Origin of the sequence: Campylobacter sp. RM16187 (assembly GCF_025319965.1) — a bacterium.
Classification (GTDB): Bacteria; Campylobacterota; Campylobacteria; order Campylobacterales; family Campylobacteraceae; genus Campylobacter_A.
Genome location: NZ_CP012549.1, coordinates 224,366 through 455,051 on the forward strand (window position 1 = coordinate 224,366; position 230,686 = coordinate 455,051).

Genomic DNA, 230,686 nt, shown 5'->3' on the forward strand with positions numbered 1-230,686 from the left:
TAAATTTTATGCTAGCTCAAAAAGATTTTTATTTCGCTCCTGCAAAAGCTGCAAATGCCGGAGGAGTCGGCACTAGCGGAATAGAGATGATGCAAAATGCCGGTATGACATCTTGGAGTTTCGAGAAAGTAGATAGGATGCTTCATAGTATTATGAATCATATTTTTGAACTCTCTTACGAGACGAGCAAGGAGTTTGGCGATGAGGGCAACCTTGTGCTTGGCTCAAACATAGCGGGCTTTAGAAAAGTGGCTGACGCGATGATAGATCAGGGCTATGTGTGATATATAAATAAAATTTCAAGGGAATTATTTCCCTTGAAATTTATCATCTAAAATCTGATCGCAAATCCTAGTTTTGCACTTGTTTCATCGCGCTTGCCTACGATTTGATTTGCCTCTATATTGATTACGCTTGCTTTGCTAGGAGTAAATTTAACACCTAAACCGGCACCGCCGCTAAATCCTTTTTGGCTAAGGTTAATGCCGTTTGGTTGTTGGACGGTTTGTAGTTTTGAATCTCCGTCAAATTCATACTCAAGTTTAGCATTTATGTAAGGAGCAAATTTTTCAAATTTGTTATAGGATATAACAGTATCAAATTTTACTCTATTTGAATTTATGCTATTAAATTTAATTTTTTCTTTGTTTATCTCTACTTCATCGTCTTTTACGTGTGTAAAACTATATCCTAGCTTAGAGTCAAAATCTATCGCTCCTATATTTGCAAGATATCCTATGCCTACTCCAACGCCATAATACATTGCACTTGTCTTGTAGTTAACTTTACCTAATGTTTTAAACACAGAGTCGTAGTCGGTTTTGTTTTTACCTATTCTTAAATGTCCGTCTATGTATATATTGTTGTCTAAGTTGTATTTTACTAGCGCTCCAACACCTATAGCCTTTGTGTTGCCGTCTGATTTGGCTGCGTTGATGTCGCCGTCAAATTTAGCATATCCGTATTCTAGGAACGCTCCTAAAAGAGAGTTGTCATAACTCTTAGCAAGCCCTGCAATAGCGTTAAACCCATCGGCATCTACATTTCCATTGTCGTAGTTTGAACTAAATCCACTTATATTAGCAAAACTAATTAGTCCAAGATCCGCATCGTAATATGTAGGTTTTATAGAGTCGGTTTGTATATTTGCAGCATGCGCCACCAACTTGCTATCTAATCTTCGTTTTATATCTATCATAGCTCCGTTTATACCATCATTTAGTCTATTGTTTAGAGTCATAGACGCTACTGAACCGCTTAGTAAAGAGTAGGCTTGTTGATTTATCTTACCCTGAGGCTTTGGTTCTGGTTTAGGCTCAGGTTTAGGCTGTTCAGGTTGTGGTTGCGGTTCAGGCTTTGGCTCGGGTTTAGGCGCAGGAAGTGAATTTAAAGTAGCTACCAGAGTTTTATCTCCCTCTTTTTTAACGCTAAAATCATAAATTGTAGTTACACCCTTAATAGCCTCTACTTTTATCTTTTCATCGGTGATTATTTTACCTTCACCTTCACTTTTTATCAGATTTACTTTATCGTTAGCTTTTAGTACAGGAGAGTCGCCTTCTATGGTTACTCCTATTTTTGTATCTATAAGATTAGTATCGTATTTTCCCGTTATGGTTACTATCGTATCGCCGTTTTTCGTATCGCTTGGAAGGTAGAAATTATATTTTTCAAAGTTGCTTAAAAATCCTGTTTTTACGTTTTTAGAGTGGATATTTAAAGTATTGCCAAGTGTCGTATATTCGGCTTTAATCTTGTTGTGTTGGTCTATATGCGTAAGTCCGCCTTGTATAGAGTTAGCAACCTCTATATCCCCATATAAATTTACTATATTGTTTATATTTTTGCCACTTCCGCTTGCGCCTCCGTATATGGAATTAAATTTTGAGTCTTTTACGCTTACTACGTTTTTACTAGCCGAATTTTTATCGGAGTAGCCGCCAAATATATTGTTTCCTTTAGAATTTACCACATTTACGGTATTTTCCTCTACCAAACCGTTGTCAGACTTTCCTCCATATATATTTCTTACGCTAGAGTCAAGCACCTCCGCTTTGTTCCCTTTAGCCTCTTTACCTTTCCACGAATCCCCGCCTTCAATATTTTTGTTATAAACTTTTGACTTTCTAACGATTACGGTGTTGAAATTCGCTCTTTCATCCCCATCTCCGCCATTTACTTCGCCGTACATATTTGAGTTCTCTACTATCAAAGTATTGTGAGCAGAAAAAGCTTCAGAAGAACCCCCTGATGTATATCCCGTATCTTCGTCTTTGCCGGCAGACTCTCTTCCTACCGTAGAATTTTTGATGGTTAGTTTATTGTATTCAGATTTTCCTTTGATACTAGCTCCGCCTTCTGCGCTATCTATTACCGAGTTTTCTACCGTAACCGTATTTTTAGTAGAGTCTTTGTCGTATGATACTCCGCCTACAACGTATCCTTTAGAAATATTAGTTTTGTTTTTGATGTTTATTGTATTATTGCTTGCCAAACCGCTATTGGATCCGGAGCCTATGATGTTTATAGGGTTTGTGTTGTTATAGCCGTCCACGTCTATTTTTACACCGCCTACATCTTCGCTTTCTTTATATGCGCCGAATATGAAACCGTCTATTTTGGCGTCTGTTTTGTCATTGATAACTAGAGGATTTTTTGTTCCTATTCTATATGGATAGTACGTTCCCGTATCTTCATTGAAATAGTCTGCGATTTTGTTACTTTTAAGGATAGGGGGAGTGAGGTCGCTAGCTATTGTCGTTGTTGGAAGCCATAAGGCTACTGCCGCTGATATATATATATATATATCTTTTACTTGTCTGCCTAAAAGAATTTGCTTGAATGCAATCTTTCATATATACTCCTTGATAGTAAATTATAAATTTTAAAAATTTATTTGCGGTCTATTATAGTTTAAAATTAATTTTTTAAAAATTAAATAGATTTAAGGTTAAGTTTTTGATTAAATTGAGTTTCTTTTTGTTACATATTTAAAATTTTGTATTCAAAGCCTAGATTTAATATAATTATCAATAAAGGAGCCGATATGAAGTTTATAAACGCTTTTTTTATAGGAATTTTATTCGTTTTAGCAGTTATTTTTACTCTTTTTGTCGGGCTTAAAACAAGCTATTTTGACTATTATAAAGTATCTGAATATTTTAATATAATTTTTGTAGATAGTGTGCCTTGGCTTTGGATTTTACCGATCTCTTTTGTATTCGGATATCTTATTTTCTATACACCTTTTAGAAAATTTATACGAATTTTTTACGCCATTATTTTATTAGTCTGTGCTCTGTCGTGGCAAGATGAGTTAGGCAGAAAGATCGGTGAATTTATTTTTAAAGGTGAATTAACCACCATTAAGCCTTCGCCCGATTCAAATATAACAATCAAAGGAAATGTTATATACACCGGGCGCAAACAAATTTACTTTCTTAGAAGTGATACCGGCAAGGTTGTAGAGATCAAAAGATTTTAGGCTAAAATTTTCTTTACTGTAAGACTTGCTAAATTTAGTCCAAATACAGCCGTCACTCCCATAAAGCTTCCAAGCTCTTTACACTGAGGTAATTCTGTAGAAAATACCACTTCAAAGTCGCCTTGAAATCCTGATCTTTTAAGCTCGCTTCTATATTTTCTAGCAAGAGGGTCATTGTAGGTTTGCCATACAGAGGCTACTTTTACTTGTGAGGCGTCTATGCGTTTTGCTCCGCCCATAGAGGCTATTATTTTTTTGGACGCAGCATTAGCAAGAGAGATTTTTGCCGCCATATCGTCTATGGCATCTACTACGACATCAAATTCGCTAAAGTCAAAATTTTCTATAAATTTAGGCGTTATAAGCTCGCAAATAGGCGTGATATTAGGATAAATTTTAGCAAATTCACCTACTTTCACCACTCCTGTCGCTTCGCTGTAAATTTGGCGATTTTGGTTCGTTATGTCAAATGTGTCTTTGTCTATGATGGTGATGTGCCGGGCACCTGAGCGAGCGAGCGCATCTACGCAGATACCGCCCACTCCGCCCACTCCGCAAACTAAAATTTTAGCCTTTTGAAGTTTTGCGAATTTTTCATCGCCCAAAAGCCATCTTATGCGAGTAAATCTATCTATTATCTCGCTCATTTTATGCTCTTTTTTAAAATTTCTAGGCTTGAGTGAGCCGTCATATCAAGCATTATAGGTGTTAGGCTTGCATAGCCTTCGTTTACAACGCTTATATCGCTTGGTTCGCCTTGTTCATAATCAAGCGCAGCGACTCCTAGCCAATAATACTCTATCCCTCTTGGATTGCGGTTAAGCGTAGCGTGAGTAGCATAGCTTCGCCTGCCTACCGGCACAACTTGATAGCCTTTAAAATCTTTTTGCGTAACAGCAGGGATATTTACGTTTAAAAACTGCCTTTCAGGCAAGCAAATTCGCCTGTCAAGCACGCGAGGAACGATAAATTTAACTATTTCTCGCGCCAAAGAAAAGCCAAGCATATCGATGCTGTCGTTTTTGTAAAATTGCGAAAAGGCTATACTCTTAATCCCTTGCAAAACCCCCTCCATAGCTGCTCCGCATGTTCCGGAATAGGTTATATCCTCGCCCAAATTTGCACCGTGATTTATGCCAGATATTACCAGGTCAGGCTTTTTGTGATATAAGGCATGAAGCGCTAAGTATACGCAATCGCTTGGAGTAGCGTCGTCAAGCTTGAAAAAATTATCATCTATTTTTATAAATCTAAGCGGTTTTGTAAGTGTCAAAGAGTGTGCGCAAGCTGATTTTTCAGAGCTTGGAGCCACTATAGTTACATTTGTGTTTGGTATCTCCCTTAAAGCTCTGGCTAGTTCGTGAAGCCCTTTTGCCTCAAATCCGTCGTCATTTGTGATAAGAATCTCTCTCAAAATTTTCCTTTGAAATTTTATTGAGCTAATTATATCCTTTTTTACAAATTTGGTTTTAAGGCTTGTATCTTTTAATAATCCTAACTTTCAGCCTAAATCGGCTATAATGAAGCTAAAAAATTTGGATAAAAATGAGTAAAAAACTATTAGTTTCATGCCTTGAGCCTTCTGCAAATTTGCATTTGGGTGAGGTTTTAGAATTTTTGCCTAAATATGAAATTTTAGGGATTTTTGACGAGAAATTCGGTAAGCCTTATATGAGGAGTTCTGAATTTTCCGCAATGGGATTTATAGAGGTATTGCCACTTTATTTTAAAGCCAAACGTGCTATAAAAGAGATGGTAAAGCTAGCAAAAGAGGCCGATCATATCTTGCTAATAGATTCTCCTGCATTTAATCTTCCTCTTGCAAAAGCGATAAAAGAGGCAGGAGTTAAGGCTCCTGTTACTTATTATATATTGCCGCAGGTTTGGGCTTGGAAGCCAAAAAGAGTAGCAAAAATTGAAAAGTATTGCGATAACTTGGCTTCGATTTTGCCGTTTGATGCCAAATTTTATAATCGCTGCATTTATGTCGGACATCCATTGCTTGATGAGCTTAGAGTGCGTAAAAATACTCTTATAGACAGTAAAAAATTTGCTTTTATGCCGGGCTCTAGAAAGGCCGAGATAGCTCGTCTGATGCCGATTTTTAGAGAAGTTGCAAAAAAGATAGATGGAGTAAAGCAGCTGGTAGTTCCTTCTCATTTGATGAATGAGCTGGAAATTTACGGAGATATAAGTGAATTTGAGGTTGTAAATAACGCTCCAAGAGCCCTTTTGCAAAGTGAATTTGCGTTTATCTGCTCGGGAACCGCCACTCTTCAGGCGGCACTGATTGCGACTCCGTTTGTTTTAGCCTATAAGGCTAAGGCTATTGATATGTTTATAGCCAGGATACTTGTGAAGCTGAAATTTGTAGGGCTTGCTAATATAATGCTTGATTTTATGGGAGAAGGCAATCTTCATATTGAGCTCTTGCAAGATGAGGTAACGGCTGAAAATTTATTAAAAGCATATGAAAGTTGTGATAAAAATAAATTTATAGAAGGTTGTGTAAAGCTGCGCAATTATTTGAAGTACGGCTCTGCTGAAAATGTAGCCAATATAATAAAAAAGGATTAAAATGACTGAATTGATGACGGTTTTTGGGTATGAAAAGATAACTAATGAACTTAAAAATTTAAAGAGCGTAGAGCGTCCTAAGATAGTCGAGGAGATCGATATAGCAAGGAGTCACGGCGATCTTAAGGAGAATGCCGAGTATCATGCGGCACGTGAGAAGCAGGCCTTTATCGAGAGTAGAATAGCCGAGCTTAGCGATATAGTAAGCCGTGCAAAAGTTATCGATCCGACCGAATATGAGCACGAAAAGGTTAAATTCGGCTCTACGGTTGTAATTATGGACGTTGAAACCGAGATGGAAAGAACATATACCCTAGTCGGCACTCCTGAAAGTAATTTAGAACGCGGTCTAATATCGATAAATTCGCCTCTTGCCAAGCAGCTAATAGGTAAATTCGAGGGCGATGAAGTGACTTTAAATTTACCAAACGGTAGAAGCGACGTGGAGATAGTTTCGGTAGATTATAGGCCTATTAAATTTGGAGACTAGACAATGAACGTAGGAATAATAGGGGTTAGCGGATATACCGGATTTGAGCTAATAAAACTACTTTTAAATCATCCTAAATTTAAGATTAACTACCTAGCTGCAAGTGCCGAGAGTAGAGTAGAAGAGATTTTTCCGTCTTTAAATAGTATTTTCGAGTTTGACGTAAAAGTAGCGGACGCTAAAGAAGCTGCTAAAAAGTGTGAACTTGTATTTTTGGCCCTTCCTCATCAAGAGGCGATGAAGTATGCCAAAGAGCTTTTAAGCTTAGGTGTAAAAGTTGTGGATTTTTCTGCTGATTATAGGCTAAGCCAAGCCCTTTATGAGAAAAATTACTGCGAGCATCTGGATCCAAAAAATTTAGAAAATGCCGTTTATGGACTGGTAGAGCTAAATAGGGACAAGATAAGATCTGCAAATTTAATAGCAAATCCGGGTTGCTATCCTACCGCTTCTATTTTAGCTATAGCTGCGTTTTTGCCACATATCGATAGAGATTTTGGCGTTATAATCGATGCAAAAAGCGGTGTCAGCGGTGCCGGCAAAAAAGCAAGCACAACAACTCATTTTGTAAGCGTGAATGAAAACGCAAACGCTTATAATCCTATAAAACACCGCCATAGCGATGAGATAAAAGAGCAAATTTCGCTTCTTGCTAGCACTCAAATCCCAACTCTATTTGTACCTCATTTGCTTCCTATAACCCGTGGAATGCTAGTAAGCGTCTATGCTAAGCTAAATAGTCAGATAGAGCCTTTGGAAATTTTGCGTAAATTTTATAAAAATGAGAAATTTATTCGTATCATTAATAAGCCTGCTAATATCAAAGACGTTGCAGGAACGCACTTTTGCGATATCACAGCCTATGTAAGCGAAGATAAAATTTTTATAAATTCAGCCATCGATAATCTTTTAAGAGGGGCTAGCTCACAAGCCTTGGCTAATGCGAATTTGATGAGTGGATTTGAAGAGAGCTTGGCTTTACCAACTTTAACCGTAATGCCTTAAAATGAGTCAAACTATCATAAAAAACGGAGCGATTTTTATTGCCGATGCTCACGAAAATGAAAATCGCCGCCATTTTTTAAAATTTTTAAAATCACTAAAAGAGGGCGAGATAAAGACTTCGCAACTTTTTATAATGGGCGATATGTTTGATTTTTTCTCCGATTTTTGCGACTATTCTCTTGAGTTTGCGAGTGAATATATAAAGCTTCTTAACGAGCTTGGAGAAGGGATGGAAATTCATTATTTTGAGGGAAATCACGACTTTAATCTTGGTAAAATTTTAAAAAATATCAATGTATATCCTATTGAAAAACAGCCTGTAAATTTCTTAACTCAAAATCAAGAGAGTGTTCAGATAGCGCACGGAGATATATTTTTGCCTTTTATTGATAAATATGCTTTGAGATTTTTGAGACTAAAGCTATTTTTAAAATCTATTAATTTCATTGATAAAATTTTAAATTTTAAAATTTCAAAGGCGATTTTTTTAAAACTTAGAGATAAAAATTTAAGCTATAAAATTTTAAATTTTAGAGAGATTATAGCTAGACACTTAGTAAATTTTGACGCTAAATTCGTAATTGAAGGCCACTTTCATCAAGGAGAGATTATAAAATTTGAAAATAGCGAGTATATAAATATTCCTTGTTTTGCACACGATCAAAGTTATTTTGTAGTAGAATATGACAAAAATATTAAGTTTGCCAATACAAGGGGCCAAAATGTTTGATGATAAAGTTTTAAAAACCGGTTCAAACGAAATGGAGCTTGTTGATTTTCGTATCTTTAAGCAGACGGGAGACAAAGTATATGAGGGTATATACGGAGTAAATGTCGCTAAAGTGCGTGAAATCATTAAGATGCCTAATTTGACCGAATTACCCGGTGTTCCTGAATATATAGAGGGAATTTTTGATCTGCGCGGAGTTGTTATACCTGTTATAAATTTGGCCAAATGGATGCAGATAAAAGAGCCTACCGGAGTAGCTATAAAGCCTCGAGTGATAATATCAGAATTTAGTGAAATTTTAATAGGTTTTATAGTTCATGAGGCTAAAAGAATCAGACGTATAAGCTGGTCTGATATAGAGGCTACGAGTTTTTCCGCAAATTCAGGCGCTCTGGATAAAGGTAAAATCACAGGCGTTACTCGTATAGAAAACGATGAAGTATTACTGATACTTGATCTTGAAAGCATAGTTGAAGAGCTTGGAATTTATAGCCCTAAGATAGAGGTTGAGATAGATAAGACCAAAGCTTTAACCGGACTGGCTTTAGTGCTTGACGATAGCTCTACCGCAAGAAAACTTGTAAAAGATACTCTTGAAAAGATGGGTTTAAAGGTGGTTGAGGCAAAAGACGGAGTGGAAGGACTTGCTAAGATGCAAGATCTATACGATATGTATGGGGATAAGTTGCATGATTATTTAAGAGTAATTTTAAGCGATATTGAGATGCCTCAGATGGACGGATACCGCTTTGCAGCTACTTTAAAAGATGATAGTAGATACTCTAGTATTCCGATAATATTCAACTCTTCATTAAATAATATGTATAGTGAGGCTCAAAGTAAAGAGGCCGGCGGTGCAGCATACCTAACTAAATTTGATGCCACTTTGCTTTATAATGAGGTGCTTCGTGTCATCGAAGTACATAAATCTGCTAAATAGGGGTATAAGATGGATGATATGAAAGAGATACTTGAAGACTTTTTAGTAGAGGCCTTCGAACTTGTTGAGCAGATTGACCATGACCTTATCGAGCTTGAGTCAAATCCTGAGGATTTGGAGCTTTTAAATAGAATTTTCCGTGTAGCGCATACTGTTAAGGGCTCATCATCGTTTTTAAATTTTGATATCTTGACTAAGCTTACTCATCATATGGAAGACGTTTTAAATAAAGCTAGAAAAGATGAGTTAAAAATAACTCCAGATATCATGGACGTAGTTTTAGAGTCTATAGATATGATGAAAGGGCTTTTGCACGGCATAAGGGACAATGGTAACGATACTGATGTGGGTATAGAAATTTCTGATATTTGTGCAAGACTTACAGCTATTTCAGAAGGAGAAGCGGCTCCTGCGGCTGAACAAAAGCCTACACAAAAGGTTCCTGAGATAAAACCGGAGCCAGAGCCAGAGGTTGAACCTGAACCTGAAATAAGCGATGAAAATTTATCAAATTTAACAGATGATGAGGTTGAGGCCGAAATAGAGAGATTGTTAAAGGTAAGAAAGGCTGAGGATCAGGCTAGACGTAGTCAAAAGGCAGCATCAGCAGCATCTGCTCCTGCCAATAAGCCAGCTCCTGAGCCAGCAGCGCCTAAACCAGCACCCGCCCCTAAGGCAAATGAAGCCGACAAGGATAAGAAGGTTCCGGCAGCATCTAGCGGATCTGATGCCGAGCAGACAATCCGCGTAGAGGTAAAAAGACTTGATCATCTTATGAATCTTATAGGCGAGCTAGTCCTTGGCAAGAATAGGCTTATAAAAATTTATGACGATGTCGAAGAGAGATACGAGGGTGAAAAATTCCTTGAAGAGCTAAATCAAGTAGTATCCGGTTTAAGCTTGGTTACTACAGATATCCAGCTTGCAGTTATGAAAACCAGAATGCTTCCAGTAGCTAAGGTATTTAATAAATTTCCTAGAATGATTAGAGATTTAAGTAGAGAGCTTAATAAGCAGATAGATCTTGAAATAACAGGAGAAGAAACAGAGCTTGATAAATCTATAGTAGAACAGATCGGCGATCCTCTTGTTCATATGATTAGAAATTCTTGCGATCACGGCATAGAAAATGCAGCAACCAGAATTGCTGCAGGCAAAAGCGAAAAAGGAACCATCGAGCTAAAAGCCTATAATGAAGGAAATCATATCGTAATAGAGATAGCTGATGACGGTAAAGGTCTTGATGCCGATATGCTAAAAGCTCGCTCCGTAGAAAAAGGAATTATTACCGAGCGAGAAGCAGATACAATGAGTAACAAAGAGGCTTTCGGACTTATATTTAAGCCCGGATTTTCAACGGCGGCAAAAGTTACTAACGTAAGCGGACGTGGCGTGGGAATGGATGTCGTTAAGACAAATATAGAAAAATTAAACGGAATTATAGATATAGAGAGTGAGCTTGGAAAAGGCACAGTAATGAAGCTTAAGATCCCTCTTACTCTAGCTATTATGCAATCTCTTTTAGTAGGAGTTCAGGAAGAATTTTACGCTATTCCGCTTGCAAGTGTTCTTGAGACTGTGCGAGTGCCTGTAGATGATATATATACAATAGATGGAAAAAATGTGCTTAGACTTAGAGACGAGGTTTTGTCTCTTGTAAAACTTTCAGATATTTTCGGTGTCAAGCAGGTATTTGACAACGGAGATCAGACTTATGTTGTCATAATAGGCGTAGCCGAAACAAAACTTGGAATTATAGTAGATAGTCTTGTAGGACAAGAAGAGGTTGTTATAAAATCCATGGGAGAATATTTACAAAATATCCCTGGAATAGCAGGCGCCACGATAAGAGGCGACGGAAGAGTAACTCTAATAGTAGATGTGGGAACTATGATGGAGATGGCAAAAGATATCAAAGTGGATATAAAAGCCAGTATGGAATCATCAAAGGCGGTTAAAGAAAAGCCAAGCGATTATAAGGTCTTGATTGTAGATGACTCTAAAATGGATAGAACTATCATGCAAAAATCCCTTGAACCGCTTGGAGTAACTGTTCTGGAAGCTACTAATGGAGTAGAGGCTCTTACTATCGTGAAATCAGGCGAGCATGCACTTGATGCAATTTTAATAGATATTGAGATGCCTAGAATGGATGGATATACATTGGCAGCAGAAATTCGTAAGTATTCAAAATATAGAAATTTACCTCTAATTGCTGTTACTTCCAGGACTTCAAAGACTGATAGACTAAGAGGTGTTGAGGTGGGAATGACTGAATACATAACCAAGCCGTATTCGTCAGAATACCTTGAAAACGTAGTTAGAAAAAATATTAAATTGATAGGATAGAACATGAATGACAAATTAAATCAGGTTCTAAAAAGACAAAAAAAACAGATGGCTGATCCAAGCGAGAAGGATAGAGACGAAGTAATCCAGCTTGTCGGGTTTATCGTAGGCGAAGAGGAGTATGCTATACCTATTTTAAATATAAAAGAGATTATTAAGCCTATTGAGTATACTCGTGTGCCAAGCGTTCCAGATTATGTCCTAGGCGTATTTAATCTAAGAGGAAGCGTTATCCCTCTTATAGATTTAAGAAAGAAATTTGCTCTTGGCTCGGTTAAGCCTGGCCCAAGCACTAGGTACATAGTAATGAAAGATGAGGAAAATGTGGCAGGCTTTGTCATAGACAGGCTAACGGAAGCCATTAGGATAAAAAGAAATAGGATAGATCCGCCGCCTGAGACTTTGATTAAAGACAAGGGTATGATATACGGCATAGGCAAAAGAGATCAAAATATACTTACGATTTTAAAAGTCGAAGCTCTTTTAAAGCGTGATTTTTAAAAGGTTATAAATTGATAAAGCTTTGTGTATTTGATTTTGACTCCACGCTTATGGATGGAGAGACTATAGATTTTTTGGCCCAGGCTTGTAAAGTAGGAGATGAGGTAAGCAGGATAACTAGGATGGCAATGGCTGGAGAGCTTGATTTTTTCGAGAGTCTTACTAAAAGAGTTGCTTATTTAAAGGGTCTTGAGCTTTCTATTGTTGATGAAATTTGTGAAAATTTACCGCTTATGAACGGTGCTTTTGATCTTATAAATCATTTAAAAAGTAAAGGTATAAAGGTTGTAGTTTTTAGTGGCGGATTTCATTCCGGCACGGATAGGGCGCAAAAGAAGCTTAAATTTGACGCATCTTTTGCCAATATTTTACACCATAAAGACTGTAGGCTTACCGGGCTTGTTGGTGGCGAGATGATGTTTGGCTTTTCCAAAGGAATTATGATGCAAAGCCTGCAAAGCCTGCTTGGTATTAGCAAGGAAGAAACTATGAGCGTGGGAGATGGAGCTAACGATCTATCGATGTTTGAGCACTCGAATATAAAAATAGCCTTTTGTGCAAAAGAGATTTTAAGAGCCAAAGCCACTCATTGCGTGGATACAAAAGATCTAAGAGAGATTATAAAACTAGTATAGGGAGAGAATATGTTTAATAATGATGTTAAATTTTCACTTTGGTGTGATTTTATAGAGCGAGATTTTTTAGATAATGAATTTGTAAAACTTATAAATTCCAATACTATAAATGGAGCAACTTCAAATCCCGCTATATTTAAATCAGCCTTTTTGACCTCTCCTGCTTACAAGATTACGATTAAAGAGAACGAAAGAAGACATGAGAAGCAAATTTATGAAATTTTAGCCGTGCAGGATATTAAAATTGCTGCAGATAGGCTTATTCAAAACTATGCCAATGACGATGATGGATTCGTTAGTATCGAAGTAGATCCAAACTTATGCAACGATACGCAAGGCACTATAGAAGAGGGTATTAGGCTATTTAATACGGTTATGATGCCAAATGTTATGATCAAAATTCCGGCTACCAATGCAGGGTTTGATGCTATGAGCGCTTTGATGGCTAGAGGAATTCCCGTAAATGCTACTTTGATATTTTCTCCAGAGCAGGCTATTAAATGTCTTGATGCTTTTGAAAGTGGTGCTAAAGAGTATCAGAAAAAATTCCCGAATACAAAAACACCAAAGGGCGTAATAAGTATATTTGTAAGCAGATTTGATAGGCTTCTTGATGGAGTGATGCGAGAAAAATCTCTTCCTACTGGGCAGATAGGCATAATGAATGCTACTAAAATTTATATAATCATACAAAATAGAAAGTTAGATAATGTTAGAGCGCTTTTTGCAAGCACAGGAGTAAAAGGGGATGATTTAAGAAAAGATTATTATATAAGAGAGCTGATGTATGAAAACTCTATAAATACAGCTCCGCTTGATACCATTAAGGCTTTTATAGAGCAAAAGAGCGAGCCTAAAGAGGCGGTTAGCGAGGATAGTATAGAGAAGTTTTTTGAGGTTGTCTCTAGGGCCGGCATAGATATGAATAGGGTATATAAAGAGCTTTTAAGCGATGGTCTTAAACAGTTTTTGCAGGCTTATGACGATATAATGAAGGCGTTAAAGCAAGAATAAAATTTGGAACTTAATATGGAAAGTTTACAAAATGAAGAAATTTTAGATCCTGGGCGCTTGCAAAGAGATAAGCTTGATGCTTATCTTACAGAGCTTGTTTCAAAAGGTGGAAGCGACCTACATATTAAAGCAAATGGAGCCGTGAGAGCTAGATATAACGGTGAAATTTACAAGATGAGCGATGAAGTGTTGAGCTATGATGACACGCTAGCTCTTACTAAAGAGATTCTAAGAACAAATTTTGATAATCTAGTTGCTAAAAAAAGTGTAGATTTTACGTATAAATTAAATGAAGATTATCGTTTTCGTGCTAATGCCTTTTTTCAAATAGATGGTGTTTCTATGGTGTTTAGAACAATACCAACCAAAATCCCAAATATGCAAGATCTATTTTTGCCACCTGTTCTTGAAAAGCTTTGTAATACTGTAAACCGCGGATTTATACTTGTGACAGGTCCTACCGGAAGCGGCAAGACAACCACTCTAGCTAGTATGATTAACTATATTAATAAAAATAAAAATAGACATATTGTTACCATTGAAGATCCTATCGAATTTATCTTTTCGGAAGAAAAGAGTATTATAAATCAAAGGGGTATAGGTCAAGATGTGCATAACTTTTCAGATGCCTTGCGTGCAGCTCTTCGTGAAGACCCCGATGTAATACTTGTTGGAGAGATGAGAGACTTGGAGACCATTAGAACAGCTATGGCTGCTGCTGAAACAGGACACCTTGTTTTGGCTACCTTGCATACTCTTGATGCGAAAGAGACTGTTGGTCGTGTTATAAATATGTTTCCAAAAGAGGAACAAAATCGTATCAAGATGACATTTTCTTCGGTTGTAGAAGCCATTATATGTCAAAGATTTGTTAGGACGATGGATGACAAAAGGCGTGTAGCAGTTGAAGTGCTTGTAAAAAACACCAGAATTAAAGATATGATATTAGATGGCAGAGAGGATGAAATTTACGATGCTATAGAGCAGAGTAAGAATACTTATGGTATGCAGACTTTCGAGCAACATCTTCTTGAGCTTTATAAAGAAGGCATAATAGATAAGCAGGAGGCTTTAGAGAAATCAAGTAGAAGAAATGATCTTGAGCTAAGAATTAAAAACGCAGATCTTGCTAAAGAGAAGGCGAGATTGGCGGAAAATAGAGATAATGATAGCAAAGAAGAGGGCATAATAGCTCTTAAAGAGATATAAACTATATACTTTTACTATTAGCAACTATTTAAAGTATAAATTTATAAATATTTTGGTATTATCAGCACTTATTTTTCATGAAAGGAATACGATGTTAGAAGGTATCGTTAGAGAGAGTATCGGCAAAAAAGCTGCTAAAGCTTTGAGAAGAGATGGTTATCTAATCGCGAACATTTACGGCAAGGGATTAGAGAATATCGAAGCGGCATTTAAGGTAAATGAATTTATCAAAGAGGCTCGCAAAAAAGAGAACCTTGCGTTTGATGTAAAAGTTGGCGACAAGACCTTAAAAGTCGTTATAGTTGAGTATCAAAAAGATCCTATCACAAATGCGCTTAAGCATGTTGATCTAAAAGTGGCTCTTCCTGGAGTTATCTCAAAATATATGATCCCTGTTAAGCCTTTTGGAACTCCAATCGGTCTTAAAAATAAAGGTGTTTTGGTTCAATCTAAAAAGAGACTTGCAGTAAAATGCACAGCTGAGAATTTACCAAACGCATTTAATATTGACGTAAGCAAACTTGATGTCGAAGATACTATCTTGGTAAGAGATATTTCAGTTCCAGCAGGTGTTACAATGGTTGATGCAGGCCATGTTGCCGTAGTTGGAGTTGTCAAAGCCAAATAATTAAGGCAAGGCTTTGATCCTTATAGTTGGGCTGGGAAATCCCGGCTCACAATATGAAAAAACAAGACACAATATCGGGTTTATGCTTATAGACCTACTTAAAAATGAAAAATTTACAGATGTAACCTCTTCAAAATTTCAAGGCGAACTTTTTAAATTTTCAAATTTGCTTCTCTTAAAACCTCAAACTTTTATGAACTTATCCGGAAATAGCGTAAAAGCGGTAAAAGACTTTTACAAGCCTGAACGCATAATTGTAATTCATGATGATTTAGATCTAAAACTTGGAGTTGTTAAGTTTAAGATAGGTGGCAGCAGTGGCGGCCATAACGGTATAAAATCCATCGATTCCTTAATAGAAAGCGATTATGAACGAGTTAGAGTGGGTATAGGAAGAGCTCAAAATTCAAGTGTGACCGGGCATGTTTTGGGTAATTTTAGCCAAGATGAGAGTGAGTGTCTTAATAAAGTTCTAAATTATACAAAAGAGGCTGTAATAGAGCTTATTAAAAGCGATATTAATACTATTTCGCAAAAATATTCTAGCAAAAAAGGTATATGCACGTGAATTTGTATGCAAAATATATCGGCTGGAGCTATTTTAAATCATTTTTGATTATATTTTTTTCATTAGTTTTGTTTTATACCGGCATTGATATTTTGACAAATTTAAAAGATATGCCCTCAAGCGCAAACCTAAAGTTGCTATATTTTACGCTTACTTCGCTTACCGCGATTGGTTATGTATTGCCACTTTCTTTAATTTTTGCCTTGATTGTTACCAAATTTAACATGATTAGAAGTAATGAGCTTGTTAGTTTTTACGCTCTTGGAGTAAGTAAAAACGCTCTTATTAAACCGCCTTTTTTTATCTCTATTTTTATAACTTTGGTCTATATAGGGCTTAATTTTACTCCGTTTGCATACTCTTATGAATTTCAAAGAAATTTGATTAAAACAGCACAAATTTCAGGCATTAGCTCTGATATTTTTTTAAAATTCGGAGGCAAATTTGTATATATAGACGAACTAAATCCTGTGAGTGCAAACATGCGCGACGTAAGAATTTTTGATATAGCGGACGGTAAGTTATTAAGCGCTACTTTTGGTAGCGAAGCGAAATTTGATGAGAATAAATGGACTTTAAAAGATGCGAATGTCACAACCATGCCTAAGGTTATAGAACTTGGTAAAGACGGCCTTGATATCAAACACTATGAAAATCTTATCGCGCTTGAGGGTTTTAAGCCAAAGACGATAGAGAGCGCATATCAATCAAATTCATCGCTATCGATTCCGGACGCATTTGATTTTATTACTGCTTTTGAGAAAGAGGGGGTTGGGCTAAATTCTGCTAAAACAACCCTTTATAGCCTACTATTTTCGCCGTTTTTTGCTCCCGTTATGGTGCTTATTATATATTATTTTTTGCCCGTTACAGGACGTTTTTTTAATTTAGCACTTACAAGTTTTATATTTATTATAATTACGCTTTGTAGCTGGGGAACTCTTTTTGTGCTGATGAAATTTGCCCATAACTCTGTAGTTTTGCCAGAAATTGGAGTTATCTTGCCGCTATTTTGTCTATCAGGCTTTGCCCTATATCTTTATTTTCGTAACCGTTAAGAGAGTTTTAGGCAAAATTCCAGTAAAATCTACCTATTTTTATTAAGGTTAGATCGATGAATTTTGAAAATTTGGCTCAAGTTTATGGGACTCCTCTTTATATATATGACTTCAGTCATATAGCTTCACGCTATGAAACTCTAAAAAAAGCATTTCATGCAAGAAAATCTTTGGTTTGTTATGCTGTAAAAGCAAATTCAAATTTAAGCATTTTGAAACTTTTAGCCTCACTTGGAGCGGGGTTTGACTGTGTAAGCATAGGAGAAGTAAGACGTGCCCTAACTGCCGGAGCAAAAAGATATCAAATCATCTTAAGCGGAGTTGGCAAAAGAGATGACGAGCTAAAATTTGCACTCGAGAATGAAATTTTGATGATAAATTTAGAGAGTGAGGCCGAGATGTATCGGCTGGAAAAAATTGCTCAAGATCTTGGCAAAATAGCTCGTATAAGTATTAGAGTAAATCCTGATATAGACGCCAAGACCCATCCTTATATATCGACCGGACTAAATGAGAATAAATTCGGCGTAGATATAACAACTGCAAAAAAAATGTATCTGCATGCTAAAAATTCGCCTTTTCTCGATCCTGTTGGCATACACTTTCATATAGGCTCTCAGCTTACTGATATAACCCCGATAATAGAAGCCTCAAGAGTGGTGTCAAACCTGCTTAGAGAGCTAAAGGCTATAGAGATAGATATTAAATTTTTTGATGTCGGAGGCGGAGTTGGCATAGTATATGATGGCGAGGAAGAGCCAAATTTATATGGTTACGCTCAAGGGATTTTAAGCACTCTTAGCGGACTTGATGTCACTATAGTCTGCGAGCCAGGACGATTTATAGTGGGTAATTGCGGATATTTTCTAACTAGAGTTTTATATGAGAAATTTAATAAACAAAAGCGTTTTGTAGTGGTTGATGGGGCTATGAATGATCTAATTCGCCCAAGCCTTTACGGGGCGTATCATAAAATTTCAATCGTTGGCAAAGAAGGTAACAAGAGCGAGTGCGATGTGGTCGGGCCAATATGCGAGAGTGGAGATTTTTTGGCTAAGAATATAAATTTACCACCTTGCGATAGTGATGATTTGATTGTTATAAGATCTGCCGGTGCATACGGTTTTACGATGAGTAGCAATTATAACTCTCGTCCAAGAGCCGCTGAAATCGGTATAAAAGATGGAAAAGATTTTTTAATTAGAAAGCGTGAGAGTTTTGAAGATCTGATAGCACTTGAGAAGGATCTGATTTGATCTTTATCGATGTTCAAGGAACCTTGATAAGCGATAGCGATAAAAGCCTTATAAATGGAGCAAAAGAGCTTATAGATTTTTTAAATTTTAAAAAAATTCCATACGTAGTGATTACAAATAATACAAAATTTAGTAGTTTGGATTTTTTAAAAGAGTTGCGAGACAAAGGACTTGATATCAAAGATAAGGCGTATATAGATCCTTTTTGCGTTTTAAAAGATATTTTGCCCGCTTGTCAAGTAGCCGCCTTTGGCTCTGATAAATTTAAAAAGGTATTGCAAAATTTAGGATATGAGCTAGAGTTTTCAAATTTAGCCAAAGCTGTTTTGGTAGCGAGCGGGGATGATTTTAAATTTGATGAATTTAGCAATATGATAGAGATTTTACAAAGCGGCGCAAAATTAATTGCTATGAGCGAAACCAGCGTATATAAAAAAAATGACAAGAGCTATCCAGGTGTAGGTGCTATGGCCAAGATGCTAAACTATGCCACAGGATGCGAATATAAGGTGGTTGGCAAGCCAAGCGAGGAGTTTTATAGGGTTGCTTTAAGGTTATTAAATTCGCAAGGCTTTAATGCAAATTTTAAAGATGTTTTGATAATAAGTGATGATGCAAAGGGTGATTTAGTAGGTGCTAAAGAGCTTGGAATGAGGACTGCTCTGGTTTTAAGCGGTAAGGTTGATAGTGCCTTAAAGGCTGGAGTGGAGCCAAAATTTGTAGATAAAATTTACAAAGATGTAAGCCTATTTTTAAAGGAACTAGATGCAGAATATAAATGATTTGCGAGAAGAAATCGACAAGATAGACGACGATATCTTAAAAAAACTAAATGAGAGAATGAGCTTTGTCAAAAAAATAGGCGAGTTAAAGCAAACTAGCGGTACTTCGATATATCGTCCTGAGCGCGAGAGGGCGATATTAAACCGTCTTGAGAGCTTAAGCTCAAATATTTTAAATAAATCTGCAATCGAAGCTATTTATCTTGAAATTTTTGCCGTAAGTAGAAATCTTGAAATGCCAGAAAAAGTCGCTTATCTAGGGCCTGAGGGCACATATACTCATCAAGCTGCCGAGAGTAGATTTGGTGCGATGAGTGCGTATTTACCGCTTGCCAGCATTGAGGCTGTTTTTACGAAGCTAAAACACAAAGAGGCTAAATACGGAGTAGTGCCTATAGAAAACAATACCGAAGGTGCGGTGGGAGCGACTTTAGATTGCCTTGGAAGATTTGAGAATATAAAGGTTGTTGCAGAGCTTTATATGGATATTCACCACTCTTTTGCAAGTGTTTGCGAAAATTTAAAGGATATTAAAAAGATATATTCGCATCCTCAAGGATACAATCAGTGCCGTAAATTTTTAGACGATCATTTGCTTTTAAATGCTGAGTTTATACCTACGAAATCCACTGCAGAGGCTGCTAAATTTGCAAGTGAGGATCCAAACTCTGCGGCAATTTGCTCTAAGATAGCGGCTAAACTTTATAATGTGCCTATCTTGTTTGAGACTATTGAGGATAATATGGCAAATCGAACGAGATTTTTTATACTAAGCGATTTTAAAAACGAGCGTTCGACAAAGAATAAAACTTCTATCTTAGCAAAGACAGATCATAGACCAGGAGGGCTTGCGGATCTGCTTACGGCATTTAGAGATGAGGGGATAAATCTAACTAGGTTGGAGAGTCGTCCTATAAAAGAGCGTGAATTTAAGACCGTCTTTTATATCGATTTTGAGGGGCATATCGATGATGAAAATGTCCAAAGAGCTATAGATAAAGCCAATAGTTTTGGAGACGAGATAGTTTGGCTAGGAAGCTACATACCAGGAGATCAAAGATGAAATTTAACGATAAGTTGGCAAATTTAATAAATTATGAGGCTGGCAAGCCAATAGAGCTTGTTGTGCGTGAATTTGGCATAGCGCCAAAGGATGTAATTAAGCTAGCGAGTAACGAAAATCCTTTTGGAACAAGTCCAAGAGTTATTGAGGCGATAAAAAATTGTGCGCAAAATATGTATCTTTATCCTGATGATAGCTATTATGAGCTAAAAGAAGCCTTGTCGGCTAAATTTAACGTGAATACGAAAAATATAATAATAGGCTCCGGAAGCGATCAGGTGATAGAATTTGCGGTTCATGCCAAAGCAAATTCGAAAAATGCCGTATTGATGGCAGGAGCAACCTTTGCTATGTATGAAATTTACGCCAAGCATACCGGAGCAAAAATTTATAGAACTCAGGCTAAAGGGCATAATCTGGAGGATTTTTTAAAAGTTTATAATGATAAAAAAGATGAAATTTCTATGATCTTTTTATGCTTGCCAAATAACCCTTTAGGAGAGTGTCTAAATAGAGATGATGTGTATGAATTTTTAGAGCAGATTGATAAAGATGTGATGATTGTAATAGATGGCGCTTATAATGAATTTGCGAGATTTAAAGACAAAAATAAAGAAATTTGTCCTAAAGATTTGATAACTAAATTTAAAAATGCTATTTTTCTTGGTACTTTTTCTAAAGCTTACGGACTTGGAGGAATGCGCGTAGGATACGGAATAGCCGATGAATTTATAATAAATGAACTTGGCAAACTAAGAGCCCCTTTTAATATAACTACCCTTAGTCTAAAAGCGGCCATAGAAGCTCTTAAGGATCAGGAATTTGTAGATAAGACCGTAGAGGCTAATTTTCAAGAGATGAAAAAATATGAAAAATTTGCAAAAGAGCATAATATAGAGTTTATTGATAGTTATACTAACTTTATAACTTATAACTTTGAGCGTGAAAATGCAAGCGAGATTGCCAAAAATCTGCTAAAAAAAGGTATAATTTTACGTGATTTGAAAAGTTACGGTATGAATTCAATTAGAATTACCATAGGTTTGCCAGAGCAAAACGATAGAGTTTTAGATGAATTAAGGAAAGCTATAAAATAAAATATGGATTTTAAAACCGCATTTCAACAAATCGGACACATTTATCAGAGCCTCTCTATAAGACAGCGCATAGTTGCGGCAAGTTCTGTCGTGCTTGTGGTTGGATTTTTAGTCTTTTTAAGCATTTATAAGAGCTCTCAGACAAACTATGACGGATATAGCGTTCTTTTTGAGAGTGTTAATCCTAGCGACTCGGCACTTATTATTCAGCAGCTTGAAAAAGACGGGGTTAAATATAAAATTTACAATGAAGGCACTATTTTAGTCCCAAATCAAGATGTTTACAAAGAGAGAATTTCGATAGCATCCTTGGGTATTTTAAAGGATAATAAAGTAGGCTTTGAGATCTTTGACAAACAAGAATTCGGAGCTACCGACTCTGAACAAAAGGTAAAATTTCAAAGAGCTTTAGAGGGTGAGCTTGCTAGGACAATAGAGAGCCTAGCACCTATAGAAAAGGCTATGGTGCGCATAGCCATACCAAAAGAGACTCTATTTACAGAAAGAACTACTCCGCCTTCGGCTTCAATAGTATTAAATTTAAAAACCGGAAATAGCTTAAATTTAAAGCAGATTTCAGGTATTAAAAATTTAGTTTCGGCTGCGGTTGCAAATTTAAGCACTCAAAATGTAAAGATAGTAAATCAAGATGGAATTCCTCTTGGCGAAGAGGATGGCGAATACGATAGCGATCAGATAAATCAGCAGATAAAATATAAAAGAGAGTCGGAAAACGCACTTGAGCAAAAGATTATAAACGTTCTTTCCCCTATAGTTGGAGGCACTCATAAAGTAGTAGCCAAGGTAACTATAGACTTTGATTTTGCCAGAAAAGATAGCGAGAGCGAGACCTTTGATCCAAATTCTGTAGCAAGAAGCGAACAGAGCGTAGAAGAGAAGCGACAAGGCTCTAAAGAGCGCGAAGTCCAAGGGGTTCCTGGTGCTGTTAGCAATATAGGTCCGGTTGAAGGGATAGATGATAAAAAGCTTGAGGAGCAGTATTCTAAGAGCTCATCTACTACAAACTATGAAATTTCAAAAAAAGTTATGCGTATCAAAGATCAATTCGCTACTATCAAGCGCTTAAGCGCTGCTGTAGTAGTGGATGGTAGATATGAGAATAAAAGAGATGAAAACGGAAATTTAACTAAAGAGATCGTATATACTCCTCTTACAAACGAGCAGTTAGATAAGATTAGTGCGCTTATAAAGCAATCGGTGGGATTTGATACAAATAGGGGTGATGAAGTAACTGTAAGTAACTTTGAATTCCAAAGACCTGGCACAGATACTCCTGCAAATAAAGTAAATTCGTTTTTTGATACCTATGTAAATCCTTTTATGCCTATATTTAAATATATATTTGTCGGAATTTTATTATTTATATTTTACAAAAAAGTCATCGTTCCGTTTATGGAAAAGATGCTTCAAAATATCAAAGAAGAAGAGCCTGACATGCAAGATGATATAGTAGATCTTGAGGATAGTGAGGATGCCTTAGAGAAATTTAAAGCAGCTAAGAAAAAGGTTGAAGAGCAGCTTGGAATCGGAAGTGATTTTAATGAAGATGAGCTTAGGTATGATGTGCTACTTGAGAAGATGAAGCTGATTATACAGGAGCGAAGTGAAGAGGTTTCTGTATTGCTTCAGGATATGGTTAAAAACGACTCTGACTTTAGTAACCGTAAGGACTTTTAATGGCGACTAGCTTAACCGAACAACAAAAGATGACTTATGATGATCTCTCGATGCCTGAAAAAGTTGCGATACTGCTTATACAGCTTGGAGAAGATGCTACCACTCTTTTATTTTCGCATATGGAAGTTGATGTTATCACTGAAATTTCAAGATATATAGCGACTGCAAAAAGTGTTGATAAACAAGTAGCTGCAGCTGTTTTGGAGGAATTTTACGCTCTAATGCAGTCAAATCAATATATGAGAAGCGGTGGCTTAGAATATGCCAAAGAGATTCTTTATCGTACCTTTGGTCCTGAGACTGCACAAAAAATTCTTGACAAGCTTGCAAAAAGCATGGAGAGTTCAAAGAGTTTTGGATATCTAACTAAAATTAAACCTCAACAGCTTGCCGATTTTATTATGAAAGAGCATCCTCAAACTATCGCCTTGATTTTAGCTCATATGGATCCGACTAGTGCCGCCGAGACACTTTCATTTTTGTCGGACGAGCTTAGAAGCGAGGTTGTGATTAGAATGGCGAATTTGGGCGATATTAGCCCATCTGTGATCAAGCGTGTATCAACAGTGCTTGAAGGCAAGCTCGAAAGCCTTACTTCGTATAAGGTTGAAGTTGGCGGTCCAAGAGCCGTTGCGGAGGTGCTTAACCGTCTTGGTCAAAAGGCCTCAAAATCCACTATCGAATATATCGAGGATGTCGATGATAAGCTTGCCACTACTATTAAAGAGCTTATGTTTACGTTTGAAGATATTAATACACTTAATCAAACAGCAATTAGAGAAATTCTTAAAAATGTCGACAAAAAGGATCTTATGATAGCCCTTAAGGGTTCTGGAGATGCACTTAAAGAGAAATTTATGGGTAGTATGTCTCAGCGCGCAAGCGAAGCGTTTAAAGAAGAGATGCAATACCTCGGAGCCGTTCGCGTAAAAGACGTAGAAGAGGCTCAGCGCCGCATAGTAGAGCAGGTGCAAGCCTTGGCTGATCAGGGAGTATTCCAAGTCGGTGAAGCAGAAGAGATGATAGAATGAGAAGCAGCGTAATAACCAACGAAGAGACTAAAAGCCATTTCGTAGAGAGCTATAGATTTAAGGTTTTAGGTCAAGAAAAAAAGGCGAATGATAGCCACGAAAATGAGCATGCAGACAAAAATAATATCAATAGCGAAAATTCAAATATGGCTGATTTTGCTACAAATTTTGATCACTCTATAAAAAATAATCCGCAAATACCAATATCTCAAAATCCAAAAATAGAGTCAAATTTCGTAGAAGAGCTTTTAAAGCGCACGGATGAGCTTTCGGGAAATATCATAAAGCTTCAAATGCAGATAGAAAACCAAGAGAGCGAATTTGCAAAGCGTCTAGAAAATGAGACTATAAGAGCTAAAGAGGAGGGTCTTAGGCAGGGTTTTGAAGATGCTAAGGCTAAATTTGAGAGTGAATTAAAATCTCTTGAGTCAAGATATCTAAATTCGGTAGCGAAGCTAGATGGCGAAGTTGCTAAATTTGAGAATTTTCTAAGCTCAAGTGAAAACGAGCTCTCAAACACGGCAATCGATATTGCAAAAGAGATTGTAAAAAAAGAGATTTCATCAAATTCTTCAAGTGTTGCTTATGCGCTTGCAAAATCTTTAATAAAAGAGCTTAATGAGGCTAAAAGGCTGCAAATTAGAGTTAATATTAAAGATTTTGAGTTTTTAAAAGAGCATTTTGGCACCAGCGAAAATATAGAAATTTTAGCCGATGAGGCTATAAATGTCGGCGGTGTTATAGTTATGAGCGATGCCGGGAATCTTGATGGAACCATTGAGGCTAGGTTTGAAAAGATAAAAAGGATAGTTGGCGAATAGTATATGAATGATATAAATTTAAAATCTATGAATATAGAAGAGCTTGAGGAGCTTTGTAATAAGATAAGAGGCAAAATTTTAGAGACAGTTAGTAAAAATGGAGGGCATCTTAGCTCAAATATTGGTGCGGTTGAGCTTATAGTAGCTATGCACTATGTATTTGACAAAGAAAAAGACCCGTTTATCTTTGATGTTAGTCATCAAAGCTATGCTCATAAGCTTCTAACAAATCGCTGGGATAACTTTGATAGTTTGCGTAAATTTGGCGGTATAAGCGGATATACTAAGCCAAATGAGAGTAAATATGACTATTTTATAGCAGGTCATAGCTCCACTTCAATATCTTTGGCCGTAGGTGCCGCAAAGGCTATAAGGCTTAAAAATGAAGATCGTTTGCCAGTCGTGCTAATAGGCGATGGCTCTATGAGTGCCGGAATGGCTTATGAGGCTTTAAATGAGCTTGGCGATAGAAAATATCCCTGTGTGATAATCCTAAACGATAACGAGATGAGCATAAGTAAGCCTATAGGAGCGCTTAGTAAGTATTTAAGCCAGATGATGGCAGGACAACCTTATCAGAAATTTAAAAGCAGGGTTGAGAAATTTCTAAGCTATATGCCAGACGGTGCTGCGTATATGGCGCGCAGGATGGAGGAGGGTATCAGGCTTATAACTCCTGGGATGTTTTTTGAGGAGCTTGGGCTTGAGTATATAGGTCCTGTAGATGGTCATGATATAAGGGCTGTAATAGATGCTTTTGAAGTGGCAAAGAAGATGAAAAAGCCTGTTATCGTCCATGCGCAAACCCTAAAAGGCAAGGGATATGAGAAGGCCGAGGGTCACTATGCTAACTGGCACGGAGTCGGACCATTTGACTTAAAAAGCGGGGAGAGTATCAAAAAAAGCGCTCCAAAATCTGCCACCTCACTCTTTGCGGAAAATTTGCTAAAACTTGCCCAAAAATATGAAAATGTGGTTGGAGTAACTGCGGCAATGCCTACCGGAACAGGAATGGATCTACTTATTGAGAAATTTCCAGAACGTTTTTGGGATGTGGCGATAGCGGAGCAGCATGCGGTAACATCTATGGCTGCTATGGCTAAAGAGGGATTTAAGCCTTTTATCGCCATATATTCGACCTTTCTTCAGCGCGCCTTTGATCAGGTGATACACGATGCTTGCATTATGAATCTAAACGTTGTTTTTGCTATGGATAGAGCCGGAGTTGTAGGAGAGGACGGAGAGACTCATCAGGGTGCCTTTGATATAGGCTATCTTCATGTCATACCAAATATGACTATTTTTGCTCCTAGATCTGCGGAAAATTTTAAACTTATAATGGAATATGCTTATAGGCATGTTGGAGCTTGTGCATTTAGGTATCCTAGAGGCAACTTCTTATTGGACGATGGAGAATTTGAGTCAAAAGAGATTAAATTTGGCAAAAGTGAAATTTTATCTAAAACAGATTCAAAAGTGGCGTTTATAGGATATGGAAATGGAGTAGGGCGTGCAAATGTGGTCAAAAAGGCCTTAGGGGATAAATTTAATCCGACTCTTGTGGATTTGGTATTCGTAAAACCGCTTGACAGAGAGCTTTTGTTGGATTTAGCCAAGGATAAAAAGGTTTGGTATGTTTTCTCAGATAGTGCTAAAAGGGGCGGAGTAGCTGAAATTTTAAGCGCATTTTTACAAGATGAAGCTATATATGATGTGAGAGTTATTAGTTTTGAGTATGGAGATAAATTTATAGAGCATGGTAATACAAGTGAAGTTGAGAAGGGATTAGGGCTAGATCCGCATAGTATTTCTGAAAAAATACTAAAAGATAATTTATATTAATAAGTATAAAGAACTTTTAAATAATTTTTTTGTATAGTTAGAAAAAATTAAAAGGGAGTTATATGAATTATATAAATTTACTAAAAGAGCGCGGACTAAAAGCCACTCCACAAAGAATCAGCGTCTTGAAAATTCTAGATCGTCATATGCATCCTACTATAGATGAGCTATATGAGGAAATTTTGGTTGAAAATCCATCTGTATCGTTAGCTACCGTGTATAAAAACCTAAATACACTAAAAGACGAGGGATTGGTAGTAGAGGTTAATATGCCAAATCAAAAGGCTAAATACGATATCTTTGAGCATCCTCATATACACGTTGTTTGTCAAGGTTGTGGAGGGGTAAGCGACATGAGCTATAATGATGCTTTGCTTGATGAATATAAAGAAAATTTAGAGAAAAAGCTCGGAAATTTCATTGAAAAGCTAAATGTACTTGTAACTGTAAAAAGTTGCAAACACTGTAATAAATAATTCCATTATCTCTTGATTGGGGTGAGAAGCTCTCACCCATATCGGTTTTTTATATTTTGATTTAAAATTTTATCCCCAAACCCACCCTTTGTATTAAAATCAGTATACGGTAGTAACATTGCTCGTTTAAATTACACTTGTTAGTGTGCTAGGATTACTATCTTTACCATAGCTTCCCCGCGCTATCTTTGCCAAAAATTTATACTCACTTTTTAATACTTATATCCAAAATTCGTTATTTTTCTACTAAGTCTGTTTGCCAATTTGCCATCTGCAATCTGGTATCTATCTGTCTTATTTCTTTTGATAGTCTGTCGATCTGTTTTTGTAGGCTTGACACATCAACACTGCTTAGGATCTTAATCTCTTTATTAGAATACATATCTATCTTCTGGCTGGCAGTTGCGATGAAATTTCTAAGTATATTTACTTTTAACCCCAAAGTGTCACGATCCGCTATCAAATCCACTAAGGCTACCCCCTCAATTTGAGCTTCGCAATTTGTCTTATTTATCTTCTTAATTAATAAATTTAACTCCTCTATATTCTCATCAAGCTCCCTTAAGAGTTCTTTTGGCTCCTCGGCAGGAGTATCGTTTTCTTGAACTTTGGCATTATTGTTTAGCCTAATGCGAAGCTGTTCGATTCGTTTTTGCAGATCGGAGCGTAGGATTAGAGCTTCTGCTAATTTCATCTTATTTCCTTTAAAATTGATATGATAGAAATTATAAAATTTTTGCTTTTTTAGTCGCTGCAATTGAACTTAAGATAATCTCATCATCTTTTTTTAACTCGTTTAAATTGGTCATTTTACCATCTTTTAAAACTCTTACAAATGATGAAATTTGATCAAAAAACCTCTCTTGTTGCATAAAGCTTTTATTTAGAATCGATATTTGATTCTCAAATTTTAGTATTTTTAGATTTAGAGCATTTTTTAGTTTTAAATTTAAGTTGTTTAAAATTTGATATTTATGATCTATTTTTTGTTCTAAAATTTGCTTTGATAGACGGTTTTTAAGCATATTTAAACTGCTTTCTTTTTGCTCAAACACTCTTTTAATCGCTATATCAATTGCATCTAAGTATCTATCTATCATCTGCATAAATTCATTCATATCCGGAAGTAGTGAAGTCATAGCGGCACTTGGAGTGGGTGCTCTAAAATCAGCCACAAAATCTGTGATAACATAGTCTATCTCGTGTCCTATCGCGCTTATTATAGGTGTTTTAGATATATAAATTTCACGTGCCAAGCATTCATCGTTAAAGCACCATAGATCCTCTCTGCTTCCGCCTCCTCTAGCCAAGACTATTACGTCAAGTCCGTAGCTATCAGCCTTTTTAAGAGCTTTTATAAGAGCCTTTGGGGCGTTTTCGCCTTGAGTTAATGAGTCGAATATGAAAATTTCACTAAGTATCCATCTTTGATTGATAATTTTTAGCATATCTTGTAGAGCTGCTGAGGTTTTAGAGGTTATGATGCCTATTTTTTTAGGAAATTTAGGCAGACTTTTTTTATTTGAAATTTCAAAAAGCCCTTCTTTTTCAAGCCTCTCTTTAAGCTGCTTGAATGCGAGCTCAAGCTCTCCATCTCCGCTCGGTCTAATAGAAGTGGCTATAAGCTGATAGCTACCACTTGGAGAGTAGAGGGAAATTTTGCCATAAATTATAACTTTCATGCCGTCTTTTATATCAAATTTCAGCTTTTCATTGTTAAATTTATAAATTACCGCAGAAATTGAGGCTTTGGCATCTTTTAGCGTAAAATACCAGTGTCCTGAGGCATGTTTGGTAAGTCTAGAGATTTCTCCTTCTACCTCAACGTATGAAAATGTCGTTTCAAGCAGTGTTTTGGCTTGCTCGTTTAGTTCGCTTACGCTTAGCAATTTTTAAATTTCCTGGCTACAAAAAGTGTAGAAATATCCATCGAAAAACTTTTACAAACTTCGATTTCAAATCCCGCTTTTCGCAACTCATCCACAAAGCTTTCTGTATCTAAGAAATTTTCTATAGAGCTTGGCAGATATTCATATGCCTCTTGGTTTTTAGATATAAATCCACCTATTTTAGGCAAAATTTTACTTAGATAGAAGTCTCTTATTTTTGTTAAAAAGCCAGATTTTTTTCTTTTTGTGAACTCTAAAACAACGATATATCCACCATCTTTTAATATTCTATTAAATTCTTTTAGCGCAGCCTCTCTTTCGACCACATTTCTAATTCCGTAACTTATACTTAATACATTTGTGCTTGCATCATCTAATGATGTATTAGTTGCCAGAGCCTCTATGAATTTAAACTCTGGAAATTTTTGCTTAGCAACTTCAAGCATACCACTTGATGGGTCTATGCCTGTCAAAGAGTTGATTTTCACATTAAATTTATTTGCCATATTTTTCCAAAAACCCATCATATCACCGGTGCCGCATGCGACATCGACTATGTTTATACTTTGATTTTTGAATTTTTCAAGCACTATTTTGCAGGCTATCTTACGCCACCTAATATCTACACCCATGCTCAAAACTCTGTTTGCAAGGTCGTAAGTCGGAGCAATTTCATTAAACATTTGAACTATTTTTTCTTGTTTTTGCATTCTCTTTCTTTAGCTGTAATAAATTTTTAAATTTTTGGAAACTTTGCTTAAATTTTTAATAAATTTTATCTTTTCTTTTAAAATCTCATCTCTTATCTTAAAAATTTGCTTGTAAATTTTACTTTTTAATTTCGCTATTGCTTGATCGTCAATGCCTTGCTCTTTTTCGATATTATCTAAGATAAGTAACCATATATCTCTATCTTGCAAGTCGCCAAATAGCTCTTGAATCTCTTTTGCCCTGTCTTTGCACTTTTCAAGAGATCTAATTGCAAAGAGATCGATGAAGTTTTCAAATAGATATCTAAGCCTTTTTAACTCTATTCTTGTTTCATGAAAAATAGCATTTTCTCGCTCGCTATTAAGCATTAAAAGATCTTTTTTTAACTTTAAAATTTGAGTTCTGATTGCTTTTGCTACAATTTTTTTAATAGGCTTATCGTAGTCTTCGCCTTTGTAAAAATCGCTATCCTCTTTTAAAAATATCTCCCAATCCCTAAAAATTTCATTGCTTTGAAGACTGCTTAATATAGCTTTTATTTCGTCGTTTTGTCTATTTTTTATATTTTCTAAAATTTGAGTTATTATTTTGGCTTTTTTTTGTTTTTTTAAAAACTCTAAAAATACGTCTATATCTCGTTTTGTATTAGTAGAGTTGGCTAGAACTTTAAAATTTTTACTAAAATGAACCGTTAGCTTCTCATCAAAAATTTTATTTAATAGTTTAAGCAAGGATCGCGTTTTGCGTAGATTTACTCTTATCTGATGAAGCTCCTCTTCATTACTTGTTTTTAGATACTCTTCTTTATGAAATTCTATAAATTTATAAATTTGAAAAAATAGCACTCTTGCAGCATCTATTGAACGAATTGAGCTCGGAAAAGACAGCTTTATATCTTTGTTTGTATCTAAAATTTCTAATGCTTTTTTAACATCAAATTTCATATCCGGTATACCAAATAGAGCTAAATTTTTATTTTTGTATCGTTCGTCTTCAGTGATTTCAGATGTGATATGATTGGCTAAAAAATCAGGCATTATAAAATTATTCGCATCCTCTACTTTTAAAAATTCTATTTCAAGCGTAACTAATCCTTCTAATGCGCCTTTGTAAATGTCGATATTTGCAGGGAGATTATTTATCTTAAACTCAAATCTATCTTTTTCTATTGGTATTGCTATAGAGTTTTTAAAAGCTTTTCTGTATGATTTTTCATCGCAAATCTCTTCAAATTCTTGCCTGACCATTCCTTTTCCGATTTTTTTAGTCATAGTAAAATTGTTGTTTGATTTACGGAATCTAATCTCTTCAAGGGGTGTGATTTTGGTATAAAACTGCATTACATTTTTGCTATCTAGTAAAATGCCATCTCTTTTAAGAGCATCAATAGCTAAAATACCGTCTAATACAAATTTACGTTCTATCTCTAAGACCAAATACAGCTCCTTAAACTATTTTTAATTGTATCAAAAGCTAGCTTAAATTGTAAATTTACGATTTTAGTCTTATGAAATTAATTTTTAACTCAAATTGTGATAAATTATAAAAAATTTTAAAGGAGTTTTCGTGAATAGAAAGATAAATTTTAGCGCAGGACCAAGCGGACTACCTCTAAGTGTATTGGAACATGCTCAAAAAGAGCTTATAAGCTACCAAAACAAGGGCTTTTCTATAATGGAGATAAGCCATAGGAGCAAAACATTTGAAGAGGTTCATTTTGGGGCGATGGATAAGATAAGGAAGCTTTACAGCTTTGGCGATGAGTATGAAATTTTATTTTTACAAGGTGGAGCGCATTTGCAGTTTGCGATGGTGCCTTTAAATTTATCTATGGGCGGAACCGCAGAGTATGTAAATACCGGAGTATGGACCAATAAAGCCATAAAAGAAGCCAAACTTCTTGGTATAAATCATAAAGTTGTTGCAAGCTCTGAAGATACGAAATTTGACCGTATTCCGGAGAATATAAAATTTAGCGATGATGCCGACTATGCTTATATTTGCACAAACAATACAATTTACGGCACTCAGTATAAAAGCCTTCCAAAGAGCAAAGCACCGCTTGTCATAGATGCTAGTAGTGACTTTTTCTCTGAACCTCTTGATTTTACAGATATTGGCTTATTGTATGGAGGGGCGCAAAAAAATGCCGGCCCAAGCGGTGTGACGGTAGTGATAATTCGCAAAGATCTTGCCGAGCGTCTTAATAACGATAGAGTGCCTACCATGCTTAGATATAAAACTCATACAGACGCCAAGTCGCTATATAATACTCCTCCGACATTTGGCATCTATCTTCTTGATCTTACTATGGGATGGCTGCTTGAGCAGGGAGGTCTTTTCGCCGCAAAAGAGAGAAATGCGGCAAAGGCGGCTCTACTGTATGATGCTATTGATAATTCTAAAGGATTTTATAAGGGGCATGCAAGGAAGGCTGATCGCTCGGTTATGAATGTAAGCTACAACATTGCCGCAAATGCAGATCTTGAGCCTATTTTTATTGCCGAGGCGGAAAAGGCGGGAATGCTAGGGCTTAAAGGACACCGTCATTTGGGCGGAATTCGTGCTTCAATTTATAACGTAGTAAGTCTAAATGATGTAAAAACCTTAGTTGAATTTATGAAGGAATTTGCCAGAAAGAACGGGTAAATTGATAGTATATTAAATCTATTTATAATGATTATTTTGATAGAATCGGCGTTTTTATATATGATTTATCTAGTAAGTATTGAAAATTAATTTTAGATTTTATAAAATACCAAATAAAGGGGTTGGTTATGCTAAAAGATATTGAAATTTTTAGAACATTAACAGATGAACAGCTTAATAAACTTGAGGGCATAAGCATAATAAGACGCTACAATAAAGATGAATTCTTATTTATGGAGGGAGAGGTTCCTAAGTGGTTTTATGTATTGCTTAAGGGCAGGATTAAAATATACAAAACCTCTCCAAAAGGTAAAGAGGTGTTCGTTCATGAATTTTTACCGGTCTCTCCTGTGGCAAAATTTGCAAATTTTGGAGATACGCCTTTTAACGGCTCTGCGGTTTTTGTCGAAGATTCTGAGGTTTTAATGATAGATTTTGATAAATTTAAGAAAAATTTTATGAGCGATGCAAATTTATGCATGGAGATTATTAAATCTTTGTCTGAAAATTTTAGACTCGTACAAGGTATGCTTCATAGAGAAATCGCTCTTGGAGTAGAGGGTAAGATAGCGCTTTTTATAAGTGAATATCAAGATGGTCTTCCTTCTAAAAAATATGCTCAAATAGCCCAAATGTTAAATACCACTCCTGAGACCTTTTCAAGGGTAATTACAAAATTTAAGAAAAATGGATATATATCTATCGATGCAAATAAGAATATCAAGATACTAAATCATGATAAGCTTAAAGAGTTGTATGAGACTTAAAAATTTTTAAAGAAGCGAACAATTTTAGTAGATTCTATCTGCCGCCAAATTTTAGTAGCGCACTTCCCCATGTAAATCCACCGCCAAAAGCATCAAGGAGTATAAGATCTCCATTTTTAAGCCTTCCTTCTTCGTAAGCATCATTTATAGCCATTGGTATTGATGCCGCGCTTGTATTTCCGTATTTTCCTACAGTGACTACACATTGACTATCTGTAAAATTTAGTCTTTGTTTGACAGCTTCTATGATACGTAAATTTGCCTGATGAGGTATAAAAAGATCTACTTTATCACTTGTAATGCCATTTTTATTAAGTATATCTATAACACTTTTTGTAAGTGTTTGCACTGCGATTTTAAAGACCTCATTTCCGGCCATATGAATAAAATTTAGTTTATTTTCAAGCATAGCCTGCGATATCGGATTGGCGCTACCTCCACCTGGAGTTATAAGTAGATCAGCAAAATTTCCATCACTTGCCGTATGGACATCCAAGATCTCATTATCATCTCTAGCGCTTATTATGGCTGCTCCGCTGCCATCTCCAAAAAGTATGCAGGTGCTGCGGTCGCTGTAATCAACTATTGAACTTAATTTTTCCGCTCCTATAATTAGGACGTTTTTTTTAGCACCGCTTTCTACAAGAGATTTTGCAAGCTCAAGAAGGTAGATAAAGCCTGTGCAAGCAGCACTTATATCAAATGCTGTTATTCCTTCTAATCCTAAATTTTTAGCTATTTTACAAGCTGTTGACGGCATGCAAAAGTGATCCGGGCTAATCGTGGCACATATGATAGTATCTATCTCTTTAATATCAATATCCGCTCTTTGAATTGCTACTAAAGCAGCTTTTGTGGCTATTTCACTCGTAATTTCACCTGTTGCAATGTGTCTGGTATGAATTCCTGTGCGTTTCACAATCCACTCATCGCTTGTTTCTACCATTTTTTCAAGGTCAAAATTTGTAAGGGTGTCCTTTGGAACATAAGCGCCGATTGAGATAAGAGAGGCTTTTTTCATCAGTTACCTTGCAAAGCTTAAAAGCTCGTCTTTGATAACTTTATTTATATCTGAATCTGCAAAGTTTAGAGCTTGAAATATAGCATTTTTTATAGCTTTTGCATTGCTTTTGCCATGGCTTATGATTACGCAACCATCTACACCAAGTAGCGGGGCTCCTCCGTATTCATCATAATCGACTTGTTGTTTTAAAGTTTTAAAAACCTTTTTCATTAGAAGTGAGCCGGCTATTGCTATAGGGGATTTTTTAACATGTTTTTTTATTATTTTTGTTATAGCGTCAGCTACACCCTCGCTTGTTTTAAGCAAAATATTTCCTACAAAGCCATCGCATATTACTACATCTACGCTTCCGTCAAAAATTTGATTGCCTTCGACATTGCCTACAAAGCAATCTAATTTAGACATTAGGCTAAAGGCTTCTTTTGTAACCTCATTACCCTTACTTTCTTCCTCGCCGTTTGAAAGAAGTCCTATTTTTGGGTTTTTTATTTTAAGAATTTCTTTTACGTAAGCTTCACCCATGATTGCAAACTGAAAAAGATGTTCCGCTTTACAATCTACGTTGGCTCCGACATCCATTACAAGAGTTTTTTTGCCCAAAACATTTGGCATAAGCGTAGCAATCGCAGGGCGCAATACGTTTTGAATTCTGCCTACTCTAAGAGTAGCCAGACTCATTGTGGCACCGCTATGACCTGCCGAAACTACGGCTTTAACTTCTTTGTTTTTTAGGAGTTCTATAGCCTTATATATTGTGCTATCTTTTTTCTTTAGTGCATTTGTGGCACCATCAGACATTGATATTGTTTCGGTTGCTTCTATGTAGCTTATGTATTTTTGTAGATGAGATGGTACTAGAGGTTTTAAAACTTCTTCTTTTCCTGCCAAAACAGCACTAAATTTAACAGTTTCTAAAGCCTCTACAACACCCTCTATTATTGGTTTAGGACCAAAGTCCCCGCCCATTGCATCAATGCAAATGCTTGTCATATTTTTTAGTACTCACCGGTTGTTTTATTTACACGATGAGGCATTTTCCATGAACCGTCTTTATCTTTAACAGGTATAGGAAGTGTTACTTTATAGTGTGTTCTACGTTTTGCTGCACGTGTATGACTCACTCTTCTCTTAGGTACTGCCATGTTACTCTCCTTTATAAATTTTCACAATTTTTACAGTAGAAATAGTCGCTTTTAAAAGCCTCTATTTCACTTGATAATATCTCTTCTAAATCTATATATCCGTCGAAAAATTCGATAACATCTTCAAGTTTTTCTTCGCTATCTTTATAAATCCCATCACTTATAAGTAGATTTAAATTCTCTTTTGGACTTAGTATTATATCTTCGCCACATCTATCGCAGTTGTGGCTCATATTGCCACTTATTAGAGCTTTACACTCTACTAGATCGGAATTTACTCTTTTTAAATTTCCGCTAAAGCTAAGATTTTCTCTTTTTATATCAAACGGAATTTGATTGTTTGCAATTTTTGCAAATGCTATTTTCAAAATTTTCCTTAGCAGATATCTCTGGATGCAAAGAAAAATTCAATTTCTATTTTTGCATTTTCTAGACTGTCGCTTCCATGGACCGCATTTGCATCAATATTTTCTGCAAAATCGGCTCTAATAGTTCCAGGAGCGGCTTCTTTAGGATTTGTTGCGCCCATTAGCTCTCTATTTTTAGCTACCGCATTTTCTCCCTCAAGAACCATAACAACAACTGGTCCGCTAGTCATAAATTCAACCAAATCATTGAAAAATGGTCTCTCTGAATGAACTGCATAAAATTTCTTAGCATCGCATTTGCTCAGTCTAATTTTTTTCATAGCAGCTATTCTAAGTCCGTTGCTTTCAAATCTATCTACTATTTTACCGATTACGCCTTTTTTTACAGCATCAGGCTTTATGATAGAAAGTGTTCTTTGCATAAAATTTCCTTGTATTGTTTATTTTGTTTTAAGAGAGGGGATTATATCAAAAAAATTATTAAAAACAAAATAAGCCCTTTTTCGGGCTTATTTTTTAAAATTTTAAGCTATAACAGCAGTTTCGCCCTTTCTCATGTCTGCGCCAATTTCACTGCGTGACGGCTGGCCTTCGTAAGGCATATCCCATACGATACAGCCGTCGGTCGGACAGGCTGATGCACAGGCTGGCTCGTCATTGTGTCCTACGCATTCTACGCATTTATCTGCGTATACATAGTATATATCTTCTCTGGTTGGATTATCGCTATCATCCACTATGGCTTCTACCGGACATTCGTCTATACACGATCCGCAACTGATACAAATATCTGTAATTTTTACTGACATTTTTTCTCCTTAAATTAAAATTTTCGTAACAATATCAAAATATTTTTAAATTTGATATAAAAAAATAAATTTTATTTTTTAGATTTAAATTTGTAAAAATACAAAATTTATCTATTATTAAACTTGAGACGATATAATTTCGCCAATAATAAAAATTATTTATTAAGGAGAAATAATGATAGTAACAAAAAAAGCACCTGATTTTACAGCTGCAGCAGTTTTAGGTAATAATCAAATCGTAAATGATTTTAACCTATATAAAAATATTGGCGAAAAAGGCGCTGTAGTATTTTTCTATCCAATGGATTTTACCTTTGTTTGCCCAAGTGAGATAATAGCATTTGATAAGAGATATGATGAGTTTAAAGCTCGTGGTATAGAGGTTATAGCTGTATCTTGCGATAATCAATTCTCCCATTTTGCATGGAAAGAGACTCCAGTAAGCAAAGGCGGAATAGGTCAAGTTCGCTTCCCTATAGTAGCTGATATGACAAAAGAGATTGCACGCGGATTTGACGTGTTAATTGATGAGGCCGGTGTTGCACTGCGCGGATCTTTCTTATTGGATAAAGACGGCACGGTTCGCCATGCAGTAGTAAATGACCTGCCTCTTGGAAGAAATATAGACGAGATGATAAGAATGGTTGATACTATGATATTTACAAACGAGCATGGCGAGGTTTGCCCAGCAGGATGGAATAGGGGTGATAAGGGTATGAAAGCTGATACGGCTGGAGTAGCTGACTATCTAGCGCACAATGCAGATAAACTATAATCTTTCAACTATATTTTTTATACAAAAGATAAAGAGGTGGAATATCCGCCTCTTTTTATATTCTTATAAAATTTTAAAATTTATAAGTATTTTTTCTAAATCCAAGTTACATTTTTTCAATAATTTAATAAAAAAAATAAGAAATTTTTACTATAATTAATAGTTTCTACTCTTTTATGGATTATAGGGGATGAATAGATGAACAAAGATCTACATTTTAGTTTCATTGGCGGCAAAGCCATAATACTTGAAAGAGCGATTGATGTTTTTGAAAAAATTATTAACAAAAATCACTCTGTGCATTTTTTAAATTTATATAATGGTGTAAAAGTAGAGTGTTTCGGTAAAGTTTTGTCCATTGAAAATGAGTATGTCGTATGCGAAGTTAATCTTATGCAGATTTTGGCTATGAAAGAGGAGAGAAATGCCTATATAGTGCAAGATGAGTATTTTGCAAAAAATATAGTAGCTGATATAGTTTCTGTAGATATAGCAAATTCTACTGTAACTTTAAAAAATTTCACATACGCAAATAACCTGCATGCAAATTTAAGAAAATTCCAAAGAGTCTATCCAAATCGCTATACCAAAGTTATTCTAAGTGATGAAAATGGAGAAATTCAGGGGAATTTATATGATATTTCAGAGGGCGGAATAGGAGTAATTAGCACAAATTGCGGCACATTTAGAAGCGGAGGTGTTATAAAAGCCAAATTTGTCCTAGAAATTCCTGCAACCAAAGAGATAAAAGATATAGAAGTGGATTTAAAACTGATAGTAGAGCTTGTTTATAGGGGTGCCGTAAGGTACTGTTGTCAAATTATAGAAGGGCAAGATATTCAAGAAACTATAAATCAATTTACTAAAGAGCGTGTAAAAGATACTGTAAAAGAGCTAAAAGAGCAACTAAGTCTATACCAATAAAGAGATTATATGAAATCTATACAAGAGAATTTAAAATTATTTTATATAGGACTAAAGAACAAAGAGCCGTTTTTGTATAAAAATAAGGATCTAACAACACATGCTGCTATTATAGGAATGACTGGTAGCGGGAAAACGGGTCTTGGTATAGGTATTTTAGAAGAGGCTTGCATAGACAATATCCCATCTTTTATCATAGACCCCAAGGGTGATATGACGAATTTGCTTTTAGCCTTTGATGAGATGAAGGCGGATGATTTTTTGCCATATATGGATGAAAATGAGGCGCAAAACAAAGGCTTAAGCAGATCCCAGTTGGCTCAAAAAGAGGCTGAAGCATGGAAAAACGGAATAGAAAATTCATTTCAAAGCTTAGATAGAATTAGGCTTTTTAAAGATAGTGCGGAGTTTAAAATTTATACTCCAAAAAGCTCTTCTGGTCTTAGCGTTGCTCTTCTTGGGGATTTTATATGTCCAAATATAGAGAATGAGGAGGAAATTTCTGAGTATATAAGCTCGCTCACTAGCTCGGTTTTGTCACTAATTGGTATAGATATAGATATAAATTCAAAAGAGCATCTTTTAATATCAAATATTTTTGTGAATAAATTCGGATTAAAAGAGGATCTTAGTTTAGAAGAACTCATTGGCTTCATAGCTGAGCCGCCGTTTAATAAAATTGGTGTTTTTGATATTGAGAAATTTTATCCCTCTAGCGAGAGAATGAAGCTTGCCGTTAAGCTTAATACTATTTTGGCAAGCCCTGATTTTCGTGCTTGGTTAAATGGAGAGAGACTTGAAATTTCAAAGATGCTCTTTACAAAAGAGGGTAAAGCAAAATGTAATATTTTTACTATTTCTCACTTAAATGATAGTGAAAGAATGTTTTTTGTCACGCTTTTATTAAACGAGATAATTGCTTGGATGAGAAAAACAGAGGGAACAAGCTCGCTTAGGGCGATTTTATATATGGATGAAATTTTTGGATTTTTCCCGCCAAACGGTAACCCACCCTCGAAAACTCCAATGCTAACTCTTTTAAAACAGGCTCGTGCTCATGGGCTTGGAGTAATTTTAAGCACACAAAATCCGGTAGATCTTGACTATAAAGGACTTAGTAATATCGGCACTTGGTTTATTGGCAGGCTTCAAACCGCCCAAGATAAGGCCAGGGTAATAGATGGAATGACCGGGATTCAAGGCTCATCTATGGATAAAAACGAGATAGAAAATTTAATCTCAAATTTAGCTAAACGAAATTTCTTACTTAAAAATATCCACGAGGACGGACTTAATGTAATCTCTACAAGATGGGCTCTTAGCTATCTAAAAGGACCTTTAAGTAGAGAGCAAATTTCAAATTTGATGAGAGATAAGAAGACCTATTTGAATATTAAAAATACAAAAAGTGAAATTTCAAGCAATAATCCAAAACCAATTTTATCTCAAACAATAGATCAAATTTATGATTTAAGCCTAGAGGATGAGGCTAACGGTTATTTATACGCTAAAGCTAAAGTTAGGTTTTGCGATGTCAAAAAGAGAGTCGATTTTACAAAAGATCTAAATTTGTTATATAGGTTAGAAGAGGATTGTTCTGATATAGATTGGAGTGAAGCTAGCGAGGATGTGCAAATTCACATATCTAGTGAACCAAAAGGAAAAATTTCTTATATGCCGCTTCCTGCTAAAATAACCGGAGTTAAGGATTTTAAAGAGATTACTAAAAAATTTAAAGAGTATATCTACCGAAATGTAAAACTAACTCTTTATAGCTCACTTGGGTTAAATTCAAATCCAAACGAAAGTAAAGAAGAGTTTTTTATACGTTTAAGCGATAGGTGTAATGAAGTTTTAGAACTAGAAACAGCAAAGCTTAATGAAAAATTTACAAAAGAGAGAGTAAAGCTTGAGGAAAAATTAGGCAAAGCTATCTTAAAACTTGAAAAAGAGCAAAGGGATGTGAAAAATAAAGGCCTTGAAGCCGCGATATCCGTAGGAGCTAGCCTGATCGGAGCTATTTTTGGTAGAAATTTATTAAGTAGAACAAATTTAGGCAAGGTTGCAAGTGGCGCAAAATCTGCGAATAGAGTATTAAAAGAGCGCGATGATGTAAAGCTTGGCGAGCAGGCTGTGGCTGATATAGAGACTCAAATAGAGGAGCTTATGGCTAAATTTGAAAATGAAGCCAGTGAGCTAAAATTAAAAAATGATATACAAAATATCACTATAGCTGAAATTGAAATATCGCCTAAAAATAGTGATATATATGGTGAGAAAGTCTATCTTTTGTGGAAATAATTAGTTTCATTGTACCAAAGTACAATATACAAACTATCTATTTTTTTAATACAATTACACAAAAATAGAAAAAGAGGGGAATTATGAGCAGTTCGGGTTTCGTAAAAGAAGTGATAGGAAGAGCTATCGTCGTAGATATGCGAAGTCAAGAAAGAGAGCTTAATAAAGGTGATGTTTTAAATATAGGCGATACTGTATTTACAAGCTCTGAAAATGATAGCATTGTCTTATCTTTTGGATCAGAAGATATAGCTTTAGTAGGAATTGATAGTTTAAAAATAGATCAAAGTATAGTTAGTGCAGAGAGCTTTGGCGATGAATCAAATTTGCAAGAAAGCTCACTGGAAAAGGCGATTTTAGAAATTCAGAGTTTTGAAGCTATAGAAGAGGTGACTACTGAAAGTTTTTTTATTGAATCAAACGATGGTTTTGACTCCAAAGCTATTTATAATGCTAACAATGCAGAACATGCTAGCATTTCTAGTGACTCTACTCTTGATTTAAGTAAAGTTTCAGATATGAAACACGAAGAGCAAACTAAACTTATGAAAGATGCTATTATAGAAAAGGTATCGGCTCAAGACATGCTTGATGTCGGTGATAAAAAAGATGGTCTAGAAAATAGTCTAAACGTCGAGAACAATAAGGATGTATCCATCTCTTATAGTAATGAATATAAAAATAGCGATACTTCATCGGAAACTACTAATGCTACAATATCCATTAAGATAGAAAGTGAAATTCAAGTAGATATTTAATAAATTTGGCGAAAAATATACTTCGCCAAAACCTTAAATTTCTCATAAATTTATAAGAAAATCAGATAAAATTAAATAATATAATATCCTTAAATCTAAAATAGGATAAAAAATGAACGAAAACATTATAGCTTATGCCTTAGCTTACCTTCTGGGCGGGATTCCATTTGGATTAATACTTGGTAAATTTTTTGCTAACGTAAATATACAAAATGAGGGTAGTAAAAGCATTGGCGCTACGAATGTTTTGCGTGTATTAAAAGAAAAAGATCCAAAGCTTGCTAAAAAGATAGCTATATTAACCGTAGTTTGCGATGTTCTAAAAGGTGTTTTGCCTATCTTGATAGCTAAATTTATAGGGCTTAGCCCTGCTACCCTTTGGGCTATGGCTGTTTTTTCAGTTATCGGCCACTGCTATTCACCATTTTTAAAATTTGAAGGCGGTAAAGGGGTGGCAACTGGAGCCGGTGTTTTGATGATATTTTTGCCTATTGAGATTATAGTAGCTCTTGTTGTCTGGTTTATAATCGGAAAAGTGCTAAAAATCAGCTCTTTGGCATCTTTAGTAGCACTTTTTGCGTTCATTATCTCATCTTTTATAATTCATCCGCAAATCCCTGATATCGACTCTCACGCCCCTATATTAATAATAGCTTTTATCGTATTTTATAAGCATATTCCAAATATCAAAAGATTGATTAGCGGGCAAGAGAGTAAGGTGATATGATAACTACGCTCATCAAAGATTATGAGTTTGAAACCATTATAGGTCTGCTCGAATTTGAGCGCATAAGATCTCAGAAAGTGCGTATAAATGTAGAATTTCAAAGCAGTGACTTTATAGACTATGTTGAGGTGATAAATTTTATAGAGTCTATTTACAATGAGCATAAATTTAAAACAGTTGAAAATTCGCTTGAAGTCTGCTCTAAAAGTCTAAAAGACAAATTTGGCTCTCTAACTTTACTTAAGATGGAAATTTTAAAAATCGAGATTCTTGATAATGCCTTGGTGGGAGCAAGGTTCGAGAGTAAATATTAAATTTTTTTTAAAGTATCTTGAAATTATCCTTAATTTATGATACAATCCGCGTATAATTTACACCTCCAAGGAATAATCAAATGAGAATTTTAATAGTAGAAGACGAAGTAACGTTAAATAAAACGATTGCCGAAGGCTTACAAGAATTTGGATACCAGACCGATAGCTCTGAAAATTTTAAGGATGCCGAATACTATATAGGTATCAGAAATTACGATCTTGTGCTTACAGATTGGATGTTGCCTGATGGAGATGGTGTTGATCTCATCAGTGTTATTAAAAATAAATCTCCAAGAACCGCTGTTGTAGTGCTATCTGCAAAAGATGACAAGGATAGCGAAGTTAAGGCGTTTAGAGTAGGTGCGGATGATTACATTAAAAAGCCTTTCGATTTTGACGTATTGGTAGCAAGAATCGAAGCAAGATTGAGATTTGGCGGAACTAATGTTATTAAGATTGATGATCTTATAATAGATCCGGATGAAGAGAAGATCACATATCTTGGACAAGATATTGAGCTAAAAGGCAAGCCTTTCGAAGTATTAACTCACCTTGCTCGTCACTCTGATCAGATAGTTTCTAAAGAGCAGTTGCTGGATGCCATCTGGGAAGAACCTGAGCTTGTTACTCCAAATGTAATCGAGGTAGCAATCAATCAAATACGCCAAAAAATGGATAAACCACTCAATATATCTACAATCGAAACCGTTAGAAGACGCGGATATAGATTTTGCTTTCCAAAAAAAGCTTAAGAGCCAGATTTATAATTCAATTAGCATCCGCTTCGGCGATGCTAATTGTCATCATCTCTGTGATGCTATATCACTACATCAAGGTAACTATCTATGAGGGTATTTCTCAATCTTTGATGTATGAGGCCAAAATTCTCTCGACAAGTTCAAATTTAAGCCAAAAAAGGGGTAGTTTTGAATACGGTACTCTTGATGGAAGTACAACTACAGTAAATATAATAACAAAAACTTCAAAGTCCAAAAACCCATATTTTGTAAATGAAAAAGTTGGAAATAAAACCTACTTGAAGCTATATTTTCCATATATAGAAAGTTCATACATAACTCTTACTAAAGAGACTACTATACAAAGTAAGCTTATAGATCAAATTTTAGTAGATATTATGATAGTAAATGCAACGGCTATATTTTTAGTGCTTTTTTACGCGTTATTTTTATCAAGAATGTTGCTTGTTCCTATTAAAATTTTAAGCTCAAAACTTAGTAAATTAAACGAAAGATTTTTAAAAGAAGTTAGTATAGATGAGCTGCCCGATGAATTTACTCCGCTTGGCAAGAGTATCAACCGCCTAATAGGTAGAATACAGACCTTTGTGTTGTACCAAAAGGAGCTTTTTGTCGGTGTTGCACATGAGCTAAAAACACCTCTTGCTGTGATGAAAACTAAAAATGAAGTGACTTTATTAAAACCTAGAGATAGTGAAAAGTATATAGAGGCTCTTAAAAACAACAACGAAGAGATAAACGGTATGAATAAGATGATAGGATCTATCCTTGAAATAGGGCGTCAGGAGGGGGCTCAGTTTGAAGAGGCGGTCCAGATAGATATTATAGAATTTTTGAATAAAATGGCTAATAATTTTAAAATTTTGGCTCGTGGTGACGATAAGGATATTGAGATAAATTTATCTCCTAAAACTCTTAAAATGACCTTGCAACCTACCTTGCTAACACATATTATTCAAAATTTCGTTCAAAATGCAATCAAATTTTCCCCTCAAAAATCTACAATCACGATAGTTTCAAGATTAAAAGATGAAGAATTTGTTGTAGAAGTAATTGATGAAGGTATAGGTATAGATGAGAGCAAAGATCTTTTTGCTCCGTTTAAACGATTCGGAAATAAAAGCGGTGCGGGTCTCGGGCTATTTTTAGCTAAAGGTGCGGCCCAAGCTCTAGGCGGAAGCGTTAGTATAAAAAATAGAGCTGACGGAGCAAAAGGAGCGGTTTCTTCGCTTGTTTTACCAATATTAAGAAATATAAAAAAATAAATCAAAGAGCGGTATATGGCAAAACGAACAGCTGTTATAGATCTTGGGTCAAATTCTATGAGAATGGCCATATTTGAGAGAACCTCAAGATATGCGTTTTATATACTGGGCGAATTTAAGATGAAGGTTAGGCTCGGTGAAAGTGCCTATGAAAATGGCGGCGCAATAAGTAAAAAATCAATGCAAAAAGCTTATGAGGCATTTTGTGAATTTAAAAGCATAGCTAAAGCGTATAAGTGTAATAAGATATTTTGTATGGGTACTTCAGCCCTTAGAGACGCTCCCAATTCAAATGAACTAATAAGCCTGATTAGACGAAATTTGGGACTTAATTTAAAAGTTGTAAAAGGGATTGATGAGGCTAGCTTGGGCGGGATTGCGGCTTTAAATTTGCTTGAGCCTATGAGCGAGTTTATTACGATTGATATAGGTGGAGGCTCGACTGAACTTGCTATGATTAAAGACGCAAAAATAGTAGATGCCGTTTCTCTTGATGTAGGCACGGTAAGACTAAAAGAGCTATTTTTCGATAAGAAAAATTTAAAAGGTCTTAATGATTTTATGAAAGAAATTTTAAAAGATCTGCCAAAAAACTTTAAAAGCAAAAATATAGTGACAATAGGTGGAAGCTTAAGAGCTATATCAAGCGCTATTATGCAAGCGCAAAACTATCCTTTAAGATCGGTTCATAACTTTAGCTATAAATTTGAATCGCAAAAGGAATTTATACAAAATTTAACCAAAGCAAGCGTGCTTGATCTCGATAAATTTTATATTAAAAAAGATCGTTTTGATACCATTAGGGAGGGTGCTTATATATTTTTAAGTGTGGTAAATAGCTTAAAATGTGAGCATGTGTATACAAGTGGTGTAGGATTTAGAGAGGGTGTCTACCTAAGCGATATATTGCGCCCTAGTAAGAAATTTCCACCAAATTTTAATACTAGCGTAAGAAGTTTGCAAGATAGATTTTTGCTAAATAACAACAAAATGGTCGTAAAATATGCAAAAGATGCTTTTGTAACGCTTAAACCGCTTCACGGAATCGATGATAAGTTTATATATGAACTTGAGACCGCCGCTAGACTTCATAATCTAGGACAATGTTTAGGATTTTATGGAGAGCATATAAATTCTGCAAATTTTGTTATAAACGCTTTAAATTATGGCTTTTCACATAGACAAAAAGCACTTATAGCAACCATTGTAGGATTAAATGGTAAAAAAACTCTAGGAGAATTTGAGAAATTCAGAGATCTTTTACCCGAAGAAGATATTGTAAAATGGCTGAGTTTTATTCTAAATTTTGCCAAGATATTGGATATAAACTGCACGCATAAGAAGCTAAAATTTGAGCTTAAAAGCCAAATGCTTGAAATTAGTGGGGCAAAAGAGCAATTTATGACAAAAGAGAATATTAAAAAGATCGCTAAGCCTGCGACATTTGCAATAAGCTTCGTTAGTTGAGGCTAGCCTTGTCCTTGTATGCGCTCAAGGCATTTTGCCTATCTTCAAGATACTGTCCTATTCTCTTACGATTTTCTTCAAAAAATGCCTCAAAGTCATTTTCGCTATTAATAGTGTCTTCACCAAATTTATCTAGTAGCACATTTGAACTGCCCACCAAGACAAGGTATTTTTTGTTTTGATGGTTTAATAGCATAACCTTGTTTGTTCTATCAAGCGGTTTTTCATATAAAATTTTTACATCCTGACTTTTATCGCTATTTAGCCATCCGGCAAGATTTAGTTTTCTGCTGCCTCCTGTTTTTTTGACTATGAAGTTTTTAAGCAGCCAAAGAGCTATGGCAAAGGCTATAAGAACACCTATTACCATATAATATCTTGCGTCAAAGATATTTTGTATATCAGGCTGAGTATTTATAGTTGTAGACGTTTTGGGCTGGATTATCTGTTCGCTTTGTGAAATAGGTTGCTCGTTTTTAGTTGAGGCGGCAGCTGTGCTTACGACTCTGATTCTGAGTCCAAATCCGTCAGAGGTTTTAGAAGCCGTTACTCCTATTGAAGAACTGCTTTTTATGCTTAAAACTACGCTATTTTGCTTGGGTTCTATGTATAGTTCTTGAAGTATTTTTGAGTTTAAGTTTTTTTCAACAGCCTGATCGAAATTTAGCCCGTTAAATATAAGCATTGTCATATCGTTTTCACGCTTTTGGAATATATTTCCCTCGTAAGGTGCGTCAAATGAAAGCATTACATCGACCCTATCGCTTCTTTCATATATATTATATGTGAGTAGGTTTGAGGCAAATAATGAGACGGTAAAAGCAAAAATAGCAAGCAAATTTCTCATAATTGCTCTCTTTTGAAGTATTGAATTACTGATTTTGAGTCTAAAATTTCATTTATGCGGATAGCTAAATTTTTCTCATACACCATTACTTCGCCCTTGCCAAAAATTCGGTTGTTAATGAAGAGTTCCACACTTTCGCCGGCAGGCTTTTCAAGATCTATAACCGAGCCGTTTTCAAGCTTTAAAAGCTCTCTTACGCTAATTGTTGTCGTGCCAAGTTCGGAGATAAAGTCTACGCTTATATCCATTAACTCGTCATAGCTTTTAAAAAGTCCGTTTTTTTCTAAAATTTGTTCTAGCTCCCGATTCATGCCTTTTTGTACCCTATTTGAAATGTTCTATTTTTTATTTTATAGATTCTCTTTTCTTCAAGCTCCACAGGAAAGCCTTGCATACGCCCGAGATATTCTGGAGTACCCATTTTGTAGGCGTTATTTTCTCGTTCATTTAGTATGTTTTTAGCATATCCTATTGCCAAATTTGCACTCTCTTTGCAAATATCACTTAGTTCATCCTCGGCTAGCTCATCAACTCCCAATAAAATTTTAGCAAACTGATTTAAAGTCTCTTTTTTAAAATAAAGGTAGAATTGATATTCGTCCCTGCCTTTATAAATTGGTAGGCTAGAGCCATAAAATTCGCCATTTAATGTTTTTGCTTCACTGACTTTATATCCGAGAGTATCTTCACAAAGGTGTTTTATTCCTATCTCAATTATATCCATCATTTTAATTTCCTTGATATCAAATAACTTCAATTATACTTCAAATTTATATAATTTACTATAAATTTAAAAAAGCTTATTGATTTCTTCTATCAATTTTTTACCGCTAAATTTCGCCGTTAGCTTGACGATTTCGGTGCCGATTATCGCTCCGTCTGCAAAGCTTTTAACCTCGCTAACATCAGAGCTGTTTTTCACACCAAAGCCCACAGCCACAGGCAAATCGCTCTTTTGCTTTAAATTTGAGACTAAATTTTTAAGCCTATCTATGCTCGCACGCTCAGATCCGCTTACGCCGATAGCTCCAAGTGCGTAGATGAAGCCTCTGCCGATATTTAAAATTTTATCCGTTCTGTGGGCTGAGGTGACGCTTATTAAAGGCACCAGATCAAGCCCAAATTTATCACATAGCGCGCTTACCTCTTCGCACTCCTCATACGGTAGATCCGGGATGATAAATCCGCTTATGCCGACCTCACTTGAGCGCGCGATAAATTTTTCCACTCCGTAAGAAAACACGAGATTATAATAGACCAAAAAGACAAGAGGCTTGTTTATGCGCCCTTTGCACTCTTCAAGCAGGTTAAAGACAGTGTCCGTGTTTATGCCTTTAGTTACAGCATCAAAGCTAGCTTCGGCTATCAGTTTACCGTCAGCTAACGGATCAGAATACGGCACGCCAAGCTCAACCAGATCAAGCGCGCTTTCGTCCAAATTTAGCAAAAACTCCTTCGTGTGCTCAATGCTTGGATAGCCAGCGACGATGTAGCCGATGTTTGCCTTTTTACCTTCAAAGGCCTTAGAGATCTTAGCCATAAATTTTTCCTTTCTCGTATCCTATGACCGTGTTCATGTCTTTATCGCCTCTGCCTGATACGTTTACTACGATGGTGCTTTTTTTGCTCAAATTCGGACAGAGTTTTTCCAGATACGCAAGCGCGTGAGAGCTCTCTATCGCAGGGATTACGCCTTCAAGTCGGCTTGTAAGACGAAGTGCGTTGATACACTCATCATCGCTTATCGGATAGTATTTTGCGCGTTTTATATCGTGCAGGTGCGCATGCTCAGGGCCCACCCCCGGGTAGTCAAGACCTGCTGAGATACTATGAACCGGTGCTATCATGCCGTAGTTATCTTGAAGCACGATGGTTTTCATACCGTGTATGATGCCTTCGCGCCCTTTGGTAAGCGTGGCTGCGTGATATGCAGTATCCGCTCCAAGTCCGGCGGCTTCTATGCCTACTAAATTTACGCTCTCATCATCCAAAAATCCGCTAAAAATTCCTATCGCATTACTTCCGCCGCCAACGCAAGCTATCACGTAATCAGCCTTCACGCCATACTCTTTTAGCTGCTCTTTGGTCTCGCGTCCGATCACACTTTGAAGATCGCGCACGATCTTTGGATAAGGATGCGGACCCACGACCGAGCCGATCACGTAAAAGCTGCTTTCTATCTCGTTCACCCACGCTTGGATAGCCGCAGTGGTGGCTTCTTTAAGCGTTTTTAGCCCGTCATGTATGCTTACAACCTTTGCGCCAAGCAGATCCATCCTAAAGGCGTTTAGCTGCTGCCTAGCTACATCGGTTGCGCCCATATATACATCACACTCTAGTCCAAGCAGTGCCGCAGCAGTCGCAGTCGCCACGCCGTGCTGTCCGGCTCCTGTTTCTGCTAAAACTTTCTTTTTGCCCATTTTTTTAGCCAGCAGAGCTTGACCGAGGGCGTTATTTATCTTGTGAGCGCCGGTGTGGTTTAGATCCTCACGCTTTAGATAAATTTCATGCCCGTAATGTTTGCTTAGGCGCTTTGCGTGATAAAGCGGGCTAGGGCGACCGACGTAGTGCTTTAGTAGGTCGTTAAGCTCGTCTTTAAACTCCTGCGTGCTAGCGATCTTTTCGTAAGCCTCTTCAAGCTCTTCAAGCGCAAACATAACCGTTTCAGGCACGAACTGCCCGCCAAATTTGCCAAAATACGCCTTAGTGTTCAATGCCGTCTCCTTGGTTTATAGTGTCTAAAATTTCTTTGATTTTGCTTGGAATTTTTATCATATTTTCATCTTCAACTTTGCTGTTTACGTCGATTATAAGCGGTTTTAGCTTTAGAGCTTCTTTTGCGTTTTGCGTACCTATGCCGCCTGCTAATGCAAAACTAAAAGGCTTTAGATCTCTTAAAATTTGCCAGTCAAAACTCACTCCGTTACCGCCTAAATTTTTGCCTTTATAGTCATAAAGAATCAAATCATGCGGTTCGTTTGTGCTGACAAGCTCATCTTTTACGCTTAAAACTTTCCAGACGCTAACTCCAAGATCTTTTAAATTTGCGTATAAATTTTGGCTTATCTCTCCGTAAATTTGAGCCACGTCAAGCCCTGCAAATTCGCAAATTTCCATTATCTCACAGCTACTTTGCTCGCCTCTTGATGACAGGCCACACTCGCCTGCACCTACAAAGACTCCGACACATTTTGCACCGAATTTATGAGCTAAATTTGCTATTTGCCTAGCGGTTTTTATATCTACTTGTCTTGGGCTTTTTGCAAGGATTACGCCGATAAATTTTACTCCCAGCTCAAGCACGCTTTTAGCCTCTGCTTCGCTTTTGATACCGCAAATTTTAAGCTCAGTTTTCATTATTTTGCACCGATATAGTCTTTAAAGTACTCATAAACTCTACCGCTATCAATCGCCTCTATCACAGCAGCCTTTGCGTCCATCGGATTTGAGACGAAATTTGCCGTGTAGAGCGCAAACATCGCGTTTAGCACGACTATGTCAAATTTCGCTCCTCTTTCTTCGCCTCTTAAAATTTTAACCAAAATTTCAGCGTTTTGCTCAGGCGTGCCGCCCTCTATCTCGCTGTGAAATGCGCGCTTGAAGCCAAACTGCTCAGGGGTTATGGAATATTCGTAAATTTCGCCGTTTTTAAGCTCGATTATCTTTGTTTCATCGCACAAACTTATCTCATCAAGCCCGTCTTCACCGCGCACTATCAGCGCATGCTCGCGTCCAAGCAGCTTTAAAGTCTGTGCGTAGAGCTTTAAAACAGGCTTGTGATACACGCCTACGAGTTGGTTTTTAAGCCCCAAATTTGGATTTAGCATAGGGCCAAGCACGTTAAACACCGTCCTTATGCCAAGGCGAGTGCGCACCTCTTTTACTTCCGCAACTAGCGGATGGAAAAACGGCGCATGAAAAAATGCTAAATTCTTTTCTTCAAGTAGCTCTCTTAAGGTGCTGAGTGAGTTTGACATGGTTAAATTTATGCCCTCTAGCACATCTGAGCTACCAGATCTGCTTGAAACTGCCTTATTGCCGTGCTTTGCGACTTTAACTCCAAGGCTTGCCAGGATAAACGAAACCGCAGTTGAGATATTTATCGTTTTAAAGCCGTCTCCGCCGGTACCGCATAGATCTATCATCGGTGAGTAGTCGCGGTAGGTTTGCGAGTATTTTAGGATATTTCTAACAAGGCTTGCGAGACTCTTTGGATAAAGACTTTTTTCGCTAATTAGCACCAAAAGCGCTGCAAGCTGAGTTATCTCATACTCTTTTGAAGCGATAATCTTGCAAATTTGCTCAAAATCCCTATCATCAAGCCCTACGTTATCTTGAAGCTTGATCAAAAAGCGCTTGAAATTGGCAGGTTCGCTCTCTTGTGCTTTGGTTTCGCTTTTAAAATTTATGAAATTTTCGATTATCTTTTTGCCGTATTGCGTGAAGTAGCTCTCAGGATGAAACTGGATACCAAAAATAGGTCGGTTCACATCGCAAAGCGCCATTATAACGCCATCTTCGCTTACTGCAAGGGCTTTTAAATTCGCAGGTAGCTCATCTACATAAAGCGAGTGATATCGCATAACCTCAAATTTGCTAGGTAGCCCCTCAAAAAGCGGACTTTCTTCAAGTACGTCAATAAATGAAGTCTTGCCGTGAAAGGGCTTTTCAAGACGCTTGATGACCGCGCCGCCAACTAGTCCTATCGCCTGATGTCCAAGACAAATTCCTAAAATCGGCACGTTTAAATCGCTTTTTAAAATTTCAAGGCAAACTCCGCTATCTTTTGGATGTTTTGGCCCCGGACTTAGCACGATCTTGCTTGGATTTAGCCTGCGAATCTCTTCTAGCGTGATCTTGTCGTTTCGCACACTTATGACCTCTTCGTCGGTTAGCTCTTTGATGTATTGCTCGACGTTAAAGACGAAGCTGTCGTAGTTATCTATCAGAAGTATCATTTATTTCCTTAATTGCAAATAGTTATTTTAGACTATTTTGACTTTAAATTTAAGAAAGAATATAGTGTTTATTGTATAAATTGACTTCAAATTGATCCGATTAGTTTTAGACTATTCCATTAAAATATAAATTTGGAGTAGAGATTGTTGTTTGATTAAAGCGAAAGTAGAGTTTGATCTTTAAATACGAAACAATCGGTTTAGTGTTTTGCACTTGTATTCTAAAAGCAGATTTTGGATTTGCATATATAGGATTTTGAAGTTCTATATCGTTTCTATATTCCTTGTTGATTTCATGTGGTATTTTGATGTCAACTAAAATCTTTTTAGTTATTTTTAGTATACCAGCCGGTTTTTCATAAGATCCAGCTTTGGCAATAGGAAGTAGTGTAGAATAAACTTCTATCGAATTTAGTAATATTGTATTTTCGGTATTATTAATAAAACTAACATCAAATATGGGAAGCTGATTTCTGTTTTTAATGTTTTGAAATTTAAACAAGTGGCTATTTTGGTTCGATTTTTGGTATATGCTCTTATTTAAAATTTTAATACTTGCTATCTCGACACTTTGTTCTCTAAAAGGATAATATTTATTTAGTATTTCTCGAAAAGAGAATATGTAGTTGCTTATATACTCCCGGCTCCAAAATTCAATACATACTAAAGAATTATTAAGCGCAAGATATCCGTTTAAATTATTTTGTAAAAATGTATCATTCTCTAGAGTAGTAGCAATAATAATTTTTCTTGGTATATTATTGGATTTTAAAATAAATTCTATATCTTTTTTTACATCATTTATAAAATTTCTTATACTACTTTTACTGTTGACATGATTTCTTAATTTGCATTGACATATAATGTTTTTTTCATATGACAAGATGTCTACCCCGTGTTGTTTTTGCCCATTTCGACCATACAAGCTAAAGCTTGTAGTATTATGTATATTGTTGAGTAAGTCACAGACTATACTTTCAAATAATTCAAATGATTTTGGTGTAGGTAACTGATATATCATTATTTATTTTAGTATATATTATTTGAACTCTCTACATTTGTTTTTAAAGACGTTTAGCACCGAGGCGCGTTTTTTGCAAATTTCTTTGTATTCGTTTTGAGCAATGCTATCTATGACGATACCGGCACCAGCTTGGATAAATACTTCGCTAGTGCCGTTTTTAGGCACAAAAACCGCACTTCTTATAAGGATAGCTTGCTGCACGTCGCCGTTAAAATGAAAAAATCCTATCCCGCCTCCGTATGCGTTTCGTTTGTAAGTTTCAAGCTGCGAGATGATCTCCATAGCGCGAATTTTTGGTGTTCCGCTGAGTGTGCCGGCGGGAAAAATGCTAGAAACAACCTCAAAAGAGCTTGCATCATCGCGCTTAATGCCGTAAACGTCGCTAGCCATGTGCATAACGCTTTCGTAAAAGACTACGTGCATCGGGTTTTTTACGCTTACGCTTGAGCTTTTTGCCACGCGTCCGATGTCGTTTCTGGCTAAGTCGATGAGCATTTTATGCTCGGCTAGCTCTTTTTCGTCGTTTATAAGCTCGTTTTTTAGCCTCTCATCATCTATGGCGTCCTTGCCGCGACCTCTTGTGCCTGCAATGGGAGCTACGAAAATTTGAGAGTTTCTTATCTCGCAGACTAGCTCCGGGCTTGAGCCAACGATATCGCCGTGCGGAGTCGGGAAGTGAAACATATAAGGGCTTGGATTTGCCTTGCTTAAAAGCTTATAAAACTCAAAGCTGTCCATGTCGCTAACTAGCTTTAATTGCTCGCTTAGCACTACTTGAAAGATATCTCCGCTATATAGATACTCCTTGGCTTTTTGAGTCATACCCAAAAAGTGCTCGCACTCTTTGTCTAAGTCGGTGCAAATTTGATAAAAGCTCTCTTTAGCGGTGAAATTTGGCTCTTTTACCTCTTTTAAAAAGTCGTAGTATTTGGCTTTATCACCGTAAAACGTGTAAATTTTGCTAGTTTTATCAAAGTGCAGATAGGCTCTTGCATTTGCGTAGAAAAAATTTGGAAATTCATACTGTGAGCTTTGAAATTCTGGAATTTTCTCAAAATATCTAACGCTTTCATATCCTAAAACTCCAAAAAGCCCAGCAAAAGGCGCACTGTGTTTTTGAGCTAAAAAATAGCTCTCAAGCCCCGTGAAATCAACCTCATCGCTGCTTATGTATTCGCAGTCTATGCCGATGATAGCTTGAGTGGTGTCTTCAGCTAAAAAGCTGTTTTTAAATTTTTGTCTTATCGCTTCGTAATAAATTAAAGGCTCTAGTAAAAGCATGTCAAATCCTAAAAAATAAGTGAAATATTATATGTAAAAAGAGCTTTTATACGCATAAAGGGCTAAATTTGTGCTATTAAAGTCGAGAGTATGAATAAAAATAATAAAATTTAAGTAGCTAGACCTCAAAAGAGGTCTAAGATCACTTGGTCAAAGCTTTGTGTAAATTTGCCTGTGCAGCGCTTAGTTTTTCAACTACGTCGCAGTTTTTCACATCGTATCTTTTGGCGATATTTTCGATATCTTCATAAGCTACGGTAGTCTTATCGCCCTCTTTGTAGATAAGAAATTTTAGCGGAAGCTCAAGCGCGATTTGCGGTTCGCACTGCATTAAAAGAGTGCCGACCTTTGGCGCGCCAAATACCACAACGCTAGTTTCAGTCATCTCAAGACCTGCCTCTTTAGCCAGTTTTGAGTGGTTAAATACGTCAAAAAGCATGATGCCTTTTTCTTTAAGGATGTTGCTAAATTTAGCCACCGTCTCATCTACGCTTAGAGCGCTCGTGCCTTTTATAAGCATGTTTTCACCTCCAAATGCCAGCGAAGCCATAGCTACCGCTGAAACAAGTAGTTTTTTCATCTTGATTTCCTTTTTCAATTAGATTAGAGCGTAATTATACTTTAACAAGCTTAATGTTAAAATTCGCTCCAAAGGTTTAAAATGTTTATCGGATATGTGATTCTAGGCGTTTTTGTCGGGTTTGTTTCGGGATTTTTCGGTATCGGAGGCGGTGCTGTCGTCGTGCCTGCGATGATACTTTTAGGCTATGATATCAAATATGCAATCGGCGTTAGCATCATGCAGATGGTCTTTAGCTCCATTTTTGGCTCGTTTGTAAATTTGCGCTCTAAAATGCTTGATCTAAGGTCTGCTTTGGTGCTTGGGCTAGGCGGATTTTGCGGTGCGCTTAGTAGCGGGTTTATCGTCTCTCACTTTTCGTCTAAATTTTTGCTTGGCGCGCTTATAACGGCTCAGATCATAAATTTAACCAAACTTTTAACCAGCCCAATCGAGCCAAAAGGAGAGCAGAACAGCTCGCAAATTTTGCTATTTCTCATAGGTCTTATCACGGGAGCGGTGGCTATTAGTGTAGGCATAGGAGGCTCTGTTTTTGTTATGCCAGCGCTTATCGGGTTTTTAAACTATGATATCAAAAAAGCCGTTAGCACGGGACTATTTTTCGTAGTGTTTAGCTCGACTGCGGGCTTTATAAGCCTTGCTTCACATGGACTGGTGCACTATGAGATAGGAGTTGCGATCGGGCTTGGCTCGCTTCTTGGGGTGTATTTTGGCGTAAAGACATCGCACGCCATAGATAAAAAGAAGCAAAAATACTGGATGGTCGCTCTTATAACGACCATCCTTGTAATTACGATTAGAAAATTTTTAATAGCTTAAAATATTTCAAACACGTGAGCTTGAGTTAGCTTTCTTTCAAGATCTTTTACGTAATCTCCCACAGCCTTATCAAACTCTTTTTTGGTTTGCATTTTTATAACTGAATTATTATTTGAAAAATTAAAATCTTGTAAATTTAGCTATCTATTTGATGCCTAATTTGAAGATTGAAATTTAATAATTAATCAGATATTTATGCCGCTTTGATTAAAATAAATAACTTAAATTTTAGGCAAAAATATGAACGACACTATCAAAATCACAGGTGCGCGCGAGCACAATCTAAAAAATATAAATTTAGAAATTCCAAAGAATAAATTAGTAGTTTTTACAGGACTTAGCGGTTCGGGCAAGAGTACGCTAGCATTTGATACGCTTTATGCTGAAGGGCAAAGACGATATATTGAGAGTTTATCTGCTTATGCAAGGCAGTTTTTGGATAAGGTTGGAAAGCCCGATGTCGATAAGATCGAAGGTCTTACGCCCGCGATCGCCATAGATCAAAAGACCACGAGCAAAAACCCTCGCTCGACGGTCGGCACCATAACCGAAATTTATGATTATCTGCGGCTGCTTTACGCGCGCGTCGGGATTCAGCATTGTCATCAGTGCGCAAAGCCCATTTCAAAGATGAGTGCAAGCGATATCATAAATGAAATTTCAAAGCTTCCTGAGGGCGCAAAGCTGATCATTTACGCTCCGCTTGTGCGCGAGAAGAAAGGCACATGGGCGGATCTCATCGAAAATTTGCGCCAAAAGGGCTTTGTTAGAGCGCAGATTGACGGTGTTACTGTAAGGCTTGATGAGGAGATAGAGCTAGCTAAAACCAAAAAGCACACTATCAAAGTCGTAGTTGATCGCCTTGTGATAGACGGCTCAAACTCTCAGCGCTTAGCAAGTGACGTTGAAAAGGCGCTTCACGAGAGTTACGGCGAAGTTGAAGTTGAAATTTCAAACGCCGAAGAGCTTGGACTAAGCGAAAAGTTCATCCACTACAGCGAGCATATGGCTTGCTTTGACTGCAAAATTTCATTTACGCCGCTTGAGCCGCTTAGCTTTAGCTTCAACTCTCCAAAAGGAGCGTGCGAGCACTGCGACGGGCTTGGGATTCGCTACAGCCTTGATATGAACAAAGTTATAGATGAGGAAAAAAGCGTAGAAAACGGCGCTATAAAGTTGCTTTACGGCTACAATATGAGTTATTATTATAAATTTTTGCTTGCCTTTTGCGAGCAAAACTCTATCGACGCGAGAAAGCCATATTATGAGCTTAGCGAAGATGAGAAGCGACTCGTGCTTTACGGCAACGCAAAAGAGGTCGAGTTCTTTTGGAAGAGGCATAAGATAACGCGTAAATTTGAGGGCGCAGTAAAGATCAGCTACGATCTTCTTAAGGATTACAAGGATTTTGACGAGTATATGAGCGAGCGCATCTGCTCAAACTGCGGTGGACATAGGCTTAGACCCCAATCCTTAGCCGTACGCGTAGCAGGACTTGGGATAGGCGAAATTTTAGATATGAGTATCGAAAACTGCGTTGCGTTTTTTTCGGATGAAGCCAAATTTAGCTACTTAAGCGAGCAAGATAGCATGATCGCGGCTCCTATTTTAAAGGAGATAAACGAGCGGCTTTACTTTCTTTATGACGTGGGGCTTGGCTATCTCTCGCTTGGGCGTGATGCGCGCACGATAAGCGGCGGCGAAGCGCAAAGAATTCGTATCGCAAGCCAGATAGGAAGCGGGCTAAGCGGAGTTATGTACGTGCTTGACGAGCCAAGTATCGGACTTCACGAGCGAGATACCTTAAAGCTTATTAAGACACTTAGAAATTTGCAAGCCAAAGGCAACTCGGTCATAGTGGTGGAGCATGATAAAAAGACGATAGAAGAGGCGGATTTCGTCGTGGATATCGGCGAGGGAGCGGGTAAATTTGGCGGAGAGATTATATACGCCGGAGACGTTAAAAATCTGCTTAAAACAAGCACTCTAACGGCGCAGTATCTAAATGGACAGCGCTGCATAGACTATCAAAAAAATCGCAAACAAGAAAGCTGGCTTGAAATTTCAAACGTAAATATCAATAATATCTCAAATTTAAGCGCGAAATTTCCGCTTAGAAATTTAGTCGGTATCACGGGTGTTTCAGGTTCAGGCAAGAGCTCGCTCGTGCTTCAAACCCTGCTTCCGGAGGCGCAAGAGCAGCTAAATAGAGCTAGAAAAGTAAAAAAAGTTGCAGGCGTAAATTTAAGCGGACTTGAAAATTTAGATAAGGTCATATATCTTGATCAAAGCCCGATAGGACGCACTCCGCGCTCAAATCCTGCAACCTACACGGGCGTGATGGACGAGATAAGAAATCTCTTTGCGCAGACCAAAGAGGCGAAACTAAGAGGTTATAAAATCGGACGCTTTAGCTTTAACGTCAAGGGCGGCAGGTGCGAAAAGTGCCAAGGCGAAGGCGAGATAAAGATAGAGATGCACTTCTTGCCAGATGTGATGGTAGTTTGTGACGCTTGCAACGGCTCAAGATACAACGCCCAGACTCTGGAAATTTTGTATAAGGGCAAGAGTATCGCCGATGTGCTAAATATGAGTATCGATGACGCGGTTGAGTTTTTTAAGGCGGTGCCAAAGATCGCGGCTAAGCTTAAGACGCTGCAAGATGTGGGGCTTGGTTACATCACGCTTGGGCAAAACGCAACCACTCTAAGCGGTGGCGAGGCGCAACGCGTGAAGCTCTCAAAGGAGTTAAGCAGAAGCGATACGGGAAATACGCTTTATATCCTTGATGAGCCTACGACGGGGCTTCACTTTGCCGATGTGGACCGTCTTACGCGCGTGCTTCATCACTTAGTCGAGCTTGGAAATTCGGTCTTTGTGATCGAGCATAATATGGACGTGATTAAAAACTGCGATTATATCATCGATATGGGGCCTGAGGGCGGCGCAAAAGGCGGTAAGATCATCGCTAGCGGAAGCGTTAAAGAGGTGGCTAAAAATCACAAAAAAACAGGCTCTTATACGGGTAAATTTTTAGCTGAAGAGCTTGAAGAGATGAAGGCTAAAAAAGGCAAAAAAGATGCAAAGAGCGCTCAGTGATTATCTTGAAATTTGCAGTCGCATACTAAGCGCGGCTAGAAGGCATACTAACAAAGAGGATTTTATCGCCCAAATCATAAATCAGATCTCGTTTAGACATACAAAAGAGCTTTATGAAATTTGGTTTAAGCAGTGCCTTGAAAAGCGCGACTGGAAAGGCGTAAACAGCCTGATATTTCAGCAAAACCGCTTGGAGCTAATTCCCGGTAGCGCAAGCGGGTATGATCACTGCATTAGATTTTTTAAGCTGTTAAATAGCGTTGCGTGCGGTGATTTTGAAGCTATTGAGCAAATTATCCCGCCAGGCATCGTAGCTAGCAAAAACGGCTACACGCTGCTAGTTGTCGGCATAAATTTATTTTTTGCGATGCGGTACAAAGATGAGGCTAAGCTTGAAGCGGCATTAAAGGCGGCGAGGAAATTTATAAACTCAAAAAAGCCTGCCAATGAGCGAGCCCAAATCGCCGCTATGGTTGGAATTTGCGATAAAGACGCGGAAGTTATAAGTGAAAATTTGCAAGCCTTCTGCGCGGGATATAACAGAACCGACGTTTTGCCTTACAAAAAGCTGCTTTGTATGCCTGCACACGGCATTTACTGCCTTGCGAAAATTTTGCTTGACGAGGAAATTTTTAATCAAATAAAAATGCCAAAACATCAAAATTTCTCCTGCGAATTTGCCGCTTGGCGAAACGACAATCAAAATCCTGAGCTAAATTTATATTTTACCTATCCAGAAGAGCTTGAAATTTTTAACCAAATTTTTATGCACCCGCCCGTAAAGAGCATGCTTCATCAGCCATATAAGGATTACGAGCGAGTGCCGTACTGGTATATGGATGAAAAAGCGATGGTAACGGCTCTTGCAAAGCAGATCGCAGATAAATTAAGGAGTGAGATATCATGAGACTTTGGACGATCAGCCCTGTTTATCTGGACGCAAAAGGTTTAGTAGCGTTATGGAGAGAGGCGCTTTTAGCAAAGCATGTTTTAAATGGGCTTACAAAGGGGTATAAAAACCATCCGCAGCTTGATAGATTTTACGCGCATGACAACCCCAAAGAGCTTATAAATGCCTATTTGCAAGAGGTTTATGACGAGGCCTCAAAAAGAGGATATAAATTTGATAAAAGCAAGATAGATGCCTTTAGTAGCCAGAATTTATCGCCGGTGCAAGTTACAAGCGGTCAGATAGAGTATGAATTTGCGTTTTTGCAAGAGAAGCTAAAGGTGCGAGATGTGGCGATGTATGAGCGAAATTTGAGCGTGAACGAAGTTGGGATAATGAGTATTTTTAAAGCTGTAAATGGAGATGTCGAGCCGTGGGAAAAGATAAAGAGTTAAAAGAAATTCCGCGCAAAGGCGCAAGATCGATAAGTGAAATTCCTACCGAAATTTTAGAGCGGTTAAATTCAGGCGAGATCCAAACGGCAAATTTGACCGAATGGCTTGCCGTAAATCAAGAAATTTTGCTTGCAAACGTGCTTGTGCAAATAAACAAAAGCGAATTTTTAGAGCAAATTTTAGCTCAGGTTAAAAGCCTTAAAAACAAAAGCGCAAATTCCGTTAGCAAGACGATCGGCGCCGAGCTTTTTAAGATTGCAAGCGTGGATAAAAGCGGACAAATTTTAAAAGCTCTTAGCACTCACAGATCTGATACTGTAAGGTGCTGGGCGGCTTATATGACGGCTTGTGATGATAGCCTTGATATAAGCGCTACTCTTAACGCTATAAAGCCGTTTGCCGCGGATTCTCACTTTGGCGTTAGAGAGATCGCTTGGCTTTGCGTGCGAGGTAAAGTCATCTCAAATTTGGACGAAAGCATAGAAATTCTCTCAAAATTCGCACTTGATGAAGACGCTAATATCAGGCGATTTGCAAGCGAGGCTACAAGACCGCGCGGAGTTTGGTGCGAGCATATATCGGCACTCAAAGCCGAGCCTTGGCGCGCACTAGCCATACTTGAACCGCTTAAAAGCGATAGCTCAAAATATGTGCAAGATAGCGTGGCAAACTGGCTAAACGACGCGAGCAAAACGCAGGCTGAATTTGTGCGTGAAATTTGCGCTCGGTGGAGCGAGCAAAGCAAAAGCAAGCAGACCGCATATATCGTAAAAAGAGCGCTTAGAACGCTTAAGAAAAGCGATGACATATAAAACAGAGGCGATAAAAAGTTCTTTAAAAGGAATTGCGGTGATTTTTAAAAAAATAAGAATAAGTTAAGACTATCCTTATTTAGAGAAACCACAGATGATTTTATGTGAGCTTTTATTATTCATTGCGCTCATTTGGAGGCTTGTTAAGCTCTGGTATTAACATAGTTTATAATCACGATAAATCCGCTTCCTGCACGAAGCTCAAAGCTAAAGTCTCTAGCTCTGCCTAGAAATTTTGGATCTGAGCTGAAGCTGTATTGATTTTTTACGATACAAACGGGCAAATTTGCCTTGCCTAAAGCTATTATGCTATTCATATTCTTAAGCGCTTTTTGGCTAAATTTCACATCTCTTGCGCGTTTTTGCAAGGTGCAAATTTATATCATCGCTTGGCGCAACTTGAGCGTATCCTCCACCTGTCGCCTCGCCTTTGATGCCAAATACAGGCCCAAGGCTTGGCTCTCTAAGTGCGGCGCAGACTCTTTTATCAAGCCTGCTTAAAGCGTCGCTAAGTCCTATGGTTACGGTTGTCTTGCCCTCTCCAAAGGGGGTCAGGTTTGTAGCCGTTACAAGGATCAAATTTGAGTTGCTAGTAGCCAAATTCGCAGCCACTTTAGCCTTAAATTTGCCAAAAAGCTCTAAATTTTCTTCATTTAAATTTAACTTTTTAGCCACCTCTTTGATGTTTTTTAAATTTGCCTTTTTTTCTATCTCGTGATCGTTTAGCACAAATTTCCTTAAAATTTTAGATTAGTTCAAAGATTAAAATTTATCAAAAAGATATGAAAAATTTGATTAAATTTGTCTGCAAATTTAAATTTCACAAGGAAAAGCCATGCAGAAGATAAATGTCTTGCTTTTTGACGACTATACTAGCCTTGATGCGCTTGGACCGCTTGAAGTGCTTTCAAGGCTTAAGCAGCACTATGAGATAGACTATTTTTCACTTGACGGAAAAGCGGTTAAAAGCTCCATAAACACGCAAATTTTAACTCGCAAAATAAGCGAGATAAAAAGCCACGATATCCTGCTGGTGCCTGGCGGATTTGCGACAAGAACGCTTATAAATGACGAGCGGTTTTTAAGCGAGTTAAGAAATTTGGCTAACGCTAGCAAGATAGTTTTAAGCGTCTGCACGGGCTCGGTTTTGCTCGCTTGCGCAGGATGTTTAAAGGGCAAAAGAGCCACTAGCAACAAGTCATCTTGGGAATTTGTGACAAAGGCTGGCAAAGACACGGAGTGGATAAAGCCCGCCAGATGGGTAAAGGACGGCAAATTTTACACTTCAAGCGGAGTTGCAGCCGGCGTTGATATGGCGCTTGGTTTTGTGGCTGAAATTCACGGAATAAAAACTGCGCGAGATATCGCAAAATCGATGGAATATATCTGGAATGAAGATAGAAATTTCGATCCATTTGTATGAAATTTAAAAATAGAGTGAAGTTTGTTTATAGCAATTTTTTGATACAATTTCTTAAATTTTTCGTAAGGACAAGATATGATTGAAGAGTTTAAAAAGAGGATAAAAACGCTTCCACCGCTTCCAAAAAGCTTCCATAGGGTTTTGCAAATTTGTGAGAGCGATAGCGGAGTAGGGGAGCTTGCTAAGGCCATCGAAGGCGATCCAATGATGGTTGCTCAAATTTTAAAAACGGCAAATTCTCCGCTTTACGGCTTTAACAGGCAGATCAAAACGGTTTTACAAGCGGTTAGTTTATTTGGCAAAAATATGACCAAATCGCTTGTGGCTAGCTCAACCGTACAAGGCATGCTAAAAGTAAGCGTGGAGCCTTATAGCGTGAGCCCTGAGCAGTTTGTAAATATCTCAAATTTGCAAGGCGCGATCGCAAAAGCGTGGTTTAAGCGCATTGCGCCTGAGAAGATGGATGATATGTTTTTATGCGCGCTGCTTCAAGATACGGGCAAAATTTTGATCTCTGATGAGGTAATTAGACGTGATGAGGTGATGTATTTTAAAGAAGATATCGCGATGAGCTTTGATATCGGCGCGGTTGAGATGAATAACTTCGGCACTACAAGCGTGCTCATAGCTGCTGATATATTTGATCACTGGGGCTTTGAAAAGGGTATCGTAGAAAACATCCGCCACTCAAACGATCCAAAAAATGCGCCTGATGAGCTTAAACAAACCGCATGGGCGCTTTACATCATAAGAGTTTTGGCAAATCAAAAGCAGCAACTTAGCGATCTAAACGTCCAAACTGCGCTAAATTTGGCTGCTGAAAACGGCTTTAACGAGCAAATTTTAAAAGAGGTTGTAGAAGAGATAAAAGAAAAAGGTGTTTAGTAGTTTAGGGCGGTTTGCTCGCCTTGAACTCAGCTTCTGCTCTACTTTTGCGCAAATTTAAATCAAGGAAAAATAATGAACGGCAAAAAAACTCTTACTATCATCGATACTTTCGGCTTTTTTTTCAGGCTTTATTATGCGATGCCAAATCTTAAAAATAAAGAGGGCAAGCCAAGCGGAATGATAAGCGGATTTGCAAATTTTATCATGAATTTAAGAGAGGAATTTCCAAGCGATTATATCATCTTTGCGCTAGATAGCAAGGGTAAGACACTTCGCCACGAGATGGCTGGTGAATACAAAGCCAACCGCGACGAGCCGCCGGCACCGCTTAAAGAGCAACTTCCAGTGTGTATAGAGATGATACGCCAGATGGGGCTTTGCGCGATGTCAAAGGAGGGTTATGAGGCCGATGATATCATTGCAACTGCGGTAAAAACGGCAAAAGAGCAAGATATCTTCGTGCGAATCGTAACGCACGATAAGGACCTTTATCAACTTATCGAAGACGGTAAAGTAAGCATATATAGCCCGCAAAGCAAGATAGATCACGATAGCGCAAGCTGCTTGGAAAAGTATGGCGTATTACCTTCTCAAATTCGCGATTTTCTAGCTCTTACAGGAGATAGCTCAGATAACATCCCCGGTGTAAAAGGTATCGGCGCAAAGGGCGCTAAAAAGCTGCTTGATGAGTTTGGAAACTTAGAAAATATCTATGAAAATTTAAGCTTTATAAGAAACGATCGCACAAGGCAGATGCTAGTTGATGACAGGGAAAATGCCTTTTTAAGCAAGCGGCTAACTTCTCTTTTTTACGATGCGGTAGAGATAAAAAGCTTTCAAGCCGCGCTGTTTCCGACGCAAAATCCGCTTTTAAAAATCGCCGATTTATTGCGCGAATACGATTTAAACCGCATTTTAAAGTCGCTTCAAAATAGCGAAGAAAATGCCGAATTTAAGCTTGGATTTAACGCGCATTTGCTAACTGATGAAAGCGAGATAGAGCGCTTGCTAGAAGGCATAACGGACGAAACGATGGTTGCTTTTGATACCGAAACTACGGGCATAGACGCAAATAATGCTAAAATCGTGGGCTTTAGCTTTTGCTTTAACGACACCGATAGCTACTATGTGCCTATTGCACACAGCTATCTTGGAGTTAGCAAGCAAGTAAGCCTTAAATTTGCGGCTTGGGCGGTAGGTCAAATTTACAAAGGCTGCGTCATAGGGCAAAATTTAAAGTATGATTTTAAGGTCGTAAAGCAAAATTTAAACCTCAATCCGCCTAAAAATTTTAAAGATACGATGATCATGGCGTGGCTTATGGAGCCTTCGCAGGCTGTGGGTATGGACGCGCTTGCAAAGCGGCTTTATAATTACGATACGATCAAATTTGAAGATGTGGTCAAGCGTGGCGAAACATTTGCCAGCGTTAGCCTTGAAAATGCCGCAAAATACGCGAGCGAGGACGCTTGGATAACGCTTAAATTTTATAAGAGCTTTTTAAATCTGCTTGATCCAAATTTGCTTAAGCTTGCAAACGAGCATGAATTTCCTTTTCTTATCACGCTTTTTGATATGGAAAATCGCGGCATCAAGCTAAACAGGCAAAAAATGCAAAATTTAATAATTCAAAATGACGCCACTATCAAGCGACTTACTGCTGAAATTTATGAGCTAAGCGGCGAGAGCTTTAATATAAACTCCGTTAAACAGCTTGGCGAAGTGCTCTTTGAGAGGCTAAATTTGCCTGCCAAGAAAAAGACTAAAACAGGCTACAGCACCGATGAAGCCGTGCTTACCGAGCTGCTTGAGGCTCATCCTGTTATCGCTAAACTGCTTGAATACCGCGAAATTTATAAGCTTCAAAGTACTTATTGCGAACCGCTTTTAAATTTGGCTAAAAACGATGAAAACAGCCGAATTTATACAAATTTTATGCAAACGGGCACGAGCACTGGCAGGCTTTCTAGCAAAAATCCAAATTTGCAAAACATCCCTGCGCGCGGAAGCCTTGCTTATGAGGTTCGCGAGACGTTTGAGGCAAAGGATGGCTTTAGTCTTGTGGGGCTTGATTATAGCCAGATAGAGCTAAGGCTGCTTGCGCATTTTAGTAAGGATAGTGCGCTGCTTGAGGCGTTTGCAAATGATGAGGATATCCACGCCCGCACGGCGATTAGCATATTTGGCGAGAGTAATGCGCAAAATAGAGCCGTGGCAAAGAGTATAAATTTTGGGCTTATCTACGGTATGGGTTCAAGTAAGCTCTCAGGGCAGGTCGGTATCTCACGCGCCGAAGCAAAAGAGTATATAGAGCGCTATTTTAGGGCTTTTCCAAGCATTAAGGGCTTTTTAGAAAGCATTAAAACCGAGGCTAAAAATAATGGATTTGTTACCACCTTGCTTGGTCGCAAAAGATTTTTTGACTTTAGCACGGCAACTCCGATGCAGCTTGCGATGTATGAGCGCGAAGCGGTAAATACGATATTTCAGGGCTCGGCTGCTGATATTATAAAGCTTGCGATGGTAAAAATAGGCAAAATTTTAGACGAGCGAGCCAGTATGCTGCTTCAAATTCACGATGAGCTTATATTTGAGGTTGAAGACGGCTTTGCGCAAGAATTTGGCGAGCAGGCAAAAGAGGTAATGCAAAGCATTTATAAGCTTAATGTTCCGCTTAAGACTTCACTAAATATAGCGAAAAACTGGGGTGATTTGAAGTAAAAGGCTTTATATTGCCTTTTACTTTTGAACCTCTTTAAGGATTAGGTTTATTTTGAATTTTTGATCCACATTACCGCTTTCGGATATCTTTTGAAACGCTTTTATAATTTTTTCTTGCATAGTCTTAATCTCTTTGCTTTGATGCTCATTCTTTTGTAAAAATCTGATAGCGCTTTGCAGAAAATTAGAATCATGGCAATATCTTACCAGCTCATCCTCTCTTATGTTTTCTATTAATTGTTCAGCAATAGGATCCTTAGTTTCAAATATGTGTTTTATGATATTGTTTGCGGATGAAATTTTATTGAGTTGATTTTTGTCTAAAAAGTTATTGTATAAAGACTCTATCTTGTCATCAAAATTTAACATTAAATCAAGTGATTCGGTATATATATTTTGATGTATATTTTCATCGAAAACACTCTTTAAATAGTCGCATAGTATCTCTATCGCAAAACTATGATACTTCTCTTTGTTTGTTGTATCAAATTTCTTTAACGTATCTATGTATAAAATAAATGCGTCTATCCCTACAATATGAACTATATTTTCTTTATCATCTTTTAGGTGATTATATAGATTTGTTATGAAGGTTTTATTGTCATATTTTAAGTCAAGCACACCCTTAAGATATTCGTTGCGAATTTCGGATTTAATTTCACGATATTTTTCTTTTTCTATCAGTGCGTTTATTGATTCTTTTAACAAAGTTTCGTCAATAACCGAAGTCTTAAAATACGACACTATATTTTTCCCTATCATATAATAATCTTGATCTGTAGTTAATATGAGTTGATGGGCTAAATCTTCAGTGTTTGCATTGTTTTTATAAAGATCGTAAATGTCTTCAGGCAGGTCGCGATAGTTTAATTTTCCTATTAGATTATCAATATCTGCTGATGAATTTGTTGCGTTTATAACAGCTATGGCTAGTACATAATTGATAATGTTTTCTTTTATGTTGATTTGAGTATTTGTATATTTTGTTATAAATTTAGAGTAGTCATTTAATGCGTTTATAGCTCGTCTTATTACTCTGATATTATTAATATTGTGTTTTTCAAAATACTTTAATGCAATATCTTGAAAGCATATAAGTTCTTTTGAGATAAGCTCAAACGATTCTTTTGGTGTAGGGTTGTAGTAAAACTCATAATCCATAATCTTATCTTTGTATTTTGACAAAATTTCTTCTTCTATATTTTTACTTGACAAATTATTTTCATCTACTTCTTTTGTGGTGCTATTTTTAATTTGGTTATTTTCTATCTTCTCTTTATTTAAGATCATAACAATATGGCAATTTTTCTGTTCTTTTAATTCAGATATTAGACCTAAAATATCTTTTAAATTTATCTTTTCAGATACTCTTTCAAAATCATCAAAACAGATTATAATATCTTTAAAATCTTTCTTTTTAAAAAAAGATATAGAGCTTATTATCGCTGTGCCTAAATTTGGTGTTATCTGATCAATAATATCATTAAAACAAAGGTCTTTAGCTTTTTCTGTAAATTCTGATATGTATTTATTCCTTGCATAAATTTGTAAAATTATCTCTCTTTTTATCTCTTGTATAGTTTCTTTTCCAAACAGCGATATGTATATTGATTTTTTAAAGTCTTCATCTAAACTGCTTGAGAAGTTGTTCCAAAAAGTAGTTTTGCCAACACCCCACTTTCCGTCCAGAACAATGCACCTTGCACTGTCCATTTTTAATATCTCTTTTAGTCTAGTCTCAATTTTTTCTTTAGATAGAAAGCTCATAAGGTCACTCCTTTGTGTTTTAAAGCGATGTTGTATATTATTTAAATTATTATAAATTTTATATTTAGTTTCTTTAAGGTGACATTTTCACCTATTTAATAATCTTAAATTATCTTATTAAAAATGATATTTAATAAAAACTATAAAATTTAAGCTGATTGACGCCGTGTATTTGCTAAAATTACGCTAATACTCTAAAAAATAACATTCCAAAAGGAGAATTAATGGAGTTTTTGACTAGTTTAAGCGAAGGCACGCAGTTTGCCATTCAGCTTATAGTTGTTCTTGTCTGTCTGTTTTACGGAGCGAAAAAGGGCGGCATCGCGCTTGGTTTGCTAGGCGGTATAGGACTTATCGTTCTTGTATTTGGCTTTCACATTCAGCCTGGTAAGCCGGCGATTGCCGTTATGCTCACCATCCTTGCCGTCGTTGTTGCGAGTGCGACATTGCAGGCAAGCGGCGGACTTGACGTTATGCTTCAAATAGCGGAGAGAATTTTAAGGAAAAATCCAAAATACGTAAGTATCCTAGCGCCGTTTGTAACGTGCTTTTTAACGATACTTTGCGGAACAGGACACGTTGTTTATACGATTTTACCTATCGTTTATGATATAGCTATCAAAAACGGCATCCGTCCTGAGCGCCCGATGGCTGCAAGCTCGGTATCTGCGCAAATGGGTATCATCGCAAGCCCGGTTTCAGTTGCGGTCGTAACCTTAACCGCATTTTTAGTAAGTTCCAAGACTCAGCTTGCTGGATTTGATGGCTATTTGGACCTTCTTAAAATCACGATACCTTCGACGTTTTGTGGTGTTTTAGCAATCGGAATTTTTAGCTGGTTTAGAGGCAAAGATCTTGATAAAGACGAGGAATTTCAAGAGAAGATAAAAGATCCTGAGTTTAAAAAATATGTTTACGGCGAAAGTGCTTCTTTACTTGGTCAAAAGCTTCCACAATCAAGCTGGAACGCGATGTGGATATTTTTAAGCGCTATTGCAGTTGTTGCTCTACTTGGATACTTCAAAGAGTACCGCCCTGCTTGGCCTAAATCAAATCCTGCGAAAGTAGTCGAGATCGTAGCTGACGGTAAAGCCGTTAAGAGCTTTAATGTAAAAGACGGCAAGATCGTAGCTACAGTAAAAGACGGCAAGATCGAAGAGACCGTTGCTTCAAGCAAGGCAAAAAGCTCTATGAGCTATGAAAATATCGAAATTTACAGCAAAGACGGCAAACTAACTCAAAGCCTAAGAGCTGAAAACGGCGGCGTGGTGTTAAGTGTCGGAGATAAGAGCGAGACCATAGCTTCAGCTAAGATCGCAGTAAAAGATAGCGTGAAAAAGCCCGCTCCTATGGGCATGGTTGATGTTATCCAAATTTTCATGCTACTAGCCGGTGCGCTCATCATCATCTTTACAAAAACAGATGCGAGCAAGATCAGCAAAAACGAAATTTTCCGCTCAGGTATGATCGCACTTGTTGCGGTGTTTGGAATTTCATGGATGGCTGAGACGATGTTTGCAGTTCACACTCCGATGATGAAAGAAGCTCTGGGAGATATCGTTAAGCAGCACCCTTGGACATACGCGGTTATGCTGCTTTTGGTGTCAAAATTTGTTAATTCTCAGGCCGCCGCGCTTGTGGCTTTCGTGCCGTTAGCTCTTGGTATCGGCGTTAGCCCTGCGATCATCCTTGCGTTTGCGCCTGCTTGCTATGGATACTACATACTTCCTACATATCCAAGCGACCTTGCGGCTATTCAGTTTGACCGCTCGGGCACGACAAGGATTGGTAAATATGTTATAAATCATAGTTTTATTATTCCTGGACTTATTGGAGTATTCTCGTCGTGCTTATTTGGCTGGATATTCGCGAGTCTATATGGATATATGGGCTAAAATTTAGAATTTTTTATCTGCTTAAGTCTTGTAGAAAGAGACTTAAGCAGTATATTTATATGTGTTGCGAAATAATATAATTTAGGTAAGACTATAAATTATTACACTTAATATTATTTTATTTTGATACTATTTTATAATTTTAGTGGTATACTTATATGATTATAAATATTTTTTAAATACATTAAGATTGGATGGAAGTGAAAAGACCAAATAGCTATTGGAACTCTCAGATAGAATCTCAAGAGGGAAGTGTTGAGCGTATGATGAAAGATGAGCTTATGCGAAAGAAAGCTTATAAAAAAAATCAAAAAAATTTTGTAAAGGCATTTGAAGACAGGATGGATTTTTATATAACATCTAGTATTGTGGTAATGAGTTTGGTGTTAGTCGGCTTTGTACTAAAGTATATGGTTTAATTTTTTATCAATCTGCTTAGCTATAACTCATTTTTTAGCCTATCGCCAAATTTAGCTCTATCGCTCATATATACAAAGCTTAAAACTTCCGCAACCGCCCTAAAAAGCTCAGCAGGTATCATCTCGTTTATATCGCACACCTTGTAAAGCTCTCTTGCAAGCGGCGGATTTTCTACGATCTTAACGCCGCTATTTATGCCGATATCTTTGATGCGAAGTGCTAGGAAATCGACCCCTTTAGCTATAACAACTGGCGCTTTTTCTTTGGTTTTATCATATCTTAGCGCGACTGCGTAGTGAGTCGGGTTGGTGATGATGACGTCAGCCTCTGGGATATTTTGCATCATCCTTCGTCTGCTTGCTTCCATCTGAAGCCTTCGAATACGAGCTTTTACTTGCGGATCGCCCTCCATCTGTTTGTATTCGTCTTTAACCTCTTGCTTTGTCATTCTGAGATCTTTAAAATACTGAAAACGCACGATAAGAACGTCAACAATCGCGATAACAAACAGCACGATGAGCATGACAAAGGCTAGGATTATCATCTTTTCTTTAAGCCAGTCAAGTTGAGCTACCATAGGTAAAAATATAGTGTGTGGAAGCTCTTTGATAAAGCTTAAAAACATAAAAAATCCAACGCTAAATACGATGGTAACTTTTAGAGTCATCTTTATTGATTCGATTAGTTTTTTTAGTGAAAAGAGGTTTTTAAGCCCTTTTATCGGGTTTATTTTGTTTAAATTTGGCTCAAGCGGCTTTGTGGTAAAGATAAATCCAAACTGGATCAAATTTGCGATAATTCCTGCGATCGCTACGCAAATGGTAATCGGCAAAATCATCAAAAGCGCTCTAAAAACCGTTGTGAGCGCGATACTGTAAATAAGCTTTGCATCTATCTCTTGTCCGATCAGGCTCTGATAATAAACATAAAGCGCGAAAAACTGCTCGCCTAAAAAGCCAAGTAGTAAAATCACGGCAAAGATGGCCACAAAAAGGGTGATAAATCCCGCTAAATCCTGACTTTTGGCGACGTTTCCGTCCTTTTTGGCGTCCTCGATCTTTTTGGAGGTGGCTTCTTCGGTTTTTTCTTGATCGTTTTCTGCCATTATCTACTTAGCCGTATTTAAAATTAAGCTAAATTTCTTGGCGTAATTTAGTTGAAAATTTTGAGCCGTGTTTAATAGCAAGATAAATTTTACCAAGAAATTTCCTTTGTGGTTTGAATTTAGTGATTATATCAAAACTGCTTTGCATTTTTAAATTTAAAAATTTAAATTAAATCTAAAATAGAAACTTTTAAGTAATAATCAGAGATATTTTATCCTAATTACTTAATACTATCTAAAAATAATTTTTAATAAACAATAAAATTTATCATAAATTAATAGAAAAAATTATATTATTCTGTGATTTTATTTTAAATTTAAGGATTAAGTATGAAATTTAAGTTTATCTTACTAAGTTCAGCTTTGGCTAGTTCGATGTTTGCGAACGATTTGATTAAAGAGGCGCTTGACGCAGGTCTAGTTGCGATCCCAAGCGATCCACACGCTCTTGCAAAGATGATAAATGAAGCTTCACCTGACTCTAAAGAGTTTCCTACGACAATGGCGGCTTATGAGCTTGGCAAAAGGCTTTATTTTGATCCTCGCCTTTCAAAATCAGGCATTATCAGCTGTAACACTTGTCACAACTTAGGGCTTGGCGGAGTTGACGGCGTTCCTGCTTCAACAGGACATAAATGGATGCCAAACCCGCACCACGTAAATGCTCCGACCGTTTATAACTCTGTGTTTAACGCGGTTCAGTTCTGGGACGGACGCGCAGCTCACCTTGCAGCTCAAGCGGCCGGTCCTATGACAGCTCTTCCTGAAATGGCTTCAACTCCAGAGCTTGTAGTAGATAGACTTAAGTCGATCCCTGCTTATGTGGCCGAGTTTAAAAACGCATTTAACAGCGAGATAAATTTTGACCTTGTTACGACTGCGATTGGAATTTTTGAAAGAACGCTTGTAACTCCTTCAAGATTTGACAAATTTCTAGAAGGCGATAAGAATGCACTAAATGAAGCGGAGAAAAAAGGTCTAAAAATGTTTTTGGATAAGGGTTGCGCATCTTGCCATAACGGTGTAAATTTGGGTGGAACTCTTCAGCCGTTTGAGGTTGCAGGCAAGTATGAATTTGCAAACATTGGCGATTTTAAAGGTGATGCAAACGGAATGGTTAAAGCTCCTACACTCCGCAACGTAGAGCTAACCGCACCATACTATCACAACGGAGCTATATGGTCGCTAAGTGACGCTGTTAAAGCGATGGGAAGCATACAGCTTGGAATCGAGATAAATGACGTTGAAGCTGCTAGTATAGTGACATTTTTAAATTCGCTTACAGGAACTATGCCAAAGGTTGAGTACCCAATGTTCCCTGCTTCAACAGATAAAACTTCAAAGCCTGAGCTGGACTACTAAAATTTATGATCGGGAGGTTCTCCTCCTGATTAAATTCAACTTAAATTTATAAAAAAAAGTATATAATCCACTCCTTATAACCAACAAAGCTCCACAAATCTTTTAAATCAAAAGTGCTTTTTGGTAACTTACCAAAGAAGGGATAGCAATGTCAAAATATGCTATTATAAAACACGGCGGCAAGCAGTATAGAGTGAGCGAGGGCGAGTACCTTAAACTTGATCGCTTTGAAGCCGAAGCAAAATCTAGCGTCGAAATTACAGATGTTCTAGCTGTAAACGATGGCGAGATAAAGGTAGGTGCACCGTTTGTTAAGGGTGCAAAAGTTGTCTTAGAGGTCGTAAATGAAGGTAAAGACAAAAAAGTCGTAATCTACAAAAAACGCAGAAGAAAAGACTCAAAGCTTAAACGCGGTTTTAGAAGACAGTTCACACGCGTTAAAGTAGTAAGTATCGCAGCCTAAGGAGATTAAGATATGGCACACAAAAAAGGTCAAGGTTCTACCCAGAATAACCGAGATTCCATCGGTCGCCGCTTAGGCGTTAAGAAATTTGGCGGCGAATTTGTTCGCGCCGGAAATATCATCATCCGCCAAAGAGGCACGGCAACTCACGCCGGAAGCAACGTTGGTCTTGGTAAAGATCACACGATATTCGCACTTATCGACGGATATGTAAAATTCGAGAGAAAAGATAAAACAAGAAAAAAAGTTTCTGTTTATCCGGCTGCTTAAATTTTAGGAGGGCTTAGCTCTCCTTTTCTTCATCAAATTTTTACAAAAATATTTTACTCTTACTGCGAAATCAAATTAAATACTATTGTATTATAAATTTATGTTAGGCAGATTTATAATTGTGAGAATTTTAAAATCAAATTTTAATCAACAAAAAGATATAATGAAAAGAAAATTTTAAGGTAAATTTATGTTTATAGATAGTGTAAGTTTGACATTAAGCTCGGGTCACGGCGGAGCGGGTGCGGTTAGCTTTAGACGCGAAAAGCACGTGATACTGGGCGGACCTGACGGCGGAGATGGCGGAGATGGCGGAGATGTGTATTTTATCGTTGATAACAACACTCACACGCTAGCCGCATATAAAGGTAAGCGCGCTTTAAAAGCTCAAAACGGAGAGCCGGGTATGGGTCGCAGAATGACCGGTAAAAAAGGTGAAAATTTAGAGCTTATAGTGCCTCCGGGAACTGCCGTGTATGATGCTGATAGCGGAGAGCTCTTGCTTGACCTAACCAGGCAAGGTGAGCGAAAGATGTTTTTAAAAGGTGGCAAAGGCGGTCTTGGTAACGTGCATTTTAAGAGTTCGACCAACCAAGCCCCAGAATACGCTCAAAAAGGCACTCCTGAAGAAATTTGCAATGTGCGCCTTGAGTTAAAACTAATTGCTGATGTAGGGCTTGTAGGCTTTCCAAATGTGGGCAAATCAACGCTAATTTCAACCGTTTCAAATGCCAAGCCGCAAATCGCAAACTATGAATTTACGACACTTACACCAAAGTTAGGGCTTGTAGAAGTTGATGAGTTTAACGGCTTTGTTATGGCCGATATTCCTGGTATTATTGAAGGAGCAAGTGACGGTCGAGGGCTTGGAATTCAGTTTTTAAAGCATATCGAGCGAACTAAAATTTTACTTTATATGCTTGATCTTGCTAATTATCGCACTCTTGAAGAGCAGTTTGACACACTTAAAACAGAGGTTGGTAAATTTTCAAGCGAGCTTGCAGGCAGAAAATATGCTATTGCATTAACCAGAATGGATGCTTGTGAGGAGATAGATAAAATTTCTACTTTTATAGAGAAATTAGGGCTTGGAAAAGATCTTTTAAGTTATAAACAAGACATTTATGAGTTTGATTCAAAAAAGCCATTTTTCGTTACGCCGATATCTTCTGCAAGCGGTGAAAATATAAATGAGCTTAAATTTGCGCTTTTAGAGCTTTTAAAATCTGAAAAATAATCTATTTGAAGCAAGATGGGCTAAAGTGATGCAAGAACAAACAAATATCGTTTTTATGGGAACGCCTGAGTATGCAACTAAAATTTTAAAAGCTCTTGTCGAGGCTAAATTTAATATCGTAGCGGTTTTTACTCAGCCTGATAAGCCGGTAGGCAGGAAGCAAATTTTAACTCCAAGTAGTGTTAAGACGTATAGCGAGGCAAATTTGTCTAATGTGCCGATCTTTCAACCAAAAACTCTGCGCGATGAAGCAGCAGCTGCGAAAATTTCAAGCTTGAAGCCTGATTTTATAGTGGTTGCTGCTTATGGAAAAATTCTGCCAAAAACTATTCTTGATATCGCCCCCTGTATAAATTTACATGCCTCCATTCTGCCTAAATTTAGGGGAGCTAGCCCTATACAAAGCGCTATTTTGGCAGGAGAAAAAATGACAGGCGTAACCTCAATGCTGATGAACGAGGGGCTTGATACGGGCGGTATGCTAGAGTTTGCCTATACGAACTGCGAAGATAAGATGGCTGGCGAGCTTTTTGACGAGCTTGGAGATATGGCTGGCGAGCTTATAGTTAAAACTCTTCTGAATTTTAAAAGTTTGATTCCTATCAAGCAGGACGACACTCAAAGTTCAGAGTGTAAGAAGATTCAAAAATCAGATGGACTTTTTAGCTTTAACGAGAGCACGCAAGAGATCTATAATAAATTCAGAGCTCTTACTCCTTGGCCGGGGATCTACCTTGAAAGCGGGCTTAAAATTCTCTCTTTGGATATCAAAAAAGATATTTGTATTGGCGATAAAATTGGTGAAATTTTGCAGGTAGATAAAGATAGTTTTACGGTGGGTTGCAAAGACGGTGCAGTGAGCATTAAAACATTGCAAGAGCCGAGTAAAAAGGCTGTTGATGCCAATTCTTATATAAACGGTAAGCGTCTTAATGTCGGCGATAAAATTTTGTGACAAGAGCTAAATTTGGTAGTTGAATTTGTTAATACTATCCCTTCGACTCAGGAATTTTTGTGTGAAAGTGTGCGAGCTGGTGCGATAAAGCCGCCGTTTATGCTCGTAGCAAACGAGCAAAGCAAGGGTGTAGGAAGCAGAAATAACGAATGGCAGGGCTTTAGAGGAAATTTATTTCTCTCTTTTTGTGTTGATAAACATTTCTTGCCAAGCGATTTGCACGAGGCTTCGATATCTATCTATTTTTCGATGATTATGCGCGAGCTTTTGGCTTCAAAAGGCTCTAAAATTTGGATCAAATGGCCAAATGACTTTTATATAGAAGATAAAAAAATAGGCGGAACAATTACTTCAAAAATAAGTGAAGTTTATATTTGCGGAATGGGACTAAATCTTGTCGCTGCCCCAAAAAATGCAGGAATTTTGGATATTGAAATTAGTCAAAACGACCTAGTTTGGGGATTTTGTGAATTATTAGAAAAAAAGATTTTATGGAAGCAGATTTTTAGCAAATTTAGGTTAGACTTTCAGAAATCAAAAAAATTCATCACGCACATAGACGGCAAAGAGATATCGCTGCAAGATGCAGAAATTTGCGATGATGGAGCTATTTTAGTAAATGAAAAAAGGGTGTATTCTTTAAGATGAGCGAGATAATAACTATAGCAAACCAAAAAGGCGGTGTCGGAAAGACGACCACTGCCGTAAATTTGGCGGCATCTTTAGCGGTTGCCGAAAAGAGGGTTCTACTCATAGATATCGATCCTCAGGCAAACGCAACTACGGGAATGGGATTTAGTAGAAACGATTATGAATACAACATCTATCACGTTTTAACAGGGCGCAAGAAGCTTTCTCAAATCGTTTTAAAAACTGAAATTCCTACACTTTTTCTAGCTCCGTCAAATATCGGCTTAGTAGGTATCGAACAGGAATTTAACGATCAGAGTAAGGATTATAAGCTAATCCTTAAAAATAAAATCGCCGAAGTTTCGCACGAATATGATTTTATCATCATTGATAGCCCTCCGGCTCTTGGAAGCATAACCGTAAACGCGCTAAGTGCGAGCGATAGCGTGATAATACCTATACAATGCGAATTTTACGCACTTGAAGGTCTGGCGCAAATTTTAAATACAGTTAAGATAATCAAAAAAACGATAAACCCAAAGCTTGCTATCAAGGGCTTTTTGCCGACTATGTATAGCTCGCAAAACAACCTTTCAAAAGAGACTGTGGCGAATTTAAAGCAGCATTTTGAAAATAAGCTGTTTAAACTAAGAGACGATAGTGAGGATTTTGTGATCGTGCCTAGAAATGTAAAGCTTGCCGAGTCTCCGAGCTTTGGCAAGCCTGTGATACTCTATGATATCAAATCTCCCGGCTCTCAAGCCTATCAAAATTTAGCTTACGCGATTTTAGGATAAAAGATGGCTAAAAAGAGTAGTTTAGGACGCGGATTGGGAGCTATACTTGAAGATGTGGAGCTTGCTTACAAAGCAGAATTAAGCGGCGGAAACCGCGATATAGTAACTGAAATCGACGTAAATTTAATAACCGAAAACCCGTATCAACCACGAAAGCACTTTGATGAAACGGCTTTAAGGGAGCTAAGCGAGTCTATAAAAAGGCACGGACTCATCCAGCCTATAATCGTCATACAAAAAGATGACGGCTATATGCTCATAGCCGGCGAAAGAAGATTTAGAGCGACTAAAATTTTAGGCGCTGAGAAAATAAAAGCCATAGTTGCCGATATCGAGAGTAAAAATTTAAGAGAGCTTGCACTCATAGAAAATATTCAAAGGGAAGACCTTAATCCTATCGAGCTTGCAAATTCTTATAAAGAGCTGATCGATGAATACAAAATCACTCAAGAAGGGCTTGCAAACATCATACATAAGAGCAGAACTCAGATAACAAACACAATGCGGCTTTTGTCTTTAAGCCTTCATACTCAAGATCTCATAAAAGAAGGAAAGATAACCCAAGGACATGCTAAAGTAATCGTAGGTCTTGAGCCAAATTACGAAAAAATGGCTGTTGATACGATAATAGGGCAAAGACTAAGCGTTCGCGAAACTGAAAATTTGGTGAAAAATTTAAAAGACAAAAGCAAAACTACGCAAAAAAGCGGCTTTAAAATCGATGAAGAATACGCTAAAAAACTTGACGATTTAAAAGAGCTGCTTGAACAACTCCATATAAAATCAAAAATAAAAAACAGAAATTTGATACTTGAATTTAAAGATATATCGGATATTGAGAAATTTATATATAAAATAAGATAGAAATTTGCTAATAAATTTAGCTTATTTTTTCTTTTAATATTGTAGAATAAACCGATTTTTTGTTTTTACACAAAATATACAGAGTTATAAGGAGATTTAATGTTACAAGTCGATTTGCCATTGGTAATTCTAACGGCAGCAGTTTTTATAGGACTTATCATTATTTTAAATTCAATCCTCTATCAACCTCTTATTAATTTTATTGATTCGAGAAATGAGGCCATTAAAAATGATGAAGAGAGTGCCGTTAGAAATACAAGCGATCTTAGTGTTCATGAGGCTGAGATTGAGCAGATAATTATGTCTGCTAGAAACGAAGCCGGAAAAATCAAACAAGAGGCTTTAAATGCGGCAAAAGAGAGTGCAGCCAAAATAATAGAGCAAAAGCGCGCTACTTTAGAGGCTGATTATGAGGCATTTATGCAAAATTTGCAGACTCAAAAAAATGAGTTTAAGTCTGATTTGATTACTAGGTTGCCTGATCTTAAGAGTGTTCTTAGAACAAAATTGGCAAAAATTTAAGGAGAGTGTATGAAGAAATTTTATCTTATTTTGCTTGTTCCGTTTTTTGCTTTAGCCAGCGAATCTAGTGAGCACAGCTATGATATAGTGGCAAGAATTCTAAACTTTTTAATGTTTTTTGGAATCTTGTATTACTTTATAGCCACTCCTGTTAAAAATGCTTATAAAGCTAGAATTGAAAGTATAGCGATTAGACTTGACAATATTCAAAAGAAGTTAAGAGAGTCAAAGGCTAAAAAGAACGATGCGCTTAGAAGAGTCGAAGAGGCTAAAAGCAATGCTATAAGCCTTATAGAGACTTCTAGAAAAGAGGCTTTGTTGTTATGTGAAAAGATAAAAGCAGAGACTAATCAAGAGCTTTTAAGCCTTGAAAAGAGCTTCCAAGAACAAAAAGAATTTGAAAGAAGACGTGCCGTAAAAAACGTTGTAGTTGAAATTTTAAATGAAGTTTTTGAAAGCGATAGCCTTAAAATCGATAAAAACGAACTTGTTAATATTGTTCTTAAAAAGGTTGGCTAATGAAAGAGTTGATAGCAAAAAAATATGTAAAAGCTTTAATGGCTGATCTTAACAGAGATGATCTTGAGAAATTTATAAGCGATCTAGATGTTGTTGTAAGTGCATTTAATATTAATAAATTTAGAAACATTATAACTTCTCCTAGTGTAAAAAATGATAAGAAAATCGATCTTGTATTATCTTTTTTAAGTAGTAATAATTCTAAAATTATAAATTTTATCAAGCTTTTAGGCGAGAATAAAAGGCTTGATATCTTGCCTGATATACTTAATGAGCTTGCAGTGCAAAAAGCTCAAATGGATAATATTTTCCGTGGCACAATCTATGGAAATTTTGAGATTGATCAATCTCAAATTACTGAGCTTGAAAAAAGCTTTTCTAAAAGATTTAATGCAAAAATCATGTTAGAAGCTGTAAAAAGCGATTATAACGGTATAAAAATAGAGTTGGACGATTTGGGTGTGGAGGCTAGTCTTTCGATGGATAGACTTAAATCTCAAATGACTGAATATATATTAAAAGCAATTTAAAAGGAGAAAAAGCGTGGGTGCAACGAAAATAAAAGCGGATGAAATTAGCGCTATCATCAAGGAAAGAATCGAAAATTTCGATCTTAGTGTTGATGTTGAAGAGACAGGTAAAGTTATCTCGGTAGCAGATGGAGTTGCGAATGTTTATGGTCTAAAAAACGTTATGGCTGGCGAGATGGTTGAGTTTGAGAGCGGTGAAAAAGGTATGGCTCTTAACTTGGAAGAGAGCAGTGTCGGTATAGTTATCCTTGGTAAAACTGATAACATTAAAGAGGGAAGTTCGGTAAAACGTTTAGCTAGACTTCTTCGTGTCCCTGTGGGTGATGCCCTTATAGGACGTGTTGTAAACTCTCTTGGCGAGCCAATAGACGCAAAAGGTCCGATTGACGCTAGTGAGACAAGATTCGTCGAAGAAAAAGCAAAAGGTATCATGGCTAGAAAATCTGTTCATGAGCCGCTTCAAACAGGTATTAAAGCTATTGACGCACTTGTTCCAATCGGACGTGGACAACGCGAGCTTATCATTGGTGACCGCCAAACAGGTAAAACCACCGTAGCAATCGATACTATCATCAATCAAAAAGGCCAAGATGTAATTTGTATATACGTTGCTATCGGACAAAAACAATCAACAGTTGCTCAGGTTGTTAAAAAGCTTGAAGAATACGGTGCAATGGATTATACGATAGTTGTAAATGCCGGCGCATCAGATGCTGCGGCGCTTCAATACCTTGCTCCTTATGCGGGTGTAACTATGGGCGAGTATTTCCGTGACAACTCACGTCACGCGCTAATCATTTATGATGACCTTTCAAAGCACGCCGTAGCATACCGCGAAATGTCACTTATCCTTCGCCGCCCTCCGGGTCGTGAAGCATATCCGGGTGACGTTTTCTACCTTCATTCAAGACTTCTTGAGCGCGCAAGTAAGTTAAATGACAAGCTAGGTGGCGGATCTCTTACTGCGCTTCCTATCATCGAGACTCAAGCCGGTGACGTTTCTGCGTATATCCCGACAAACGTTATTTCTATTACGGACGGTCAAATTTTCCTTGAGTCGGATCTATTTAACTCAGGTATTCGCCCTGCGATTAACGTTGGTCTATCTGTTTCTCGTGTCGGTGGTGCTGCTCAGATTAAAGCTATTAAACAAGTTTCCGGTAACTTAAGACTTGACCTTGCGCAATACCGCGAGCTTCAAGCGTTTGCTCAGTTTGCGAGCGATCTTGACGAGAGCTCAAGAAGACAGCTTGAACGCGGTCAAAGAATGGTTGAGATCTTAAAACAACCTCCATATAGTCCTCTTCCTGTAGAAAATCAAGTAGTTCTTATTTTTGCTGGTGCCAAGGGTTATTTAGATGATATTTCTGTAAGTGCAATCAATAAGTTTGAATCAGAACTATATCCTTATATAGAGGCGAAATATCCTGAAATTTTTGATCAGATTAGAACAAAAAAAGTACTTGATAAAGAGATTGAAGAGCTTTTACATAAGGCACTAAAAGACTTTAAAGCGACATTTGCTGCTAACTAAGGTTAAGATATGTCAAATTTAAAAGATATAAAACGAAAGATCAAAAGCGTTCAGAACACTCAAAAGACAACGCGTGCGATGAAGCTTGTTTCTACTGCTAAACTTAGAAAAGCGGAAGATGTGGCTCGTCACTCTAGAGTATATGCGCTTAAGATCAATGAAGTTTTATCAGAGATTGCATATAAGATCAATCAATACGGCTCTGTTGATTCGGAGAGTAAATTCTTTAACACTAAAAATAGTGTAGAGAAGGTTGATATTATCTTTGTAACAGCTGATAAAGGGCTTTGCGGAGGCTTTAATATTCAGACTATCAAAACCGTTAGAAATATGATAAATGAATTTAAGGCCAAAAAAGTTAAGATCAGGCTAAGGGCCATTGGCAAAAAAGGAATAGAATTCTTTAACTTCCAAGGCATAGAGCTTCTTAAAACTTATGTCGGATATAGCTCATCTCCTACTTACGAGAAGGCTCAAGAAGTCATAAAAGAGGCTATTGATGATTTTATAAACGGAGTTACCGATAAGGTTATTTTAGTTCATAACGGCTACAACAATATGATATCTCAGCAAATTCGCATAAATGATATTGTGCCTGTTGAGCCGCCTAAAATAGTTGAGGTTGAGACTAACTCTTTAATGGAATTTGAGCCTAGCGATGATGACGGTAAAATTTTAGATGAACTACTTAAAAAATATTTTGAGTATAGTATGTATTATGCGCTTGTTGACTCTCTTGCAGCTGAGCACAGTGCTAGAATGCAGGCGATGGATAATGCAACAAATAACGCAAAAGAGCGTGTTAGAGAGCTGAATCTGGCTTATAATAAGGCTAGACAACAGTCTATTACCACTGAGCTTATCGAGATCATCAGTGGCGTTGAATCAATGAAATAAAAAGGAGTATTAATGAAAGGTATTATTTCTCAAGTAATGGGACCTGTCGTTGATGTCGATTTTAGCGAGTATTTGCCAAAAATCAACGAGGCCATTGAGGTAAATTTTGAAGTGGAAGGTAAGAAGAATAAGCTTGTTCTTGAAGTTGCCGCTCACCTTGGAGATAACCGCGTACGAACCATTGCTATGGATATGAGTGAAGGTCTTACTAGGGGTTTGGAAGCTACTGCTCTTGGAGCGCCTATTACTGTACCGGTTGGTGAGAAAGTTTTGGGAAGAATTTTTAACGTTATCGGCGACTTGATTGACGAAGGTGAAGAATTAAATTTTGATAAGAGATGGTCTATACACCGTGATCCTCCTCCGTTTGAAGAGCAAAGCACAAAGAGTGAAATTTTTGAAACAGGCATCAAAGTAGTTGACCTTCTTGCTCCTTATGCAAAAGGTGGTAAAGTTGGACTATTTGGTGGTGCTGGTGTTGGTAAGACGGTTATTATTATGGAGCTTATTCACAACGTTGCGTTTAAACATAGCGGTTATTCTGTGTTTGCAGGCGTTGGAGAGAGAACTCGTGAAGGAAACGACCTTTATCACGAGATGAAAGAATCCAACGTTTTGGATAAAGTTGCCTTATGCTATGGCCAGATGAATGAGCCACCGGGGGCAAGAAACAGAATCGCGCTAACAGGTCTAACGATGGCTGAGTATTTCCGTGATGAGATGGGGCTTGACGTTCTTATGTTTATTGACAACATCTTTAGATTCTCTCAATCAGGTTCAGAGATGTCAGCGCTTCTTGGACGTATTCCTTCAGCCGTTGGTTATCAGCCTACACTTGCAAGCGAAATGGGTAAATTCCAAGAGAGAATTACATCGACCAAAAAAGGCTCAATTACATCCGTTCAGGCTGTTTATGTTCCGGCAGACGACCTTACAGACCCTGCTCCTGCGACAGTTTTTGCTCACCTTGATGCTACTACGGTTCTTAACCGTGCTATTGCAGAGAAGGGAATTTATCCTGCGGTTGACCCGCTTGACTCAACTTCACGTATGCTTGATCCGCAAATTTTAGGACAAGAGCACTATAAAGTTGCACGCGGTGTTCAGGCTGTTTTACAAAAATATAAAGACTTGCAAGATATTATTGCGATTCTTGGTATGGATGAGCTTAGCGAAGAGGATAAAGTTACAGTTGATAGAGCAAGAAAGATAGAAAGATTCTTGTCTCAGCCATTCTTCGTGGCTGAAGTCTTTACAGGAAGTCCCGGAAAATATGTAAGCCTAGAAGAGAGCATTGCTGGCTTTAAAGGAATTTTAGATGGTAAATATGACGATCTTCCTGAGGCAGCGTTTTATATGGTTGGAAATATAGACGAGGTAATGCAAAAAGCTGAAAAACTTAAAGGCTAAAATTTAATAAGGAAGCGTAATGAATAAATTACATTTAGAGATTGTGACGCCTGAAGGACTTGTTTTTTCAAATGATGTTAAAAGCGTGGTTTTGCCTGGAAGCGAAGGAGAATTCGGCGTTTTGCCGGGACACGCCTCTTTGATATCGCTATTAAAAGCGGGTCTTGTAGATATAGAAAACGAAGATAAAAATCACGATATCGTAGCTATAAATTGGGGATATGTGAAAATTGATGAAGGCAAGGCGGTTGTGCTTGCAGATGGTGCAGTATATGTATCAGGAAGCTCTGAGAGTGAGTTAGCTCACTCTCTTGAAAAGGCAAAAGAGCTTATTCAGAGCATGAGCAGTGAGACAAATGCATTTGCGGCAACAGTTGCAAAACTTGATAGTATGGCGAGAGCTAAATAGTGGCAGGTCTTGATATATTTTTAAATTATTATTCAAGAAGTAGCTTTATAACTATTTTTGTTCTTGCTTGGCTATCGCTATATTTTATTATAAGTTTTACCATACTTTTTTCTCGTATGGTAGAACTTGCCTTATGGAAAAAAAAAGAGCAAAATGCTTTAGAATCACTGTTTATGGGTTCTAAAGTAATTTCAAACGATTCTTCTTTAAAAAGATGTGCCTCCGGTAAAATTTGTAAAGAAAAACTTGGTATTTGTATAAGTATGGCGGAAAAAAATGCCACAAGCGGTGTTACTTGGCTTGGGATTATTGCATCTACATCGCCTTTTATTGGGCTTTTTGGCACAGTTGTGGCAATACTTGAGACCTTTTCAAAGCTTGGACAAGGAGGAAATTCGTCCCTTGGAGTAATAGCACCCGCCATATCCGAAGCTCTTGTAGCTACAGGAGCAGGTATTTTTGTCGCAATTCCTGCATATACCTTTAGTTTGCTTCTCAAAAGAAAGGCGTATGAGCTTATGAGTATTGTTAGAAGAGAAGCTGATATGTTAATCGCAAACAAAGAAGAGAGCTAAATTTATGATAAATCTCGAAGAGACCCCAGAGCTTAATATCACCCCTTTGGTTGATATTATGCTTGTTTTGCTCGCGATACTTATGGTGACTACTCCGACTCTTGTGTATGAAGAGCAGATAGTTTTGCCTGACGGATCCAAGACGAAAACACTCTCGGCTGAGCAAAAGGATCTAACTGTTATAGTGGATGCTCAAAGAAAAGTTAGAATAGATCAAAGCACTATGAGCCTTCAAGAGTTGCCTGATAATATAGCTCTTTTAAGTGCGAAATATGATAAAAATTCAGCTGTTTATATAAAGGCTGATAAAAATTTACTATATGATGATGTTATGTTTGTATTAAAAAGTATCAAAAATGCCGGATTCTCAAAGGTAGCACTCCAAACGAATGGATAAAATTTTAGAGCCAAAATTTAATACTTTTAGCTACTTTATACTCTCTTTTATTCTGTATATTTCTATTGTGAGCGGTATTTTTATAAAACTTACGTATTTTAGAAGCGAAGAACCTAAAAAATATACCGATACAAAAGATGCCTTTATGGATATTATGATAGTTGAGCGTGAGCAAGATATAGTAGTAAAGGCTCCTGAAAAAAAAGAAGAAGTGGTAAAAGTAGAGGAGCCTGAAAAAAAGATTGAAGAAGTTAAAGAGGAGCTAAAGCTAGATACTACAAACAAACCTTTAGAGCCAGAGGTAAAGCCAGAGCCTGAAATTGTCCAAAAAACAGAAGAGCCGAGCCTAAAGGATCTTTTTAAGGATATAAACATATCTAAGCTTAAAGACGATAAAGTTGTAAAAAAGACCGAGTCTTTAAAAGAGCAGAGCAGAAAAAAGCCTGAAAAAAATCAATCTCAAAACTCTCAAAAAAAGGCAAGCGATGTTATAAATGCATTAAAACTTGATAAAGTAGCGAAAGCTCCTAAAACGCAAATGACAGGCGAATATCACCCTTATTTCGGGCAGATTGAAAGAATTTTGCAGGCAAAATGGAGTGCTTATAAAGCTGATTCAAACGATAATGCTGAAGTTGAAATTAGTATAGATTTGAGTGGAAATTTTAGTTATGATATTAAAAAATTATCATATAATAGCGAATTTAATGACAAGGTCAGGGAATTTTTACAAAGTATGACCTTTGAAAAATTTCCGCCTTCCGAGTTAGGAAGGACGGTTACTCTTAAAACCACACTGGTAGATAAAATAGAATAATGGAGGAAAAATGAAAAAAATTATTTTGATACTGAGTTTTGCTTTAGGCTTATTTGCCGCCGACGCTACCATATCTATTATAAATAAAGGCATGGTTTTGCCTAAAATAGTGCTTCAAGATGCTACGACTATGGTTTCTGATCAGGCATTTAAAAACAGATTCCATAAGATTATGTTAGGCGATTTAAAGGTAAGCTCTGATTTTGAAGTAGTAGATGAGTATATAACTAGTAGCTATGAGGGAGATTCTGATACGAATGTTATGAGTCACAAAAACGCTCAGTTGATTTTTAGATACGCTCTTGAGGGTTTGCCAAACACATCTCTTGTCTTAAGAGTTAAGCTAATAAATGCTAAAACCGCGACCACTCAATATGAGAGAATTTACACTATGAATGACGGTGCTAAATTTCCATTTTTGGCGCATAAGGCAATAGTCGAGCTTGTAAATGAGCTTAAGATGCCTCCTGTAAATTGGATGGAAAAATTTATAGTTTTTTCCAAATCTACAGGATCTAAACAGAGCGAAATTGTAGTGGCTGACTATACTTTAACCTATCAAAAGGTGCTTGTTAGGGGAGGGCTTAATATATTCCCTAAATGGGCGGGAGCCGATCAGAAAGCATTTTATTATTCAGACTACAGCGGCTCTAAAATAATTTTATATAAATTTGATATAGCAACAGGTCAAAAAACTAAAATTTTAGATACTAAAGGCGGTATGCTTGTGGCTTCTGACGTTAGCCAAAGTGGCGATAAGATGCTTCTTACTATGGCGCCTCAAGATCAACCAGATATCTATCTATATGATTTAAATTCCAAAAGACTTTCCCAGGTAACAAACTACACAGGTATAGATGTAAATGGAAATTTTGTAGATAATGATACTAAGGTAGTTTTCGTATCCGACAGATTGGGTTATCCGAATATTTTTTCACAAAATATAGGCGGAGGTGCTGTTGAGCAGATGGTATATCACGGCAAAAACAATAACTCAGTAAGCACATATCAAAACTATATAGTTTATTCAAGTAGAGAGAATGAAAAGAGTGATTTTGGAACCAGAGATTTTAATATCTATATGATTTCAACCAAAACAGACTATATAAGACAACTTACTGCAAGCGGTAAAAATCTATATCCTAGATTTTCTAGCGATGGACAAAGCGTAGTATTTATTAAAGAGCTTGGCGGTCAAAGTTCACTAGGAATAATACGCATAAATGAAAATAGGAGCTTTCAGTTTCCTTTAAAGATAGGCAGAATACAGTCTATCGATTGGTAATGTTATTAAAAAAATATGATATAATCACTAAAATTTTTGCAAAGGATTAAAATGAAAAAAGTAGCTTTAGCTTCTGCTGTTGTCGCAGCTTTACTAATGAGTGGTTGTAGCTCAAAAGCCCCTGAGGTTGATATGAGTGCTGATTCTAAACAAGGTAGCGCATCTACTATGGGTTCTAGCGATAGCATGATGAGTGCTAGCGATAAATTACAACAACTAATATCTATGGTTGAAGGACATGTTAAAAACGTATATTTTGATTTTGATAAATTTAATATCAAAAGCGATATGCAATCAGTTGTAAATATGAATGCTAGCGTATTTAACCATGCAGATGCAAAAAATTTAACTATTAAAGTTGAAGGAAACTGCGACGAGTGGGGAAGTGATGAGTATAACTATGCTCTTGGTCTAAAAAGAGCGAAGGCTACAAAAGACGCTCTTGTAAAACAAGGTGTTGCTGCTGATAGAATTACTGTTGTTAGTTATGGGGAGAGCAATCCTGTTTGTACAGATAAAACAAAAGCTTGCGACGCACAAAATAGACGTGCCGAATTCAAAGTTCTTCCATAATAACATATGATAAATTTAAAAAAATTAGCGACTCTGTCTTTTGGAGTCGCTATTTTATACTCTGCTGAAATTTCAGTATTTGATGCCGGTAATTTAGATAGCACAAACCCTTATGGTCTAACCGATAGTGAAAAAGTTCTGCTTAAAAATAAGCAACGCGTAGAAAATTTAAGCAGAAACATGGGTGATGTAGAGTCTAGTTTAAGCGGGGCACAGGAGAGAATTGAAGGTCTGCAAAGTATTATGGACGGCATTAATGAGCGAATATCCAGGTTAGAAAAACGCATAAACGATCTTGAAGCCCAAACAATAAATAAAGAAGATAGTCTAAAAAACGATCTTGAAGTTCTAAAAAAATACTCTGAAGAGACTAGAGCGATTCAGGAAACCAATAATAAAAAAATTACAAAAACTCTTAAAGACCTCGGCACACTTATAGATAAATCAAATGCAGCTAAAGAGGAGTCAAAATCTACGAAAAACAAGTCTGAAGAGTCAAATAAACAGACTTCAGCAGATTTTACTAAGCAAAAAATTCAAGATGTCGCAGCTGATGCTAAGAAGCTTTTTGATGAAGGAAAGCTGGATGAAGCTAAGGATAGATATGAATTTTTGATAACAAAAGGTCATAAGCCGGCTGCCGCAAATTTTTATCTTGGCGAAATTTCATATAAACAAAAAGCATACAATAATGCCATAAAATATTATCAACAAAGTATAACTCTTTACGATAAGGCTGATTATATACCAAAACTATTATATCATACTGCGATTAGTTTTGATAAGATTAATGATACTCAAAGTGCAAATCGATTTTATAAAGCATTGAAATTAGGCTATCCTGAAAGTAAAGAAGCCAAAGCCTCTCCTGATAGATAAGTCAATTTACATTAATAAATTTACGATATAATCATACTTATTTTAATTTTTAGGAGAAAGTGTGAATCAAGTTATATCTATGTTTTATGAGCTAAAAGACGCTAAGACAGGCGAAATTTTAGAATCTAACATGCAAGAAGGCGGTCAAATTTCATTTTTGACAGGTAGAGGACACATAATACAAAAACTAGAAGATGAGGTTAGTTTACTAAAAGCCGGAGATACAAAGAGAGTTATTATAGAAGCGGCCGATGCTTGCGGACTTTATGATGAGAGTGCTCTTCAAAAATTACCAAAAGAACAATTCGCAGGAATTGAACTCAAAGAGGGAATGGAACTATTTGGACAAGGAGAGGACGGCTCAAACGTTCGCGTTACCGTAGCAAAAATAGACGAAAATGAAGTCACTGTTGATTTTAATCACCCTTATGCTGGTAAAGACCTAGAGTTTAACGTTCAAATAACAGAAGTTAGAGAGGCTACTGAAGATGAGATAGCTACTGGTGTTGTTGCTCATGCTCATGCTTGCGGATGCGGTAGTGGACATGGACACAAAGAGGGTGGTTGCTGCGGAGGTCATGGTCATGATCATGATGAAGATGGATGCTGTGGCGGAGGACACCATCATAATGATGGTGGCGGATGCTGCGGAAAACATCATCACTAAGAAACTATAATGAAATTTTCTTTTATATTCCCTGGTCAGGGGTCTCAAGCCATTGGAATGGGCAAAGAAATTTATGAAAATTTCAATGACGCTAAAGAGCTTTTGCATAATGCAAGTGATGCTCTTAGCGTAGATTTCAAGAAGCTTCTTTTTGAAGAGAACGAGCTGATTAATCAGAGTGAGTTTACTCAGCCTGCAATAGTTTTAAATTCTTTAATGTGCTATTTGGCTCTAAAATCAAAATTAAATTTAGAGCCAAATTTCAGCCTCGGACACTCTCTTGGAGAGTTTAGTGCCTTGGCTGTAAATAGCGGATTTGACTTTGTAGATGCACTTAAGGTGGTAAATATCAGAGGTAAGCTTATGCAAGAGGCTTGCAATGGTAAAGATGTGTCTATGATGGTTGTTTTAGGACTAAATGATCAAATTGTCGAAGAAATTTGCGTAGGCGCTCAAAAAGATGGTTTGCAAATTTACGCAGCAAATTACAACTGTGATGGACAGATAGTCGTAGCCGGAGTTAGAGAGCATTTGGCTAAATTTGAATCAGTATTTAAAGAGGCTGGGGCAAAGAGGGCTATGCTTTTAAATATGTCTGTTGCCAGCCATTGCCCTATTCTTAGTAGTGCAAGCATAGGTCTTGTTAGCCATCTTGAGGCGACATTAAAAGATAAATTTAAAAGTGTTATATCTAACGCAACTGCTAAACCATATAGTAGCAAGAATGAGGCTTTAAATTTATTAAAAGATCAGCTTGTAAAACCTGTTTTATATAAACAAAGTATTCAAAATTCACAAAGTGAAATTGATATTTTTGTAGAATTTGGTTCAAGCGTGCTAAAAGGGATCAATAAAAAGATCACTAATAAACCGACCTATTCTGTAACGGATATTAAGAGCTTGGATGAATTTTTAGTATTTTTGGAGGGTAAATGATAGCGATTTTAGGTGCAATGCCTGAAGAGATTACTCCGCTTTTGGACGCTTTAAAAGATTATGAAGAGATACGTTATGCGAATAATGTTTTTTATTTGGCGAAATTTAAAGATAAAGAGCTTGTAATCGCATATTCAAAGATAGGCAAAGTGAATGCCGCCCTGACGGCTACAATAATGATTGAAAAATTTAAGGCTCAAAAACTACTTTTTACAGGTGTTGCCGGCGCTTTAAATGAAAATTTAAAAATTAAAGACATGTTGTATGCCGAATCATTGGTGCAGCATGATCTTGACATTACAGCGTTTGGTCATCCGCATGGATTTGTGCCAGGTACAAGTATATTTATGAAAAGCGATGGAAATTTAAATGTCCTGGCTACTAAAATTGCTAAACAAAAGGGAATAATTTTAAAAAGCGGAATTATAGCTACCGGAGATCAGTTTATTTGTGAACAAAGTAAAAAAGATTGGATAAAAAATACATTCAAAGCCGATGCTACAGAGATGGAAGGTGCCAGTGTAGCCCTAGTATGTGAAAGCTTAAATGTGCCATTTTTTATTTTAAGGGCTATAAGTGATGAGGCTGGAGGTGGAGCGGAGTTTGATTTTGACGAATTTTTACAAAGCTCTGCTAATATAAGTGCTGATTTCATCCTCTCTATGATTGAGGAGTTATGATAGAGCTTAGCAAAAAGCTCCTTCGCATAGTCGGTCAGACGAATGCGAAATACAAGATGTTTGAAGAGGGCGATAAAATTTTACTCGCCCTAAGCGGTGGCAAGGATAGCATGACACTTGCCCACTTGCTTAAGCATTTTTGCTCGGTAAGTCCGCTTAATTGGCAGTTTGAAGCAGTTACTGTGACTTACGGTATAGGTGAAAATCTTGAACTTATAAAAGAGCATTTTAAACTACACGAAATTCCTTACAAAATTATTGACACTCAAATTTTTGAATTTGGCAGAGAGAAAATTCGTGAAAATACGACATTTTGCAGCTTTTGCAGTCGTATGCGTAGGGGCTATCTCTACACTTATGCTCTTGAAAACGGCTTTAATAAAATTGCGATCGCTCATCATCTTGACGATGCGGCAGAGAGTTTTTTCATGAATTTTACTTATAACGGCGCGCTTAGGACTTTGGCTCCAAGATATAAGGCTGAAAATGGGCTTGATATCATTAGGCCTCTTATACTTGTGCGAGAGCGTCAAATTCGCGACTGTGCGATTAAAAATGAGCTTCCCTTGATGAATGAAGAAGAGAGCTGCCCTGCTAAACAATACGGCGGCAAATCGCCTCGCGCAAGAGCTGAAACCAAAGCGATGCTAGCAAATTTGGAGAGTGAGAATCCTAAATTTTTTGTCTCTTTAAAGGCTGCGTTTGAAAATGTTCATTTGGATACATTTTTTGGCGCTGATGAATAACTAAAAACCTTGTAAAACTATACTGTAAAGCTCGTTTACCTCTCTATCATCTAGTAAAATCGTAGATTTTTTCTTAAATAGATGTTGAATTTTTTCAAAATTTAGATTTAAATTACCAAAACAATTTGGGTGAGATGGTAAAAATCCTCTTGTTAAGGATATAAAGCCTTCTATTTTTTCATCGCAAACAAAGCAGGTTGGTTCATCGTGAAGCCTTCCTTCATGCTCTAAAATTCGCACATAAGCCTCTATAATAAGGCGTTTCGGATTTTGTTTTAAGAGTCTTTGGGCACAAATTTCAATCTCTTGAAAGTATATCTCATCAATATTCTCTACATCCTTTAAGTGTGTGTAAAATAATCGCATAAATTGCTGCCAAATTATTAGGCGCTCTCGTAAAATCAGCCAGCTAAAACCAAGGTGTAGCACGCTTCTAAGGTGAGGCAAAAAATTTGCGCTCTCTACAAGCTCAAAATCTATTTTGTATCCTTGCATGATACTAGGATGGCGCGCTCCGTAAAACCTGTAGCATTTAATAAGCGAATTTGAAGTCAAAAGATAGACGATCATATCCTCATCTTTGACTTTTTGCGTGTGGATTATGTAGCCTTGCATTTAGATTGTAAAGAAAGCCTCGATCTTATCTCTAATAAGCTTCATATCATTTATTCTATTAACTTCGTCTCTAAAACTGCTTGCACCATCAATTCCTTTAGAGTATTGGTGCAAATGTTTTCTAAAAATAGATACTCCATAAGTGCCATAATGAGCTATCATGGCATCAAAATGAGCCAATATAATATCTTTCTTTAACTCACTGCTTACTTTATTTGTAGTTTTTATTTCGTGAAATATCCATGGCTTGCCTATACTGGCACGCCCTATCATAATTGCATCGCAACCAGTTATTTTAAAAACTTCAGCTGCATTTTTTTCGTCTATATCTCCATTTGCAACTACTGGGATTTTTACAGATTCTTTAGCTCTTTTTATAGCATTATAATCAACTTCTGCACTGTATCCACCGGCTCTTGTTCTTCCGTGAATACTTATAAAATCAGCTCCTGCATCTTGTGCGGCGAGAGCTAAAATTTCAGGTATCTTCTCGTCAAACCCAAGACGCATTTTTACGCTTAGCATGCTTTTGTTTGATGTCTTTTTTATCGTTTCTACTATTTTTTTGAGATTGTCTATATCTTTTAGAAGTGCCGAGCCTGCACATTGCTTAACTACTTTTGGAACAGGACAGCCACAATTTAGATCTATGCCGTCTATACCGTCAAATTTGTTTATAATCTCGACTGCTTTTTTGATAATTTCGCTATCACTTCCTGCAATTTGAACGATATATGGAGTCTCTTCCGGGGATTTTTTAAGCATTTCAAGCGTTTTATCGGAGCCTTCATAGACAAGTGCGTTTGCGCTTATCATCTCGCTAACCGTCACATCGCATCCAAAACGCTTGACTACGCTTCTTAGAGGTAGATCCGAAAAACCAGCTAAAGGTGCAAGAAAAATAGGTTTTTTGCTAAAATCTATCATCTAAAAAGCATATTTGCAGGTACCATTCTGCCATTTTCTCTAAGGTAGAGTAAAATTCTAAAATTTTGATACTCATAAGGGTCTGAATTTTCTAAAATTTCACGAACACGCTCTATCATTTGAAGCTCGAATAGCACATACAAATATGCCTCTTCCGCATCTTGATGAGAGCTCTTTAACCTTTCAAATATCCCCATGAGAGTATCTGGGGTTAGTTTATCTTTTAAAACTATAGCACTGTGGTTATACTGCTCTTTTGTGATTTGGTGATGGTTTAGAATCTCAAAAATTTCTTCACTATTCATATCTATTTCATCGTTTACAAAACGATCTATCATGATTATGACCTCTTCACCACTCTTTTCAAATCCAAATCTTTTAATATCTGTAAAAGAGCCAAGCCTGATGAGCTTTTCGTTAGCTTTTTTTGAAATTTCATCATTTAACTCTTGGTAGCTTTTTACTACTTCAACGAAGTAGTTTGGTATCTTTTCTAGTTTGTTTAGCTCATTTTGTATAAATAGCTTATTGTCTTTTGGTAGTTTAAATTTCTTCAGATCCATAACTTCGCCATTTTGCACGCTTTTTACAATTTTGACAACATTGTCTAGCTCATCGTTACTAACTGCAATTTCGTTATATTTTTTCCAAGGTGATAAAATTTTAGTTATCTGCGAAGGTGTTTTGTAAAGCTCTGTTTTAAACTCTTTGTTTGTATCAAGACCTAAAAAAACTTCTTTTGCTAGCTCGTTATAAAGATGCTCGTCTTTTTTTATTGAGCGTTTAAATACATATATTTCAAATCCATGATATGCAATATGGACTATGGAGAGTATAGCAAATATAGCAATAGGGATTACTATCCATGCAGCAAGTGGAAGAGTAAGTGAATACTCAAGAAAGTTAAAAGTATGCTCTGAGGCATCTAGTGAATATACAAAAATGCCGACTAATACTATATAAATTAAACTATAAACTATAAAACGTCTAGTTTTCATAACAATCCCCTATTTTTTAGATGTTTTTTCGACTATCTCTCTACAAACTATACAATATCTTGCATGAGGTTTTACTTTAAGTCTTGGTATTCCAATATCTTCTTCACACATTTCACAAATTCCGTAAGTCTTGTTGGTTATCTTGCTAAGGGCTACGTCTATAGCGGCCAATTCGTATCTTTGTTGTGCACTTATTGATTGTTCTATTAGCTGATCGGCATTTACAGTTGCTATATCAAATTCATCGCTTATGCCGCTATCTCTAAGAGCTGCCAACTCGTTACTTGCATCAAGTATATTTTTCTTTATTTGGATTTTTCTCTCTTCCAAAATAGATTTAAAAAGTTCTAGATCGCTTTTGCGCATCTGTTTCCTTTACTTATGATATGGGTGATTTGCATTTATACAAAGAGCCCTAAAAATTTGTTCAAAAAGTATTAGTTTGGCTATTTTATGAGCCATTGTAAGAGGGCTCAGACTTATAATTTTATCCACTTTTTGTTTGAAATTTTGACTAAGCCCATAAGCTCCACCTATAAAAAATGAAATTTGCGAATTGCTTTCTAAAATTTTAGCAAATTGAATACTATCAAGCTTTTCGCCCTTTTCGTCAAGTGCTATACAAAAACCCTTTAAATTTGGCTCATAAATATCATCATAGCTTTTTAATGCCGATTCGCTTCCGGCACTTTGAGCTTTGGCGATTTTTTCATTGAATATAGTTATATCAGAAATTTTGGCAAATTTTGATGACATTTTTATATACTCTTTTATCTCGTTTTCAAAGTTATCAGCTTTGGATTTTTGTATCGAGAAGACAGAAATTTCCAATACCTACTCTTCCTCTTCATCATTATCATTGTTTTGCAAAATAAGCTCGGCACTCTCTTCTTTTACAGGCTTAGAATTCGATAGAAGCCTTATCATATCACTTACAAATTTTTTATGATCTTTTCTTTCAACTATAGCGTCTATCAGTCCGTGTTCAAGCAAAAATTCAGATCTTTGAAATCCTTCCGGAAGATCTGAGCCTATAGTTTGCTTGATAACTCTTTGCCCAGCAAATCCTATAAGTGCGCCAGGTTCTGCTATGATAATATCTCCAAGCCAAGCAAAACTAGCACTAACTCCACCCATTGTAGGATCTGTTAGTATCGATATATAGGGTACCTTAGCCTCATCAAGCAGTTTTAGTGCTGCGGAAGTCTTTGACATCTGCATTAAAGAAAATGTGCTTTCTTGCATTCTTGCTCCGCCTGATGCCGAGATTATTATAAGCGGGTGTTTTTTGTCTATGGATCTTTTGATAGCTCTAACTATCTTTTCACCTTCTACTGAGCCTAGGCTTCCACCCATGAAACTAAAGTCAAAGACCACAAGCTGTACGTCCATATTGTCTATTTTTGCTTCGCCGCATATTACGGCACTGCTTCTTCCAGTTTTCTCTTCGCTCTCACTGATACGCTTTTTGTATGATTTTTTATCCACAAATTTAAGCGGATCTACAGGTTTTAAGTTTTTATCAAATTCTACGAAGGTTTCAGGGTCGCATAAAAGCTCTATTCTTCTTTGAGGTTTGAGTCTCATATGGTATCCGCATTTCGGGCATACGTTAAAGCAGGCTTCTACCTCTTTATAATACATTAATGAGTGGCAGCTTTCGCACTTTACCCAGTGCGCAGGAGCTTCACTCGGAGATGATTGATTTCTTGTTTTTGAAAAAATATCTAAAAAGCCCATTTTCTACCTACTTAAATATAAAAATTATGCGATTATATCTAATTTTAGCATTGTATTTGCTTATATTTGATTGTTAAATTAGTTAAATTTAAATTTTATATATTTAAAGTTTGTAGTAAAATTTATTTTACCACTCTATGTATGTTTTTGCTTTTTTGATGTCTGAAATTTTTATTTTGATAGGTTTATTGTCTACTTCAAGATCTATTTCATCGTCATTTACGGCTAAAATTTTACCTTTTAGTTTTTGATTTCCTCCATCGATTGAGGCTGTAATTTTTACAAGCTCTCCTATGCTTGAGCTAAAATGAGCGATTGTTTCGAGCTTTCTTTCAAGTCCGGGACTGCTAACTTCAAGAGTATAGTCACCATTAACAGGTGGTTCTACATCAAAGATAGGTGAAAGTAATCTTGATACTTTTTCACAGTCGTCTAAATTTACTCCATCTTTTTTAGTAATATAAATTCTGTAAATAGTTTTGCCGTTTTCATTGGCTAGTTCGGTATCATAAAGCTCTACCCCGCACTCTTTAATTAGTTTTTCAAGATTTTGCATTTTTATCTAAATCCTTTGAAATTTTATCAAACAAACTATCCATATGATTTTGATACTCTAGCCTATCATCAAATTTGAAGTGAAAATTCGGGCATCTATACCAACCTTCAGCTTCCATGCAGTGGTTTTGTAGATATTTTGATATGCGTTTTAAGTGACTTAATACATAGGCTTGTTCTTTGTCGTCAAACGCCATCTTATCAAGATATACAAAGGCGTCATATCTACCTTTTTTGCACTCTACATCAGTTACGCAAAGACCTCTTAAAAACTCATCCTCTAAAGTCGCAAGAGCTTCAGGAATAAGCTCTTTCAACACACTTTCGGTTCTTAGTCTTTTAATTTCGGCTGAATTCATAGAGTTGCTTGCTCCTCAATCTCTTTAAAGCTTTCTATATAATCACCCTCTCTTATATCATTATACCCATCTATACCCACCCCGCACTCATAGCCTTTTGCCACCTCGCGAACGTCGTCTTTAAAGCGTTTTAGTGAGCTTACCGTACCTTCATGAACTACTATACCATTTCTAATGAGCCTTATTTTTGCTCCTCTGTTTATACTGCCTTCTGTTACCATACATCCAGCTATAGCACCTATTTTTGGCACATTTATTACTTGGCGAACTTGAGCTTGTCCTAAGTGCTCTTCTCGTAATATAGGTGACATTAATCCGCTCAGTAGCACTTTAACATCATCTAGAAGGTTATAGATTACATTATATGTTTTAATCTCTATTCCGCTTTCTTTCGCTTTTTCTTTTATCTCTCCGGTTGGACGTATGTTAAATCCTAAGATTACACTATTTTCACTGGCTTTTGCTAAAGCTACGTCGCTTTGAGTTATTCCGCCTACTCCAGAGTGTATAATATTTACCTTAATCTCATCATTTCTTAGTTTTTCAAGACTTGATTTTATAGCTTCCAATGATCCGCCAACATCTGCTTTTACAATAACAGGCAGTGATTTTAGCTCACCTTCCGCAATCTTTTCACTAAGCTCTTCAAGGCTTACTTTTGTAGTCTTACTAAGCTCTTTTTGACGTAGGTATTCTGCCTTTTTCTGAGCATATTCGCGAGCCTCTTTGTCTGTTTTAACACTTATTAGAGTCTCTCCCGCCTCAGGAATTTCACTTAAACCCATTATTACGCCACATTCACCGGGCTTTATCTCTTTTAAAACATTGGCTTTATCGTCTGTTATACTTCTTATTTTACCGTAGGACACTCCTGCCACTACAGTATCTCCAACTTTTAAAGTACCGTTTTCTACGATTATGGTTGCAACAGGTCCCCTGCCTTTTTGTTGCGAGCTTTCTATTATGGTAGCTTTCGCATTTGCTTTCGCATTTGCCTTAAGTTCCAGAATGTCTGCTTGCAGAAGCACTATCTCCAATAGGTCTTCTATACCCATTCCTGTTTTTGCTGAAATAGGAACAAATTCATATGCTCCGCCCCATTCGGTAGATAGTATGTCAAGATCTGCGAGTTCGCTTTTTACTTTGTCCGGATTTGCTGCCTCTTTATCCATCTTATTGATAGCTATTATAATAGGTACATTTGCAGCCTTAGCATGACTAATGGCCTCTTTTGTCTGTGGTTTTACTCCATCGTCGGCAGCAACGACTATTATAACTATATCTGTTACTCCTGCCCCTCTAGCTCTCATGGCAGTAAAGGCCTCGTGGCCAGGAGTGTCTATAAATGTTATGTTTCGATTATTTTTGTTAACCATATATGCGCCTACGTGCTGGGTTATACCGCCAGCTTCTCCGGATGCTACGCGTGAGTTTCTTATATAGTCAAGCAAAGATGTTTTACCGTGATCAACGTGACCCATTATCGTTATAACAGGAGCTCTTTGAGTTAAATTTTCTTCCCCGTTTTGCTCATCGTATGCCTTTACGTAGTCAAACGCCTCTTGAATATCTACAATATTTATTTCCACTCCAAATTCATCGGCTAGAATTTCTATCGAATCCTCGTCTAAAAAGTCGTTTTTAGTAGTCATCATACCTAGCATAAACAGTTTGCTAATAATCTCACTAGGCTGTTTATTTAACTTCTCAGCAAATTCATATACACGTATCTCTTTTGGGATCTCAATAGATGTTATTGTCTCGCTGTTATTTGAGTCTTTTGAAACTTTTTTATGTTTTTTTCTCGAGCGCCTGCTTATGCCTTGCTCTAAAAAAGATCCTATCGAGTTATTTAAAGACGGCTTATATATATTTGTCTGTTTAGTTTTTTGAGTCGGCTGTGGAGCAGGCGTTCTTACTGAAAAATCAGGCAGAACCACTACATCCTCATCTTCTAAAACTATATCGGCTAGATCTCTATCACTTAAGAGATCGACTTTTTGGATCCCATCTTTTTTAGTTGCAATTACAGGTTTTTTCTCTTTTTTTTTCTTTTTAAGCGTAGATTCTGCGTTATTAAATGAGAACATACTCTCTAAATTTCTAATAGGCTCGTTTTCGGTTTTTTCTGCTTGTTTTATAGGTCTTGGAGTAGTCGCAGACTCTTCTTTTTTTTTCTTAACTATCATAAGTCCTCTTCTTTTTTGAAGACTTACGTCAGCTAGGCTCTCTTTTAATTCAAGTTTTTTTTCAACTATGACAGGTTTTTCAGGTTGCTTATCCTCTTTTTGTCTTGTATTTTCTTTTGTTTCTATTTCAGATTTTATTTCAGGAATTTCTACTTTTTCTTTAGGTTGTTTTGTTGAAGCTTGCCTTGTTTTAAGAGTTTTTTCTGCTACCTTATCATCTTTTTTGGTGGTTTTAGAAGACTCTTTTTTAGTATCTTTGTTCTCTTTTTGCTCTTTTGTCTGTTTTGGGGCTGATTTTTTAGGCTCGGATTTTTTCTTTTCAGGCTTTTTCTTAAAACTTTCCGGAATTTCTCCTGTCTGCACATATGTATATAGCGCCTCGGCCTCTTCAGGCGTAACTCCGCTGGAGTGTGTTTTTACTTTTAACCCTAGCTCATTAGCCTTTTCTACAATTTCTTTGCTAGGATAACCTAGCTCATTTGCTATCTCTGAAATACGAACAGTCCCCATTTAAGAGTATCTCCTTTAAAATTTGCCCATTTTTTAAGGTGGCGATAAAATTTCCCGCCACTCTGCCGAGCGATTTTTTCAAATTTTTTTCATCTTTTTTTAAACAGTCTTCACATATATAAAAACTTCTTCCATTTCCGCTACCAAAAAAAAGTGAAGAATTAATGATGCGAAATCTGCGTAAATCATATTGTTTGAATCTTATCTTACAAACTACGCACATTCTAATGGGAATATAATTTTTAACCATATATTATAACTTTTGTTTGCTTTTTTTTAGCTTTTTGAGATGATAAATCCGTTATTATCAAATGATAAAATTTCAACTCTAAAATTTTTAAATTTATCTTTTAGTCTCTCTTGTAGATTAGCGGCATCTGATTTATAAGTTATATTTAAAAATGTCGAACCACTTCCAGATAGTGTGCTCATCAAAGCCCCGTTTTCATAAGCCGTTTTACGAACATCAAAGAGCTCAGGAAGAGTTTGCATTCTAAGTTCTTCATGCATCATATCTTTTGATGCTATTTTTAAAAGATCGTATTTTTCTTCTAAGAAACAGGCTGTTAAAAATGCCGAATGAGATAGATTACTCACGCATTCACTCATTGAGTAGTGTTTGGGCAGTTTTGTGCGAGACTCTTTTGTGCTCATTGGCTTATCTGGAATAACCACCACGGCTTTAATATCGTCTCCTATGGCTTTTTTAATGGAATTTACCTGATTATTATGCACTACAGAGGTTACAAAGCCTCCAAGAACTGCTGGAGAGATATTGTCAGGATGATTTTCATATACTAAGGATCTATTTAATACTACGTTTTTATCGATCTTAAACTCAGCCATAGCATAAGCCGAAGCAATCGCAGAGGTAATAACTGCAGATGAGCTCCCAAGACCACGAGAAAATGGAATATGATTTTTAAAAACCATTCTAAAACTATCTTTTTTGCCTGTTAGTTCATAATAAATCTCATTAAAAATTGATAGAAAAAGATTATTTTTTTTGAGTTTTATATTTTCTGCGCCTTCGCCTATTATGGATATTGATGAAAAATTTGCTCTTTTTATATCAATTTCGTTATATAAACTCAAAGCAAGTCCTAAGGTATCAAAGCCAGGACCTAAATTTGCACTTGTTGCAGGAACACTGATAGTCAAAACAACTCCTAAACCGCTTGGATAATATAGTTTGGTAGAGTATCAAAATTTAAATTTAAAACATCTAAATTTGATGGCAGTTTGAAATTTCCTGTTTCAGTTTTTTCCAACTTAATCTCGTCTTGAAATTTAACAAAACTTAGAGCCTTATTTGCACGTATAGGTGCATTGTCATTTAGTTCAAAACCGCTTACTGCGTAAAACTCACACTCTTTTATGATGCTTAATGTCTTTAAAATTATATATGAAACTTTTATACCCATAAAGCTTCCGGGGCCATTTGCATATATTATTTTTGAAATTTTATATCTGTTTTTATTTAAAATTTCATCTATTATTTCTATTAAAGCCTCATCGGATTTTTTATCACTTTGTATCTCTTGTATAAACTCACCTTTTTCATCATATATACCAAATAAAAGTGGAGAAGTGAGCGCTATGACTAAAATTTGGATATTTTTTATGCAAATACCTTTTGGTATTCAAGTGATAGCTGATCTTTTAGGGTCACAACTTCATAGTTTTTAGCATCACTTAAAATCGCTAAAGTAAGTTCGTGATTTAGCTCGTGGCTTCCAGCAAAAGATGTATAATCAGCCATTAAAGGAGCGCCCATCAGGCTAAGATCTCCAATTGCATCTAGGATTTTGTGTCTTACGAATTCGTTTTCAAACCTAAGCCCTTCCGGGTTTAAAATCCTAGTATCATCTATTACTACGGCATTATCAAGACTTCCACCAAGTGCTAGATTATTGGCTCTTAGCATCTGGACATCTTTTAAAAATCCAAAAGTTCTAGCTCTGGCAATCTGCTCTATAAATGCACTTTTGCTAAACTCAAACAGGTATCTTTGCTCGCCTATTATAGGGTGATCAAATTTGATTGTAAAATCAAATTTTGGATTTTTTGACGGCGTCACTTTGGCAAATTTACCGTTCTTGCTGACTTCAACCTCTTTTTTTATTATAATTACTCTTTTGTGATCATCGAGTTTAGCGGTGCCGGCTTCATCAAGCATCATGCAGTAGCTTATCGCACTTCCGTCCATTACGGGAACCTCGTTTGCGTCAAGAACTATACGTATATTATCTATTCCGTATCCGCTAATTGCAGACAACAGATGCTCTATTGTTGATATATAGCCTTTTTGAGAGCCTATAACAGTTGCCATTTGAGTATTTATAACATTTTTCGGTTCTGCTTTAAAACTTATACCCAGATCTTTTCTATAAAAAACTATACCCGTATTTGCACTCATAGGCTCTAAGATTATTTTTATCGGCTCACCCTTGTGAAGACCTATTCCAACACCTTCTACAGCCTTTTTTATGGTTGTTTGTTGCAAAATTTTCCTTTTAAATTTTCTAAATTTTTCGTATTATACAATTTTTTGGTAACAAATAATAAATTTTATTTACCATCAATCATCTTTTTTGCGGCATTTAAAACATTTAAGACATTATCTTTCATCCAGCTTGTATCCATCCACTCTTCAGGCCTCACCTCTACGCCTTGAACTATCATTCCAAAATGCAAGTGATCTCCCATGGCAAGCCCGCTTACTCCGGTAGCCCCTATCTGATCTCCCGCCCCTATCTGATCTCCTGTTTTTACCGTTATTGAGTTACAGTGTCCATATAGTGAAAATACTCCAAAGCCATGATTAATAATGATAGTTTGCCCGTAAATTCCATTCTCTCCGGCAAAATCCACTGTGCCGTTGTTGCTTGTTATAATGCTTGCGTTTTTAGTAGAGGCAAGATCTAGCCCCATATGCCAAGACTCACTAATGTCTTGTCCATCAAAAGTATAATATCTATGATCGCCAAAACTTGCAACAGCCTTTGCGTTTTTAAGAGGATAGAATTTTTTTAGACTAAATTCGCTTATGGTATCTGTAGATATTTTTGATGTGATGTCAGAGATTAGTTTCTCGTTGGCTCCGCGTAAATTTTCGTTTACGAATTTCATTTTTTCTAGATTTGACATCGACTCGTGATTTTGTGCGTATTGTGCAGCTAGCTCGGGTATCTTCTCGTTTAAAAATCTATTTTGGTTATCAAGTTTTATTTTTGAGCTTTTATAAGTTCTGTTTTGATAAAAAAATCTTATCTTGCTCTTTGTGATATTTCCCGCATAATCTATCGCGACCACATCTGCACTAAACGAGCTTTGTGTCGCGGGCCAAGCTACTAAAGAGGCATAGTAATCATCTTTATAAAATTTAGAAGGTATAAATTTCTTGCCGAAATTTGTCTGTATATATAGCTCTTTTAATCTCTCGTCCGTTACCTTAAATACGACCGTTGCACTTCCGCCTTTATTGATTGCGTAGGAGTGATTTAGGATGTTTACTTCAGGTCTTTTGCCATCGACTATGACTTCAACATTTTTTGTCTGCTTGTTTCCCATAAAAAAGCCCCATTTACTCGCATCAATCGCTTCAATGCTCATGGTATAATTCTTTTTTTGAGACTGAAATCCGGTCTTTGGAAATGATAAATTTATATCTAAAATATCCAGGGGGGCTTCAAAATTTTGGTTAGTTAAAATCATCTGATGCTCTGCATCAAGCATGCTTATTTTTAAAGATTTTATACCGCTTTCATCGGTTATTTTTATAGGTAAGGGTGATGTAAGGTTCCAATAAATTTGATCCTCTATCGATATCAGCGGTTTTTCTTTTTCAAACGATTTTGAGCTAAACAGCATAAAAATTCCAGCAATTATTAAAATAAAAAGCACACTATAAGCTATAAAATTTGATCTATTTTTTCTCATTAAATAATCCTAAAACCTAATCTTATTTTTCGAGATTTTACTAAAAAGCTATAAATTTGGAGTAAATTTATAAAATTTCGCGTATCTTTCTGGCCTCGCTCATCCAGTCTTTAAGTTCATCCCATTTTTCATTTTTAACCAAATTTTCACACTCGTCTAGCTCTTTTTTGAACATATCGATTGCGTTTATTAGATTGTCTTTATTTTGTTTAAAAATATCGCTCCACATTACAGGAGAGCTTTTGGCTATTCTTATCATTCCGTTAAATCCTGTTCCACTAAGAGCGATAATGTTTTTTTTATTCTCTTTTTTAAGAACGCTGGAAGCCAGTGAAAAGCTGATAGCGTGAGGCAGATGAGAGATTACACTGGCGTGGTGATCGTGCTCTTTTGCACTCATAAATGTGATTTTCATACCAAGATGAGAAAATAGCTCGACCGATCTTTTTACGTGTTTTTCACTACTCTCTTTAAAATCGCAAATTGCTACGACTGCACCGTTAAAAAGCCCTGAAAATGCAGCTGTTGGACCTGAGTATTCGGTGCCTGCCATAGGGTGAGCGGGAATAAAATTTCTTCTTATTTTTTCAGGAACCGCCTCGATAATCTTCTCTTTTGTGCTTCCAAGGTCTATTATCGTTGTATCTTCATCGATATCCTCAAGTTCTTTTACGATTTTTATTATCGCTTCAACCGGAATTGCTAAAAATATTATGTCGCTTTTTCTTTTCATCTCTTCTAAAGTTAAAATTTCATGTACCAAACCAAGCTCTAAGGCTTTTTGTTGATGTTCTTTGTTTGCATCCATGCCACTCACGCAAGAGATTAGTTTTTCATTTTTTAAACAAAGCCCCAAAGAACCGCCTATGAGACCAAGCCCTATGATACCGATTTTCATAAAATACCTTTGTAAATTTATATTGTTTAAAATTAAAATGTGTTATTATACCACCTAATACTCATTTTTAGGTTAAATTCAATGAAAAAAAGCGTTTTTTTAATACTTACTGCAGCGTGTTTAGGCAGTGCTGTAGAGATAAAGTCTATAAATTTCAAAGGTCTTTTACGCCTATCTCCCGAGGTTGCAAAAGATATTATGGGGCTAAAAGTAGGAGATCAATTAACTGGTGAAAATAGCGATGCTGCAATTTCAAATTTATTTAAACAAAACTATTTTGACGATATTTACATCGAAGAAAGCGATGGCAATATCCTAGTCATCGTAAAAGAAAAACCGAGTATAGCAAGACTTGATATAAAAGGTGTTGTAACAAACGATAAGACTACGATAGATCAACTAATTGGCATAAAACAAGGAAATATGTATGACGAACTCGCTATCAGTAGAGCAAAAGAGCGCATTAGACAGTTTTATGAGTCAAAGGGCTATTTTGATACGGTTGTGGATGTAACCAAAGAGAGTGTAGCTGGCAATGACAGTAGTTTATTTGTAACCTTGAATGTAAATCGTGGTGAAAATATCATAATTCAAAAGGTAAATTTAGTAGGTGCAAAAGTTTTTGATTATGGTGATATAGAGCCTGTTGTGGCTAATAAAGAACGTGAATTTATGGGTTGGATGTGGGGCAGAAATGACGGAAAAGTAAAACTTTTTGAGCTACCAAACGATCCGGGACGAATCCAAGATAAATACTTTCAAAAGGGCTATCTTGACGCTACGGTTTCTACGCCATATCTAAATGCCTATATGGATAACTATACTGCAGAGCTTACTTACTATATCAGTGAGGGTGAGCCTTACAGAGTATCTAGTGTTGATATAGAAGCACCTGAGTTTTTAGAGCTTGATAAGGAAAAAATTTTAAAAGAATTTAAACTAGAAGCGGGCGATAGGATGAATTCGGCGAGGCTTAGACGAGATATGCAAAAGCTTGATGATATAGTGGCCGATAGAGGATACGCTTTTGTAAAAGTTATGCCAAGAACGGATAAGAATAGCCAAGATAAGAGCGTGAGCATAGTTTACGAGGTGGCTCCTGGAGATAAGGCGTATATCAGAAACGTTCAAATTTCAGGAAACGATAGAACCGTAGATAGGGTCGTAAGAAGAGAGCTTTATTTAACAGAAGGAAATTTATACAGCAGAACTGATCTTGAAGATAGTAAAACAGCGCTTAAGAGAACCGGATACTTTGAAGATGTGGAGATAAAAGAAGAGAGGGTGGGAGCTAATGAGGTTGATCTTTTAGTAAATGTCAAAGAGGCCTCAACCGGATCAATAAGCGGTGGTATAGGATATGGAAGCTCTGATGGATTGCTACTTAATGCAAGTGTATCTGATACAAACGTATTTGGTAGCGGTATGAAAGGCGTATTGAGCGTAGATAGAAGCGATAATGAGCTTTCAGGGCAGATTGGCCTTACCAATCCAAGAATATTTGATTCTGAGAATAGCTTAGGAGGAACTCTATATGCCAACGATTACGATTGGAATAACTATGACGAAAGATCTTACGGGTTCAATACTGTTTTAGGAAGAAAACTGACTAGAAATTTAAGCGCTTCGATAGGGTATGTCATAGAGCAAAGCAATATTAAAAAGCTAAACGAGACCCTTATTAGGACAGGCTATAAAGAGGGTAAAAGTCTAAAAAGCGCCTTTATTCCGTCTATTACATATAATAATACAGATGATTATTATTTGCCAAGAACCGGCATAATAGCCACTACCAGCCTTGAATACGCAGGAGTTGGCGGAGATGAGAAATTTATAAAAAGCAGAACAGGATTTAACTGGTATTTTGGGCTTAGGGAGTGGATTGATTATGATTTAATCTTAAGATACAAGGCAAATTTTGCTAAAATTTGGGATAGAGGATATGTGCCTATTAACGAGAAGCTGTATTTAGGTGGTATTAAAAATTTAAGAGGATATGATTCAAGGACAGTCTCCCCTAAAAACCAATATGGAGATGAAACGGGAGGAACTATATCTTTTAATAACTCATTTGAGCTTAGTTTTCCTATAATAGATAGGGTAAAAATGCGTGGTGTGTTATTTTTTGATTACGGCAAGATAGGTCAAAACAGTATAAATGAGAATACAAGATACTCAACCGGCGCAGGTATAGAGTGGATCACTCCTATAGGACCGCTTCAACTGATTTTTGCAAAACCGCTTAACGATAAGCCAGGAGATGAGACCAGCTCATTTGAGTTTACAATCGGACAACGCTTCTAAAGGCTTATTTTGAATATAGGTTTTGTCTATATTCTTTTGTAACTTTTGGTTTTTATATGATAAACGATGAATTTTATATGAATTTAGCCTTGCAAAAGGCTTGGGAATTCCAGATTTTAACCTATCCAAACCCTGCGGTCGGCTGTGTGATCTTAGATAAAAACGGTGCACTTCTTGCCTGCGAAGCTCATGAGAGAGCAGGGGAAGCTCATGCTGAGCTAAATGCTGTAAAATCGGCACTTTTTAAGCTAAATCCTGATTTTAAATTTCCAAACGGTTCAAATGAGCTTTATGAGTTTATTTTGGCTAATCATAACGGTATTTTAAAGGGCTCAAAGGCCTATGTAACCCTTGAGCCGTGCTCCCATCACGGAAAAACTCCCCCTTGTGCAAATCTGCTTAAAGTTTTAGGTTTTAGCGAGGTCATAATAGCCAGGCGGGATGAGAATAAAAAGGCAAGCGGTGGGGCTGAAATTTTAAGAGGCAGTAGTATTAAGCTTAAATTTGATGTTTTAAAAGATAGAGCTGATGAGCTTATAGAGCCTTTTTTGTCTTGGCAAAGTGGAAATTTCAGCTTTTTTAAAATAGCCCTTTGCGCAAATGGAGTAGCCACCGGCGGAGTCATATCAAACGAACAAAGCCGCACTCATATGCATAGACTAAGAAGCGCATCAGATCTGCTTGTAATAGGTGGCAATACAGTGCGAACAGATCGTCCGACTCTTGATATCAGACTTATAAAAAATGGTAAAAATCCGGATATTCTTATCTACTCTAGGACTCAAAATTTTGACAGAACAATTCCGCTTTTTAATGTTAGTGGTAGAATCGTTGAGATATCAAATAGTCTTGAAAAGGCTTTTAAAGTTCCTCTTGTGATGTTTGAAGGCGGGGAGAGTTTTTTAAACTCACTTGATGAAAGAGTAAGCTGGGTGTTAATCTATCAATCAAGCGAGTTTAAAAATTTGCAAAATTTAAGAGCGAATTTAAGGCTAAAAAGAGTGTTTGGCTCAAATTTTGGCAGTGATAATTACGGTTGGTATAAGATAATCAAATAAGCCTATCTAATCTTGTTTGTAAAAACCGCGTTTATAAGGCTATTTACACCCTCTTTGAAAATCCCTTCCAAGGCTCTTTCGTAAGCGTGCTTCTCTTTCCATACAGGAGTAGCTACACCGCTTAGGCTTTCTATCTCTTTTCTTGCAGAGTAATAATCACTCACATCGTCGATAAGCCCTACTCTTTTGGCGTCAGAGGCTAAAAACACTCTGGCATTGGCCCACTCTAGGCTTTTATTGATATCTAAATTTCTTGCAGTGGCTACATCTTTTACAAACATATCGTAAGATTTTTTGACCAGTTTTTCAAGCTCATTTCGCTCAATACTGCTCCACTCTCTGGCAAATGTTCCTACCTCTTTAAACTCTCCTGCCTTTACAACTTGCTGAGATATTCCGATTTTATTGGCTAGTTCGCTTATATTAGGAGCTTGAATTATGACCCCTATTGAGCCTATAAACGAGCCCGGATTTGCCAAAATTTTATTTGAATTTACTCCAGAATAGTAGCTTCCACTAGTCATTGTTCCGCCCGCATAAGCTATCACGGGTTTTTCGGCTCTTAATTTTTTTACCGCCATAGCTATCTCTGTGCTTGGCGCAAGAGCTCCTCCGGGGCTATCTATGAACAGCAAAACACCTTTGATATGATCATCCTTGGTCGCCTCATGTATCTCTTTTAGCGTCTTTTGGCTATCTAAGATCATGCCACTTATATCTATTTGGACCAAATTTGGTGTATGTACGCCCTTTGAATCAGGGTAGATGAATATCAAAAATAAGATTAAGAGAAAAATCATAGTTTTAAAATATTCATTTATAAATTTAAATATCGCAACTATCGGCGAGAAAAGTAGTTTTAAAAAATTCAATTTCTTTCCTTATTAGTCTAAATTTAAAGGTTTGCCTTGGATATATAGCTTTTTGCACTCTTTTGCGTGTAACAAAAACATCAAAGCAAGCCCATCTTGCTCTGTGTTACCAAATCTATCATACAATGCCATATCCGCCAGTTTTCCCTCTTTAATCTCTCCAAGATTTAAATTTAGGGACTTTGCACACCATGAAGTGGATGCAAGGAGCAAAATTTTAGCTAAATTTTTTAAATCAAAATCGCTATGGATTAATAAATTAGCTCTCAATTCGTCTAAAAAATTTAGACTTATATTTGAACTAAGCCCGTCTGTGCCTATATTGAAAGAGATATTTTGATCTAATAAATTTTGTAAATTCAAAGTCTTTTTACTTAGTAGCCTATTTGAAAAAGCGCAATGCGTAACGCTGTGAATAGAGTTATCAAATTTGCTAAAATCACTCATATAAACGCAGTGCGTAAAGAGAGTTCTAACGTCCTTAAATAGCTCAATAAAACTATCCACGCTATAAAGAGGTTTTGGAAATTTACTAAATTTACCAAGCCACTCTTTAAATCCGCCTACGCCACTTTTTAGCCACTCTCTTTCGTGATCTGACTCCATTAGGTGCGTTGATACTAGTAAATTTTGCTCTTTTGCGAGATTTATAGCGGCTTTAGCTAAATTTGGGTGCGTAGAGTATGGCGAGTGAACGGATATAGCGGGAGTGAAAAATTCGCTTTTAAATTTCACGCTCTCATCGAAACGCTTTTTAAAGCCCTGCCAATTTACATCTAAAAATTCCTCATTTGAACCTAAAATCTCGTTAAAGTATATTACTCTAGCAGAGCTATTAACACAGGCTTTGAGGTCTGTTCCGAAGCTGGAAACCGCACCTATAGTGCCTACTCCGCTTTTTTGCATGGTTTTTATGGCGGATTTTATAACTTCTTCATTAGCTTGCTGCGAAAGCGTAGAGCGAGAGTTTATTACGCTACTTAGCCACTCTAAAAAATCCCCATAAACTAGACTGGTTTTATTTGCGCTAAACTCTAAATGAACGTGCGGATTTATAAATGCCGGTGCCAGGATTGCTTCTTTTTCTTCTATAAATTCGGCATTCTTAAATTCTTTTTTTAGCTCGCTCGCTTCGCCTATTTTTATTATCTTGTCGTCAAAAGCAACTGCCTTATCTTGTAAAATAGTGAAATTTTCATCGCAGAGCATTATAAATTTTGGCTTTAAAATAGTCATTTTTAACCTTTTTTTGTTGTGATTGTAACAAAATTTTCTTATTTCAAAGCTTCAATATGATCGGATGAAGCAACGGCTGATAAAAACAAAAATTTAGAAATAAAAATGTATAATTAAAGCTAAATTTAAAATTTACAAAAAGGAAATACGATGGATAAAAAATTTAAGGTTATGGTTATTCAAGGACCAAATATTAACATGCTGGGCACTAGAGAGACATCTATTTACGGCGTTATGAAGATGGAGGATATCCATAATCAGATGAAGATTTTTGCAGAGCAAAACGATGTAGATATAGAGTTTTTTCAAAGTAATTTAGAGGGCGAACTTGTAGATAAAATTCAAGAATGCTACGGCGATGCTGACGGTATTATAATAAACCCTGCAGCCTATACACATAGCTCTATTGCCATAAGAGACGCATTAAGCGCCGTTAGCTTACCTGCGATAGAGGTTCATATCAGCAATATTCACCGTAGAGAAGAATTTCGCCAAAAGAGTATGATATCTGCGGTAACTGCCGGTCAAATAGTTGGTTTTGGACCTGTTGGATACCATCTGGCAATGATTGCAATGCTTCAAATTTTCGAGCAAATCAAAGCGGTAAGGCAGGCTCAAAATACACAAGAATAATTAAAAAATCATGAGAAATTTTATTCTAAAAAATGAAAATGCCATATATCATGAGTGCGGATATAGCTGTGATAATGCGCTCTTTGTCGATATTAGTGGCAGAAGATTTTTTTTAACAGACGCTAGATACGGGATAGAGGCTAAAGAGTTAGCTAAAAACTGTCAAGTATTGCAGGTTCAAAGAGGCTTGATAAAAGACGTCAGAGAATTTTTACGAGACAAAAGAGTTAAAAATTTGACCTTCGATCCTTGTGATTTTAGTGTGGCAGAGTTTGAAGAGCTAAATAAAAATTCAAAAATAAATTTTAAGCCAAAGCCTAATTTTTCGCAAATTTCACGTATTTTAAAGAGCGAGGATGAGGTTAAAATTTTAAAAGAAGCCACAAGATTAGGAGCTAAATGCTTTGATGAATTTGCAAAATTTGTAAGAGAAAAAGGCGAAGGAATGAGCGAGGAAGAGCTATTTTTTAACGCTGAGCTCATATTTAAGCAAAAAGGATCACTTGAGCTTAGCTTCTCCCCGATTGTGGCGATAAATGAAAATGCAGCCAAAGCGCATGCGCTACCAAGCAAAAAGAGACTAAAAGAGGGCGACTTACTCTTGCTTGATGCCGGAGTAAAATTTAAAAGATACTGCTCTGATAGAACAAGAACAGCTTGTTTTACATCCGATTTTAACTTTTCTAAAGAGCAAAAATTTAAGAATCAAAAACATCAAGAGGTTTACGAGATCGTAAAAGAGGCTCAAAGTTTGGCCATAAACTCTATTGAAATAGGCAAAAAAGCCAAAGAGATAGATGATGTAGCGCGCAAATTTATATCTAAGCACGGCTTTGAAAAGGAGTTTTTCCACTCTACAGGACATGGTGTGGGAGTAGATATACATGAGCTTCCAAGGATATCGATGAAAGACAAAACGCTTTTAAAAGCCGGGATGGTTTTTAGCGTGGAGCCAGGAGTATATATAGAGAATGAATTTGGTGTCAGAATCGAGGATGTGGTTGTAGTTCGAGAAAACGGAGCTGAAATTTTATGAGGTTAAAGGGAATGAGACGCTTTGTTAGAAGCGTTTTTTTTCCAAAAGTTTTAAGTTTTAAATCCGATTTTAAATATAGCGTTCTTTTGGGCATAGGTGGAAATATAGGGGACTCTAAAAGGCGTTTTGATAAGTTTTTTAGACTTTTGCAAGATGATAAGCGGATAAATTTAGTAGAGAGTTCTCAAATTTTGGTAAATGAGGCATTTGGTTTTAGAGAACAGGCGGATTTTTACAACGCTGTGATTTTGATTCAAACTAGCCTTAGTGCGAGAGCCTTGTTGAAAGTAACTTTAAATTTAGAGAGGCGATTTAGGCGTGTAAGAAGTTTTAAAAATGCGCCAAGAACGCTTGATATAGATATATTGTATTTTAGTGGGCGAAATAGAAATGACTCTAGGCTTACTCTTCCACATAAAGCAGCAGGAGAGAGACTAAGTGTAATTTTACCGCTTGGTGTGATGAAAATGGGTTTTAAAAGGAGTAGATTTGGCAACTAAATTTCATACATTTACAGGTGAAAGCAGTATAGAAGCGCTAAAAAAAGCTAGAGCTCAGTGTGGTGAAAAGGCGATTTTGGTAACTACTAAGCAGATTCAGCCAAAGACCATAAATAAAAAACCTTTATATGAAATTTTAGTTAGTGTTGAAGAGGATGAGCCACAAAAGCAGCCTTTAAAGCCGGTAAGTTTAAAGGGCTACGATCAATTTCAAAATATTAATCAAGCTCCTAAATTTGAGATTATAGAAGAGCCTAAAAATAGCGATTTTGTGCCTGATGATGAGCTGTTTGGAAATAAAAAAAATACAAACAAAGATAACGATATACTAATAAATATATCAAAGGCTGCAAAAGAGATAAGTGAAATAACAAAGATGAGTATGGAAACCAGCCCAAATGAAGGACAAAATCCATTTTATAATAAAAAAATAGATGATGTGGCAAAGCAGATGAACGCCATCGGAGATAAAGTAAATCTGATGATGGATATGCTCTGGGAGGATAGGGCTTCTAACAGAAATAATCTCATTATACCGCCTGAGTTTGCGAGCATATATAAAGCTGCGAAAAAAAGCGGTATGAAAGATGAGCATTTAAGCTCAATTATGCAGATTACGATTGAAAATATGCCTACTTCTATGAAAACCAATCCAAATGCGGTAAAAAGATATTTTTACTCCTTGCTTCGTAAAATGCTTCCTTGCAGAAACGAGCAAAAAAATAGAAAACAACGTATTATGATGCTAGTAGGACCCACAGGAGTTGGCAAGACAACGACTCTTGCCAAGCTTGCGGCACGATTTGCTTACGGTAAGGATATAAGGTATAAAACCGGAATAATTACTCTTGATACATATAGAATCGGCGCCGTAGAGCAGCTATTTCAATATGCCAAGATGATGAAGTTGCCAATCCTTGACGTAATTGAAGTGGACGATTTTAAAGATGCTCTTAAACAGCTAAATCACTGCGATGTGATCTTGATAGATACTACGGGAAATTCTCAGTATGATAAAGAAAAATTAGCTAGGCTTGAAAAGTTTTTAAAGAGTGCTGATGCTCAAATAGATGTAAATTTAGTGCTTTCTGCAGGATCAAAAGTAGAGGATCTATTGGAAATTTATAACGGTTTTAGCTTCCTTGACATAGATACTTTGATAATTACTAAATTTGATGAAACTAAAATTTTTGGAAATGTATTCTCTCTTATTTACGAGACAAATACGCCTGTAAGCTACTTTTGTGTAGGGCAAGAGGTGCCTGATGATCTAATGGAGGCTAAGGGCGAATTTTTAGTAGAGTGTATATTGGATGGATACAGCAAAGAGAGTGAAGATGAACAATCAAGCTAATAAGCTAAAGACTCTTGTTTCTTCAATCAAAGCTCTTAGAAGCACTCACTTTATCGCTGTTACAAGCGGTAAGGGCGGAGTCGGTAAAAGTACTATAAGTGCAAATTTGGCAAATATTTTAGCCAGTAACGGCTATAAAGTGGCTTTATTTGACGCTGATATCGGACTTGCAAATTTAGACGTGATTTTAAATGTAAGAGTTAATAAAAACTTGCTTCACGTATTAAAAGGAGAGTGCTCTCTAAACGATATTTTGGTTCAAATCAAGCCAAATTTAATCCTGATTCCCGGAGAGAGTGGGGATGAAATTTTAAAATTTAATAATCAATTTTTATACGAGAGATTTTTGGATGAGGCTAGCGCTTTAAATGATCTTGACTTTTTAATAATAGACACAGGGGCCGGAATAGGAGGCAATACGCATCTATTTTTAGAGGCTGCTGATGAGGTTATTGTGGTGACTGTTCCAGATCCAGCCGCAATAACCGATGCCTATGCTGTTATAAAAGTGACTTCAAGAGTAAAAAACAATATCTTTATGCTTTTTAATATGGTGAAAAATGATAAAGAGGCTGTTAAAATCTTTGAAAACATCCGAAAAGTCGCCAAGGCCAATATTACCAATGATCTTAACCTTGAGCTAATAGGCTATCTTAGCGAAAATAAGAACGTATCAAAGAGTATTAAGCAAAGGACTTTATTTACAGATGACGCCGAATTTTCGACAAGCAGCGGAGAACTAAAGGAGATAGCATCAAAACTGCTTTATAGATTGGAACGAAAAGTGCTTGATACAAGCGAAAATAGAAGCTTTGGCAGCTTTTTTAAGCGGTTGATTGAGCAATTTTAAAATAGGATGTTATTTTGCGAGCGGAAAATTTTATAGCTTTTTTTACTGTATGCGGTTTTTTTATAGGGCTTATGTTTGTTACTTTAAAGGTTGATGAGCCTATAGAGATGATGATATATACTTTTTTGATAACATTCTTTTTCTACCTTCTGATACATATTGTTATAATGAACTACATCGATGTAAGGAATATTTTTAAAGGACATTTTAATAAGCATGAACATGAGGAGAGTGCTGATTATTTGATTACTGAACTTAGCGTAAGGGAGAAAAGAATCGAGAGTATGCTTGCTAAACTTGCTGTAGAGAATGCGCTTATAAAACAGACATTAAGTAATAATAATGGACAATCTAAAGCAAAAGCAGCTTAATGCCTATTCCGCAACTATAAAAAAAGAGCAAGATGATATAGTTTTGCAATATATGCCCGCACTTAGGGCTATGGCCTTTAGGCTCAAAGAGCGTTTGCCTGCTACTATTGATGTAAACGACCTTATAGGCATAGGTGTAGAGGAGATGATAAAACTCTCCAGAAAATATGATAAAGAGCAAAATGATTCTTTCTGGGGGTATGCTAAAAAGCGTGTTTACGGTTCGATGCTTGATTTTTTAAGAGGACTTGATGTGGTAAGCCGAGCTAGTAGAACTCTTATAAAATCAATAGATACTCTTGTAGATCAGTATTTTAATAAGTATGAGTGCGAGCCCGATGATGAGTATCTGGCAGATGCTCTTGGTGAAGATATAGAAAAAATTCGAGACGCCAGAAATGTAAGCTCAGTAATAGTGACTCTTGGAATAGACGATCAAATGGATATAATGAGCGAAGAAAACACTCTTGATAGGATAGAAAAAGAGAATTTGATAGAGAAAATAGAAGAAATTTTATCTACTTTTGATAAGCGCGATCAACTCGTCGTCCAGTTATATTATTACGAAGAGCTAAGCTTAAAGGAGATAAGTGAAATTTTACAAATTAGCGAAGGAAGAATTTCGCAAATTCATAAAAGATTAATGAATAAACTAAGAGAGAGGCTTGAGGGTAAATAATGGCTGATATTTTAAGTCAAGAAGAGATAGATGCGCTGCTTGAAGTCGTAGACGAGGATGCAGAGGGTGCCGATATAGGCATAGGGGGTTCGTCTAGCGAGGATCAAAGACAGATTATAATCTATGACTTTAAAAGACCAAATCGTGTCTCCAAAGAGCAGCTTCGTGCCATAAAAGGCATACACGATAAACTTGCGAGAAATTTGGCTTCTCAAATTTCAAGCGTAATGAGAAGTATTGTAGAAATTAGACTTCATAGCGTAGACCAGATGACTTATGGCGAGTTTTTGATGAGTTTGCCAAGCCCAACCAGCTTTAACGTATTTTCGATCAAACCTCTTGACGGTAACTGCGTGCTTGAGATAAATCCAAGTATAGCCTTTCCTATGATAGATAGACTTCTAGGTGGCAATGGCGAGGGTTTTGAGACAAGTAGAGAGCTAACCGATATAGAGGTAAATTTGCTTGACGCGATACTTAGAATGATGATGCAAAGGCTAAAAGACAGTTGGAGTATTATTACCGATATGTATCCAAACGTTGAGGCCAAAGAGAGTAGCCCAAATGTCGTTCAAATAGTCTCTCAAAACGAAATCGTAATAATGGTTGTCATGGAGATCATAGTCGGCAATTCAAGCGGAATGATAAATATATGCTATCCTGTTATCTATCTTGAGCCGATTTTATCACGTCTTGCGAACCGTGATATAATGCTTGGTGAGACAAGTGCTAAAAAGAGCAGAAACAAAGAGTTAAAGACGCTAATAGGTCGTGCCGAAGTATTATATGAGGCGATACTGGGTAAAGCGGTAATAAGCGTAAATGAGTTTTTAAACTTAAAAGAAGGCGACATACTACGTCTTGATCGCTCTGCCGATAATAGGGCTATTGTCACTATAGACAAAAAAGAGGTCTTTTTAGCAGAAGTAGGGCTTCATAGATTTAGAAAATCAATCAAGATAGAAGAGCTTATTAGAACCGATAAGGATGAGATCAAGCATATTTTGGAGCAATACGAAGAGGAGCGAAAGGCTAGGCTAATGAGCTATGAGCAAGAAGAAAATGATTATGATGAAAATATGATGGAAGAGAGCGATGAATATAATGAATGATTTTTTTGAAATTTTTATAAACGAGTGCAAGGCTACTATCGAGGGACTTACCGGTAGGACTCCTGAATTTGGTGCCAAGGCTGAATTTGACGCTCCAAGTCAAGAAGGCATTAAGCCGCCTATTGCCGTAGCAAATATAAATGTTAGCGGTGATATAACGGCTAAGATAATGCTTGTGGCAACTCCTGTGCTTATGAGTGCTATAGGTGAATGGATGATGGGAGAAGAGGAAATTTCACGAAATGAAAGTTTAAGCGAAGATGATTTGGATGCTACCAAAGAGGTTTTTTCAAATATCTTAGGAGCCTTTTCTACATCACTTGGAGCTCAAAAAACCTTGCCAAAGCTCAATTTTGAAATTTCAAAGGTAAATTTTATAGACGAAGACTCAAATTTTGATATAAGCAGCTTTGAAAAAATCTATATTTACAATGTAAATATAGAAGATATTAGTGAGCAGATAGGCGTTGTTGTAGATTTTTCATTTTTTAGCTTTTTTAATAAAGATCAAAAAAAAGGTTCTGATGCCAGTGAAAAATCAGGGCAACATAAGATGGAGCTGAGTCCAACCGAACTTCAAAATATCAATCTCATTATGGATGTTAGGCTGCCTATCAGAGTTAGAATCGGATCTAAAAAAATGCTTTTAAAAGATGTTTTAAGCATGGATATAGGCTCCGTAATAGAGCTAAATCAGCTTGCAAACGATCCTCTTGAAATCCTTATTAACGATAAGGTGATCGCACTTGGCGAAGTTGTAATAGTGGACGGAAATTTTGGTATCCAGATAACTGAAATCGGTAGTAAAAAAGAGCGTTTAGAGCAGCTTCGATAAATTTGATATACTTGCCGTTTTTAAAATAAGAAAATTTAAAGAGAGTTGATGGAAGAAATTTTAAATGATTTAAGCAAATTTAGAGATTTTTTAGCTTATAAAAATCCTAGTGTTACCTTTTTTGGCTCTGCTAGATTTGAGCCTGATAATAAATATTGTAAAATGGCTTATGAACTGGCTTTCGCTCTGGCTAGCGAGGGTTTTGCCATAATAAGTGGAGGGGGAGGCGGTATAATGGAGGCCGCCAATAAAGCCGCCTATGATAGCGGCAAGAGTCCTTCCATAGGGCTAAATATCGTGCTTCCTTTCGAGCAGGTTACAAATCCGTATGCTACCGACAAATTTGTATTTTCTAATTTAAACGCACGCAAATTTGCCCTTATTGAGCGCTCAAAGGCATTTTTAGTATTTCCAGGCGGATTTGGAACTTTAGATGAACTGTTTGAAATTTTAGTATTAGCTCAAATCGGTAGAAAAAAATCTAAAATTTATCTCATAGGAAGTGAATTTTGGAGTAAATTGGATGACTTTATTAAAACTACTTTAATAAATGAAAAATCTATCAGCAAAGAGGATCTAAACATCTACGAAATATCCGATGATCTTAAAAAAATTTCAGAAGGGATTTTAAAAATTTAATGATATTTTATGAAATGAGATAAATTTATCCAAAGTATTTCAAAAAGGAAGATATGAAAATTTTAATAGCTATGAGTGGCGGAGTGGATTCTGCGATGAGTGCTAAGATGTTAAAAGAGCAGGGGCATGAGATCGTGGGTTGCTATATGAAACTGCACAAAAAACCCGGATATCACGAAAAAAACATAGAAAAAGTAGAGAAAGTATGTGATTTTTTAGGTATTAAGATGCATATTTTAGATCTTGAAGAAAAATTTAATAAATATGTATATTCGCCTTTTATAGATACTTACAAAGAGGGTAAAACTCCAAATCCTTGCGCTTTGTGTAATAAATTTATAAAATTTGGTGAGCTTTTGAAATTTGCTAAAAGTATAGGATGTCAAAAGCTAGCTACGGGACACTATGTGCAAATTGAAAACGGATTAATAAAGACAGCAAGAGATCCGAATAAGGATCAGAGCTACTTTATTGCACAAGTTCCAAAAGAAGTTTTAGCCGATATGATATTTCCTCTTGGAGACAAGATGAAGAGCGATATCAAAGAGATGGCTAAAAATTTACCTGACTTTAAAGAATTTGGCGAGCAGGCCGAGAGTAGCGAAATCTGCTTTGTGGATACTACATATATTGATATTTTAAATAGGCATTATGATACAAATTTGCCGGGAGATGTGGTAGATGCCTCAGGTAAAATTATAGGCAGACATAGCGGATATATGCACTATACCATAGGTAAAAGACGAGGTTTTGAAGTGTTTAGTGCGCACGAACCACATTTTGTTTTATCTATTGATGCCACAAAAAACCAGATAGTGGTGGGCACTAAAAGCGAACTTGAAAAGAGCGAAGTGTTAGTCAAAGAATTAAATATGTTTGTGAATGAGAGTGAATTTGAGTGTGAGGTTAAAGTAAGATACCGAAGCATACCGCTTCAGGCTCATGTTGTTATAGATGATGATATTGCAAAGATAAGTTTAAAGCAGAGCGCTTACGGAGTTGCCAGCGGACAACTTGCCGTATTTTACAGAGGTGATTTTGTTATAGGGAGTGGGTTTATAGTCTGATTAATAAATAAAATTTATATGTTTTAAGCAAACAAACCTTAAAATTCATCTAAGATTATGAAAGATTGTAAATTTAGATGGATAAAATTTTTCTCGCTTTGCTATTACTCGATTTTTATTGCACTTTCTATCTATATTTCAGGCGGATACGCTTTAATAAATTTACTTAAAAATTTTTATATCATACTTGAAAAGTCTATAAAAATTGATTTAAATTTGATAGATATAGTATTAAAACTTTAGTCGGCAGTTGAAGAAATTTAATATCTGTTGTTTGCGAAATTGAGTTTGCAATAGAATCAGAGTCTATGATAAAGCCCGCAATAAAAGAGTTTTGCAAAGAGCTAAAAAGCTAGATCCTAAAAACCGCATAGTTCAAAAAGAGCATTAAAAATAGAGCAGCAAGTTCTAATGGTATATTTAAATCTGACAACTTCCGTTTCATCTACTGATCAAAATTTAAATATAAGTTTAAAGATAGGTGGTCTATCCGGCAAAATTTAGCAAAGTTAAATAGAAATGATATTGCCAAAAACTCGCTTTGATAAAATTGGCTATAAAAAGCATAAGCGCTATCTCGAAAAAGCACTCAAACTAAGATAATAAGGTGTTGGTCATATACAATCTACGCTTGCAAAAAATGGAGAGATAAAAGATCTAAAATATCCAAAAGCTCATCAAAAACCGCATTGAATGAGACTGCACTAAAAGAGCCTTAAAAGATGCTAAAAGCGAGTTTGTGAGGTTTAAAGAGGATATGAATATAAAGCTAAGCCTTAAATTTATACTAAATAGGATATTTAAATTTAGGTTCGTTTTGGTAAAATGGGCTATCTTAAAAAACACAAAGGCAAAATCTTATGAGAGGTTATAAAATTTTTTCCGGTACGGCAAATGTTGAATTTTCTAAAAAAATATCTCAATACCTTTCTCTCCCGCTAAGCGAGTCATCGATAAAGCGTTTTAGCGATGGCGAAATAAGCGTGCAAATAGGCGAAAGTGTGCGCGGCAAGGATATATTTGTAATTCAGCCTACCTGCGCTCCGGCTAATGTAAATTTAATGGAACTTTTAATATTAACGGACGCTTTAAGAAGAAGCTCGGCAAGCTCTATAACGGCTGTAATTCCATATTTTGGATATGCAAGACAGGATAGAAAGGCGGCTCCTAGAGTACCAATTACTGCAAAACTTGTGGCAAATATGATTCAGGCTGCAGGCATAGATCGTGTCGTCACAATCGATCTTCATGCCGGACAAATTCAAGGATTTTTCGATATTCCGGTGGATAATCTTTATGGTTCAATAATATTTAACGAGTATATAAAAAATAAAAATTTAAAAAATCCAATCATTGCAAGCCCTGATATAGGTGGAGTGGCTCGTGCTAGAAGTGTGGCTAAAACACTTGATCTTGATATAGTAATCGTAGATAAACGCCGCGAAAAGGCAAATGAGAGCGAGGTAATGAATGTAATAGGCGATGTTGCCGGAAAAGATGTGATTTTAGTAGATGATATGATAGATACTGCAGGCACTATAGTAAAGGCTGCCGAAGTGTTTAAAGAAAAAGGCGCTACAAGTGTGATGGCATGTTGCACTCATGCGGTTTTAAGTGGACCTGCGTATGATAGATTAAGAAGCGATGCATTAGATGAGCTTGTGGTAACTGATACCATACCTCTAAAAGAGCAGCATGAAAAAATAAAAGTCTTAAGCGTAGCACCTATATTTGGAGAGGTTATAAGACGCGTATATCACAATGAAAGCGTAAATTCTCTATTTTTATAAAATTAAAGTCGGTGAATTTGTCTAAATTTGCCGACTTGGCTTCCGGAAAAATATAAATTACTCAAATACAATCTATTGTTTATAAATTATATATTTTTTTATATAGATTTAAATATCCTAATTATATAATACTAAATATAGAAATTTATTACTAAAGGAATACTATGTTTAAGAAAATATTATTTAGCACCGCCGTTTTTATTATCGGACTTACGATGTCCGCTCAGGCTCATCAGGTTATTGCCAATAGCGTAGGTAAAAATAAATTTGAAGTAAAATTTTGGGCTCATGATAAATTTGAATCCTACTCTTCGGAGCAACTTTTGGGGGCGAAGGCTTATGATGAGAATTTAAATCGTATCAAAACCGGCATAGCTTATAATTTTAATGATGCTAAAAAAGCTCCTGAAGTACTGACAGAAAAAGCTCCTGCAATAGTAACTATGTTTTTTGATGCAAACTACTGGGTGCAGACTGACGATGGCTATATAGTAGGAGATAAAGTAAAGACTAAAGGCATCGTGTTTGACGCTATTAAGAGTATAAAAATCGGTAAAACATATTTTTCTTGGAATGAGAAATTTTTAAATCCTATAGGACTAAAACTAGAAGTTATAGCGTTAAAAAATCCTTTAGAGGTTAGAGTTGGAGAGTCTTTGCCCGTTTTGGTTTTAAAAGATGGCGAACCTCTTGAGGGTGCTGGTTTTGAGACTGCAAAAGACGATCTTAAAACAGTCACTAATAAATTTGGCATTGCGCTAATTCCTATTAAGGAAAAAGGTCTAAATATTATCGCGGCAAAGAGTGCAGAGCCTATATTTACGGATCCGAAAGCCGAAAGGCTACTTATCCAAAGCTCAATATCATTTGAGGTTAAATAGTGAGAATCCTACTCCTTCTTTCACTATTTCTCTCGGCCTTGTTCTCTCATGGACTCTTTTATAGCGTTCACGAGGACAAAGCCGTAATAATAAACGCAAATTTTACAGAAAAAATTCCGGCCGCTTACGCAAGTATAGTTATATATGAGGGTGAGTCGGCTATACCTCTTTTGACATCTAAACTTGATAGCGGTGGCAATTTCGCATTTTTACCGCCTAGAAGTGGAGAATACAGAGTGAAAATCAGTGCAAGTAGCGATCATGGAAGCCACGATAAAGAATTTAGTTTAAATGTAGATGAAGGTAGCCTAAGCGGATATAAAGAGCCTGTTTATCAGAAGTATTTAGGGATTTTAAGCGTTATAGGCATAATATTTGGAATTTTTGGTATCATTGTGCTAATTAAATCTAAAAAAGCGTGATAGGTGCATATATCTGAGGGAATTTTAAATAGCGAAATTTTAGTAGCTGGCTGGGTCGTATCTGGCGTAATCAGTGCATATGCTCTATACAAAATGAATTCTCAAGAGATACCGAAAGTCGCCATGCTTACATCTTTATTTTTCATAGGTTCTTTTGTCCATATTCCGGTAGGGTCAACTAGTGTTCATCTGCTTTTTAGTGGTCTTATAGGCGCTATAGGTGGTGTGAACGGATTTTTGGCTATATTTATAGCTCTTTTTTTTCAGGCTTTACTTTACGGATTTGGCGGTATAGGAGTGCTTGGCGTAAATACTCTTATTATAGCTGGACCGGCGGTTTTTCTGTGGTATTTTTTAAGACCCAAGATAACAACTCATCTAAATTTTGTCTCTTTTGTTGGCGGATTTTTGCCCGTATTTTTTAGTGTTTTACTATTGATTGGAGTTTTGATTTTAAATAGTGTGCATCTTGACTATGCAGTATATATGATAATTTTATTTAATTTGCCACTTATGATAATAGAGGGTCTAATATCTCTTTTTGCGCTTAAATTTATTATGAGATATAGACCAAATTTCTTATGAGTAAGCCGGTTTGCTATCTTTTTATAGTTTTGATTTATGATATTTTTTTGCTTTCGGCTAGCGAATTTTATCCTCTTGACTTTTTAATCCCGTTGCTTGCATTTTTGCTGTTTGCAGAGAATAAATTTAAAGTTTTAACCTGGCTTTTAACGCTTAATGTTTTTTTGTTTTTTGTTGTTTTTTCATATATTTTAAACGGTGATTTTTTTATCGCAAAAGTAGTTTTTAAAAGGACAAATTTGATACTTCTTTTAGTGCTTAGCCTATTTTTGGGCAGGAATCAATACTTTTTAATTAAAGCTCTTTATTCTATAAAAATTCCTCAAAAATTACTAGCGGTAATGATTATAAACAGCAAATTATTTGAAGAGCTTTTAAATCAAATTTCTAAGATACCAAACACTTTACAAGTGCGTGGTGTAAAGGTAAATTTTTCTATTTTTACCTATAGGGCCTATGCTAATTTGATTGGAAAGATTATAGTTAATGGATTTGATAGATCGTTTGAAATCTACTCTGCTATGAGAGTTAGGGGATATAAAGGATATATAAGTTTTTTGGATATGCAAAGAGCAAATTTAAGTGAAATTTCGCTTTTGATTTTGACCTTGATTGCAGCTGGTTTTAGGATTTATAAATTTGTAGGATAGAGATGGAAAATATAATAGAGGTTAGAAATTTATCCTTTGGATTTGATGGAAAAACTGTTTTTGAAAATATAAATTTAGATATCAAAAAGAATTCTAAAATTTTAATTTATGGTGCAAATGGAGTTGGTAAAAGCACATTTTTATCTATTTTGGCATCTATTAATAGTGCAACAGGCGGACAGGTCATAATAAAAGAAAATTTAAAAATTTCATATCTTTTTCAAAATAGCAACGATCAATTTATAGCTCCAAGCGTAATTGAAGATGTAGCTTTTTCGCTTTTGGCCGAAGGAGTGGATGCTAAAATAGCTCAAAATAATGCTACTGAAATTTTAGAAAAATTTGAAATTTCACACCTTAAGGATCGCTCTATCTACAATCTCTCGGGCGGCGAAAAGAGGCTTGTGGCAATAGCCGGAGCTTTAGTAAGAGATGCCGATATATATCTTTTTGATGAGCCGTTTAATGAGCTTGATAGTTATAAAAGCGAGCTTGTTTTAAAAAATTTAAACGAAAAAAACAGAGCTTTTGTGATAATCACACATCATAAAAGAGATATTTTTGATAAAGATACGATTAGTTGTGAATTTTTTAAAGACGAATTGGTTATAGATGATTTAAAGAGCTAGCTAAGGGCTCTTTAAATCAATGTTCACCTTTATGTAGGAAATAAAGTCCTAAACAAAGAGCCAGAATAGACACTGCTAGGTATGCCATTTCAAGAGGTGTATTAAAATTTGCATGTAGGACTCTTTGGAAAAAATTTACGATTAAAACCATTACTATTACTTTTGCCAGCTTATCTTTTAGCTGATCTAGCGAATGCACTTCAAGCACGCTAGAGTGTCTTGAGTCTTTCATATGTTCGATTTCACCGATAAAAAGCTCGTAAATTCCAAAGCTAAATATAAAAAGCACTAACGCCATCAAATAAAGATCTATCGCTCCCACTATGACCCCTACGACATCCGAGTGAAAATTTTCAGGATGATGCCCTTTAAAAAAGTAAGCGTAAATATCTCCAAAGATAACAAAAATATCGTAACTTGCGATAATAAACAGCACTATAGCCCCAAGCAGACAAAATATTACAGGCAAGATGGCAAAAATTCTGCTTGACCACATTAGCCTTCCAAATATACTCTTTAGCATAAAATCTCCTTAAAATTTAAGAGCCGACATTCTATAATATTTTGACTGAATTTGCAAAAATAATTAGAAAAATAAATCATAATATTAAGCGGTAGCCGTAAAATTTATATATGATTTTACGGCTAAATTTATAGCTAATCTTGTAGTTCAATCCATTTTTGCGCGATTCTTACTGCGTTTGTGGCAGCTCCTACGCGAATTTGATCGGCTACACACCAAAGATGAAGCACGTTATTTCGGTAGTTATCCTTGCGAATTCTGCCGACGTAAGTGTCGTTTGTGTTGCTTGCAGTTAGCGGCATAGGATAAATTTTTTCTTTCGGTTCATCTTCTATAACGATGCTTGGCGCGTTTTTTAGTATCTCTCTTGCGTGCGCTGCGTCTATGTCTCTATCAAAATGTATAGTGATGGCTTCCGAGTGGCTTCTAAGTACAGGCACTCTCACGCAAGTCGCGCTTACCTCCATCTTTTTATGAAGGATCTTTTGGGTTTCATTAACCATTTTCATCTCTTCTTTTGTGTAGTCGTTATCCAAAAACACGTCAATGTGCGGTATGAGGTTAAATGCAAGCTGATGTGCAAAAACCTTCGGCTCGCACTCATCAAGCTTAAACTCAAAGAATTTTTGAAGTTGCAGCACAAGCTCTTCCATACCCTCTTTGCCTGCACCGCTTGCTGCTTGATATGTAGCCACGTCTACTCGGTTTATGCCAAATGCGTCATCAAGCGGCTTTAGAACTTGTACCATTTGGATGGTTGAGCAGTTTGGGTTGGCGATTATGCCACGATTTGTCCATTGAGCGATATCTTGCGGGTTGCACTCAGGCACCACTAGCGGGATATCTGCTTCCATTCTAAAGTGGCTTGTGTTATCTATGACCACAGCTCCGCTTTGCGCTGCAAATGGCGCAAATTTAGCCGATATAGAGCCACCAGCACTAAAAAACGCTATATCGATCTCGTGTTCGTCAAAGACACTCTCTGTAAGCTCAACGACCTTATACATCTTACCGTTAAACTCAACTTCACTTCCTGCACTTCTTGAGCTTGCAAGCGGTAAAAGTTCGTTCACCGGGAAATTTACCTCTTCCATCACGCGAAATATCTCTTCTCCTACAGCCCCTGTAGCACCCACTACAGCAACGTTAAATTTTCTCATAGCCACTCCTTTATACCGTATTTATCAAGTTTATCACGCAAATTTTCTTCGCTTAAATTTAAAATTTCGCAAGCCTCTTTTATATTTCCGTCCACGCTTTTTATCACATCTATGATGAGCTCTTGCTTGATCGTCTCTTTGTCTTTTACCCTTCTAGCTTGTAAAAATAGATCTGCGGCTGAAATTTCTTCGCCTTCGCTCATTATCGCAGCTCTTTGAACTACCGAGATAAGCTCTCTTATGTTACCAGGAAATTCGTAGCTTTCAAGCTCAGCTTCGGCTTCTTTTGAAAATTTCTTAGCGTTAAAGCCAAATTCAGAGCACGAGCTTTCAAGCGCTTTTTTTGCGATTGGTAAAATTTCCTCTTTTCGCTCTCTAAGCGGCGGTATCATGACAGGAATAGTGTTTAGCCGATAAAAGAGATCCTCTCTAAATTTGCCCTGTTTTATCAAATTTTCTAAATTTGCGTTAGTCGCACATACGATCCTAACGTCTATCTTCGTGCTTTTGGTTGCGCCAAGCCTCGTTATCTCGCGCTCTTGCAGCGCGCGCAGAAGCTTTGGTTGAAGAGATATAGGCATCTCGCCGATCTCATCTAAAAACAAAGTTCCGCCGTCCGCAAGCTCAAACTGACCTTTTTTTTGCGCGGACGCGTCGGTAAAAGCTCCTTTTTCAAAACCAAAAAGCTCGCTTTCAATGAGATTTTCAGGGATCGCCGCCATATTTAGCGCGACAAAAGGCTTGTTTGTGCGAGGCGAGTTTTTATGTATGAAATTTGCAAAGAGCTCTTTGCCAACCCCGCTTTCTCCCATAAGCATTATGCTTACGTCCGTTGCCGCCGCCTTTTTGGCTATATTTACAGCTCGCTCAAGTTTTGGCGAAGTAGCGTAAAAGTCGCCGTTAGTCTCTTCTTTTTTTCCGTTTTGTTTTTTAAAATTTGAAGGTGTTTTTTGATTTAAAATTTCAACTCTTTTTATGGCTTGATAAAGAGTTTGGACATCAAAGGGCTTTGTTAAAAAGTCTTTTACCCCAAGCCTAACACTCTCAATGGCTTTGTTAAGAGTGGCGTTGCCCGTCATTATGATCACATCAAATTTTCCGTCCAGCGTCTTTATAAACTCTAGTCCGTCCATCGTAGGCATGTTTATATCCGTTATGATAAGCTCGGTGTCATCACTCATTTTTTTAAGCGCTTCAACAGCGCTTTTGTAGCTTTTGATTTTTAGCTCTTCGTATTCGCCAAGGGCTATTTCAAGGGATTTTCGCATATTTATGTCATCTTCGACAATGACTATATTCATAATCTACTCTTTTATCTTAAATACGCCGATAATAGCAGAATTTGGCTTAAATTTAATAGTAAATCGAATCGGCAAAAGCGTAGTGTCAGTTTTGGTGTGTAGATTTATACCTTTTGAATTTTGGCTATGAGTGTAGAAGTCTTGAACTTTAAATTTCTGCGACAAAAAGCACTCAAACAGCTTTTCTTTGTGCGAATTTAAATACTCTAAAGCGCTATCCTTCGCATCTTTCTGTTCGTCTATCTCACACAAAAACTCATCTTCAAGACCGGTTAAAACCATGGCTTTTGAGATAGCGAAATTTTCGTAATTTACAATGTGATTTTTAGTAGAAATTTTGGCCCAAAGGATAAACTCCTCCGAGCCAAAAATGTTGGTTATTATAAGGATTAATAAGCAAAAATTTCTTGCCACTTGCTTTGATCTAGCTTAAGTTCCATTCTAACGCGATACAAGCCGTCTTTGAAGTCGTATTCGACTATTGAGGCGTTTTTGATAAGACCGCTTACTTGAGTAGTGATAGTTGAGTCCCTTAGCATCGCGTCTCTTACGGTATCTTTTGAGTTGATTTTAACGCCGTAAAGTTTTTCTGCAAGCTGTCTGTGCGCGTCAGCTATCGCGGCACGTTTTGCAAGCGCTAAAGACTGAGCTTGAGAGACTGTGTTAAGCGGTGCTATGCCCTCTCCAACAGCGCTAAAAGAAGCTTCCACCGGAGCTGTGTCATATATCATCTTCTCTTGTCTCATCACATCTCTGATATCGTCTTTATCGACTTTTTGGACAACAACATCTTGCTGTGCCATATTTGCAGTGACATCCTTGCCGGAACAACCACTCATGATCAGCATAGCTACGCCAACTATCGCAACATAAAAACTCTTCATTTTATAACCTTTTTATAAATTTCATTTAATTAAGCAAAATTTATTCCAAAATACTACCGCTATCTTCGCCGTTTTCTTCGCCTGCTTCAAAGTCTTGGTTATCGCTTTCTTCTTTAGGGCATTTTGCTACGCTTACCACGTCATCACCGTCTACGTTTACGACGATTACACCGCTTGTGTTGCGTCCAGCCTTTCTGATGCTTTGCATATCGACTCTTATCATCTTTCCGCTTGAAGTTAGCGCCATCAGATCTTGTTCTTCATCGACCATCACGACACCTACCAGATCGCCTGTGCGGTTGTTTAGCTTCATGCAGATTACGCCCTTGCCGCCACGATTTGTTAAGCGGTACTCTTCGGCAGTTGTGCGCTTACCGATACCTTTTTGAGATATGCTAAGCACCTCTTGCTCGTTGTGTTCTATTACTGCTGCGCCTACGACTTCATCGCCAGGTTCTTTAAACTTAATTCCGGTTACGCCGCGAGCGGTTCTTCCCATCTGGCGAACTTTGCTAACGTTAAATTTAAGGCACATTCCTTTTTTAGTAACGACAAATAGCATCTTTCCAGCCGCTACGTTATCAGCGTTTTCGTCTAAATTTTCATCTTGAATTTGCTCTTCTTGCACCACCTCTACGCTTTCATCGTCACTTATAGGCGGTATAAATTCATTTCCGTCGCTTTCAACGATTAGCGCTGTTACCAGCTCGTCGTTTTCATCTAGGCTAATAGCGCGAACACCGATAGAGCGGATATTTTTAAACTCGCTTAAATTTGTGCGTTTTACTACGCCGTTTTTCGTAAAGAAAGCAAGCGATTTACTCTCGTCAAAATCAGTCGTCGGTATGATAGCCATGATCTTTTCGTCAGGCTGAAGCTGAACTAGATTTACCACCGCTTTACCCTTGGCTGTGCGGCTTCCTTCAGGAATTTTATAAACTTTTAGCCAGTATAACTGTCCGCGGTCAGTCACAAACATCAACGTATCGTGAGTATTTGAAGTAAAGAAGCTCTCGATAAAGTCATCATCGTAAGTTGTCACAGCCACTTTACCTTTGCCGCCGCGTTTTTGCTTCTCGTACTGCTTGCTTGGCACGCGTTTTATATATCCGCGGTGAGTGATAGTTACAACCATGTTTTCATTAGGGATAAGATCTTCGATGTCGATATCATCGTAGTCATCGACGATCTCGGTCACGCGAGGAACCTTAAATTTGCTCTTTATCTCGATTAGCTCTTCTTTTATTAGCTTTTCAAGAAGCGTTTCGCTCTTTAAAATTTCATCAAGTCTTGCTATCTCGGCAAGCAGCTCTTTAAGCTCGTTATCGAGTTTTTCGCGCTCAAGACCGGTTAGCTTGCTTAATCTCATATCTAAAATCGCATTTGACTGAAGCTCGCTAAGTCCAAATTTAGCCATCAATCCATCACGAGCTGAAGTCGTGTCAGGGCTATTTTTTATAAGTTCTATAACTTCGTCGATATTGTCAAGCGCGATCTTAAGACCTTCTAATATATGCGCTCTTGCGCGTGCTTTTTGAAGCTCAAAAATAGTTCGTCTAATTATGACCGTTTTGCGGTGATTTAAAAACAGCTTAAGCAGATCAATGAGTCCAAAAATTTTAGGCTCTTTGTTGTCGATCGCAAGCATTATCACGCCAAAGGTGCTCTCCATCGTGGTTGATTTAAAGAGGTTGTTTAGCACGATATCGCTCATCGCGTCGCGTTTTAGCTCGATAACTACGCGAATGCCGTCTCTATCGGACTCATCGCGCACCTCGCTGATACCCTCTATCTGCTTTTCTTTAACTAGATCTGCAATCTGCTCGATGAGGCGCGCTTTGTTTGTTTGGTACGGAAGCTCGTCGATTACGATCACATCTTTGTTTGGCTTTTTTTCGATGTGAGTTTTTGCTCTTATCTTTACGCGGCCTCTACCCGTACGGTAGGCTTCTATGATACCTTTTTTACCAAATATTATGCCGCCTGTGGGGAAGTCCGGACCCTTTATATGCTCCATAACCTCTTCAAGAGTCGCGTTTTTATTTTCAAGAACGAGCAAAAGCCCGTCGATTAGTTCGTTAAGGCTGTGCGGAGGGATATTTGTAGCCATACCGACCGCGATACCGCTTGAGCCGTTTAAAAGCAAATTCGGCACTCTGGCAGGCAAAACGTCCGGCTCAACAGTGCTATCGTCGTAGTTTGGGATAAAATCAACCGTATCTTTATCTATATCTCGCAGTAGCTCTTCAGCCAGTATCGTCATCCTAGCTTCGGTATAACGCATCGCAGCAGCGCCGTCGCCATCGACTGAACCGAAGTTTCCTTGACCGTCCACGCTTGGGTATCTCATAGAAAACGGCTGAGCCATACGCACAAGCGCGTCATATACCGCAGTATCGCCGTGCGGGTGGTATTTACCGATGACGTCACCGACTATACGGGCTGATTTCTTATACGGGCTTCTTGAGCCCACGCCAAGGTCGTTCATGGCGTATAAAATTCTTCTGTGAACAGGCTTTAGCCCGTCTCTTGCGTCAGGAAGTGCGCGTCCGATGATGACGCTCATAGAGTAGTCTAGATAGCTTGCTTTTATAGAGTCTTCGATGTCTATAACTTCGATATCTTGATTTGCTTCAAATATATTTTCCATTTGTATCCTTAAAATTAACTCATAGATTTTAGCTGAAATTTGATAAAAAGTTGCTAAATACTAATACTTTGCATCGGCTAATACTAGTGCGAATAGTACTTGAACTCCAGCTTTTTCAAGTGTGTTTTTGGCTTCTAAAATTGTTGTGCCTGTGGTTATTATGTCATCGACTAGGATAACTGGAAATTTGGGCTTTTTGTTGATTTTAAAATTTCTTGGATTTTTGAGGCGATAGGCTAAGTTTTTTCCTGCATAGGTTAAATTTGAAGTCGCATGTAAGCTGGCATAAAGTGGCTTTATCTCCTTATTTTTAAGAGCTCTTGCTAAAATTGCCGTGTGAGAATAGTCAAACTTAACTCTATCATCTATCGCAACCGCATTTATAAAAGAGCCGAATTTAAACTCTTTAGCAAACTGTTTAAAGCTTAAATTTGCTAAAATTTTATAAACAAAATTCCCATGAAATTTATGTTTTGAGGCGAGCAAATTTTTAATTTCAGAATAATCAAAAAAACTGTAAATTTTAAACTCATCCTCTAAAATTCTAGTTCTTAAAGATGAGCTTTGAAGATGATTAGCGCAAGTTTTGCAGACTGTTTTTAGGCTAAAATTTCCACAATTAACACAACGCATCTAGCTTTTTATAATTTGAAGAGCAGCTCTTTTTACAATATCGTTTAAAAGCTCATTCAAAAATTTATCAAAAACTCCGCTTGTATGAATAGGTGCAAATTTTGTCTGGCTTTGGGCTACGTTTTTTGTAATAGTAGTCTCTCCTTTTTTAATTGTAAGCAGGAGTTTAGCATTGCCTTTTAGGTTATCACTGCCATATCCGCTTAAATTGGCCCTTAGTTCAACTATCTTTATATCTACTATTAGATCGCTTGAAAAATTACTCACATTTCCACCAAGCCTTACTAGCTCGTTTGTGATGCCATCTTGTAGCCAAGCTTTAATATCGTTTTGAAGTGTGACATACTCGCTGACACTTCCCTTTGAATCGGTAATTGTAGCTATTACACTTTTGTTTTGGCGCATATCTGTTACGCTATTTATATGAATCTGTCTATTGAATCCTAGGTTGCTTGAATTTGATTGATATGGGCTTAAATTTATCACATCACTTCTTTGGGAGCAGCCTAAAAAAGCAAAAGCGATCAAGACCGACAGGATGTATTTTTTCATAAATTTACCTTACATCTTTGAAATTTCTTCCGCGACCTTGTTGGCTGCTTGTTTTACCAGCAAGGATACGTAGATGTCAAACTGTCCTGTCCTGCTTACTGCAAGCTTTTTTACCTCTTGTTTTGTAGTGATGTTTAGCATTCTGCTGAAGTTTATATTTTTGATCTTAAGCACGCCAAAAAGCTGAGAATTTAGCTGCTCTTGGTTTCTGCTGTAAACGCCTTTAAGCTCGGTAAAGGCAAAATCCAGTCTATATGTATAAGGCGAGGTTTGATCCTCTACCACAAGGATGCCTCGCGAGAGTAGCTCTTGCTTTAAAAACATATAAAATAAAAGCTCAAGCCTTGGATTTGAGTTAAACATAACCGTACTTCCGTTGGCTCTTATGTATTTTATGCTTTGAACGTCCTCTCTTTCATCTGTTATCCTGTGTAAATAAACCTTTTTAAGCGCGACTTTCGTGTCTATCATATTTTTTTTAAGGCAGCATTTTATGGCAACGTCGCTTCTGTATTTTGCGCCGTTTATCGTTACCGTGTCTGCTGAGCCCTTGCAAGAGCTACAATCAACAGGGATCTTCATAACCTCTTCGAAGTGAAATTTAGCATCGCTTGAAGATGAGCTAGAGACATTGCTGGCTAAAACAGGTCCGTCGCTTGTCTTGGAAGAGCAACCCAAAAATATAAAAGCCGCCGCTATCATCAAAAAAATCGTCTTAAATTTCATCCTACATCCTTAAAATTTTATATTAACCAAAGCAAATTTTATTCCGCCTGCGAATTTAGCCCGAATTTAAGCCTTAATCTATCTTAAGCACGCTTAAAAACGCCTCTTGCGGTAAATTTACCTTGCCTATAGCCTTCATCCTTTTTTTACCCTCTTTTTGCTTTTCAAGCAGCTTTCTTTTACGCGTTATATCGCCGCCGTAGCACTTGGCGGTGACGTTTTTGCCCATTGATTTAACTGTCTCGCGCGCTATGATTTTATTTCCGATACTTGCTTGGATAGCCACTTCAAAGAGCTGCCTTGGCACGATCTCCTTCATCGCTTTTACGAAGTCGCGACCCTTGCTTTGCGCCTTGCTTTCAGGCACGATGATGGATAGTGCATCGACCGTTTCACCGGCAACTTTGATATCAAGCTTTACTAGATCTCCTTCGCGGTACTCGCTAGGCTCATAATCAAAGCTCGCGTAGCCTTTTGTGCTTGATTTGAGCTTGTCGTAAAAGTCCATAACGATCTCATTCATCGGTATGTCGTATTCAAGCAGTACGCGCTCAGGAGTGATGTAGTCCATTTTGGTCTGGATCGCTCTGCGGTTATTTAAAAGCGTGATGATGTTGCCTAAAAATTCAGTCGGCGTGATGATGGTTGAGCGCACGTAAGGCTCTTTTATCACTTCGATTTTATTTACAGGCGGAAGCTGGCTTGGGTTTTGGATGGCTAAAATTTGCCCGTCCGTTTGGATAACTTCGTATGTTACAGTTGGTGCAGTTGCGATTAAATCAAGGTCAAATTCACGCTCTAAGCGCTCTTTGATAACCTCCATGTGAAGTAGTCCCAAAAATCCCACCCGAAAGCCAAATCCAAGCGCTACTGAAGTCTCAGGCTCATGGCTTATCGAGCTATCGTTTAGCTTGAGTTTATCAAGCGCGTCGCGTAGATCTTCAAATTTATCCGTTTCTATCGGATAAAGCCCTGCAAATACAAATGGCTTTGCTCTCTCAAAGCCGCCAACCGGCTCTTTGAGTGGATTTTTAGCAAGTGTTATCGTGTCGCCAACTTGCACATCGCTTACGTTTTTAAGCCCAAGAACCACGATACCTACTTCGCCCGCGCTTAATTTACTTGTCTTAATCGGTGCTATCGGATTTGGATACATGAGATCAAGCACGATATGCTTTTTGCCCGTGCCCATAACCAAAATTTCATCGTTTTTAGCTAGTTCGCCGTCGTATACGCGCACAAGAGCCAGCGCGCCGAGGTAGTTGTCAAACCAACTATCGTAAATCAGCGTCTTAAGCGGACTTTTTAGCTCTCCGTGAGGTGGCGGAACACGCGTGATGATGGCTTCAACCAGCTCTTTTATGCCTATGCCGCTCTTTGCACTTACTTCGATAGCGTTTGAGCAATCAAGCCCGATAACGTGCTCTATCTCGTTTTTTACGCGCTCTGGATCGGCCGCCGGAAGGTCGATTTTGTTTATCACAGGGATGATTTCGAGATTGTTTTCAAGTGCGATATAGACGTTTGCGATCGTTTGAGCTTCGACTCCTTGGCTTGCATCAACCACAAGCAGCGCTCCTTCGCAGCTTGCGAGGCTTCTGCTTACTTCGTAGCTAAAGTCAACGTGACCCGGAGTGTCGATTAGATTTAGGATAAATTTTTCGCCGTTTAGATTGTATTCAAGCCTTACGCTTTGAGCTTTTATCGTGATACCGCGCTCTTTTTCGATATCCATCGTGTCCATTATCTGGCTACTCATCTCGCGGTCGCTTACTGCTCCGCACTCTTGGATCAAGCGGTCTGCGAGTGTGCTTTTGCCGTGGTCGATGTGGGCGATGATGCTGAAATTTCTTATGTTCTTCATTAAATTTTGCTCTTGTGTTTTAAAATTTGTCTTATTTTGCCAAAAAATCTTTTATTTTTCGCTAAATTTGAGCATTTATACGTCTGCCTATATCTTTTAGTTTTGAAAACTGCTCGATGAGGTTTGGTGCATCATCAAGGCTTATGGCAAAGGTCCATAGGTATGTTATTACCGAGTAGATATGTCCTGCTGTTGCTTTATCGTTTGCAAGAGTTATGATCGCTAGACTAAAAAGTATGGCGGCACTTATGCCGATGATTAAAAAGCTCATCGCTTCGCGGTTTGATATCCTTACTCTTAAGTGTGAAAGTAGCTTATAGTGCCTTTTTAGCTTGTTTTCTCTGGCTTCTTTTATCCTACCAACCTCTTTTTCTATCTGGTTGTTCAGTCTTAAGTAGAGTTTGTCGTTTTTGCTTATGTATCTTGGCAACAAAAGAGCAAATATAATAATTACTATAAATGTCGCTAGACCCACGTAAAATTCGATAAAAAATAGCATCATCACAGAGCCGAAAATAGAAACCGCCGAAGTAAAAAGCATAGGAAAATGCTGCTCAAAGAAATCTACAAATTCCCGCGACAAATTTGCTCTTGCTATTATTACGGAGTCGTTTTTTGACTCTTTTTTCTCGCCCATTATGACTTTTACGGCAAGATCTGCATAAATTTTAGTAAAGACCTGCGTATCTACCTTGCGTCTTGCGGCACCTATACACCAGCCTATAAGCACCATAAGCGAATAGGTAAGCGCAAGTAGGACTTTGCCCTCTATGATGGCGTTTATAGCGATACCTGCTAGCAGTGGATATACAAGAAACAGTCCGTTTTCGGCAAGCACCAAGCTAAATGCTAAAAATAGCTTTTTGAAATTTTGCTTGGCAATAAGTTTTAGCGTTTTAAAAGCGCTATTTTGCATGAAATTCCTTTGCTTGAATTAATCTAAATTTTATAAGCTTTTAAATTTTATGTCAAATTTAAAACTAGTTGTAACTATTGACATTACAATAAAAATTAGATAGACTTCGCTCATAAGTTGTAATTAAAAACATTACAACAAAATTTTAAAGGATATAAAATGAAAAAAGTAGCTATCATAGGCGCAAACGGAAAGAGCGGCAAAGAGTTGGTAAAAGAAGCCTTGCTTCAAGGTTATGAAGTAACCGCTATCGTGCGAAACAAAGAGTATAAAAACGATAAGGTTAAGGTTGTTTATAAAGACGTGTTTGAGCTTAATAAAGAAGATTTAAGCGAATTTGACGTAGTTATAAGCGCATTTGCGGTATGGACGAAAGAGACTTTTCATCTTCATGCAAAGCACACCAAGCATCTTACCGATCTTCTTAGCGGTAGTAAAACTAGGCTATTTATCGTGGGCGGAGCGGGAACGCTTTATATAGATAGCGACCGCAAAGTAATACTAATGGACGCACCTGATTTCCCGCCTGAATACTTAGACGTAGCAAAGGCTGACGCGGGATCGTTTTATGAGCTAAAAGATAGAAAAGATACTCTTTGGACTTACGTTTCGCCTGCTCTAAATTACGATGAAAACGGAGCCAGAACAGGCAAATATAAAATCGGAAGCGATGAGATTATTTTAAATTCAAACAGCCAAAGCTACATAAGCTATCCCGATCTTGCCTTGGCGATAATTGACGAGATAAAAAACCAAAATCATATAAACAGGTGCCTGACCGCGGTAAGCGGCTGAAATTTATGTTTTTGCCCGTAAAATTTGCTATTTTTAGCTAGAATAACGAAAAAATATTTTTAGGTAAAAATGCAAATAGGGCAAAAATTTTCAATCGCGGTTCATATTCTTTTGAGTGTCGAGTTTTTTAAAGAGGATAAAAACACTAGCGAATTTCTGGCTGAAGGTATAGGGGTAAATCCCGTAATCATAAGAAATATCACGGCTCTTTTGAAAAAAGCTAAATTGATAAAAACTTCTCCCGGTGTAGGCGGACTATCCTTGCTAAAACAGCCAAGTGAAATTACGCTACTAGATATTTATAACGCGGTAAATTCGGATCAAAAAGAGCTTTTTAAAATACATCAAAAATCCCCTACCGCCTGTCCTTTGGGCGGGCAAATTCAAAATTTGCTAAGCGGACATTTTTTAGCCGCGCAAAACGCTATGCAAAATAAACTCTCTGGTATAAATTTACAAAATTTACTTGACGAACTAAACACCTTAGGTTCTTAATCGGGGTTTGTTTTTAAAGTTGATTTGGGCAAATTAATGCTTTTAGTCAAGATGAAATTAAAATAAATTTTAAAATTGCCGATATGGAGTGCATATTTAAAATATTTAGTAAATGAAATCTTAAAATATACAGAAAAATATTACCTGTCTTATTCTAGAATTTTAAATACTTTAATAATAAATTTGATAAAATCGGCAAAAATTTAAAGGAAGTAATATGATATTTGTAGATGCTTGTTTTAAGAAACCGACCCCTTATACTCCTGTGTGGATGATGCGTCAAGCCGGGCGTTATCTACCTGAATACATGGCTGTTCGCAAGTCGGCCGGGGATTTTTTATCGCTTTGTAAGGATTACAAAAAAGCAAGCGAAGTGACTATCCAGCCTGTTGAAATTTTAGGCGTGGATGCAGCGATACTTTTTAGCGATATCTTGGTTGTTCCGCTTGAAATGGGCATGGATCTTAAATTTGTGCAAGGCGAAGGACCGGTATTTAGCGATCCGATCAAGACAAAAGAGGATCTAGACAGGCTTGATATCCAAAAATCTATCAAAAATTTAGACTACGTATATGACACGATCAAACTAACTCGCGAAAATTTAGCGCAAGATAAGGCGTTAATCGGTTTTTGCGGCGCTCCTTGGACGATAGCTACATATATGATCGAAGGTGGCGGCACGAAGACTTATGCGATTAGCAAGAAGCTTTTATACTCAAATCCTGAGTTTATGCATCAAATTTTAGCCAAAGTTACTACCGCGCTCATAGGATATATGAAAGAGCAGATAAGAGCGGGCGTAAATGCGGTGCAAATTTTTGATAGCTGGGCGGCTGCGCTTGAGATGAGTGCGTATTTTGAGTTTGGCTGGAAGTATATCATGGATATAGTTGATGCACTTAAGGCTGAATTCCCGCAAATTCCGGTGATTGTATTTCCAAAAGGCATAAGCGGATATCTTGATAAGATAGATGGAAATTTTGAAGTGTTTGGCGTGGATTGGAGCACTCCAATCGAGCTTGCTAAGGCAAAACTAAGCCCGAAATTTGTGCTTCAAGGAAACATGGAGCCGACTAGACTATACTCAAAATCTGCGATTGATGAGGGAGTTGATAAAATTTTAAGCGTGATGAATGGTGCGCCTCATATATTTAACTTGGGGCACGGAATTTTACCTGATATACCTGTTGAAAATGCAAAACATTTCATCAGGCAAGTTCAAGAAAAAAGTAGAAAATAAAATTAATATAAGAAATTTAAAAAATGGAGTTAAACGTGTTTAGAAAAATTTCATCAAAGATAGCTTTATTTATATTTGTTTTACTATCTATAGCATTTACCATAATGGCGGTTATAAATTACAACAAAACTAAAAATTCAGTTTTAGATGTGACGGAGATTTCAAAGGAGTCAACAACTCTTGCGAGTGGCATATTTGTTGATGAGTATATGAGTAGTAGGATAAAAGCGGTAGAGGATGCTGTGAGCTATCTTGAGAAAAATCAAGAGCTTTTTTTGGGCGACAGAGAGGCTCTTCAAAAAGACCTTGCAAATATCACAAGCTTTATGAATTTGGAGGAGTTTTTTATAGGATTTGCAAATGATGGCGAGATGATTAGCATATCTTTTGCTAACGATAGAAGAGATCCTAAAATATCGGTATTTAACTCTCAAAATAAACAGTATGATGCGAGGACTCGCGGTTGGTATAAAACAGCTGTTGCTAAAGGAGGACTCGCATTTACGGCTCCTTATGTAACCAAGTCAAAAGGTCTTTTGGTGATGAGCGTTATTAAACCTGTTATGATAGAAGGAAAAGTAGCTGCTGTCCTTGGTATAGATATGCTTATAGATGAGCTTGGAAAATCTCTAAGTAAGATAAAAGACAGTCCAAGCGGCATAGTGTTTATCATAGATATGAATACAAAAAGCATGGTATATCATCCTGATAGAAAAATGGTTGTAGAAAAAGACGAGACAGCTTTAAGAGTTGCTCAGGATTTTATCGGATATTACGAAAAATACAAGGATAAAACTTTTGCATACGAGATGAATGGAGACAATAAAGTAGCGTCTTGTAGTGCATATGATACTATCAACTGGCTTGTTTGCTCGGCGAATTTAGTATCCGATTATGATTTGGCACTAAATTCAATTCTTTTTGACCAGATTCTTATTTCTGTGATATCCACTATAGCTATAGTTATTATTCTAATGGTCATTATTGGTTACTTTTTAAAGCCTTTAAATTTCATTTCAACAGGACTTGTTTCATTTTTTAAATTTTTAAATTATGAGATAAAAGAGCCTGCTAAACTGGATGTAAGAACTAAAGATGAGTTTGGAGTAATGGCATCTTTAATAAATGAAAATATCAGCAAAATACAATCAGCCAAGATATCTGAAGATGAGTTTATAAGAAAAGCAAATGTCTTTGTCGATAATATAGAGTCAGGTAAATTTACGGCCACTCTTGATGCGGATGTGCAAAATCCTGCCCTAATGAATCTCAAAGAAGCATTTGCGAAGTTGTCTTTAAGTCTTCAAACAGGAGTAGCTACAAATAGCAATATAATATTTGATACATTAAATAGATTTAAATCTCAGGATTTTAGCGCAAGAACTAATGATAAAGGCTTGGTAGCCTCAGGAATTGATCTTCTTGGTCAGGAAGTTTCAGGAATGCTAAGACAAAGTCTAGAACAAGCTAAAATTTTAGAAGAAAAGGCCGAAGCACTAAAAGGACTAATGAAACAACTCACCGACGGAACCAACATCCAAGCAAATTCTCTTCAAGAAAGTGCTGCAGCAGTAGAACAGATGTCAAGCTCAATGAATGCTATAAGTCAAAAAGCAGAAGATGTAACAAGACAATCAGAAGAGATAAAAAACATAATAGTAATAATAAGAGATATAGCAGATCAAACAAATTTACTAGCACTTAACGCAGCAATAGAAGCAGCACGTGCAGGAGAACACGGAAGAGGCTTTGCGGTAGTTGCAGATGAAGTTAGAAAACTAGCGGAAAGAACTCAAAAATCACTAAGTGAGATAGAGGCTAATGCAAATGTCCTAGCTCAAAGCATAAATGAGATGAGTGAGAGTATTAGAGAAGAGAGCGAGGCTGTGCACATGATAAATCAAGCCGTAAATCAGATAGATGATCTCACCAGACAAAATGTCCAAGTGGCCAATAGTACAAACGAAGTTACTTCTGAAGTTGACAATATGGCTAAAGTTATAGCAGAGGATGTAAGAAAGAAGAAATTTTAATGTCCATTGTTTTTGGACCAGTTAGCTCCAGGCGGTTTGGTAGATCGCTTGGAGTTGACCTGTCTCCTGACAAAAAATCTTGCAATTTTGATTGTGTCTATTGCGAATTAACCGCCTCAAAAACTGTTGATAAAATTTCAGATCCTATTAGCATAGAAGAAATTATTAAGGAAGTTTCAGCTGCACTAAAAATCCACAAAGATATCGATGTGATTACGCTCACTGCAAATGGCGAGCCAACTTTATATCCAAATTTAAAGGAGCTTATTTGTAGATTAAATTTAATAAAAGATAGTGCAAAGTTATTGATTTTGTCAAATGGAACGGGCGTGCTAAATTCTAAAATTTATGATGCGATTTTGGCGCTTGATATAGTTAAATTTAGCCTTGATAGCGCTATTCAAAAGACATTTCGTAAAATAGATCGCGGAGATAAAAAACTTATAGTGTCTGATCTAATAGAAAAGATGTCTGAGTTTAGAAACGAATTTAAGGGCGAGCTTGTGCTTGAAATTCTTGTAGTAAAAGGCTTTAACGACACTAAAGATGAATTTGAAGCTTTAAATTTAGCTATAAATAAAATTGCCCCATCAAGAGTAGATATAAGCACCATTGACCGTCCTCCAGCCTATCCTGTAAAAGGCGTTAATAGAGATACTTTAGAAGAAATAGCTGGCTATATCACAAATATACCTTGTGTCATAGCCAGCGCTAAATATGGAGATAAAATGCTTGATTTTACCAAAGAAGAATTACTAGAACTCTCTTGTCGTCGTCCTCAAAGCGATATAGATGTGAAAAATAGTTTTTCTGAAATCTCAAAGCACAATTTAAATGAGCTTATAAAAGACGGCAAGATATATGAAACAAATGTAAGTGGAGTTAAATTTTATAAAATACCTTGATTTGAAGCATATTTTTTTATTATTTACTCTAAATATAAGCTATTTGTCTGAATATTTAATAGAATTTTTGAAATTTATATATTTTAAGCTAAATTTTATTGACAAAAGACATATTTTTTTCTATAATACGGCTTCTTTTATCAATGTTCCGGATTAGCTCAGCGGTAGAGTAGTCGGCTGTTAACCGATTGGTCGCTGGTTCGAATCCAGCATCCGGAGCCATTTCCTTATAAAAACCCTTTTAAAACCCCTATTCTACCGATATTTCTTAAGCTTTAAGGTTTCTTGGTTTTGTCAAATTTGTTCCCTATTTGTTCCCGAAAATTTTTAAGATTCTAAATTGTTATATAGTGTTTTAATATTTTCCAGAATGCTATATTTAATTTTTCTGCATATATTTCTTTGGATATACAATTATTTGAGTATTCAATAGTATTTTTTGATATTCGATAATATTCTTGTAGAATAATTTAATTTTTAAAATAGAATGTATTTTATAAAAGGCTTCCCAATACTTCAGCATCCTTCTTGCTTATTAATGCTACTATAGATAATAAAAAAATATTGCACTCTAAAATACACTAATATAATCCAAACTACAACAAAGTATGAAAAATTTTCTCAAAAAGTCTATTTTTTCAAAATAAAAATGCATGATCAGTATAATTAATATAGAAAATAAATTAAAAAGGACTTGAAAATGAATAATTTCTACGATAATCAAGACTATAAACAGCTTCTAGAATGTATAAAGTCTCAATTTGCAGGTAAAGTGATGTTAAATCGAGAGCAGACCTCAAAAATATTGGGCATAGGTCTATCAACTCTTGATCTTAGAATCTCTCAAAACAGAGACATTCCAAGGTATATCAAGATGGGTGATGCAAAAAATTCTCGTATAGCCTTTTCTATAACAGATATAGCTGCTTATATATTTCAAAAAAGAATTAAGATCAGCGGACAGTAGCCCTAGATGAGTCCTATAAAAATAAATGGCTATGAGATTGTAGTATCTGCCCTCTCAGAGAATTTAACTCCGGATAAAGCTATAGAATCTACGGGAACTAGAACAGACTAAACGTATTAAATATTTGCGCAGAAAGTCAGGGTCTAATAAATATTTTATTCAAAATCCATATGGCTCCTTGTTTGATGCTTCCAGTCATAGTTTTCAAAGTAGCGAGATAATGGATATGATCAATAACAAGATAAATTCCTTTAAAAAAGATTATAAGATCCAAACAACAACAGACAAGAATGGTAAAGTTAAGAAAAAGTCATGGCAGAAAAAAATGACTCCTTTTACTGAAATTTTAATCACTTTCGGAACAACTAGGCCAAAGAATTCCAAGGAAGGATTAAACGATCAAGAGGTTAATTTGATAAATAGTCTTGATCTAAGAAGTCAAGCTCAAAGATTTGTTAATGCGTACTGTCTAAAATATGGAGTTGAGTGTATTTCTATAGCCGAACATAATGATGAGAAAGTCAAGCATTATCAAATCTTATTCGAAAATTACGATTATTCAAGACATGCTTGCATAAGACGCAGCAGAAAAGAGATGCAACAGTTTGGCTCATCGCTTCAAGACATGGCTGCTGATGCTTTTAGTCAGATAGCCGTAAGAGGAGTTAAGGGCAGCAAGAGTGTTCATAAAAACCTTAAACAGATGCATCAGGCTGAATTGGAGTTCAAAAGCGAACAAGAATTACACAAGCAAATATCGACTTTTATTAATCAAACCATATCGAAATTTATTACAAAGGATAAACATCTTTTTGGGGATGAGTATTACGAACTCGATCCGAGCGAATATAGCAAGTTAATCGGCTCTTTAAGAAAACAAGTATTGCAAATTTTTCAAGACAAAATCTATATTGTTTCAGAAATCGAGTTAAAAGAGCAGATAAATGAATTAACTACCCAACTTTTAAAAAATAGTGAAATACTTCAAGAAAATAAAGATTTGTTAGAAAATAGTGACAAGCTAAAAACTACAAACAATCAACTCGTTCAAGAAAATGCAAATTTACTTAATCAAGATAATTTAATTAATGAGCAAAATCAAAAAATAGAAAATTTAGAGAGCATAATAAAAACAAATGAGGAGGAATTTGGTAGTGCAGATGAGATTAGGGAAAAATTCAAACAAATAGACGTTTTAACAAAAGAAAATAAGGAAATTAAGGGCGAAACTGCAATGGCTAGAGCAGAAGCAATGTGTTTCAAGCAAGAATCAGAGCAAAAGGAACAAGAAATAAAAAACTTTCAAGAGAAAATAAAGCCACTCGAGGAAAAAGCAATACAAGCAGATATCTTAGAGTGTGAGCTTGTAGTCTACAAGGATAGGAATTTAGAACTTTCTCAACAAAACAACAAATTAAAAGATGAAAAAGAAAGCTTGAATAAAATTATTGTCTCTCAAAGCGAAGAAATAAGTGCTCTCAGGCATTTTAAAACTAAAGTAATCAATTTCTTTTCAAGCATCATAAAAAAGATACCTGTTATAAAAGACTTTTTACAGAATGAATTGCCAGAAGTGGCGAGTGAAGTACAGACAAAGATGACAAATATGAAATATGAAATGAGTTTATAAGATTCAATAACAAAATAAATAGAGCTATTAGTAGAAAAATATAGAAAAATTTAAGCAAATAAGAAAAGTGTGTTTGATATTTTATAATAAAGAAATTTTTGATATTAAATAGATTAATATAAAAGATAATTACTAAATATGGTTAGATAAGATATAGTATATGTCTAAAAATATTATTTTTCGAGTATAAAATTAGAGTGTGAAAAAATAACTTAACTCATTATATATTTCTTATTTTGTATAATATTATGTCTAATATTAATATTTTTAGATATTTGAGTTTTGGTCATATAGTATACACTATTTTTATAGTATAATTCTATATATTAGATTAATCTTATTTTTTATTATTACTTTAAAGTAGAAATATGTTAATTCAGTATTCTAAAATATCTGTATTGTTTGATATTAATGAAGATGCACCGTTTTTTATTGGGTTATATATTTATAAAAAATTTGCTCGCTTTTTAAAAGAAGTTTGTTGTATTAAACAAAAATTCAAACTGAATAGCTGTGAATGTCTTTATTGCCAGTTTTTTGAACACAAGAAAAACTATCGTGATTTTCGTATAGATTTTTCATTAGGAAGCAAAAGTTACAACTTTAACATATATTTGTTTAACAATTCCGCACTAAAACTTCCTTATGTTGCTTTGGCTGTCTATCTTATGCTTACAAAAAGTCGTATCGGAAAAAGAAAAACTACTGTTAAAAATTTTCATATGTTAGTAAACGGTCAAGATATTATATCTGATAATTCTATATCACTACCAAAAGAGTATACAAAAATTTTTGATGTCAAAGAGTTTTTAGGTAATATCAAAATTGAATTAGCTACACCACTTAAATTAAAAAGAAATAATAAAATTTTATATCCTGATGACCTTATTTTAGACGATATCATTCAATCAATATGTAGAAAATGTAATGAAATATTTAAATGCAATAAATTTGAACATTTTAAAACAAACATTGAAGTAGTAAGCAAAAATTTATATTATAAAAATATTATTAAAAAACAATCTGTACGTGATTCAGGGATGAATTTTAGTGGTATCATGGGTTATTTATCTATTAAAAATGTAGATATAAAGACCTATGAAATATTAAAACTAGGAGAGTTGCTGGGCGTTGGTAAAAACTGTACTTTTGGACTTGGAAAAATAGTAATAAAGGAAGATAATGAGTAAGTTTAATGAGTATTTCGATGAGAGCTTTGAGTGGCTACAAACAACTTTTAAGAGTGTTAATATTGATTCATTGCTAAAGAATGATATGTATATTGTAGCTGGTGATTTTTACGGTATACAGCAATTTATATTTAATGATTTGCAGAGTAAGTCAGCGGCTAAAGTATTGCGTGCAAGGTCGGCTTATGTTCAAATTTTTACACAATTTGCGGCTAATTATATATGTCATATTTTTGGTATTGATTCAAATCATATAATTAGCATAAGTGCTGGTAAATTTGAAATTTTACTTCATAAGTTTGATACTGAAAAATTTAAGCAAATTAAAAAAGATATTGAAAGATATTTCATTAAAAATTTTTGTGCCAGTTCTGGCATAAGCTTAGTTTGCATAGGTTGTTGCAAGAATGATTTTCAGGATAAAGTAGCCTATGGACGCTTAAGAGAGAGTATGTCGGATCTTTTTGAAGAGGCTAAATTAAAAAAATTTGATCTACCAAATTTAGACACTATTGTACTGGATCAAAAAATAGATATAAATTTTGTAAGCTTAGGCTCTAAATTAGTAGCAGATGGAGTGCAAACATATAAATCAAATGAGCTAGAAATAGAACTTAATGGATTTGTTTGCGATATTGTATTGGATGAGAGAATTAAATCATATATTTTTAAAGATAATTTAGAGATTGTGGATTTTAATACGCTGGCACGAAATTCTATAGGAGCTGAGGCTATAGCTGTATTAAAAGCAGATGTTGACGGAATGGGTGTCTTTATAAAAAATAGCAACATAACTCATAGTTTTGATAATTTCGATCTATTTTCAAAGACTTTGGATAGTTTTTTCTCTATCCATATCCCGCGTATTATGAAAGAAAAATTCCCGCATACTTATATTATTTTTGCTGGCGGAGATGACTTATTGCTAATTGGTGCATGGAATGAAGTTTTAGAGCTATCTAGATTTATAGAGAGTGAATTTAAAAAATTTATCAAGAATAATGGGCTTAGTATATCCTTTGGGATAGCACTGGCTAAATCATCAACTCCAATAAGTTATTTATCAAATATTAGTGAAGAGCTTTTGGATAGATCTAAAAAATTTGAAAGAAATCAAAAAGTAAAAGATGCTATAACTATGTTTGGTGAAACTTCCAGATGGAGTGATTACAAAGAAGTATTCAAAATCATAAACAATGAGTTGGAGAAGTTGAGTATGACCGATGTCACTATGGCGTTTTTATATAGACTTCTTGAAGTTTGTAATATGCGTAAGAGTATTACAAAAGATATAAGAAACGCTCTATGGAGATCAAAGCTGGTATACAGTTTAAATAGAAACTTACCGGATGCTCCAGAAAGTTTAATTTATGTATTGAACGATAATATAGAAAATAATCCTGAGGAGACAAAAATGAGTATATGTGAGTTTATTTACAAAAGGAGAGAGAGATGAAAGTTGAATTTGTGCTTGACTACAAAAAAGATATTGAGTTATTTAATAAGACGGCTGAAGCTATGGCAGATAGCATAGCAAGTGCTAAGCCTGAGACTAATACTACTCAAATGAGAAAATTTTACGACTCTGTTTTAGAACTTTATGATCGCTCTTTAATGGCAGAGAAAGATTTTAATGAGATTTTACCGTTTGTCAAGATGCTCAATTCAAAAGTGAGTTACGCAAAAGAGCGCAAACATGCAAATGATGCTTTTGTTGGTATGATAAATGATTGTGTTAGGCAAGTTGATAGCAAAGAAAAGCTAGAAGTTTTTAAATTATTTTTTGAAGCTGTTTTAGGTTTTAGTAAAAGCAAAAAGGATAAAAGATGAAAATTTATGAGTTAAAAGGTCAAATAAAGCTTTTAAGCGGACTTCATATAGGCGGTGGTGATGATACTATGAAAATAGGTGGTATAGACAATCAGGTAATTAAGCAAATAAACTCAAAAGAGCCTTATATACCAGGTAGTTCATTAAAAGGCAAGATGAGAAGTTTGCTTGAGTGGGATTTGCGTCTTGTTAATATTAGCGATGATCAAAGCAGAGGCAAGCCTTTTTCAGCTAAATTTTTAGGTCTAGTTCCAGAGTCTGAAAGAAAAAATGCAGAAAATTTATTAAAAATTTTTGGAGACAGTGATACGCAAGCCAATAAATTTGGCATAACTCGCATTAGTTTTTCAGACTGCCCTTTAACACAAGATATTCGTAATAAGGCTAAAGTCGGTGCTTTGAAACTAACCGAAGGAAAATATGAAAACGTAATAGACAGGGTAAAAGGAACAGCAAGCAATCCACGTCAAACAGAGCGAGTTTCGGCAGGTATAGAATTTGAATATGATATAAAACTAAAGACGATTGACAATGATGATAAAGCCGAGTTTTTTACTTTAATAGAGCGTGCAATGACTTTGCTTGAAAGAGATTATCTTGGCGGAAGTGGTTCTCGTGGGTACGGAAGAATAGAATTTAGCAACAAAAACAACTGGAATGAGTTATGAAATTATATAAAACAACCTTAATGCCTGTATCGTCGTTTGCGACACAGTTAAAAGGCGATACCTTTTTTGGTATGCTTTGCTGGGCTATAAGGTATAAATTTGGTGAAGAGAAGTTAAAGAAACTTATAAAAGATTATGATAAAAATCCATTTTTAATAGTCTCTGATGGTTTTTTGAGCGGTTTTTTACCAAAACCTACTATGCCTAGCCAAATGTTGGGTGAAAATAAAGATTTCAAGAAGGAAAATAGAAAGAAGCTTTGGATTAGTTATGAAAATTTGATTAATTCTAAATTTTCACAAGCAAAAACAGCTGATGAAGTTGGTGAAATTTTAAAAGAAAAAGGTTTTGAAACTTACAAAGAAAAAGCTGAAATCATTACAAAAAATATTATAAATTACACTTCTTTTACTGCTGATGACCCTTATAGCGAACTTGAGTTTGTATTGCCACCACAAGATATTTACATCCTTCTGGATGATAACAAATTTGGCTTAGCAGAACTCAAAGAGGCTATTTGCCTGATAGGACAGATCGGATATGGTAAAAATGCAAGCATAGGTAAAGGCAGATTTGAGATAAGCGATTTTGCAGAGATATTGCAATGGAGTAGCAGCAAGGCTTTTATGACTCTTAGTCCTTGTGTTTTACAAGGTATTGGCGATACAAAAGAGTGCTTTTATGAGCCATTTACTAGATTTGGCAAGCATGGTGGATATTTGGCAAGTAGCGGTAAATTTGAAAAGTCTCCACTCCTTTTGGCCAACACAGGCGCCGTTGTTGTGTTTAAAGAAAATCGCGACATAAAATTTATTGGCAAAATGATTACGGGACACTCAGAGCAAAAAGACACTATTCATCAGGGCTATTCAATAGTTTTACCGATAAAGTTAATAGGAGATTAAAATGAGTTTTGTAAAGCACTACAAATTAAAAATAAAATCAATAAGTCCTGTTCATATCGGCACCGGAGATTGCTATGAACCTATTAATTATGTAATGGATAGAGTTGAAGATATCATAAAAGGTGAAAAGAAGTCAGCAAATTTTTTATTTGCTTTTGATGAAACAAAATTTTATTCTAATTTAAGCAATATCGATAAACAAGAATTTACAAAGTTAATAAGTCAAACTGACACAAAAGAGATTTTAAATTTGCAAAAATTTATCATTAAAAACAAAGAAATTGCAAGAAAAGCAAGCATAAAAAGAATTAGAGTAAGCGATGAAATTTTCAAAGAATATACTGAAAAAATAGGCAAAGCAGTACAAAAAGAGGGTGGTAAAAACTATAACCAAAAAGAAGTTTTAAATCAGCTTCTGATACAAAAATGCTACACCATGCCAAATGGAAAGCATCAAGGAGTCATACCTGGCAGTTCATTAAAAGGTGCCATATCTACTGCATATCAAGAAATGCTTAGTGAAAATGCTGATTATGAAAAAGATGTAAAAACAAAACTCATGAGTACTAATTCTGCCAACCCGTTTAGATTATTTTTAGTAGGTGATTCTAGTGAAGCTAGGACTAAAATATACAGAACTGTTAATATAAAAAGAAATTTAAAAAATGACGAGATTAAATCGAATTACGCTCTAAGTACAAGACTTGAAGCTATTGTTTCCGGTCAAGAGATTGAGGCAAGTCTTAGCACAAAGGAAGATAAAAGTGGCAAATTTCTTGACATAAAAGATATAATCAGATCTTGCAATAATCACTATATGCCTATATTTAGATCAATGTTTGATGAGGATGATGCGGTACGCGATGTTTTAAGTGATAAATTTTACGATTCCTACAGGGAGTTTAATAAAACATCCTTGAAAGCAAATGAGTTTTTACTTAGAATAGGCAAGCATAGCGGAGCTAGAGCTGTTACTGTAGAAGGCATTAGAGATATCAAGGTGTATCACGGTAAAAAAATAGGCTATAAATCCGAAAAAGAAGAAACCACCGCATGGCTTGTAGAAACAGCTAAGAAAGATAATGAAATGTATTACAATCCACTTGGTTGGGTGCTTTGTAGTATTGAAGAGATAAATTTATAGGGCGCTTGTCCTATAAATTTAATCATCAAACAAATATTTTTTATTAAGCTTAAGCTTCTTTCTGGAATATATTTTATTTGATGTTGTTACTCTGGATTTTAAGTTGATGTATCTTTTTGTTTGTGCAATTAAATTTATATCTCTAACTTGTCGTTTTAGTTTCATTTTTTCTTATCTTTACTAAATTTATATAATGAGTTGTTAAACTACCTAAGAGAATTAGCTTCTGATTATTGTCATATCAGGAGCTGTTGTCTCTATAATCTCTAAGAAATCTCTTTGTCTCATTTGGATACCTCGTTTTGAATTTTTGACCCAACTTTATAAATCGTATATGTAGATATCGCGATTTTGGTTATATTAGCTATGGCAGGTATTATTAAAATAATTGGCATTTTTTATCTCCCTTTTTAGTCTAGTAAAGTATCGATAGCCTTTTTGGGGACATAAAACTCGATAGTCGCTTGAGCGACAGCCTCTAAGATTAAAATAATTGGCATATTAAACCCCTTTTATAGTCTATTGTTACGAATTTGAATGGTGATTGCTACCGTTCAACATGAATATTAATATCGCTAATTGTTATATCAATAGCAAAATTATTAAACATAATTAGATCTCATATTCTTTGATTTTAATACAAGATAGGTTTGCACTCAAGGCTTGTTACTCAAGGGCAAAACTGTTTTTTTGATTGAGAGAATTATAAGACACCGTATGGACACTATTTGTCATTTTTAAAATAAATACATATTAACTAGTTTATTTTATTAATTATTTGATTGATTTATAATTCGATTTCAAAATTATAGGCAATATAGAAAAGTTCAATCCCCTAAAACGGGGAGACTCGAGTTAAATGAGGACATGTATGTCCTCGTATGGACGGAGACTAATGAGTTGTTTCAATCCCCTAAAGCGGGGAGACTCGAGTTAAATAATGGTGAAGTTATATATCGAGCTAAAATGTTTGGTTTCAATCCCCTAAAGCGGGGAGACTCGAGTTAAATGTGAGGGGAAGAAAAAGGTGAATAGATTTACTATTGTTTCGTTTCAATCCCCTAAAGCGGGGAGACTCGAGTTAAATATGGAAGGGTATACTATTTTAACCCTATACCCAAAGTTGTTTCAATCCCCTAAAGCGGGGAGACTCGAGTTAAATCTTGAAAGGAGAAGACAAATGTCAGATGTTCTATTTGGTTTCAATCCCCTAAAGCGGGGAGACTCGAGTTAAATTAGAGATGGAAGGATATTTTACTTTAATCCACTAAAAGGTTTCAATCCCCTAAAGCGGGGAGACTCGAGTTAAATAATCTTACAAAGGAGAAGACATTGAGTGATATCCTCTTGTTTCAATCCCCTAAAGCGGGGAGACTCGAGTTAAATCAAATATTTGTTTGAGAAGCTTTTAAAAGCTTGTGACAAGTTTCAATCCCCTAAAGCGGGGAGACTCGAGTTAAATATTATACCTTAACACTTTAGGCCCCATCGGCCTAAAGTGGCTTGGTTTCAATCCCCTAAAGCGGGGAGACTCGAGTTAAATAACCATAGGAGGGATAAAATGGCAACACAAAAAGATTGTTTCAATCCCCTAAAGCGGGGAGACTCGAGTTAAATTTGGCAATAGTTGGGTAGACCAACTAGAAGATGCCCAACCGTTTCAATCCCCTAAAGCGGGGAGACTCGAGTTAAATCACATCATCTCAAGAAGATGATATAGAGTTCTAACAGAACTCGTTTCAATCCCCTAAAGCGGGGAGACTCGAGTTAAATACTGGGTCCTGTTGGGCTCAAGTGGATTGATAGTTTGTTTCAATCCCCTAAAGCGGGGAGACTCGAGTTAAATTAAAAAACAACAACAAGCTTTCGATGAAGTAATGAAGTTTCAATCCCCTAAAGCGGGGAGACTCGAGTTAAATAACAAAGAGGTTGTAGCTACTGCTAAAAACGGTAGTGAAGTTTCAATCCCCTAAAGCGGGGAGACTCGAGTTAAATAATGGCGAAAGAACAAAAAGAGTACCTTATAGACAAGTTTCAATCCCCTAAAGCGGGGAGACTCGAGTTAAATTTGATAAAAAAGAAGTTGAGCATGAAGTCGCTGTACTGTTTCAATCCCCTAAAGCGGGGAGACTCGAGTTAAATACAAAAGATGGTAACAAAATATTGGTTGGTCATCTAGTTTCAATCCCCTAAAGCGGGGAGACTCGAGTTAAATAATAGTTGTTGGTCACATCAGAAGCCGTGATGCTAAAGTGTGTTTCAATCCCCTAAAGCGGGGAGACTCGAGTTAAATTAAGGATGGTAGAATATACTACTTCAATCCAGTTCCAAAGTTTCAATCCCCTAAAGCGGGGAGACTCGAGTTAAATTAGAGTAATCGAAGAAAAGGTAGAATTCGCCTAATAAAAGGTTTCAATCCCCTAAAGCGGGGAGACTCGAGTTAAATTTGATAGTCTAGATGACGGTATTAGACAACCTATTGAAGAAAGTTTCAATCCCCTAAAGCGGGGAGACTCGAGTTAAATCTGACCGTAAAGGTCAGGAGCATGATGTCGCGGTAATAAGAAGTTTCAATCCCCTAAAGCGGGGAGACTCGAGTTAAATGTGGCTTGATAGTCTTCCAAACCACAGCAAAGAAGAAGAAGGTTTCAATCCCCTAAAGCGGGGAGACTCGAGTTAAATAATTCCTAAAATAGGGTTAAAATGGCTTGACAGCTTAGTTTCAATCCCCTAAAGCGGGGAGACTCGAGTTAAATAGCCTAGACAACGCATTAAAAATTGACAATGAGTTGTAAAAGAACTGATTTGAGTGCGATTATAACACAAAAGCGTGAAAAGTTCGAGAATCTATCTAAAATTCAAATCTAAATTTTAAAGTTTTTGTGCTAAATCCGGCTTAAAATGGCTAAAACTAGGTGTTTTTAAAATAAAAAAAGTTCGAAAAAGCATTAGCAAAAAATAAAAACTGATAGGTTTTCTAACTTTAAGTTGTTTTAAAGTTTATAAAAGACCTAAAATAAGGACTTGCATAATACTGAAATTTCAAAAGTTCGAAAATCTATTCTTTCGGGACAGCAGAATTTGATATTTTCTAACTTTTAGAAACTTTATATAGAACGCAAACGCGCTAAATGGCGAATTTTTAAATTTGGAAAAGTTCGAAAATCAAAAAATGCAAAAATGTTGTTATATATAAGTATCAAGAGGGCTAAAAATTTTACCGTCACCTAAGCTCTCGCTTTTTGCCACACAAGTACGACATAAACGGTAAAATAGAATTTTGTCAGTTTTTTGATCGATGAGACTATTAAGCTTGGCTTTGATGATATCAAAATCCTTGTCTTTGATATCCAGTTCAAAAACTGAATAGTTAGCGCGGATTCCGTAAGCTTCAAGAGTAGTAGCAACTTTATTGCGACGTTTTGTCGATCTTACATCATAGCAGACGACCAAATTCATTGAAATCTCCCAATAAATGGCTTGTACTTTTGATTATCCACAATAGAGTGTTTTAGGGCGTATGCTTGGCGCAATATGATATCTTCTCCTCTTATTTCTTCACTTCGATAACGTGTATAAGCAAAAAATCTCTCGTTTATATTTTTGGTAATGTTTTGGCGTGTTTTTATAGAAAGCATACCTTCTGATATTTCAAACGGCTCATTTTTATTTACCATTGAGATAATTGTGCGATCTACTATAAAAGTTCTAAATTCTTCTATGAGATCAAAAGCTAGTGTCGGCTTTTGTTCGTTAAGCGCATGCAAATACGATACATGGGGCGACAATCCTGTTGCTACGATTGATTTTAAAATTTTAGAGTAAAGTATCGCGTAACCATAGTTTAATGATGAATTGACAACGTCAGTCGCACCTTGTGTTATGCGACCGGTAAAGTTGAATTTGTGACCAATAGCGACTGAAATGGCTTGCCAATAGGCGTTGGCGGCCGAACCTTCAAAACCCATAAGTTCATTAATATTAGTTGTTTCTAAAATCTTATTTTTTAAAATTTCTTGCATCGTTTCTATGTAAGGCGTTAGTTCTTTGTGGTATTTGTTTAGATACTTTAAATAGTTTATCTGGTTTTTTAGCTTTCCAAAAATGAATTGTTGGGCTATTTTGATAGATTTTTTAGTTTTTAATAAAGAAATTTGCAGAGTAGTGTTTTTTGGTATGGCTTGATTTGGAGTAAATAAAGTAGCATAGCTAAGATTTGTTTTTTCGTCTATGAAATCTATAGCAATCTGTTTTTTACAGCACTCTTTAATTATGGCTGAACTTAGTGAAATTTGTGTGTTTATTATTATTTGAGTAATTTGATTGATAGGAAATTTATGAGTTATCTTTCCGTTTTGTCTGAGGATAAATTTACCACACGATAAGCCTAAAAATAAGAATGGCGTAGTAATGTGCAAGATGCTATTGTGAGAGAAATTTCTTATATATTCTCGTTTTTTAGTTTCTAAGGCATTGTTTACGGATTTTACACGCGGGAGTTTGGCGTTTTTGTAGTATGAAATTAGTTTTTTCTTTTTTAGAGTTTGGTTTATATGATAGGCAAATTCAAGCTCTGCTAAAGCATTTGCAATATTTTGTTTATCTATAGTTTTTACAAATTTTCTAACTAAATTTGTAATTGTTTCATCAAAGTAACGCATAAAACTATCTTTTTGAGATTGTGAAAACAATGAGAGCTTGATAGTTCTTAGATGTGATATGTAGTTATTTAGGCGAGTAATAGCATCTTTGATGTCGTGTGTGTTTATTTGATCGGATAATTTTTTAAGAGTTGATGAAAATTTTTCATCAGATATACTCAAATATTCGCCTTTAAAATTCACGCCCAAAAAAGTAAAGTCGGTATTCTTATCGTAGATGGCAGTTTTAGTATCATTTAGAGTTAGTTTGATTATGGCTAAAAAATTTTTAAGATCATCAAGTATGCTTTGTGCTTCTTGCTCATTGTCCGCAAACATAACAAAATCATCCGCATATCGGACAAAATCTATGGATTTTTTGTGTAAGAATGTATCCATTTGATTAAGATATATGTTAGATAGTAGAGGGCTTAATACATCTCCTTGATGCACCCCTTTGTTATGGTGTGAGTAGTTGAATTTAGAAAATTCGCCATTACTTATCCAAAGCTTGATAAGTCTAATGATGCGTGAGTCAGTAATATTTTGTTGTAAAATTTTGATTAAGATTTCATGATCTATATTATCGAAAAAATTTTTTATGTCGGTTTTGATGATATAGCTATGAATTTTGAAAAAATCTCTTGCGCGAAATATGGCATTTTTATAAGATTTATTGGGTCTGTAAGCATAAGAGCAATTGGAGAAGCTTTGATCAAAATATCTCGAGAGTTCTAAAGCTAGAATGTTTTGAACTAGCTTATCTTTAAGTGATGGGACTGACAGATGTCTAAATTCATTTTTATCTTCTTTTGGTACCATATACTGCTTAACAGGTGTCGGAGAATACCTACAGCTAAGTATCTCTATTTTTAAATCATTAAAGAATTTTTCATTGTATATATCTTCTATGTTTAGTCCATCTAGTCCGATAGAGGTGTGTTTTAGTTTTTTTAGTGCATGATTAAATGAAGTTTGATTAAAAATATCCTCAAGATTTAATGTAAACACATACTTCCTTTATATTCGTTTTACATCAATTTTACCTAATCCAAATGTTGTGCTTTTGCCTACATTGATTATAGTGGCCAGCTCTAAAAGCTTGGCAGAGTAATCGTCCAATTTATAAACGGTAACTTGTCCCATTACGCCGCTAAGGTCCATTTTGCATTCTTGACGATTTGAGTATCTGGTGATATTATAGTAGTTAAAGTTTTGCTCGATATGCTCAAATGCAGCTTCATGCTTTATTATTGGCTTATTTACGATAGTGGCAAATCTCATTGCTATCTGATGAATAAAGAGCTTAAAGTCCATGTGGGATCTAATAAATTTAGCATTTTGCTTCATTCGAATGGGTGTTAAAGTTGTGATATGGTAGTCGCCTGCTGTTAGTTTAGGTGTAAAGGTTAATGTATCGTGATTGATATCTTGTATGTTGTATTTAGTAATATTGTTAGAATTTAGCAGTAACTGTTTAAATTGAAATGGTTTTCGATCTACGCCAAAACCTATTTCTGCCATATTTTTTATAGCTATCAAAACCTGCTTAACATAGTTTGTGGCGTGTTCGAAAAGAAAAATTTTAAAATCAAAAGAATTTGAATTTAATAGAATATCAAGTTTGAAATTTGGAGTTATTTGTAAGTTTTCAAAAAACTCATAATATACACAAGAGTCATAAATTTCACATTGTTTACACTCTCCATTTACGTATGGGCAGCAGACGTATCTAAGTCCTCGACCAAAAACTCCACGTATAGTTGACCCTGTAAATGAATACAGGGGCTTTATGCTAATACCTTTTACCTCTATTACGATATATTTGAGCATCTAGGTTTCCTTTATAGAATTATACTACTGATTTACTTTTATTTTTGTCATATTGCGTCCAGAGGATTGGATAGTATCTTGTACTGATTTTATAAAAATAGAATTTTAAAGGGAGAAATAAAAATGAAAAAAATGTTTTTGCTCATAAATCATGATTTAACCGAAGAGCAAAAAGATCAAGCATTAAAGGTATTTGGTATAGAAAGCATAGTAAATATCGCAGATGATGCGTGGTCTAGCATAAATCCATCGGACGAAAATATAGTAGATGCCTTAAATGTATATAAAAAGGAGTTGATGCTAGAAGCTAAGTATGGCGATGTTTTGTTGGTGCAGGGGGATTTTGGTGCCACTTATAATATGATAAATTTTGCCAAAAATATCGGGCTAAAGACTATCTATGCTACCACTAAGCGCATAGTTCAAGAGCTCATAATAGATGGAAAATCAGTTACGAGGCGCCAATTTAAACACGAGAAATTTAGGGAATACTTATAAAAATAGGCCCATTGTTAATTTATTAAGCAAAACGCAAGTTGTAAAAAGAGATAATTTATATCACTGCAAATACCGTAAAGTTGTTAAATTTAAAGGAATCCAATGCCGCTTAATATAGTAAAGAAAGCAAATTCGCCTCAAATCAAAAAAAATAACGACAAAACTGCCGTCATCACGATACTTGGCATACAAGGTCAAAAAGATAACATTAAAACCGAAGGTTGCGCTAAGTATTATTTTGCTGGTGAGAACCTTGATAAATCACAAGAGTTTTTTAATACATTGCCGTTGCTCGCAGATAAATTTGGTGCAGAAAATATAGTGCCTATATATACTGCCGAAGCTAGGGAGTTTAATGAAGCCGTCGTGGCACAGTATGCGAATTTTGAGATAAATTTTAACGATGATTATAAGATAGTAGATGAGAAAAATTTTGAGGCTTTGTTTGAGATATTTGAAAGAGCGATAGATGATCTAGTAAAAAGCGGAGTCGGTAGAATAGTTTTTGATGTGACACATGGCTTCCGTCATCTGCCATTGCTAGCGCTAGTCGATCTACTTATACAAAATTTCTCAAATGTCTCCCAAATAGATCAAATTTTATTTGCTAAAGAGATAGAAAAATTTAAACTATATGAGATAATAGATCTGAGGCAATACCTAGATATCGCCAACATCGCCTTTGTGATCGCGGCTTTTTCGCAAAACTATACTCTAGCGCAGCACATAAAAACAAAGAAATTTGAGTCGCTGGTAAATGCTTTAAATGCGTTTTCGCATAATATATTAAGTCTCAATATAGCAAAGCTGAAAAGCTCGCATGGTGAGTTGATAAAAGAGCTTGATAAGATAGATGATGTCGCTCTTATATCAAGAGCTAAAAATTTAAAAGAGAAGCTAAGCAAAATATGCGACTGGGACGATAGTGCATATGTTTTTAGATATAAATTAGCTAAAGATATGTTTGAAAAGGGTTATTTGCTGCAGTCGCTAGTGCTCTTGTTTGAGAGCGTGAATAGCTATATAGTTAGCGTATTTGAAAAAAATATCCCTTTCATATTTAATAAAATTTTAGATGAATGCTCTAAAATGGGTGTGCGTAAAAATTATCTTATAAGCAATTTTTTTATTCAGTCGTTAAAAACTAGAGCGCACGAGACCGATGATGACTTTGTCGGCAGGACTATGAAAAATTTGAAGTATCTCGAACTTTCAAAAACAGATATAAAAGATATTAGACTGGTCATAAATACAAAATTTGGTTCGAGTAACGAACTGGCTAAATATCATAAGCAGTTAGATGATTTGCGCAATGACTTCGCGCACGGAAATATTAGCGAAGAAGAATTTAGTCATATTAAACAAGAGATAAAAAAGCTGTTTGATAGATATCATAATTTTATAAATATACAAGAAAGCCTATAATTTAATATTTTTAGACACTATATGTCTATAATGTCCCTTATAATCTCCGAAAAAATAACGGAGATTATAATGAGCAACCAAGCTTTCTTAGACGGTATGAGCGAAATTTTTCATATGACGGACTATAATAATTTAAAAAACATTTTATTACATGGCTTGCAAAATCACTACAACACCTACAAACAAGTAGATATCAGTAACCAAGAGGTTAACGCAAGACGCGAAAGGGTTGAGCGTATATATGGACGTAAAATCCACGACTATGTCCCTTTTTATTTTAACCCACGCAATGCCATGCTTTATAAAAATAGAAACAATGCTCGTGTTGTCATTTTGGGGCTTGATGTTCGGGTTATCAAAGATCATCGCAATGGTTTTTTAATCTCTGATCGCAATGCATCTGCAGATGAAGCTAAATTTAGCAGATACTTGCCTGACTTGCAAAATCCAAATTTTATAAATTTTAATGATGTTTTTTCTGAAAGATGGTGTAATAATGGCGTTAGATATGATGATATTAAGCAAAAAATGATGGCAGAAATTTTGATAGATGATGTCGTCTATAGTCGCTATATATGTTCTATATATGTTAAAGATCGGGTATGCAAAAAAACTATCGAAGATCAACTGGCTGGCGATCTTAAAATGTATAATATCAACGTCATAGTTGATCCAGCTAAATTTTTCTAAGGGTAAAAATGGTAACACTAAAACATGGAAATATATTTAACACCAAAGCAGGCACTATAGTAAATACTATCAACTGCGTAGGCGTTATGGGTGCCGGCATAGCCTATGAGTTTAGGTTGCGCTATCCTGAGATGTTCTCACGATATGTCGAGCTTTGCGGTGAAGGCAACCCAAATAAAATAGAAATAGGAAAACTATGGCTATATAAAGCAAACGATGGGCGACAGGTGCTAAATTTCCCGACTAAAAAGCACTGGAAAGACCCATCTAAAATGAGCTACATAAAAGCCGGTCTAGAAAAATTTGTGAATACTTATGCGAGCAAAAACATCAACCACATCGCATTTCCACTGCTTGGTACATCAAATGGTGGTCTTGATAAAGAAGAAGTTATAAATTTGATGATGGAATTTCTAGAGCCTTTAGAAATAGAGTGTGAAATTTGGGAATTTAATGAGAGCGCAAGCGATGATTTGTATGATGAATTTGCACTAAATTTCGATATAGATGAACTCAAAAGACAAGCCAAAGCCATGGATATAAAAAATATAAGATTTCAAGCCATAAAAGATGCGATAGATAGCGGACTATATCACTCGCTAAGCTCTTTGCTAAGGGCTCCTGGCATAGGCGACAAGTCCCTTGAGGCATGTTTTAAGATAGTTAAAGGCATGCCCAAAAGACTATTTTAGCTAGAGTAAATTTTTACCTTCTTCTATCTTTTTTATAATCTTTTGTTTTAGCTCCATTGGAGCTAAAATTTTAATGTATCCCAAAAATTCCATAATAAAAAACTCTATCTCTTTAAGATCGCTAAAATGGTAGCTAACTACGATCGCCCCGTCTGGCTTGCGCTCTATGATTTTTTGCGACTGAAAAAAGTTTTTTCTCTCAAACAAAAAGGCCTTTTTCGGGCTGATCTCAAGGCGCACCTCCACTAGTGACGTCTTCCACTTATGCGAAAAAACAGCAAACGGCGTCTGGATACTTTTTATAAAATCATCGATATTATAGTCGTGATTAAACGTTTCACCTTTAACAACCTCCAAATTTGTTATCCCAGCTATCCTAAAAAGTGAAAAATCATACTCGTTGTTTGTATTTGCCAGATATAAATTTTCATTGATTAGTAAAATCTTATACGGCTTTACTTCTTTAAATTTTTTGCGATCAGTTTTATTTGTCGGAGTGTATTCAATCGCAAGTTTTTTGCGGTAGCGTATCGCATCTTCTAGTGTTTTTATGACGTTCTTGTCTAGCTCCGTCTCGATCGGGCTTGTGATAAAGTCATAAACACCAAATGATTCATTTAGCATTTGAGATATTGCAGTTTTTTTACTATTGTCATTGAATTTTTGAGAGTTTTTGTCTAGCATTGCATAGATTATTTTTAAAACATTTCTTTTTCTTTCGTCAAGCAAATCATCTAGCAAATTAGTATTAATCGCCTGATAACAACCAGACTCTGTTCGTTTTATCTCTATTTCATTAAATACATTTTTTATTGCTTCAAAGTCACGTCTTACGGTTTTATAGTTAAGCCTTGGTTTGTCATCTTTTTCATTTATCCATAGCTCATCTTGTGCGGTGTCAATTATCTCGCCACGGTTTAGTTTTTTAAGTAGCCATAGTATCCTGGTCTGAGCGTCCATTGTTTTGTCCTTTATATTTTAAAGTTTTTTATAGATTATACACAATATGTCCACATGTTGTCTTATAATTCACTCAACGAAACAAAATAATTCAACACAAAGGGGTCCAAAATGGCAAAATGTTATTCTCGTTCTTATTCAAAATCATGCTCTGGCAGATCATACTCATCTGCTCGCGCTCATCAAAAAGTCGGTCAAAGCTTTGGTGGCTACACTAAAGTTCAAACCACTAAGGGCACGTTTCGCATGAAGCCAACTTCCAAATAGTTGGCTCATGCAAGCTGTGAATTTAAGTTCATGGTTTGTTTGAAGGTTTTTAAGAATTATACACAATATGTCCACATGTTGTCTTATAATTCACTCAACGAAACAAAATATTTATTCTTATATTTTATTATATTTTAAAATCATAAAATTTTATATCTACTTGTTTTTTATATTTTTGTTTTATTGCTATATTTAATAATATTTTTATAGTATCTAATATAATATAATTCATAGCCCGTCTGGCAAGACCTTACAGCACTATCTAATCGATAGTGCTAAGTAAGTTTTAGCACTATGGTGCTAAAACTATATCGATAGATAAAATTTTTATGCTTATTTCACTGTGTAGATTTCATTTTTTTAAGCTAGTTTGTTGATTGCTATATCGTGCAAATAGTGCATATGCTTAAGAATATATTAATAATATTTGATCTATACTTCTCGTGCAGCTCACGCATATAATTAATATTGTATTAAGGATATAGGATGAATCAAGTATCTCTAGAAATAGTAAGAATTCTAAAAAATAGCAATACATTACTTACAAGATTACAGATAGAAAATAATATTCAGAGATTATCAAAAAGAACCATCCAGAATGAGCTAAAAAAGCTAAGCGAGCTAAAGCGAATAAGAGTGATAGGGCAGGCTTCAAGTACGGCTTATGAAATTTCAGACGAGTATTCTAATTTTGAGCATCGCCTATTTATTTACCAAAACCAAATTTTAATAGGCTATTTGGGCTATGATTACGAGAACTACTACTTTGCGTATGATACGGATTTTTTACTTGGTGGTAGATATGGCGTTAAATTTGAGATGCCGATTGATTTTAAAATTTATACGAGTAAGAGTTGCTTTGTGGATTTTGAGGAGTCGCTACCTGAGGGAATAGATAGAAAGATATTAATAGATAAAGCCGGTAATGCTACAGAGTTTTTCTTGCTACTGCATAATGACTATAGCAAGAACGATCTTATATTTTCGCCAAGTGCTTTGGAATTTGGTCGTGAGATAAAGCCTCAAAGTTATCTTTCCGGGAAGGATAAAATTTTAGGTACTAATACTTTTCCCAATATTCTAAAATACGATGTGGATATAGATGATGTATCGCTTTTCCCAAGTAAATTTATGAGCGATAGCGAAGATATAAAGCATGTAAGAACTATGAGTTTATCAGGCTATCAGCATAAACTTCAAGTAGTGGTAAAGGACAATACAATACGAGTGGCTAAAAATGAAGATAATGCGAAGTTTTTTATCAAGCCATACGATACACTAAAAGCCGATGAAAACAGCGACTACTACTTCCCGCATATTGCTATAAACGAACATTTGCATATGAGCTTTGCAAAAAACGAGTTAGGCTTTGATGTGCCTATGAGCGGAGTGTTTAAAAGAGAGCAGGATAGAGAGTATCACTACTTTATCAAGTATTTTGATAGGATTGGCGCTTATAAATTTCAACGAAAAGAGTTTTCTACATTTATGGGGTTAAGTAGTGAGAGTAAATATAAAGCCTCATCTGAAAAATTATTTGATATGGCGGCTAAGATACTGCCAAACAGTGATGATAGACTAAGAATGATTGAGTATTTTTTTTATTCCTTTCTTATTAGACACGAGGATATGCATACGAAAAACATATCGGTTATTTACGATAATGGCAAAATTTTACTAGCCCCTCTTTATGATATCGCTTGCACCGGCTTTTATGAGGGTATCAAAAACTACGAGTCGCATTTAAGTATAAACGGCAAGCAGACAAATATAAGATATAACGACTTTATGGAAATAGTAAAAAGAGCTAAGGTTGATAGAGCTAAGTTTAATAAGTCGGCTAAAAATATAGTAGAAATCTACATAAAAAAGATGCCCAAGTATATCAAAAAACTAGAAAAGCTTGACGGGCTGGACTTTTACAAAAAAGATAGAGCCAACGCTGAGGACAAAAGGATAAATATAAAGGCTAAAACTACGCTTTCAGAAGTGATGATGAGGCACTTTGAACAAAGATGCGAGACTCTAAAAAGAAATGGTTGGTTTGAGAAGTTAGGTATTGATGATTAGTTATGTCATGCAAAATTTTAAACTATTTAAATTTTTCCAATTAAGATAAGGTAGTCATTGTTTTGATTAAAAAGCTTATTTAAAGGTAGTTACAAGATATTTTGAATAGTTACTAAATTTGTTGCCTAGTTTTAAGTTCGTTTAATACTCATACAAAGCCTCCACCATCTCTCTTCCACTATCTGGCATTAGTTTCGCGTATCTTAGAGTATGATTGATATCCGAGTGGTTCATTAGCTTTTTTATCGTTAGTATCGGAGTGCCTTTTATAGCAAGATGCGAAGCGAACGTATGCCTAAGGGTATGAATAACTACTCTATTGGTTGCGTCGCTTATATCTAAATTTTGATTAAAAAGCTTATTTAAAAGTGGTTGTAAAACATTTTGAATAGTGGCTTTGGGTTTATTTACTAAAAAGTCGTTAGGAGATATGGTGGTATAAATTTGATTTATCATTTCTAATGCTCTTTTGCTTAAAAATCCAGTATATGTGCTCTTTGTTTTAAAATCGCTAATAGTAACTGACTTAGTCGAAAGTGACAAATCCTTTTTCTTAATATTTAAAACCCCTTCTAATCTAGCACCTGTACAAAGCGCAAGTTCAACGAACAGCTCTAAGGCAAAATCTTCTTTGGCTGCTACTTCTTTACGTAAAAGCTCTATCTCTATAAGCTCTAAAAATCTCTCTCGTTTATTGTTTGGTTTTTTTAGCTCTATCTTGTATGGGCTAATGTGACTTATGAGATCATTCTTTATGGCATGGTTAAAAATCGTCCTAGCGATACCCATTATAGCGTTTATCCTAGATTGTGACAGTTTGCGTTTAGTTTTAGGAGATACCATCTGCGAAATATCCTTATGATGCTCGTTTATCATTTCAGGAGTGATCTGAGTCGTAGCTAGACTGCCTAATTTATCCTTGTGGTAAATCTCATAATCTCGTCTTTGCTCTTTTATGTTTGTAGCGTTATCAGGTTCTTTTTCTAGCTTGTAGTTAAAAAAGGCATCTGCGATCTCATCAAATTTAAGCGAGTTTTTGTTGTTTTTGGCTACTATTTTTTTAGATATGCTATCGGGAAGCTCTCCGTTTCTTTGTTTGGCGTCGAATTCTTTCTTTTTGTTATACGCGTAGGTTATATTTACGCCTTCGGATTTCGATCCGATTTTGACGTTTGCCTTTTTACCCTCAAGTGTAACTCTCATATAAAAAACCACGTCGCCGTTAGCTAGATTATTAAAGAAAATTCCGGGGTATTTATTTACCCCGAACGACAAGTTGTAATTTTTAAGTTTTCCTGCCATAATATCCCCTAAATTTGTTCCCTATTTGTTCCCAAAATTTGTAAAAATGCATGATATTCTAGTGTAACTTAGAATATGCTTAAGCTATTAAATAGCGTATTTTAGGGATTTATAGAGTATTTTGGGGTATTTAAGAATTATATATTTTTGAATCCAGCATCCGGAGCCATTTCCTTTTGGTTCTATTTTTTTCTTTATTTTTCCGTTTTATTCTTTTTCTTTCCAAAAAGTTCTTAAAAAGCCTTAAATACGAGCTCATAATCAACTATTTTTCTTTGATTTTTGATCTATTTTTGCTTAAATTTTTCTTATTTTTTCCTTAAATTTCTTATTGATTCTATTCTATTCCGAAAAAAAGTGTGTCGAATTTGTGTCGCTACGCTTTATACTCTTAGCGACACACTTTTATATTAAATCTATTATAAGACAGTTGTATTGATATCTATTGTTTAAATAAAACTATTGTTTACTTTTTAGTTGCTGGTTCTAATCCAAACGATGGACTTATAAAGTCAGTTATAATTTATCACTATATATGGCTATCAATATATCTTGAGTTTATCTCTGTTTGTCACAAGACTAGATTGCATACTTTAAGACTTCATTAAAGTTGTCAGTAATAAAATATTACTATCGTAAAAAGCTTTTTATGTTTAATTTAATTTTGCATATAACTTTTTAAAGGACTAATATGCATTCCGCAACTCCTTTTTTTATAATCCTAATACTTCTTATCGTAACTTTCTTTATGGCTATAATCATTCCTAAAGGTATACGTAAGCTAAGAGCGCTTCTTATATGGTTTTTAGTCTTTTTTGGAGACGGTATGATAGTCTCGACTATATTTCATGCTTATGGCTATGTATATGCCAAGATAAATATCTATGACGAGCCTAGTATAAATGCTTATTATTCAGGAGAAAGAACTACTACTCAAGGCTTTCCTGTTTTAAATCAACATACAGGCTATAATGCAACCGAAGATATAGCCTTTAAAATGCTAATGAATGGTAGTTTAGACTATATAGATTATAAAGTTAAAAGCGATAATGAGGCTTATAACGGTAAGTATTTCAGATTTTATCTTGATAACAATACATCAAAAAACTGTCATATGTCTGCAAACATAGATCTTATTGAATTTTTTCAAGATGAAAAAGTAACATATCAAGAGGTAAATGTATTTTTTAACGAACTACATTCAAACCAAAAAAGTGAGAAGCAAATATTTGAAGAGATAAAACTACTGATACAAGATAGAAATGATACAGATGATTATGCTCCGCGAAGAGTATTTAGTTATATATCTGAAACAATGAAAAGTCTCAAAGAGATCTACAAAGATAAATGTATAGCCCGTAAAGAAATTTCAGAAGATGAGATAGCTCCTATTGAGATTTTAACCCAAGATCCTCATAGTCGTCCAATGGAACTTAAACCTAATATAACAACTGTATTTGATAATTTACTCGGGATAGAATTTAACTATGGAGGAATTATAAAAGATAGAAACACAGGTAAGATATTGGCGGATAATATATATATTATGGTTAGATATAAAGGCATAATGGTAGAGAGTCTTATAAAAGCAGTTGGTAGTCAATCAAGAATATCTTCAACCCGCTGTGACGGTGGTAAGAAGTATCATTTAGAAGAGTGCAATACTAAACTAATAACAGAATTCTTTAGAAAGGATAAGAGATGAGAAAGTTTGAAGTGTTAAAGACTTATGCTGAGCTAGCTTGGGCGGGGTATAAAGAATTTAAAACTGAAGATGCCACTGGTACACAGATAGGTGCATTTGACAATTGTCTTTGTAACAGATGTAAAAGCAAAAGACGTTTTTAGTATAGAAGGTGTTTTATGATTTTAGTCTATCCTCTTTACTTATTATTTTTTATAGTGATCTTTAGATTATTAAAAATAAAACCCAAATTTACAGTTTCTATGTTAATTTTAATTTTGCCTTGGAGCGGGTTTTTTGGTTCCAAGATTGCGGCAGGTTATTACTGTGGTAATCTGGATCATTTTATTATTCCCGTGAAAAAAGGAAAAATATTTTATCTAGACGATTCCATTATGTCATACGGCTGGATTAATGAAAATAAATTGTATCCTTATATAAAAAAAAGTTCGTGGCTTGTGGAAGATTATTTTCCTGTTATAGGAGTTAAAAAAGATACCGGGGTAGATATTTTAGATATCGTCGAGTTAGATAGTGATAGTGAATTTTTTAAAGACGGTATAGGCTTAGATAAAAAATATGAATATAGACTAAAAAATCATGAAAATTTAGACTATAAATTTGACTACAATATAACTACGATGGAAATAAAATTTCCAAAAATAGTAACTAATTTTATAAGCGGCTTTTATTTGGCCGTCATCGATAATAAAACGGGTCAAGCTATCGCAAAAAGACCTGTCATAAAAAGTATATATGATTATCCTTTTTTAAATACGGGCACTGGGGAGTTTTGGTTTCAAAGCAGGGAAGCTTGCGGAGTCAATGATTTGTTTTATGAAAAACTGTTTAACACTATTAAGGAGTAAATTATGTCAAATTCAATTGAAAAAGTGACCAAATACGGAGAGCTATCAGAGCTTATATATGAGAATCAGAAAAAGGGGTTAACGGATGACAAGAATTATGAAGTATTAAGTATATCTGAAAATAAAGGGACAGGATTTTACGCAACTCTTTATAAAGATTTGAAAACAAAAGAATATGTTTTGGCTTTTAGAGGAACAAATGAAATAAAAGACGCTAAAAGTTGGTATGGCGAAAAAACTCCTCAATATTATGATGCGGTTAAGTTTTTGAATGAATCTATATCTAACTTTAACATCGACAAGTCTAAATTAACTCTAACGGGACATAGTTTAGGTGGTATATTAACTGCTCAGCTGGGATTGGAATTTGGTATTAGAGGGTATACTTACAATCCTTTCGGGGCTAATCTTTTAAACTACCAAGAGTATGAAATATATTCTGAAATTATGAAAGACTTTGCTAAAAGCAACATCTACAACATATCTTACCAAGACGAAGGTGCTTTAAACGGTGATATTCTTTCAAATTTTGCAACAAACATCGTTGGTGATCATCTTGGATATTTTATCCCGATTTTTGGTAAAAATATGGAGTATAATTTTATTGCAGGTCATAGTATAGCCACTCTAAACCAAGCTATAAAAGAACATAATGATATCTTAAAACATTTTAATCCAAATATAACCTATAAAGAATTAACACTTGCATATTTATCTACAGCACTTATTCACAAAGGCAAAGGTTATGAAAAATTAAATGAAGAATTTAAAAAGCTAGGGGTTGATAATGCAGCCGAAAATTCATTAAGCTTGGATATCTTAACTAAAGATTCATCCCTTGCTTCTATATTCTCAAGCTCTTCTATTCCTATTGAAAATTTATACGCCCTAATAAACCTAAACCCTTTTATAGTATCGGGCGTATCCTCTGAAGCTTACACTGAACTTGAAAAACATAAAGACGAATACTCGGATGGATATGTGCAAGATTGCAAGCCGGCTTCTTAAATTTCATATAAATTTGATCAAATAAGTTTATATTAAATTTAAGACCTATCAAAAATATTTTTGTCTGGTTTTTATAAAATAAAAAAAGGATAGATGTGTGGCACACAGCGCTTCTTATAAAGGATTAAAATGAATACGGTAAGGGAAGTTTTTATATTATTGACATTTTATAGCTTTCTTTGGGCTTTTTTATTTTATTATCTTTCAAGTATCAAAGTTCATATTGCCTTTAGGATATTAATTCTTATTCCGATACTTCTGCTTATATGGTGGATGCAACCTGTTATAGTTTTTATAATGCTTCCGGCAATTTTTCTTTTCTATAAAATAAAGCCAAAAATTCATATCGCATTTGTATTAATAAATTTAGCATTAATTGGATATTTGTACTGCCATAATGCGATAAATCTATACAAATTTCAAAAGATGTGTAAAAATAAGGAGTATTATATAGAGATAGTGGATAATAACTACTCTATTGAGGATATAAGAAACCAAAAATATAAATTTAAAATAACAAAAAATGTGGAGGAATGTAAGAAGGATAGAGATAAATGCCCTAACACAACTATGCTTGTGCATGATAGAGATGTTTATTCTTACGATGAAACAAAACTTATTGCAAGAACATACAATGTTTTTATGCCTTATGATAATTTAAACATAAAAGTGTCAACTCTTTCACATACATTCCATGGCAAGTATTGTGAGGCTAAAGATACGAATAAATTATTATTAGAAAAATTTTTAATCAAGGAGTAAAAAATGAGTAGCAAGTTTTCAATATATAAAGATATGGCGATGCTAGCGGATATAGCTTATGAAACAATAGAAGTTAATGATCCTACTAAAAACGGCTATACTGTAAGACAAAACAGTCCTGCAAATTCCAGTGGTTTTTCTGCTACCTTATATCAAAAAGAGGATGAGATTATTTTAGCCTTAAGAGGAACGGAAACTAATTCTTTAGAGCAGTTTTATTATGACGTCTTAGTCGCCGATGTTGCAGAATTAGGCACAAAATCTGTTCCTGCAAGCCAAGTTACTGATATGATTAGATTTATTGATGGACTTAAGAATAGTAGCGATCTAATCTCTGGAAATACTAAGGTTACAATAGTTGGACACTCTCTTGGTGGAACACTAGCTCAAATAGCATCTAAGATGTATCCTTCTTTGTTTGATAATTGCTATACTTTTAACTCTCCTAGCAGAATGAGCTTAAATTACCGTAAAATTTATAAGGATAGCGATGGTAAGTATTATTGGTTAGGAAACGAGCAGGTAAATTTTAAACATTATGTTGAATATAAGATAGGCGAAGCCTTCCATAACTATCAAAACACTTCAATGACTACTTCAGTAACAGATGTAAGAGCTAAAGATGCATTCAGCCATATAGCAAATTTATGGTGGAAAGAAAGATTCGGAGAGAGAATAGAGGTCTCAGGAACGAATTCAAACGAAAGTATATGGAGAGTTGCATAAAATGCTAGCGTTTATTTTAATACTTATAATTTCTTTTACTTGGGCAATAGTGATAAATCAAATTTATTTGTCAAATTTAAATAAAATACTAAAATTAGCGTTAATGCTAACATGCTTAATCATATCAGGCGTTTCTACTTTATTTTCCATATTTTTAACACCATTGTTTCTAAGCATTTTTCAAAAAAGACAAATAAAATTCGACAAAAGAGTTGCTTTTGTACTGGCGGTATTACTTTCTGCCGTCAGCTTTATCGACGTTAAAAACCGCATCGTTTATGAATACAAATGCAATATAGAAAAAGATTATGAAATTAGGATTGTAAAGCAAGACTATAAAAAAGAAGATATAGATGAATTTTACATTGATTGGATTTCATATTCACGCCCAAAATCCGTACAAAAAATCCATACAATAAACGTATATAATAAATTTCAAGGAAGTGTCGTGGCTGAAGTTTATACAATTTATCTGCCAAATGGATTTATTGCGAACGAACTCCATAAAATGACAGTAGGCGGGAATGAAAGTGGAATAAATTGCGGTTATATAGATTGGAATAGTGGATTTATATTACGTGATCAAATAAAACAAATTTTAAAGGATAAAAGATGAACAATAGTTTTTCAACATACAAAATTTATGCACAGTTGGCAAGTGCTTTATACGACGATGGTATGAGAATCCCTGATGGCTATAAAATAGTGACAACCGAATTCTCTAGTTTAGTTACCGGCTTTCAAGCAAGTCTTTATATAAACACAAATAATGAAAAAATATTGGCAATACGAGGTACAGATGTAGCACTTAATAGACCTGTTAATACTATTGAAGACTTATACAACGACTTCCAATTAGCCCTTGCGGGCGTAAATTTACAAGAAATAAGCTTGGAGAGTTACTACAATAAATTGGTATCTCAGGGTATTATATCCACTAATGAAAAGATAACCGTAGTCGGACACTCTCTTGGAGGATATTTGGCTCAAATTTTAACTATTAAACATCCGGAAGTGGTTGATCACACTTATACATTCAATGCGCCTGGGATCGGTGGGCTACCGGGTACATTATTAAATGCTTTGAGTATAGAAAATATTCATAATCCCAAGATAACAGACATTGTAGCCAAAGACGGTCTTAGTTTAATAGCAGGAACCGGTCTTAATGCCGGACAAGAAATAGAAGTATCAGGTGAAAGCCATTCAAGTGTTGACTTAACTAAAATTTTCTACTTTTACGATAACATGATAAAAAACGGAACTAGTGAAGAAGTAACAAGTTATTTGAGCGGACTACATAAATCATCAAAGGCTATATTCAAAGGAGGGGTTGATGATATAGCCGAACAAACAATGCAAAAGATAGATAAGATAATAAATAAAGCAATTAATAAAACAGACATAATAGATATTTGTCAAGCATATGAAAACAGTACTAATAATATCAACTTTAATATCCAACTAATTAATCCTGATTCAACTATACCAAATTCTAATAGTTCTATTGAAAATTTATACGCTCTAATAAACTTAAACCCTTTCATAGGATCGGGCATATCTTCTAAAGCTTACACTGAACTTGAAAAACATAAAGATGAATACTCGGATGAATATGTGCAAGACTGCAAGCTGGCTTCTTAAATTTCATATAAATTTGATCAAATAAGTTTATATTAAATTTAAGGCCTATCAAAAATATTTTTTGTCTGGTTTTTATAAAATTTAAAAAAAGGATAAATATGCAAGAAAATGTTAAAAAGACTATTACGTCCATTTTATACTTTAAAGAAGTGTAAAATGGGCATATTTATACTGTTGTTTTTTATATAACTATAGGCTGGGTTATATATAAGTGTTTTAAAATGAGTAAAAAAGGATATATTATTTTAGGTGTCATCTCCTTACTTATTGCCCATAATCTTATCATAACAAACATACTAGGCTTTTACTATTGTAACACTACTCCAAAGCCTTTCATTAAAGAAAAAATAGAGTATCCTGAGAGTATATACTTTGAGGACAATGTATTTGGTGGATTTGCGGATAAATATATAAAAGATATGTTCAATAACTATCTAGATGGCATTCATTTAAAAACTATGGCTTTAAATTTACCTGATGGTAATGTAATGATACTCTCGTTTGATAAACAATCGCAAGAGTATAAAGATTTTATAAATGCTATAAATGAATATAGAGAAGCCGGCGCTACATACTGGCATTCCAGAGAAGAACTTCACAGAAAACTAGAGAGTTCAGAGATTAAGCGAAATTCAAAAGAGCACAAAGAGTATGTGGATATTATGAATAAAGAAAGCAAGAGGGAGTATGAAAATATAAATAAAATAAAAATTTAATAGATAGAGTCGTGATTAAAAATGTAGTAGCCAAAGAAAATATGCCAAAAAACAAACTATACGGTATTATATGACAAAGTAAATTTAAATTGGTTCGCTTCTAAATTCTTTCACTCTGATACAATGAGAATTATAGATAATAAAACAAATGAAACTATTGCTTTTCAGCAGAGATATTTTAGCTTTGGAACATTAGTAGAGCATATGCTAGATGTTCCTTTTAAAGGAGATTATGTATGTAAAAACACTATATATCTCGTAGAAGAAACTTTTCCGAAAATGGATCTAAATATAGGATCTGTTTTAGTAAATTTTGACAGAAAACTTGAAAATAATCCTAAGGGAGTTAAGAAATAAGAAATCATTAGCAAATTATTGCAGAAATAGGGCTTTTAGCACAAATGACTTATCAAGAGATTGGAGAAGGGAAATTTAAGGTATGAGTTGTGAAGGAATAAATTTGAGAGATTATGATAAAGCTCCACTAATGATTAAAAATAACTTTATAATGATAATGTATGGTTTTGTTTTTTTGTGCTTTATAGATGCTTTTGTTATTTGGGCTACATTTTTCTCAGGTATAATTGACTGGAGTTTAGGTAAATTTAGTGAAGTGTTCTTTCATGCCCTAAAAACTCAGGGCTTTAGGTTCTCAGGTATGGTGATTGGCTTTGTTGTTGCAAATATTTGGGCTTTTTTTGACTTAATCAGAAAACTTAGAAAACCTGAAAAAGTATATTTGTGTAATGATAAAGTTTATTGGGATAAACGAGATATAACAGTAGAAAAACAAAATATTGTTTGGGTTAAAAAAAGTATTTATCCTATGCTCGGTAAGATACCAGACGGTTCTTTACAACGATTTTGGATTTTTACATTGGGAATAATAATCGTGCCTTTATTTTTAATTTTGTCAAATTTACTTGCTTGTTTAGCAAAATTAGTTGCTTTATTAATTAACAAAGATTATAAATTTATACTATTTTGCACCATAGTTTTTTATGACAATCAAAAAAATGCCGTAAATGTCTATTTAATGACAAAGCAAGATTATAAACAAGTAAATGAATATTTATTGCAAAATTTTAATTTACAAATTGAAAATTTAGATAAAAACTACAAATTCTGTAAATAGGAGAAAATTATGCCAAAAGATAACAGTACTTCTAATAAGTATCCCTCAAAATTATATAATATAGAAAAACATAAAAAAGGGAGGATTTTAGATACACAGAAATTGAAACATGTTTTATAAGGATTTAAAATTAAAAAAATACTTATTCTTCACTTATTAACATCAAATAATAGCTATGCTTAATTTCTTGCCAAGTACGTTAGCGGCCGATACAAGAGTATTTAACGTAAGAGAGCTATTTGTAGGGCTTAGCATCCTATCTACCACACTACGACTTGTTTTCATAAGTTGAGCCATCTTTGTTTTAGTAATTTTTTGAGTTTTCATCTCTTCTTGAATTTGATAAGCTATAACTCTTTTAATGGCAGTATCTAATACCTCTTCATATATACCATCTTCTTTTAAAAACTCTTCAAAGCTACTTCCAATATGTTTATTCTTCATCCAAATCTCCTAAATTTATATTCTTAAGTCTTTCTATCGCCTTATCTATATCTTTTTGCGGTGTTTTTTGATCTTTCTTTATAAATCCATGAAGCAAAATCATATAATCTTTATAAATAGTAAAGATGACTCTAGCTATTTTGTCACTAGACAGATCGCTTCTCACCTCCCACAGTTTATATTTGCTGTTTAATTTTTTCACTAAAGGCATTCCTATAGGATAACCAAATTCAACTTCTTGTATATCCATACCAATTATTTTTCTATCTTCTTTATCAAGAGATAATAGCCACTCTTTAACTGGTTCATTGCCAAGAGAAGTTTTATAAAAATATACATCAACTATCTTTTGCAAGTAAATCTTTCTTATTTTTTATATAATTGTATCTAAAAAGATACAAAAAATCAAGATAAAAAACAATTTTTTAAGACAGGCAAAGAATAAGATATTTAACTAATTATAAAGCCCTAAAATACGGTATTTCATTAAACATAAAAAACCTATCATTTTTTTTTCATATCATTTAAAGCCCTAAACTTAGGGATTTAACTTATTTTTATAATTTTACCTTTTGAAAACCGATTGAAAAATTTGTGAAATTTAACAAAAACTTTTCCGATTTTTTCCATTTTATTTCTAAAGATTTCAAATTTTATGTCATTTTATTCCGAAAAAAAGTGAGTCAAAAGTGAGTCACTAACGATTTTTTCGTAAGCTTAAAGTGCCTAAAATACGGTGTTTAATGCAATCCGGTTCTGATTCAGCATCCGGAGCCATCTATGCCCGAAAATCCCTTTTAAACCCCGATTTTACCGATATTTCAAGAGCTTTAAGTTTTCTTACTTTTATAAAATTTGTTCCCTATTTGTTCCCGAATTTTTTAATATTCCAATTTCCTACCAAGCTTTCTAAGTTAATCTAAGATACCTTATTTTTGTTTTTAAAAACAGGAAAACAATTTTTTACTCTCGACTACTCTAAAATACTCTAAAGAACCATAGAGTATTAAAAATTTTTCAAAAACTACCCAAAAACCATTCAAAATACTAAAAGTAAATGAAAAGTTGCTGTAATTAGTTATGTAAGAACTAAGCAGAAGGAGAAAAATAATATGCTTAATGAACTATATAACGACGTAGGATACAAAACGCTTCTTGAGCACATATCTAGCCAATATAAAGGAAAGGTGGTTTTAGACAGAAAGCAAACCGCAGCGGTTCTTGGCATCGGTGTATCCACTCTTGATCTTCGTATATCGCAGGGCAGGGATATTCCACGTTATATCAAAATGGGAGATGCAAAGAATTCTCGCATAGCATTTGCGATAACTGATATTGCAGCTTATATTTTTCAAAAAAGGGTTAAAACATGCTCTTAATTTCTATAGTAGATAATAAAGAAAAGGATCAAAAATGAGTAATGCTCTTCAAATAGGCGGACACAGCCTGGTTCTTTGTGTAAGAAGCGAATTCTTGACGCTCAAAAAGGCTATTATAAGGTATGAGCACAATGTTAGAGAGGTCAAACACGCCTCTAAGATTGGATATCTTAGAGGTAACAGCCGAAATAATAGATACATAGTGCTTAGCGAATATAACGATAACGGCAATATGCGAGAGATGCCTAGTAGCGATAGGGAATTTAACGACAGAAAGTATATAAAAGCGCTCTTGAAAAAATACCACGAAAAAATGAAAGCCGATTACGAAGCCCAATCAAAAACATATAAAAACGGCAAGGTGGTAAAGAATCGTTGGCGAGAAAATATGGTCGGGTTTTCCGAAATAGTCATAAGTTTCGGTACCGATCGGAATAAAGAACCCAAAGAAGGACTAAATAAAACCGAAGTAAATTTTATCAACGCCCAAGTTTCGCTTGACAGAGTCCTTAGATTTGCGAGATCATACTGTGCAAAATACGGTGTAAAGTGTTTATTGATTAGCGAGCACAACGACGAAAAGACTAAACATTATCAGCTTATTTTTACGAATTATCTCTTTAAAGAACATAGAAATTTAAGATTCGACGGAAAAGGAAATACGAGTAAATTCGGCAGAAGCATGCAAGAAATGGGAGGGGCGGCGTTTGAGGGTATAGCATTGCGCGGCGAGCCTGGTAGCAAGATGAGGCACAAAAATATAAAACAAATGCACAAAACCGAAAAAGAGTATAGTACTGAGCAAGAGTTTAAAAATAAAATTAGACAATCTATAATCGATGAAGCAAGGAAGCATATAAAAAAGAAAGAGTCTATGTTTGGCAAAGATTATTTTAGACTGGAAATCGGGGACGATAAGGCTTTTGTAGCGAGTCTTACGAATTTAGTATTAGAAAAAATGCAAGATAATATAAACATAATTGCCGACAAAGAACTAAAACAAAGGGTTTACGAGCTAACGAATCAGCTAATAAACAAGGGTGAGATAATTGCAAAAAATAACGAGCTGGATCAATCCAACGAAAATCTAATCCAAGAGAATAAAAAGCTAAAAGAGATTAACGCGAACCTAAACAATCAAGACAATATTATAAAAGATAGGAATTTGCGAATAAGCGAGCTTTCGTTGCAACTAATTAAAGAAGAAGATAAAAATATCAAACTACAAAATCAAATAACGGCTTTTGAGACCGACAAAGCCCAAATAGACCAACTGAAACAAAAAGCAAATCAAAAAGACGCCCTGCAAAGCAAGCTTGAAAAAGCCAACGAAGAGCTAAAAAACAAAGAAGGAGTAAACCGATACTTAAAAGAAAGAAACGAGGAACTAGAAGCATCGCAAAGAAACGAAGAAGCTTTGAAAGAAGACAATGACAACAAACAAAACGAGATCGTTAAGCTACAAACTTCTATAAATAGCAAAGATCAAAGAATATCCGAGCTGGAAGAAGAAGTAAAAGTTAAAGACGAAACGATAGAAAATTTACAGGATAAGTTATCTATATTAGAAAGTTTTAAAACAAAGGTTATTAATTTTATCTCAAAAATAAGCAATCTAATACCGAATTTTAGTAAGCTACTAAATGACGAACCAAGTGAGGTAAAGAATGAGATAAAAGGCAAGATATATAGTAGGGGTGGGATGGAGATGTAATATACGGGGTTTATTTAATTTTGACTAAATTTTTGGATATAATCTCGTATTTTCTAAACTTCTCATAATTTTTATTATAGGGAAGTTTTTAAAGGTAGCAAAATGACCGAAGAAGACGTAAAGCTAAAATTTATAACACCCGCCATCGAACAAGCCGGCTGGGACAAGATGAGTCAAATTTCTATGGAGTATCAAATAACCGATGGCAGAATAAATTTGATAAACAACGTCGCAAAAAGGGATAAGGTCGGTATTAAAAAAGCCGATTATGTCCTAAGTTATCAGTTAAATTTGCCGCTTGCCATCGTAGAAGCGAAAGATGATAGTCACGGTGTTAGGCACGGATTGGAACAAGCCAAAATATACGCACAAATGCTTGATGCTCCATTTGCATATAGCTCAAATGGCAGTGGCTTTATAGAATTTGATTTTTTGTCCGGCTCTCAGCGTGAGTTAGCTCTAAATGAATTTCCAACTCCATATGAGCTTTGGCAACGATTTTTGGAATATAAACATTTTTCATCAAGAGCTTTTAAAATCATACAGGAGCCATATTTTTATGACCAAGGTGCCAAAAAGCCAAGATATTATCAGCAAGTAGCCATAAATAGAGCCATTGAAGCCGTTGCTAACGGCAAAAAGCGATTGATGCTAGTTATGGCGACAGGTACTGGTAAAACCTATGTAGCTTTTCAGATTATTCATAGGCTATATCGCGCTGGCGCAAAAAAGAAAATTTTATTTTTAGCAGACAGAAATATCTTGGTTGATCAAAGTGAAGCCGGCGATTTTAAACCATTTAGCAACAAAATGACCAAGATAAAAGACAAACTACTTGATAGTTCGTATGAAATTTATCTATCGCTTTATCAACAGCTAGTAGATGAAGACGGTAATGAGCCGTTTCGTGAATTTAGCCCAGATTTTTTTGATTTAATCATTATAGATGAGTGCCACCGAGGATCTGCTAAAGAGGACTCACAATGGCGCAAAATTTTAGACTATTTTAAATCAGCTACCCATATCGGTCTTACGGCCACGCCTAAAGAGGATAATGAAATATCAAATAGTTCATATTTTGGGGAGCCTATCTATACTTATAGCCTAAAACAAGGTATAAATGACGGCTTCTTAGCCCCGTTTAAAGTTATCCGTGTTGGTATTGATGTGGACTTAATGGAGTATAGGCCGCCAGAAGGCATGCTTGATGATTACGGCAATGAGATACTAGATAAAATTTACAACATAAAAGATTACGATAGAAATTTGGTTTTAACTAATAGAACAAAGCTTGTGGCTAGTCGCATAAGTGAATTTTTAAAAAGCACCGACCGCATGGCTAAAACTATAGTCTTTTGCGTAGATATAGAGCACGCACAAAGGATGTGTGAAGCATTAAGAAACGAAAATAGCGATTTAGTAAGACAAACCCCCAACTATATCGCCCAAATTACCGGCGACGTACTGAACGTAAATACTATGGTAGAGAGATTTTCAAGACCGGATGAGATATATCCTGTTATAGCCGTTACGTCAAAGCTTTTAACAACTGGGGTTGATTGCAAAACCTGCAAAGTTATTGCAATAGATAGCTGCATAAACTCCATAACCGAATTTAAGCAAATCATAGGCCGCGGTACGAGGCTTAGGGAGGATTTTGGCAAGACGCATTTTACGATTTTGGATTTTAGGGGCGTTAGTCGTCTTTTTGCGGATCCTAAATTTGATGGAGAGCCGATAAAAGAAGACGATTTGCCGGCAAAAGCAAATTTTACAGAAGAAAAACCGCCAAAGCCAAAAGAAGATAAAGAAAAAAGCGGTGAAAGAAAAATCGTGATCAATGGCACTGAAGTCAAAGTATTAGACGAGTTAGAGCAAATTTACGATCAAAACGGTAACCTCATCGCTAGCGACTTTAAAGATTTTTCAAGGCAAAACATCTTAGCTAAGTTTAAAAGCCTTGAAAATTTCATAACAAGCTGGGACGCGCAAAGCAAAAAACAAGCTATTGTCAATGAGTTAAAAGATCACGGCGTATTATTAGATGAGCTAAAGATAAAGCCTGAGTTTGTAAATTTAGATGAGTTTGATCTGATCTGTCATATAGCTTATAACAAACCGCCACGCACCAGAAAAGAGCGTGCAGACGGCGTCAAAAAGCGAGACTTTTTGAGCAAATACTCCGATAAAGCAAGAGGGGTTTTATTAAAACTTATTGATAAATATGCAGATAACGGCATAAATGACTTAGAAAATATAAATGTGTTAAAAAATGATCCGTTTAGAGATATGGGTGGGATGCTAGAAATAGTAAATGATTTTTTTGGTGGAAAAGAGAAGTATTTTGAAGCCATAAAAGAACTTGAAAAAGAAATTTATGCAGCATAAGGACAAATATGAGCTTAGGAAATTTTATAAAAAGACTACAAGACATTATGAGAAATGATGCAGGTATCAACGGAGATGCCCAAAGAATAGAACAAATAACGTGGATATTGTTTTTAAAAATTTACGATGCAAAAGAGAGCGAATGGGAGATCGATGACGATAACTATCGCTCTATTATGCCAACAAATTTGCGCTACTCCAGCTGGGCGATAGATAACAAAGACGGCAAGGCATTAACCGGCGACGAACTTTTAAATTTTGTAAATAACGAGCTTTTCGTAACTCTAAAAAATATCACCATCACCCCACAGACCACTACTCGCCAAGCCATCGTAAAAAAGGCATTTGAGGACAATAATAACTACATGAAAGACGGAGTTTTGCTTCGTCAAGTGATAAACGTGATAAACGAGCTAAATTTTGAAAATTTTAAAGAGAGACACGCGTTTGGCGAAATTTATGAAACGATATTAAAAAGCTTGCAAAGCGCTGGAAACGCCGGAGAGTTTTATACGCCGCGCGCCGTGACCGACTTTATGGCTAAGATGATTAGGCCTAAAATTGGAGAAAAAGTTGCGGATTTTGCTTGCGGAACCGGCGGATTTTTAACATCGGCACTTAAAGAACTAGACTTGCAGATACAAACTGCAGACGAGAGAGAAATTTATAAAGATAGCGTCTATGGTATTGAGAAAAAGGCGTTACCGTTTTTGCTAAGCGCGACAAATTTATTATTGCACGACATTGACAATCCGCAAATTTACCACGATAATGCACTAGAAAAGGATATTAGAGACTACACGCCAGAGGATAAATTTGATGTGATTTTGATGAATCCACCATACGGAGGCAGTGAAAAAGATAACATAAAAAGTAACTTTCCTATTGAGCTTAGAAGCTCAGAGACTGCGGATTTATTTATGAACGTCATAATGGCTAGGCTAAAATTTAAGGGTCGTGCAGCTGTTGTCTTGCCGGATGGATTTTTATTTGGTACCGACAATGCAAAGGTGGCTATAAAAACTAAACTCTTAAACGAATTTAACCTACACACTATCGTACGTTTGCCGCATTCAGTCTTTGCGCCATATACTTCAATTACGACAAATATTTTATTTTTTAACGCTAGTGAGCCGACAAGCAAAATTTGGTTTTACCGCCTGGATATGCCTGAAGGACAAAAAAATTTCAGCAAGACAAAGCCGATGAAGTTCGAGCATTTTACGCCCGTGATATCATGGTGGGATAATCGCGAAGAGATCAACATTGATGGCTTTGATAAGTCAAAATGCTTTACTATAAACGAGATAAAAGAGCGAAATTACAATCTTGATCTTTGCGGTTTTCCAAGTGAGAGCGAAGAGGTAAAAGACCCGTTTGTGCTAATAGCCGAATATCAAAAACATAGAGCGGAGCTAAATGCCAGCATCGATGATACGATCTCTAAAATTTTAGAGATATTAAATCAAAAGGCGTAAGATGACGGCACAACAGCTAAAAAACTCCATCTTAATTTTAGCAATCAGCGGTAAATTAGTACCGCAAGATCCGCATGACGAACCGGCATCTAAGCTAGTAGAGCAAATTCGAAAGGAAAAGGATAGGCTTATAAAAGAGAAAAAGATCAAGCCGTCAAAATTTGATAGCATTATCTTCAAAGGTGAAGATAATTTACATTATGAGAAGATAGGCAGAGAAACTCGCTGCATCGAAGATGAAATTCCGTTTGAGATACCGAGTAGCTGGACATGGGCGAGATTGAGGGAAGTTGTTTTAAGTAATATTGGTGGCGGAACTCCATCAAAAAGCAATCCTAACTATTGGAATGGAAATATCAGTTGGGCTAGTGTTAAAGATTTAGCCATGGATAGTTTGAATTTAAAAAACACATTTGATAAAATTTCAGAGCTAGGACTTCGCAATTCAACGTCAAACCTTATTCCGAGTGGAACTATTATTATATGCGCCAGAATGGGTCTTGGCAAAATAGTTATTTCCGACATAGATGTTGCTATAAACCAAGATTTAAGAGCATTGATATTTTCAAATTTCATTTTTAAAAAGTATTTTGTTTATTTCTATAAAACGTTAAAATTCAATGGACAAGGATTGACTGTTAAAGGTATTACATTAGATGAAATTTACAATATCTTAATCCCCCTCCCGCCACTGCAAGAGCAAAAACGTATAGTAGATAAGCTTGAAGAGATATTGCCGCTTGTTGAAAAGTATAAAGAAGATAAAGAAAAGCTAGACGAGTTAAATTTAAACTTTCCGTTAAAACTTAAAAAATCCATACTTGACTATGCTATCAAAGGTAAGCTCGTAGAACAAAATTTAGAAGATGAAAGCGTAGAAATACTGCTTCAAAAGATAAGAGAAGAAAAGCAAAGACTAATTAAAGACAAAAAGCTAAAAGCCGATAAATTCCCTCAATCTACTATTTTTATAGGTGAAGATAATTCCCCTTATGAGAAGATAGGCAGAGAAACTCGTTGCATCGCAGATGAAATTCCGTTTGAGATACCGAAGAATTGGGCGTGGGTGAGGCTGGGGGAAGTTTGCGATATTATCAATGGCTTTACACCACTGCGATCAAATGCGGATTTTTGGCAAAATGGAGATATTCCTTGGTTTACAATTGATGATATGAGAGAATGTGGTAAGCAAATATCATCAACTAGACAATTTATCTCACAAAAAGCTATTGGAGAAAATTCTAAACGTTTGCTTCCACCAAATTCTATTCTACTATGCTGTACGGCTTCGATTGGAGAATACGCCATAACAAAAATTCCACTTACTACCAATCAGCAATTTAATGGCATTGTTATAAAAACCAAATATAAAATTTTTTGTAATGCTAAATTTCTCTTTTGGGTGATGCCGACATTAAAAAGTACACTTTTAAATTTAGCAGGCAAAACTACATTTGAATTTGTTTCTGTTCAAAAAGTTTCTCAAATTTTAATTCCCCTTCCGCCACTACCCGAACAAAAACGTATAGTCGCAAAGATAGAAGAGCTTTTAAAATTCGTAGACATTTTGTGAAGTAGCCTAAAGTAGGCTACCAGTCTATCACGCTATCTATTAGCTCACGTTGCTCGGCGGCCGTTCTGCGTAGATAAATTCGCGTAGTTTGGATGCTAGTATGCCCCATCAAGTCAGCCAAGAACGCGATGTCGTTGCAACTAGCTAAGAAATTTTTAGCAAAAAGATGACGAAAAGAATGCGGATAAATAACCGACTGATCAAGTCCGTAGATCCTAGCAAATTTCTTAAGTTCACTAGCTATTCCACGCGGCGTAATGGGTTTGCTAAATCTGTTTAAAAATATAAAGCCGCTTTCTATGCCGCTCTCATCGAGCCACTTTTTTGCCGAGACTTGCAAAGATTTGGGAATATAAATTCGTCGCATTTTTGCACCCTTTGAGTATATGTCAAAGTAGCCAATCACAACATGCTCAGCTTTAAATTTAACTAGTTCGCTTACACGCACGCCAGTAGCCGCCAAAAACCGCACGACAAAATACCATTTTTTGTGCCCATTTTTTAGCAGGCAAGACTTAAAGTACTCATAGTCTGCCTTGCTGATAATGTTTTGCAAAAAACTTTTTTGTTGAACTTTGACAAAACTTAACTGTAGCTTGGGCTTTTTTATGCTTTGAAGGTAGCAGTTAATCGCGCGAAGTCTTAAATTTACTGTCTTTGGGCTGTTGTTTTCTATGAGGTAGAGCTTGTAAGCTTGCAAATTTTGTCGCGAAATATCATCATAGCGACTTAAATACTGCTTTAGAGCAAATATGTAGGCAAAAATAGTATTTTGCGACAAATTTTGGTTCGTTAGATAAGTTTTAAACTGATTTATCATAGTAAAGTCTCCTTTACTATGATTATAAATTCAAGATTTTAAAAGCGGTAATAACGATTCTATTTTTTTGACTATTTGCTTTTGCTCGGACAGGGGCGGAAGGGCTATAATTATGGTTTTAACGGCATTTAAACTAACACCAGAGATAATACCCGATATCTTTTGCGTAAAACTATCTAGGAAAATTTGACTTTGCAAATAATAAAATATAAATTTTGAATTTACCAGTAATGGATTAAAGCAACATAGTTTATTGCCAAAACACACATCGTAATTAAGATAACCTATCTTTTTACCGGCACTTCCACCTTCTACGCAAAGCAAAACGCTATCTTTTGGAGCGACCTTGAATTTACTTTCGTTAAAAGGAATTTTTACGCTATTTTCATAATTTATCACGCCATCAAAGCCGACATCTTTTGTAGCTATGTAGTGTCTACCATCTTTTAAATTCGTATATTTTGCCAATTTTTGAGCTTGATTTATACTATCGCCAGTATAAATCAAACCAACTTCCCCCAGCCTCACCCACGCCCAATTCTTCGGTATCTCAAACGGAATTTCATCTGCGATGCAACGAGTTTCTCTGCCTATCTTCTCATAAGGGGAATTATCTTCACCTATAAAAATAGTAGATTGAGGGAATTTATCGGCTTTTAGCTTTTTGTCTTTAATTAGTCTTTGCTTTTCTTCTCTTATCTTTTGAAGCAGTATTTCTACGCTTTCATCTTCTAAATTTTGTTCTACGAGCTTACCTTTGATAGCATAGTCAAGTATGGATTTTTTAAGTTTTAACGGAAAGTTTAAATTTAACTCGTCTAGCTTTTCTTTATCTTCTTTATACTTTTCAACAAGCGGCAATATCTCTTCAAGCTTATCTACTATACGTTTTTGCTCTTGCAGTGGCGGGAGGGGGATTAAGATATTGTAAATTTCATCTAATGTAATACCTTTAACAGTCAATCCTTGTCCATTGAATTTTAACGTTTTATAGAAATAAACAAAATACTTTTTAAAAATGAAATTTGAAAATATCAATGCTCTTAAATCTTGGTTTATAGCAACATCTATGTCGGAAATAACTATTTTGCCAAGACCCATTCTGGCGCATATAATAATAGTTCCACTCGGAATAAGGTTTGACGTTGAATTGCGAAGTCCTAGCTCTGAAATTTTATCAAATGTGTTTTTTAAATTCAAACTATCCATGGCTAAATCTTTAACACTAGCCCAACTGATATTTCCATTCCAATAGTTAGGATTGCTTTTTGATGGAGTTCCGCCACCAATATTACTTAAAACAACTTCCCTCAATCTCGCCCATGTCCAGCTACTCGGTATCTCAAACGGAATTTCATCTTCGATGCAGCGAGTTTCTCTGCCTATCTTCTCATAATGTAAATTATCCAGGCTTGACAATTTTGGATCAAACCTTGTTTTTAATTGTATTAAAAGATTTAATCTCTTATCCATTAAAACAATATAGTTATAATTATGCTATAATAATGCTAATTTAAAGGAGAACTGATGCCTCAAATAGTACCTATAAGAGATTTAAGAAATACGAATGAAATTTCCCAACTTTGTCACGCCAAAGACGAGCCGATATTCGTTACCAAAAACGGATATGGCGATCTGGTCGTAATGAGTATGAAAACCTATGAGTCTTTAACTAAGATATCAGATATTGATAACGCTATATCGTCGTCTGAAGCTAAGATTAAAGATGAAGGATCTCTGCTGGATGCCAAAGATGCCCTAAAATCGCTTCGTGGAAAGTATTTTGAGTAGTTATAGGGTTAAAATTTCGCCTCAGGCTTACGAAGAGCTAGATGGTATATATAAATATATAGCTACAAATTTATCTAATCCTACCGCCGCATTTAGTAAACGAGATGGAGACCGCTATACTAAGCTTAGATGAGATGCCTTATAGGGGAGCTACTAGAAAAGTGGGTATATATGCAAATGCTGGCTATAGGCAGCTTTTCATAGAAAACTATACTATAGTCTATAGGATAGATGAAGGCAAGAAGCTCGTGATTATAGTTACGGTTAGATATACGCCTAGTGTTTTGTAACAAAGAAGCATCTGTAAGACAAAAAACTCATATAAACTGATTAATTTTATAAAATAAACCAACCGCATATAAGCTTTTAACTCCCATCCGTTAAAAGCTTCCTATTAAAAAACTTAGACGTTTTATCGACAAAAAATCATTTTCGAGCGATAAAGTTTCGTCTAAGTTTTCATATTTTTCTTTTGCCCGGTCAAAGAAAAATATCGGCCGTCTGCCAAGACCTTACAGCAAACTCATTTGAGTTTGCTAAGTAAGTATTAACATATTGTCCTATGTGGGGGTTATTTGTTCTTAATATTCTGATAAATGGTATCAAGCTCTAATACTATATGATGGAATTATAAGCGATTGTTTTTTATTAAGTTAAAGTAAATTTTGGTTTATAGGGAAATTGACTTTTATTTTTTATTTGATATTTTAGCACAAATTTTCAAAATTAAGATATTGCTAGTTTTCTTATAGTATAAATAAAGATTAAAGTAGAGATTGTTTTTGAGCAAGAAATAAGAATCAAAAAAAGAGTATTTTGTGCAGAGTTAATATTATTTGATAAAACAAGCATCGCTATAATATAGCCGTATTCATTTTTGTAGTCGTATTAAAAATCTCGATTTTTCGTGTTAAAATTAAAATATATTTATACCCTAACGATCTTATTTCTTTCCAAATTATTAACGGTCGTATTTGCAAAAAGCCCCGATTTTAGAATCAACAAAGCTTAATATTTTCTTCTGTATTGACTTGAGTGTTTGCTAGATAGTTAATCTTGCTCACACTATCGCTACTCTTTTGCCGCAAGCTTTTATGTAGTTAAAGAATGTTTTGTATTTTATATTATACGCTCCGCTTTCTATTCTGGCTACAGCTGATTGGGTTATGCCCATCCTTTTAGCTACTTCGCTTTGAGTTAGTCCGGCTTTGTTTCTAGCGTCTATTAAAGCTTCTATGGCTTTATATTCGTCCTCCAGCGCATCGTATTGCGCTTTAAATTCCGGATTTTTTAGCTCCTCTTTTAAAACTTCTCTAAAATTAACGGTTCCCATCTTTAAACTCCTTTAATCTTTGTTCTGCCAAATTTAATATACTTTTAGGCGTCTTTTGTGTTTTTTTAACAAAAGTTAGTAGGATTATTATTCTTTTACCGATTTCATAACAATATATGCTTCTAGCTATTCCTTCTATTCCTTCATCAGACTTTATACGTATCTCAAATAGTCCGTCCTTTAGGCTTTGGTGTACGGCTCCCCCATAGTATTGCCTCTGGCCTCTAGAAGCTCGAACATTTTATAGCCTCTTTGTCTGAGCCCAGTCGGCAATCCCAAGAACTCATCTTTTATGGCTTCGTTAGCAAACTCTACGCTCCACATCGCAACCCTTTTTCGTATAACTAAACTATATTATACCATATATGATATAAAATGCGGTTTATTTCATGCGCCGATTTGATTGGCGTCTTAATGTTAAATTACTCATACAACATCTCCACCATCTCTCTTCCACTATCTGGCATTAGTTTCGCGTATCTTAGAGTATGATTGATATCCGAGTGGTTCATTAGCTTTTTTATCGTTAGTATCGGAGTGCCTTTTATAGCAAGATGCGAAGCGAACGTATGCCTAAGGGTATGAATAACTACTCTATTGGTTGCGTCGCTTATATCTAAATTTTGATTAAAAAGCTTATTTAAAAGTGGTTGTAAAACATTTTGAATAGTGGCTTTGGGTTTATTTACTAAAAAGTCGTTAGGAGATATGGTGGTATAAATTTGATTTATCATTTCTAATGCTCTTTTGCTTAAAAATCCAGTATATGTGCTCTTTGTTTTAAAATCGCTAATAGTAACTGACTTAGTCGAAAGTGACAAATCCTTTTTCTTAATATTTAAAACCCCTTCTAATCTAGCACCTGTACAAAGCGCAAGTTCAACGAACAGCTCTAAGGCAAAATCTTCTTTGGCTGCTACTTCTTTACGTAAAAGCTCTATCTCTATAAGCTCTAAAAATCTCTCTCGTTTATTGTTTGGTTTTTTTAGCTCTATCTTGTATGGGCTAATGTGACTTATGAGATCATTCTTTATGGCATGGTTAAAAATCGTCCTAGCGATACCCATTATAGCGTTTATCCTAGATTGTGACAGTTTGCGTTTAGTTTTAGGAGATACCATCTGCGAAATATCCTTATGATGCTCGTTTATCATTTCAGGAGTGATCTGAGTCGTAGCTAGACTGCCTAATTTATCCTTGTGGTAAATCTCATAATCTCGTCTTTGCTCTTTTATGTTTGTAGCGTTATCAGGTTCTTTTTCTAGCTTGTAGTTAAAAAAGGCATCTGCGATCTCATCAAATTTAAGCGAGTTTTTGTTGTTTTTGGCTACTATTTTTTTAGATATGCTATCGGGAAGCTCTCCGTTTCTTTGTTTGGCGTCGAATTCTTTCTTTTTGTTATACGCGTAGGTTATATTTACGCCTTCGGATTTCGATCCGATTTTGACGTTTGCCTTTTTACCCTCAAGTGTAACTCTCATATAAAAAACCACGTCGCCGTTAGCTAGATTATTAAAGAAAATTCCGGGGTATTTATTTACCCCGAACGACAAGTTGTAATTTTTAAGTTTTCCTGCCATAATATCCCCTAAATTTGTTCCCTATTTGTTCCCAAAATTTGTAAAAATGCATGATATTCTAGTGTAACTTAGAATATGCTTAAGCTATTAAATAGCGTATTTTAGGGATTTATAGAGTATTTTGGGGTATTTAAGAATTATATATTTTTGAATCCAGCATCCGGAGCCATTTCCTTTTGGTTCTATTTTTTTCTTTATTTTTCCGTTTTATTCTTTTTCTTTCCAAAAAGTTCTTAAAAAGCCTTAAATACGAGCTCATAATCAACTATTTTTCTTTGATTTTTGATCTATTTTTGCTTAAATTTTTCTTATTTTTTCCTTAAATTTCTTATTGATTCTATTCTATTCCGAAAAAAAGTGTGTCGAATTTGTGTCGCTACGCTTTATACTCTTAGCGACACACTTTTATATTAAATCTATTATAAGACAGTTGTATTGATATCTATTGTTTAAATAAAACTATTGTTTACTTTTTAGTTGCTGGTTCTAATCCAGTGAATGGATTTTAAAATTTAGTTATGGTTCTTTAGATTTATTAGTGTTTGAACATATTTCTTTATAATAGTTAATATTAAGCGTCAATAAATATTATATGCTATTCTTGATCTGAAGTATTAAGTATTTTGTTAAGCTAAATAAAGTTTTTATTTTTGCTCAATTATTGATAGTCTATAGATATAAAAAATACAGCCATTTCTATTTATTCTATATTGAGACTAGAAGCCCTAAGCAGAGACAAGTGAGATAACAATACATTAACACTTTTTAAATTATATTATATTTACGATTGACATACATTGTACAACTAAATATAATTTCTTAATCTTATACATCCAAGACTTATCTTAAATAAGTTCAATATCTTTATTGAAGCTGCACACAAAAGATTAACTTGGTTTTGCTAGTTTTTCTAATTGAAAATATAGCCTTTAAGGATACAAGCCATCCAACAAATCACTACTTAAACAAATAAATCAAACTCTTACTCTATGGATTTAATATACTCAGATCCAATATACTCAACTCAACTCTCGTTAAAATATAGACTTATATTGTGTAGTATTTTAAGTTTTATAATGTTTTTGATTCAATATCTATAGTTAGGATTCTTATGAATAGATTTTAAAGCTTAAGAACCTAAAGATACTGATCTGTCTGCATGTTTTATTTATAAAATATTTTGATTTTTGATTAGCATAAGAACATATTAAATATGGTATAATGTTATGTGTTATATAACACATAACAAGGAGTCAAGAGTTGTATATATTGGCTAGTAATATAAAAAATTTAAAGATTCAACTAGGAGATCTTATAAAAGAAATTCGCAAAAATAAAAATATGAGTCAAAGAGAACTTGCGAGAAAAATCAATTTGTCAAATTCCAATCTAAAATATATAGAAGATGGAGTCAATGCTCCTACTCCGGAAGTGTATAGAAGATTAGTCGAGATTATTTCGCCTTCTGACGAAGAACTGAAATTATTAGACAAGCTCTATTCAGATGTTAGGGGGGCTCCACCGTTGGAAGTATGTAATTTTTTGATAAAGAATTCCGATTTATATAGTGTAATTAGAAACAACAATTTCAAATTGAGTAAAGATCAGATTGCCAAAATATCATCGATTATTTCAAAAGAAGATAAGATAAAGGAGTTATAGAAGTGACCAATTCAACAAATAAACCGCACTTAGAAGAAATCAACGAGTATTATATGGATGAAACTCATATTGATGTAACGAAAGAGGTGAATTTAGTACTTTCAATTGCCAATTCCTTAAGAGGAGCATTTGAGGCTGAAAAGTATAAAGATGTGATCATTCCTATGGTTATTATTAGACGTTTTGAATGTGCTTTGGAAGAAACGAAAGACAAAGTTATTTCGTTGTTTGAGCAAGATCCGAATAAGCCATCCCAATTTTATGAGAGAGTTTCAGGCTATCCATTTTATAATACCAGCAATTATACACTCAAAAGACTTTTAGATGATAGCGATAACATAGAATCCAACTTCAATAGTTATATAGATGGATTTTCTGAAAATGTAAAGAACATTCTTAACAACCTCGATACCAGGAATCAAATAAAGAAAATGAATAAAAACAATAGACTCTATAGTGTGGTTAAGAAGTTTTCTGAAATAGACTTTGATCCTAGACATATTGATAATCATAAAATGGGATATATTTTTGAGGATATTATCAGAAGGTATTCGGAAAATGTTGATGCCGGTGATCACTATACTCCAAGAGAGGTAATTCGTTTGCTTGTGGATGTTTTACTTGCAGAAGGATGTGATGATATATTAACTGGAGATGGTAAAGTTGCAACGGTTTTGGACGCTGCATGTGGGTCAGGCGGGATGCTTTCTACAACTCATGATTTCTTAAAGAGAAAAAATACAAATGTTGATGTGAGATTGTTTGGACAGGAGATCTTAGAAAGTTCACATGCTATTTGTGCTGCGGATATGCTGATAAAAGGGCAAGATATCCGAAATATCAAAGGTGGAGAAAAAGAAGCAAATACATTAAAAAAGGATTGCTTTGAGAATCAAAAAATGCGCTTTGTAATTATGAATCCTCCGTTTGGTACACCGTGGGGTGGGAAAGATGCTCCGGAAGGTCAAGAAAAAGCAGTAAAAGATGAGTACAATAAAGGATTTGAAGGAAGATTCGGTGCAGGTTTACCAGCTATAACGGATGCACAGCTTCTCTTTATGCAACATGCAGTCAATAAACTGGCGAATAATGGAAGAGCTGCTATCATTACAAATGGTTCACCATTGTTTTCAGGAGGCACAACGAGTGGAGAAAGTCAAATTCGAAGATGGCTTTTAGAAAATGATTATATTGAAGCGATTATCGCCTTACCAAATCAACTTTTTTATAATACTGATATTGGAATTTATGCATTTATACTATCTAAAAATAAAAGAGAAGATAGAAAAGGAAAGGTTCAACTTATTAATGCAGTTGAGATGTATAAACCACTAAGAAAATCATTGGGTAAAAAGAGACGTGAAATCGACTTTGGAAGCAGAAAAGAGATCACTAAAATGTATTCGGATTTTAAGGAAACGGATAAATCGAAAATTTTTCCTAATGAAGAGTTTTTATATAAAGAATATGTTGTATATCAACCGTTGCAGAGGGCGGGAAAACTAGACATTGAGACAATCGAAAAGTTAGCTAGCAGCGATTTGTTTACAAGCAACTCTAACATATTCAATCAAGCGGAATATGAAGAATTAAAAGAAATGAATCCAAGGGATAAGGAAGCGGAAAAGAAGTACCAAAAATACATCAAGGGTGAAAAGTATGTTGCGGAAACAATAGCTCTATTAAAAGCTAATGCTACAGAAGATGTATTTAAGGATTACGCTAAATTTGAAAAGAAGGTTAAATCACTCTTAAATGACATTAATGGACAATCACCAAGCAGAATCAGTAATATTTGCTTTGAATTATCGGAGATTGATAAAACTGCTGTTATCCAAAAAGACAGCCATGGTAATAGAAAAATTGATACTACCACGAAAGATTCTGAAATTGTAAAACTATCACAAGATGTGGACGAGTATTTTGAGAAAGAGGTACTTCCTCATGTGCCGGATGCAATCTACTATTACGATTTCGATGAAAATAAAAAGGTGTCAAACACAAATAAGGAAAAATTAGGGGCTGAAATACCGTTTACAAGATATTTTTATCAGTATCAAGCACCGGAAAGTTCTGAAAAATTGCTTAAAGAATTTATGAAACTTGAAGAAGAATTAGCAAATGACATTGCTAATCTGATGAAGAGCGAGGTGCAGTAATGCAAGGATATAAAGACAGTGGAATTGAATGGATTGGGAGTATTCCAGAGGAATGGAATATAGGTAGGATGAAGTATATTACGGATATTATTATGGGACAATCCCCAGAATCATTTCAAATAAGAGATGATGAAGGTAGATACCTTTTTATGCAAGGAAATTCTGAGTTTGGAGACAAATATCCTAAAGCTTATAAATACTGTGATAATCCGAAAAAGATTAGCAGGGCAAATGATATTCTGATGTCTGTGAGAGCTCCAGTTGGTGCATTAAATATATCAGATGTAGCTTATGGAATAGGAAGAGGGTTGTGTTCGATATCAGCGATTAATATTGATAAAAATTACTTCTGGTTTTTTTTGAATAAATCAAAAGATGATTTTCAGTTTTTTTCGAATGGATCAACTTTTGAAGCAATAACAATTGAAAGTTTAGCAAACTTTCCGATATTGATTCCTGGACGAGAACAGCAACAGATTGCTGATTTTTTAGATGAAGAGTGTGGGAAAATAGATAGAATCACGAAAAAAATAGAAAGGCAGATAGAAATCTTAAAAGAGTACAAGAAATCTCTTATTGCAGAAACAGTAACTAAGGGTTTGAATAAGAATGTTAAGATGAAAGATAGTGGTGTTGAGTGGATAGGTAAGATACCTATAGATTGGGAAATAAAGAAAATTAAGCATTTAGCAACGGAACCAAACACCTTGTTTATAGATGGAGATTGGATTGAGAGTAAAGATATATCCGAAAGCGGAATTAGGTATTTAACATCCGGAAATGTGGGCGAAGGAGAATTCAAACGACAAGGAGAAGGATATATTTCAGAAGAAACCTTTGAAAAGTTAAAGTGTTTATCGGTTTATCCTGGAGATTTAATGATTTCTAGATTGAATTTACCGATTGGTAGAACATGCATCGTTCCGGAGGATAATGCTATATATGTTGTTGCGGTTGATAATGTAATTCTGAGACCAAATAAGAACTGTAATAAGAAATATTTAATGTATGTTATGAACACAAACGGATATTCTAATGAAGCGGAAATTATTTCCAGAGGGACTACTATGAAGAGGATTAGTCGCACCTTGTTAGGAGAAATGAAAGTATGTACTCCCTCACTTGAGGAACAACAGCTAATCGCAGATTATCTGAACCAGAAATGTTCTGAAATAGATTTGATTTTATCGAAAAAGGCAAATCAGTTAGATATCATTAAAGAGCATAAAAAGAGCCTGATATATGAATATGTTACCGGTAAAAAGCGTGTTGGAGGTATAGAAAATGGCGATTAAGACAGGGGAGCTTCGTGAAAAGGAAGATTTTCAAAAGCTGATTCTTGAGTACCTGAAAGAAAACAATGGATATGTTGTAAGAGATGCTAAGTTCTTTGATGCCGGACTGGCAATGGATAAGGAGATTTTATTTTCTTTTTTAGAATCTACTCAAGAGAAGGAGCTTAATGAGCTCAGAAAGTTATATAAAGAAAGAACAGAAGAAACCATTATCAATTACCTAAATAATGAAATCAATAAAGATTATAGGAGTCTTGTTGATGTGCTCAAATATGGAATTGAATTTGATACCGGGATTCGATTAAATCTTATGTATCGCAAGCCTGCAACTTCTTTTAATAAAGAAGCTCTGGGAAATTATCAGAAGAATGTCTTCACTGTTATGGAGGAAGTTTATCATAAAAAGGATGAACGAATCGATTTGGTGATATTCTTAAATGGGTTGGCAATTGCTACATTTGAACTGAAGTGTAATACGAGTGGTCAGAATTACGAAGATGCAATTCGCCAATATAAATTTGAACGGGATTTTAAGACCAGACTGTTCAAGTTTAAATCCGGAGCTATTGTAAATTTCGCTATGGATTTGTTCGAAGTATATATGACTACAAAATTAAATGGTAGTTCGACTTTTTTCCTTCCGTTCAATAAAGGTTCGGGATATGGGATAGAATCTGGTAAGGGGAATTCTCATAATTCAAATGGATTAGATGTATCGTATATGTGGGAAGATATTTTGACCAAAGATACACTACTATATTTGATCGATAAGATTATCTATCTGAAAAAGGAAAAGAAAAAGGATGAGAAGACTGGGAAGAATAAAAAAACAGAGACTTTGATATTTCCAAGGTATCATCAATTTAATGCTGTTCGAAAATTGGTTGAAGATATAAAGGTTAATGAAACCTCAAGAAATTACTTGATTGAGCATTCTGCGGGAAGTGGGAAAACAAATACAATTGCTTGGCTTTCGCATAGGCTGTCTTCTTTGCATAATGATAAGAATGAGCCTATCTTCAATACGATTTGTGTTATTACAGATAGAATTGTTGTAGATAGACAACTTCAAGATGCAGTTATGAGTTTGGAACACAAAGAAGGGCTTATTAAAGTGATGGATGACAAATGTACCTCACAGGATTTAGCTATCGCACTTAACGGCAATACGAAGATTATTGTAACCACAATTCATAAATTTATGTATATCAAGAATGCTGTAGACAACCTTAAGGATAAAAACTTCGCTATTATTATCGATGAGGCACATTCTTCAACATCCGGAAGTGCAATGGAATCTGTATCTTATTCTTTGTCTTCTGCAGAAATGATTGGAATTGCAGCGGAAGAAATCGTTCCATATATGGCCGATTCGGAAGAAGTAACACTTCAAGATAAGATTGAACAAGAGATAAGTAGGAGCGGAAAGCCGAGTAATGTCTCTATGATAGCATTTACCGCAACGCCTAAATTTACAACACTTCAGCTATTTGGCACTATGAATCACGAGGGAAAAAAGGTGGCTTTTGATTTATACTCTATGAAGCAAGCAATAGAAGAAGGGTTTATTTTGGATGTCCTTAAAAATTATGTTACTTACAAGACTTACTTCAAGGTAAACAAGGCGGTGGAAAGCGATCCTGAGCTTGATACTACAGTTGCAAAAAGAAAAATTGTAAAATATATTGAACTTCATGATACGAATATTTCTCAAAAAGTTGAGATTATCATTGAGCATTTTAAGCATAATGTTATGGATGAGCTTGGGGGAAAAGCAAAGGCTATGGTGGTTACATCTTCCAGACAGGCTGCCGTAAAATATAAAAATGCGTTTGTAGAATATATTAATAAACATAATTACACAGGAATACAAGCTTTGGTTGCTTTCTCTGGTAAAGTCACTCTTGATGGAAAAGAGTATTCGGAACCTGTCATGAATAACATGCCTGAAAATAAACTGGTGGATGCTTTTGATACCGATCTTTATCAGGTTTTGCTTGTGGCGAATAAATATCAAACGGGATTTGATCAACCAAAATTGTGTGCAATGTATGTGGATAAGAAATTAAGAGGTGTCAATGCGGTACAGACATTATCAAGGCTGAATCGAATTTACCCTGGGTATGATAAGAAGACTTTTATCATCGATTTCAAAAATGAATATGAGGATATACAGAAATCTTTTGAGCCGTACTACACAGAAACTATCCTTGGAGAAACCATAACCCCTTCTGCTATTCGAGAGGTCGAGAAACAGTTATCTCAGTATCATTTTCTTGATTATGATGACATGGAAGAATTTAATCGATATCTGTATCAAGAGAAACGAAATTCTAAAGATAAAGCAAAAATGTGGTCACTCCTTGGGAAAAGTTTAGATATCATAAATAGGAATGATGATCTCACAAAACTTGAAATACGAAGTACCATAAAAAGATTTTTAAGGTTTTATGGGTTTTTGATTCAGGCAACAAGGTATGAAAATGTAGATCTGCATAAAAAATACAATTTTCTATCTTACCTTATCAAGGAAATAGAAATAGGAAAGATGGGGAATGATTTTGATATTGCTGATAAAATCTCAGTTTCGAATTTCAAACAAAAGAAGACAGGAACTCATGGCACTGAGATTGAATCTAAACCCGAAATAAAAGCTCCTAAACCGGTAGAAGTTAGTTTTGATGAGCAAATCAAAGAGAAGTTATCCAAAATTATTGATGAGATCAATGTGATATACAATAAAGAGTTTGATTTTGATGTCGCTACGAAGTCGGCACTTCAAGTCAGAGATCTTTTGTTAAAAGATACAAGACTGAAAGACAGCGCTAATAACAATAATATCAAGGACTTTAGATTTGCTTATTTTGACGCAGTACAAGATGCGTTGATGGAAGGATATGAGCAGAATATGGACTTATTCTCCGTGCTATTAAAAGATGATAGAATGAACAAAGCACTTATGGGTGTTTTTTTGGAAGATGTATATAATAATTTAAAATATATTAAACACTCATTATGATGAATTCAATAATAAGTATGAATTCTTCAAAAAATGCATAAAATTTTGTAAAAAATTTCTATAAGGAATAAGTTTTAATGAAAATATAGTTACAGTATTTTAATATTTTAAACAGACATAAGAACTATTTACGTTGCTTTTAATATTATATTTGTTTTTTACTATATAACTATATTTTGTGTTTGAAAAGTTAAATACAAAATATAATGATCATTTATATAGCACGAATTGTTATATTTTAGTAAAATTGTATTGAAAATTAATTGATAGCTTTTAAAGATAGAGCTGTTAATTTAAGTATTTTATAAAACATAAAAAATCTATCATTTTTTTCATATTATTTAAATCCCTAAACTTAGGGATTTAACCTATTTTTGTAATTTTACCTTTTGAAAACCGATTGAAAAATTTGTGAAATTTAACAAAAACTTTTCCGATTTGTTCCATTTTATTGCTTTATTTATGTCAAGTTATTCTAAAATATTCCAAATAAAAGTGTGTCGCTAGTGTGTCGATGACCGTTTTTCAATATAGCAAATATTGTAAATATCGGTATTCTTACATAGCCTGTTCTCTTCCAGCATCCGGAGCCATTTCTTTATAAAAATACCTTTATAACTCCGATTTTACCGATATTTTTGAAACTTTAAGATTTCTTGGTTTTTGCATTTTTCCCCTTTATTTCCCCTCTGTTTGTTTTTATATTGCATATTTTTCTGGATTATTTTAAGCTGTTTTGAGGTGTATTGTTTTGGAATTCTAAATATTTTAACCAGTAAATATTGTATACATTAATATGTAAACTATTCATGTATACATATTATCTTATATAGTTTTTAAAATATTGATAAATTATAGCTTTATTTTATTTGTAAAAATATTTTTTATTCTAAAATACTCTAATTTGCTTTAAATTACTACATTCTATTATCTTTTTTATAAAGTCTTACATTTTTTGTTGAAGAATGACCCTAACGACTATAATTAATATTGAATAGATAAAAAATTAAAGGAATTTAAATGGAATCAATAGATTTTTTTGAAAAAACTATTCAGAGTCTTGAACGTCAATTTCCAGGTTAGCAGTCTCTAAATCGTCAAGAGACTGCTAAGGCTCTTGGTATAGGCGTATCTACTCTTGATTTACGCATTAAAGAAGGTAGAAATTTGCCTGAGTATATAAAAATAGGAGATGCGAAGAATTCAAGAATAGTATTTACTCTCGTATCTATTGCGCAGTTTCTAACCGAATCAAGACAAAAGGTCTTACAATGAAAGTTAAAAACAACCGCACCAACAGAATAACTATTCGCCTTAATGATTCTGAGATCAACGACCTAGAGCTAAAGGCAGGTCTTTCAGGTATTGGTATATCCGCCTACATTAGACATATTATCCTTCACTCCAAGCCCCCTATTCATAAATTTGATAGAACTATGATTAACCAACTTTCGAGATTAGGGAACAATTTAAATCAAATCGCAAAGCATGTAAATATAAGTAAAACTATAGATAGAATGGTTTTAAAGCAGATGCTTGATGTTAAAAAAAAATTAGACAACTTAATCGATAAAAAATAGATTTAAGAAATAAAACATGCTAGTTAAATTCTTTGCTAATAAACAAGGCGGAAGTATATCCGGAATCAACTATCTTTTAAACTATAGAGTAAAAGATAAAACAGCTTATGTTATAAAAGGAGATGAGACAATAACAAGACAGATAGTTAAAAGCATAACTAAAAAGCAAAAGCTTTGTATGGGCTGTCTATCATTTGAAGAAAAAGATATTGACTTAAAGACTAAACAAAGAGTAATAGATGAATTTGAAACTCTTCTATTTGGAGATTATAAGCATAGATACAATATATTATGGGTAGAACATACCGATAAACAAAGGCTTGAACTAAATTTCGCTATTCCAAAGATAGACTTAATAACAGGACTAGCTTTTAATCCCTATTATGACAGAGTAGACAGATATCTCGTAGACTCTTGGCAAAACTACACCAATCTAAGATTTAACCTTTCCGATCCAAAGGATCCTGCTAAAGCTCATGTGCTTCAAGGCTCAAGAAAAGAACTTAATACAGTTAAAGACTATAAAGAGCTTGAGAAGATACTAGTAGATAAATTAGTCAATAATGAATTTATTTGTAGAGATGACATACTAAGAGCTCTTAAAGATAGCAATATAGAAGCAACAAGAGTAGGAAAAGAGTATATAAGCATAAAACTACCAAACAGTAAAAAAGCTAAAAGATTTAAAGGAGATATGTTTCATGAAAACTTTACAGACACTACAAGCTTGGAGCAACTCAGAGAAAAGACACAAAGAAGAGCAAAAGAGTTTAAAGATAGAACAGATGAATCAGATATTAAACACCAAAGAGAATCAAATCAAGGCACTACAAGAAGATCTTATCTCTTTACAGATGAATTTGGATCAAATAGCCAAAGAGAACTTAGAATTTAAACAAAGCCTGTCAACAAGAGATAAAGAGCTTAACAGACTCAAGGCAAACTTTGATAGACAAACACAAAAAAGAAACAACTGGCTTAAAGAACAATCTTCAAGAGAGTCAAGACATAAATTTTATATTAAAACTATCAGTAGTAGCACTTCTGATATTGTTAATAATGTCAGCGATTGTAATTTGGAAGATAAAATCGAACAATTCAATACTAATAGATCAAAACAAACAGATGAAAACTTATATAAAACAAAATATAACTGGCAACCAGTAATAGATAACAAAACCAAAATCTTTACTACAAGGATGTATTATGACACTACTAGAGCAAGAGTTTTTAAAAGAATTAGAGATAAAAGAGAAGCAAGAGGAAGAGAGAATAGAATTATTAAACGAACTACTCAAAGAATTCAAGAATTTGGACGAGAAGCTAACAGACTTAAAGGAAGCATTCAGAGAACAAACTCTAATACAACAAGAATTTCAAAATTTATTAGTGGATTTAGAAGAAAGATTGATATCCTTAGAGAGCTGTCATGTGACATTATCTCAAGAGTTGGTTGGATTAAAAGAGAAGTTGGGAATTTATTAAGCCTAAAACCAAAGAAATCTCAAGACATATCCAAAGGAAGAGATATAAGTGATATTGGGTTTGGGTAGAATAAATACACCATAAAATAAATAGACACCTTCATGTCCATTCAACCTGTTATAATTATAAAAAACAAAAAGGACCAAAATGCTATCTAAATCACAATACACAAGAGGGTTGCAGTGTCCAAAGTCTTTATGGCTTTATAAATTTAGACGTGACCTTGAAAATAAATATATCGAAAATACAAAATTTGAGATAGGCAATGAAGTAGGAAAGCTTGCACAAGATTATTTTAAAGGTGGAACTCTAATAGAGTTTAATCCGAGTAACTTTGAAGGTATGGCAGAAAGGACAAGAGAGCTTATAGCTAATGGAGTAAAAATCATTTATGAGGCTACATTTATATCAAATGGTGTATTTGCTATGGCTGACATCTTGGTAAAAAACGGCAATGAGTATGAAATTTACGAAGTTAAATCAAGCACTAGTGTAAAAGATTATCATATAGATGATATTAGCGTGCAGTGGTATTGCATAAGCTCTGTTTTACCACTTAAGAAAGCCTATGTCATGCATATAGATAACTCTTATGAAAGAGTTGGAAAGATAAATTTAAATGAGCTATTTCATATAGAAGATATAACAGATATAGTTATCGCCAAACAAGATGAAGTTAGAGATAACCTAACAAATTTAAACAATATGCTAAGCCTAGATGAGCCTGATATAAAGATAGGAACACAATGCTATAATCCATTTGAGTGTAGTTTCTCACAGCACTGCTTTAAAGATGTACCTGAAATTTCTATATTAAATCTATACCGCATCAATCAATCTAAAGCATATGATATGTATCATAACGGCATTGTAAGCTATGAAGATATTTTAAAAAGTGATATAAGCTTAACAGAAACTCAAAGACTTCAGGTAAGCACAAATGATAATAGTCCATATATAGATAAAAGCATAATAGATGAGTTTATCTCTAATGTAAAATATCCTATAAACTTCTTAGACTTCGAGACATTTCAAGATGCTATTCCAAGATTTGACCACCAAAGACCATACGCTCAGGTAACCTTTCAATACTCGCTTCATATCCTTCATGAAGACGGCAGATTAGAGCACTTTGAATTTTTAGGTGATGGGATAAATGATCCAAGGCAAAGTCTAGCCAAAGACATGCTTAAAAAAATAACCAAGCAAGGATCGATAATGGCTTATAATATGAGCTTTGAGAAAAGTAGAATAAAAGAGCTTGCAGAGCTTTTGCCTGAACTCAAAGATGAATTATTAGCCCTTAATGAAAGATTTATAGATCTACTGATCCCGTTTCGTTCTCTTGGATACTATGATAAAAACTTCCATGGTAGCTTTTCTATAAAGTCTGTACTGCCTGCTTTATTTCCAAATAATAAAGAGCTTAGTTATAAAGAGCTTGATATACAAAACGGAGGAGATGCAAGTAGCGAGTATGCAAATCTAATCTATCAAACAGATATAAAAGAGATAGAGAGAGTAAGGCAAAATCTGCTTAAATACTGTCATCTTGATACGCTTGCTATGGTTGAGATATTTAAGAGGTTAAGGTATATAATTAACTAAATTAAAAAGGAGGAAAAATGCAGGAGTTCTTAGATGAATTTAGCAAAGCTTTAAATAATTATAAAAATTATATTAAATTGCGTAAAAAACGTGGTTTGCACGATTATAATATTTTTACTGCTTTATTAAAAGAAAATGATGAAGTCAGGCTTCATTCGCGGTTTTTATATTCATTACTTAACACAGAAGGCAGACATTGTCAAGATGATTTATTTTTACAACTATTTTTAAAAAATATTGGTGAGCAGGACTGGATAAATACAAAGGAAGCAAAAGTATTCAAAGAATACCAAAATATAGATATTTATATCACAAATGGAGCAAAGCATATCATCTTAGAAAATAAAATATATGCTAATGATCAAAAGGAGCAAATTGGTCGATATATTGACCTTTTACGTGAACAGCACAAATATGATAGCAATAAACAAGAAAAGCAAGAGCCTGAGATTTTAGTCGTTTTTTTAAGTCCATTTGGACGTAGTGTTAGCGAATATAGTCTTGGCAAATATGAGCTTAAAAATGGAGAACTTACATGTCGAAACTTTAGTGTGCGATACAAAGAAATTTCGTATCAGTCTGATATTTTAAGATGGCTTAATGAATGCGAAAAAGAAGTTGAAAATTTGACCGATTTAGCAGTGTTTATTAAGCATTATAGGCAGGTTATTTTAAGCATTACAAATCAAAAACAAGGAGAAAAAATGGATGAACTAGCAAAAATTATGGCTCAAAATTACAATATAATTATAGATACGATGTCGCAAGCTAGGAAAATAGTTATTGATGATTTTGTAAAAAAGCTAAAAGATAGTCTAAAAATTCCAGATTGGTCAATAGAAACTTATGAGGCACAAACAGACAGTGGCGATGAATTGTTGCTAAAAGCTTTCAAGAAAGAAAGTTGTTTTTATTTTGCTTTAAAAATCTACAAAGACAATAATGGCTTAAATTTAAAAAGAGCTTATTTTAGCTTACGAACAGATGATGGGAATATAAATTGTAAAAATCTTGTTTCTGAAAAAAGTGATATTGACACCTTTGTTTGGGAGTATAAATACGGCAATGATTTTGCAGAATATATTAAAACACTAGAAAATGACTGTGTAGTCCAAGTCGCAAACGACATCATAGAATTTATAAAATCATACGAAGAAAAGATTGTGAAAAAAGTATTACAAAATTAAATAAAGGCGAGAAATTCGCCTTTTATTACACCAAAATAAATCCTTAAGTTCATAATTTTTTAGCAAAAAATCCTTCATTTTTAACCTATAGTTTTTTAATGTAACAAGATCGTACTTTAGTTTATTAGTAAAAATTGTAATATCTTCTAAAGTTTCAAATTTTATTACTTTTTCATCAAACTTTAGTCTATTTTTTACAAATTTTATTTGTCTTACAATTAGGCATTGTCGCTTTTTATCTACTTGAAAAATTCGTTTTTTAAGATATGAGTCATCGTAAATCAGGTACACTCCAGAATCTATTGCAATAAATTTGTAGTCGATCTCAACTAGTGATAAATTTCTAGCCAAATCAAGTACAAAAATCTCACACAATCCAATATCATCTTTGAGGCCGGACAAAAATCTATTTATTTGGCTGATCTGGATTTAATTCCGGCAGAAATTTTTCATTAAAAAACACAAGTGTTTGTAACTGATCTATAAGATCAAAAATAGACTTAGTGCTACAATACAGCTCTTTTAAGCCATAATTAAAATCCTCTTGTTCGCTTTTGATAGTTGAGTCATATACATAAGAAACCAAATTTACAATATGTTCTAGCATATTTAACTACTAAAAAATAATTAAAATTTTATAGGCTCAGGGTTGCCACCAAGACCGCGAGTATGTGACGGCTCTCCACTTTTATTTAGTTTTAGGCAATACTTATTTTTTAGCATTTTATATACTTGAGCGCCCCTTTCATTGAATCTTCCGTTGTCTCCCCGCATGCAAATAACTTTATCAACTTTGTCGCTATATTCTATGATAAATTGATCGTTTTCATTGCCGATTGGGTCATCTGCTGTGTATATTATTGTAGGACACATTGAAACCATTGCGAACAAATTTAGCATATAAAAACCACCATAACCCCAAAATTTAGCTAGGTTAGTGCATCTTGATATAGTTTTATCGGTAGTATTTTCATTAGCAATTGATGGATTTAACCCAACAAAAGCAACCATAGGCTTGCTTTCATCCCAAATTCTAGTTAAAACATATCTGTATTTGCGATCTTTTGAAAATATTGCATCTTGTTTAATTTGATTGTCCATTGCATCTCATTTAAAATAAATTTAAAAAATTATACTACAAAACAAAGTCACTTTTTTGTCCACCTTTTATGCTAAACTTCTCATTAAAGGATCTCAAATGCAACCATCAATCAACACAGCTAAAAACATAATAAACGAAGCAAATGCCATCATAATAACAGCAGGAGCTGGAATGAGTGTAGATAGCGGACTACCTGACTTTCGTGGAGATCAAGGATTTTGGAGGGCATATCCGCCTTTAAAAGATAAGAATCTAAGCTTTACAGATATGGCAAATCCTCAATGGTTCTTTTCTAATCCAAAGCTTGCCTGGGCATTTTATGGACATAGACTAAAATTATATAATGCCACTACCCCTCATGAGGGATTTTATCTGCTTAGAGAGCTTTGTAAAGAAAAAGATGATAACTACTTCATATATACTTCAAATGTAGACGGACACTTTGCTAAAGCCGGGTTTGATAAGGATAAAATTTACGAGTGTCATGGAAGCATACACTACACTCAGTGTATATATAAAGACGATGGAGCTATCTGGGCAGTAGATGAGAGTGAAATAGAGGTAGATGAAGATAAATTTGAAGCTACCAAGATGCCTACATGTAAAGAGTGTGGATGTGTAACGCGTCCAAATATTCTTATGTTTTATGATGGAGTATTTAATTGGAATAGAACTAAAGCTCAGTATCATAGATATGATGCTTGGTTAAGTAAGAATATGAACTCTAAAATTGCTATCATTGAGATAGGAGCAGGGCTAGCCGTTCCAACTATAAGAGCTTACGGAGAAAGAATGGCAAAGAGATTTAATAAGGCAAATCTAATACGTATAAACCCAACTGATACCAAGATAAGTCCATATTACGGGATAAGTATAAAGATGGGCGGATTAGAAGCCCTAAAAGCAATCTTATGCTAGATAAGACAGATAAAAGTCCTCTATCTGGTATAATAGCAGATAGAGGAGAAGAGATGAAAAAGATAGTTCCTGATAGCAACACAAGTAAATACGAACGTATAAACATAATAGCCCAGCTTATAAGAAATAAACCTCACTCCATATCACAGCTCTCAGAAAAGCTAGGAGTATCTACTAAAACCATACAAAGGGATCTATATGATGTATTAACAGATTATGGAGCGGTAAGAAGAGGTAGAATGTGGAGCATGGATGATAAAGACGCCAAAGATAACCTAACTCAAGAAGAGCGTATAGTATTAAACGTACTTGATAATATCTCAAAGAGTATGGGTGCAAATTTTTATAGCAAAGCTCATATATTATTAGATCAGATTACACAGCAGCTAAATCACCCAATACTTACAAATATAAATAACGAGAAGCTAAATGAAGATGACTTTATAAATTTTGAACTGATTGAAAAGTCTATAAAACAAAAACAAGAGATAGCTTGTAAATATAACGACTATGAGTTTAAAGTAAAGCCGCTAAAGCTAGCTATGTTTGATGGTTTTTGGTATCTATTGCTGCTTGATAGCAATAAAAAGGATACTTTTAAGAAATTTCATCTAAGAAGCATAAGTGATATAAAGATTCTTGATGATAGATTTGAGATAAGTAGTGAAATAGAAAACAGAATACAAAACGCAAATTCAGCATGGTTTGATCTGGTAAAGCCAAAGAAAGCAAGACTGCTTCTTGCTCCACAGATTACAAAATACTTCGAAAGAAAACCATATGCAAAACAAAGCATAACAGGCAAGGATAACGATGGATCTGTAGAAGTAGAGATAGAGTATACAAACATAATGGAGATAAAGCCGCTGATTTATTACTATATACCTTTTATCAAAGTTCTTGGACCAAAGGAGCTGGCTGACACTATAAAAGATGAGATTGGGGAGTATTTTAATGAAATAGACATATAAGGACAACCGAGACACAAAATGTCCTAAAGTCCTGCTAAAATTTCAAAAGATCACAAAAAATGTATCGGTGATCTAAAAAATAAAAAAAGGATAATAAATGATCTTTAATCAACTACAAGAGCTAGTATCTAAATCAGATATGAAAAAGCTTAGCAGAGAACTAGGGTACGCAAGAGAGAAAAACTTCTCAAGAGCTCTTTATAATCTAAGTAATGCAAATTCATTAGATGAGTTTTTAGAACACGGACACTTTGACTGGTGCCATAGCTCAAAGACTCTAATTACTTCAATTGCAAATCATTTTAATATAGACATAGCAGATGAGCTTAATACCTCAAATGTTTTAAATGATGAAAAAAGAAGATACAAAGATTCCTATATCTATATAGAGACAAATTTTAAAAGACAAAACGAGCCTATATTTATGCTGGCTATGACTCAAGGGGTAAGATATATAAGCTTAAAGCCTATACTTCATGAGCTTTATTTTAAAAACATCGACATAAAGCTAAAAATAATATCTGAGTTTATAAAAGGTCATTATAAAACTACCAAAACACTTCCGCTTTATGGAGATATAACAGGCTATAAGCTATATCTTTTAAATAACACTTACAGCTTCGATACGGATGCAAACCTTGCGGATAAAGAAATTTCTGAGCAGGTAGCTTATATTAAGATATAAGGAGATAAAAATGCGTGAATTCTCAAAACAAGAAAGAGCTAGGCTTATGGATATAAACAATAGGCTTCATGGATTAGAAAAGAGAATTTTGGATGTAGCTATAAAAACTGATAGCTATTTAGCACCGCTTAAAGATAGAGATGAGATATATGATTATGATATTGACCTAAAAACCTTTTATAAGGATATAGCCGATAGTGACAAGGTGGTTGTCTCATACAATGAGTGCTTTAGAGGCATATCGCAAGATATGCTTAAAGAGGATAGCTCAAGTAGTTATTTTTACATCAAAAACCAAAACGAATTTCAGCACTGGGATGATCATCCCATGAGAAATGAGTGGCACTGCTGGTTTTATCACTGCCTTTATGATCATACTAATCTTTACTTTGAGGATATATTAGATATTGGAAATATAGATTCAGTATTACAAACAAGTATAGATTATAGTTGCAGGACTCTTGAACTTAAGAGATTTGATAGCAGGATGGATTTTTGGTTAACAGATTGCAGTGATGAAGAAAAAGCTGAGATGATGAAGATAAACTCAACCTTGCAAGATATTCAAGAAACTCTAATAAGCAAGGCTATTTTTCATGAGAATGAATTAAAGCAGAAGTTAGAAGATGACATAATAAAGGGATTTGATATGAATTACGAGGTTACTTTTTATCTGAATGAAAAAGATCCTTTGTATAAAGACGATCAAGACAATATAGTAGCCATCATAAGTGAACCGATTAATATGAGCGAAGAGATAAAACTATCAACTTTTCAAAACAGATGGAAAAGAAACTGCAATGAATATCTTGGTCTAAGTGCATTTGAAAATCTTAACAAAGACTATCACTGCTATCTCTTTCATGCTCTTTGCAACCATACTAGCTTACTTGGAGATATAAGCCAGATGTCTGGCATAGGTAAAATAATCTTAGCTATAAAATTTAACGAATACTTTAAAGCTTAAAAGGATAAATAGTGAAAACAAAAGAACAAATCATAAAAAAGCTAAAAGAGGTAATTATAAAAAATCCTACTGTTAGATCAGTATTTATCAAGCTAAAAGACAAATGAGATACTTTGATATAAATGAAGCCATAGAGCTTCATGATATCATAATGAGCGAAATAGGTGGCAAGCGTGGATTTAACGAGAGTCAAATTTCGCTTCTTGACTCTGTGATCTCCTCTATACAAAATGATGATTACTATCCAAGTTTTATAGATAAGCTAACACACCTTATATTCTCTTGTGTTAAATTTCATCCATTCCTAGATGGCAATAAAAGAAGTGCCATATTTCTAGCAATATTTTTTATGGAACTAAACGACAAGGCTGATATATATGAGGAGTTTGCAGCTCTAATGGAAGATGTGGTAGTGGAAGTGGCTGCCGGGAATATAAACAAAGATGAACTTAGGCTAATAATAGGTGAGTTTATAAAGCCCTTAAAATAAGGGCTTTAAGTTATTTTATAAATTTTAGAAATTTCATCAAAAATCAAAACCTTACTTTTTAATACGCTCATATTTTTATCGAACACTTTTAGATTATATTTCTTTGCCACTGGTTTTTTATCGTTATTTTCTATATTGTATTCGTAAAATAATTCATTTAAATAACTTATAGTATCAATATATTTGTCAGAACCATGTTCAGGATAACCAAAAGTGCGTGTGATTGAAAAATTTTTATTGATATTTTCAAAAATTTCTTCTATATAATCTCTTAGTTCGCCTTCTTTTCCATAAATATTCATAATGTATTTTGCTACAGCTTTGGGTATATAGTATAACTCATAAATTATATCATTAAAACTTTCTTTTAATGGCGAGCTGTAAATACCTATATATAAATCATCTAAAACAAAATTATTTTCGTCAATATGTATATTAAATACATGTTTTATGTTTTTTGATTGCTTTTCTTTGGAATAATACAATTTATCATCTTCATTATTGATATCTAAGCTATCAATAGTAAGTTTAAAAGTTAATTTTGCCCAGTCTTTAATTTCTTTATCGTTTATGAAAACGTTTGCACTGTGTAAATAAACTTCGGATATATCGTAGTCTAATGACTTTAAAAAATTTTTACACTCTTTTTCATTTATGCTGTTTTTTAACGCATCCATCTTCTTCTTGTCGGTGTATCCAAACTCAAAATATTCTATCCCATAACCATTTACGGATATTGTAATTCCTTGCGTATATGATTTTTTTGTTTCGTAATATACCAATAAACACACAATAACACAGAAAAGATATTGTGCATTTATGGATTTTTTTGTTTTTACGCATATTTTTTTAATTTCATTTTTTTCTAACTCTTCTATAAAAAATCTTCTTCTTCTATCTCTTTGTAATATATGATATTGATTTATACTGCAAAATACTTCATCTATAAAATTTACAACATCAGTATATATCTCATTTGCGTGCAGCTCTAATTTATTTTTTATTGAACGCAAACTTTCTTTTCTGATATAATAAACTTTTTTTAATGCGCATATCCCACTAAAATAAGAATCCAATCTCATATTTGATACAACTATGTTTTTTATGTCAAAATCCTCTTCTTCATCAAGTTCTATCTTATAAAAAGTTTCACTACTGCCTATATCATCTGCTTTTACAATGAAAGTTCCGGCATTACTATTTTTTGAAAATTTGTTTGGTAAAAATAAATCACAACAAAAATTATTCAATTCAGAACCGGAATAATACTGAGTGCTTTTTAATATGTCGTTTTCATAAATATCAACAAAAACATCATAAGTGTAAATGCCTGTTTTGCCTCGTATATCTTTTGTTAGGTATATATTGTTTAATACTGGTAAAAGTAGTGTATTCTCTGGTATAAAATTTGATTCTTTCGCTAAACTATTATTATCTTTTATTGCATTAAACTCATCAGTACTCATCTCTTTAAAAGATAATTCATACGATCTCATGGTTTTTATACAAATTTGCGCATATTTTTTCATAAAATATCCTTTGGTTTTTTGATATATTATAATTGCTAGAACGAGACATTTTATGTCTATATTTTTTAATACAATCACATATAAAATAGATTTGTGATAAAATGATTTCGCAAAAATATTTATACAAAAGGAGAGAAAATGGAATATGATTGGAAAGAAATTTCACTTGCAACAAAGGCCCAAATTTTACTTAAATGCATGGATTTGGATTTTTCTAGAGATGGGTATCAGCTTGTTAATATTTATGATAAAAAAAATAAAGTAAGTCCAGATTGGTTTTATGATGAAGAAAATAAAATTTTAGTTAAAAGTGCTGAAAAAACCAAGCAAGGTAAATACAATTTTAGCTTCACAAGCGAAAAAAATCAACAAATTGAAGGTATTATCCAAAAAGTAGATAAAATCATTCTGGGATGTATAGACGTACAGGAAGATATTATTTACAGAATAGAGATAGACGATTTAAGCAAGATTCTGCAAGAGCTTGAAACTAGCAAGAGAAATGGCAAGGCATATACATTAACAATAGATAACCCAAAAACAGAAAAAGATAAAAAAATATTAGAAATAAATATAAAAGAAAAGTATTTTGAGAGTTGGAAAATACTTTCTCGAGCTGAAAAAATGACTACAAATAAAAGAGTTGCTGAATTTGGAGGGATGAGTATATTTTATAACTGGTATAAGAAAATAGGAAATGAAGATGCAAGTTGCATGAGTAAAAAGAAATGCTGCTATTGTGGTGTCAAAGAAAAAGATCTTGAAAAATACTTTAATGAAAACAACTCGCAGTATAATGAATCCAAACGACACAGGGGCAAGAAGCTAGAGGTAGAACGTATTGTTAGTATTGGAGATAAAAACAAATACTCTCATGAAAATTGTAACCTAGCTTGCTATATCTGCAACAACGCAAAAAGTGATTTTATATCTGCAAAAGATTTTAAGCCTATCGCAAGAGGAATAAATGAATTTTGGAATAATTGTTTTAAGAAAAATAAATTTGATGCCAAAGCAGAATTTCATGAAAACTCAACCATTTGGACAATAGATTTTGACACACCGATGCAGTGGAAAATTAAATCTCCGACTCCTCTGCTGTCACACAGTGTAAAGCCCCGCCGAGTTTTATAATCTCACTAAAATTTATAGGCTCTATTAGGCAGTCTTTGTAAATTTCTTCAAGCTGTCTTAGAGCCAAACCGTCCTCATCTATACCGTAAATAGGAACTATTAAAATATTCTTAATTTTAATAAAATTTAAGTATGCACCCCAGTCTCTATCTTTAGTAAAAAAATTATCACTGTATTTCATCGACTTGATATTTAGCTTATGGGATTTAAGGGTCTTTAAAATTTTATCGTTGAAAGTCCTGCTCTCATTTGAAAAATCATTTATAAGTACGCTATTTTCATCTATCCATCTTACCATGCTGTCACTATGTCCATACATGTCATAAGGCTGTTTTGGTATAATTATAAGCTCATTAAGACCACATTTTTGCTTTATGATTTTGATGATTTCGTCTTTTGACTTTAACGGATTTTCTTTGAAAATTTTATCAGTCATGATGGCTTTGTTTTTATATCTTACAAAATTGCCACCATCCATCACTAAGTCTATATGATTATCAGTATAAGGAATTTTTGTTCTTATGTTTTTATACTTATCATCTTTTAAGTAGTCAGGATCATAAACGTAAGAGACAAGGCTTGCATTTTCAAGCATTAATGGCATAAAATCTCTCATCCAAATATCTTTTGTTTTTAAAATTCGATAATTTATTTTGTATTTATAGAGAATTGAGCATAAAGCATTTGCGATTCGCGGATGATTTTCAAACAAAAGGTTTGATAAAAGGATTTTATGACTCATATTAATTCCTGTGCTGATACTAAGTAAAAAAGATACTTATGCAATATTACTCTTAAAACAAGACATAAGATGTCTTAAAAGCATTGTTAGAATTTCCAATATCATAAATTTAGCTACTGCTAGTAGATAAAATAAGTTTAAAGAATGAGGAGCAAGTATGCTAAACAATATACTAATAATCTCAAAAGAAGTCTATAGATGGTCTTTGGATGAAAAATCAAAACCTAACGGAGTGATGATTTATGATAACTATAGAGCCTTGCATAATCTTTGCAAATCGATAGAAATAGCAGCTAATCACTATCTGGACTTAGAATTTGATAATCCAATACTAACAGAAACAAAGAGCTTTAAAACGCCGATTGATAAAAAATTCGGCCTTGTCCAAAAAACTGTGTAAATGCTTTCTTTTAATTTATCAAAAAGAAACCCTTTTGTCAAATAGTATAGCAAATTGATTAACGGCAAGAGGCCAATTCCTTATAGGCATAGTCCACCTTTTACTCGCATTGCGTATCGTAAGATACATCACTTTATATATCGAATCATCATCCGGAAAGCTTGATTTATTGCGAGTGATTTTTCTTAAGCTGAAGTTTAACGATTCAATCGCATTCGTAGTATAAATAGCTTTTCGGATTTCTTCAGGATAATTAAAAAACTCACTTAGCTCATTCCAATTCCTCTGCCAAGCAGCTTTAATCATCGGATACTTCTCATCCCATTTCTTTCCAAAATCTTCAAGAGCTTCGGCTCCGGCCTTTTCATTTATAGCTGAATATACTTCTTTCAAGTCTTTGCATACAGCTTTAAGGTCTTTGTAAGAAACAAATTTGGTAGAGCTTCTAACCATATGAACTATGCAATGCTGTATATGAGTATCCGGAAATACTGCTTTTACCGCTTCAGGAAATCCGGTAAGCCCATCCATGCAGGCTATAAGAATATCTTCAGTCCCTCGGTTCTTTATCTCACTAAGAACTCCCATCCAAAATTTTGCTCCTTCTGTATTAGATAGCCAAAGCCCTAATACCTCTTTTTTGCCTTCCCAATTGATTGCCAAAGCTACATATAAGGCTTTATTGACGTTTTTTCCGTCTTGACGGCAATTAACACGTAAAGCATCTAGAAATAAAATAGGGTATGATTTATCTAGCGGACGGTTTTGCCATTCTCTGACATCCATCATTACTGATTCCGTTACATTCGAAATAAGTTCCGCTGAAACATTTACACCATACACTTCCTGTAAGTGTCGCTGAATGTCACGGCAACTCATACCGTATGAATACATCGAAATAATCTGATCGTTGAACAATGGACTTCGTTTCTCATGCTTAGGAATAATAACAGGCTCGAATGTACTGTTTCTGTCTCGCGGTACATGTATATCAGTAGTACTGTTATCATCCAAAATTACACTCTTCTCAGTATAACCGTTACGGCTGTTACCGGTGTTGTCCCCTGCATTGTCGTGCTTTCTGTAACCAAGATGCTCATCCATTTCGGCTTCCAACACCCGCTCATAGAACCTACTCGTAAGCTGTCTCAAAAGCCCATCACTACCGGTAAGTTCGTCTTTTGTCATCCCATGAAAATCTAGCTTGTCAAGCATCAAATCGATTACATCTTTTTCTTTTTTCTTTCTTTTGGCTGTCATAATATTTCTCCTAGTATATCATTTTTCAGCCATTTACACAATTTATTTTATAGGGTCTTTATTATCGAAAACTACGATATAAGCGAGCTTTTAATTTAGACTTAAAAGTGGATTGTGCTTATAAATTTATTTGTTTACCAACCAACCAGAGCCGGTTAAAACCCGACTCTGTTTGAACTATTTTCTACACCCTTATGCTTTATCTCTTCATTTAGTCTATTTATAAAATCATCAGCATCTTTAATAGGACTAAATTTATTTGATCTTAAAACAGCAGCAAAATCCCCAAGTGTTAATAGAGAAAAACTAAGAAGTCTATCTTTTGTGAATTTTGAAACTTTTAGTCCTAACAACTCACACTCTTTCATAAATAGCTTTTGAGCTTGTTTTGGTTTCAAATAGCCAAACTCTATCTTCATATCAAATCTTCTTATACTAGCCTTATCAAGTCTATCTATAAGGTTTGTAGTAGCTATAAATACTCCTTCAAAGCTTTCCATCTGAGTCAGCATCTCATTTACCTGACTTACCTCCCAGCTTCTAGTAGCTTCATTTCTATCTTGTAAAAACGTATCAACTTCATCAAATACAAGCACGGCTTTTTTCTCTTTAGCCTCTTTAAATGCCTTGGCTATATTCTTTTCGGTTTCACCTACATAAGCATCCATAAGATCGCTTGCTTTTTTGATAATTATCTTTGAGCCTAAGCTTTTAGCTATAAATTTTGCATAAGCACTCTTACCGGTTCCTGCCGGACCATATATACAAAGTCTTGCATTTTTGCTTGACTTTATGCCCTCTGCAAGCTCTTTTAAATTTAAACTAGAATTTATTATGCTTGCATCATAGCTCTTTGGCAGTTCTATCTTCTCTTCTTTATTTTTCTTTTCTTTTTTATCAAATCTATATCCTTGAGCTTTGAGATTATTTTTTATAAGATCTTTAAAGATTTTATCTTTCTCATCACTATTTAAATTTGATACAACCTTTGTTGCATTAGAGATAAGAGCAGGAGCTATAAATTTATTTTTAGATATCTTTTTAAGCACTTTTTCACTTATTTGCCCATTGGTGTATTGTGTTAATATTTCAAGTCTCTTTGCTTTAGGCGGTATCTTAAACTCTATAACCATATCAAATCTTCTGATGTAGGCATCGTCTATTTCATAAATATCGTTGGTTAGCCAGAAGGTTGGGACACAATTGGTTTCAAGGGTGTTATTTAAGAAAGCCTTTGATATTCTTTGTTCATCTTTAAATACATCTTCTACTTCATCAAACATAATAACATCATGCTTGCTGTCTAACACTCTATCGGCAACCAAAAGAGATGCGAAACGTGCCTCTCCTGTATAGTTATCAAGAGAGTATCTATTGGTATATGATATCTCGTAAAGGTTTTTACCTAATGTTGCCGATAGCATTTTTACGAACTCTGTTTTTCCGGTTCCTGGTTTGCCGTAAAGAAGTATGTTTGTGCCTTTATTGCTGCTTAAAATATGAGTTTTTATCATGTTTTCATCTACAGGTATATGTCTAAAATCATCAAATTTCAGTAAAGATAGATCTGATTTAAAAAAACTTGATTTAAATACATCTATAACATTGCTATGACCTACCAGCATATCTGTACTAAAATAGGAGTAGAAAAAATCAAACGCACTTCCTAAATTGATATTTTGCGTAGTGTCTAGTTTTAAAACTCTACTTTGTCTTAGTTTCGAGCTTGGATGAAGAGATTTTTTAATAATATGTGAAGGAATATCAAGTATGGCGCCTAAAATATTGTAAAATGCTATGATATGAACTCTTCCGAGATCATAAAAAACATCTCTTAACGCTTCAAATTCATTTGTTAATATTGCAAATTCCAATATCTTTTTATCTTCATCGCTAAGATTAAGTGTTTTAGATAGAGCCTCCAAATTTTTGTCGAGATTTTTTAAGCCGGTGATTTTTTTCTTTTCAAGGCTTTCAAGCTGCATTTTAAGTCTTTTTTTGGCATTTTCCGTAGTTTCATTTGACTTTAATATACCGTCATGTCTTCTAAGAAAATCATCAGGTATCCCAAATTTTACAATAGCCCTTAAAGACCAAAGCCTGATCTTGTTCTCTATCTCTTTTGGTAGCATTAAATCATCCATAGCCTATCCTTTCTTTTTGTTTTGAAAGGATTTTATCTACTTTTTAAGACAATATGGTGTCTGATTTTAAGGTTTTTATATGTTTATCACTTGATAAAAAGGCTCTAGTGCTCCATCTGAACTTGAATTATAGATTGTGGCTTTATTTAGTGTGTCTATTCTGGAGACCGGATCATGTATATGACCGCAAAGAATTATTTTTACATTCATAAGTCCATGTTTTACTAGACGATAAAGTTCCATATCCCCATAGTCTTTATTGTTCTTAGAGATAGATGTTTTTGTCTTAGACGGAGGCAAATGTGTTACCAATATGTCGCAATCTGCAAATTTTAAAATGTCCTCTTCGAGATATTTAGAACATCCAAATTTAATGCCATTGATATTTTTGATAGTATCATCACTATATATATTTTTTATTTGCTTTAGCCATTCATCTTTTAGACCTATATCATGGTTCCCACTACATACAAAAACAGGTTTTTTAAAACTTGAAAGCCAGTCGGATGTTTTTTCTATCTGAGTGGCTAGCGGAGAATGACCATCCAATAAATCCCCGCTAAAACAAAATATGTCAAATTTATCTTCAAGGGCTGATATATGCTTAAAATATTCTACATTGAAATGTAGATCGCTGGCATGAAAAATTTTCATATCAATCACCAAACTCTTCTTCTATGAACTCTCTTCTCTCTTTATCTGACCTTATCGCATCCTCTAGTCTCATTACCCAAAAAACTGCGTTGTTTGTAATAGCATCTTCAAAAGGATTGCCATACATTTTGCTTAAGGCATTAAATACTTCATCACCTTCATCACAATCTACGCCAATACTCCCTAGATAAGGATATACAAGCATGCCGGGAGATACAAGATCAAACACCTCTGTCAATTTAGTATCAGGAAAATTTTCCTTCATAAAGTGCAAAAACTCTTCTCTTGTTTTTGTATCTATATATTTTTTATCTGTATTATCAAATGGACTGTCGCATTCAATCTCTTTTTTAAATGCACATATGTCGTTATATCTTGTATGAAAAACAATCCAAAATCCAAACTCTTTGCCTCTTTTAATTATAAATTCCTCAACGGTAGGTAGTGCAACAGCCATATTTTATTCCTTATTTAAAATTAAGAAAATTATACATTAAAAAGCAGAAGAAATTATGTCCGGTTTTATTATGATTTATAATATGATCTGTATATTTTGCTGTGACTTGCATAAAGATATTTTAAGATAATGTTAAACAATCTCTAAAAAGGTAATGACTGAAATTATTACTTAAAGAATATTTATAATTTTATCGGTTATTTTGTATGCAATGACCATGCCAGCAAGGGGTCTTAGGGATACTCCCTAACGAGTGATATTTTGTCTGACTTGTCAGACAAAAAGTATCCTCGCCCAGTAAAACAAATATGATTTTAAAAACGATGAAAAATAGAAATTTAGTCGATATAAACTATCATTTGTTTAGCAGGCATACCTTAGATTCAATTAAGAATTATATTATTTATAGTATATAAATTAATACTGAATGCAAAAAGCAATTGCTTGATACAATAATATTGAAACTTAAAGAATAATTAAAATAATAAATGCATATAAATATTTATAGAGTAGGGTATATGAAATTATTTAAGGTTTATAAAACATTATAGAGTTACTATTAAATAAAGGAATATCTAGCTTTGGGAAAGTTGATTTGTCGTTAGTATAGATTCTGTCGCAACCATTTTCTAAGGCACAGAAATACTGTAAAATATCCTCAAAGTCAGATTTTTTAGAAAAATTGCCGGATTTTAAATAGCTCTTGCAGGCTAAATCTATCATTTTAGAACTAAAAGCAACAATTGCAAAGTGCTCATTATTGTTTATAGTGTGAAAGGACTCAACCGCTTCTTTCTTATTAGTGCAATTATATATTACATTTGTCATGATATCTTGACTGATAATCATAAAAATATCTTTTTTATAAAAATCAGAAATAAGTTTTGTTGCTTCTAAATGATCTACGCGTTCAGAGTCAAGGTAAGATATAATGATATTTGTATCTAAAAAGACTTTCATTGCCTTAATGCTCTATTTTTTCTCATATCTTGAACTGTCATATCTTTAAATACACCTTTTTGAGAGCCAGCAAAACTCATGATCTTTTCTAGTCCATTTTTGCCGCTATCTTTTCTGCCAATATCTGATTGTGAAAAGGATGCTAATTTTTCAGAGATAAATTTTGCTAAGTCAATAAGATCAACTCTGTCGCTTGGTATTTCCAAATGAAAAACTTGCATAGCCATATCATCTCCTTTTTGTTTTGATTATATCATAATTTTAAATAAACACTATTTTTTATACAACCTCTTAACCATATCTTTGCCGCTATCTGGCATCAGCTTAGCGTATCTAAGAGTATGGTTTATATCCGAATGATTCATCAATTTCTTTATTGTAAGTATAGGAGTGCCAGCTATTGCAAGATGGGAAGCAAATGTGTGTCTTAACGTATGAATTACTACTCTATTTGCGCTATCTTCCGGGGCAAGCCCATCGTTAAAGAGCTTATTTAAGGAGTGCTGTAGTACGTTTTGAAGAGTGGCGTATGGTTTATTGATAATCGGGTCATTTGGCAATAGCTGAGTATAAATTTTATTAATAAGTCCTAACGCTTCATCACTTAAAAAGCCTGTATATCTTCTATTTTCAGGATTTTTACTTTTAAAGTCCGTTAGATTTACACTCATATTTGAAAGAGATATGTCCTTTTTCTTTATATTTAAAATACCATCCAACCTTGCTCCTGTACATAGTGCAAGCTCTACAAATAGTTCTAATGCGAAATCATTTTTCTTGGCGATTTCTTTACGAAGCAAATCTATCTCTATAAGCTCTAAAAACCTCTCTCTTTTATTATCGGGCTTTTTAATCTCTATATCAAACGGATTAAGATGAGATATGAGTTTTTGTTTTATGGCATAGTTAAAAATAGTCCTAATTATTCCCATAACTGCATTTACTCTGGAATGAGATAGCTTTCTGCCTGTTCTATCTGATACTATCTCTTTTATATCTTTAAAATGATCTTGTAGCATTTCTGAGCTTATGCTGCTTGTAGTCATATTTCCAAATTTACTTTTGTGATATTGCTCATACATGGATATTTGTTCTTTTACATTTTCTATTTTTTCTGGATTTTGTTCAAGCTTATAATCAAAAAACGCCTTTGCTATCTCATCAAATTTTATATCAGTACTCTTTGATTGCTGTTTTTTGGTTATTTTATCGGGTAGTTCACCATTTCTCTTTTTTGTGTCAAATTCTTTCTTTTTGTTATATGCATAAGTGACATTTACGCCTTCTGACTTTGAACCTATTTTTACATCCTTGTCGTTAATTCTTATGTAAAATACCATATCATTATTTTCAGGAATATATATTCTTACCCCAGGATATTTATTTGTATTTGCAAATTTATTATAAGATATAAGTGCCATTTAAGGTTTCTCCTTTTACTTAAAAACTAAGAGGATTTTTCCCCTTTATTTCCCCTCTGTTTTTATAAAAATGCATGATAATTTAGTGTAACTTATAATATGCTTAATGAATAAAAGTGCCTATTTTAAGGCTTTTTATGCTATATTATGACTATCCAGAATAGTTTAGGAAATGGCAATAGACGAATCCATCATCCGGAGCCATTTCCTTATAAAAACCCTTTTAAAACCCCTATTCTACCGATATTTCTTAAGCTTTAAGGTTTCTTGGTTTTGTCAAATTTGTTCCCTATTTGTTCCCGAAAATTTTTAAGATTCTAAATTGTTATATAGTGTTTTAATATTTTCCAGAATGCTATATTTAATTTTTCTGCATATATTTCTTTGGATATACAATTATTTGAGTATTCAATAGTATTTTTTGATATTCGATAATATTCTTGTAGAATAATTTAATTTTTAAAATAGAATGTATTTTATAAAAGGCTTCCCAATACTTCAGCATCCTTCTTGCTTATTAATGCTACTATAGATAATAAAAAAATATTGCACTCTAAAATACACTAATATAATCCAAACTACAACAAAGTATGAAAAATTTTCTCAAAAAGTCTATTTTTTCAAAATAAAAATGCATGATCAGTATAATTAATATAGAAAATAAATTAAAAAGGACTTGAAAATGAATAATTTCTACGATAATCAAGACTATAAACAGCTTCTAGAATGTATAAAGTCTCAATTTGCAGGTAAAGTGATGTTAAATCGAGAGCAGACCTCAAAAATATTGGGCATAGGTCTATCAACTCTTGATCTTAGAATCTCTCAAAACAGAGACATTCCAAGGTATATCAAGATGGGTGATGCAAAAAATTCTCGTATAGCCTTTTCTATAACAGATATAGCTGCTTATATATTTCAAAAAAGAATTAAGATCAGCGGACAGTAGCCCTAGATGAGTCCTATAAAAATAAATGGCTATGAGATTGTAGTATCTGCCCTCTCAGAGAATTTAACTCCGGATAAAGCTATAGAATCTACGGGAACTAGAACAGACTAAACGTATTAAATATTTGCGCAGAAAGTCAGGGTCTAATAAATATTTTATTCAAAATCCATATGGCTCCTTGTTTGATGCTTCCAGTCATAGTTTTCAAAGTAGCGAGATAATGGATATGATCAATAACAAGATAAATTCCTTTAAAAAAGATTATAAGATCCAAACAACAACAGACAAGAATGGTAAAGTTAAGAAAAAGTCATGGCAGAAAAAAATGACTCCTTTTACTGAAATTTTAATCACTTTCGGAACAACTAGGCCAAAGAATTCCAAGGAAGGATTAAACGATCAAGAGGTTAATTTGATAAATAGTCTTGATCTAAGAAGTCAAGCTCAAAGATTTGTTAATGCGTACTGTCTAAAATATGGAGTTGAGTGTATTTCTATAGCCGAACATAATGATGAGAAAGTCAAGCATTATCAAATCTTATTCGAAAATTACGATTATTCAAGACATGCTTGCATAAGACGCAGCAGAAAAGAGATGCAACAGTTTGGCTCATCGCTTCAAGACATGGCTGCTGATGCTTTTAGTCAGATAGCCGTAAGAGGAGTTAAGGGCAGCAAGAGTGTTCATAAAAACCTTAAACAGATGCATCAGGCTGAATTGGAGTTCAAAAGCGAACAAGAATTACACAAGCAAATATCGACTTTTATTAATCAAACCATATCGAAATTTATTACAAAGGATAAACATCTTTTTGGGGATGAGTATTACGAACTCGATCCGAGCGAATATAGCAAGTTAATCGGCTCTTTAAGATTTTAAGATAAATGTCAAGCGTGATTTTGATAATAGAAAAATTACGAGATAGTAAAGTTGCGATTTTATCGTAACTTTGCTTAGATTATTTTTTTTTTATTCTAATCTGCGCTCAAAGTGTGGAGTGTCTATAAAGTTTTTGAAATTACCGCCCCACTTATTATTTTTTGATAGCTGCTCCCAATAGTCGCCAATAAATTGTAATTCATTTTTAGACTGAATCCAAGAGCCATTAAAAAATATATGTAAATCTATAGCACATCTTTTTAAATGCAATGAATCAAGAGTTTTTGTTTTACCAGATTTTAAATATATTTCTTGTTGCTCTTTGGTTCTCTCAGCTTCGCCAATTCTTACGTTAAAGCCGTTATTGTGAATAAAGTTTAATAGTAGTGTTAAATCTTTACTAAATAATTCTTGATTTTGACCTAAAGTCATTTCATAAACCTTGAAAAAGATTTAGTATAAAAATGATAGATTTTATCTATCTTGTTATTTATGCTTTCAATCTCTTTTGTATTATGCTCTTGATAACTTTTAAAAGACTCTTCCAAGAGTTCAAAACGTTTGTTAAAGCTGTTGAGCCTTTGAGAAATTATCCAATTTATAGCAGTAAAGAAAAGAGCCACAATAGTTATAAGTGGCTCTAAATAAGTTAAAATATCTAAAGAACGCATTTTAACTTTTACGTTTTATTTGTTAAGCTATGTCGATTTCAGAAATATTTATAACAAATACTTCATCAAACTTAACGTTGTTAAATGTTACATCTTGTAAAGCGGTTCTGATTTCACTCTCCTTAAGCCCTGCCTTACCGTAAAAGGTAATTGTGTGCTTACGACCTGCCGCACTCTTGCCTGTAACTGTTACTCTTAATACTTTTGCTTCTACCTCATTACCTTGTGTAGCTTCAACTTCATAAACGCTATAAGTTCCTTCTAGGTGATTATCGCAAAAAGTCTTAGCTGTTGCACCGTCCGCAGGAAGCGCAAAGCCAAAAGTTCGCCCTGCTAATTGATTTCTTATTAATGATTTAGCCATTTCTTACCCCTTATTTGTCAAATTTTAGTGTAACGTATTCGCACTTGATAGCTTCAGTATAAGAGCTATCAAATTTACCCTTAATATCTGCCACCATTTCTGGATATTCAGAAGCTGTTTTAACGTGAGGTAATGTAAACATTGTAGACATTCTGCCGTTAGCATCTCTATCGCCTACGACAAAAACCTTTTTATTTAAAGGGTTTGGAATAGCATTTATAGCAACGCCACCATCGCCAACGCTTTTATATTTCTCAACCTTACCAGCCATTATATCGGCTAATTTTTGTTTGTCGCCATCACTGCCGACAACATCAACGCTTAAAGGTCTTAACCCTTGAATTGTTTGTTTTAACATTTTCTTTACTCCTTGAGTTTTGTATTATGTTGTATATATACACTTGAAATTGTAGGTTAAAGCGTTCAAAGTTGCAAAACTACTTTATAGAACGCCGACAGCTTCGACTTTTTAGAGTTATGGATTACAACTTTATAAGCAATCAAACTTAATAAAATCTCTCATTTTTTCCTATTGTGGAGAATACCGCGCCTAAACTGGTGCTTCGCTGACGGCTTAAAAAGCTTTACTGCGCGCAGAGCGCTTGAAAGCTTTTTGATCGCCCTAAGCTCCGCACAAAGTTAAGGCGCAACAGCCCACAACTAGGAAAAGAATGAGAGATAATGAGCTTTTTAGGGAGAGGGAAATTAATTATTAAAAACAAGAAGGACGCATATTTTTACCGAATAAAAGGTTCTCTATAAATTCGCCATAACCATCATAAATTTTAATATCAAATCTTACATTAGAGTAAAAGGAAGCTTTAAAAACAGGATTATTACAAAAAAGCCTTAAAATCCCTCGCTTAAATTCAGCATAATTATCCTTATCTATCTTAAAAACAGGATTTAAAATATTCTTTTTTCTTGAATAACTAAGAGAGAAAGAACCAGAAAAGAGATTACCAGAACAAGAAGAAGAATAGGAAGTATAAGAACTAAAATATTTATATTTAACAAGAGAAAATTCATCACTATCGAGATACTTGCAAAGAAAACTAGTAACATCCTGAGAAGACATAGTAGAAAATTTAGATTTAAAATAACCAAATTCTGAATCTGAACCGAACAAAAAAATAGAAAATAAAAAGAAAAATATAATTTTATTCATAATTAATAATTATAAACAAAAAAAAATAAAATAAAACTTAATAAAAAATCATTCCATAAACAAAGAACAAGATACTTCATCAATTTTCATTCCGCCAACTTCCAAATGTGTTTTAATAAGATTAGATAGTTTTGACTCGGTCATAGTCTTTTTAACATTGTGTAACAATACTTGCTTACTCCTACGATTACCATTTTTACAAAAAGCCTTATATTGCTTATAATAAGTAAAATCATCGATAGGCGGTGTCGTTTCTTCATCTTCAAAATGAACCTCATAAATATATTTAATTTTAGCAGTTGAAGCCGCAGCTAAAAAAGCTTGCAAGCTTGATAAGCTTTTAGCCTCAAGCGTTGAAGTTATTACGCGGTTTCCTTGCTGTTGAGTTACTTTATAGATAGGCATTATTTTGGCTCCTTTTCAATCATAAATTGACCTTTATTAGCAAGATTAGTATAAGAAGTAAAGTTACTCAAACAACCCCTCTTAAAAAAATCAGTAAAAAAACGATATAACCAAGCACGAAGGGCAACTAAAAATTCATCATAAGTATAACTAACAGCATAGTTATTAATATTATACCCATCATCGGAATAATAAAAATAATCAGGAGAAAACAAAGAATCAAATCTATTCATTAAGACATCAAGAACTTCAGAAATTTTATCAGAAGTAAAGTCAGACCAAGAAAACTGCAAACGGTCATAAACCCCATCAGGATAAGCATTAAAATGCTTGCCAACATTAACCCCCAAATATTCAGGCTTCAAAAAATCGATAATAATATAATCATAAGGAGAAAGGGGAAAAGGAATATCAATAAGATTATTCATATCACCAATATAACGATGAAAAACACAAGTTATATAAATATAATCAGAATGCCAATAAGGAGAAGTAGGAGTAGCTAACTTATCAATAGTAGCGCCGATAGGATAAATAAATCTTTTATAAAGAATATTATTAAAATAACATTCGTCCTGATGAACATAAGCATTTCGACCTAAAAGAAAATTGGGAACATAAATATAATCAGGCTTACAACAATGACACAACAAAGAAACCATTATTCAACTTTACCTAAAATACCTACACAAAGAAGTTTTAAAAGACGATTAGTTTCCTTAAGTTGTATTTGATTTTCAGAAACTTTAAGGGATATTTCATCTAAAACGGCTTTATTATCGGCAGGATTATTTTCAAGAATTTTATCACCAATAATCTTTAGATTTGAACTAATAGTATTTAAAACCTCCATTTCCTGATTAAAAGCATTTACACAATCTAAAGCCATAATTAACCCCCTATCTTTTTATCTTTACCATTTAAATAACCTAAACCATTAAGCATTGTCATAAATTGCTCAGATAGCCCAGTTATATTACCCGAATCATCTTTTACATACATGAACTCAGCTATTTTATTTAATGATTCAATATCAACTTCAGCACTTCCGCCAGTAATTCTGCGTATTATCTCTTTATCGGCAGCGGTAAATTTAGATGTTAAAATTTTAAAAAGTAGTGTTTGGTTAAAGCTGTCGGCTTTAGCTTTTGCATAAGCTAATTGCTGGTCTTTGGAGTGCATTAAATGTTCGTGCTGCTGAAGAGATACATTAGCTCGATGATAATATTGATTTGCGTTTTGTTGAGCATTAAAAGCGGCATTAGCACCATTAACCACAGCATTTGAAAAATTTGCTTTAGCTTCAGTAGAAATACCAAGCACATTAGCAAGCATTCCAACCTTAACACCTTTCTTAAACTTATTCAAAAGCCCCTTGGCCTTATTCATCATATTACCTAAAATGGCACCAAGTAAAGTAATTACAACCGCTAAAATTTTGCCTATAACCGCCTCTTGTTTTTGAATATAAATCATTAAAGCGGAACTAAACATAATCGTAATACCGCTGTTAATAGCCTCTTTAAGTATTCCATCGTCCATTCCGTTTGCCTTAAGACGTTGTAAAACCTCATTATAAGCAACGTTATAGGTTAAATCCTCAAACATTTCATCAATGCCGAGTTTTAATATACGTGTAGCGTTATTATCATTTGCCATTATTTAGCCTTTGCTCTTGAACGAAATCCATATCAATTTGACCAGGAAGTTTAAAAAAATAATTAAACGCAAGAACAGCGATAACAATAAAAACAATAGAAAGAATTAAATTAAAAATTTCTTTTGTCATAAAAAAACTCCTTTATTTCATAAATTCTCTATCAATTTCACCAGGAAGCGGAAATTTAAATAACTCTGTTATATCAGGCAAATTACCGAACAAATCATCTATATCGCTACCATCAAGCTCGAAATTATTCGTATCCGTAGCCGTTTTAGCTTGCGTGATATTCTTAACCGTTTGTGCGTCCCTAGGACTTAAATTTGCTACATCTTGGCCGTCAAGGTCTTTAATCGTTTGCGGCTTTTTCTCGTAGTCGTGTCGGTCTTTTTCGATGTCTAATAGCCCCTTACCATTTTCAGAAATTTTAGCCAAATCCTCCTTAACAGTAGCTAGTTTGTCTAAGCTACCCTTTAAAGAGTTAACAGAGGCTGAAATATCGCCTTTTTCATTACTTCGAGCAATAGACGCAGACCCCTTAGCAACCTCTTTAGCAAGATTATCAAGAGAACGCTTAAAAGACCGCTCAAGAGAATCCAAACCACGAGAAATTTTATTTAATTCCGTAGTCTGTCCGACCTTAGAAGTAAGATTTTTTAAAATCTCGTTTTGTTTAGAAATTTCACCAATAAGACCACCGCCGGAGCTCGAACCATTATTAGGCGGCGAGGAAGGTGGTGGCGGCGTATCAGTCTGCGGTTTCTCAGGATTTTCTAGTTTAGGCTTATCAGCATTATTTGCCTCTTTGAACGCAGGAGTTGAACCAATACCAGATGATGTACGAATTTCGCCAAAAGCGCGCTTACTATTAGAAGCATTACCACCCCTATTAATGATAGTTATAGTAGCGTCAACACCACCTATACCGCCCATTTCAACATTAGAATTAATAGGGTCTCCATTTTCATCGACATATTGAATATCACCACTTAAACTTACTCCAGTTTCTTTATTCTCAAAAACGCCATCATCATTTAAATAAAAATCCCCTTCGTGCTTTTTATCAGGCGTAAGACCATCAGCTACGACATTACCGTCTTTATCAAACATACGCCACGAATAAAAATTCTCAACAGCCATATAACACCCCCTTAAGGAACAACATCACCACTATTTTCACCACTATTATTTTCACCACCACCAGACGGAGCAGAATTAGGTTTTTGCATAACATATACAGCAGGCAAAACATAAAGTGGCTGACGACCATCTGCACCGCTATGCTTTGAATTTAAAGCAGATTTATCAGCGTCACTATGAGGAACAAGACCGTAAAAAATACCAAAATCACTTTTTGAAATTTGCGCCATCAAACTAAAAGCAACACGAAATTCACTCTTATCAATAGTGCAGATAACGTGCTGTCCATCAAAATAAGAACCACAATCACCATTTAAACTAATAGCGGTAAAATTAAAACCAAAATCAGAAGTACTGCTATTAGTACAACCACCATTATCACCGTTTTCGTCATCAGGAAGAACTACTGGCATTTTTTACTCCTTATGAAATTACTTTATAAAACTTATCAAGCGACTTATCTATAACTTTTAGGTTATCACTTAATAACTCAAGTTGTTTATAGTCTATCGGTTGACCCTCTTTAGCACGATTAGCAATATCGTTTAAAGCTTCACTAGTCGCTGTTAAGCCTAACACAACAGTTTCAGCGTCTTTATCGTCTATTTTTGAAATTTCATCTAAAACTTCACTTGCTAGAACAATCGGAACACTTGCCTTAGGCAAAAAAATAGAAGCCAAAGCCCCTAAACCTTTAACAATAGGATTTACTTTATCGGTAAAATCCGCTAACTTTTCTTTGTTAATTGACATTTTTACTATAAATTTAATACATTTTCTTTAATTGCGAAGAGATACCTATTACCTCTAACAAGATAATAACCAAAGCTATCGGCAACTTTTGAAAGATTAATTTGATAACTTTGTAATCTGTATTCATTCATAACCCTATCAATAGCCAAGAACCTTTTTTTATATGGCGACCACTTGAAAGATAAAAAACATTATCAGCCCTTTTAAAAAAAGCTTCTTTAATTTTAGGATTATTAAAATCAACGCAAATTTTATAATCACCGTTTTTAAAAAAATCCTCGAGAACCTGAATTAAAATACCATTTAAATTAATATTCATTATCTAGCCTTTGAGATTTTAAAATTGTTAAAGCGTCTATAATAGGCTTTTTATAATCATCGTTTTGAATATTTTTAAGAGCAATAATAAACTGGTCTAAAGCAAAATAAACCAAACTAGAATAAGGATTTATAATATCTAAGCCATTATCATTAATAACTTTTTCGTTATCGTTAAAAGAGCCTGCAAGCTTACTAAGTCCGTATTCGTGAAGATTAAGCCCTTGCTTATCTAAATCTTTTTTAACTTCATCAAGGACAAGTAAAAAATTGTTATGTTCATAACCAAGATTTGTATAAACAGCAGATATAAAAGCTTTAAGAGCCTTTTTAGCTTTTTTTAAATCCCTTGACTTAATAAAGTCGTGTTTGCTTAGATGTTTAAATTTTAAGTTATCCCAATTAGCAAGATAATCCCAAAATTTAAAGCGGTTGTTATCGTCCTCCGCACGCTGATAAATTTTACGAACACTACCCGCAAGTATTGTATTAGAGCTTATACGCTCCCTTTCATCGTCCGTTAAATCATACCATTTACAAATTTTAAGACCGTCAAGCCAAAAAGAGCCAAGATTATTAAATACAAAACTTACCTCGTCAATGGTATTTAGAGGAATAAGCCTTTTAAGCATTAATCTGCCAAATTCTACCTCGTGGCGGAATACGCATATATCCCTTTCGATGTTAAATCCGTTAAGCTCCCACTTTGTAAAAATTAAGTTTGAGATGTTTTGATTTTGTATCTGTTTGATTTTGTCATAGACTCTAAACATATGAGGACTTTTACCAAAGCTCATACCCTCAAAGCGATTAAAACGCATAAAGTTATTAACGTTTATATCGCTTATGGATATTAGCCCTTTTACTTGCTCATCATCACTTAATAAATCATCATCGCTCTTACTTGAAAGAACAGTATCGGAATAGCTACTTACCTTTTTAAGAGAACGGAAATTAAAAAAGTCGCTAGGAGTATATTTAATGCCTGTAACATCAGAACATAAATCAAGGCGTAAAATTTTGATAGTGTATTTATCATCGAATATACTTGATAAAAAGCTTTTTACTTGCTCCATACAAAAGATATGACCGTATTTAAGCAGATAAACGGAGCGGAATTGTAATTTTATATGATAGATTCCTTTTGTATCAAAATCAGTATCGGAAACCGAAAAGAAAACATCATCATTTTTTACAAATCCAAAGTAATTAGCCATACCCTTTGAGCTTATAAAAAAATCGCCGTGATTTAAGCCTAATGACGACTTCACAACCTTATCGCCAAAAGCCTTAATATTTTGCGCTGATTCTTTAGCTAATCGAATCTTATTAACAAAACTCTTAAATTTAGTTTCAAAAATATCTTTATCACTGCAAAGAACACCTATAACTAAGGTGTCTATTCCTTGATGAAGTATTTTAAGATTTTGCAAGTTGTAATTCATTGTTAAGCCTTATTTAACAGCTCGGAGTTTTCGTAGATGTTGCCGATAATCTCAAAATCCCGCAGTAGCATTTGATTTAACCCGTAGCCGCCCGTGCCGTCATCCATAAGATAGGCGGCTAACACACCATCAAAAACAATAGAGTAGGTTTTAATGTCTCCTGTCTTTTTAATAATATCCCCCTCGTAAATTTCAACTCCGTTTTTGTCCCTTAAAAATGTACATTGCATGAGCTCAATATCTGTAAAACGTCTTAAATGAACATAAGAACGACTATTAGCAGACGTTGAATGAAATAAATCAGCTGTAAGGTCTGAAAAATCAATTCTAACAACTTTTCTAATTCTTTTTAACTTTTTATCCCACGCTCTAAATTTAATCTCTCTCATTCTCTTATCCTTTTAAGCTTAATTTCAGTGTTTGTCCCGCCTATACCACCTGATAGGCAGGGCGTCAGCAAAGCAAAACGCCCATAAAATCAAGCTTTTAAGCCCTCGAACTTTAACATAGCGGTTACAAACAGTTCAATAGCTGGAACAAACTTATCAAATACAATTACAGGAGTGGAATTATAATTATCCTTATATAATCTGTATTCTATCTTGCCATTAGCAATATAAATTTCGCCCTCTTGTAGCTCTAAAAATTGCTGTTGTGTAATTCTAGTTGTATGCTCCCCGCCTGTATTCATAGCAACGTAGGTTAAAGCATAACTATCTTCCCATTTTTGAATCTCGCCAAAATCATCGATTATCGGATTACCGTCTTTATCTGTTTTGGCTTTGCCCTCAATTTTTTTAGTTTTAATAACCTTTATTCTTTGCTCGAACAAATCGTTAGATTGATTAAGAGCGTTATAAATTTCTCTTGCTCTTTGCTCTTGCTCTGGTGTTGTAAGCGGTTGATTTTGCTTAGCCATTTCTTACTCCTTGAAATAAAATTAATTTTTAGTATCTTGATTTACTAATCGAAATTCTGTATTTTCAAAACCAAATTGAACGGTAGATATAGGACGATTACCGTTATAGCCTGATATAAAAGCGACTTCCTCTGTTTGATAATCAATCCTTGTTACATCTACAAATTTAAAGCCATATTGCTCTTTAGTCTTATCACTTCGGACTTGTAATTTAAGCATTTTTTTGAACCTCACTTTTTAAAGATTTTAATAAATATCTGTTTTGAATTAAACGTGATAAATTACCTCTATCAACTCCGCTATCTCTTAATATATCCTCTCTTGATATTCGATTATTACGAACTGAAAGAAGCTTATAAACGCTATATAAAATCTTAATTTGCTCCGAGCTTATTAATACTTTTGCCATTTATAAAACACTCATCGAAAGGAAATAAAGATTTTAAATACCTGACTATTGCACACATCACGGCAACAATAGCAACTTTTTTACTTTTGCCTTTATTTATTAGGGTTTCGTATTTTTGCTTGAATTTATCGTTAAAACGTATAGATACAATAGCAACTAAGAATAAAACACGTCTTATACTTGAGCTACCTTTTTTATTAATACACTTAGATTTTTTAACCGATATTCCGCTTTCATAAATGCGAGGAGATAAACCAAGAAACGATATAAATTGCTTTGCGGTTTTATCTCGGTTAAAGTGTAGATTCGGAAATAAAGATATCGCCAAATCCACACCGAAGCCCTTATTAGCTTTTATAATTTCATCGCAATTTGGAACAAAAGATTTTAAAATCTCATAAGCCATTAATTTAAGTTTCTTCTGTAATTGCATTACTTGATTAGTAAGAGTTGTGATGATTTCATTTAATTGATTATCGCTCACAAGATTTTGAGATTTTTTAAAGTTTTTTAGTTGTGTTTGGATTTTAACGAGAAGAGATATAGCAGAATTATAACTCTTTATTAAATTATACTCTTTATTATAAGTTGTAGGATTTAACTCAGATGAAAATATCCTACAATAAAGAGCCAAGCCGTAAGAATCTGCTATATCTGTTTTTTTAGAGTTTAAATGCTTTAAGAAATAACTTGTTTTTTCAGGATTTAAAAGAGAATATTTAATACCCAAGTCGTTTAAGACTCTTTGCAATATAATATGATAGTTATTTGTATATTCTAAAACTACCGTAATATTATCAGAAGTAAAAGATTTAAAATAAGCTTCAATAACGTTATAATCGTTAGGAAGTGAAATAAATTTAGGTTTTTTAGATTCGTCCGAAGTTAAAAAACAAAAATCAACCTTATCTTTAGAAACGTCAGCACCTACAAAAAAATCTTTTTTCATAATCGCCCCCTTTAATAAAAATTAGGTATAATCTTTTCTTGTATTCAGTGTTAATACACTAAGATTTTTAATCAGACTTTATACCTATAAAGCCCCTAAAATCTTTAACACAGTGTTCAACACTTAGAAAACAAGCAGGGGCTTTATAATTTTAAAAAACTAAAATTAATAACCACTCATACCGAGATTTCAGGTTATTATTTTTAACAATGGAATCATACAAGAAAACAAGTGTTCCAAATTTTCCAAGGTAGAATCTATATTGTTTCAGAAACCGAGTTAAAAGAGCAGATAAATGAATTAACTGCCCAACTTTTAAAAAATAGTGAAATACTTCAAGAAAAAAAAGATTTGTTAGAAATTAATGACAAGCTAAAAACTACAAACAATCAACTCGCTCAAGAAAATTCAAATTTACTGAATCAAGATAGTTTAATTAATGAGCAAAAACAAAAAATAGAAAAATTAGAGAGCATAATAAAAACAAACGAGGAAGAATTTGGTAGTACAGATGAGATTAGGGAAAAATTCAAACAAATAGACGTTTTAACAAAAGAAAAGAATGAAATAGAGGGTGAAGGAGCTGCGACTAGACTTAGATTAAAATTCTTAAATAGTGAAGTAGAACAGAAAGATGAGAAAATAGTAAAACTTCAAGAGAAAATAAAGCCACTCGAGGAAAAAGCGATACAAGCAGATAACTTAGAGCGTGAGCTTGTAGTCTACAAGGATAGAAATTTAGAACTTTCTAAGCAAAACAAGAAATTAGAAAATGAGAAAAAAGATTTGAATCAAATTATTGTCTCTCAAAGTAAAGAAATAAGTGCTCTAAGGTATTTTAAAACCAAAATAATCAATTTCTTTTCAAGCATCATAAAAAAGATACCTATTGTAAAAGACTATTTGCAAAATGAATTGCCAGAAGTAGTGAGTGAGGTTCATACAAAGATGACGACAAATAGTCAATATGAAATTAGTTTATAAGATTAAATAACAAAAAACAAAACGACTATTGGCAGTAGAAAATTATAGAAAGAAAATTTGGCCCTATAAAATAAATTGTGTAAATGGCTGAAAAATGATATACTAGGAGAAATATTATGACAGCCAAAAGAAAGAAAAAAGAAAAAGATGTAATCGATTTGATGCTTGACAAGCTAGATTTTCATGGGATGACAAAAGACGAACTTACCGGTAGTGATGGGCTTTTGAGACAGCTTACGAGTAGGTTCTATGAGCGGGTGTTGGAAGCCGAAATGGATGAGCATCTTGGTTACAGAAAGCACGACAATGCAGGGGACAACACCGGTAACAGCCGTAACGGTTATACTGAGAAGAGTGTAATTTTGGATGATAACAGTACTACTGATATACATGTACCGCGAGACAGAAACAGTACATTCGAGCCTGTTATTATTCCTAAGCATGAGAAACGAAGTCCATTGTTCAACGATCAGATTATTTCGATGTATTCATACGGTATGAGTTGCCGTGACATTCAGCGACACTTACAGGAAGTGTATGGTGTAAATGTTTCAGCGGAACTTATTTCGAATGTAACGGAATCAGTAATGATGGATGTCAGAGAATGGCAAAACCGTCCGCTAGATAAATCATACCCTATTTTATTTCTAGATGCTTTACGTGTTAATTGCCGTCAAGACGGAAAAAACGTCAATAAAGCCTTATATGTAGCTTTGGCAATCAATTGGGAAGGCAAAAAAGAGGTATTAGGGCTTTGGCTATCTAATACAGAAGGAGCAAAATTTTGGATGGGAGTTCTTAGTGAGATAAAGAACCGAGGGACTGAAGATATTCTTATAGCCTGCATGGATGGGCTTACCGGATTTCCTGAAGCGGTAAAAGCAGTATTTCCGGATACTCATATACAGCATTGCATAGTTCATATGGTTAGAAGCTCTACCAAATTTGTTTCTTACAAAGACCTTAAAGCTGTATGCAAAGACTTGAAAGAAGTATATTCAGCTATAAATGAAAAGGCCGGAGCCGAAGCTCTTGAAGATTTTGGAAAGAAATGGGATGAGAAGTATCCGATGATTAAAGCTGCTTGGCAGAGGAATTGGAATGAGCTAAGTGAGTTTTTTAATTATCCTGAAGAAATCCGAAAAGCTATTTATACTACGAATGCGATTGAATCGTTAAACTTCAGCTTAAGAAAAATCACTCGCAATAAATCAAGCTTTCCGGATGATGATTCGATATATAAAGTGATGTATCTTACGATACGCAATGCGAGTAAAAGGTGGACTATGCCTATAAGGAATTGGCCTCTTGCCGTTAATCAATTTGCTATACTATTTGACAAAAGGGTTTCTTTTTGATAAATTAAAAGAAAGCATTTACACAGTTTTTTGGACAAGGTCGTAGTTTTTGTACAAACGAAGAAGATTCTAAGCAAAACAATATAGTTGCTATTATTAAAGTATTAATTATTTTATTACAACTTGATTTCTTCCGTTTTTCTTGCCTATGTACATTTGTTTATCGGCTGCATGGATCATATTTGATATATTGCTAAAATTAGCAGAGCAAACACCACCAAAAGTAATAGTTACAGAAAATTTTATATCATTATATTCTATAACTTTCTCTTCCACTTTTTTTCGAATACGATTTAAAATTTTTTCGACTTTATTTTTATTTAGTTTCTCACCAACTCTATCACTTTGAAGAAGGATCAAAAATTCTTCTCCTCCCCAGCGAGAAACTATATCGTTGCTTCTGCATTCATTTTTTAATATTGCAGAAATTTCAGCTAAAGCTACATCTCCGCATTTGTGCCCATAAGTATCATTTACGACTTTAAAATGATCAATATCTCCAAAAATCAAGTAAAAATTACCACTGTCCTTTTTAAGCGACATATCTATCTTGTTTAAAATGTCATTCATTTGACGTCTGGTTATAAGTCCAGTCAGTTCGTCTATGTTGGCAATATTTTCCATCTCATGAATTTCTTTTTGCAGGAAAATTACTTCCATCGCCTTTGAAATTTGAAGTACTCGTTCTATAAAAAATATAAGCATAAATGCGACAATTATATTAAATCTTGTTAGAAAATCATCGATTGAATTTATTTGAAATATTGAAATTTTTAGATTAGTTGAAAAATATAGATATATGTATATTATTGATTGAATAATTCCTAAAGCATAAAATATACCGCGTTTTTTAAATGGAACTGTTATAGAAAGAAAGATAAATGGAACAAACCATGCTTGAAAGCCTGCGGACCAGCCAAGGTTTATAGTAGCAATTGTTAAAAATATAGTCGCTTCTGTGCAGCAAGCGAGCAGGGC

At 35.0% G+C, this 230,686-nt stretch carries 244 protein-coding genes, 1 tRNA gene, 2 pseudogenes and 1 CRISPR repeat array (2 of these 248 cut by a window edge); of the genes and pseudogenes, 150 read left to right on the forward strand and 97 right to left on the reverse strand.

What is annotated here, in order from left to right:
* Window positions 1-284, forward strand: the end of a protein-coding gene (gdhA, locus tag CDOMF_RS01325; RefSeq protein ID WP_260952110.1) for an NADP-specific glutamate dehydrogenase. Its footprint begins 1,075 nt before the window's first position; only the last 284 of its 1,359 coding nucleotides appear in the window; the start codon falls outside the window, past its left edge; it ends in the stop codon at window positions 282-284.
* A 47-nt stretch (window positions 285-331) separates the two neighbouring features.
* On the opposite strand, the gene CDOMF_RS01330 is transcribed toward gdhA, so the two are convergent.
* On the reverse strand, window positions 332-2,554 hold the full coding sequence (locus CDOMF_RS01330) for an autotransporter outer membrane beta-barrel domain-containing protein (RefSeq protein WP_260952111.1): 2,223 nt from the start codon (window positions 2,552-2,554) through the stop codon (window positions 332-334).
* Between the two features lie 492 nt (window positions 2,555-3,046).
* On the opposite strand from CDOMF_RS01330, the gene CDOMF_RS01335 reads away from it, so the two are divergent.
* Entirely contained in the window at window positions 3,047-3,484 is a 438-nt protein-coding gene (locus tag CDOMF_RS01335) for an isoleucyl-tRNA synthetase (protein ID WP_260952112.1), read from the forward strand.
* Here the strand turns inward: CDOMF_RS01335 and CDOMF_RS01340 are convergent.
* Together CDOMF_RS01340 and surE are read right to left on the reverse strand one after the other, a co-directional pair.
* Window positions 3,481-4,131 (reverse strand): tRNA threonylcarbamoyladenosine dehydratase, encoded by a 651-nt coding sequence (locus tag CDOMF_RS01340; RefSeq protein ID WP_260952113.1) that lies wholly within the window; start codon window positions 4,129-4,131, stop codon window positions 3,481-3,483. The two genes, CDOMF_RS01335 and CDOMF_RS01340, sit on opposite strands and share 4 nt — an antisense overlap.
* A complete protein-coding gene (gene surE, locus CDOMF_RS01345; protein WP_260952114.1) occupies window positions 4,128-4,898 on the reverse strand; it encodes a 5'/3'-nucleotidase SurE in 771 nt (256 codons plus the stop codon). The genes CDOMF_RS01340 and surE overlap by 4 nt, the downstream gene beginning before the upstream one ends.
* A gap of 131 nt (window positions 4,899-5,029) precedes the next feature.
* Here surE and lpxB point away from each other — a divergent pair, with 131 nt between their 5' ends.
* The 22 genes from lpxB (at window position 5,030) to CDOMF_RS01455 (ending at window position 27,254) form a co-directional block, all read left to right on the forward strand.
* Window positions 5,030-6,061: a lipid-A-disaccharide synthase gene (gene lpxB / locus CDOMF_RS01350; protein ID WP_260952115.1), complete on the forward strand. Its 1,032-nt coding sequence runs from the start codon at window positions 5,030-5,032 to the stop codon at window positions 6,059-6,061.
* 1 nt (window position 6,062) lies between these two features.
* Window positions 6,063-6,551 carry a transcription elongation factor GreA gene (greA, locus tag CDOMF_RS01355; RefSeq protein ID WP_169973506.1) on the forward strand — a complete coding sequence of 163 codons (489 nt, stop codon included), beginning with the start codon at window positions 6,063-6,065 and terminating at the stop codon, window positions 6,549-6,551.
* Window positions 6,552-6,554: 3 nt separating this feature from the next.
* A complete protein-coding gene (gene argC, locus CDOMF_RS01360) occupies window positions 6,555-7,556 on the forward strand; it encodes an N-acetyl-gamma-glutamyl-phosphate reductase (RefSeq protein WP_260952117.1) in 1,002 nt (333 codons plus the stop codon).
* Window position 7,557: 1 nt separating this feature from the next.
* Window positions 7,558-8,286: a UDP-2,3-diacylglucosamine diphosphatase gene (locus CDOMF_RS01365; RefSeq protein ID WP_260952118.1), complete on the forward strand. Its 729-nt coding sequence runs from the start codon at window positions 7,558-7,560 to the stop codon at window positions 8,284-8,286.
* Complete coding sequence (locus tag CDOMF_RS01370; protein WP_170018853.1) at window positions 8,279-9,226, forward strand: chemotaxis protein; 948 nt, start codon at window positions 8,279-8,281, stop codon at window positions 9,224-9,226. Before CDOMF_RS01365 ends, CDOMF_RS01370 begins: the two co-directional genes overlap by 8 nt.
* A 9-nt stretch (window positions 9,227-9,235) precedes the next feature.
* Window positions 9,236-11,575: a hybrid sensor histidine kinase/response regulator gene (locus CDOMF_RS01375; protein WP_260952119.1), complete on the forward strand. Its 2,340-nt coding sequence runs from the start codon at window positions 9,236-9,238 to the stop codon at window positions 11,573-11,575.
* 3 nt (window positions 11,576-11,578) lie between these two features.
* Window positions 11,579-12,076: a chemotaxis protein CheW gene (locus CDOMF_RS01380; protein ID WP_169973497.1), complete on the forward strand. Its 498-nt coding sequence runs from the start codon at window positions 11,579-11,581 to the stop codon at window positions 12,074-12,076.
* Window positions 12,077-12,087: 11 nt separating this feature from the next.
* Window positions 12,088-12,711, forward strand: a complete 624-nt coding sequence (serB, locus tag CDOMF_RS01385; RefSeq protein WP_260952120.1) for a phosphoserine phosphatase SerB — start codon at window positions 12,088-12,090, stop codon at window positions 12,709-12,711.
* Between the two features lie 9 nt (window positions 12,712-12,720).
* Window positions 12,721-13,725: a transaldolase gene (locus tag CDOMF_RS01390; RefSeq protein ID WP_260952121.1), complete on the forward strand. Its 1,005-nt coding sequence runs from the start codon at window positions 12,721-12,723 to the stop codon at window positions 13,723-13,725.
* A 15-nt stretch (window positions 13,726-13,740) separates the two neighbouring features.
* Window positions 13,741-14,934, forward strand: coding sequence for a type IV pilus twitching motility protein PilT (locus CDOMF_RS01395; RefSeq protein WP_260952122.1), 1,194 nt, complete (start codon window positions 13,741-13,743; stop codon window positions 14,932-14,934).
* Between the two features lie 91 nt (window positions 14,935-15,025).
* Complete coding sequence (locus tag CDOMF_RS01400; RefSeq protein WP_260952123.1) at window positions 15,026-15,562, forward strand: 50S ribosomal protein L25/general stress protein Ctc; 537 nt, start codon at window positions 15,026-15,028, stop codon at window positions 15,560-15,562.
* 13 nt (window positions 15,563-15,575) lie between these two features.
* Window positions 15,576-16,130, forward strand: coding sequence for an aminoacyl-tRNA hydrolase (pth, locus tag CDOMF_RS01405; RefSeq protein WP_260952124.1), 555 nt, complete (start codon window positions 15,576-15,578; stop codon window positions 16,128-16,130).
* A complete protein-coding gene (locus CDOMF_RS01410; protein WP_169973485.1) occupies window positions 16,127-17,188 on the forward strand; it encodes an LptF/LptG family permease in 1,062 nt (353 codons plus the stop codon). The genes pth and CDOMF_RS01410 overlap by 4 nt, the downstream gene beginning before the upstream one ends.
* Window positions 17,189-17,244: 56 nt before the next feature.
* Window positions 17,245-18,444, forward strand: coding sequence for a diaminopimelate decarboxylase (gene lysA, locus CDOMF_RS01415; RefSeq protein ID WP_260952125.1), 1,200 nt, complete (start codon window positions 17,245-17,247; stop codon window positions 18,442-18,444).
* A complete protein-coding gene (locus CDOMF_RS01420) occupies window positions 18,441-19,226 on the forward strand; it encodes an HAD-IIA family hydrolase (protein WP_260952126.1) in 786 nt (261 codons plus the stop codon). Before lysA ends, CDOMF_RS01420 begins: the two co-directional genes overlap by 4 nt.
* On the forward strand, window positions 19,210-20,289 hold the full coding sequence (gene pheA / locus CDOMF_RS01425; protein WP_260952127.1) for a prephenate dehydratase: 1,080 nt from the start codon (window positions 19,210-19,212) through the stop codon (window positions 20,287-20,289). Before CDOMF_RS01420 ends, pheA begins: the two co-directional genes overlap by 17 nt.
* Entirely contained in the window at window positions 20,286-21,386 is a 1,101-nt protein-coding gene (gene hisC / locus CDOMF_RS01430; protein WP_260952128.1) for a histidinol-phosphate transaminase, read from the forward strand. The genes pheA and hisC overlap by 4 nt, the downstream gene beginning before the upstream one ends.
* Before the next feature lie 3 nt (window positions 21,387-21,389).
* Window positions 21,390-23,084, forward strand: a complete 1,695-nt coding sequence (gene fliF, locus CDOMF_RS01435) for a flagellar basal-body MS-ring/collar protein FliF (protein ID WP_169973476.1) — start codon at window positions 21,390-21,392, stop codon at window positions 23,082-23,084.
* Window positions 23,084-24,115, forward strand: coding sequence for a flagellar motor switch protein FliG (gene fliG, locus CDOMF_RS01440; RefSeq protein WP_169973475.1), 1,032 nt, complete (start codon window positions 23,084-23,086; stop codon window positions 24,113-24,115). Before fliF ends, fliG begins: the two co-directional genes overlap by 1 nt.
* Window positions 24,112-24,936, forward strand: a complete 825-nt coding sequence (gene fliH, locus CDOMF_RS01445; protein WP_260952129.1) for a flagellar assembly protein FliH — start codon at window positions 24,112-24,114, stop codon at window positions 24,934-24,936. The genes fliG and fliH overlap by 4 nt, the downstream gene beginning before the upstream one ends.
* A gap of 12 nt (window positions 24,937-24,948) precedes the next feature.
* Window positions 24,949-26,778: a 1-deoxy-D-xylulose-5-phosphate synthase gene (gene dxs / locus CDOMF_RS01450; protein ID WP_260953104.1), complete on the forward strand. Its 1,830-nt coding sequence runs from the start codon at window positions 24,949-24,951 to the stop codon at window positions 26,776-26,778.
* A 62-nt stretch (window positions 26,779-26,840) separates the two neighbouring features.
* Window positions 26,841-27,254 carry a Fur family transcriptional regulator gene (locus CDOMF_RS01455; protein WP_260952130.1) on the forward strand — a complete coding sequence of 138 codons (414 nt, stop codon included), beginning with the start codon at window positions 26,841-26,843 and terminating at the stop codon, window positions 27,252-27,254.
* Between the two features lie 235 nt (window positions 27,255-27,489).
* Here CDOMF_RS01455 and CDOMF_RS01460 read toward each other — a convergent pair whose 3' ends face one another.
* Genes CDOMF_RS01460 through CDOMF_RS01475 form a run of 4 tightly spaced genes read right to left on the reverse strand, consistent with a single transcriptional unit; the run spans window position 27,490 to window position 31,290 of the window.
* Window positions 27,490-27,948, reverse strand: a complete 459-nt coding sequence (locus CDOMF_RS01460) for a DIP1984 family protein (RefSeq protein WP_260952131.1) — start codon at window positions 27,946-27,948, stop codon at window positions 27,490-27,492.
* Between the two features lie 31 nt (window positions 27,949-27,979).
* The gene (gene xseA / locus CDOMF_RS01465; RefSeq protein ID WP_260952132.1) at window positions 27,980-29,143 is read right to left on the reverse strand and encodes an exodeoxyribonuclease VII large subunit; all 1,164 of its coding nucleotides are present in this window, start codon (window positions 29,141-29,143) and stop codon (window positions 27,980-27,982) included.
* Window positions 29,137-29,853 (reverse strand): bifunctional demethylmenaquinone methyltransferase/2-methoxy-6-polyprenyl-1,4-benzoquinol methylase UbiE, encoded by a 717-nt coding sequence (gene ubiE, locus CDOMF_RS01470; protein ID WP_260952133.1) that lies wholly within the window; start codon window positions 29,851-29,853, stop codon window positions 29,137-29,139. The genes xseA and ubiE overlap by 7 nt, the downstream gene beginning before the upstream one ends.
* Window positions 29,854-29,862: 9 nt before the next feature.
* Complete coding sequence (locus CDOMF_RS01475; protein ID WP_260952134.1) at window positions 29,863-31,290, reverse strand: CYTH and CHAD domain-containing protein; 1,428 nt, start codon at window positions 31,288-31,290, stop codon at window positions 29,863-29,865.
* A 130-nt stretch (window positions 31,291-31,420) separates the two neighbouring features.
* Between CDOMF_RS01475 and serC the strand changes: the two genes are divergently transcribed.
* Together serC and CDOMF_RS01485 are read left to right on the forward strand one after the other, a co-directional pair.
* The gene (gene serC, locus CDOMF_RS01480; protein ID WP_260952135.1) at window positions 31,421-32,503 is read left to right on the forward strand and encodes a phosphoserine transaminase; all 1,083 of its coding nucleotides are present in this window, start codon (window positions 31,421-31,423) and stop codon (window positions 32,501-32,503) included.
* A 128-nt stretch (window positions 32,504-32,631) separates the two neighbouring features.
* Entirely contained in the window at window positions 32,632-33,270 is a 639-nt protein-coding gene (locus CDOMF_RS01485) for a Crp/Fnr family transcriptional regulator (protein ID WP_170018869.1), read from the forward strand.
* 34 nt (window positions 33,271-33,304) lie between these two features.
* Here the strand turns inward: CDOMF_RS01485 and CDOMF_RS01490 are convergent, their stop codons facing one another.
* The 6 genes from CDOMF_RS01490 to CDOMF_RS01515 form a co-directional block, all read right to left on the reverse strand.
* Entirely contained in the window at window positions 33,305-34,291 is a 987-nt protein-coding gene (locus tag CDOMF_RS01490) for a beta-ketoacyl-ACP synthase III (RefSeq protein WP_260952136.1), read from the reverse strand.
* A gap of 3 nt (window positions 34,292-34,294) precedes the next feature.
* A complete protein-coding gene (gene plsX / locus CDOMF_RS01495; RefSeq protein ID WP_260952137.1) occupies window positions 34,295-35,284 on the reverse strand; it encodes a phosphate acyltransferase PlsX in 990 nt (329 codons plus the stop codon).
* 5 nt (window positions 35,285-35,289) lie between these two features.
* The gene (gene rpmF / locus CDOMF_RS01500) at window positions 35,290-35,436 is read right to left on the reverse strand and encodes a 50S ribosomal protein L32 (RefSeq protein ID WP_122863182.1); all 147 of its coding nucleotides are present in this window, start codon (window positions 35,434-35,436) and stop codon (window positions 35,290-35,292) included.
* A gap of 11 nt (window positions 35,437-35,447) precedes the next feature.
* Window positions 35,448-35,804: a DUF177 domain-containing protein gene (locus CDOMF_RS01505; RefSeq protein ID WP_260952138.1), complete on the reverse strand. Its 357-nt coding sequence runs from the start codon at window positions 35,802-35,804 to the stop codon at window positions 35,448-35,450.
* Between the two features lie 8 nt (window positions 35,805-35,812).
* Window positions 35,813-36,226 (reverse strand): nucleoside-diphosphate kinase, encoded by a 414-nt coding sequence (ndk, locus tag CDOMF_RS01510; protein ID WP_172129318.1) that lies wholly within the window; start codon window positions 36,224-36,226, stop codon window positions 35,813-35,815.
* Between the two features lie 102 nt (window positions 36,227-36,328).
* Complete coding sequence (locus tag CDOMF_RS01515; RefSeq protein ID WP_260952139.1) at window positions 36,329-36,613, reverse strand: DUF362 domain-containing protein; 285 nt, start codon at window positions 36,611-36,613, stop codon at window positions 36,329-36,331.
* 175 nt (window positions 36,614-36,788) lie between these two features.
* On the opposite strand from CDOMF_RS01515, the gene CDOMF_RS01520 reads away from it, so the two are divergent.
* The 9 genes from CDOMF_RS01520 (at window position 36,789) to CDOMF_RS01560 (ending at window position 45,902) form a co-directional block, all read left to right on the forward strand.
* On the forward strand, window positions 36,789-37,388 hold the full coding sequence (locus tag CDOMF_RS01520) for a peroxiredoxin (protein ID WP_260952140.1): 600 nt from the start codon (window positions 36,789-36,791) through the stop codon (window positions 37,386-37,388).
* Between the two features lie 198 nt (window positions 37,389-37,586).
* Window positions 37,587-38,312, forward strand: a complete 726-nt coding sequence (locus CDOMF_RS01525) for a PilZ domain-containing protein (protein ID WP_169973458.1) — start codon at window positions 37,587-37,589, stop codon at window positions 38,310-38,312.
* Between the two features lie 9 nt (window positions 38,313-38,321).
* On the forward strand, window positions 38,322-40,613 hold the full coding sequence (locus CDOMF_RS01530) for an ATP-binding protein (RefSeq protein WP_260952141.1): 2,292 nt from the start codon (window positions 38,322-38,324) through the stop codon (window positions 40,611-40,613).
* Window positions 40,614-40,696: 83 nt separating this feature from the next.
* Complete coding sequence (locus tag CDOMF_RS01535) at window positions 40,697-41,371, forward strand: hypothetical protein (RefSeq protein ID WP_260952142.1); 675 nt, start codon at window positions 40,697-40,699, stop codon at window positions 41,369-41,371.
* Between the two features lie 112 nt (window positions 41,372-41,483).
* On the forward strand, window positions 41,484-42,098 hold the full coding sequence (plsY, locus tag CDOMF_RS01540) for a glycerol-3-phosphate 1-O-acyltransferase PlsY (protein WP_260952143.1): 615 nt from the start codon (window positions 41,484-41,486) through the stop codon (window positions 42,096-42,098).
* A complete protein-coding gene (locus CDOMF_RS01545) occupies window positions 42,095-42,412 on the forward strand; it encodes a dihydroneopterin aldolase (RefSeq protein ID WP_260952144.1) in 318 nt (105 codons plus the stop codon). Before plsY ends, CDOMF_RS01545 begins: the two co-directional genes overlap by 4 nt.
* Before the next feature lie 80 nt (window positions 42,413-42,492).
* Window positions 42,493-43,164 (forward strand): homeostatic response regulator transcription factor HsrA, encoded by a 672-nt coding sequence (hsrA, locus tag CDOMF_RS01550; protein ID WP_169973454.1) that lies wholly within the window; start codon window positions 42,493-42,495, stop codon window positions 43,162-43,164.
* A 38-nt stretch (window positions 43,165-43,202) separates the two neighbouring features.
* On the forward strand, window positions 43,203-44,435 hold the full coding sequence (locus CDOMF_RS01555) for a HAMP domain-containing sensor histidine kinase (protein ID WP_260952145.1): 1,233 nt from the start codon (window positions 43,203-43,205) through the stop codon (window positions 44,433-44,435).
* Between the two features lie 15 nt (window positions 44,436-44,450).
* Window positions 44,451-45,902, forward strand: a complete 1,452-nt coding sequence (locus CDOMF_RS01560) for a Ppx/GppA phosphatase family protein (protein ID WP_260952146.1) — start codon at window positions 44,451-44,453, stop codon at window positions 45,900-45,902.
* On the opposite strand, the gene CDOMF_RS01565 is transcribed toward CDOMF_RS01560, so the two are convergent.
* The 10 genes from CDOMF_RS01565 to CDOMF_RS01610 all read right to left on the reverse strand — a co-directional run bounded on the left by CDOMF_RS01565 (window position 45,895) and on the right by CDOMF_RS01610 (window position 54,592).
* Entirely contained in the window at window positions 45,895-46,749 is an 855-nt protein-coding gene (locus CDOMF_RS01565) for an excinuclease ABC subunit A (RefSeq protein ID WP_260952147.1), read from the reverse strand. The two genes, CDOMF_RS01560 and CDOMF_RS01565, sit on opposite strands and share 8 nt — an antisense overlap.
* Window positions 46,746-46,997 carry a flagellar motor switch protein FliN gene (fliN, locus tag CDOMF_RS01570; protein WP_442861622.1) on the reverse strand — a complete coding sequence of 84 codons (252 nt, stop codon included), beginning with the start codon at window positions 46,995-46,997 and terminating at the stop codon, window positions 46,746-46,748. Before fliN ends, CDOMF_RS01565 begins: the two co-directional genes overlap by 4 nt.
* A 59-nt stretch (window positions 46,998-47,056) precedes the next feature.
* On the reverse strand, window positions 47,057-47,476 hold the full coding sequence (locus CDOMF_RS01575; RefSeq protein ID WP_260952148.1) for a restriction endonuclease: 420 nt from the start codon (window positions 47,474-47,476) through the stop codon (window positions 47,057-47,059).
* Window positions 47,477-47,539: 63 nt separating this feature from the next.
* Window positions 47,540-48,289 carry a tryptophan synthase subunit alpha gene (gene trpA / locus CDOMF_RS01580; protein WP_260952149.1) on the reverse strand — a complete coding sequence of 250 codons (750 nt, stop codon included), beginning with the start codon at window positions 48,287-48,289 and terminating at the stop codon, window positions 47,540-47,542.
* The gene (trpB, locus tag CDOMF_RS01585) at window positions 48,282-49,463 is read right to left on the reverse strand and encodes a tryptophan synthase subunit beta (RefSeq protein ID WP_260952150.1); all 1,182 of its coding nucleotides are present in this window, start codon (window positions 49,461-49,463) and stop codon (window positions 48,282-48,284) included. The genes trpA and trpB overlap by 8 nt, the downstream gene beginning before the upstream one ends.
* A complete protein-coding gene (locus CDOMF_RS01590) occupies window positions 49,453-50,106 on the reverse strand; it encodes a phosphoribosylanthranilate isomerase (protein WP_260952151.1) in 654 nt (217 codons plus the stop codon). The genes trpB and CDOMF_RS01590 overlap by 11 nt, the downstream gene beginning before the upstream one ends.
* Window positions 50,106-51,707 (reverse strand): anthranilate phosphoribosyltransferase, encoded by a 1,602-nt coding sequence (gene trpD / locus CDOMF_RS01595; RefSeq protein WP_260952152.1) that lies wholly within the window; start codon window positions 51,705-51,707, stop codon window positions 50,106-50,108. Before trpD ends, CDOMF_RS01590 begins: the two co-directional genes overlap by 1 nt.
* Before the next feature lie 106 nt (window positions 51,708-51,813).
* Window positions 51,814-52,728 (reverse strand): hypothetical protein, encoded by a 915-nt coding sequence (locus CDOMF_RS01600; RefSeq protein ID WP_260952153.1) that lies wholly within the window; start codon window positions 52,726-52,728, stop codon window positions 51,814-51,816.
* Window positions 52,729-52,746: 18 nt separating this feature from the next.
* Window positions 52,747-54,012 carry an anthranilate synthase component I family protein gene (locus CDOMF_RS01605; protein WP_260952154.1) on the reverse strand — a complete coding sequence of 422 codons (1,266 nt, stop codon included), beginning with the start codon at window positions 54,010-54,012 and terminating at the stop codon, window positions 52,747-52,749.
* Between the two features lie 142 nt (window positions 54,013-54,154).
* A complete protein-coding gene (locus CDOMF_RS01610) occupies window positions 54,155-54,592 on the reverse strand; it encodes a DUF302 domain-containing protein (protein ID WP_260952155.1) in 438 nt (145 codons plus the stop codon).
* Window positions 54,593-54,673: 81 nt separating this feature from the next.
* Here CDOMF_RS01610 and CDOMF_RS01615 point away from each other — a divergent pair, with 81 nt between their 5' ends.
* The 5 genes from CDOMF_RS01615 to CDOMF_RS01635 all read left to right on the forward strand — a co-directional run bounded on the left by CDOMF_RS01615 (window position 54,674) and on the right by CDOMF_RS01635 (window position 60,666).
* Window positions 54,674-55,411: a sulfite exporter TauE/SafE family protein gene (locus CDOMF_RS01615; RefSeq protein ID WP_260952156.1), complete on the forward strand. Its 738-nt coding sequence runs from the start codon at window positions 54,674-54,676 to the stop codon at window positions 55,409-55,411.
* A gap of 240 nt (window positions 55,412-55,651) precedes the next feature.
* Window positions 55,652-58,510, forward strand: a complete 2,859-nt coding sequence (uvrA, locus tag CDOMF_RS01620) for an excinuclease ABC subunit UvrA (RefSeq protein ID WP_260952157.1) — start codon at window positions 55,652-55,654, stop codon at window positions 58,508-58,510.
* Window positions 58,491-59,417, forward strand: a complete 927-nt coding sequence (locus CDOMF_RS01625; protein WP_260952158.1) for a hypothetical protein — start codon at window positions 58,491-58,493, stop codon at window positions 59,415-59,417. The genes uvrA and CDOMF_RS01625 overlap by 20 nt, the downstream gene beginning before the upstream one ends.
* Window positions 59,414-59,854 carry a pyrimidine dimer DNA glycosylase/endonuclease V gene (locus CDOMF_RS01630; protein WP_260952159.1) on the forward strand — a complete coding sequence of 147 codons (441 nt, stop codon included), beginning with the start codon at window positions 59,414-59,416 and terminating at the stop codon, window positions 59,852-59,854. Before CDOMF_RS01625 ends, CDOMF_RS01630 begins: the two co-directional genes overlap by 4 nt.
* Complete coding sequence (locus tag CDOMF_RS01635; protein ID WP_260952160.1) at window positions 59,833-60,666, forward strand: hypothetical protein; 834 nt, start codon at window positions 59,833-59,835, stop codon at window positions 60,664-60,666. The genes CDOMF_RS01630 and CDOMF_RS01635 overlap by 22 nt, the downstream gene beginning before the upstream one ends.
* 143 nt (window positions 60,667-60,809) lie before the next feature.
* Here CDOMF_RS01635 and CDOMF_RS01640 read toward each other — a convergent pair whose 3' ends face one another.
* The gene (locus CDOMF_RS01640; protein WP_249321430.1) at window positions 60,810-60,983 is read right to left on the reverse strand and encodes a formate--tetrahydrofolate ligase; all 174 of its coding nucleotides are present in this window, start codon (window positions 60,981-60,983) and stop codon (window positions 60,810-60,812) included.
* Window positions 60,984-61,035: 52 nt separating this feature from the next.
* Window positions 61,036-61,395 (reverse strand): annotated as a pseudogene (locus CDOMF_RS01645) (formate--tetrahydrofolate ligase); the annotation flags it as partial.
* 106 nt (window positions 61,396-61,501) lie between these two features.
* Between CDOMF_RS01645 and CDOMF_RS01650 the strand changes: the two are divergent.
* From CDOMF_RS01650 to polA, 3 genes are all read left to right on the forward strand, one after another.
* Window positions 61,502-62,089 (forward strand): DJ-1/PfpI family protein, encoded by a 588-nt coding sequence (locus tag CDOMF_RS01650; RefSeq protein WP_260952161.1) that lies wholly within the window; start codon window positions 61,502-61,504, stop codon window positions 62,087-62,089.
* A 75-nt stretch (window positions 62,090-62,164) separates the two neighbouring features.
* Window positions 62,165-62,974: an HDOD domain-containing protein gene (locus CDOMF_RS01655; protein WP_260952162.1), complete on the forward strand. Its 810-nt coding sequence runs from the start codon at window positions 62,165-62,167 to the stop codon at window positions 62,972-62,974.
* 75 nt (window positions 62,975-63,049) lie between these two features.
* Entirely contained in the window at window positions 63,050-65,698 is a 2,649-nt protein-coding gene (gene polA / locus CDOMF_RS01660; RefSeq protein WP_260952163.1) for a DNA polymerase I, read from the forward strand.
* A gap of 18 nt (window positions 65,699-65,716) precedes the next feature.
* On the opposite strand, the gene CDOMF_RS01665 is transcribed toward polA, so the two are convergent.
* Complete coding sequence (locus CDOMF_RS01665) at window positions 65,717-67,465, reverse strand: KAP family NTPase (RefSeq protein ID WP_260952164.1); 1,749 nt, start codon at window positions 67,463-67,465, stop codon at window positions 65,717-65,719.
* 224 nt (window positions 67,466-67,689) lie between these two features.
* Between CDOMF_RS01665 and CDOMF_RS01670 the strand changes: the two genes are divergently transcribed.
* Window positions 67,690-69,360, forward strand: a complete 1,671-nt coding sequence (locus CDOMF_RS01670; protein ID WP_260952165.1) for an anaerobic C4-dicarboxylate transporter — start codon at window positions 67,690-67,692, stop codon at window positions 69,358-69,360.
* A gap of 194 nt (window positions 69,361-69,554) precedes the next feature.
* Complete coding sequence (locus CDOMF_RS01675; RefSeq protein WP_260952166.1) at window positions 69,555-69,779, forward strand: hypothetical protein; 225 nt, start codon at window positions 69,555-69,557, stop codon at window positions 69,777-69,779.
* A 20-nt stretch (window positions 69,780-69,799) separates the two neighbouring features.
* On the opposite strand, the gene flhB is transcribed toward CDOMF_RS01675, so the two are convergent.
* Window positions 69,800-70,885, reverse strand: a complete 1,086-nt coding sequence (flhB, locus tag CDOMF_RS01680; RefSeq protein WP_260952167.1) for a flagellar biosynthesis protein FlhB — start codon at window positions 70,883-70,885, stop codon at window positions 69,800-69,802.
* Between the two features lie 330 nt (window positions 70,886-71,215).
* Here flhB and CDOMF_RS01685 point away from each other — a divergent pair, with 330 nt between their 5' ends.
* The 25 genes from CDOMF_RS01685 to CDOMF_RS01805 all read left to right on the forward strand — a co-directional run bounded on the left by CDOMF_RS01685 (window position 71,216) and on the right by CDOMF_RS01805 (window position 90,839).
* On the forward strand, window positions 71,216-72,247 hold the full coding sequence (locus tag CDOMF_RS01685) for a cytochrome-c peroxidase (RefSeq protein WP_260952168.1): 1,032 nt from the start codon (window positions 71,216-71,218) through the stop codon (window positions 72,245-72,247).
* A 148-nt stretch (window positions 72,248-72,395) separates the two neighbouring features.
* On the forward strand, window positions 72,396-72,710 hold the full coding sequence (gene rplU / locus CDOMF_RS01690; protein WP_260952169.1) for a 50S ribosomal protein L21: 315 nt from the start codon (window positions 72,396-72,398) through the stop codon (window positions 72,708-72,710).
* A 12-nt stretch (window positions 72,711-72,722) separates the two neighbouring features.
* Complete coding sequence (gene rpmA / locus CDOMF_RS01695; RefSeq protein ID WP_169973408.1) at window positions 72,723-72,980, forward strand: 50S ribosomal protein L27; 258 nt, start codon at window positions 72,723-72,725, stop codon at window positions 72,978-72,980.
* A gap of 190 nt (window positions 72,981-73,170) precedes the next feature.
* Window positions 73,171-74,217 carry a GTPase ObgE gene (gene obgE / locus CDOMF_RS01700; protein WP_260952170.1) on the forward strand — a complete coding sequence of 349 codons (1,047 nt, stop codon included), beginning with the start codon at window positions 73,171-73,173 and terminating at the stop codon, window positions 74,215-74,217.
* Window positions 74,218-74,245: 28 nt separating this feature from the next.
* Window positions 74,246-75,172 (forward strand): methionyl-tRNA formyltransferase, encoded by a 927-nt coding sequence (gene fmt / locus CDOMF_RS01705; RefSeq protein ID WP_260952171.1) that lies wholly within the window; start codon window positions 74,246-74,248, stop codon window positions 75,170-75,172.
* Between the two features lie 12 nt (window positions 75,173-75,184).
* Window positions 75,185-75,820, forward strand: a complete 636-nt coding sequence (locus tag CDOMF_RS01710; protein ID WP_260952172.1) for a biotin--[acetyl-CoA-carboxylase] ligase — start codon at window positions 75,185-75,187, stop codon at window positions 75,818-75,820.
* Window positions 75,817-76,599 (forward strand): ParA family protein, encoded by a 783-nt coding sequence (locus CDOMF_RS01715; protein ID WP_260952173.1) that lies wholly within the window; start codon window positions 75,817-75,819, stop codon window positions 76,597-76,599. The genes CDOMF_RS01710 and CDOMF_RS01715 overlap by 4 nt, the downstream gene beginning before the upstream one ends.
* A 3-nt stretch (window positions 76,600-76,602) precedes the next feature.
* Window positions 76,603-77,463, forward strand: coding sequence for a ParB/RepB/Spo0J family partition protein (locus CDOMF_RS01720; RefSeq protein WP_260952174.1), 861 nt, complete (start codon window positions 76,603-76,605; stop codon window positions 77,461-77,463).
* A 99-nt stretch (window positions 77,464-77,562) separates the two neighbouring features.
* On the forward strand, window positions 77,563-77,985 hold the full coding sequence (locus tag CDOMF_RS01725) for a FoF1 ATP synthase subunit B' (protein ID WP_260952175.1): 423 nt from the start codon (window positions 77,563-77,565) through the stop codon (window positions 77,983-77,985).
* A 9-nt stretch (window positions 77,986-77,994) separates the two neighbouring features.
* Complete coding sequence (locus CDOMF_RS01730; RefSeq protein WP_260952176.1) at window positions 77,995-78,504, forward strand: F0F1 ATP synthase subunit B; 510 nt, start codon at window positions 77,995-77,997, stop codon at window positions 78,502-78,504.
* Entirely contained in the window at window positions 78,504-79,034 is a 531-nt protein-coding gene (locus tag CDOMF_RS01735) for a F0F1 ATP synthase subunit delta (RefSeq protein WP_260952177.1), read from the forward strand. Before CDOMF_RS01730 ends, CDOMF_RS01735 begins: the two co-directional genes overlap by 1 nt.
* A 13-nt stretch (window positions 79,035-79,047) precedes the next feature.
* On the forward strand, window positions 79,048-80,568 hold the full coding sequence (gene atpA / locus CDOMF_RS01740) for a F0F1 ATP synthase subunit alpha (RefSeq protein WP_442863514.1): 1,521 nt from the start codon (window positions 79,048-79,050) through the stop codon (window positions 80,566-80,568).
* A gap of 9 nt (window positions 80,569-80,577) precedes the next feature.
* Window positions 80,578-81,465, forward strand: coding sequence for an ATP synthase F1 subunit gamma (atpG, locus tag CDOMF_RS01745; RefSeq protein ID WP_172129263.1), 888 nt, complete (start codon window positions 80,578-80,580; stop codon window positions 81,463-81,465).
* Between the two features lie 12 nt (window positions 81,466-81,477).
* Complete coding sequence (gene atpD / locus CDOMF_RS01750) at window positions 81,478-82,875, forward strand: F0F1 ATP synthase subunit beta (protein WP_260952179.1); 1,398 nt, start codon at window positions 81,478-81,480, stop codon at window positions 82,873-82,875.
* A gap of 19 nt (window positions 82,876-82,894) precedes the next feature.
* Complete coding sequence (gene atpC, locus CDOMF_RS01755) at window positions 82,895-83,284, forward strand: ATP synthase F1 subunit epsilon (protein WP_169973387.1); 390 nt, start codon at window positions 82,895-82,897, stop codon at window positions 83,282-83,284.
* Window positions 83,284-83,859, forward strand: a complete 576-nt coding sequence (locus tag CDOMF_RS01760; RefSeq protein WP_260952180.1) for a MotA/TolQ/ExbB proton channel family protein — start codon at window positions 83,284-83,286, stop codon at window positions 83,857-83,859. Before atpC ends, CDOMF_RS01760 begins: the two co-directional genes overlap by 1 nt.
* A 4-nt stretch (window positions 83,860-83,863) precedes the next feature.
* The gene (locus CDOMF_RS01765; protein ID WP_260952181.1) at window positions 83,864-84,256 is read left to right on the forward strand and encodes a biopolymer transporter ExbD; all 393 of its coding nucleotides are present in this window, start codon (window positions 83,864-83,866) and stop codon (window positions 84,254-84,256) included.
* Window positions 84,249-85,073, forward strand: a complete 825-nt coding sequence (locus CDOMF_RS01770; protein WP_170018906.1) for a TonB C-terminal domain-containing protein — start codon at window positions 84,249-84,251, stop codon at window positions 85,071-85,073. Before CDOMF_RS01765 ends, CDOMF_RS01770 begins: the two co-directional genes overlap by 8 nt.
* Window positions 85,074-85,083: 10 nt before the next feature.
* Window positions 85,084-86,358: a Tol-Pal system protein TolB gene (tolB, locus tag CDOMF_RS01775; protein WP_260952182.1), complete on the forward strand. Its 1,275-nt coding sequence runs from the start codon at window positions 85,084-85,086 to the stop codon at window positions 86,356-86,358.
* Between the two features lie 51 nt (window positions 86,359-86,409).
* Complete coding sequence (locus CDOMF_RS01780) at window positions 86,410-86,931, forward strand: OmpA family protein (protein WP_260952183.1); 522 nt, start codon at window positions 86,410-86,412, stop codon at window positions 86,929-86,931.
* Between the two features lie 6 nt (window positions 86,932-86,937).
* Window positions 86,938-87,810, forward strand: coding sequence for a tetratricopeptide repeat protein (locus tag CDOMF_RS01785; RefSeq protein WP_260952184.1), 873 nt, complete (start codon window positions 86,938-86,940; stop codon window positions 87,808-87,810).
* Between the two features lie 79 nt (window positions 87,811-87,889).
* Complete coding sequence (locus tag CDOMF_RS01790) at window positions 87,890-88,477, forward strand: FKBP-type peptidyl-prolyl cis-trans isomerase (RefSeq protein WP_260953109.1); 588 nt, start codon at window positions 87,890-87,892, stop codon at window positions 88,475-88,477.
* A gap of 9 nt (window positions 88,478-88,486) precedes the next feature.
* Window positions 88,487-89,413 carry an ACP S-malonyltransferase gene (gene fabD / locus CDOMF_RS01795; RefSeq protein ID WP_260952185.1) on the forward strand — a complete coding sequence of 309 codons (927 nt, stop codon included), beginning with the start codon at window positions 88,487-88,489 and terminating at the stop codon, window positions 89,411-89,413.
* Window positions 89,410-90,093 carry a 5'-methylthioadenosine/adenosylhomocysteine nucleosidase gene (locus CDOMF_RS01800; RefSeq protein WP_260952187.1) on the forward strand — a complete coding sequence of 228 codons (684 nt, stop codon included), beginning with the start codon at window positions 89,410-89,412 and terminating at the stop codon, window positions 90,091-90,093. Before fabD ends, CDOMF_RS01800 begins: the two co-directional genes overlap by 4 nt.
* The gene (locus CDOMF_RS01805; protein WP_260952188.1) at window positions 90,090-90,839 is read left to right on the forward strand and encodes a tRNA 2-thiocytidine biosynthesis TtcA family protein; all 750 of its coding nucleotides are present in this window, start codon (window positions 90,090-90,092) and stop codon (window positions 90,837-90,839) included. Before CDOMF_RS01800 ends, CDOMF_RS01805 begins: the two co-directional genes overlap by 4 nt.
* Here the strand turns inward: CDOMF_RS01805 and recO are convergent, their stop codons facing one another.
* The 14 genes from recO to CDOMF_RS01875 all read right to left on the reverse strand — a co-directional run bounded on the left by recO (window position 90,840) and on the right by CDOMF_RS01875 (window position 103,572).
* Window positions 90,840-91,454 carry a recombination protein RecO gene (gene recO / locus CDOMF_RS01810; RefSeq protein WP_260952189.1) on the reverse strand — a complete coding sequence of 205 codons (615 nt, stop codon included), beginning with the start codon at window positions 91,452-91,454 and terminating at the stop codon, window positions 90,840-90,842.
* Window positions 91,455-92,381, reverse strand: a complete 927-nt coding sequence (locus CDOMF_RS01815) for a tRNA dihydrouridine synthase (RefSeq protein ID WP_260952190.1) — start codon at window positions 92,379-92,381, stop codon at window positions 91,455-91,457.
* Complete coding sequence (locus tag CDOMF_RS01820; RefSeq protein WP_260952191.1) at window positions 92,378-93,379, reverse strand: LapA family protein; 1,002 nt, start codon at window positions 93,377-93,379, stop codon at window positions 92,378-92,380. The genes CDOMF_RS01815 and CDOMF_RS01820 overlap by 4 nt, the downstream gene beginning before the upstream one ends.
* Window positions 93,380-93,388: 9 nt before the next feature.
* On the reverse strand, window positions 93,389-93,745 hold the full coding sequence (gene dksA, locus CDOMF_RS01825; RefSeq protein ID WP_169973360.1) for an RNA polymerase-binding protein DksA: 357 nt from the start codon (window positions 93,743-93,745) through the stop codon (window positions 93,389-93,391).
* A gap of 9 nt (window positions 93,746-93,754) precedes the next feature.
* Window positions 93,755-94,210, reverse strand: a complete 456-nt coding sequence (locus CDOMF_RS01830; RefSeq protein WP_260952192.1) for a 23S rRNA (pseudouridine(1915)-N(3))-methyltransferase RlmH — start codon at window positions 94,208-94,210, stop codon at window positions 93,755-93,757.
* Window positions 94,211-94,213: 3 nt separating this feature from the next.
* Window positions 94,214-95,119 carry an acetyl-CoA carboxylase, carboxyltransferase subunit beta gene (gene accD / locus CDOMF_RS01835; RefSeq protein ID WP_170018917.1) on the reverse strand — a complete coding sequence of 302 codons (906 nt, stop codon included), beginning with the start codon at window positions 95,117-95,119 and terminating at the stop codon, window positions 94,214-94,216.
* Window positions 95,120-95,246: 127 nt separating this feature from the next.
* Window positions 95,247-95,675: a ribosome maturation factor RimP gene (rimP, locus tag CDOMF_RS01840; protein WP_169973355.1), complete on the reverse strand. Its 429-nt coding sequence runs from the start codon at window positions 95,673-95,675 to the stop codon at window positions 95,247-95,249.
* Window positions 95,662-96,033: a 30S ribosome-binding factor RbfA gene (gene rbfA, locus CDOMF_RS01845; protein ID WP_169973353.1), complete on the reverse strand. Its 372-nt coding sequence runs from the start codon at window positions 96,031-96,033 to the stop codon at window positions 95,662-95,664. Before rbfA ends, rimP begins: the two co-directional genes overlap by 14 nt.
* Window positions 96,030-98,732, reverse strand: a complete 2,703-nt coding sequence (gene infB, locus CDOMF_RS01850; RefSeq protein ID WP_260952193.1) for a translation initiation factor IF-2 — start codon at window positions 98,730-98,732, stop codon at window positions 96,030-96,032. Before infB ends, rbfA begins: the two co-directional genes overlap by 4 nt.
* 276 nt (window positions 98,733-99,008) lie before the next feature.
* A complete protein-coding gene (thrB, locus tag CDOMF_RS01855) occupies window positions 99,009-99,893 on the reverse strand; it encodes a homoserine kinase (RefSeq protein WP_260952194.1) in 885 nt (294 codons plus the stop codon).
* 8 nt (window positions 99,894-99,901) lie between these two features.
* Window positions 99,902-100,375 carry a glycoprotease gene (locus CDOMF_RS01860; RefSeq protein ID WP_336296822.1) on the reverse strand — a complete coding sequence of 158 codons (474 nt, stop codon included), beginning with the start codon at window positions 100,373-100,375 and terminating at the stop codon, window positions 99,902-99,904.
* Window positions 100,354-101,238, reverse strand: coding sequence for a UDP-3-O-acyl-N-acetylglucosamine deacetylase (gene lpxC, locus CDOMF_RS01865; RefSeq protein WP_260952195.1), 885 nt, complete (start codon window positions 101,236-101,238; stop codon window positions 100,354-100,356). Before lpxC ends, CDOMF_RS01860 begins: the two co-directional genes overlap by 22 nt.
* Before the next feature lie 65 nt (window positions 101,239-101,303).
* Window positions 101,304-102,674 carry a M23 family metallopeptidase gene (locus CDOMF_RS01870; protein ID WP_260952196.1) on the reverse strand — a complete coding sequence of 457 codons (1,371 nt, stop codon included), beginning with the start codon at window positions 102,672-102,674 and terminating at the stop codon, window positions 101,304-101,306.
* Between the two features lie 67 nt (window positions 102,675-102,741).
* Window positions 102,742-103,572: a prephenate dehydrogenase gene (locus tag CDOMF_RS01875; protein WP_260952197.1), complete on the reverse strand. Its 831-nt coding sequence runs from the start codon at window positions 103,570-103,572 to the stop codon at window positions 102,742-102,744.
* Between the two features lie 81 nt (window positions 103,573-103,653).
* Between CDOMF_RS01875 and bamA the strand changes: the two genes are divergently transcribed.
* The gene (gene bamA, locus CDOMF_RS01880; protein WP_260952198.1) at window positions 103,654-105,876 is read left to right on the forward strand and encodes an outer membrane protein assembly factor BamA; all 2,223 of its coding nucleotides are present in this window, start codon (window positions 103,654-103,656) and stop codon (window positions 105,874-105,876) included.
* A gap of 59 nt (window positions 105,877-105,935) precedes the next feature.
* Window positions 105,936-106,934: a bifunctional diaminohydroxyphosphoribosylaminopyrimidine deaminase/5-amino-6-(5-phosphoribosylamino)uracil reductase RibD gene (ribD, locus tag CDOMF_RS01885; protein WP_260953112.1), complete on the forward strand. Its 999-nt coding sequence runs from the start codon at window positions 105,936-105,938 to the stop codon at window positions 106,932-106,934.
* Between the two features lie 2 nt (window positions 106,935-106,936).
* On the opposite strand, the gene sppA is transcribed toward ribD, so the two are convergent.
* Entirely contained in the window at window positions 106,937-107,806 is an 870-nt protein-coding gene (sppA, locus tag CDOMF_RS01890) for a signal peptide peptidase SppA (protein ID WP_260952199.1), read from the reverse strand.
* 12 nt (window positions 107,807-107,818) lie between these two features.
* Window positions 107,819-109,042, reverse strand: a complete 1,224-nt coding sequence (gene mqnF / locus CDOMF_RS01895) for an aminofutalosine deaminase family hydrolase (RefSeq protein ID WP_170018924.1) — start codon at window positions 109,040-109,042, stop codon at window positions 107,819-107,821.
* Window positions 109,043-109,192: 150 nt separating this feature from the next.
* Here mqnF and aroQ point away from each other — a divergent pair, with 150 nt between their 5' ends.
* The 18 genes from aroQ (at window position 109,193) to CDOMF_RS01985 (ending at window position 123,075) form a co-directional block, all read left to right on the forward strand.
* Complete coding sequence (gene aroQ, locus CDOMF_RS01900; RefSeq protein WP_260952200.1) at window positions 109,193-109,675, forward strand: type II 3-dehydroquinate dehydratase; 483 nt, start codon at window positions 109,193-109,195, stop codon at window positions 109,673-109,675.
* A gap of 10 nt (window positions 109,676-109,685) precedes the next feature.
* Window positions 109,686-110,711 carry a M24 family metallopeptidase gene (locus tag CDOMF_RS01905; RefSeq protein WP_260952201.1) on the forward strand — a complete coding sequence of 342 codons (1,026 nt, stop codon included), beginning with the start codon at window positions 109,686-109,688 and terminating at the stop codon, window positions 110,709-110,711.
* Complete coding sequence (gene folK, locus CDOMF_RS01910) at window positions 110,708-111,211, forward strand: 2-amino-4-hydroxy-6-hydroxymethyldihydropteridine diphosphokinase (RefSeq protein WP_260952202.1); 504 nt, start codon at window positions 110,708-110,710, stop codon at window positions 111,209-111,211. Before CDOMF_RS01905 ends, folK begins: the two co-directional genes overlap by 4 nt.
* Window positions 111,201-112,565 (forward strand): flagellar biosynthesis protein FlhF, encoded by a 1,365-nt coding sequence (gene flhF / locus CDOMF_RS01915; protein WP_260952203.1) that lies wholly within the window; start codon window positions 111,201-111,203, stop codon window positions 112,563-112,565. Before folK ends, flhF begins: the two co-directional genes overlap by 11 nt.
* On the forward strand, window positions 112,549-113,415 hold the full coding sequence (locus CDOMF_RS01920) for a P-loop NTPase (RefSeq protein WP_260952204.1): 867 nt from the start codon (window positions 112,549-112,551) through the stop codon (window positions 113,413-113,415). The genes flhF and CDOMF_RS01920 overlap by 17 nt, the downstream gene beginning before the upstream one ends.
* Before the next feature lie 14 nt (window positions 113,416-113,429).
* On the forward strand, window positions 113,430-113,786 hold the full coding sequence (locus CDOMF_RS01925) for a hypothetical protein (RefSeq protein WP_170000670.1): 357 nt from the start codon (window positions 113,430-113,432) through the stop codon (window positions 113,784-113,786).
* Window positions 113,758-114,465, forward strand: a complete 708-nt coding sequence (locus tag CDOMF_RS01930) for an RNA polymerase sigma factor FliA (protein ID WP_260952205.1) — start codon at window positions 113,758-113,760, stop codon at window positions 114,463-114,465. The genes CDOMF_RS01925 and CDOMF_RS01930 overlap by 29 nt, the downstream gene beginning before the upstream one ends.
* Window positions 114,465-115,577, forward strand: coding sequence for a flagellar motor switch protein FliM (gene fliM / locus CDOMF_RS01935; protein WP_260952206.1), 1,113 nt, complete (start codon window positions 114,465-114,467; stop codon window positions 115,575-115,577). The genes CDOMF_RS01930 and fliM overlap by 1 nt, the downstream gene beginning before the upstream one ends.
* Complete coding sequence (fliY, locus tag CDOMF_RS01940; protein ID WP_170018958.1) at window positions 115,567-116,412, forward strand: flagellar motor switch protein FliY; 846 nt, start codon at window positions 115,567-115,569, stop codon at window positions 116,410-116,412. Before fliM ends, fliY begins: the two co-directional genes overlap by 11 nt.
* A 48-nt stretch (window positions 116,413-116,460) precedes the next feature.
* Window positions 116,461-117,051, forward strand: a complete 591-nt coding sequence (locus tag CDOMF_RS01945) for a TIGR00730 family Rossman fold protein (protein ID WP_260952207.1) — start codon at window positions 116,461-116,463, stop codon at window positions 117,049-117,051.
* Between the two features lie 53 nt (window positions 117,052-117,104).
* Window positions 117,105-118,118, forward strand: a complete 1,014-nt coding sequence (gene mnmA / locus CDOMF_RS01950) for a tRNA 2-thiouridine(34) synthase MnmA (protein WP_260952208.1) — start codon at window positions 117,105-117,107, stop codon at window positions 118,116-118,118.
* A 739-nt stretch (window positions 118,119-118,857) separates the two neighbouring features.
* A complete protein-coding gene (locus CDOMF_RS01955; protein WP_260952209.1) occupies window positions 118,858-118,992 on the forward strand; it encodes a hypothetical protein in 135 nt (44 codons plus the stop codon).
* The gene (locus tag CDOMF_RS01960; RefSeq protein ID WP_260952210.1) at window positions 118,979-119,908 is read left to right on the forward strand and encodes a ribose-phosphate pyrophosphokinase; all 930 of its coding nucleotides are present in this window, start codon (window positions 118,979-118,981) and stop codon (window positions 119,906-119,908) included. The genes CDOMF_RS01955 and CDOMF_RS01960 overlap by 14 nt, the downstream gene beginning before the upstream one ends.
* A gap of 164 nt (window positions 119,909-120,072) precedes the next feature.
* Window positions 120,073-120,789, forward strand: coding sequence for a DUF4198 domain-containing protein (locus tag CDOMF_RS01965; protein WP_260952211.1), 717 nt, complete (start codon window positions 120,073-120,075; stop codon window positions 120,787-120,789).
* Entirely contained in the window at window positions 120,789-121,211 is a 423-nt protein-coding gene (locus CDOMF_RS01970; RefSeq protein WP_260952212.1) for a hypothetical protein, read from the forward strand. The genes CDOMF_RS01965 and CDOMF_RS01970 overlap by 1 nt, the downstream gene beginning before the upstream one ends.
* A 3-nt stretch (window positions 121,212-121,214) precedes the next feature.
* Entirely contained in the window at window positions 121,215-121,796 is a 582-nt protein-coding gene (gene cbiM, locus CDOMF_RS01975) for a cobalt transporter CbiM (RefSeq protein WP_260952213.1), read from the forward strand.
* Window positions 121,793-122,446, forward strand: coding sequence for an energy-coupling factor transporter transmembrane protein EcfT (locus CDOMF_RS01980; protein WP_260952214.1), 654 nt, complete (start codon window positions 121,793-121,795; stop codon window positions 122,444-122,446). The genes cbiM and CDOMF_RS01980 overlap by 4 nt, the downstream gene beginning before the upstream one ends.
* A gap of 2 nt (window positions 122,447-122,448) precedes the next feature.
* On the forward strand, window positions 122,449-123,075 hold the full coding sequence (locus CDOMF_RS01985) for an energy-coupling factor ABC transporter ATP-binding protein (protein ID WP_260952215.1): 627 nt from the start codon (window positions 122,449-122,451) through the stop codon (window positions 123,073-123,075).
* Between the two features lie 16 nt (window positions 123,076-123,091).
* Here CDOMF_RS01985 and CDOMF_RS01990 read toward each other — a convergent pair whose 3' ends face one another.
* From CDOMF_RS01990 to CDOMF_RS02040, 11 genes are all read right to left on the reverse strand, one after another.
* Window positions 123,092-123,598, reverse strand: coding sequence for a YqhA family protein (locus tag CDOMF_RS01990; RefSeq protein WP_260952216.1), 507 nt, complete (start codon window positions 123,596-123,598; stop codon window positions 123,092-123,094).
* A gap of 134 nt (window positions 123,599-123,732) precedes the next feature.
* Entirely contained in the window at window positions 123,733-124,758 is a 1,026-nt protein-coding gene (locus CDOMF_RS01995) for an aspartate-semialdehyde dehydrogenase (RefSeq protein ID WP_260952217.1), read from the reverse strand.
* Window positions 124,755-126,059 carry a sigma-54-dependent transcriptional regulator gene (locus CDOMF_RS02000; RefSeq protein WP_260952218.1) on the reverse strand — a complete coding sequence of 435 codons (1,305 nt, stop codon included), beginning with the start codon at window positions 126,057-126,059 and terminating at the stop codon, window positions 124,755-124,757. Before CDOMF_RS02000 ends, CDOMF_RS01995 begins: the two co-directional genes overlap by 4 nt.
* A 3-nt stretch (window positions 126,060-126,062) precedes the next feature.
* Complete coding sequence (locus CDOMF_RS02005) at window positions 126,063-126,473, reverse strand: hypothetical protein (RefSeq protein ID WP_260952219.1); 411 nt, start codon at window positions 126,471-126,473, stop codon at window positions 126,063-126,065.
* The gene (locus CDOMF_RS02010; RefSeq protein WP_442863515.1) at window positions 126,449-126,943 is read right to left on the reverse strand and encodes an LPP20 family lipoprotein; all 495 of its coding nucleotides are present in this window, start codon (window positions 126,941-126,943) and stop codon (window positions 126,449-126,451) included. The genes CDOMF_RS02005 and CDOMF_RS02010 overlap by 25 nt, the downstream gene beginning before the upstream one ends.
* A 40-nt stretch (window positions 126,944-126,983) precedes the next feature.
* Window positions 126,984-129,593 carry a DNA topoisomerase (ATP-hydrolyzing) subunit A gene (gene gyrA / locus CDOMF_RS02015; RefSeq protein WP_260952220.1) on the reverse strand — a complete coding sequence of 870 codons (2,610 nt, stop codon included), beginning with the start codon at window positions 129,591-129,593 and terminating at the stop codon, window positions 126,984-126,986.
* Between the two features lie 60 nt (window positions 129,594-129,653).
* The gene (locus CDOMF_RS02020; protein WP_260952221.1) at window positions 129,654-130,226 is read right to left on the reverse strand and encodes a ComF family protein; all 573 of its coding nucleotides are present in this window, start codon (window positions 130,224-130,226) and stop codon (window positions 129,654-129,656) included.
* Window positions 130,227-130,778 carry a YajG family lipoprotein gene (locus tag CDOMF_RS02025; RefSeq protein WP_260952222.1) on the reverse strand — a complete coding sequence of 184 codons (552 nt, stop codon included), beginning with the start codon at window positions 130,776-130,778 and terminating at the stop codon, window positions 130,227-130,229.
* Window positions 130,779-130,787: 9 nt separating this feature from the next.
* Window positions 130,788-131,504, reverse strand: coding sequence for a hypothetical protein (locus tag CDOMF_RS02030; protein WP_260952223.1), 717 nt, complete (start codon window positions 131,502-131,504; stop codon window positions 130,788-130,790).
* Window positions 131,505-131,577: 73 nt separating this feature from the next.
* On the reverse strand, window positions 131,578-133,368 hold the full coding sequence (lepA, locus tag CDOMF_RS02035) for a translation elongation factor 4 (protein ID WP_260952224.1): 1,791 nt from the start codon (window positions 133,366-133,368) through the stop codon (window positions 131,578-131,580).
* A gap of 61 nt (window positions 133,369-133,429) precedes the next feature.
* Window positions 133,430-134,284: an ABC transporter six-transmembrane domain-containing protein gene (locus tag CDOMF_RS02040; protein ID WP_260952225.1), complete on the reverse strand. Its 855-nt coding sequence runs from the start codon at window positions 134,282-134,284 to the stop codon at window positions 133,430-133,432.
* A 159-nt stretch (window positions 134,285-134,443) separates the two neighbouring features.
* Here CDOMF_RS02040 and CDOMF_RS02045 point away from each other — a divergent pair, with 159 nt between their 5' ends.
* From CDOMF_RS02045 to CDOMF_RS02110, 15 genes and pseudogenes are all read left to right on the forward strand, one after another.
* Window positions 134,444-135,079, forward strand: coding sequence for an NAD(P)-dependent oxidoreductase (locus CDOMF_RS02045; RefSeq protein WP_260952226.1), 636 nt, complete (start codon window positions 134,444-134,446; stop codon window positions 135,077-135,079).
* Window positions 135,080-135,148: 69 nt separating this feature from the next.
* Window positions 135,149-135,574: an Rrf2 family transcriptional regulator gene (locus CDOMF_RS02050; protein ID WP_260952227.1), complete on the forward strand. Its 426-nt coding sequence runs from the start codon at window positions 135,149-135,151 to the stop codon at window positions 135,572-135,574.
* A gap of 217 nt (window positions 135,575-135,791) precedes the next feature.
* The gene (gene hemE, locus CDOMF_RS02055) at window positions 135,792-136,814 is read left to right on the forward strand and encodes a uroporphyrinogen decarboxylase (RefSeq protein ID WP_260952228.1); all 1,023 of its coding nucleotides are present in this window, start codon (window positions 135,792-135,794) and stop codon (window positions 136,812-136,814) included.
* A gap of 209 nt (window positions 136,815-137,023) precedes the next feature.
* Window positions 137,024-137,629 (forward strand): annotated as a pseudogene (locus CDOMF_RS10835) (cache domain-containing protein); the annotation flags it as partial.
* A gap of 777 nt (window positions 137,630-138,406) precedes the next feature.
* Window positions 138,407-138,847 (forward strand): methyl-accepting chemotaxis protein, encoded by a 441-nt coding sequence (locus tag CDOMF_RS10840; protein ID WP_442863527.1) that lies wholly within the window; start codon window positions 138,407-138,409, stop codon window positions 138,845-138,847.
* Window positions 138,847-139,752, forward strand: a complete 906-nt coding sequence (locus CDOMF_RS02065; RefSeq protein ID WP_260952230.1) for a radical SAM protein — start codon at window positions 138,847-138,849, stop codon at window positions 139,750-139,752. The genes CDOMF_RS10840 and CDOMF_RS02065 overlap by 1 nt, the downstream gene beginning before the upstream one ends.
* A 147-nt stretch (window positions 139,753-139,899) precedes the next feature.
* Window positions 139,900-139,974 (forward strand) — tRNA-Asn (locus CDOMF_RS02070).
* Window positions 139,975-140,452: 478 nt separating this feature from the next.
* A complete protein-coding gene (locus CDOMF_RS02075; RefSeq protein ID WP_260952231.1) occupies window positions 140,453-140,719 on the forward strand; it encodes a hypothetical protein in 267 nt (88 codons plus the stop codon).
* Window positions 140,720-140,939: 220 nt separating this feature from the next.
* Window positions 140,940-142,349: a hypothetical protein gene (locus tag CDOMF_RS02080; protein ID WP_260952232.1), complete on the forward strand. Its 1,410-nt coding sequence runs from the start codon at window positions 140,940-140,942 to the stop codon at window positions 142,347-142,349.
* Window positions 142,350-142,717: 368 nt separating this feature from the next.
* Complete coding sequence (cas6, locus tag CDOMF_RS02085; protein WP_260952233.1) at window positions 142,718-143,539, forward strand: CRISPR system precrRNA processing endoribonuclease RAMP protein Cas6; 822 nt, start codon at window positions 142,718-142,720, stop codon at window positions 143,537-143,539.
* A complete protein-coding gene (gene cas10 / locus CDOMF_RS02090) occupies window positions 143,532-144,995 on the forward strand; it encodes a type III-A CRISPR-associated protein Cas10/Csm1 (RefSeq protein WP_260952234.1) in 1,464 nt (487 codons plus the stop codon). The genes cas6 (CDOMF_RS02085) and cas10 overlap by 8 nt, the downstream gene beginning before the upstream one ends.
* Window positions 144,992-145,369: a type III-A CRISPR-associated protein Csm2 gene (csm2, locus tag CDOMF_RS02095; protein ID WP_260952235.1), complete on the forward strand. Its 378-nt coding sequence runs from the start codon at window positions 144,992-144,994 to the stop codon at window positions 145,367-145,369. Before cas10 ends, csm2 begins: the two co-directional genes overlap by 4 nt.
* Window positions 145,366-146,037 carry a type III-A CRISPR-associated RAMP protein Csm3 gene (csm3, locus tag CDOMF_RS02100; protein WP_260952236.1) on the forward strand — a complete coding sequence of 224 codons (672 nt, stop codon included), beginning with the start codon at window positions 145,366-145,368 and terminating at the stop codon, window positions 146,035-146,037. Before csm2 ends, csm3 begins: the two co-directional genes overlap by 4 nt.
* A complete protein-coding gene (gene csm4, locus CDOMF_RS02105) occupies window positions 146,034-146,942 on the forward strand; it encodes a type III-A CRISPR-associated RAMP protein Csm4 (protein ID WP_260952237.1) in 909 nt (302 codons plus the stop codon). Before csm3 ends, csm4 begins: the two co-directional genes overlap by 4 nt.
* 1 nt (window position 146,943) lies before the next feature.
* Window positions 146,944-148,086: a hypothetical protein gene (locus tag CDOMF_RS02110; RefSeq protein WP_260952238.1), complete on the forward strand. Its 1,143-nt coding sequence runs from the start codon at window positions 146,944-146,946 to the stop codon at window positions 148,084-148,086.
* An 824-nt stretch (window positions 148,087-148,910) separates the two neighbouring features.
* Window positions 148,911-150,842: direct repeats of the CRISPR family, unit length 37 nt; unit sequence GTTTCAATCCCCTAAAGCGGGGAGACTCGAGTTAAAT.
* Between the two features lie 430 nt (window positions 150,843-151,272).
* Here the strand turns inward: CDOMF_RS02110 and cas2 are convergent.
* The 3 genes from cas2 to cas6 (CDOMF_RS02125) are packed head-to-tail and all read right to left on the reverse strand — an operon-like array spanning window position 151,273 to window position 154,559.
* Window positions 151,273-151,545 carry a CRISPR-associated endonuclease Cas2 gene (gene cas2, locus CDOMF_RS02115; protein WP_260952239.1) on the reverse strand — a complete coding sequence of 91 codons (273 nt, stop codon included), beginning with the start codon at window positions 151,543-151,545 and terminating at the stop codon, window positions 151,273-151,275.
* Window positions 151,542-153,737: a CRISPR-associated endonuclease Cas1 gene (gene cas1, locus CDOMF_RS02120; protein WP_260952240.1), complete on the reverse strand. Its 2,196-nt coding sequence runs from the start codon at window positions 153,735-153,737 to the stop codon at window positions 151,542-151,544. Before cas1 ends, cas2 begins: the two co-directional genes overlap by 4 nt.
* A 9-nt stretch (window positions 153,738-153,746) precedes the next feature.
* Window positions 153,747-154,559: a CRISPR system precrRNA processing endoribonuclease RAMP protein Cas6 gene (cas6, locus tag CDOMF_RS02125; RefSeq protein ID WP_260952241.1), complete on the reverse strand. Its 813-nt coding sequence runs from the start codon at window positions 154,557-154,559 to the stop codon at window positions 153,747-153,749.
* A 123-nt stretch (window positions 154,560-154,682) separates the two neighbouring features.
* On the opposite strand from cas6 (CDOMF_RS02125), the gene csx20 reads away from it, so the two are divergent.
* From csx20 to CDOMF_RS02145, 4 genes are all read left to right on the forward strand, one after another.
* Window positions 154,683-155,057, forward strand: a complete 375-nt coding sequence (gene csx20, locus CDOMF_RS02130) for a CRISPR-associated protein Csx20 (protein WP_260952242.1) — start codon at window positions 154,683-154,685, stop codon at window positions 155,055-155,057.
* 102 nt (window positions 155,058-155,159) lie between these two features.
* Window positions 155,160-156,482, forward strand: coding sequence for a CRISPR-associated DxTHG motif protein (locus CDOMF_RS02135; RefSeq protein WP_260952243.1), 1,323 nt, complete (start codon window positions 155,160-155,162; stop codon window positions 156,480-156,482).
* A gap of 69 nt (window positions 156,483-156,551) precedes the next feature.
* Window positions 156,552-157,172, forward strand: coding sequence for a DUF4433 domain-containing protein (locus CDOMF_RS02140; RefSeq protein WP_260952244.1), 621 nt, complete (start codon window positions 156,552-156,554; stop codon window positions 157,170-157,172).
* Window positions 157,173-157,180: 8 nt separating this feature from the next.
* Window positions 157,181-157,864: a macro domain-containing protein gene (locus CDOMF_RS02145; protein WP_260952245.1), complete on the forward strand. Its 684-nt coding sequence runs from the start codon at window positions 157,181-157,183 to the stop codon at window positions 157,862-157,864.
* Here the strand turns inward: CDOMF_RS02145 and CDOMF_RS02150 are convergent, their stop codons facing one another.
* On the reverse strand, window positions 157,865-158,824 hold the full coding sequence (locus CDOMF_RS02150) for a helix-turn-helix transcriptional regulator (RefSeq protein WP_260952246.1): 960 nt from the start codon (window positions 158,822-158,824) through the stop codon (window positions 157,865-157,867).
* 111 nt (window positions 158,825-158,935) lie between these two features.
* Between CDOMF_RS02150 and CDOMF_RS02155 the strand changes: the two genes are divergently transcribed.
* Complete coding sequence (locus CDOMF_RS02155; RefSeq protein ID WP_260952247.1) at window positions 158,936-159,091, forward strand: hypothetical protein; 156 nt, start codon at window positions 158,936-158,938, stop codon at window positions 159,089-159,091.
* Between the two features lie 486 nt (window positions 159,092-159,577).
* A complete protein-coding gene (locus tag CDOMF_RS02160) occupies window positions 159,578-161,161 on the forward strand; it encodes a type II toxin-antitoxin system HipA family toxin (RefSeq protein WP_260952248.1) in 1,584 nt (527 codons plus the stop codon).
* A gap of 141 nt (window positions 161,162-161,302) precedes the next feature.
* Here the strand turns inward: CDOMF_RS02160 and CDOMF_RS02165 are convergent, their stop codons facing one another.
* Window positions 161,303-162,463, reverse strand: a complete 1,161-nt coding sequence (locus CDOMF_RS02165; protein WP_260952249.1) for a tyrosine-type recombinase/integrase — start codon at window positions 162,461-162,463, stop codon at window positions 161,303-161,305.
* Window positions 162,464-163,154: 691 nt separating this feature from the next.
* Here CDOMF_RS02165 and CDOMF_RS02170 point away from each other — a divergent pair.
* From CDOMF_RS02170 to CDOMF_RS02220, 11 genes are all read left to right on the forward strand, one after another.
* Window positions 163,155-164,168 carry a hypothetical protein gene (locus CDOMF_RS02170; protein ID WP_260952250.1) on the forward strand — a complete coding sequence of 338 codons (1,014 nt, stop codon included), beginning with the start codon at window positions 163,155-163,157 and terminating at the stop codon, window positions 164,166-164,168.
* On the forward strand, window positions 164,165-164,311 hold the full coding sequence (locus tag CDOMF_RS02175) for a hypothetical protein (RefSeq protein WP_260952251.1): 147 nt from the start codon (window positions 164,165-164,167) through the stop codon (window positions 164,309-164,311). Before CDOMF_RS02170 ends, CDOMF_RS02175 begins: the two co-directional genes overlap by 4 nt.
* A gap of 192 nt (window positions 164,312-164,503) precedes the next feature.
* Entirely contained in the window at window positions 164,504-165,016 is a 513-nt protein-coding gene (locus CDOMF_RS02180) for a hypothetical protein (RefSeq protein WP_260952252.1), read from the forward strand.
* Between the two features lie 3 nt (window positions 165,017-165,019).
* Window positions 165,020-166,024: a hypothetical protein gene (locus CDOMF_RS02185; RefSeq protein WP_260952253.1), complete on the forward strand. Its 1,005-nt coding sequence runs from the start codon at window positions 165,020-165,022 to the stop codon at window positions 166,022-166,024.
* A 129-nt stretch (window positions 166,025-166,153) separates the two neighbouring features.
* Window positions 166,154-166,786, forward strand: a complete 633-nt coding sequence (locus CDOMF_RS02190; RefSeq protein ID WP_260952254.1) for a hypothetical protein — start codon at window positions 166,154-166,156, stop codon at window positions 166,784-166,786.
* A 3-nt stretch (window positions 166,787-166,789) separates the two neighbouring features.
* The gene (locus CDOMF_RS02195; RefSeq protein ID WP_260952255.1) at window positions 166,790-167,512 is read left to right on the forward strand and encodes an alpha/beta fold hydrolase; all 723 of its coding nucleotides are present in this window, start codon (window positions 166,790-166,792) and stop codon (window positions 167,510-167,512) included.
* Window position 167,513: 1 nt separating this feature from the next.
* A complete protein-coding gene (locus tag CDOMF_RS02200) occupies window positions 167,514-168,128 on the forward strand; it encodes a hypothetical protein (protein WP_260952256.1) in 615 nt (204 codons plus the stop codon).
* A 164-nt stretch (window positions 168,129-168,292) separates the two neighbouring features.
* The gene (locus CDOMF_RS02205; RefSeq protein ID WP_260952257.1) at window positions 168,293-169,156 is read left to right on the forward strand and encodes a hypothetical protein; all 864 of its coding nucleotides are present in this window, start codon (window positions 168,293-168,295) and stop codon (window positions 169,154-169,156) included.
* Window positions 169,157-169,377: 221 nt separating this feature from the next.
* Window positions 169,378-169,872, forward strand: coding sequence for a hypothetical protein (locus CDOMF_RS02210; RefSeq protein ID WP_260952258.1), 495 nt, complete (start codon window positions 169,378-169,380; stop codon window positions 169,870-169,872).
* A gap of 123 nt (window positions 169,873-169,995) precedes the next feature.
* Window positions 169,996-170,229, forward strand: coding sequence for a hypothetical protein (locus CDOMF_RS02215; RefSeq protein WP_260952259.1), 234 nt, complete (start codon window positions 169,996-169,998; stop codon window positions 170,227-170,229).
* A gap of 103 nt (window positions 170,230-170,332) precedes the next feature.
* A complete protein-coding gene (locus CDOMF_RS02220) occupies window positions 170,333-171,007 on the forward strand; it encodes a hypothetical protein (RefSeq protein ID WP_260952260.1) in 675 nt (224 codons plus the stop codon).
* Window positions 171,008-171,169: 162 nt separating this feature from the next.
* Here CDOMF_RS02220 and CDOMF_RS02225 read toward each other — a convergent pair whose 3' ends face one another.
* Window positions 171,170-171,451, reverse strand: a complete 282-nt coding sequence (locus tag CDOMF_RS02225) for an XRE family transcriptional regulator (protein WP_169941595.1) — start codon at window positions 171,449-171,451, stop codon at window positions 171,170-171,172.
* Window positions 171,441-171,806, reverse strand: coding sequence for a type II toxin-antitoxin system RelE/ParE family toxin (locus CDOMF_RS02230; protein WP_211436673.1), 366 nt, complete (start codon window positions 171,804-171,806; stop codon window positions 171,441-171,443). Before CDOMF_RS02230 ends, CDOMF_RS02225 begins: the two co-directional genes overlap by 11 nt.
* Before the next feature lie 757 nt (window positions 171,807-172,563).
* Between CDOMF_RS02230 and CDOMF_RS02235 the strand changes: the two genes are divergently transcribed.
* The 5 genes from CDOMF_RS02235 to CDOMF_RS02255 all read left to right on the forward strand — a co-directional run bounded on the left by CDOMF_RS02235 (window position 172,564) and on the right by CDOMF_RS02255 (window position 179,983).
* Window positions 172,564-172,830: a helix-turn-helix transcriptional regulator gene (locus CDOMF_RS02235; RefSeq protein ID WP_260952261.1), complete on the forward strand. Its 267-nt coding sequence runs from the start codon at window positions 172,564-172,566 to the stop codon at window positions 172,828-172,830.
* A 34-nt stretch (window positions 172,831-172,864) separates the two neighbouring features.
* Window positions 172,865-174,544 (forward strand): hypothetical protein, encoded by a 1,680-nt coding sequence (locus CDOMF_RS02240; RefSeq protein WP_260952262.1) that lies wholly within the window; start codon window positions 172,865-172,867, stop codon window positions 174,542-174,544.
* A 102-nt stretch (window positions 174,545-174,646) separates the two neighbouring features.
* The gene (gene hsdR, locus CDOMF_RS02245; RefSeq protein WP_260952263.1) at window positions 174,647-176,932 is read left to right on the forward strand and encodes an EcoAI/FtnUII family type I restriction enzme subunit R; all 2,286 of its coding nucleotides are present in this window, start codon (window positions 174,647-174,649) and stop codon (window positions 176,930-176,932) included.
* Window positions 176,933-176,940: 8 nt separating this feature from the next.
* The gene (locus CDOMF_RS02250; protein ID WP_260952264.1) at window positions 176,941-178,410 is read left to right on the forward strand and encodes a class I SAM-dependent DNA methyltransferase; all 1,470 of its coding nucleotides are present in this window, start codon (window positions 176,941-176,943) and stop codon (window positions 178,408-178,410) included.
* A gap of 1 nt (window position 178,411) precedes the next feature.
* Window positions 178,412-179,983 (forward strand): restriction endonuclease subunit S, encoded by a 1,572-nt coding sequence (locus tag CDOMF_RS02255; RefSeq protein WP_260952265.1) that lies wholly within the window; start codon window positions 178,412-178,414, stop codon window positions 179,981-179,983.
* Between the two features lie 16 nt (window positions 179,984-179,999).
* Here CDOMF_RS02255 and CDOMF_RS02260 read toward each other — a convergent pair whose 3' ends face one another.
* Both CDOMF_RS02260 and CDOMF_RS02265 read right to left on the reverse strand, forming a co-directional pair.
* The gene (locus CDOMF_RS02260) at window positions 180,000-180,803 is read right to left on the reverse strand and encodes a tyrosine-type recombinase/integrase (protein WP_260952266.1); all 804 of its coding nucleotides are present in this window, start codon (window positions 180,801-180,803) and stop codon (window positions 180,000-180,002) included.
* 30 nt (window positions 180,804-180,833) lie between these two features.
* Window positions 180,834-182,222 (reverse strand): restriction endonuclease subunit S, encoded by a 1,389-nt coding sequence (locus tag CDOMF_RS02265; protein ID WP_260952267.1) that lies wholly within the window; start codon window positions 182,220-182,222, stop codon window positions 180,834-180,836.
* A 108-nt stretch (window positions 182,223-182,330) separates the two neighbouring features.
* Here CDOMF_RS02265 and CDOMF_RS02270 point away from each other — a divergent pair, with 108 nt between their 5' ends.
* The 3 genes from CDOMF_RS02270 to CDOMF_RS02280 are packed head-to-tail and all read left to right on the forward strand — an operon-like array spanning window position 182,331 to window position 182,884.
* The gene (locus CDOMF_RS02270) at window positions 182,331-182,594 is read left to right on the forward strand and encodes a type II toxin-antitoxin system prevent-host-death family antitoxin (RefSeq protein WP_169754966.1); all 264 of its coding nucleotides are present in this window, start codon (window positions 182,331-182,333) and stop codon (window positions 182,592-182,594) included.
* Entirely contained in the window at window positions 182,575-182,727 is a 153-nt protein-coding gene (locus CDOMF_RS02275; RefSeq protein ID WP_260952268.1) for a hypothetical protein, read from the forward strand. Before CDOMF_RS02270 ends, CDOMF_RS02275 begins: the two co-directional genes overlap by 20 nt.
* Window positions 182,699-182,884: a type II toxin-antitoxin system RelE/ParE family toxin gene (locus CDOMF_RS02280; RefSeq protein WP_260952269.1), complete on the forward strand. Its 186-nt coding sequence runs from the start codon at window positions 182,699-182,701 to the stop codon at window positions 182,882-182,884. Before CDOMF_RS02275 ends, CDOMF_RS02280 begins: the two co-directional genes overlap by 29 nt.
* 770 nt (window positions 182,885-183,654) lie before the next feature.
* Here CDOMF_RS02280 and CDOMF_RS02285 read toward each other — a convergent pair.
* The 3 genes from CDOMF_RS02285 to CDOMF_RS02295 all read right to left on the reverse strand — a co-directional run bounded on the left by CDOMF_RS02285 (window position 183,655) and on the right by CDOMF_RS02295 (window position 185,507).
* A complete protein-coding gene (locus CDOMF_RS02285; protein ID WP_260952270.1) occupies window positions 183,655-183,927 on the reverse strand; it encodes a helix-turn-helix domain-containing protein in 273 nt (90 codons plus the stop codon).
* Window positions 183,914-184,090, reverse strand: a complete 177-nt coding sequence (locus tag CDOMF_RS02290; protein ID WP_336296823.1) for a type II toxin-antitoxin system RelE/ParE family toxin — start codon at window positions 184,088-184,090, stop codon at window positions 183,914-183,916. Before CDOMF_RS02290 ends, CDOMF_RS02285 begins: the two co-directional genes overlap by 14 nt.
* Window positions 184,091-184,349: 259 nt before the next feature.
* On the reverse strand, window positions 184,350-185,507 hold the full coding sequence (locus CDOMF_RS02295) for a tyrosine-type recombinase/integrase (RefSeq protein WP_260952271.1): 1,158 nt from the start codon (window positions 185,505-185,507) through the stop codon (window positions 184,350-184,352).
* 1,269 nt (window positions 185,508-186,776) lie between these two features.
* Here CDOMF_RS02295 and CDOMF_RS02300 point away from each other — a divergent pair.
* The 9 genes from CDOMF_RS02300 (at window position 186,777) to CDOMF_RS02340 (ending at window position 199,502) form a co-directional block, all read left to right on the forward strand.
* Window positions 186,777-187,169 carry a helix-turn-helix domain-containing protein gene (locus CDOMF_RS02300; protein ID WP_260952272.1) on the forward strand — a complete coding sequence of 131 codons (393 nt, stop codon included), beginning with the start codon at window positions 186,777-186,779 and terminating at the stop codon, window positions 187,167-187,169.
* A gap of 2 nt (window positions 187,170-187,171) precedes the next feature.
* Window positions 187,172-189,328 (forward strand): type I restriction-modification system subunit M, encoded by a 2,157-nt coding sequence (locus tag CDOMF_RS02305; RefSeq protein WP_260952273.1) that lies wholly within the window; start codon window positions 187,172-187,174, stop codon window positions 189,326-189,328.
* A complete protein-coding gene (locus CDOMF_RS02310) occupies window positions 189,328-190,623 on the forward strand; it encodes a restriction endonuclease subunit S (protein WP_260952274.1) in 1,296 nt (431 codons plus the stop codon). The genes CDOMF_RS02305 and CDOMF_RS02310 overlap by 1 nt, the downstream gene beginning before the upstream one ends.
* Complete coding sequence (locus tag CDOMF_RS02315; protein ID WP_260952275.1) at window positions 190,613-193,642, forward strand: type I restriction endonuclease subunit R; 3,030 nt, start codon at window positions 190,613-190,615, stop codon at window positions 193,640-193,642. The genes CDOMF_RS02310 and CDOMF_RS02315 overlap by 11 nt, the downstream gene beginning before the upstream one ends.
* Window positions 193,643-194,913: 1,271 nt before the next feature.
* Window positions 194,914-195,222 (forward strand): MobC family plasmid mobilization relaxosome protein, encoded by a 309-nt coding sequence (locus CDOMF_RS02320; protein WP_260952276.1) that lies wholly within the window; start codon window positions 194,914-194,916, stop codon window positions 195,220-195,222.
* Window positions 195,223-195,238: 16 nt separating this feature from the next.
* Complete coding sequence (locus CDOMF_RS02325) at window positions 195,239-196,117, forward strand: relaxase/mobilization nuclease domain-containing protein (RefSeq protein WP_260952277.1); 879 nt, start codon at window positions 195,239-195,241, stop codon at window positions 196,115-196,117.
* Window positions 196,083-196,775, forward strand: coding sequence for a hypothetical protein (locus CDOMF_RS02330; RefSeq protein WP_260952278.1), 693 nt, complete (start codon window positions 196,083-196,085; stop codon window positions 196,773-196,775). Before CDOMF_RS02325 ends, CDOMF_RS02330 begins: the two co-directional genes overlap by 35 nt.
* Window positions 196,776-196,854: 79 nt before the next feature.
* Entirely contained in the window at window positions 196,855-198,315 is a 1,461-nt protein-coding gene (locus CDOMF_RS02335) for a DUF2779 domain-containing protein (protein WP_260952279.1), read from the forward strand.
* Window positions 198,316-198,332: 17 nt separating this feature from the next.
* On the forward strand, window positions 198,333-199,502 hold the full coding sequence (locus tag CDOMF_RS02340; RefSeq protein WP_260952280.1) for a PDDEXK-like family protein: 1,170 nt from the start codon (window positions 198,333-198,335) through the stop codon (window positions 199,500-199,502).
* A gap of 406 nt (window positions 199,503-199,908) precedes the next feature.
* Here the strand turns inward: CDOMF_RS02340 and CDOMF_RS02345 are convergent, their stop codons facing one another.
* A complete protein-coding gene (locus CDOMF_RS02345) occupies window positions 199,909-200,109 on the reverse strand; it encodes a hypothetical protein (RefSeq protein ID WP_260952281.1) in 201 nt (66 codons plus the stop codon).
* 20 nt (window positions 200,110-200,129) lie between these two features.
* The gene (locus CDOMF_RS02350) at window positions 200,130-200,603 is read right to left on the reverse strand and encodes a DUF1643 domain-containing protein (protein ID WP_260952282.1); all 474 of its coding nucleotides are present in this window, start codon (window positions 200,601-200,603) and stop codon (window positions 200,130-200,132) included.
* A 97-nt stretch (window positions 200,604-200,700) separates the two neighbouring features.
* Between CDOMF_RS02350 and CDOMF_RS02355 the strand changes: the two genes are divergently transcribed.
* The 5 genes from CDOMF_RS02355 to CDOMF_RS02375 all read left to right on the forward strand — a co-directional run bounded on the left by CDOMF_RS02355 (window position 200,701) and on the right by CDOMF_RS02375 (window position 204,635).
* A complete protein-coding gene (locus tag CDOMF_RS02355; protein ID WP_260952283.1) occupies window positions 200,701-201,522 on the forward strand; it encodes an SIR2 family NAD-dependent protein deacylase in 822 nt (273 codons plus the stop codon).
* Window positions 201,516-202,493 (forward strand): helix-turn-helix transcriptional regulator, encoded by a 978-nt coding sequence (locus CDOMF_RS02360; protein ID WP_260952284.1) that lies wholly within the window; start codon window positions 201,516-201,518, stop codon window positions 202,491-202,493. Before CDOMF_RS02355 ends, CDOMF_RS02360 begins: the two co-directional genes overlap by 7 nt.
* Window positions 202,494-202,590: 97 nt before the next feature.
* Window positions 202,591-203,178, forward strand: a complete 588-nt coding sequence (locus tag CDOMF_RS02365; protein WP_260952285.1) for a hypothetical protein — start codon at window positions 202,591-202,593, stop codon at window positions 203,176-203,178.
* Window positions 203,179-203,188: 10 nt separating this feature from the next.
* Window positions 203,189-204,145 (forward strand): hypothetical protein, encoded by a 957-nt coding sequence (locus CDOMF_RS02370; protein ID WP_260952286.1) that lies wholly within the window; start codon window positions 203,189-203,191, stop codon window positions 204,143-204,145.
* A 103-nt stretch (window positions 204,146-204,248) separates the two neighbouring features.
* Window positions 204,249-204,635 carry a type II toxin-antitoxin system death-on-curing family toxin gene (locus CDOMF_RS02375; RefSeq protein ID WP_260952287.1) on the forward strand — a complete coding sequence of 129 codons (387 nt, stop codon included), beginning with the start codon at window positions 204,249-204,251 and terminating at the stop codon, window positions 204,633-204,635.
* Between the two features lie 5 nt (window positions 204,636-204,640).
* On the opposite strand, the gene CDOMF_RS02380 is transcribed toward CDOMF_RS02375, so the two are convergent.
* Complete coding sequence (locus CDOMF_RS02380; RefSeq protein ID WP_260952288.1) at window positions 204,641-206,164, reverse strand: hypothetical protein; 1,524 nt, start codon at window positions 206,162-206,164, stop codon at window positions 204,641-204,643.
* Window positions 206,165-206,302: 138 nt separating this feature from the next.
* Between CDOMF_RS02380 and CDOMF_RS02385 the strand changes: the two genes are divergently transcribed.
* Complete coding sequence (locus CDOMF_RS02385) at window positions 206,303-207,298, forward strand: hypothetical protein (protein ID WP_260952289.1); 996 nt, start codon at window positions 206,303-206,305, stop codon at window positions 207,296-207,298.
* Here CDOMF_RS02385 and CDOMF_RS02390 read toward each other — a convergent pair.
* Complete coding sequence (locus tag CDOMF_RS02390; RefSeq protein ID WP_260952290.1) at window positions 207,243-208,040, reverse strand: agmatine deiminase family protein; 798 nt, start codon at window positions 208,038-208,040, stop codon at window positions 207,243-207,245. The two genes, CDOMF_RS02385 and CDOMF_RS02390, sit on opposite strands and share 56 nt — an antisense overlap.
* 157 nt (window positions 208,041-208,197) lie before the next feature.
* Between CDOMF_RS02390 and CDOMF_RS02395 the strand changes: the two genes are divergently transcribed.
* Window positions 208,198-208,440, forward strand: a complete 243-nt coding sequence (locus CDOMF_RS02395) for a hypothetical protein (RefSeq protein ID WP_260952291.1) — start codon at window positions 208,198-208,200, stop codon at window positions 208,438-208,440.
* Window positions 208,441-208,458: 18 nt separating this feature from the next.
* Here CDOMF_RS02395 and CDOMF_RS02400 read toward each other — a convergent pair whose 3' ends face one another.
* The 7 genes from CDOMF_RS02400 to CDOMF_RS02430 all read right to left on the reverse strand — a co-directional run bounded on the left by CDOMF_RS02400 (window position 208,459) and on the right by CDOMF_RS02430 (window position 215,336).
* A complete protein-coding gene (locus tag CDOMF_RS02400; protein WP_442863516.1) occupies window positions 208,459-209,700 on the reverse strand; it encodes an IS256 family transposase in 1,242 nt (413 codons plus the stop codon).
* Window positions 209,701-209,855: 155 nt separating this feature from the next.
* Window positions 209,856-211,844, reverse strand: coding sequence for an AAA family ATPase (locus tag CDOMF_RS02405; protein ID WP_260952292.1), 1,989 nt, complete (start codon window positions 211,842-211,844; stop codon window positions 209,856-209,858).
* 75 nt (window positions 211,845-211,919) lie between these two features.
* On the reverse strand, window positions 211,920-212,498 hold the full coding sequence (locus CDOMF_RS02410) for a metallophosphoesterase family protein (protein ID WP_260952293.1): 579 nt from the start codon (window positions 212,496-212,498) through the stop codon (window positions 211,920-211,922).
* A gap of 1 nt (window position 212,499) precedes the next feature.
* Window positions 212,500-212,955 (reverse strand): hypothetical protein, encoded by a 456-nt coding sequence (locus CDOMF_RS02415; protein ID WP_260952294.1) that lies wholly within the window; start codon window positions 212,953-212,955, stop codon window positions 212,500-212,502.
* A 528-nt stretch (window positions 212,956-213,483) separates the two neighbouring features.
* On the reverse strand, window positions 213,484-213,915 hold the full coding sequence (locus tag CDOMF_RS02420; protein WP_260952295.1) for a type II toxin-antitoxin system VapC family toxin: 432 nt from the start codon (window positions 213,913-213,915) through the stop codon (window positions 213,484-213,486).
* The gene (locus CDOMF_RS02425; RefSeq protein ID WP_170020329.1) at window positions 213,912-214,142 is read right to left on the reverse strand and encodes a hypothetical protein; all 231 of its coding nucleotides are present in this window, start codon (window positions 214,140-214,142) and stop codon (window positions 213,912-213,914) included. The genes CDOMF_RS02420 and CDOMF_RS02425 overlap by 4 nt, the downstream gene beginning before the upstream one ends.
* A gap of 45 nt (window positions 214,143-214,187) precedes the next feature.
* The gene (locus CDOMF_RS02430) at window positions 214,188-215,336 is read right to left on the reverse strand and encodes a tyrosine-type recombinase/integrase (protein WP_260952296.1); all 1,149 of its coding nucleotides are present in this window, start codon (window positions 215,334-215,336) and stop codon (window positions 214,188-214,190) included.
* 682 nt (window positions 215,337-216,018) lie between these two features.
* Between CDOMF_RS02430 and CDOMF_RS02435 the strand changes: the two genes are divergently transcribed.
* Both CDOMF_RS02435 and CDOMF_RS02440 read left to right on the forward strand, forming a co-directional pair.
* On the forward strand, window positions 216,019-216,285 hold the full coding sequence (locus tag CDOMF_RS02435) for a hypothetical protein (protein WP_260952231.1): 267 nt from the start codon (window positions 216,019-216,021) through the stop codon (window positions 216,283-216,285).
* A gap of 220 nt (window positions 216,286-216,505) precedes the next feature.
* On the forward strand, window positions 216,506-217,165 hold the full coding sequence (locus CDOMF_RS02440) for a hypothetical protein (RefSeq protein WP_260952297.1): 660 nt from the start codon (window positions 216,506-216,508) through the stop codon (window positions 217,163-217,165).
* Between the two features lie 90 nt (window positions 217,166-217,255).
* Here the strand turns inward: CDOMF_RS02440 and CDOMF_RS02445 are convergent, their stop codons facing one another.
* The 19 genes from CDOMF_RS02445 to CDOMF_RS02535 all read right to left on the reverse strand — a co-directional run bounded on the left by CDOMF_RS02445 (window position 217,256) and on the right by CDOMF_RS02535 (window position 227,366).
* Window positions 217,256-217,597 carry a M15 family metallopeptidase gene (locus CDOMF_RS02445; protein WP_260952298.1) on the reverse strand — a complete coding sequence of 114 codons (342 nt, stop codon included), beginning with the start codon at window positions 217,595-217,597 and terminating at the stop codon, window positions 217,256-217,258.
* Window positions 217,594-217,836, reverse strand: coding sequence for a hypothetical protein (locus tag CDOMF_RS02450; RefSeq protein WP_260952299.1), 243 nt, complete (start codon window positions 217,834-217,836; stop codon window positions 217,594-217,596). Before CDOMF_RS02450 ends, CDOMF_RS02445 begins: the two co-directional genes overlap by 4 nt.
* Before the next feature lie 22 nt (window positions 217,837-217,858).
* Complete coding sequence (locus CDOMF_RS02455; RefSeq protein ID WP_260952300.1) at window positions 217,859-218,200, reverse strand: hypothetical protein; 342 nt, start codon at window positions 218,198-218,200, stop codon at window positions 217,859-217,861.
* A gap of 10 nt (window positions 218,201-218,210) precedes the next feature.
* The gene (locus CDOMF_RS02460; protein WP_260952301.1) at window positions 218,211-218,558 is read right to left on the reverse strand and encodes a hypothetical protein; all 348 of its coding nucleotides are present in this window, start codon (window positions 218,556-218,558) and stop codon (window positions 218,211-218,213) included.
* A 354-nt stretch (window positions 218,559-218,912) separates the two neighbouring features.
* Entirely contained in the window at window positions 218,913-219,368 is a 456-nt protein-coding gene (locus CDOMF_RS02465; RefSeq protein ID WP_260952302.1) for a hypothetical protein, read from the reverse strand.
* Window positions 219,369-219,416: 48 nt separating this feature from the next.
* A complete protein-coding gene (locus tag CDOMF_RS02470) occupies window positions 219,417-219,773 on the reverse strand; it encodes a hypothetical protein (RefSeq protein ID WP_260952303.1) in 357 nt (118 codons plus the stop codon).
* Window positions 219,773-220,435, reverse strand: a complete 663-nt coding sequence (locus tag CDOMF_RS02475) for a hypothetical protein (RefSeq protein ID WP_260952304.1) — start codon at window positions 220,433-220,435, stop codon at window positions 219,773-219,775. Before CDOMF_RS02475 ends, CDOMF_RS02470 begins: the two co-directional genes overlap by 1 nt.
* Window positions 220,435-220,662: a hypothetical protein gene (locus CDOMF_RS02480; protein ID WP_260952305.1), complete on the reverse strand. Its 228-nt coding sequence runs from the start codon at window positions 220,660-220,662 to the stop codon at window positions 220,435-220,437. The genes CDOMF_RS02475 and CDOMF_RS02480 overlap by 1 nt, the downstream gene beginning before the upstream one ends.
* A gap of 2 nt (window positions 220,663-220,664) precedes the next feature.
* On the reverse strand, window positions 220,665-221,432 hold the full coding sequence (locus CDOMF_RS02485) for a hypothetical protein (protein WP_260952306.1): 768 nt from the start codon (window positions 221,430-221,432) through the stop codon (window positions 220,665-220,667).
* Entirely contained in the window at window positions 221,422-221,562 is a 141-nt protein-coding gene (locus CDOMF_RS02490; RefSeq protein WP_260952307.1) for a hypothetical protein, read from the reverse strand. The genes CDOMF_RS02485 and CDOMF_RS02490 overlap by 11 nt, the downstream gene beginning before the upstream one ends.
* A gap of 12 nt (window positions 221,563-221,574) precedes the next feature.
* The gene (locus CDOMF_RS02495; protein WP_260952308.1) at window positions 221,575-222,573 is read right to left on the reverse strand and encodes a hypothetical protein; all 999 of its coding nucleotides are present in this window, start codon (window positions 222,571-222,573) and stop codon (window positions 221,575-221,577) included.
* Between the two features lie 11 nt (window positions 222,574-222,584).
* Window positions 222,585-222,986, reverse strand: a complete 402-nt coding sequence (locus tag CDOMF_RS02500) for a hypothetical protein (protein ID WP_260952309.1) — start codon at window positions 222,984-222,986, stop codon at window positions 222,585-222,587.
* A gap of 10 nt (window positions 222,987-222,996) precedes the next feature.
* Window positions 222,997-223,326, reverse strand: coding sequence for a hypothetical protein (locus CDOMF_RS02505; RefSeq protein WP_260952310.1), 330 nt, complete (start codon window positions 223,324-223,326; stop codon window positions 222,997-222,999).
* Between the two features lie 127 nt (window positions 223,327-223,453).
* Window positions 223,454-223,645 carry a hypothetical protein gene (locus CDOMF_RS02510; RefSeq protein ID WP_260952311.1) on the reverse strand — a complete coding sequence of 64 codons (192 nt, stop codon included), beginning with the start codon at window positions 223,643-223,645 and terminating at the stop codon, window positions 223,454-223,456.
* Complete coding sequence (locus tag CDOMF_RS02515) at window positions 223,635-225,089, reverse strand: hypothetical protein (RefSeq protein WP_260952312.1); 1,455 nt, start codon at window positions 225,087-225,089, stop codon at window positions 223,635-223,637. The genes CDOMF_RS02510 and CDOMF_RS02515 overlap by 11 nt, the downstream gene beginning before the upstream one ends.
* Before the next feature lie 2 nt (window positions 225,090-225,091).
* Window positions 225,092-225,478 carry a YopX family protein gene (locus tag CDOMF_RS02520; RefSeq protein WP_260952313.1) on the reverse strand — a complete coding sequence of 129 codons (387 nt, stop codon included), beginning with the start codon at window positions 225,476-225,478 and terminating at the stop codon, window positions 225,092-225,094.
* A gap of 89 nt (window positions 225,479-225,567) precedes the next feature.
* Window positions 225,568-226,008 carry a hypothetical protein gene (locus CDOMF_RS02525; protein WP_260952314.1) on the reverse strand — a complete coding sequence of 147 codons (441 nt, stop codon included), beginning with the start codon at window positions 226,006-226,008 and terminating at the stop codon, window positions 225,568-225,570.
* Window positions 226,009-226,029: 21 nt separating this feature from the next.
* Window positions 226,030-226,227, reverse strand: coding sequence for a hypothetical protein (locus tag CDOMF_RS02530; protein WP_260952315.1), 198 nt, complete (start codon window positions 226,225-226,227; stop codon window positions 226,030-226,032).
* Between the two features lie 155 nt (window positions 226,228-226,382).
* The gene (locus CDOMF_RS02535; protein WP_260952316.1) at window positions 226,383-227,366 is read right to left on the reverse strand and encodes a transposase; all 984 of its coding nucleotides are present in this window, start codon (window positions 227,364-227,366) and stop codon (window positions 226,383-226,385) included.
* 231 nt (window positions 227,367-227,597) lie between these two features.
* On the opposite strand from CDOMF_RS02535, the gene CDOMF_RS02540 reads away from it, so the two are divergent.
* Both CDOMF_RS02540 and CDOMF_RS02545 read left to right on the forward strand, forming a co-directional pair.
* Window positions 227,598-228,350, forward strand: coding sequence for a hypothetical protein (locus CDOMF_RS02540; protein WP_260952317.1), 753 nt, complete (start codon window positions 227,598-227,600; stop codon window positions 228,348-228,350).
* 116 nt (window positions 228,351-228,466) lie between these two features.
* Complete coding sequence (locus CDOMF_RS02545) at window positions 228,467-229,708, forward strand: IS256 family transposase (RefSeq protein WP_442863516.1); 1,242 nt, start codon at window positions 228,467-228,469, stop codon at window positions 229,706-229,708.
* A 108-nt stretch (window positions 229,709-229,816) separates the two neighbouring features.
* Here the strand turns inward: CDOMF_RS02545 and CDOMF_RS02550 are convergent, their stop codons facing one another.
* On the reverse strand, window positions 229,817-230,686 hold the 3' portion of the coding sequence (locus CDOMF_RS02550) for a GGDEF domain-containing protein (protein WP_260952318.1). 207 nt of this gene lie beyond the right edge of the window; 870 of the gene's 1,077 nt are visible here — the last part of the coding sequence; the start codon falls outside the window, past its right edge; its stop codon occupies window positions 229,817-229,819.

Excerpts from the sequence above, each read along its gene's own strand:
- CDOMF_RS01630 (WP_260952159.1), top strand. The coding sequence starts at position 59,414 with ATGAGACTTTGGACGATCAGCCCTGTTTATCTGGACGCAAAAGGTTTA.
- CDOMF_RS02080 (WP_260952232.1), top strand. The coding sequence starts at position 140,940 with ATGGATATGATCAATAACAAGATAAATTCCTTTAAAAAAGATTATAAG.
- CDOMF_RS02150 (WP_260952246.1), bottom strand. The coding sequence starts at position 158,824 with ATGGACGCTCAGACCAGGATACTATGGCTACTTAAAAAACTAAACCGT.
- CDOMF_RS01790 (WP_260953109.1), top strand. The coding sequence starts at position 87,890 with ATGTTTTATGAGCTAAAAGACGCTAAGACAGGCGAAATTTTAGAATCT.
- CDOMF_RS01665 (WP_260952164.1), bottom strand. The coding sequence starts at position 67,465 with ATGAGCTTTCTATCTAAAGAAAAAATTGAGACTAGACTAAAAGAGATA.
- csx20 (WP_260952242.1), top strand. The coding sequence starts at position 154,683 with ATGAAAAAAATGTTTTTGCTCATAAATCATGATTTAACCGAAGAGCAA.
- CDOMF_RS01995 (WP_260952217.1), bottom strand. The coding sequence starts at position 124,758 with ATGAGAAAATTTAACGTTGCTGTAGTGGGTGCTACAGGGGCTGTAGGA.
- CDOMF_RS02155 (WP_260952247.1), top strand. The coding sequence starts at position 158,936 with ATGGCAAAATGTTATTCTCGTTCTTATTCAAAATCATGCTCTGGCAGA.
- CDOMF_RS01340 (WP_260952113.1), bottom strand. The coding sequence starts at position 4,131 with ATGAGCGAGATAATAGATAGATTTACTCGCATAAGATGGCTTTTGGGC.
- CDOMF_RS01600 (WP_260952153.1), bottom strand. The coding sequence starts at position 52,728 with ATGATATATCAGTTACCTACACCAAAATCATTTGAATTATTTGAAAGT.
- CDOMF_RS02240 (WP_260952262.1), top strand. The coding sequence starts at position 172,865 with ATGAGTAATGCTCTTCAAATAGGCGGACACAGCCTGGTTCTTTGTGTA.
- CDOMF_RS02185 (WP_260952253.1), top strand. The coding sequence starts at position 165,020 with ATGTCAAATTCAATTGAAAAAGTGACCAAATACGGAGAGCTATCAGAG.
- CDOMF_RS01535 (WP_260952142.1), top strand. The coding sequence starts at position 40,697 with ATGAGCAGTTCGGGTTTCGTAAAAGAAGTGATAGGAAGAGCTATCGTC.
- CDOMF_RS01555 (WP_260952145.1), top strand. The coding sequence starts at position 43,203 with ATGCTAATTGTCATCATCTCTGTGATGCTATATCACTACATCAAGGTA.
- CDOMF_RS02210 (WP_260952258.1), top strand. The coding sequence starts at position 169,378 with ATGAGTAAAAAAGGATATATTATTTTAGGTGTCATCTCCTTACTTATT.
- CDOMF_RS01615 (WP_260952156.1), top strand. The coding sequence starts at position 54,674 with ATGTTTATCGGATATGTGATTCTAGGCGTTTTTGTCGGGTTTGTTTCG.
- bamA (WP_260952198.1), top strand. The coding sequence starts at position 103,654 with ATGAAAAAAAGCGTTTTTTTAATACTTACTGCAGCGTGTTTAGGCAGT.
- CDOMF_RS01565 (WP_260952147.1), bottom strand. The coding sequence starts at position 46,749 with ATGAGAAATTTGCTTGCTATTTTTGCTTTTACCGTCTCATTATTTGCC.
- fliN (WP_442861622.1), bottom strand. The coding sequence starts at position 46,997 with ATGGATATAAGCGTAGACTTTATCTCCGAACTTGGCACGACAACAATT.
- CDOMF_RS02355 (WP_260952283.1), top strand. The coding sequence starts at position 200,701 with ATGCAACCATCAATCAACACAGCTAAAAACATAATAAACGAAGCAAAT.
- CDOMF_RS02375 (WP_260952287.1), top strand. The coding sequence starts at position 204,249 with ATGAGATACTTTGATATAAATGAAGCCATAGAGCTTCATGATATCATA.
- CDOMF_RS01905 (WP_260952201.1), top strand. The coding sequence starts at position 109,686 with ATGAGAAATTTTATTCTAAAAAATGAAAATGCCATATATCATGAGTGC.
- hisC (WP_260952128.1), top strand. The coding sequence starts at position 20,286 with ATGAAATTTAACGATAAGTTGGCAAATTTAATAAATTATGAGGCTGGC.
- CDOMF_RS01965 (WP_260952211.1), top strand. The coding sequence starts at position 120,073 with ATGTTTAAGAAAATATTATTTAGCACCGCCGTTTTTATTATCGGACTT.
- CDOMF_RS02345 (WP_260952281.1), bottom strand. The coding sequence starts at position 200,109 with ATGCTAGAACATATTGTAAATTTGGTTTCTTATGTATATGACTCAACT.
- CDOMF_RS02065 (WP_260952230.1), top strand. The coding sequence starts at position 138,847 with ATGTCCATTGTTTTTGGACCAGTTAGCTCCAGGCGGTTTGGTAGATCG.
- CDOMF_RS02520 (WP_260952313.1), bottom strand. The coding sequence starts at position 225,478 with ATGAGAGAGATTAAATTTAGAGCGTGGGATAAAAAGTTAAAAAGAATT.
- CDOMF_RS01560 (WP_260952146.1), top strand. The coding sequence starts at position 44,451 with ATGGCAAAACGAACAGCTGTTATAGATCTTGGGTCAAATTCTATGAGA.
- CDOMF_RS02285 (WP_260952270.1), bottom strand. The coding sequence starts at position 183,927 with ATGGGAACCGTTAATTTTAGAGAAGTTTTAAAAGAGGAGCTAAAAAAT.
- CDOMF_RS01400 (WP_260952123.1), top strand. The coding sequence starts at position 15,026 with ATGTTAGAAGGTATCGTTAGAGAGAGTATCGGCAAAAAAGCTGCTAAA.
- lepA (WP_260952224.1), bottom strand. The coding sequence starts at position 133,368 with ATGAAGAACATAAGAAATTTCAGCATCATCGCCCACATCGACCACGGC.
- CDOMF_RS02465 (WP_260952302.1), bottom strand. The coding sequence starts at position 219,368 with ATGAATAAAATTATATTTTTCTTTTTATTTTCTATTTTTTTGTTCGGT.
- CDOMF_RS01725 (WP_260952175.1), top strand. The coding sequence starts at position 77,563 with ATGTTACAAGTCGATTTGCCATTGGTAATTCTAACGGCAGCAGTTTTT.
- lysA (WP_260952125.1), top strand. The coding sequence starts at position 17,245 with ATGAATTTTGAAAATTTGGCTCAAGTTTATGGGACTCCTCTTTATATA.
- CDOMF_RS02495 (WP_260952308.1), bottom strand. The coding sequence starts at position 222,573 with ATGGCTGTTGAGAATTTTTATTCGTGGCGTATGTTTGATAAAGACGGT.
- CDOMF_RS01655 (WP_260952162.1), top strand. The coding sequence starts at position 62,165 with ATGATTGAAGAGTTTAAAAAGAGGATAAAAACGCTTCCACCGCTTCCA.
- fliH (WP_260952129.1), top strand. The coding sequence starts at position 24,112 with ATGAGAAGCAGCGTAATAACCAACGAAGAGACTAAAAGCCATTTCGTA.
- flhB (WP_260952167.1), bottom strand. The coding sequence starts at position 70,885 with ATGGCAGAAAACGATCAAGAAAAAACCGAAGAAGCCACCTCCAAAAAG.
- CDOMF_RS02490 (WP_260952307.1), bottom strand. The coding sequence starts at position 221,562 with ATGACAAAAGAAATTTTTAATTTAATTCTTTCTATTGTTTTTATTGTT.
- CDOMF_RS01625 (WP_260952158.1), top strand. The coding sequence starts at position 58,491 with ATGCAAAGAGCGCTCAGTGATTATCTTGAAATTTGCAGTCGCATACTA.
- CDOMF_RS02175 (WP_260952251.1), top strand. The coding sequence starts at position 164,165 with ATGAGAAAGTTTGAAGTGTTAAAGACTTATGCTGAGCTAGCTTGGGCG.
- CDOMF_RS02050 (WP_260952227.1), top strand. The coding sequence starts at position 135,149 with ATGCAAATAGGGCAAAAATTTTCAATCGCGGTTCATATTCTTTTGAGT.
- plsY (WP_260952143.1), top strand. The coding sequence starts at position 41,484 with ATGAACGAAAACATTATAGCTTATGCCTTAGCTTACCTTCTGGGCGGG.
- CDOMF_RS01525 (WP_169973458.1), top strand. The coding sequence starts at position 37,587 with ATGAACAAAGATCTACATTTTAGTTTCATTGGCGGCAAAGCCATAATA.
- CDOMF_RS01395 (WP_260952122.1), top strand. The coding sequence starts at position 13,741 with ATGGAAAGTTTACAAAATGAAGAAATTTTAGATCCTGGGCGCTTGCAA.
- rimP (WP_169973355.1), bottom strand. The coding sequence starts at position 95,675 with ATGCAAAATCTTGAAAAACTAATTAAAGAGTGCGGGGTAGAGCTTTAT.
- CDOMF_RS02325 (WP_260952277.1), top strand. The coding sequence starts at position 195,239 with ATGCTAGTTAAATTCTTTGCTAATAAACAAGGCGGAAGTATATCCGGA.
- argC (WP_260952117.1), top strand. The coding sequence starts at position 6,555 with ATGAACGTAGGAATAATAGGGGTTAGCGGATATACCGGATTTGAGCTA.
- CDOMF_RS02475 (WP_260952304.1), bottom strand. The coding sequence starts at position 220,435 with ATGGTTTCTTTGTTGTGTCATTGTTGTAAGCCTGATTATATTTATGTT.
- CDOMF_RS02200 (WP_260952256.1), top strand. The coding sequence starts at position 167,514 with ATGCTAGCGTTTATTTTAATACTTATAATTTCTTTTACTTGGGCAATA.
- CDOMF_RS02160 (WP_260952248.1), top strand. The coding sequence starts at position 159,578 with ATGAATCAAGTATCTCTAGAAATAGTAAGAATTCTAAAAAATAGCAAT.
- CDOMF_RS02390 (WP_260952290.1), bottom strand. The coding sequence starts at position 208,040 with ATGAGTCATAAAATCCTTTTATCAAACCTTTTGTTTGAAAATCATCCG.
- lpxB (WP_260952115.1), top strand. The coding sequence starts at position 5,030 with ATGAGTAAAAAACTATTAGTTTCATGCCTTGAGCCTTCTGCAAATTTG.
- CDOMF_RS01650 (WP_260952161.1), top strand. The coding sequence starts at position 61,502 with ATGCAGAAGATAAATGTCTTGCTTTTTGACGACTATACTAGCCTTGAT.
- CDOMF_RS01685 (WP_260952168.1), top strand. The coding sequence starts at position 71,216 with ATGAAATTTAAGTTTATCTTACTAAGTTCAGCTTTGGCTAGTTCGATG.
- CDOMF_RS02385 (WP_260952289.1), top strand. The coding sequence starts at position 206,303 with ATGGAATATGATTGGAAAGAAATTTCACTTGCAACAAAGGCCCAAATT.
- infB (WP_260952193.1), bottom strand. The coding sequence starts at position 98,732 with ATGGGGACTGTTCGTATTTCAGAGATAGCAAATGAGCTAGGTTATCCT.
- CDOMF_RS02270 (WP_169754966.1), top strand. The coding sequence starts at position 182,331 with ATGCCTCAAATAGTACCTATAAGAGATTTAAGAAATACGAATGAAATT.
- CDOMF_RS02480 (WP_260952305.1), bottom strand. The coding sequence starts at position 220,662 with ATGGCTTTAGATTGTGTAAATGCTTTTAATCAGGAAATGGAGGTTTTA.
- hsdR (WP_260952263.1), top strand. The coding sequence starts at position 174,647 with ATGACCGAAGAAGACGTAAAGCTAAAATTTATAACACCCGCCATCGAA.
- rpmF (WP_122863182.1), bottom strand. The coding sequence starts at position 35,436 with ATGGCAGTACCTAAGAGAAGAGTGAGTCATACACGTGCAGCAAAACGT.
- ubiE (WP_260952133.1), bottom strand. The coding sequence starts at position 29,853 with ATGCAAAAACAAGAAAAAATAGTTCAAATGTTTAATGAAATTGCTCCG.
- CDOMF_RS02400 (WP_442863516.1), bottom strand. The coding sequence starts at position 209,700 with ATGACAGCCAAAAGAAAGAAAAAAGAAAAAGATGTAATCGATTTGATG.
- CDOMF_RS01785 (WP_260952184.1), top strand. The coding sequence starts at position 86,938 with ATGATAAATTTAAAAAAATTAGCGACTCTGTCTTTTGGAGTCGCTATT.
- CDOMF_RS02280 (WP_260952269.1), top strand. The coding sequence starts at position 182,699 with ATGGAGACCGCTATACTAAGCTTAGATGAGATGCCTTATAGGGGAGCT.
- CDOMF_RS02535 (WP_260952316.1), bottom strand. The coding sequence starts at position 227,366 with ATGAAAAAAGATTTTTTTGTAGGTGCTGACGTTTCTAAAGATAAGGTT.
- folK (WP_260952202.1), top strand. The coding sequence starts at position 110,708 with ATGAGGTTAAAGGGAATGAGACGCTTTGTTAGAAGCGTTTTTTTTCCA.
- CDOMF_RS01945 (WP_260952207.1), top strand. The coding sequence starts at position 116,461 with ATGGAAGAAATTTTAAATGATTTAAGCAAATTTAGAGATTTTTTAGCT.
- pheA (WP_260952127.1), top strand. The coding sequence starts at position 19,210 with ATGCAGAATATAAATGATTTGCGAGAAGAAATCGACAAGATAGACGAC.
- gyrA (WP_260952220.1), bottom strand. The coding sequence starts at position 129,593 with ATGGAAAATATATTTGAAGCAAATCAAGATATCGAAGTTATAGACATC.
- CDOMF_RS02235 (WP_260952261.1), top strand. The coding sequence starts at position 172,564 with ATGCTTAATGAACTATATAACGACGTAGGATACAAAACGCTTCTTGAG.
- trpA (WP_260952149.1), bottom strand. The coding sequence starts at position 48,289 with ATGGCTAAGATCTCTAAGGCCTTTGAAGGTAAAAAGGCAAACATCGGC.
- CDOMF_RS02315 (WP_260952275.1), top strand. The coding sequence starts at position 190,613 with ATGGCGATTAAGACAGGGGAGCTTCGTGAAAAGGAAGATTTTCAAAAG.
- CDOMF_RS02320 (WP_260952276.1), top strand. The coding sequence starts at position 194,914 with ATGAAAGTTAAAAACAACCGCACCAACAGAATAACTATTCGCCTTAAT.
- CDOMF_RS02440 (WP_260952297.1), top strand. The coding sequence starts at position 216,506 with ATGGATATGATCAATAACAAGATAAATTCCTTTAAAAAAGATTATAAG.
- CDOMF_RS01380 (WP_169973497.1), top strand. The coding sequence starts at position 11,579 with ATGAATGACAAATTAAATCAGGTTCTAAAAAGACAAAAAAAACAGATG.
- CDOMF_RS01460 (WP_260952131.1), bottom strand. The coding sequence starts at position 27,948 with ATGAAATTAGCAGAAGCTCTAATCCTACGCTCCGATCTGCAAAAACGA.
- CDOMF_RS02545 (WP_442863516.1), top strand. The coding sequence starts at position 228,467 with ATGACAGCCAAAAGAAAGAAAAAAGAAAAAGATGTAATCGATTTGATG.
- CDOMF_RS01375 (WP_260952119.1), top strand. The coding sequence starts at position 9,236 with ATGGATGATATGAAAGAGATACTTGAAGACTTTTTAGTAGAGGCCTTC.
- CDOMF_RS02310 (WP_260952274.1), top strand. The coding sequence starts at position 189,328 with ATGCAAGGATATAAAGACAGTGGAATTGAATGGATTGGGAGTATTCCA.
- CDOMF_RS01365 (WP_260952118.1), top strand. The coding sequence starts at position 7,558 with ATGAGTCAAACTATCATAAAAAACGGAGCGATTTTTATTGCCGATGCT.
- CDOMF_RS10840 (WP_442863527.1), top strand. The coding sequence starts at position 138,407 with ATGAATGCTATAAGTCAAAAAGCAGAAGATGTAACAAGACAATCAGAA.
- CDOMF_RS01990 (WP_260952216.1), bottom strand. The coding sequence starts at position 123,598 with ATGCTAAAGAGTATATTTGGAAGGCTAATGTGGTCAAGCAGAATTTTT.
- CDOMF_RS02405 (WP_260952292.1), bottom strand. The coding sequence starts at position 211,844 with ATGGATGATTTAATGCTACCAAAAGAGATAGAGAACAAGATCAGGCTT.
- CDOMF_RS01820 (WP_260952191.1), bottom strand. The coding sequence starts at position 93,379 with ATGAAAACTAGACGTTTTATAGTTTATAGTTTAATTTATATAGTATTA.
- CDOMF_RS01715 (WP_260952173.1), top strand. The coding sequence starts at position 75,817 with ATGAGCGAGATAATAACTATAGCAAACCAAAAAGGCGGTGTCGGAAAG.
- CDOMF_RS02510 (WP_260952311.1), bottom strand. The coding sequence starts at position 223,645 with ATGAATATTAATTTAAATGGTATTTTAATTCAGGTTCTCGAGGATTTT.
- CDOMF_RS01390 (WP_260952121.1), top strand. The coding sequence starts at position 12,721 with ATGTTTAATAATGATGTTAAATTTTCACTTTGGTGTGATTTTATAGAG.
- accD (WP_170018917.1), bottom strand. The coding sequence starts at position 95,119 with ATGGGCTTTTTAGATATTTTTTCAAAAACAAGAAATCAATCATCTCCG.
- CDOMF_RS02365 (WP_260952285.1), top strand. The coding sequence starts at position 202,591 with ATGATCTTTAATCAACTACAAGAGCTAGTATCTAAATCAGATATGAAA.
- CDOMF_RS01805 (WP_260952188.1), top strand. The coding sequence starts at position 90,090 with ATGATAGAGCTTAGCAAAAAGCTCCTTCGCATAGTCGGTCAGACGAAT.
- CDOMF_RS01720 (WP_260952174.1), top strand. The coding sequence starts at position 76,603 with ATGGCTAAAAAGAGTAGTTTAGGACGCGGATTGGGAGCTATACTTGAA.
- CDOMF_RS02295 (WP_260952271.1), bottom strand. The coding sequence starts at position 185,507 with ATGGCAGGAAAACTTAAAAATTACAACTTGTCGTTCGGGGTAAATAAA.
- CDOMF_RS01590 (WP_260952151.1), bottom strand. The coding sequence starts at position 50,106 with ATGAAAACTGAGCTTAAAATTTGCGGTATCAAAAGCGAAGCAGAGGCT.
- CDOMF_RS02250 (WP_260952264.1), top strand. The coding sequence starts at position 176,941 with ATGAGCTTAGGAAATTTTATAAAAAGACTACAAGACATTATGAGAAAT.
- ndk (WP_172129318.1), bottom strand. The coding sequence starts at position 36,226 with ATGCAAAGAACACTTTCTATCATAAAGCCTGATGCTGTAAAAAAAGGC.
- CDOMF_RS02420 (WP_260952295.1), bottom strand. The coding sequence starts at position 213,915 with ATGAAAGTCTTTTTAGATACAAATATCATTATATCTTACCTTGACTCT.
- CDOMF_RS02030 (WP_260952223.1), bottom strand. The coding sequence starts at position 131,504 with ATGAAATTTAAGACGATTTTTTTGATGATAGCGGCGGCTTTTATATTT.
- CDOMF_RS02395 (WP_260952291.1), top strand. The coding sequence starts at position 208,198 with ATGCTAAACAATATACTAATAATCTCAAAAGAAGTCTATAGATGGTCT.
- CDOMF_RS02430 (WP_260952296.1), bottom strand. The coding sequence starts at position 215,336 with ATGGCACTTATATCTTATAATAAATTTGCAAATACAAATAAATATCCT.
- CDOMF_RS01875 (WP_260952197.1), bottom strand. The coding sequence starts at position 103,572 with ATGAAAATCGGTATCATAGGGCTTGGTCTCATAGGCGGTTCTTTGGGG.
- CDOMF_RS02415 (WP_260952294.1), bottom strand. The coding sequence starts at position 212,955 with ATGGCTGTTGCACTACCTACCGTTGAGGAATTTATAATTAAAAGAGGC.
- cas10 (WP_260952234.1), top strand. The coding sequence starts at position 143,532 with ATGAGTAAGTTTAATGAGTATTTCGATGAGAGCTTTGAGTGGCTACAA.
- mqnF (WP_170018924.1), bottom strand. The coding sequence starts at position 109,042 with ATGACTATTTTAAAGCCAAAATTTATAATGCTCTGCGATGAAAATTTC.
- CDOMF_RS01605 (WP_260952154.1), bottom strand. The coding sequence starts at position 54,012 with ATGCTTTTACTAGAGCCTTTAATTTATTACGAAGCGATAAGACAAAAA.
- csm2 (WP_260952235.1), top strand. The coding sequence starts at position 144,992 with ATGAAAGTTGAATTTGTGCTTGACTACAAAAAAGATATTGAGTTATTT.
- CDOMF_RS02000 (WP_260952218.1), bottom strand. The coding sequence starts at position 126,059 with ATGAATATAGTCATTGTCGAAGATGACATAAATATGCGAAAATCCCTT.
- CDOMF_RS02045 (WP_260952226.1), top strand. The coding sequence starts at position 134,444 with ATGAAAAAAGTAGCTATCATAGGCGCAAACGGAAAGAGCGGCAAAGAG.
- CDOMF_RS01770 (WP_170018906.1), top strand. The coding sequence starts at position 84,249 with ATGGATAAAATTTTAGAGCCAAAATTTAATACTTTTAGCTACTTTATA.
- csm4 (WP_260952237.1), top strand. The coding sequence starts at position 146,034 with ATGAAATTATATAAAACAACCTTAATGCCTGTATCGTCGTTTGCGACA.
- CDOMF_RS02470 (WP_260952303.1), bottom strand. The coding sequence starts at position 219,773 with ATGCCTATCTATAAAGTAACTCAACAGCAAGGAAACCGCGTAATAACT.
- plsX (WP_260952137.1), bottom strand. The coding sequence starts at position 35,284 with ATGACAAGCATTTGCATTGATGCAATGGGCGGGGACTTTGGTCCTAAA.
- CDOMF_RS02370 (WP_260952286.1), top strand. The coding sequence starts at position 203,189 with ATGCGTGAATTCTCAAAACAAGAAAGAGCTAGGCTTATGGATATAAAC.
- fliF (WP_169973476.1), top strand. The coding sequence starts at position 21,390 with ATGGATTTTAAAACCGCATTTCAACAAATCGGACACATTTATCAGAGC.
- obgE (WP_260952170.1), top strand. The coding sequence starts at position 73,171 with ATGTTTATAGATAGTGTAAGTTTGACATTAAGCTCGGGTCACGGCGGA.
- CDOMF_RS02165 (WP_260952249.1), bottom strand. The coding sequence starts at position 162,463 with ATGGCAGGAAAACTTAAAAATTACAACTTGTCGTTCGGGGTAAATAAA.
- CDOMF_RS02145 (WP_260952245.1), top strand. The coding sequence starts at position 157,181 with ATGGTAACACTAAAACATGGAAATATATTTAACACCAAAGCAGGCACT.
- CDOMF_RS02485 (WP_260952306.1), bottom strand. The coding sequence starts at position 221,432 with ATGGCAAATGATAATAACGCTACACGTATATTAAAACTCGGCATTGAT.
- CDOMF_RS01455 (WP_260952130.1), top strand. The coding sequence starts at position 26,841 with ATGAATTATATAAATTTACTAAAAGAGCGCGGACTAAAAGCCACTCCA.
- fmt (WP_260952171.1), top strand. The coding sequence starts at position 74,246 with ATGCAAGAACAAACAAATATCGTTTTTATGGGAACGCCTGAGTATGCA.
- CDOMF_RS02530 (WP_260952315.1), bottom strand. The coding sequence starts at position 226,227 with ATGCTTAAATTACAAGTCCGAAGTGATAAGACTAAAGAGCAATATGGC.
- CDOMF_RS01765 (WP_260952181.1), top strand. The coding sequence starts at position 83,864 with ATGATAAATCTCGAAGAGACCCCAGAGCTTAATATCACCCCTTTGGTT.
- cas6 (WP_260952233.1), top strand. The coding sequence starts at position 142,718 with ATGTTAATTCAGTATTCTAAAATATCTGTATTGTTTGATATTAATGAA.
- CDOMF_RS02140 (WP_260952244.1), top strand. The coding sequence starts at position 156,552 with ATGAGCAACCAAGCTTTCTTAGACGGTATGAGCGAAATTTTTCATATG.
- CDOMF_RS02040 (WP_260952225.1), bottom strand. The coding sequence starts at position 134,284 with ATGCAAAATAGCGCTTTTAAAACGCTAAAACTTATTGCCAAGCAAAAT.
- CDOMF_RS01780 (WP_260952183.1), top strand. The coding sequence starts at position 86,410 with ATGAAAAAAGTAGCTTTAGCTTCTGCTGTTGTCGCAGCTTTACTAATG.
- CDOMF_RS02025 (WP_260952222.1), bottom strand. The coding sequence starts at position 130,778 with ATGAAAAAATACATCCTGTCGGTCTTGATCGCTTTTGCTTTTTTAGGC.
- CDOMF_RS01675 (WP_260952166.1), top strand. The coding sequence starts at position 69,555 with ATGGAAGTGAAAAGACCAAATAGCTATTGGAACTCTCAGATAGAATCT.
- CDOMF_RS02360 (WP_260952284.1), top strand. The coding sequence starts at position 201,516 with ATGCTAGATAAGACAGATAAAAGTCCTCTATCTGGTATAATAGCAGAT.
- CDOMF_RS02170 (WP_260952250.1), top strand. The coding sequence starts at position 163,155 with ATGCATTCCGCAACTCCTTTTTTTATAATCCTAATACTTCTTATCGTA.
- fliM (WP_260952206.1), top strand. The coding sequence starts at position 114,465 with ATGGCTGATATTTTAAGTCAAGAAGAGATAGATGCGCTGCTTGAAGTC.
- fliG (WP_169973475.1), top strand. The coding sequence starts at position 23,084 with ATGGCGACTAGCTTAACCGAACAACAAAAGATGACTTATGATGATCTC.
- CDOMF_RS02455 (WP_260952300.1), bottom strand. The coding sequence starts at position 218,200 with ATGGCTAAATCATTAATAAGAAATCAATTAGCAGGGCGAACTTTTGGC.
- recO (WP_260952189.1), bottom strand. The coding sequence starts at position 91,454 with ATGCAAGGCTACATAATCCACACGCAAAAAGTCAAAGATGAGGATATG.
- CDOMF_RS01530 (WP_260952141.1), top strand. The coding sequence starts at position 38,322 with ATGAAATCTATACAAGAGAATTTAAAATTATTTTATATAGGACTAAAG.
- tolB (WP_260952182.1), top strand. The coding sequence starts at position 85,084 with ATGAAAAAAATTATTTTGATACTGAGTTTTGCTTTAGGCTTATTTGCC.
- CDOMF_RS01815 (WP_260952190.1), bottom strand. The coding sequence starts at position 92,381 with ATGATAGATTTTAGCAAAAAACCTATTTTTCTTGCACCTTTAGCTGGT.
- CDOMF_RS01870 (WP_260952196.1), bottom strand. The coding sequence starts at position 102,674 with ATGAGAAAAAATAGATCAAATTTTATAGCTTATAGTGTGCTTTTTATT.
- CDOMF_RS02435 (WP_260952231.1), top strand. The coding sequence starts at position 216,019 with ATGAATAATTTCTACGATAATCAAGACTATAAACAGCTTCTAGAATGT.
- CDOMF_RS02190 (WP_260952254.1), top strand. The coding sequence starts at position 166,154 with ATGAATACGGTAAGGGAAGTTTTTATATTATTGACATTTTATAGCTTT.
- CDOMF_RS01610 (WP_260952155.1), bottom strand. The coding sequence starts at position 54,592 with ATGAAAAAACTACTTGTTTCAGCGGTAGCTATGGCTTCGCTGGCATTT.
- CDOMF_RS02500 (WP_260952309.1), bottom strand. The coding sequence starts at position 222,986 with ATGCCAGTAGTTCTTCCTGATGACGAAAACGGTGATAATGGTGGTTGT.
- aroQ (WP_260952200.1), top strand. The coding sequence starts at position 109,193 with ATGGATAAAAAATTTAAGGTTATGGTTATTCAAGGACCAAATATTAAC.
- CDOMF_RS02450 (WP_260952299.1), bottom strand. The coding sequence starts at position 217,836 with ATGCGTTCTTTAGATATTTTAACTTATTTAGAGCCACTTATAACTATT.
- CDOMF_RS01640 (WP_249321430.1), bottom strand. The coding sequence starts at position 60,983 with ATGAATAGCATAATAGCTTTAGGCAAGGCAAATTTGCCCGTTTGTATC.
- CDOMF_RS02525 (WP_260952314.1), bottom strand. The coding sequence starts at position 226,008 with ATGGCTAAGCAAAATCAACCGCTTACAACACCAGAGCAAGAGCAAAGA.
- atpC (WP_169973387.1), top strand. The coding sequence starts at position 82,895 with ATGAATAAATTACATTTAGAGATTGTGACGCCTGAAGGACTTGTTTTT.
- CDOMF_RS01930 (WP_260952205.1), top strand. The coding sequence starts at position 113,758 with ATGGACAATCTAAAGCAAAAGCAGCTTAATGCCTATTCCGCAACTATA.
- CDOMF_RS02215 (WP_260952259.1), top strand. The coding sequence starts at position 169,996 with ATGAGAATTATAGATAATAAAACAAATGAAACTATTGCTTTTCAGCAG.
- rplU (WP_260952169.1), top strand. The coding sequence starts at position 72,396 with ATGTCAAAATATGCTATTATAAAACACGGCGGCAAGCAGTATAGAGTG.
- mnmA (WP_260952208.1), top strand. The coding sequence starts at position 117,105 with ATGAAAATTTTAATAGCTATGAGTGGCGGAGTGGATTCTGCGATGAGT.
- CDOMF_RS02350 (WP_260952282.1), bottom strand. The coding sequence starts at position 200,603 with ATGGACAATCAAATTAAACAAGATGCAATATTTTCAAAAGATCGCAAA.
- rbfA (WP_169973353.1), bottom strand. The coding sequence starts at position 96,033 with ATGAATTCAGCCGAAATTAAAAGACTAAGAACCGAAAGTGTGTTGAAA.
- CDOMF_RS02340 (WP_260952280.1), top strand. The coding sequence starts at position 198,333 with ATGCAGGAGTTCTTAGATGAATTTAGCAAAGCTTTAAATAATTATAAA.
- CDOMF_RS01735 (WP_260952177.1), top strand. The coding sequence starts at position 78,504 with ATGAAAGAGTTGATAGCAAAAAAATATGTAAAAGCTTTAATGGCTGAT.
- CDOMF_RS01485 (WP_170018869.1), top strand. The coding sequence starts at position 32,632 with ATGCTAAAAGATATTGAAATTTTTAGAACATTAACAGATGAACAGCTT.
- CDOMF_RS02460 (WP_260952301.1), bottom strand. The coding sequence starts at position 218,558 with ATGTTAAAACAAACAATTCAAGGGTTAAGACCTTTAAGCGTTGATGTT.
- CDOMF_RS01985 (WP_260952215.1), top strand. The coding sequence starts at position 122,449 with ATGGAAAATATAATAGAGGTTAGAAATTTATCCTTTGGATTTGATGGA.
- CDOMF_RS02260 (WP_260952266.1), bottom strand. The coding sequence starts at position 180,803 with ATGATAAATCAGTTTAAAACTTATCTAACGAACCAAAATTTGTCGCAA.
- CDOMF_RS01515 (WP_260952139.1), bottom strand. The coding sequence starts at position 36,613 with ATGTCAGTAAAAATTACAGATATTTGTATCAGTTGCGGATCGTGTATA.
- greA (WP_169973506.1), top strand. The coding sequence starts at position 6,063 with ATGACTGAATTGATGACGGTTTTTGGGTATGAAAAGATAACTAATGAA.
- CDOMF_RS01335 (WP_260952112.1), top strand. The coding sequence starts at position 3,047 with ATGAAGTTTATAAACGCTTTTTTTATAGGAATTTTATTCGTTTTAGCA.
- rpmA (WP_169973408.1), top strand. The coding sequence starts at position 72,723 with ATGGCACACAAAAAAGGTCAAGGTTCTACCCAGAATAACCGAGATTCC.
- cas2 (WP_260952239.1), bottom strand. The coding sequence starts at position 151,545 with ATGAATTTGGTCGTCTGCTATGATGTAAGATCGACAAAACGTCGCAAT.
- CDOMF_RS01545 (WP_260952144.1), top strand. The coding sequence starts at position 42,095 with ATGATAACTACGCTCATCAAAGATTATGAGTTTGAAACCATTATAGGT.
- cas6 (WP_260952241.1), bottom strand. The coding sequence starts at position 154,559 with ATGCTCAAATATATCGTAATAGAGGTAAAAGGTATTAGCATAAAGCCC.
- dksA (WP_169973360.1), bottom strand. The coding sequence starts at position 93,745 with ATGCGCAAAAGCGATCTAGAACTTTTTAAATCTATTTTGGAAGAGAGA.
- hsrA (WP_169973454.1), top strand. The coding sequence starts at position 42,493 with ATGAGAATTTTAATAGTAGAAGACGAAGTAACGTTAAATAAAACGATT.
- CDOMF_RS02505 (WP_260952310.1), bottom strand. The coding sequence starts at position 223,326 with ATGTCAATTAACAAAGAAAAGTTAGCGGATTTTACCGATAAAGTAAAT.
- CDOMF_RS02515 (WP_260952312.1), bottom strand. The coding sequence starts at position 225,089 with ATGAATTACAACTTGCAAAATCTTAAAATACTTCATCAAGGAATAGAC.
- CDOMF_RS02425 (WP_170020329.1), bottom strand. The coding sequence starts at position 214,142 with ATGGCTATGCAAGTTTTTCATTTGGAAATACCAAGCGACAGAGTTGAT.
- uvrA (WP_260952157.1), top strand. The coding sequence starts at position 55,652 with ATGAACGACACTATCAAAATCACAGGTGCGCGCGAGCACAATCTAAAA.
- CDOMF_RS02225 (WP_169941595.1), bottom strand. The coding sequence starts at position 171,451 with ATGAAGAATAAACATATTGGAAGTAGCTTTGAAGAGTTTTTAAAAGAA.
- CDOMF_RS01520 (WP_260952140.1), top strand. The coding sequence starts at position 36,789 with ATGATAGTAACAAAAAAAGCACCTGATTTTACAGCTGCAGCAGTTTTA.
- CDOMF_RS01575 (WP_260952148.1), bottom strand. The coding sequence starts at position 47,476 with ATGATGGATATAATTGAGATAGGAATAAAACACCTTTGTGAAGATACT.
- CDOMF_RS01960 (WP_260952210.1), top strand. The coding sequence starts at position 118,979 with ATGAGAGGTTATAAAATTTTTTCCGGTACGGCAAATGTTGAATTTTCT.
- CDOMF_RS01670 (WP_260952165.1), top strand. The coding sequence starts at position 67,690 with ATGGAGTTTTTGACTAGTTTAAGCGAAGGCACGCAGTTTGCCATTCAG.
- CDOMF_RS02335 (WP_260952279.1), top strand. The coding sequence starts at position 196,855 with ATGCTATCTAAATCACAATACACAAGAGGGTTGCAGTGTCCAAAGTCT.
- CDOMF_RS02380 (WP_260952288.1), bottom strand. The coding sequence starts at position 206,164 with ATGAAAAAATATGCGCAAATTTGTATAAAAACCATGAGATCGTATGAA.
- CDOMF_RS02020 (WP_260952221.1), bottom strand. The coding sequence starts at position 130,226 with ATGCGTTGTGTTAATTGTGGAAATTTTAGCCTAAAAACAGTCTGCAAA.
- CDOMF_RS01730 (WP_260952176.1), top strand. The coding sequence starts at position 77,995 with ATGAAGAAATTTTATCTTATTTTGCTTGTTCCGTTTTTTGCTTTAGCC.
- fabD (WP_260952185.1), top strand. The coding sequence starts at position 88,487 with ATGAAATTTTCTTTTATATTCCCTGGTCAGGGGTCTCAAGCCATTGGA.
- CDOMF_RS02445 (WP_260952298.1), bottom strand. The coding sequence starts at position 217,597 with ATGACTTTAGGTCAAAATCAAGAATTATTTAGTAAAGATTTAACACTA.
- CDOMF_RS02135 (WP_260952243.1), top strand. The coding sequence starts at position 155,160 with ATGCCGCTTAATATAGTAAAGAAAGCAAATTCGCCTCAAATCAAAAAA.
- atpG (WP_172129263.1), top strand. The coding sequence starts at position 80,578 with ATGTCAAATTTAAAAGATATAAAACGAAAGATCAAAAGCGTTCAGAAC.
- CDOMF_RS01980 (WP_260952214.1), top strand. The coding sequence starts at position 121,793 with ATGAGTAAGCCGGTTTGCTATCTTTTTATAGTTTTGATTTATGATATT.
- CDOMF_RS01800 (WP_260952187.1), top strand. The coding sequence starts at position 89,410 with ATGATAGCGATTTTAGGTGCAATGCCTGAAGAGATTACTCCGCTTTTG.
- CDOMF_RS02010 (WP_442863515.1), bottom strand. The coding sequence starts at position 126,943 with ATGAAGAGTTTTTATGTTGCGATAGTTGGCGTAGCTATGCTGATCATG.
- CDOMF_RS01490 (WP_260952136.1), bottom strand. The coding sequence starts at position 34,291 with ATGAAAAAAGCCTCTCTTATCTCAATCGGCGCTTATGTTCCAAAGGAC.
- trpD (WP_260952152.1), bottom strand. The coding sequence starts at position 51,707 with ATGATACTTCTGATAGATAACTACGACAGCTTCGTCTTTAACGTCGAG.
- CDOMF_RS01370 (WP_170018853.1), top strand. The coding sequence starts at position 8,279 with ATGTTTGATGATAAAGTTTTAAAAACCGGTTCAAACGAAATGGAGCTT.
- CDOMF_RS02255 (WP_260952265.1), top strand. The coding sequence starts at position 178,412 with ATGACGGCACAACAGCTAAAAAACTCCATCTTAATTTTAGCAATCAGC.
- atpD (WP_260952179.1), top strand. The coding sequence starts at position 81,478 with ATGAAAGGTATTATTTCTCAAGTAATGGGACCTGTCGTTGATGTCGAT.
- CDOMF_RS02110 (WP_260952238.1), top strand. The coding sequence starts at position 146,944 with ATGAGTTTTGTAAAGCACTACAAATTAAAAATAAAATCAATAAGTCCT.
- csm3 (WP_260952236.1), top strand. The coding sequence starts at position 145,366 with ATGAAAATTTATGAGTTAAAAGGTCAAATAAAGCTTTTAAGCGGACTT.
- CDOMF_RS01920 (WP_260952204.1), top strand. The coding sequence starts at position 112,549 with ATGAACAATCAAGCTAATAAGCTAAAGACTCTTGTTTCTTCAATCAAA.
- CDOMF_RS02195 (WP_260952255.1), top strand. The coding sequence starts at position 166,790 with ATGAGTAGCAAGTTTTCAATATATAAAGATATGGCGATGCTAGCGGAT.
- hemE (WP_260952228.1), top strand. The coding sequence starts at position 135,792 with ATGATATTTGTAGATGCTTGTTTTAAGAAACCGACCCCTTATACTCCT.
- CDOMF_RS02075 (WP_260952231.1), top strand. The coding sequence starts at position 140,453 with ATGAATAATTTCTACGATAATCAAGACTATAAACAGCTTCTAGAATGT.
- CDOMF_RS02410 (WP_260952293.1), bottom strand. The coding sequence starts at position 212,498 with ATGAAAATTTTTCATGCCAGCGATCTACATTTCAATGTAGAATATTTT.
- polA (WP_260952163.1), top strand. The coding sequence starts at position 63,050 with ATGAACGGCAAAAAAACTCTTACTATCATCGATACTTTCGGCTTTTTT.